Origin of the sequence: Rhodoferax sp. U11-2br (genome assembly GCF_018619435.1) — a bacterium.
Taxonomy (GTDB): domain Bacteria; phylum Pseudomonadota; class Gammaproteobacteria; order Burkholderiales; family Burkholderiaceae_C; genus Rhodoferax.
This window is the reverse complement of record NZ_JAHFZF010000007.1, coordinates 1-163,224: the sequence shown is the minus strand read 5'-3', so window position 1 is coordinate 163,224 and position 163,224 is coordinate 1. Positions and strand designations below refer to the sequence as shown.

Below are 163,224 nucleotides of genomic sequence, written 5' to 3'. Positions count from 1 at the left end.
GGCCACGCTGCCGCAGAACCAATACAGGCGCAAGATCGAACTCTGTCTGAAGATGTTTCGTGAGGACGTGGGGGCGGCCTTTCCGGTGGTGGACCTGGAGCAGGAGCACGTCAAGCGGTTTCTGGTGATGGTGTGCAGGCTTCCACGGGATGCGGGCACGCGGTATCAGCAAAAGGGGGAGACCCTAGCCCAGCTACTTGAGGACGAAGAGGGGGAGGGCATCGCCGAGAGCACCTACCGGGACAACTACCGGGCGACGCTCGCGAAGTTCCTGCGTGAGTGTTACAAGGACCGGAAGAAGCGCGGCTTTCCCGACCTAAGTGCAGACTATCCATACACGGGTGATCGGCGTGGTGTGCAGGACAAACAGCGTCACCTCAGAGCGCATGAGCTTGTGCGGCTGTTCAATGGCACGGAGTTTCAGGCCATCGCACAAGACCCGGCGCAAGAAGCCCGCTACTGGCTCCCTGTGCTTGGCCTCTACACGGGCGCACGCCCCCGCGAGATATGCCAATTGAATCCCCAATGCGATTGGGGCAAAGAAGGTGAGGTCTGGTACTTGGATTTCAACGAAAACAAGCCAGCAGGCAAGGGCGTCACGAAGTCGATCAAGACCGGCGACACCCGCCTAGTGCCTTTGCATCCCGAGCTTGTCCGATTGGGGTTCCCCGAGTACCTTGAGCGGATGAAGGCGGCTGGCGCTGATCGCCTGTTCCCGAGCTTCCGCGTTAAAGGGGGAAATCCCTACATGGCGGCAGGCGCTGACTTTACCGAGTTGCTGCGGGCGACGGGGCTTTACGACGATGCGACCAAGGCGGAAAAGGTCACAGGCATGTACGTATTCCGCAAGACCTTTGCTACGAATGGCGATAGGCAGGGAGTCAAGGTGGAGCCATTCATTGGACACGGAGAGACAGGTAAAACGATTGCTCAGGAGTCCTACATATCGAGCCCCACGAAAGACCCTGAAGATATGCCGTATCTCTACGGCGCTTTCAAAGGGCTGGATTTCGGTGTGAGGGTGCCCAAGCGGACCACCTAGCCAAGCGGCTCAGCCTATGCAATTGCACCTTCTAGGGATGCACAGCCGGAGCTACTTCTCGACCACTTCGAAATCCTCAGCGTCCTCCTCACGGCGCTGGGCGAGGTCATCTGCAATGGCTCGTGCCAGCTGGGGGCTGTAGACCTCAATGGCTTGCCAGAAGATGTTCGGCTGGCGCTCGGCGGTTGCCCCCAATGCTTTCCTCAAGGCCAATGCCATCTGCTCAATCCGCTTTTCTTCTTCCTCGGGTGACCAGTCATCGGTATCCTCGCCTTTGGTGGTGCGACGGGCGTTCTCCCAAGTCATCTCAGCAAGTTCCGAGGGGGAGTAGCCTTGTCGTACGAGGGTGCCCTTCGCGGTGCGCATGGAGGCAACGAGGCGCTCCGATACCCCTGCGGCGACTGCCTGTGCGCTCTTGCTCATGTTGGGCACCAGCACCACAATGCGCCACGCGGCGGTGGACTTCTCCGACACCGACATCATCAGCTTGACCTTGGTGTTCGCCCTCGCGGCCCTTGCCAGAGCGTCCGCTGGAGTCCCATCGAATACCTCAACGGGGATTGCGCTCATTCCCTTGCCCGCCTTGAGATAGGCCATGGCACGGTGGTGACCATCAATGAGCGTCCAGGTCCTGCCATCCCACCAGACAGTAAGCGGGTCCAAATCTTGTGCCTTTGCGGCAACAGCGAGTTCCCGAATGTGGCCCTCGGAAGCACTTTTGGAAGGGCGACGGTGTTGGAACACTTCGGGTCGGCGCTTGATTGTGTGGGCTTGCAAATGCGTTGGCACGGACGCCGGTTGCGGCTTGCCGGACGAGTGACGCAGTACAAGGTCCTCGAAGGCGTCCAGTGGATTCTTCTTGCTCATGCGACTCATTGCAGGACCTCCAAAGCGGTGGTGAGCCGTCGGCGCTCATCGGATGCCTTGGCAATGTCTTGGCGCTCCTTCGCGGCCAGCATCAGCCCCGCAGTCCCGAAGGCTGCCTTGAGTGGGTGTGCCATCGCCTGGATGACGCGGGGAGGAATGTCACGGTAGACCCGCTTGCTCCTTTGCTCGTTGTGGTCCCAGTAGGCCCCAGCGTTGGAATCCGTAAGGCCACGCACACGGCGCACCAACTGGAAGTCAAAGGCCGCATCATTGGTGAATCGCGCCGGTTGCTGCTCCTGAAGAATGAACAGCCCGAGCGCGGTCTTGATGACAACCCAGGGCTCGACTGATTGACCCACCTTGACGAGATGATGGGCAGCGAGACGTTCCACCCGGTTACCTGCACGGCCCTCTGCAAAACGCTGGAGGGTGGCCCGAGCGTTGTCCTGAACGACATCCCAACGGGCTACGAGAATGGCCCACGCCTCGCTGGTTGGGTTCTTGGCCTTTCGTGTTTCGACCAGAGTGACGTAAGGGCGTAACTCGTGGACGGTGATACCGTCCTGAGTAGGTGCACCGTGGCGGCGCAGCTTCTGTTTATGGTTCTGGCAGTAAGTGGAGTAACCATAGGTTGCGGCTAGGCAGCCAGGGGCACGACATTGCATGGGCATAGGTATGAGGATTTGTACCCGTCCCCTCACCGGGACAGGCACGAAAAAGATGATGGGCCGGGGATGTCGATCAGTGGTCGGCGATGTCTAGCTCGAAAGCGTCGTTGAACGCTAGGAGCGATGCCTCAATGCGTCGAACCGCACCCAGTCGCACATGCTCGAAGACTCCGTTGTCCCGAAAGGTCAATTGAAGGAATCGATTGGGCTCAAGGTCTTCATCCATCCGCGACCCAAACATTGCATCGAGCGACGTAGCGACTTCCGCGTTCACCAGTCCCGATATCCGTTCGCCGGAGGTGAGGTCAACAGTCAATCCTTCCAACTCAATCCAGGCCTCGGTCGAGAACGCTGCGATGACCTTCTGTACGCGCTCAATTAGCCGCGTGGAGTACGGATAGTCCTCTTGCCGCATCTCCTCCTCGGTTGGCATATCTGGCCAAAGCTCCCGTGCGGCCTTGTACACCTCCTCATGCTCGAAGGATGTCATCGCCTCGACATCGTCATCTGCGAACGTCACTCGGTCGAGCACTTGGGTGTTTACCGCAACCCACTTGTTGTTCAATGTTTCGAACCGAATCCAGGGAGCCGTTCGAAGGAACCCCATACCGACATCCCCAAGTTGTTCCTGGATGTCGTTGAGCGTTCCCCAGGTGACGGGATAGCTGTGTACACATGGGCCATCGCGGTCGCTGAAATGAAGTTGGACATCGCCAAAGGGAAGCGTGGCATCGTCATCCTCGTCCCCGCTGTGCTGCTTCTGAACAGGCCCGACCGCAGACTTCCGACCTGGACTTTCCTCACCTCGCGGTAGGAAGTCCTCGGCACGCGCACCCAAGAGGACCGCAAGGTCTTTGATGTACTTAGCGGGAACCTGACCGGAGGTCTCCCACCGTGCAACTGTCTGCTGGGAAACCCCGAGCGACTCCGCAAGGTCCCCCTGGGAAAGTCGCATTGCGGATCGACGTTGGCGGAGAAAGCTGCTCATACTCATTTCCTGGGTTGTTACTCGTATAGTGAGTATACATCCGAAAAACGAGTAAAACTATGCTGACGCAGCCACGGCGGTGCCCTCCCGGCAGTACCGCTTGACCGTCGCCAAGGACAGGGCGAACTTCTCCGCCGTCTCGCTCAGGCTCGCTCCAGACGCTTTCCGCCACGCAGCTACTGTTTTGGCGTCGCTTTTTGTGGGTCGTCCCAGGCTGGTCTTGCCTTTGTGGGTGAGTCCGGTCAGTGCCAGCGATTCCTTTGCCGCCTGCCGTCCCGCTGCCGTGCGCTCGTTGATCCGGTGGCGCTCCATATCGGCCACCTGAGCGAGAACCGCAAGGATCAACTCCCCCGCACCCTTGGCAATGAGACCCAGGCCATGGACATGCACAGAGACACCCATATCAAGGAGCTGGCGCACCGTCGCCTGAACGTCGATGGCATCCCGGCCCAAACGGTCAACGGCATAAACACACACCGTCGCCCCCTTGGTGAGCCCGTGAAGCATGGCAGCAAAGCCCGGACGTTTGGCTGCTTGCACCGCTCCACTCACGCCTTCATCCTTGAATTCCATGGCAAAGCCACCGCCCATGGCAGAGCGTTGGGACTCAATCGACTGGTCGGTGGTCGATACACGGTAGTAAGCAATGCGGGGGCTGCTGGTCATGGCTCATCCTAGGGTCATATGTTGTGTTTGCATTATGAGCCTAGCTCAACAACAAAGTCAATAACTTATGAGCCTATATTTTCACAGCGAACGAGATAGGCTCAAAAGGTACAACTTGTGAGCCCATGCTGGCGCTGCGGTAGGATGGCTTGACGGTGCCCGCTGGGTGGCACTGAGGGGGTTCCGTGTGTTTGCTGATGACTTCAATCCTGCCCAAACCTTAGCCACTGAGGTGTGCCCCCGCTGCCATGCTGTGGGGCTGGCAGTGCCTGATGCTCAGACCGTTGCTAACGCCCTCGCGGCTGACATCCACCAGGAGAAGGTGATCGTGTGTCCCAGCATCACCGCATGGTGCCCCGCTTGTGGCCTGTTGGGGAGCTGGCCGGGAATGTGCGAGGAGCCAGAGGTGAAGCCCAAGAGAAAACGCAGGGGGCACTCGGAAATGGCCTGAGGATGGCTGGCGGGTGGTGAAGCGACCCGGGTAGAGGGGGGAACAGTCGCCGCGACTCTGGGTCGAGGGGGCTTGCGAATATTGGTGACAAAACTATCTCAATATAAACAATCCTTGTCACACCACTGCTCATCTATAGGGCTGATCAAAAAAACTGTGTCGTGGAGCATCTCCAAGGACATTCAAGACGGGCCGGAGATATTGGCGTCAACGGCTTGGAAGGTAATATTCCCAGCGACTAACGAGGTTTATCAGTCGCCACGAAATGCGCCTCAGTAGACTGCCGTGCCGCTTGTTTCTGAAAACCGAGGTCGAAACCGCTCCTTGAGCAACAGCCCAAGCATCAAAGCTCTCTATCGAAGAAATCACGCCTGGTAACTTGAGAGTCGGGTCATCAAAAACTAACCTTGAAACCAGTTCCTTTTCGTCATGGGGATTTATGTTCTTCGACTCTGCCTCTACATGAAACATTGACTTGTGCACGAATGCACCTCGCTTGCCGGAAAATGTGTCTATGCTCACTATCCAATTTGGATCGATGTCTTCTTGTGTTAACCCTAAGGGAATAAAGAGCGGAGCCAAGTATTTTTGACGGATGCCATGATTGCCTTCAATTAACTTCTCAAGTAAGGCTACTCCTTTGCAGAATCGCTCCTCAACCTTCCGTGCATGATCTTTTTTAGTGGAAACCAACAGGTCTCCAGCGGTGAGAGTTGGTAATCCAGAAAATGTAATCAACCCGAGTGTTGCGATACTTATCCGACCAGCCTTAAACTCCGACTTGGCTAACGTAGTAATGTCAATACATATCGATTCGAAATAGAACTCGATCTCCGCATGCATCAAAGCGACAAATGCTCTCGTTAGCTCTTGCTCCTTAGGACTAGGGATAACCGACGAACTACCCGTTGAAATATAAGTGGATGTAAGTGTGTTAAAAGCCGCAACCAAATTCTGGAAATGCTGCGATTGAGAGGGCATTACAGACTTCCTACCATCTCAATTTTCCCAACACGCGCTTCTACTGATCGTTTCCAGATTGCATATCTTTTTCGAACTGCATCCAAAGATTTGGTTGTTGATGCGATAGCCTCAACGAACTCGGCGTTATTCATGCATAGTTCATACGTCACATCGGCTATTTTCAAATTGTTGTCAACAAAGATTTTTCTATTCACCGGGGAAAGAACGCACGCCAATTGAACGTCCAAAAGTGCTCTATTGACTGCCGTTTCAAGTTCACCGCTTTTGACTCTCCGTCCGACCTTTACAGGCGAGCCTAGGTTGTCAGATAGAAAGCGCAGTGCATCTTCAATGGCATCCACCAGATGACTTATTGTTGACTCGTGAGTACTCCAATTAGAGTTTAAATTGTCATGCGTGTTATCAAGAAACTCTTTAAGATTGCCTCGATATTCTAGAAATCGATATGAGTAAGCAATCATTCTCAACAAAATATCAACATCGCGCATGCGAAAATCAGGACCATCAATATTTAGAATGCTTTGAATGATTGAACTCTGAGAAGACCTTACACTCAGGAATTGGGTGAACTCCCCAGGCTTCATCGCTTGGCGCAACTCTTGTGGCGACAGCTTTGCACTCCCAGTATTTAGTCGAATAAATACTTCGTAAAGATAATCTTCATTGGGCCAATTCCGTATCAATGCACTACGGATGGTATGGTTATCAAACTGCCTCTTAATTCTCAGAAATTCATCCGAATTGTTCATATCTGAGTACGATTTTCCGTTCAGCTGATCTAGGATTTTTAGTCCACTTAGCCGCAAAGGGGGAGCCTCTTTAGAAAGGGCAAGCACAGGATGGCTGGGTTCTAGGTCGGCTGCAAATTGCGCCAGCGTTAATAATCGCTGCTTCCCATCCAGAACAATGTACGAACCTCGCTGATCCTTCTTCTCGGCAAGAACGATTTGAGGAATCGGTATCTGAAGTGCCACGGACTCAATAAAGCGATTTTTATTCTTGGATGACCAAGCATCTCGCCGTTGAAAATCAGGCGATAAGTCAATGTTCCCATCTTGAATTTGCTGAAGGATCGTTTTGACAGTCCAATCTGTGCCGTACAAGACTGCCTGCGCAAAAAAGTCAGAGCGTTCTTGTTTATCCAACTCATCCGCGTCGTCGTCGGCAAAATTGAACAGGTCAATATGTTGTTCCATCGGTATCTCTCGGGAAATGTTCTTGGGCATTCTAGTTGCCAAAAAAAGCAAACCGCCATTCATCCTTTGCGGTTCGCTTCTGCATCACGTCCAGAGACATCTGTTACTAGGACAACTCCGCCTACTTCCGTCAATCTAGCGATCCGCAGATTTTGAGCGATGCAACCATTGATGTGGCCCTCCACTTGACTCTGAGCCGGCAAATGGGATATCGCATGCTTTCAATTTCACCGTGGTCGTTATCAAACGAGTAATTTGACAAAAGAAAAAGCCCCAAGAATCACTTCTTGAGGCTTTGATCTTTGCACCCACATCATGCACCCACACGGAGTGTAAGTACTTGATTTATAAGGGCTTTAAAAACTGGGGTGGCTGATGGGGTGATACCCCGAGGCCTGCCAATGGGGGCGTTTTCGCCGCGAACCCAGATTGAGGGGGCCTTCGGCTTTTTGAGGCAAAACATCGCCGCCTCGAATACTAAACTGTAAAGATAGCGGAGTAATCTGCTACGATTCCTGCCAATGTGACCGGACACACGCCCGGACGCAGAGGTGGCGGATGCCGCTGTAAGTATTTGATTTACATAGGTACAAGTTTGCGGGACGAAGACCCCCGCCAGCCGCACCAACTGATCATGTTAGTGTGACATCAAGAAGTCTCTAAAACCGCTCTGGCCAAAGCCAAAGCGGTTTTTTTGTCTCTTCTTGTCCCCGGGGTCACAAGCGATCCCATTGCATTTGCGCCGTTTTTTGAAGCTTCCTGCAACCACCGTTAAGAAAAAAGCCGGTGCCAGCGCCGCTGGACGTGGCGTTTGATCACCCGCCCCAGCCGCCATAGCCGCCATAGCCCGCTTGCGCGCACCCGCGCCAGCAGCGTGTTTTTCCAGATCGTCCAGCGCGTGAAGGCGCGGGCAAACCAGGGCAGTTGCATCAGCGCAGGCTGGGTCAGGGTGAACAGCCGCGCCACGATGGCGGTGCCCAGCACTTTGGCGCCCAGGATCACCAGGGTGCCCAGCAACAGTTGGCCCCGGCTGATCGTCCACAGCGCCAGCAGTTTCACCGGCAGCAGCATCAGGGTGGGCAGCAGAAACAGCGCCAGTGCCGCGTAGGGTGGCAGCGCGGCGATGCGCCGCTCCAACCAGCGCAAGCCCGGTAGCCGCCCGACCCAGGCCAGCGTCCGCTGCAGCGGCTCCCAACCCCACTCCTCAAACAGAATCAGCAGCGCCAGCAGGCTGCTGAGCAGTGCTTTGAGCAGACGCACGAGCACAGGGTCTGGTAACCGTTGAGGAGGGCGCTGGATGCTTGTCATTGGATCAACAGCTGGCTGAATCACCCATTGAAAGAATTGCTTCTAAGCCCTTATGTAATAAGGGTCTGCTGCTATCTCATTCTTGATCGCAGCCGCAATGTGATGGCTGTTGCTCCTGGCAAAGGATGGTGCGACCTGCCTGATTTGCAAGGGGCAACTCACACCCCGCGCGCCCGGTCTGCCTTGAACTGGGCGCGGAAGGTGCCAAAAGTGCCGGTGTCCAGCGCCGCCCGGATCTCAGCCATGAGGTTCAGGTAGTAGTGCAGGTTGTGGATGCTCGACAGCATTGGGCTGAGCATCTCGGCGCAGCGGTCCAGGTGGTGCAGGTAGGCGCGGCTGAAACCGCCGCTCACTGTGCCGTCGGGCCGGGTTTGCCCTTTGCAGGCGTAGCAGCTGCAGGTGGCGTCCAGCGGGCCGTGGTCGGTCTTGTGGCGGGCGTTGCGGATTTTCAGGTCACCAAAACGCGTGAACAGGGTGCCGTTGCGCGCGTTGCGGGTCGGCATGACGCAGTCAAACATGTCCACGCCTTGCGCCACACCTTCCACCAAGTCTTCAGGTGTGCCAACACCCATCAGGTAACGCGGCTTGTTGGCAGGCAGGCGGTGTGGGCTGTGCGCCATGATGCGCAACATCTCGTCTTTCGGCTCGCCGACGCTCACCCCACCCACGGCATAACCGGGGAAGTTCATGGCAACCAGGGCTTCCAGTGACTCCTGGCGCAGGTGCTCGAACATGCCGCCCTGCACAATGCCAAACAAGGCGTTCGGGTTCTCCAGCCGGGCGAATTCGTCCTGGCTGCGTTTGGCCCAGCGCAGGCTCATTTCCATGCTGGTGCGGGCTTCGCGCTCAGTGGTGATCTGGCCCTTGGTTTTGGGTTCGACCGACAGATAGGGCGTGCATTCGTCGAGCTGCATCACGATGTCGGAGTTCAGCGTGGTCTGGATCTGCATCGACACTTCGGGCGACATGAAGAGTTTGTCGCCGTTGACCGGGCTGGAAAAGTGCACACCTTGTTCGGTGATTTTGCGCATGGCGCCCAGGCTCCAGACCTGGAAACCGCCCGAGTCGGTCAGGATCGGTTTGTTCCAGCGCTCAAAACCGTGCAGCCCGCCAAAACTGCTCATCACGTCTTGGCCCGGGCGCATCCACAGGTGGAAGGTGTTGCCCAGGATGATTTGCGCGCCCATGTCTTCCAGGCTGGACGGCATCACCCCCTTGACGGTGCCGTAGGTACCGACGGGCATGAAGATCGGGGTTTGCACCACGCCGTGGTTCAGGGTCAGGGTGCCACGGCGCGCGTGGGAGCCCGCGTAGCCAGTTTCAGCATTGGCGGGGTCGGTATGGAGCAGGTCAAATGTCAACATGTGATGGGTATTCGGAGTCACAGAAAGGGTGAAAACGCAAGCATTGTCGGGTTGCGAGGGTGAATGGGTGGCGCATCAATGCTCAAAATGCTGGCGCACGCGTTCCTGGAGCAACTGGTGGGCATATGCTTCCGAGCTGTCGGTCAGACGATCAAAAATGCTGCGCGCCATGGGTTTGAAGACGGCCATTACGGCCGGGTCGAAATGGCTACCGGTGTCTTTGTCAAGAATTGCCATGGCCGCATCGAACCCCATGGGTTCCTTGTAGGGGCGTTTGGAGCACAACGCGTCAAACACGTCGGCCACCGCAAAGATGCGCGCTGAAAGAGGAATGGCATCACCACCGAGTTGCTGCGGGTAACCGCTGCCGTTCCACTTCTCGTGGTGTGAGGCCACCACCGCGTTGGCCCCGTCCAGCCAGCCCATGCCGGTGACGATCTCCTTGCCCAGGTTGACGTGGGTGCGCATGATGGCCATCTCGGCATCGTCGAGTTTGCCGGGTTTGAGCAAAATGGCATCCGGAATACCGATCTTGCCCACATCGTGCAAAAAGCTGCCCGCGATCAGGGACTGCATGGCATCCCCTTGGATTCCCATTTTTTCGGCGATGTTGGCGGCAATCCAGGCCACCCGGTAGTTGTGCGCGCCGGTGTCGGAGTCGCGTTTGGCAATCGCCCGACCCAGTGCCTCCATCATCGAGATCTGGGAGTCCTGCACCTCGCGCGCCTTGCGTTCGTTGTCCTTTGAGAGGTGCACCACCACCGGGTATACCACCGCGCCACACAGCAGCGATGCCAAGCAGACCATCAGCGCCACCGTCAACGAGCTGTCGAGGATCTGATCACGTTGCCACTGGGGAACAACCCGCACACCTTCAAAGTAACCGGTGATCGGCAGGCTCATGTCGGTGGCCGAGTTGCGCAGTGGCACAAACACCCGCAGCACCCAGACGTCACCCGCCAAGCGCAGGCTTTCATACGACGAGTCTCGGTAGGTTGGTGTGCCGTGTTTGGGTAACACGGTTTCAATGGCTTCGCCTTCTTTGGTCAGCGATTTGGCCAGTTTGGCCCCTTTCGCGTTGTAAATATCTGCGATGTCAAACATGCCACCAGAAATGGCTTTGGCCGCCACGGCGGCATGTTTTGTGGCGCTGGGGCCGCTCAGTTCGACCGCATGGTATTGGTGCAGCAGTCCAATGGACAGGGCCACCAAACTTTCCTCGGAGTTTTTGCGCTCGACGAACCAGGCCAAAGGGCTGGCCAAAGAGGCCAGCAAAATGCTGACGCTGGCGATCTGGATGGCAGTGCGTTTTTGAAAACTGTTCATTGTCACGTTCAGTGGGGTTCAAAAAGCCATAGGATTCCCTGTTGATTGGTCAGCGCTTCTGATGAGCAACATGGCATCACCATAGCTGAAGAACCGGTAACCGCTGGTAATGGCGTGGGCATACAGCGCCATGATGTGTTCATAACCCGCAAAGGCGCTCACCAACATCATCAGGCTGGACTTGGGCAGGTGAAAGTTGGTGATTAACGCGTCGACCAGCTTGAAATCAAAACCGGGGGTGATGAAGATGCGGGTGTCGCCGGTGCTGGTGCCCGATTGCGCCCAGGACTCCAGCGTGCGCACGGTGGTGGTGCCCACGGCCACGATGCGCCCGCCACGGGCCCGGCAATCGGCAATCGCCTGCTGGGTGGCCGCAGGCACCTCGTACCACTCGCAGTGCATCTGGTGTTCGGACAGGTTTTCGGTCTTGACCGGTTGAAACGTACCGGCGCCCACATGCAGCGTGACATGCGCACGTTGCACCCCCAGCGCGTCAATCTGCGCCAGCAAGGCCTCGTCAAAATGCAGGGCTGCGGTGGGTGCGGCCACCGCCCCCGGGTTTTTAGCGAACACGGTTTGGTAACGCCGGGCGTCCTCTTCCGAGTCGGTATGGGTGATGTAGGGCGGCAAGGGCACATGGCCATGGCGGCTCATCAGGGTGTAGGGGTCGTCACCCGCGTCGTTGGACAGCACAAAGCGAAACAGCGCACCTTGTTCATCGGGCCAGCGGCCCAGCAGGGTGGCGCTCAGGTGGTCCTGGCTGCCGGGTGCACTCACCAGGGCCACGGTGGTGCCAACCTCGGGCTTTTTGCTGACGCGCATGTGTGCTGCCACCTGGTTGCCACCCAAGACCCGCTCCACCAGCAGTTCGAGCTTACCGCCGGTGGGTTTTTCACCAAACAGTCGGGCGTTCATGACCTGGGTGTCATTGAAGACCATCAGGTCGCCGGGTTGCAGCAACGCGGGCAAATCTCTGAAGACTCGGTCTACCGGGCTGGCGCTGCGGCCGTCCAGCAGGCGCGAGCCGCTGCGCTCGGGCGCCGGGTGCTGGGCAATCAGCTCGGGCGGCAGCTGGAAGTCAAAGTCACTGAGGGTGAAGCTGCGCGGGGCGCTTGGGGGGGATGTATTCATGGTGCTTGAGGGGCGGACAGGCCCCGTGCCAAGTGGATCAACCCGCTATTCTCGCAGGCCTGCTGCCTCGAGGCTCGGCGCAGTCGATACATGGGGGACTGCGGGTGCTGTGTGCGCTGGCGCACGGCAAGTTGCCACCTGTGGGTGATATAAGTTTTGTTTTGGAACTCACAAGGACTCACCATGACCCCATTCACATCTTCTGCCCGTCTGGCCACCACCGGTCTGTGCGCCCTGGCTTTGCTGGCCAGCGGTTGCGCCAACATGTCTGATACACAGCGCGGCACGGCCATTGGCGCCGGTGTTGGCGTGTTGGCAGGCGCCGCCGTTGGTGACAGCAAAAAGTCTGCAGCCATTGGTGCCGGCCTGGGCGCTTTGGGTGGATACATCTGGTCGAACCAGATGGCGAAGAAAAAAGCCGCCATGGAGCAGGCCACCGCCGGTACCGGTGTAGCAGTGACTCAAACGGACGACAACCAGCTCAAACTCAACATCCCGAGTGATATCTCGTTTGACACTGGGCGCGCCAACATCAAGTCCAATCTGCAGCCTATCCTGGACCAGTTTGCACAGGGTCTGTCCAGTCAGCACAACACCGAAATCCGCATCATTGGTCACACCGACAGCACCGGCTCGGATGGCATCAACAACCCGCTGTCAGTCAACCGCGCTGTCAGCGCACGGGAGTACCTGGCCTCGCGTGGTGTGGATGCACGTCGCATCCAGATCGATGGCCGCGGTTCGCGTGAACCGATTGCGGACAACAACACCGAGGCGGGCCGTGCCAAAAACCGCCGTATCGAGATCTTCCTGGCCGAACGTGCGACCGCTGCACGTTAAGGACGGATCTGATGACAGCGCGGGCTGTGGCGGCCCGCGCCGCTGATTTATGCTGCCAGTGGCAAGGACAGAGGCATCGTGCTTTGGTATTGTTTCTTGGCTGCGGCATAACACTCGCAGGCCCCACGCTCCAGCCGCTGCCTATCCAGTACCGTGACGTGACCGCGGCGGTAACGGATCACGCCACTGAGCTGCAGTCTGTGGGCCGCAGCGGTGATGCTTTCACGCCGCACCCCCAGCAGGTTGGAGAACTGTTCATGGGTCATGGACAGCTCGCGTTGAGGTGAGCGGTCCAGCCCAATCAGCAGGCGTCGGCAGAACTTTTGCTCGACCGAATGGAAGTGGTTGCACACCGCCATTTGCGCCATTTGTGCCACCTGGGCATGGGCGTAACGCAGTAGCAAGGGCAAGGCTGGGCCGCCTTGTGACAGCTCGTGTCGCACCGCATGTGCGTTCAGACGGTAGCCGCTCCCGGCACTTTGTACCACCGCCTCGCTGGCGAGGGTGCTTGCGCCCATCAGCGCATCGATGCCAATGACACCGTCGTTGCCCACCGCACCAATTTCGGTGGATGCGCCGTCTCGTGTGATGTACAGCAAGGACACGATGGCGGTGGTCGGAAAGTACACATAAGCCGGGGTGGCGCCAGAGGTGTGCAAGGACTTGTCCAGAGGAAGGTCAATGAACTCGAGTTGGGTACGCCAGCGAGTCCACACCGACTCGGGCAACGCAGCCAAGAAGTGGTTTTGCCGTGGATCGCCAGTGGGGCGTGAGGGGATCTGCATCGTGCTCTCCTGGTGGTTTGTGTCGGTTTGGATGATGCCCACCGACATGTCTGCCGGCTATCAGCAAGCACCGCCAAGCGTTGTGGGCCTTGTCCTACAAAGTGACTGGCCTGGCCCCTTCTTGCAACGACCACATCCGCACAAGTTGCGGTCTTGTCCTACAGCTTTCAGGCAGGTTTTCCGATATCCTGCGTGCCACACACCAGCCCGTTGGCCGGTGGCTTTGTCAAACGAGAGGTCGTTTTTTGTGAGCTTGCGCATTTTTCTCGTTGAGGACAGCTTGACGATCCGTGTCAGTTTGATAGACATGCTGACGGAGCTTGCGGATGCGTGCTTGGTGGGCATGGCAGAGCAACAAACCGAGGCCATGGCGTGGTTACGCGAGCACCCAGACGGATGGGATGTGGCCATCGTGGATATTTTTCTCAAACGCGGATCAGGTTTGCCAGTGCTCAGTGCCTGCGCTGGCCGCTCACCCAAACAACGGGTGCTGGTGTTGTCCAACTACGCCACATCTGAGATGCGGTCGCAGGCTTTGCGTTTGGGGGCGGATCGTGTGTTTGACAAGTCGCAAGACGTCGATGCCTTGATCGACTACTGCCGCCAAGTGGGGCTGGATGTGAAGCTGCCCTGAGCAGCCCTCAATCTAGCAGCCCGTTTTTCAGGGCGTAGTAGGTCAAGTCACTGTTCGAGGACAGCCCCATTTTCTCCAGGATGCGGGTGCGGTAGGTGCTGACGGTTTTGGCGCTCAGGCACAAGGACTGGGCAATATCACCCACGGTTTCACCTTTGGCCAGGCGCAACAACACCTGCAGCTCGCGCGCGGACAGTTGCTCGTGCGCTGCAGCGTCGTTTGGCCGGTTCAGTTGGCCTGCCAACAGGTCTGCAATCTGGGGCGTGATGTAGCGGTTGCCACCCGCAATACGACGTACCGCCGCCAAGACGTCTTCGGGTTCGCATTGTTTGTTGAGATAACCGCTGATGCCACGGCGTAACAAGGACACGGCGTAGTGCTCCTCGGGGTAACCGCTCAAGATCAGGATGCCCAAGTCGGGCGCGTGGGCTTGGATCCTGGCCAACACGTCCATGCCCGATTGTTTGGGCATGGAAATGTCCAGGATCAGGACGTCCAGTTGGTGTTGACGCACCACCTCCAGCGCTTGGGCTCCATCACCGGCTTCAGCGACGACCTCGATGTCGGGCTGGTCCGTGAAGAAGCCTCGCAGACCGCTGCGCACCAAGGCATGGTCGTCGATGATGGCAATTTTGATGTTTGTCATGATGCGGTAGGTGGCCCATTATGATGGCGGCGCAGCTCAGACCCGTGGCGCCCTGCGGTCAAGCGCAATGTGCATCAGGGCTGGCAATGAGGCGAATGATGCGTACATACGGGAACTGGTTCAGTGTGATTGACAGGGTCCGCCAACATGCTTGGATCAGAAGGGTCCGCAAGTTGTTGTCCCGGCAAGCCGTGATTCTTGGCTTGGCGGTGATGGTCGCTGTGTTGTTGATCATCGCGAGTGAACTCAACTTCTATGCCGCCAGCGAAGCTTCTCACAACAACGCGCTTGTTGCTGAGCGACAGACCAGAATCTACGATGTACAGCGCCTGTTGCTGGATGCCGAAACCGGGCAACGGGGTTATATGCTCACTGGCGACCCAAGTTATCTGCAGCCCTATACCCAAGCCGTGACCGAGGTCGAGGCGTCGCTCAACAGCTTGCGGGCGCTGGTTGTGAGCAATGGCCGGATGACATCTGAGTTCAGTGTGTTGTCGCGCGCGATTTCGCGCAAACTGGCAGAACTGGAGCTCACGATCCAGCTGCGCCAGTCAGGTGCTGAACACGAACCCTGGCAGACTGTGATGGAAACCGGCCTTGGGCGGCAGTACATGAACGCCGTGCGTGCAGCTTCGGATGCGTTGCTGAAGTCGGCTTCTCAAGATTTGACGCGGCAAACCACCAAGCTCCAGCAGAGCTTGCAGGCCTCGCGTCTGAGTTTTTTGATCTCGGCGCTATTTTGTTTGCTGGCATTTGGCTTGTATTTGCGTGGCTCGACCAAATTGCATGAGGCCTCGCAAAAGCGCGCCCAAGATCTGCTGCACGAAAAAGCCAAACTGGAAGGTTTGGTGGCACTGCGCACCGCTGAGCTGGAGCGGCTTGCCAACCATTTGATCAATGTGCAGGAACGCGAGCGCGAGCGTTTGGCCCGGGAACTACATGACGAGTTGGGCTCCTTGCTCACGGCAGCCAAGTTTGATGTGGCGCGTGTCAAATCCAGGTTGCCAGCCGAACCACCCGACCTGCACGAGCGACTGAGTCACCTGACAAACACGCTCAATGCTGGCATCGCGATCAAGCGAAAAATTATCGAAGATTTGCGCCCCTCCTCCCTGTCCAACCTGGGCTTGCCCGCTGCGCTTGAGATTTTGGTGCAGGAGTTCAGAGCCAACACGCAGTTGACGGTGGAGACCAGTGTGGATGCGCTTGAGTTGGACGACGGGCAACAACTGGGGGTGTACCGTCTGGTGCAAGAGGCTTTCACCAACATTGCCAAACACGCTCATGCCACGCGGGTGCAGGTGCTGGTCAAAAACTACAGGAACCATATAGAGGTGGTGGTGAGCGACGATGGTGTCGGTTTTGACGCCGGACAAACCAAAAACGCGAGCCATGGTTTGTCGGGCATGCGCCAGCGCATGCATGCGCTGCAAGGGCGGCTGGAACTCAACTCTGCCCCTGGCCATGGGACCACCATCAAGGCCATTTTGCCGCTGGGCTTGTCCGCTGCCGCGGATGTGTCGCCCCCTCTGTCCACGTGAACAGCGTCGCAAGAGGCACCCAGCCGCTCAAGGCTAAGGGGGACGCCATGCGTGGCGGCATCCTGGTTCAGGCCAGGTTGGCCATCAAGTAAAATAGACCCTTTTGTGAAGGTGCTTGCCCAGCTCGGGCAGATCGCGGGTCAGAAGACGTGCTGCCAGTGTGTTGTTGTGGTGTGCGCGCTGTCGCCTTTGGTGGTTCCGGGCTCAGTGTGGTCCAGGTCGGCCACGCTGCACCGGCCTGAAGCACCCATCGCAAGCAGCCTCTCATTTATCCCATGTCTTCATCCCTGACCACCGTCTGCCCGGCGCAGCGGCAACGTCTGCCCTTGGTGGATGCGTTCAAAGCGGTTGCCTCACAGTTGATCGTCCTGCATCACCTGGCCTTTTATGGTCCGCTATCGGATGGTGCCTACCTGCTGGCCCCCGATCTGGTGGCCTGGTTCAGCCAGGACGCTCGTATGGCGGTGCAGGTGTTTCTCGTGATTGCCGGTTTTCTGGCGGCACGCAGCCTGGCGCCCGAGGCGGTGCTGGTCACCGCCAAGCCCTTGACCCAGCTGTGGCAGCGTTATGTGCGGGTGGCCTTGCCCTACATCGCAGCGCTGCTGGTGGCCATCGCCTGCACCCAACTGGCCGGCCAATGGATGCAGCACGACTCCTTGCCCGACCCGCCCACACTCTGGCAGTTTGTCAGCCATGTCCTGCTGCTGCAGAGTGTGCTGGACGTGGATGCACTCTCGGCCGGGGTCTGGTATGTGGCGATTGATTTCCAGCTGTTTGCCTTGCTGCTGCTGCTGCTCTGGGCCGCCCGGCGCTGGCCCGACACACCGTCCACACGCCGCCGCCGCCTGGCGCGGGCGCTGGTGTGGGGGCTGGGGTTGGCGTCCCTGTTTTATTTCAACCGCGATGCCGGCTGGGACAACTGGGCGCTGTACTTTTTTGGCGCCTATGGTCTGGGGGCTTTGGCGTACTGGTTCAGTCAACTGCCCTCGGGGCGGGCGCGGCGCTGGCGCATGTGGGCGCTGGTGCTGTTGACGCTGCTGGCGCTGGTGTTCGACTTTCGCGCCCGCATTGCTGTGGCGCTCACGGTGGCACTGGTGCTGGCCTGGTCCTTGCGCAAGGGCTGGCTCTACAGCTGGCCACGCAGCCCGGTGCTGGCCTACCTGGGCCAGATTTCCTACTCGGTGTTTTTGCTGAATTTCCCGGTGGCGCTGGTGGTCAACGCCTGGTTCACACGGTATGGCTCGGACGATGTCTGGGTGCAGACGGCGGGTGTGCTGGTGGCCTGGCTGGCCTGTAACCTGGCGGGTGCGGCTTTTTACCATCTGGTGGAGCAAAAACTCAGCCGCCTCGGGCGGCCCAAAACAGCTCGGGTCTTGTCTGCCTGAGCTGGGGCGCTATCTGGCGGCACCGAGCCTGAGCGCCGTGGCAAGGTGTTTGGCCCTCGTGACCCGAAGCACGGGCAAAATCGGCACATGCCCAAGCCGTCCGCCACCTCTGCCGCCGCGCCGCCCACCAAGCCGCTGAGCGGCCCGCAGAAAGCCCTGCGCAAGCTGGGCCTGGACCGGCCGATCGACCTGGCACTGCATCTGCCGCTGCGTTACGAGGATGAGACCCGCCTGGTCAAACTGCGGGATGTACGCGAGGGTGAGCTGGCCCAGGTCGAGGGCACGGTGCGCCACTGCGAGGTCCGGATCACCGGCAGCCGCCAGCTGCTGGTGACGTTGGACGACGGCACCGGCACCTGCCTGCTGCGCTTTTTCACCTTTTACCCCTCGCAGCAGAAGGCCCTGGCGGTGGGCAACCAGATCCGGGTGCGGGGTGAAATCCGCGGTGGTTTTGCCGGGTTGACGATGATGCATCCGACTTTTAAACCTGCCGGTGGGCCACTGGCCACCGCGTTGACCCCGGTGTACCCGACGGTGGCCGGTTTGCCCCAGGCCTACCTGCGCCGCGCCGTGGACGCCGGGCTGGCGCGTGCTGAGTTGGTCGACACCATTCCCTCGGTGCATTTAAGCCAAATTGGCCTGCAGCCCAAGTGGAATATGCGCCAATCGCTCTCTTTTTTGCATCACCCGACGCCGGACGTGACCTTGGCCACCTTGCAGGACCACAGCCACCCGGCTTGGCAGAGGCTCAAGGCCGAGGAGTTGCTGGCGCAGCAGCTCTCGCAATTGCAGGCCAAACGCGAGCGCGCGGTCTTGCGCGCACCCGCGCTGACAACGGACGATGCGCTTACTTTGTCACCGCTCCCACAGGGTGACGGCAGCGGCCACCCCGCGCGCCAGCCGCTGTATGAGCGCCTGCTGGCGACCTTGCCGTTTGCGCTGACCGGCGCCCAGCGCCGCGTCTGCGAAGAAATCACCCACGACCTGCACCAGACCGTGCCCATGCACCGCCTGTTGCAAGGTGACGTGGGTTCCGGCAAAACCGTGGTGGCGGCATTGGCGGCCGCGGTGTGTATCGACGCCGGTTGGCAGTGTGCGCTGATGGCGCCCACCGAAATTCTGGCGACACAACACTTTGCCAAACTGGTCGGCTGGCTGCATCCGCTGGGCATCATCGTGGCCTGGCTCACCGGCAGCCAGAAGGCCAAAGAGCGGCGCGAGATGCTGGCGCTGATTGCCAGTGGCCAAGCGCAGCTGGTGGTGGGCACCCACGCGATCATCCAGGACAAGGTGCAATTCCATCGGCTGGCGCTGGCCATCATCGACGAACAGCATCGCTTTGGTGTGGCGCAGCGACTGGCTCTGCGTGGCAAGCTGGTTGACGCGCTGGAACCGCATCTTTTGATGATGACGGCTACGCCGATTCCGCGCACGCTGGCCATGAGTTATTACGCTGATCTGGACGTGTCTACCATTGACGAGCTACCGCCCGGGCGCACACCAATCATCACCAAGGTGGTCAACGACGCCCGCCGTGACGAGGTGGTGGCACGCATCCGGGGTCAGATTGCCGAGGGGCGGCAGATTTATTGGGTCTGCCCGCTGATCGAAGAGAGTGAGGCGCTGGACCTGCGCAACGCTACCGAAACCCACGCCCAGCTCAGCGCCGCGCTGCCCGGGGTGATGGTGGGCCTGCTGCATTCGCGCATGCCGGTGGCCGAGAAGCGGGCGGTGATGAGCCTGTTCACCGGTGGCCAGATGGGTGTGCTGGTCAGCACCACGGTGATCGAGGTCGGGGTGGATGTGCCCAACGCCAGCCTGATGGTGATCGAACACGCCGAGCGTTTTGGCCTGAGCCAATTGCACCAACTGCGTGGCCGGGTTGGGCGTGGCGCGGCGGCCTCGGCCTGTGTGCTGCTGTATTCCACCGGCGATGCACCGCGCCTGAGTGAAACCGCGCGTGAGCGGCTGCGTGCCATGGCCGAGAGCAACGATGGCTTCGAGATCGCCCGGCGTGACCTCGAGATCCGCGGCCCCGGCGAATTCATGGGTGCGCGCCAGTCGGGTGCGGCGCTGCTGCGTTTTGCCGATGTGGTGGCCGACGCGGGCCTGCTGGCCTGGGCGCGCGAGCTGGCACCCCTGATGCTGGACCAGCACCCGGCACTGGCCCAGCAGCATGTGTTGCGCTGGCTCGGTGGCAAGGCCGAGTTTCTGAAGGCCTGAGTGCGGGCCGCCCTGCCTGTTGATCCAGCCCAAAACCAAGCGACCGTTCTGATAAGACAATAGCCCCATGACTCTGACCGAACTCAAGTACATCGTGGCGGTGGCGCGTGAACGCCATTTTGGCAAGGCCGCCGAAGCCTGTTATGTGTCGCAGCCGACCCTGTCGGTGGCGGTGAAGAAGCTCGAAGAAGAACTGGATGTGAAGCTGTTTGAGCGCAGCGCCAATGAGGTGTCGGTCACCGCACTCGGTGAGGCGATCGTGCGCCAGGCGCAAAGTGTGCTGGAGCAGGCCGCCGCGATCAAGGAGATCGCCAAACGTGGCAAAAACCCGCTGGCCGGTGCGCTGACCCTAGGTGTGATCTACACCATCAGCCCCTATTTGTTGCCTGCGCTGGTGCGCCAGGTGATCGAGCACACGCCCGAGATGCCGCTGATGCTGCAGGAGAACTTCACCGTCAAGCTGCTGGAGATGCTGCGCACCGGTGAAATTGACTGCGCCATCCTGGCCGAGCCCTTTCCCGACGCCGGGCTGGCTCTGGCGCCGCTGTACGACGAGCCTTTCATGGCGGCGGTGCCCACCCACCACCCGCTGGCCAGTCAGGACTCGGTGACCAGTGAGCAGCTCAAGAGCGAGACCATGCTGCTGCTGGGCGCGGGCCATTGTTTCCGTGACCATGTGCTCGAAGTCTGCCCCGAGTTCGCGCGTTTTTCGGCCAATGCCGAGGGCATCCGCAAAAGTTTTGAGGGTTCGTCGCTGGAAACCATCAAACACATGGTGGCCGCTGGCATGGGCGTCACCCTGGTGCCACGCTTGAGTGTTCCCAAGGAGGCGCTAGAGCCAAGCTCCAAACGCAAACGCGATGAGGAGCCGTTCATTAAATACCTGCCCTTTGCCGGTGACCCGCCCACCCGCCGGGTGGTGCTGGCCTGGCGGCGCAGCTTCACCCGCTACGAAGCGATTGCCGCGCTGCGCAACGCGATTTATGCCTGCGAATTGCCCGGTGTGCGCCGTCTTTCCTGAGCAAATAGCTATCAATATTGAATCAATCTGGAGTGGAGTTCATGGTCGAGTGTCAAACCGCAGTGCTGGCGGAGGTTCCCAAGCTGGGGCGGTATGTGTTTTTTTCGGTGGCGCCGGTGTCGGTCGATGTGGTACGCAGTGCCCTGACCCGGCTGGCCGCGCAGGTCGACGGTACGCAGGTGCTGGTCGGACTGGGGCCGGAGCTGGTGCAGTTGTTGGGGGCCGAGGTGCCGGGGTTGCGTGGGTTCACCGCTTTGTCCGGCCCGGGGGTGGTTGTGCCAGCCACACCCAGCGCCCTGTGTTGCTGGCTGCGTGGTGACGACCTAGGCGACCTGATGCACCTGACCCGCCGTCTGCAGCAGGCTCTGGCGCCGGCCTTGGTGTTGGATCAGGTGATCGAAGCCTTCCGTCACGGGCGGGGTCCGCAGGGCCATGGTTTGGATGTGACGGGTTACGAAGACGGCCTGGAAAACCCGGTGGACGACGCTGCAGAAGTGGCGGCGCTGGTGCAGGGCGCCGGACCCGGGCTCGATGGCAGTAGTTTCATGGTGGTGCAGCAATGGCGGCACAACCTGGATGTGTTTGAGGCGATGAGCCCCGAGCAGCAAGACCACACGGTGGGCCGCCGTCGTAGCGACAGTGAGGAGCTGGATGACGCCCCCGAATCTGCCCACGTCAAACGCACGGCGCAAGAGAGTTTCACACCCGAGGCTTTCGTGTTGCGTCGCTCCATGCCCTGGGTGCAGGGTGAGCAGGCCGGACTGGTGTTTGTGGCGTTTGGCCGCTCGTTTGATGCGTTTGAGGTTCAGATGCGGCGCATGGCCGGGCTGGACGATGGTCTGGTGGATGCCTTGTTTGCCATGTCGTGCCCGATCAGTGGTGCCCAGTTCTGGTGTCCGCCGGTATTGGGTGGCCGTCTGGATTTGCGGCAAGTGGGTTTGTGAGGTGCGCAGCGTGAGTGTCTGGCAGAAGAAATTGGGCTTGTATCTGGATCTGATCCGCTGGAGCCGACCGGCTGGCTGGCTGCTGCTGCTGTGGCCCACACTGGGGGCCTTGTGGGTGGCGGCGGGCGGTTTTCCGGGCTGGCACTTGCTGGCTGTGTTTGTGCTGGGCACGGTGCTGATGCGCAGCGCGGGTTGTTGTGTCAACGACGTGGCCGACCGCGAGTTTGACCGCCACGTCAAACGCACCGCGCAGCGCCCGGTGACCAGCGGGGTGCTCTCGGTCAAAGAGGCACTGGGCGTGGGGGCGGTGCTGGCGCTGCTGTCGTTTGCTCTGGTGTTGACCACCAATCCCATCACGGTGCTGCTGTCATTTGCGGCGCTGGCGGTGACGCTGATCTACCCCTTTGCCAAGCGTTGGGTGTCGATGCCACAGGCCGTGCTGGGGCTGGCGTTCAGCATGGGCATTCCGATGGCCTTTGCCGCAGTGCAGGGTGCGGTGCCGCCGCTGGCCTGGTGGTTGATGCTGGGAAACTCGTTCTGGGTGCTCGCCTATGACACCGAGTACGCCATGGTCGACCGCGACGATGACCTGAAGATTGGCATCAAAACCTCGGCCATCACCCTGGGCCGCCTGGATGTGCCAGCGGTGCTGCTGTTTTACCTGCTATTCATTGGAATTTGGCATCTAGCCCTTATGAATAAAGGGCTTGGTGCTATTTATTTGGTGGCAATGGGTGTGGCCCTGGTGCAAGTCGCCTGGCATTACAGCCTGATTCGCCACCGCAGCCGTGAGGGTTGTTTCAAGGCTTTTCAGCTCAACCATTGGCTGGGGTTTGCGGTGTTTGCTGGTATTGCGGCTGGCTACGCCGTGTCATGACGCCGCATGCTCCCCACCTCGCCGGGTCTCACCTGGCGGTTCAGGTCCAAGTTGTTGGCCTGATTCAAAACCACATCACAAGCTTCTGGAGTGTCTATGTCAGACAGTGAAAAGAGCCCGTTCAAGGGCAAAACGGGCTTGAGCCGGATCGTGAATGCCGCGACCTACTCTCTCCAAGGCCTCCAGGCTGCATGGGCCGATGAAGCCGCCTTTCGGCAGGTGTGCCTGTTGGCGCTGGTCGGCTTGGTGCTGATGGCCTGGCTGCCCCTGTCAGCCCATGACCGGGTCCTGATTGTGTTTGCCCATGTGTTCAGCATCGTGGTGGAACTCATCAATTCGGCCATCGAAGCCGCGGTGGATCACACCTCGCTCAAAGTTCACCCGATGGCCAAGCGCGCCAAGGACCTGGGCAGCGCCGCCCAGTTGGTCAGCCTGCTCAATATGGCGGCCATCTGGCTGATTGTGCTGCTGGGGTGAGCCTCAAACGGCTGGTGCGTCGGCAGCGCAGGGGGTGATGGCAACGCAAGCTGTTTCAGCCACAAACAGCTTGTGCTTGCCGGAGTCCTTCGGCGGCCGAGGCGCTGAGATTCCGGGCGCCTAGTCAGTACGGGCCTCGTTTTATGCGACGCCGAATTCGGCGCCCAGCTTTTTGGCGCGTTCGCGGGCGGCGTACATGGCATCGATGAACAAGGCGCGCACGTCGTTGTCTTCCATGCTGGAGATGGCGGCAAACGTGGTGCCACCTTTGGAGGTGACGCGTTGGCGCAGCACCTGAGGGCTGTCTGCCGAGGTTTGGGCCAGATCGCTGGCGCCAGCAAACGTGGCGACTGCCAGGTGCTCGGCCTGTTCCCGGCTCAGCCCCATTTCGGTGCCAGCCATGGTCATGGCTTCCATGAAATAGAACACATAGGCCGGACCGGAGCCGGACAGGGCGGTGACCACGTCGAGTTTGTCTTCGGTATCCAGCCAGAGAAACTCACCTGTGCTTGCCATCACCCGTTCCACCTGTGCGCGGTCTTCGGCGCTGGCGCCCGCGCGGGCAAACAAGCCGCTGATGCCTTTGCCGATCAGCGCGGGGGTATTGGGCATGGCGCGCACCACACGCTGGGTGCCGAGCCAGGCGGCCATGCTGTCCGTGGGGATGCCAGCGGCCACGCTCAGATGCAAGGCGCTGCCGGTGAACGGACCGGCAGCCACGGCGGCGTCCTTGAACGCCTGGGGTTTGATCGCCCACACCACGAGGGAGGCTGTGGCCAGGCTTGGGTTGGCTTGTGCCTGGGCAGTGATGCCAAAACTGCTGCTGAGTTGCTGACGTGCTCCCTCTGATGGCTCCACCACGTCGATGTGCTGTGGTGAAACGCCCTGTTTGATCAGTCCGCCGATGATGGCGCTGGCCATGTTGCCGCCGCCGATAAATGCAATGCGCTCGCTCATAAATATAGGCGGTGACAGGACCGCTGCTTGATTGTGGAAAACAACAAGTCTAATCAATTGGGCTTACACATTCCCTTCTGTGACGAGGCTGGCAAGAGGTAAAAAAATCGATATCTTTTGGGTCGGTCATCCAGTGAAAGGCCTGGCCTGTCCCACTTGCCCGGTTGGTAACACGTTGTCGCCAAAGCTGATCTGTGTAGAGTTACTGATCCAACAGGTGTGGCGAATGGTGTGGCCGTAGGGATGGCGCCCTCAGAGGTAGTTTGGAGGCCTGATGCTTGCCTGTCCAGCACCGCTGTCTCTGGAAGCGACTTGACTATGCCCACAGCCTTGGCGACTTGCAGAAACCAACAGCACACGTGAAGCGAATAGATGTTCTGGCAGCTTGTTCCAACACCGTTCGTTGCAAATCTCAAAAAAGTTTTGACCGGCTTCTCTTTTTAATGCATAATACGTGGCTTCGCTTGAAAAAGTATGAAGTGTCTGCCCAAAGCTGACGGTGTGAGTGGTTCACGCCGAGTGCAACGGGCCCAAGACTGACTGGAAAGCGGTTTGCGTTGTGCAAGCTCAGGTTTCTGGTGCAAGTTGGGAATAAACAAATGATCCAAACCGAATCTCGACTCGAAGTCGCCGACAACACCGGCGCGAAGTCCGTTCTGTGCATTAAGGTGCTGGGCGGATCCAAGCGTCGCTACGCCAGTGTTGGCGACATTATCAAAGTGAGCATCAAAGAGGCTGCTCCGCGTGGGCGCGTCAAGAAGGGCGATGTCTACAGTGCTGTGGTTGTTCGCACTGCCAAGGGTATCCGTCGTAGTGATGGCTCTTTGGTGAAATTTGATGGCAATGCGGCTGTGCTGCTGAATGCCAAGCTGGAGCCTATTGGCACCCGCATCTTTGGGCCGGTGACCCGTGAACTGCGTACTGAAAAGTTCATGAAGATCGTGTCCTTGGCTCCTGAAGTTTTGTAAGGACTCCTCATGAACAAAATTCGCAAAGGCGACGATGTCATCGTGTTGACGGGTCGTGACAAGGGTAAGCGCGGCAAAGTTTCGCTGCGTAGTGATGACTCTCATCTGGTGGTTGAGGGTGTCAATGTGGTTAAGAAGCATGCCAAGCCCAATCCCATGAAGGGTGAGGCGGGTGGTATTGTTGAAAAGACCATGCCGATTCACCAGTCCAATGTTGCAATTTTTAATGCGGCAACTGGCAAGGCTGATCGGGTTGGTATCAAGTTGCAGGCTGACGGCAAACATGTTCGTGTTTACAAGTCAAGCGGCGAAGAAATCAAGGTGGCATGAACATGGCTCGTTTGCAAGAACTCTATCGGGAAAAGCTGGCTCCTGAGTTGATGGCCAAATATGGCTACAAGTCGCCAATGGAAGTGCCTCGCCTCACCAAGATCACCTTGAATATGGGTGTCAGTGAAGCGGTTGCTGACAAGAAGGTGATGGATCATGCTGTGGGTGATTTGACCAAAATTGCTGGTCAGAAGCCTGTGGTGACGATGTCCAAGAAGGCTATTGCTGGTTTCAAGATTCGTGAAAACCAAGCAATTGGTTGCATGGTGACTCTGCGTGGCGCCCAAATGTACGAGTTCCTGGATCGTTTTGTGACTGTGGCTTTGCCGCGGGTTCGCGACTTCCGTGGTATCTCGGGTCGTTCTTTTGATGGCCGTGGTAACTACAACATTGGCGTGAAAGAGCAAATCATTTTTCCTGAAATTGAGTACGACAAGGTGGATGCCCTGCGCGGTCTCAATATCAGTATCACAACAACGGCCAAAACCGATGATGAGTGCAAGGCGCTGCTCGCAGGTTTCCGTTTCCCCTTCAAGAACTGAGGTGATCTGTGGCTAAGATGGCTTTAATCGAGCGTGAGCTCAAAAGAGACAAACTGGTTGCCAAGTACGCAAAAAAACATGCGGAATTGAAGGCGATATCCAACGATGCCAAGCGCACCGATGAAGAGCGCGCTGCTGCTCGCTTGGGTTTGCAAATGTTGCCCCGTAATGCCAATCCGACTCGTCAGCGTAACCGTTGTGCGATCACTGGTCGCCCACGTGGAACCTTTGCGCAGTTTGGTTTGGCTCGGGCCAAAATTCGTGAAATGGCTTTTGCTGGAGAAATCCCCGGCATGGTCAAGGCCAGCTGGTAAGCGGCAGGAGACATAGATATGAGTATGAGTGATCCTATTGCTGACCTGTTGACGCGCATTCGCAATGCGCAGATGGTTGCCAAGACTTCTGTTCGCGTGCCTTCTTCCAAGGTGAAAGTGGCGATTGCCCAAGTTCTGAAGGACGAAGGTTATATCGACGACTTCAAGATCAATGCCGTTGAAGGTAAACAAGAGCTTGAAATTGCTTTGAAGTATTACGCTGGTCGCCCGGTTATTGAGCGTATTGAGCGCGTCAGTCGCCCTGGGTTGCGTGTCTACCGTGGTAGCGATGCGATTCCACAAGTGCAAAACGGCCTGGGTGTCGCGATTGTCACAACGCCCAAGGGTGTGATGACCGATCGCAAGGCCCGCGCTACCGGTGTCGGTGGTGAAGTGCTTTGCTACGTCGCCTGATGCGTGACATTTAGGAGTAACAGAACATGTCTCGTATTGGAAAAATGCCGGTTGCCATTCCTGCTGGGGTGGAAGTGGTTTTGTCTGAGACGCAAGTGAGCGTCAAGGGTGCAGGTGGTTTGTTGTCTTTGACTCAAAACAGCCTGGTCAAAGTGGTTAGCGAAGGTGGTAAGGTCAGTTTCACAGCTGCCAACGACTCTCGTGAAGCGGATGCCATGTCCGGTACCTATCGCCAGTTGGTTAACAACATGGTGGTTGGTGTCAGCAAGGGTTTTGAGAAGAAGTTGACTTTGTTGGGTGTGGGTTACAAGGCGCAAGCTCAAGGTAACAAACTCAATCTGGTGGTGGGTTATTCGCACCCTGTCAACAAAGACATGCCTCAAGGCATTTCTGTGGCCACACCGACACCGACTGAAATCGTGATCAAGGGTGCTGATCGTCAGCGCGTTGGTCAGGTTGCTGCTGAAATTCGTGCCATTCGGCCGCCTGAGCCATACAAGGGCAAGGGCATCCGTTATGCGGATGAAAAAGTCGCAATCAAAGAAACGAAGAAGAAATAAGGAGCTGCACTATGTTGACCAAAAAAGAACAGCGTCTTCGCAGAGCTCGTCAGACCCGAATCAGGATTGCCAACCAGGGTGTGGCTCGCTTGACAGTCAATCGCACCAATTTGCACATTTATGCCAGCGTGATTTCTGGCGATGGCTCCAAAGTTTTGGCAACTGCATCTACGGCCGAAGCCGAAGTGCGTCAGTCTTTGGGTGCATCGGGCAAGGGTGGCAACGTGGCTGCGGCTCAAATCATCGGCAAGCGTGTGGCAGAAAAAGCCAAGGCTGCCGGTATTGAGAAGGTGGCATTTGATCGGGCGGGATTTGCGTACCATGGCCGCGTCAAAGCGCTGGCAGATGCAGCACGTGAAGCTGGCTTGCAGTTCTAAGCAGATCGGAAATTAAGATGGCTAAAGTACAAGCGAAGATGCAGGGTAAGGCAGAGGGTCCTGAGGACGGTTTGCGCGAAAAAATGATCGCGATCAACCGTGTGACCAAAGTTGTCAAGGGTGGTCGTATTCTTGGCTTTGCAGCACTGACTGTTGTTGGCGACGGTGATGGCACTGTTGGTATGGGCAAGGGCAAATCGAAAGAAGTGCCTGCAGCTGTCCAGAAGGCAATGGAAGAGGCCCGTCGCAACATGACGAAAGTCTCGTTGAAGAACGGTTCGATTCATCACAAAGTGATGGGTCAACACGGTGCTGCATCTGTGATGATGGCACCTGCCCCTAAGGGTACTGGCATTATTGCTGGTGGTCCTATGCGTGCGGTGTTTGAAGTGGTTGGTATCACTGACATCGTTGCAAAGAGCCACGGTTCTAGCAATCCTTACAACATGGTCCGTGCAACGCTCGATGCCCTGTCGCACGCAACAACACCATCGGTGGTGGCTGCGAAACGCGGCAAGACCATCGAAGAGCTGTTCGCTTGATTGGAGAATCCAGATGACGACCGAAAAAAAAGTAACAGTTCAACTGGTGCGTAGCCCGATCGGCTGTGCAGCATCCCACCGAGCTACCGTTCGCGGTTTGGGTCTGCGCAAAATGCGTAGCACCAGCGAACTGGTTGATACGCCTGAAGTGCGTGGCATGATTAACAAGATCAGTTATCTGGTCAAGGTGCTCTAAGAGGTTCATGATGGAATTGAATGGCATTAAGCCCGCTGATGGCGCTAAACATTACAAGCGGCGCGTTGGCCGTGGTATCGGGTCCGGTCTGGGTAAAACCGCTGGTCGCGGGCACAAAGGTCAAAAGTCTCGTGCTGGTGGCTACCATAAAGTGGGTTTTGAAGGCGGTCAAATGCCTATGCAACGCCGTTTGCCAAAGCGTGGCTTCAAGTCTGCTTTGCTCAAATTCAACGCCGAAGTTACCCTGTCCGCACTCAACTTGCTTGATGCTACTGAAGTGAATTTGGTTGTGCTCAAGCAAGCTGGTTTGGTTGGCGAACTTGCCAAAGTGGTAAAAGTTATCAAAACTGGCGAGTTGACGAAAGCAGTCAAATTGACAGGCATTGGTGCTACTGCTGCAGCAAAAATTGCTATCGAAGCCGCTGGCGGCTCCTTGGTTTAATTCGTATTCGAGATAACTGCACGTGGCAACGAGTTCGGCATCCTCAGCTAAAACAGATAAGTACGGCGACTTACGTCGTCGTCTTATATTTTTGTTGCTGGCATTGGTGGTTTACCGTGTCGGCGCACATATTCCGGTGCCTGGCATTGATGCTGCGCAGCTGCAACAGTTCTTCAAGGGCCAGCAGGGCGGTATTCTGGGCATGTTCAACATGTTCTCAGGTGGAGCATTGTCCAGGTTCACTATATTTGCACTTGGTATCATGCCCTATATCTCTGCATCGATCATCATGCAGTTGATGGGATATGTCTTGCCGGCATTTGAACAACTGAAAAAAGAAGGTGAAGCTGGTCGACGTAAGATCACGCAATATACCCGCTATGGAACCCTCGGTTTGGCCTTGTTCCAGTCTTTGGGAATTGCTGTTGCCTTGGAAAGTTCCGCTGGCCTAGTGATCTCTCCCGGTTTTGGTTTTCGTGTAACCGCAGTCGTGACTTTGACTGCCGGTACTTTGTTTTTGATGTGGTTAGGCGAGCAAATCACTGAGCGTGGTTTGGGAAATGGCATATCAATTTTGATCTTTGGCGGGATTGCAGCAGGTTTGCCAAACGCCATCGGTGGATTGTTGGAGCTGGTTAGAACTGGCGCGATGAGCATCATTGTTTCGTTGTTCATCATCGTTCTCGTTGCTCTCGTGACTTACTTTGTGGTTTTTGTCGAGCGAGGCCAAAGAAAGATTCTTGTGAACTATGCCCGGCGACAGGTCGGTAACAAGGTGTATGGTGGTCAATCTTCCCATTTGCCTTTGAAGCTGAATATGGCTGGTGTTATCCCTCCAATTTTTGCATCTTCGATTATTCTGTTGCCAGCGACTATTGCGGGTTGGTTCAGTTCAGGTGAGTCAATGCGCTGGTTGAAGGATATTGCCGGCTCTTTGTCACCAGGCCAGCCTGTGTACGTGATGTTTTATGCGGCAGCGATTATATTTTTCTGCTTTTTCTACACGGCTTTGGTCTTCAATAGTAAAGAAACGGCTGACAACTTGAAGAAGAGCGGGGCTTTTGTTCCTGGTATTCGTCCTGGTGAGAATACAGCCAAGTACATCGACAAAATTCTGCTCCGTTTGACATTTGTTGGTGCGATTTACATAACGCTGGTTTGTTTGCTTCCTGAATTTTTGATTTTGAAGTACAACGTTCCATTCTATTTTGGTGGTACTTCGCTGTTGATCATTGTTGTTGTGACTATGGATTTCATGGCGCAAGTTCAAAACTACTTGATGTCCCAGCAATACGAATCTTTATTAAAGAAGGCTAATTTCAAGGCTTCTTGAAATGTTGATTTATGGCAAAAGACGATGTTATTCAAATGCAAGGGGAGATCGTAGAGAATCTTCCTAATGCGACCTTCAGAGTGAAATTGGAAAATGGCCACGTTGTGCTCGGTCATATCTCCGGGAAAATGAGGATGCACTACATCAGGATTCTGCCAGGGGATAAAGTCACGGTTGAATTGACACCATACGACTTGACCAGGGCGAGGATAGTCTTTAGAGCCAAGTAACAAGTTATTGTTTGGAATTGTTTAGGAGAATGAAATGAAGGTTTCGGCTTCGGTTAAGAAAATTTGCCGTAACTGCAAGATTATTCGGCGCAAAGGTGTTGTTCGTGTGATCTGTACAGATCCTCGTCACAAACAGCGTCAGGGTTAATTGCAAGAGTTATAGAGGATCAAAATGGCACGTATCGCTGGTATTAATATTCCGCCGCAAAAGCACTCTGAAATTGGTTTGACCGCCATCTTTGGAGTCGGTCGTAGTCGCGCACGCAAGATCTGTGAGGCTTGTGGTATTGATTACTCCAAGAAGATCAAAGATCTGACGGATGCAGAACTCGAAAAATTGCGCGATGAGGTCGGTAAGTTCACGATCGAGGGCGATTTGCGCCGTGAAACAACCATGAACATCAAGCGTTTGATGGATATTGGCTGTTACAGGGGCTTTCGCCATCGCCGCGGGCTGCCATTGCGCGGTCAGCGTACCCGCACGAATGCGCGGACGCGCAAAGGGCCGCGTAAAGCCGCTGCGTCCCTCAAAAAATGACATTGACTGAAAGATAACTATGGCAAAAGCACCCGCCAATAACGCAGCACAACGTGTCCGTAAGAAAATCCGCAAGAATGTTGCTGATGGTATTGCCCACGTCCACGCGTCATTCAACAACACCATCATCACGATCACCGACAGACAAGGCAACTCATTGTCTTGGGCGTCATCAGGTGGTCAGGGTTTTAAAGGCTCACGCAAGTCGACACCATTTGCGGCTCAAGTTGCTTCTGAAGTTGCTGGCAGGGCTGCGATTGAACAGGGCATTAAGAATCTTGATGTTGAAATCAAAGGCCCTGGCCCAGGACGCGAGTCTTCTGTTCGTGCGCTCGCTGCGCTGGGTATTCGTATCAATATGATTGCTGACGTTACACCGGTACCGCACAACGGTTGCCGCCCACAAAAACGTCGTCGTATCTAATTTTTTTCAACCAAGCCCACCGCCACGGTACTACCGTGGCTCCCGCTTTTTGCGGTAGCTGATTTAAAGGATTTCAAGTGGCACGTTACTTAGGCCCCAAAGCCAAACTCTCACGCCGTGAAGGCACCGATCTGTTCTTGAAGAGTGCACGTCGCTCTATCGGGGATAAAGCAAAATTTGACTCCAAGCCTGGCCAGCATGGCCGCACTTCCGGCGCTCGTACTTCCGATTTCGGTCTGCAATTGCGTGAAAAGCAAAAAGTCAAGCGCATGTACGGTGTGCTGGAGAAGCAGTTCCGCCGCTATTTTGAGGAAGCGGACCGTCGCAAAGGCAATACGGGTTCAAATCTGCTGTTCCTGTTGGAAACCCGGTTGGACAACGTCGTCTACCGCATGGGTTTTGGTTCCACACGTGCCGAAGCGCGTCAATTGGTGTCGCACAAAGCTGTTCTCGTCAATGGAAAGCCTGTCAACATCCCGTCTTACATGGTGAAGGTTGGTGATGTGTTGTCTATTCGTGAAAAGTCAGCCAAGCAAAACCGCATTGTTGAGGCTTTGCAATTGGCCCAACAGGTTGGCATGCCCGCGTGGGTTGATGTCAATGCAGACAAGGCGCAAGGCATTTTCAAGGCCATTCCAGACCGTGACCAGTTCGCGGCCGATGTGAATGAATCTTTGATCGTCGAACTGTATTCACGTTAAGCCGAGTCATTTACGGGTTGAGATACAGGCCTGTATAGGCCTTTGATCGTCTAGTCAGCCTTACCGATGTAACGAGTCGGGGGTATTGAGAGGAAAATTCATGCAAAGTAGTTTGTTAAAGCCAAAAGCAGTTCAAGTTGAGCAACTGTCGGCGCACCGGGCAAAAGTGGTGCTTGAGCCTTTTGAGCGCGGCTACGGCCATACTTTGGGTAATGCGTTGCGTCGGGTGCTGTTGTCCTCCATGCCAGGCTATGCGCCAACCGAAGTGACGATCGCCGGTGTATTGCACGAATACTCTTCTATCGACGGCGTTCATGAGGATGTAGTCAACATTCTTTTGAACCTGAAGGGTGTCGTCTTCAAGTTGCACAACCGCGATGAGGTGACACTCAGTTTGCGCAAAGACAGTGAGGGGGTCGTTTCTGCTGGAGACATCCAGACGCCTCATGACGTTGAAATTGTGAATCCTGAACATGTGATTGCCAATTTGGCTGCCGGTGGCAAGCTGGACATGCAGATCAAGGTTGAAAAAGGCCGTGGGTATGTGCCTGGCACGTTGCGCCGCCATGGCGATGAGTCGTCTAAATCCATTGGGCGGATTGTTTTGGACGCATCGTTCTCCCCGGTTCGCCGCGTGAGTTATACCGTGGAGAGTGCGCGTGTTGAGCAGCGGACCGATCTTGACAAGTTGATTCTTGATATTGAAACCAACGGTGCAATTTCCGCTGAAGATGCCGTGCGTGCATCAGCAAAAATTCTTGTTGAGCAATTGGCGGTGTTCGCGCAGTTGGAAGGTGGCGACATTGACGCCATCGTTTCTCCATCTTCTCGGGGCAATGCCCAGTTTGACCCGGTGTTGTTGCGCCCGGTTGATGAGTTGGAGTTGACGGTTCGGTCAGCCAACTGTCTCAAAGCAGAAAATATTTATTACATTGGTGATTTGATCCAACGCACTGAAAATGAGTTGTTGAAGACACCTAACCTGGGACGTAAGTCTCTGAATGAAATCAAGGAAGTTTTGGCCTCTCGTGGCTTGACCCTGGGAATGAAACTTGAAAGCTGGCCACCGGCCGCACTTGAAAAGCGTTGATTTAAAACGCCTCGGGCAGTACCTGATACGGCTGCTTGTTAAATAAACTAAGGAAATTACCATGCGTCACGGACTCGGACTTCGTAAACTTAACCGCACCTCTTCTCATCGTTTGGCCATGCTGCGCAACATGATGAATTCGCTCATTGAGCATGAAGTCATCAAGACCACTGTGCCTAAAGCCAAAGAACTTCGTCGCGTTGTTGAGCCGATGATCACCTTGGCTAAAGAAGCCACTGTTGCCAACCGTCGTTTGGCTTTTGATCGTTTGCGTGATCGTGACAGCGTTGTGAAGCTCTTCAACGAACTTGGCCCCCGCTTCAAGGCACGTCCAGGCGGTTACACCCGTATCTTGAAGATGGGCTATCGCGTCGGTGACAACGCGCCTATGGCTTTGGTTGAATTGGTTGACCGCCCAGCAGCAGTTGAGCCGATTGAAGCCGCAGAATAGGTTATAATTTAAAGCTACCGCGCGATGGAGCAGTCTGGTAGCTCGTTGGGCTCATAACCCAAAGGTCGGAGGTTCAAATCCTTCTCGCGCAACCAATCAAATCAAGCACTTAGCTTGTATCAAAAGCCCGCTTTAAGCGGGCTTTTTGTTTTGTTTTGTGTTGGCACAGCTTCGTTGATTGCACATTCGACGCTGGTTTTGTGTTGCTCATCGCAGGCGTATGCCATTGTTAGCCTGTGGAGCCTGGTCTGAACGTCGCTGTGATTCATCTACGACGTCCGTTATTTCGACGCGTGCGCAGTCTTTACCGTGTCACGAATTCTTCATGTTGTCTCTGCATACTGCCATCGGCACCCTGCCAGATTCAGCCAACCCGTGGAGAAACTACCATGAACCAAAACACCGACACCGCATTGGGCACTGATGACGCATTTTTGCCGGAGGATGCTGATTTTGAATCGGTGGGCGACCACCACCGTGCGGCTGCTCACCATTTTGCCGCTGCGGCGCGGCACCATTTGGCAGCGGCGGCGGCAGATGACGAAGGTGACACCGAGACCGCCGACCGCCATTCGTTCTTGGCCTACCGCCAACGTCTCAATGGTGTGCAATACGCTGAAATTGCTGTCATGGACAGTGAAAGCGCCGAAGACGTGATTGAGAGCAGGCTCTGAAACCAGCGCTTCGCCCGGCCTTGTTGGCGTTGTTGTTGGCGCTAGCCGCCTGTTCACCGCGCCAGCTGATTCTTCAAGAAGCCGCCACCGCGCTGGCCACCCAGGGTCAGGCGCCAGAGGATGATCTGGTGCTGGCGCGCGAAGCCAGCGCGTTCTACCTCAAGTTGTCTGAGTCGGTACTGCGTGAAACTCCTGGCCATGTGCCGCTGACGGTGGCTGTGACCTCGGGGTACACGCAATATGCCTATGCCTTTGTGCAGCTTGGCGCCGATCGCCTGGATGCCAAAGACGCCCAGGCGGCACAAAAGCTGCGCGAACGTGCGGCTAGGTTGTACCAGCGCGCCCAAGGTCACGCCATGACCACGCTTGAGCTTCATAGCCCCGGTTTAACCAAGGCGCTGGCCAATCCAACACCCGCAATGTGGCCCCGTTTGGCGCCTGATCAGGTGGATTTGGCGTATTGGGCTGCCGCGTCTTGGGGGGCGCACATTGCCTTGTCCAAAGACCAGCCCCATGTGGTCGCCGATTTGCCATTGGCCATGCACCTGGCTCAATTGGCTTATGCCAGCGCCCCCCAGCACAGGCGGGGTTCGCTGGCGAGCCTGATGGGCACGTTTGAGGCGGCTCGGCCTGGTGGCTCTGCACAGCGCGCAGTGGACTATTTTGATGAGGCGATTGGACTGGATGGTCGCGTCAGCGCGGCGGCGTATGTTGCCAAGGCCGAGGCGATTGCCTTGCCTGCGGGCGATCGGCCAGCGTTTGAGTCTTTGCTGAAGCAGGCCTTGGTCACCAGCGCCACCAACCCCGACTTGTCAAACAGTGTGATGCGTGAACGAGCGCTTTGGCTACTGGACAACACAGACGATCTTTTTTAAGTGTTTGCATGATGTATTTTTCAAAAATGAGGCGCCAGCTTCTTGGGACCAGCTTGGCCGTTTTGGCCGCTTTAAACAGTGGGCCCACACAAGCCGCCACCAAGCAGTTGCGCATTGGCACTTTGGCACCCAAAAATTCGCTCTACCACCGCCAGTTGCAAGCCATCGGTGAGGCCTGGCGCACAGCCCAAGGGAGTGATGCCAAATACCTGATCTACACGGACGGCAGCCAAGGTGGTGAAGCTGAACTGGCGCGACGCATGCGTATTGGCCAACTGCAGGGGGCCTTGATGTCGGTGGTGGGGCTGCGCGAGATTGAACCCTCCATTGCGGCGTTACAAAACCTGCCCCTGCTGTTTAAAAACTGGGAAGAAGTGGACTACGTGCGCGAAAAGATGCGCACCGCCATGGAAAAGAAGTTTCTGGACAAAGGTTTTGTGGTGCTGGCCTGGGGCGACTCGGGCTGGGTACGCTTCTTCTCCAAAGAGCCCGCGTTCAGCCCTGCCGACTACCTCAAGATGAAGTTTTTTGCCTGGGGTGCCGAGTCAGAACAGCAAGAGATCATGAAAAGCCTGGGCTACACCCCGGTGCCGCTGGAAACCAGCGACATTCTCCCGGCGATCCAGACCGGCATGATCTCGGTGGTGCCCTCCACCCCGTACTTTGCTCTGGCCAGTCAGATCTATAACACCGCGCCCAACATGTTGGAGATCAACTGGGCGCCGATTGTGGGTGCTTTGGTGCTCACCCAAAAAGCCTGGGACGACATGAGCCCAGAGGCCCAACAAACGCTGCGCAGTGCAGGTGACAAGGCCGGGCAGATCATGCGCACCCAGGCTCGCCAGGAAGTGGAAGACGCCGTGACCGCGATGAAACAACGGGGTCTGGTGGTCAACAAACCGAAGCCTGAGCAGATGAAAGAGTGGTCCGCCCTGGCTGACAAACTTTACCCGCGCATTCGTGGGCGCATGGTCCCGGCCGACACCTTTGATGAGGTGTTCTTTCACCTCAAAGCCTATCGGGCCAGCCAAGGGCGCTAGTTGTGACCGCGCCGAACTGGGCTCGCTGGCCGCGCCTGCAACGATGTGACGAGCTGTTGGCTTCATTGGCCCTGATGCTGATGGTGCTGATTCCGCTACTGGAAATAGCTCTGCGCCCGATGATGGGGCGCGGTGTGGACAACGCACCGGTGCTGGTGCAACACCTGGGCCTAGTGCTGGCCATGTTGGGTGCCGTGGCTGCAGAGCGCTACGGTCACCTGAGCAGCCTGGGCAATGGTTTGGCAGGCCTGGGCGGCGAGCGCCTGCAGATGGGTATCCAGGTCTTTGCGCAAGGCAGTGCCGCGCTGGTGTGTGGGGTGCTGGCACTGGCCAGCTGGCGCTTGGTGGCCACTGAGATGGATGTCGCCCATGGTCTGGCCTATGGTTTGCCCACCTGGTGGGTGCAGATGCTGATGCCTGTTGGTTTTGCCTTGCTGGGTGCCAAACTGGGCGCGCGTTGTGCCCAGGGGCGCTGGCTCAAGGGGGTGTGTGCGGTGTTGCTGCCGGGCCTGGGTTTTTGGCTGGGCAGCATCTATGAGGGTTTTGAAGTACCGCTCTGGCCTGTCGTGGCGTGGCTGCTGGCGGCGCTTCTGGGAGGTGCCCCAATTTTTGCCGGGCTGGGTGGGCTGGCGCTGGCCCTGTTTTGGCATGAGGGCCAACCGCTGGCCTCGGTGGCGTTGTCGCACTACCAGATCACGGTGAACGCCTCGTTGCCAGCTTTGCCCTTGTTCACGCTGGCGGGACTGGTGTTTGCACGCACCGGTGCCGCAGCGCGCCTGGGGGCGGTGTTTTTGGCGCTGTTGGGTGGTGGCGTCACCGGCACCGTGGTGGCCGCAGCCGTGTTGTGCTCATTTTTTACCGCTTTCACCGGCGGCAGCGGGGTCACGATTCTGGCGCTGGGTGGTTTGTTGTTGCCACTGTTGCGCAACGCCGGGCTGCCCGAGCAGCGTGGTATCAGCCTGGTCACCAGTGCCAGCGCGCTCGGCGTGTTGCTGGCGCCATCGGTGCCTTTGATTTTGTACGCCGTGATCGCACGGGTGCCGATCAACACCATGTTTCTGGCTGGCCTGTTGCCGGCCTTGGTCATGGTGGCTTGTCTGGTGTTGCTGGGGGGCTACCTACGTCGCGGCGGCTTGTTGCCCGCCCCAGCCAGGGGGGCAGACACTAAGCCAAGCACCACACACAGCCCCCATGCCCCGCGCATCCTGCCCGCGTTGTGGACTGCCAAATGGGAAATTCTGGCGCCCGGTATCGCCATTGGGTCACTGGTGAGTGGTTTGGCCACGCCGATGGAAAGCGCCGCGCTGACGGCCGCCTACGCGGTGACCACCCAGGCTTTTGCCCATCGGGAGCTGAGCTGGAGCCTGCTGGGACAGGCTTTGAGCGACTGCGCCCAGATCATCGGCGGTGTGATGCTGATCCTGGGTATGGCGCTCGGGCTGACCAACTACTTGGTGGACAGTGGCCTGCCCAACGAGGTGATTGACTGGGTGCAGGCCTTGTTGCCCAACAAGTACCTGTTCTTGCTGGCGCTCAACGTGTTTTTGCTGGCCGCTGGGTCCCTGATGGAGATCTATGCTGCCATCGTGTTTCTGGTGCCGTTACTGCTACCGGTGGCGCTGAGTTATGGTATTGACCCGGTGCACTTTGGCATCATCTTTTTGGCGAACATGGAGATGGGTTTCCTGGCACCACCAGCAGGCATGAACCTGTACTTTGCCTCGGCGATGTTTGGCAAACCCCTGCGCTACGTGGCGCGTTCGGTCTTGCCTGCGGTATTGGCGATTTTTCTGGGGATGCTGGTCATCTCCAGGTTGCCGCTGCTGTCCACGGCTTTGCCGAATTGGCTGAGCCGCCCTTAGGCAGGTTCACCTTGTGTGGTTACTTCACTAAACATAGCTGTTGACCCTTGTTCTATATGGGCTAACGCCTGTTTTTGTACTAAGGATTGCCGTGGTGCATTGCTCAACGTCCATGTTGCGGCGTCCGGGAGAACGTCGCACCCGCCCAGTAGTTTTACAGCATTTTTTCCAGAAATGCCTGGGTACGGGGGTGTTCCGGTGCGGCAAACAGTTCTCGCGCTGGACGCGCTTCGACCACCACACCACCGTCCATAAAAACCACGCGCCCGGCCACCTCGCGGGCAAAAGCCATTTCGTGGGTGACCACAATCATGGTCATGTGTTCCTCGGCCAGCTCGCGCATGGTGCTGAGCACCTCGCCGGTCAGCTCGGGGTCGAGCGCCGAGGTGGGTTCGTCAAACAGCATGATGTCGGGCTCCATCGCCAGCGCGCGAGCAATCGCCACACGCTGTTTTTGCCCACCCGACAAGCGCGAGGGGTAGCTGTCGCGTTTGTCGAACAGACCCACCTTGCGCAGCAGGGCTTCGGCTTTGGGAACAATCTCGTCCTTGAGGACACCCTTGACCGTGAGCGGCGCCTCAATCAGGTTCTGCAGCACCGTCAGGTGCGGGAACAGGTTGAAGTGCTGGAACACCATGCCCATCTTGCGGCAGACCCGGTTGATGTCAGCCGGTGGCACATACTGGCAATGGCCCTGGGCGTTGGTCGTCACCAGCGGCTCGCCCTCGATCTCGATCTGGCCGCGGTGGATGGTTTCCAGGTGGATCAGGCAACGCAGGAAGGTGCTTTTGCCCGAGCCAGAGGGGCCGATGACAGCGATCACCTCGCCCTTGTCGACGTCCAGCGAGACACCCTTGAGCACCTCGACCGCGCCGAAACGCTTGTGCACGTCGCTGGCACGGATCATCGGACTATTCATCATAAACAGCGTATTTCTTTTCCAAGCGCTGGAAACCATAGGTCAGCACCAGGGTCATGATCAGGTAGAAGGCCGCCGCCACCACAAACGGCGAGGTGGTGAAATCGCGCTGCACGATGCCGCGCGCAGCGCGTAACAGGTCGTTCATGGCCAGCACATAAATCAGCGAGGTGTCTTTGACCAGAGTGATGGTCTCGTTGCTCATCGGCGGCAGGATGCGTTTGAGCACCTGCGGCAGCACAATGCGCCGCATGGTCTGCGGGTAGCTCATGCCCAGCACCTTGGCGCCTTCATACTGGCCACGGTCGATTGACTGGATGCCGGCGCGGAAAATCTCGGCAAAGTAGGCGGCGTAGTTCAGCACAAAGGCCAGGATCGCCGCCGGAAAGTCTGGCAGGCGCATGCCAATCACCGGGATGAAAGGCAAGGCAAAGTAGATGAACAACATCTGCAGCATCAGCGGCGTGCCGCGCATCAGCCAGATGTAGCCGTTGACCAGGCCACTGAGGATGCCAAAACGGGAAATCCGCAGCAGCGCCAGGCCCAGGCCCAGCGGCACCGCCAGCACCAGGGTGATCAGGAACACCTGGAGTGTGACGGCGCTGCCCTGCAACAGGGGCGGCAAGATGGTGGCGATGTAGTCCATGGATGGGTATCAGAGCACGCAAAAAATCCGGTCGGCGCAAGTGGCTGCTTGGTAACGCAGCGCACCTGCATGGCGGCCGGATCGGGGCCAGGCCTTGGTAGACTTATTTTTTGACGATGTCCTTGCCGAACCACTGGGTCGAGATCTTGGCGGCGGTGCCGTCAGCCTTCATGTCGTCCAGGGCCTTGTCGAGCTTGGCGGCCAGCTCGGTGTCGTCCTTGCGGGTGCCCACACCGTAGTCTTCGGTGCCAAAGTTGTCTTCGAGCACACGGTAGTCGCGTGGTTTCTTGGCGGTGTAATAACGGCCCACAATCTCATCGACCACCAGCGCGTCCAGGCGGCCCGCCGACAGGTCCATCAGGGCGGTCACGTTGTCACCAAACTTCTTGAGTTCTTTGAGCGACTTGGCGGTGGCCTCGTCCTTCTGCACGGCGTCCACTGCGCTGCTGCCGTCTTGCACACCCACCACCTTGCCCTTGAGCTGGGCTTTGCTGGTGATGCCGGATGATTCGGCCACCACCACAATCTGGCGGTTTTCCAGATAAGGTTTGGTGAAGAGGATGTTGGCCTTGCGTTCTTCGGTGATCGTCAGACCGTTCCACAACACGTCGATGCGCTTGCCATTGAGCTCGGACTCCTTGGCGCTCCAGTCGATGGGTTTGAACGTCACCTCCACCCCGAGGCGTTTGCCGGCTTCCTTGGCCAGGTCGATGTCAAAACCGACCAGCTCGTTGCGGTCATCACGGAAACCCATGGGGGGGAAATTGTCATCCAGGCCAATCACGATGGCCTTGGCAACCACCGGCGCCGGTGCAGCGGCCACGGGCTCTTCCTTCTTGCCACAGCCAACCATCACCATCGCTGCCATCAGACCTGCCACCAGGCTACAAACGCGTTTTGTCATGTTACGTCCAGAGTTGTGAAAAACAGTCAATTATCGGTGCGTTGACAGCTGGAAAAAGAGGTGTAGATTGCTGTTCTTGGTCAGCGGGTCCTGGCTGGCCTGCCACATCGTTCAAGTACACGGATTGTCAAAACGTGAAAGGAAGCGAGGTTGCGCACCATGTCCAATCAAACCAAGCCGGGTCATGTCGAGCCCACGTCCAGCCCTCTGACCCCTCTGAACGCCGCCATCCAGACCTTCAGCCAGTCAATCGACCCTTACAGCATCTGGACATCCCAGATCCAGGCCCAGATCGCCTGGTGGCAGCATCCCCAGGCATGCTGGCGGGCCGCTGACGAGTTCGCCGCCGACATGGTGGCGTTGTCCGGGCATACGCTGCGTCGCTCGCTGGGCCTGCCGGCTGATGAGGTGTATGTGCCGAACCCGGCAGACGCCCGTTTTGCCGACCCGATCTGGACCGAATCTGCCGCCTGGGACATTCTGAAAGAGTGGTATCTGACGCTGAGCAGCCGAATGCAAAAGCTCTCGCTGGAAGCACCCGGTCTGTCCGAGCATGAACGCCACCGTGCGGCTTTCTGGCAGCGCAACACCCTCAACATGCTCTCGCCTACCAACTTCTTCTGGCTGAACCCGCAGGCCATGGCGCAATATGTCAAAACGGACGGTGAGAGCGTCCGCCAGGGGCTGAAAAACTTCGCTCGCGATGTGGCGGCCAAAAACATCCAGATGGTCGAGCCCGATGCGTTTGCCGTGGGAAAAGATCTGGCCACCACCCCCGGCAAGGTGATTTTTCGCAACCGGTTGGTGGAACTGATCCACTACGCACCCACTACCGACCAGGTGCGCAGCATGCCCATCCTGATCGTCACACCGTGGATCAACAAGTTCTACATCCTTGACTTGACCGAGAAGAAGAGCTTGGTCAAGTACCTGACCGACCAGGGCTTCTCTGTCTTCATTTCCAGCTGGAAAAACCCGACACCCGAGATGCACGATGTGCGTTTTGACGACTATCTGCAAGACGGCGTCAGTGAGCTGGTGCGCGTGACCACCCAGTTCTGCCAAGTGCCCCAGCTGCATCTGGTGGGCTACTGTATTGGTGGCACGCTGGTGGCCACCTACATGGCCTGGGCCAACAAACGTTTTGGTGCGGACAAGATGCCGGTGGCGCACTGGACGCTGTTCACCAGCCTGACAGACTTTTCACAGCCCGGTGAGATTGGTGTGTTCATCGACGAGGCCTGCCTGGATGGGCTCGACGAGCTGATGGCCAAAAAGGGCTACCTGGATGGCAACGAGATGGCGGCGTCCTTCAGACTGTTGCGCTCCAACAGCCTGATCTGGAACTACTGGGTGCAGAGTTACCTGCTGGGTGAGAAGCTGCCCCCGTTTGACGTGTTGTTCTGGAACGTGGACGCCACGCGCATGCCGCAGGCCATGCATTCCTACTACCTGCGCCAGATGTACCTGCACAACAAATTGGTTCAGCCTGATGCACTGACCATTGGCGGCGAGTCCATTAACCTGGGGCGCATCCAACAGTCGCTGTATGCGGTGACGGCCGAGGAAGACCATATCGCACCCTGGAGCTCCTGCTACCAGGTCCGCCAAGTGATCCACCCGGATGTACCGGTGCGGTTTGTGCGCTCAACCTCTGGTCACATCCTGGGCATCGTCAACCCGCCGGTGCAACCGCCCAAACGCGCTTACTGGGTGGCCGAGCCCAAGCACACCGAAAGCGCCGAGCACTGGCTGGCGCATGCCGACAAACGGCCCGGCAGCTGGTGGGAGGACTGGATCACCTGGCTGAACCAGCGCACCGGCGAGAAAGTACCAGCGTATGCCACCACCAGCCGCAAGTTCCCAGCGCTGGCCGATGCACCGGGCAGCTACGTCATGGAGAAATAGGCCCGGGTTGGCCTGATTCGATCAACGCGGTCAGCTCGCTCACAAAGCGCTCTGGTTGCGCTAGATGCGGGCCGTGGTCCGCACCGTCGTAAAAACTTAGTTGGGCACGAGGTGTCTGTGTGGCCACAAAACGCGCGGTTTCCGCCGAGTAGAAGTTGCTGCAGGTGCCATAAGCCAGCAGCGTGGGCACATTGATCGTTGGCAACACATCGCGGTAGTCGGCAGCCACTAGGCTTTTCCAGATCGCGATGGCGCTGGCCGGGTGGATGGTTTGCAAGGACTCACGCATCAAGCGCCAACCCGAGGAGTTGCGCAAGTAGCTGGCGCGCGCTTTGTCATTGAGCCCAAAAGCCACCAGGCGCAACACCGCTTCAACAAAGTCGCGTTCCAGGTCGTTGATGAGCTGCTGCGACCGGTTGGCGTCAAAGTCGCCGTAGATGCCACCGTCCCAGCTTGCGTCGGTCACCAGTTTGGGAGACTGGTCGATGAAGGCCAGGTGGGAAAAACGCGTCGTGCCAAAGTCGCGTAAACACTGCCACAGTGTTAGCGCCCCCATCGAGTGGCCCACCGCTACCACGCGGTCGATCTTCAAATGGTCCAGCAGGTTGATGATGTCTCGTGCCAGCCGCTGCACATCCGGCGCCGGGTTGACCGTCAGCTTGTGAGCGCCGTGGCCGCGCGCATCCGGGCGCAACACCTGGTATGTTTTTGATAGCTGCTCAGCCAGTGTCGAAAAGGCCATGTGGCTGGAAGTCCATCCATGCAGCAACAAAACCGGTGGCCCTTCACCACTGCGGTGCAGGTGAAGCGTTTCGCCGTCGTCTGCGCTGATGTTGAGGTGCTGCATGGGGCCATTTTGAGCCAAAAAACCCTCGGGCCACAGCTATCATCATGCACCTGGAGTGACCCACTGATGCAGATGCCTGACCCTTCCACAGCGCCCCCAACCGTCTGGCGCCCGGTGCTTGGCCCCGCACCGCACCGCGATCTGTGCACCGACTGCGGCATCTCACGCTCCAGCGAGCCCAAACGGTGCGGCCAGGCCTGCCAGTTCATCCAACCCGACTACCCACGCCTGGAGGCCAAGGTCCACGGCCGGGTGCGTGATCCGAACAAAGGCGACGAGATGTTTTTTGGGGTGCACCAGCGCATGTGGCGCGCCGCTTTGCAGCCAGCAAGCCCTGGTGCACAGTGGACCGGCATCACCACGCGACTGGCGCAACGCCTGCTGGAAACCGGCGCGGTGGACGCGGTCTTGACCATGGCACCGGACCCCAATGACCGCTGGCGCCCGGTGCCGGTGCTGGTGACTCAGGCCGAAGGTTTGGCCCAGTGCCGTGGCATGCGCATGGGGTATGCGCCCTTGCTAGCGATGCTGGAGCCTGCTTTGCAACAGGGCTACAAACGCCTGGCGGTGATTGGTATCCCGTGCCAGGTCTACGCCCTGCGCGCGCTGGAGGCGCAGCTCGGGCTGGAGCGCCTGTACGTGATTGGCACCCCGTGTTCGGACAACACGACGACTGAGCGGTTTCATGAGTTTCTGGCGCTGGTGGCAGCCCAGACGAACGACAAGCCTGAAGACATCGTTTACCTGGAGTTTCTGGCCGACTACCACGTGGAGCTGCGTTTTGCCGATGGCCGCCAGCGCAAGGTGCCGTTTTTGATGCTGCCGCTATCCGATTTGCCGCGCGACTTCTTCCCGCTGACCTGCCGCACCTGCGTGGACTACACCAACGCACTGGCTGACATCACCGTCGGCTACATGGGGGGTGAGGGGCAGCAGTGGCTGCTGGTGCGCAACGAGCGTGGGGAAGAACTGCTCAAGTTGCTGGGTGACGAGGTCAAGCTGACTGCGCCAGGTAGCGCTGGCAAACGCGAAGGTCCGGTCAAAGGCTTTTTGGCCAATACCGAGCGTGCTGCGGGTGGCTTGCCACTGCGCCGTATGCCGCAGTGGCTGCGCCCGGTGGTGGGCTGGTTGATGCCCAAAGTGGGCCCACGCGGTTTGGAGTTTGCACGGGCCCGTCTGGAGATGAAGGCGGTCGAGACAGTGATCCACCTGCGCCGCGAAGAACCCCGCCGCCTCAAGTCGATGGTGCCCGCCCATGTATGGGCACTGGTCAAACCTTATGGTTTGTCGCCAACACCTGAAGAAGTCCACGCGGGCGCAGGCGCGACCGGCGCCTCCGTGTAGCGTCGGCTCAGGCCGTCAGCCAGGAATGGCCTGCCAGAACGCATCCTGGAATGCCACATAGGCCTGCGGCACCTCAAAATAGGGCATCGCCCCGGTTTGCAGCACCTGCACCTGCCAGTTGGGTTGGCTGCTGACGATGTTGAGGTTTTTGTAGTTGGTGAAGTCCCCGCGTGTGCCGTGCACCACCAGGACCGGCAATGTCAGCTGCCCATACACACTGTGGATGTCGGTGCTGAACAGGATGCCACTCAGAAAAGCCAGCGGTGCACATTCCGCCTTGGGCTGGCGGGCGCTGATGCAGTTGTAGGCCCACAGTGTCTCGTCGATCTGCTTGGCGCCCCAGGTGCGCTCCAGGAAATAACGGATGACAGCCGGGCGGGTCAATTGTTTGAACAAAAAGCCGCCCCAGCCCGGGCCACGCAGAAACTTGTCCAGCCCTGGCTTGTAACGGGTTTGCCCCGGAGACTCGCGCAATTCTTCCCCGCCGCGAAAACCGGTCGGGCTTACGAGGGTCAGGCTTCTGAACAAGGACGGGTGTTCAACCGCCGCACGCGCCAGGAATTCGGAGGAGAGTGACACCGCCACCGCATCCAGGGCGACGCCACCATGGCGTGCCTGGACCCATTGGGCGGCCGCGACGATGGCATCGGTCATCACACGCACGGTGTACGCCTGGTCTTTGCGCTCAGACAAGCCATAACCCGGCAAATCCAGCGCATAAACACTACGGCTGCCACGGTAGTGCTCAAACAAGGGCCGCACCTCGGCAGCCGAGGCCACCGCGTTGATGCTGTGGATCAGCAGCAGCGGCGCACCCGAGCCTGCGGTGTACAGCACCACTTTGCTGGTGGTGTGGGGTAGCGTATGGACGGCACCATCCAGGGCTGCGGGTAGTTTTGGGGTCATGTTGAGAGGGCAAAGCGTGAAAGTGCGGTGATCTTACCCCTGGGTTTCTACGGAGGCACGTGCGCCAGACCACACGACTTACGGGCTTTTGGCCGAAAAAACCACGAATAAGTTCAAATACGCGAGAAATAGACCTAAATTACCCCTTATTTCTGCCGTTAATAAGTCAACGAGCGGAGTGAGTTCATCTAACCCCTTTGCAGGCTGACACATCATGAGCCAACCATCCATTGACCGAATCCAGAGCGTGCGGCCTGTTGCCGCTGAAGCCGCTGCATTGGCAACCGGGCGGGTGGTGCCCGTGGTGCCGGTGAACCCGCCGCAGAAGGTGGAAGCCCCTACCGAGGTGCAGCCCAGTGTGATCAACAAAATCAACACCGGTGACAAGCCCAATGCGGGCGAGGGCGTCTACAGCAGCGTGTCCGACCCGGCGCGACAAAAACTGGATGACGCGGTGCCCAAGGACTGGACCATCAAGCGCCCGGCGCCAGAAAAAACGCAGGAGCCGCCGCCCGAACCGCTGTCCAAGGTGCTGCTGGACCAGATCAAGTCGCTGTGGCAGGCCAGCGCCAGCGCGGTGCAGGTGCAAGAGCAGGTCAAGAACCAGATTGACCCGGCCAAAGCCGCTGCCACCGTGGCCCCGGGTGTGATCTCGACCGAGGTCTACAGCTTTTCACCGACCAAGATCAACAAGGCCAACAAAACCCAGACCTGAGCGATTGGGCCGGGTGCAAACTGGCCCGTCCCCAAGCCGCTGTCAAGCTGGAGCCGCCTCAGCGCGCAGGCGGTGGCTGGCCACATCACCCGGCGGCAGTGCTTCCAGTACCCAACGGCTTGTATGGAAACTGCCCACAGTGGGTTTGTGAGCTATTGAAATAATAGCTCCTTGCCCTTGTTGTATTTGGGATAGAAGCGTTTTGTAGATCAAACTCTCGCTGGCCTCGTCGAGTGCGCCGGTGGCCTCGTCGGCAAACAGCCAGCGAGGTTTTTTGAGCAGCACCCGCGCCACGGCCAGGCGTTGTTGTTCTCCACCCGAGAGGGTTTGGCTCCAGGCGCCGACCTCGTCGAGCCGGGTACTCAGTTCAGGCAACAGTGCGCGGTGCAAGGCGCTGGTCAGCTCGTCATCACTGAACCGGCTGGCTTCTTGTGGGTAGGCCAGTGCCTCGCGCAGCGGGCCGTTCGGGAAATAAGGCCGTTGTGGCAGGAACATGCTGTCTGGCGGGCGGCTCAAGTGGCCGCTGGCAAACGGCCAGATACCCGCCAAGGCCCGAAACAGTGTGGACTTGCCTGCGCCCGATGGCCCGCTGAGCAGGATGCTGTCGCCTGGCTGCGCCTGCAGCTGGGCCTGGTCCAGCAACACGCTGCCGTTGGGCAGTGCCAGATGTAGGTTGCGGCTGCTCAATACTTCTGAATCTGTAGCTACCAGCCCTTTACTAGAAAGGGCTAGCGTCTGAAAAGAGGCTTCAAAGCTGGTCAGGCGGTTGGTGGTGGCGCGCCAGGCAGCCAAGCTGCTGTAGTTGTCCACAAACCAGCTCAACGCGTTTTGCACCTGCCCAAAGGCGCTGGAGATCTGCACCAGCTCGCCCAATTGGATGGCCCCGCTGAAAAAACGCGGCGCCGCCACCACAAACGGAAACACCACCGCCGCCTGGCCAAAAAAGCTGGTGAACCAGACCAGCCGCTTTTGCGCCCGGATCAGGGTCAGGTAGTTGCCCAGCACCAGGCCAAAACGGCGCTCGAGTTGGCTGCGTTCCACCCCTTCGCCACGGTCCAGCGCAATCGCCTCGCTGTACTCACGCACCCGCACCATGTGGTGGCGGAAGTCGGCCTCGCGGCGTTGCTGCTCAAAGTTCAGCTGGATCTGCGGGCGGCCCAGGTAGTGCGTGATGACACTGCCGACCAGGCAGTACAGCAGCGCCATCCAGACCATGAAACCGGGGATGTCAAAGGTCTGGCCACCCAGGGTGAAGGCGAAGTTGCCCGACAGCCCCCACAAGATGCCCACAAAACTAGCCAGGGTGACCACCGCGTTGAGCAGCCCCATGCTCAGAGCGATGCTGTCATTGGTGAACTGGTTGATGTCGTCCTGGATACGCTGGTCCGGGTTGTCCGGGTTGTGGCCCGTTGTGTTGGGCGCAGCGGCAAAGCGCAGCAGCTCCATTTTGTAGAAGGCTTGGTTGGACAACCAGCGTGTCAGGTAGTGGTTGGTCATCCAGGCGCGCCAGCGCAGCACCAGCAACTGCGTCAGGTAAAACTTGTAGACCGCCAGGACGATGAAGGCAAAGGCCAACCAGGCAAAACGTGTCATCTGCGCCCAGAACACGCTGGCGTTTTTCTCTTGCAAGGCGTCGTAAAACACCTTGTACCAGTCGTTGAACAACACCGCCATGTAGACCAGGGACAGGTTCAGCAGCACGATGGCCGCCAGCAGCGCGCGCGCTTTCCACTTCTGGTCGGAGGCAAAGTACGGCCGGGTCAGTGCCCAGGCTTGGGTCGTGAAGGTTTTGAAAGCAGCGAGTTTGTCAGCGAGTGTCATGGGGCAGTTCCGGCGGGGCAGGCCGCGATGCTACCCGTAGGCTCCTTGCCCGGCGCGCTGTTGGTCAATTGGCCACACCACTGGCCACATGGCCGGATGGCACATGTTGCGCGGCGGATTCGATGTGGCCGGTCTGGTCGTCAAAGAAAAAGTCGGGCTCAAACTCGCGCAGGAACTCGCCCTTGGCCAGCCCTCCCAGAAACATGGCCTCGTCCACCTCGATGTTCCAGTTCATCAGGGTGCGGATGGCGCGCTCATGCGCCGGGGCGCTGCGCGCGGTCACCAGCGCGGTGCGGATGCGCATCTGCGGGGTGCCAACCCGCTGCAAGTTTTGTAGTGCAACAAGCAGAGGTTTAAAGGGTCCATCGGGTAAAGGTTGTCCAACCTTTTCAATTTCATGGCGCTGGAAGGCCTGCAGCCCTTGCGCCTGGTAAATCCGCTCGGCCTCGTCGCTGAATAACACCGCATCGCCGTCAAAGGCAATCCGCACTTCCGACGGATGGGCGTCACTGGCGTGGACCGAGTTGGGGTAGACCTGGGCTGCCGGTACACCTGCGGCCAGTGCCGCACGCACGTCGCTCAGGTGGGTGCTCAGAAACAGGTTGGCGTGCAAGGGTTTCAGGTAACGCCAAGGTGCCTGGCCACGGGTGAAACTGCCGCGCTCAATCGTCAAGCCATAGTGCTGGGCAGAACGAAACACCCGCATGCCCGAGACCGGGTCGTTGCGCGAGAGGATCACCACCTCGACCGGCCGGTTGGGTGGGGTGATGGGTGCTTCAGTCGGCTCGCCCAGGAGGGGATCGGTCAGGGGCGCGGATGCTGCCACGTGGTTGAACGCCAGCAACTTCTTGACCAGCGAAAACGCCACACCCGGCTTGGCGGGTAGGTCAAGCCGCTGCAACTGCAAGTCCATGTAGGCCCGGTCATCACTCTGCTCAAAGACCAGGTTTTCTTCCTCAAAGTCAAACAACGCGCGGCTGCTGATGGCCACCACCAACTTGCCGTCCAGTGTCATTGGCATGAGAACCCCCTTAGTCTGCGTTGTGCCCGCCCTGCCACCCTTCGGCAAGGGTGAGGGCTGGTATGGGCTTATTGTTGCAGGAACATCTGGTACGCCGGGTTGCCGGTTTCTTCCACACAGGGGTAGCCCAGTGTGCTCAGGAAGGCTGCGAACTCGGCATCATCTGCTGCGGGCACCTGCAGGCCGACCAGAATACGGCCATAGTCCGCGCCTTGGTTGCGGTAATGGAACAGGCTGATGTTCCACCCTGGGCGCATCTGGCTCAAAAACTTCAGCAGCGCGCCGGGCCGCTCGGGGATCACAAAACGCAGCAGCCGTTCGTTTTGCGCCAGCGCCGAGTGCCCGCCCACCATGTAGCGGATGTGCTCCTTGGCCAATTCGTCATGGGTCAGGTCCAGCGCGGTGAAATGGTGTTTGCCCAGATGGGCGGTGATCTTGGCCGATTCACCTTTGCTGGTGGTAGTCAGGCCGACAAACACATGGGCCTTGTTGGCATCGCTGATGCGGTAGTTGAACTCGGTCACATTGCGCGTGGTTTTGGTGCCGCCAAAAGCGGGCAGGTCACCAATGAGTTCACAAAAACGCCTGAAACTGCCGCGCTCTTCGGGGATGGTCACCGCAAACAGGGCTTCGCGCTCTTCACCCACTTCGGCGCGTTCGGCGACAAACCGCAGGCGGTCAAAGTTCATGTTGGCGCCACACAGGATGGCCGCGTAGGTTTCCCCTTTTGTCTTGTGTTGGGCCACGTACTGCTTGATGGCCGCCACCGCCAGCGCGCCGGCCGGCTCGACGATGCTGCGGGTGTCGACAAAAATGTCCTTGATGGCGGCACACACCGCGTCGGTGTCTACGGTAACGAAGTCGTCGACCAGGTTGCTGGTGATGCGGAAGGTTTCTTCCCCCACCAGCTTGACCGCGGTGCCGTCCGAGAACAAACCCACATCGGGCAGCGTCACCCGCTGTTTGGCGGCCACCGACTGGATCATGGCGTCCGAGTCGTTCATTTGCACCCCAATGACCTTGATGCGCGGGTCCACCGCCTTGATGTAGTTGGCCACACCCGCCACCAGCCCGCCGCCGCCAATGGCAACAAACACCGCGTCCAGCCGGGGCCCCGCGATGTGGCTGGACTTTTGGCCCGATTTGGCGGCCTTGTCGGCCACCAGGGTCTGAACCTGGCGCAGCATCTCCATGGCCACCGTGCCTTGGCCAGCAATCACATCGGGGTCGTCAAACGGGTGCACAAAGGTGAGCCCTTCCTTGGTCTGCAGCTCCAGCGAATGTTTGTAGGCGTCTGAATAACTCTCGCCAAATAACACCACCTCACCACCAAAACCACGCACCGCATCCACCTTGACCTGCGGTGTGGTGGTGGGCATGACGATGACCGCACGGGCGCCGAGTTTGCTGGCGCTCAAGGCCACACCTTGGGCGTGGTTGCCTGCGGAGGCGCAGATCACCCCCTTGTTGAGTTGCTCTGCTGTCAGGTGCGCCATCTTGTTGTAGGCGCCGCGCAGTTTGAAGCTGCGCACGGGCTGCTGGTCTTCGCGTTTGAGCAACACCGTGTTGTGCAGCCGTCTGCTCAGGTTGCGGGCGGGCTCCAGCGCAGTCTCGATGGCCACGTCGTACACGCGGGCGGTAAGTATTTTTTTCAGATAGTCTTGTGGGCTCAGGGACTGTGCGGCAGAAGAGGTGGGCATCGGGCTACACTTTCAAAGTGAATGAGCGCAAAGATTTACTCCGCGCGGGGTATTTTCGGCTATTGTAGTGGCGTGAATTTTTACCCCGCGCGGAGCACATAGATAGGATCAAACATGGAATGTACAGTCAGCTGGACCGGCGCGTTAAACACCCGCTCCAACATGGGTTTTGTGGCCGAAACCGGCAGCGGCCACACGCTGGTGATGGATGGCGCGCCCGATGCCGCCAAACCTGAGAATGGCGGCCAGAACCTGGCCGCGCGCCCGATGGAGCTGCTGCTGGCGGGTACCGGTGGTTGTACCGCTTATGACGTGGTGCTGATCTTGAAACGTGGCCGCCACGAGGTGAGCGGTTGCAGCGTCAAGTTATCTGCCGAGCGCGCCGAGACCGAGCCCAAGGTGTTCACTCGCATCAACATGCATTTCATCGTGTCTGGCAAGCGGCTGACCGCCGCTGCGGTGGAGCGGGCCATCGCCCTGAGTCACGAGAAATACTGCTCAGCCAGCGTGATGCTGGGTAAAACGGCGCAGATCAGCACCAGTTTTGAGGTGCTGGAAGTCTGATTCAGCCCTTGGGGCGGACTAAACCCGGTGCGCCACCGTGGTCATCACCTTGGCCGCGGCTTTCATCAGCCCCTTGACCGGCGCGGGCAGCGTCATGGCGCCCAGTTCCATCGCGTTGTAGGCGTGGCGCGCTTCGTCGTCGATCATCTGCGCGACGATGGCGCGTGAGGCGTGGTCGCCAGCCGACAGACGGCTCATGTGGCCTTCCAGGTGGGCTTCGACCTGGTTTTCGGTCTCCACCACAAAGCCCAGGCTCACCGCGTCACCGAGCTTGCCCGCAATCAGCCCGATGCCAAAGGCCCCGGCGTACCAGAGCGGGTTCAACAGCGAAGTGTGCTCGCCCAGTTCTTTCAGGCGCTGTTCGGTCCACGCCAGATGGTTGGTTTCCTCGGCGCCAGCCTCTATGAAATGGGCGCGCAAAGCTGCATCTTTGGTAGCAAATGCCTGCGCCGTGTAGAGCGCCTGGGCGCAGACCTCGCCGACGTGGTTGACCCGCATCAGCGCACCGGACTCCTTCTTCTCCTGCTCAGACAGCTGGGTCACTTCACCCGGCAGGGTGGGGCAGGGTTGCGCCGCCGCATGGGACGCAAACACCGTGCGCAAAGCAGAGTCAGCGGCAATGAGAAAACGGTCGATCATGGTGGGCAGTCCAGAGTGGGTGTGGGGTGGGTTTGGTGGGTGGCAAATTGTAGGGTGATGGTCGCTGAATGTTGCCATACACCCTCAAGGTGCTTCTTCTCTGTGCAAACGGTTCACCACATAGCAAGAAAAAAGCCCCCGAAGGGGCTTCTTTTGAGTTGACGCTGCAACGCAGATCAGAAGGCGTGTGAATATTGCACGCCCAGAATCCATGCGCTGGCGGCGTAGCTGCCCTTCACTGTGCCTCGACCCAGTGCAGCCTGGTTGTTATTGATCTCTGAATCTTTCAAGTACAGATAGGTCACACCAAAATCAAACACGGAACCTTTGCTGGGGGTCCATTGGGCGCCTGTCGACAGCCACAGGCGGTTGTTGTCTGGCAAAGACACCAAGCGATAGGCGGCCGATTTGACCGGCGTTTCGTCATAAGCAATGCCGTACTTCAGCTTGACATCTGCGCTGTACTGGTAATTGGCCCCCACGGCCACGCGCCAAGTGTCGCGGAATTCGGTGTCAAGTGTCTGCGCCAGCGTGCCTGATGACCGGTAAATGTCAATTTTGGGAATGCTGCTCCAGCCTGTCCAGGAGACATCACCCAGTAGCTGCCACTTGTTGTTGAGCTGATGGGTGCCGCTCAGGATAAACATGTCGGGCAGCTTCAAGCTGGCATGGGCACCGCTGGACAAAGTTGCGTTGGTGATGGCGCTTGGCCCTGTGACGTTGATGTTGCCGGTCAGGTCATAACTGGTCGCGGAGCGGTAGGACACACCAATCTTTGTCTCAGGAGAAACGGTGAACAACGCCCCTACATTCCATCCCCAGGCATCACCCTGCAGGTCAAGAGCCAAAGGAGAGTTCACATTGGTCGTAGTGTTTACTGCAACTTGTCGGGTGTAATCGGCCGTCAAACGCTGCCAGCTCACTCCCGCACCCAGTGATACTTGGTCATTTACCCGATAGGCGACAGACGGGTTGATGTTGTAGGTCTTGACATCAAACATGGTGGCCTGGGCAGCGCCCACCCAGGGATTGGCGTATTCGGTTTTCATGCCAAACGGGGCTCCCATGCCCACTCCCACATACAGATCCTTGTTTAGGGCCCAGGACATGTAGGCATTGGGCACAAAGCCCCAGCCACCACCATCACCACCATCACCCGCACTATTCAACAGCCCGGTGCTCGAGCCATTGTTTGTGAATTTGAAACTGGTACCCACTGCCGCCAGCCCCGTCGAAAACTCACGGTCTTTGAGCTGCGTCATACCGGCTGGGTTGTAAAAAATGGTGCTGGCGTTGTCGGCAATGGCAGCTGAACCCGCATAGGCATTGCCTAGGCCGCTCGCATTTTGTTCAATCAATTGAAAGCCTGAGGCCGACGCATAGTTGGCAAACAGGCCCAGGATCAGTGCCGGGATCAGTTTCATTTTGGATGGAGTGGCCATGTTGTTTCCTCTGAATAATGGTTTGTAAAAAGCGTCTACTAAAACAGCCCAAACACTTCTGCATCCTGATAGGGCGCTGTTGTCCATTCAACCCAAGTGTCAACGCCAGAGGACCTGTGCGATGGTTTGAATAAAAAAAGAACGGTCGTGCTGTTTGGCCGAATGTTGCACGCATTTGGCGATCGCCATGGCAGGGGTTTTCCCTGTCACGCCTGCAAGCTCAGCCAGCCGGTTGGGGGGACATCACTGATACATAGCGGACAAACGCTCGGTCGGGCAGCATTGTCTGGCAGGGAAACCCCCGGGGTGGAGTTTGTTGCTATCGCGCGACAAACTCGCCCTCTTTACCTGTGAAACAAAAATGAAACATGGCTGTGCTGGCGTTATTTGCAGAGACAGTGGTCAAATCAAACGCGGGATGTTTCATCCACCCGTTTGAACAAGCTCAATGACAGCTTTCAAATGTTTTGTTAATTTTTTGGAGTTTTACTCATGAAAAAAAGTCTGATTGCTTTGGCAGTGCTCGCTGCTTCCGGCGCCGCAATGGCTCAATCTACCGTGACCGTTTACGGTATTGCTGACGTGTGGGTTGGTTCTGAAAAGACCGGCGATGTCCGCGACAGCAAAGTTGGTTCTGGTGGCGTGAGCGGTAGTCGTTGGGGCATCAAGGGTACTGAAGATCTGGGCGGCGGTTTGAAAGCCAATTTCCTGTTGGAACAAGGTTTTTCCATTGATTCTGGTGCCGCTGGTACAAATGATTCGCAACCTGGTGTTGCGCAAGCATTCTCTCGCCAATCCTATGTTGGTTTGTCTGGTGGCTTTGGTGAAGTCAAACTGGGTAAAGTGTGGACTGCCTATGACGATGTGCAAGGTTCATCTGACGCCGTGTTTGACTCGGCCTTGTCGCCAATGAACAAAGTGTTCATTAGCACATCAAACTACAACTCCAATCCTGCAAACACCATCTACTACGCAACACCATCTTTCGGTGGTTTTGCTGGTGCCGTGAGCTACAGTTTGGGTGAAAACAAAGGTACCCCCGCAGGTACTGATGCAACATCTATTACCGCTTTCAACGTGACCTACGGTGCTGGCCCTCTGGCTTTGCAACTGGGTTACCAAGTTGAAGATGGCAAAACTGCCAACGATCAAAAGTTCACCCGTTTGGGCGGTACCTATGACTTGGGCGTAGCCAAGCTCTATGCCAACTACGGCAAGGTCAGCAACGTTGGTAACGCCGTCGACCGGGACGCTTCTGAGTACCAAATTGGTGCCGACTTCCCTGTGAGCTCTGCTTTGACTCTGTCTGCCAGCTACGCCAAGTCGGATGACAGCAACCCCGCTGGTGTCTACGAAGCCACTCGCAAAGGTTACGGTGTTGGTGCTGCTTACTCCTTGTCCAAACGCACCACCGTGTACGGTGGTTATGAGTCCGACAAGAAAACAAACCAAAGCGCTGCTGACACAAAACACAGCCTGTTTGCTGTTGGCCTCAAGCACACGTTCTAATCTGATGCTGACCTAAGTCAGTAAAAGACTAAAACAATCACCCCACTTGGGTAACCGAGTGGGGTTTTTTTATGGGTGCTCCAGTGCGACGGGAAATGGTTGGAGAAGTCAATTTGGTCTGTGTGGCACCTTGCAAGTGCGCTGGGCTAGATATTGGACGGTCTGGCGGAGCATGTCGTAGGCATACACACCACCTGCTTTTTCGATGTGTTGCAAAGACACCACGGATGCACCAAATTTGCGCGTATTTGCGGTGCCATTCGCTGCAACTGTCACTTTCCTCTGTTTCAATAGGCTTTAACTTCCTGAACAAGGAGGTTGGCCCGGGGTTCTGAGACTTTGCGTCTGGATCCCTCCGTTTAACCTTGGAGAAATTTGAAATGAAAAAATCGTTGATCGCGCTGGCCGTTCTGGCAGCTTCCGGCGCCGCTATGGCCCAATCCTCTGTGACTATCTACGGTATTGCTGACGTCTGGTTTGGTACTGTCAAGACCAACAATGGCACCTCTAGCTTGACACAAACCAAGTTGGACAGTGGTGGTGTCAATGGTTCTCGTTGGGGCCTGAAGGGTTCTGAAGATCTGGGTGGTGGTCTGAAGGCCAACTTCCAGTTGGAACAAGGTTTTGATATGGACAGCGGCAAGGGTGGCACAACAAGCATTGCTGGCGTTGACACTGCTGCTGCTTTCTCTCGTCAATCTTGGGTTGGTTTGTCTGGTGATTTTGGTGCTGTCAAATTGGGTCGTACACCAACTCCGTTTGATGACATCAATGGTGCCTCGAATGCCGTTTTTGACTCCGCATTGTCTGCCACAAAGGATGTGTTCCTCAGCACGGGCTACACTGTTCGCCCCAACAACACCCTGTTCTACCAAGCTCCCACTTTTGGTGGTTTCAGCGGCGCTATCAGCTACAGCCTGGGTGAAGACAAGACTGCCTCCACCAGCGCAACCTCTACCACCAGCATGAACCTGACTTATGCTGCTGGTCCTTTGGCTGTGCAATTTGGTTACCAAGTTCAAGACATTGTTAATGCTACCGCTACCTCTGCTGATCTGAAGTACACCCGCCTGGGCGCTTCTTACAACTTTGGTGTGGCCACGCTCAAGGCTTCTTACGGTGCTGTCGACAATGTTGGCAACGTCAATGGTGCAGACACTTCTGAATACCAAATTGGTGTGGACTTCCCCGTCTCTTCTGCTCTGACATTGTCTGGCAGCATCGCCAAGTCGGACGACAACGCAAAAGCGGGTGATGCAGAGCGCACTGGTTATGCCTTGGGTGCCAAGTACGACCTGTCCAAACGCACCTTCGTGTACGGTGGCTACCGTCATGCCAAGACCGACAACGTGACTGCGGCTGACACCAAGACAGACGTGTTTGCTGTTGGCGTGCAACACCGCTTCTAATCCCACGCTGGTGTAAACCAGCTGAGGTTTAGAAACCAAAAAACCCGCCAGGGAAACCCGGCGGGTTTTTTTATGGGCGCATGACCCACTGACAGATCAGCAAGCGCGCCCGTCAGCTCAAAAATAGTCGTTGTAGATGTGGTGGGTCAGGAACACGTCCACGGCGGCCATACCGGCGCTGGTGGCGGCTTGCAGGCCCAGTTGGGCGTCTTCAAACACCACACACTGGCCGGGGGCCACACCCAGCAGTTCGGCGCAGCGTAAGAAGGTGTCGGGGGCTGGTTTGGGGTGTTGGACCTGATCTGCACCCACCACTGCGTTCAGGTAGGTGTCCATGCCACACTGCTGCAACACCAGCAGCGCCTCGGCGGTGTTGGCGCCGGTGCCAATGGCCATGGGTTTTTTGCCGTGGTAGTGTTTCACCAGGTCGAACAGCGCCGTTGGTTTGACAAAGCGCTGCACGTTGTCACGCACACACTGTTCCTTGAACTCGTTCATCTCGTCCAGGCTGGCCGAGACCGTGCAGTCAAACTTCTCGATCAGGAATGCCAACGTCTCCTTGGTCGGAACACCGGCCAAGGAGCGCATCAGCGGACCGTCAATGGGAATGTGGTAGGTGTTGAGTGTGGCTCTCCAGCTGAACTCGTGCAACTGGCCGCTGTCGACCAGTGTGCCATCCATATCAAAAATGAGAGCTACATAATCATCATACATAAGGGCTATAGGCAGAAACCTTTGTTGTCAGAGTCCCTGGTTCAGGTGGTAATAAGCCCCATTGTGACGCAGCTCGGTCTTGATGCCGCGCACCGTGGTGTCGGCACCGATCACTACCGCTTCAATGCCGGCCATCTCGGCCAGATCCACCGCCTCGTCGGCGGTGATGCCCTGGGTGTAGGCGCTGTGGTGGGCGCCGCCGGCATGGATCCAGGCCGCTGCTGCCACTGCCAAGTTCGGGCGGGGTTGCCACAGGGCTTTGGCCACCGGCAAGTTGGGCAACTCTTGTGCCGGGGTCACGGTGTCGACCTCGTTGATGATCATGCGAAAACGCGTGCCCATGTCGATCACCGAGATGTTGATTGCCGGGCCCGCTTTGCCGGTAAACAGCAGGCGTGCGATGTCCTTGCGGCAGCCGATGGTGTGCAAATGCACTTCCAGCTTGGGCTTGGCGGCGGCAATCGACGGGCAAACTTCAAGCATATGGGCGCCCAGCACTTGGCCGACAGCACCGAAGTTGTAGGTGTAGTCCTCCATGAACGAGGTGCCACCAGGGCGGCCCTTGGACATGACCTTGGCGATGCGCACCATGGCGGCTGTTTTCCAGTCACCTTCACCACCGTAGCCAAAACCCTGGCTCATCAGGCGCTGGGTCGCCAGGCCGGGCAGGTTGGTGGTGCCGGTCAGGTTTTCAAAACAATTGGTGAAAGCACCGAAGCCGCCCTCGGTCAGGAACTTGTGCAGGCCCAGTTCCAGGCGGGCTTCGTTCTGCAACATCTCAAACTGGTGGGCATCGGCCAGCAGGGTGGGCGACACCTCGTAGTCCGCCTTGTAGATCTCGATTTGCTGGGCCACTTGTGCATCGGTGATGGTGGCCACGGCGTCCTGCAGGTCACCCAGGCCAAACGCATGTACCTCATACCCAAACTGGATCTGCGCCGAGACCTTGTCGCCTTCGGTCACCGCGACCTGACGCATGTTGTCGCCAAAACGCGCGACCTTCAGGTTCTGGCTCTCAAACCAGCCCATGGCCACGCGGCACCAGCTGTCGATGTCGGCCTGCACACGTGGGTCGGCCCAATGCCCCACCACCACCTTGCGGTCTTGGCGCAGGCGGGTGCTGATGTGGCCGAACTCGCGGTCACCGTGGGCACTCTGGTTCAGGTTCATGAAATGCATGTTGATGTCGGCAAACGGCAGTTCGGCGTTGAACTGGGTGTGCAGATGCATATAGGGTTTGCGCAGCGCCTTCAGGCCCGCAATCCACATCTTGGCTGGCGAGAAGGTGTGCATCCACAGGATCACACCGACGCAGTTGGGCGCGCTGTTGGCGGCCTGGCAGACCGCCAGGATGTCGGAGGGGGACACCACCGTGTCTTTGGCCACGACCTTGATCGAGATGGCCTCGGAGGCACTCAGGCTGCTGGCAATGGTCTGGCTGTTCTCTGCCACCTGGGCCAACACACCTGGGCCGTACAAATGTTGTGAGCCGGTGATCAGCCAGACTTCTTTGGTATCGAAAACTTTCATGGAATGCTCCTCAAAAAATAGCTAATAGTCCAGGTATTTACTGGGCTTGACCGTAATAAGCGTTCTTGCCGTGTTTGCGCAAGAAGTGTTTGTCGATGATGGTTTGCTTCAAGGACCTGATGTCCGGGCGCAGGGTCTGGGTCAGGTAGGCCATGTGCGCCACTTCTTCCAGAATCACCGCGTTGTAAACCGCTTTGGCGGCGTCTTTGCCCCAGGTGAAAGGGCCGTGACCGGCGACGATGACCATGGGTGCCTCGTCCGGGCTTCGGCCAGCGAAGCAGTCGGTGATCTGCACACCGGTTTCTTCTTCGTAGTCGCGCGCAATCTGGGCGTCTGTGATCAATGCGGTGCAGGGGATGTCGCCGTAAACAAAGTCGGCATGGGTGGTGCCAAAGCAGGGGATAGGCCGCTGGGTCTGCGCCCAGGCCGTGGCAAAGGTGGAGTGGGTGTGAGTCACTCCGCCAATGCTGGCAAAGTGCCGGTACAAATAAGTATGGGTGCGGGTGTCGGACGAGGGTTTGAGTTTGCCCTCCACCACGGTGTTGTCGAGGTCCACAATCACCATGTCATCTGGTGTCAGGTCGGCATACGGCACACCGCTGGGTTTGATGGCAATGACCCCTTTGGCACGGTCGATTTCCGACACATTGCCAAAGTTGTAGACCACCAGCTTGCGCCGATCCAGCTCCATATTGGCCTCATAGGCCGCGCGTTTGAGTTCGGTGTAACTCATGGCTTTCCTTCGTTGACATAAGCGCCCAGTTGTTGGTACTGGGCGTAGAGCGGTTCATAGGCCAAAGCGGCTTCGGCATTGGGTACGTAGGTTTTGCAGACCGGTGATGCCATCACCGCCTGGGCGCTGGCCACATTGGCGTGTACCCCCCCCACAGTGGCGGCAAAGATGGCTGCACCCAAGGCGCAGCTCTGTTCACTCTCCAACACGTCGATCGGGCAGTTCCAGACATCGGCGCAGACCTGCATGACAAAGTCCGACTTCTTGGAAATGCCGCCAATCACCACCACGGCGTTGATCGCAATACCTTCTTCCTTGAAGCGCTCGATGATGGCGCGGGCCCCAAAGGCGGTGGCTTCCACCAGCGCACGAAACACCTGCGGCGCCTGGCTGCCCATCTTCAGGCCGGTGAGGGCCATGGCCACGGTCTGGTCGGCATCGGGCGTGCGTCGGCCATTGACCCAATCCAGCGCGGTGATACCGGTTTCTCCGACCGCGAGTTTGGCGGCCTCCACCCCCAGTGCCGCCAAGGTGTGGTCTTCAATCTCCTGGATCAGCTGGTGTTTGGTGGCCTCGTCGATCAAGCTGCTGCGCTGCAGCAAGTTGGTTGTGGGCCAGTTGACCAGGTTGCGGAACCATGCATACAGGTCGCCAAAGGCGGACTGACCCGCCTCCAGCCCCACCAGGCCGGGCATCACCGAGCCGTCCACTTGGCCACAGATGCCGCGCACCGATTTGTCGCCGATGTCGGCGTAGCTGGCCACGGTGATGTCACAGGTGGAGGTGCCCATGATTTTGGTCAACACACCCGGTTTGACATTGGCTGCAACGGCCCCCATGTGGCAATCAAAAGCGCCAAACCCGACCGCTGTGCCCACGGGCAGGCCCAGTTTCTCAGCCCATTCTGCGGTGAGTCGGCCGCACAATTGGTCAGCGGTGAAGGTCTCGACCGGTAGCCGGTCACGCAGACCGCTCAGCAGCGGGTCGATACCGGCAAAGAAGGCATCGGGTGGGTAACCCCCCCAGCTGGCATGCCACATCAGTTTGTGCCCGGTAGCGCAGCGCCCCATGCGCAAGGTGTCGGGGTGGGTGGTGCCGGTCAGGACAGCCGATATCCAGTCGCAGTGTTCGACCCACATATAAGCGGCCTTGGCCACCGCCGGGTCGGCGCGCATCACGTGCAAGGCTTTGGCCCAGTACCACTCCGAGGAGTAAATGCCACCCTCAAACTTCAGGTAGTTTTCCGGTGCATGGTTAGCGGCTGCAGTGATCTGTTGGGCCTCTTTGACGGCGGTGTGGTCCTTCCACAGGACAAACATCGCGTTGGGATTTGTGGCAAATTCAGGCAGCAAGGACAGCGCCACACCGTCGCGGTTCAAGGCGATTGGGGTCGAGCCGGTGGTGTCAAAACTCAGGCCCACCACTTGCTGGGCAGCACCCGCCGGGGCTTTTTGCCACAGGGCCTGCACGGCTTCCACCAAACTGTCGGTGTAGTCCAGCGGGTGCTGGCGAAACTGGTCTTTGGCGGGCGCGCAAAACAGGCCTTGGCTCCAGCGTGGGTAGTACACCACGGCACTCGCCACTTCTTCGCCGGTTTGCGCATTCACCAACAGCGCCCTGACCGAATCACTGCCGTAATCCAGACCCAATGCATAAGAGCTCATAAAACATCCAGGAATTGAAACATGCATGAACCGTGAAGGGACACAGACCCGGCCACACAGTGTGCGGGCCAGGGTGTCCGGTCACAGAAAAACAGCTCTTTGGCCTGGGATCAGCGGCATGCGCAACCGGTCAAAGGCCAAAGAGTGAGCGCATGATAGCCATGGGGGGCATATTGATCCAATAGAGATTAGGAGACTATTGATACCAATAAATACATGCCGCAGACCCGCAGGGAGCGGGCCGTTGTAGGGGCTCAGCTCAGGGAACCCGCACCTTGTGAGGCCTGGCAGACGTAGACGGTACCCGCTTCGCCAGTGGGTGATCGGTATTGCTCAGCCACGGCTTGGCGGACCGCTTCGACCTGGCTTGATGGCATCAATGCCACCGCGCAGCCGCCAAATCCGCCGCCAGTCATGCGGGCGCCACCGACCGGGCCAATGGCGGTTTGCAGGATGTCCACCAACTGGTCGACCGCGGGCGCAGTGATTTCAAAGTCGTCACGCATCGAGACATGGGAGGCCGCCATGAGTTGCCCCATCTGGCGTAAATCACCGGCAGCCAAAGCCACTGCGGCGTCGAGCGTGCGCTGGTTTTCGGTGACGATGTGCCGGGCACGGCGCAGCACGATCGCATCCAAATCCCCCGCCTCAGCCTCCAGCCGGGCCAGGTCCAGATCACGCAAGGCCTTGACGCCGTAGTGTTTGGCCGCCGCTTCACACTGCAGGCGCCGGGTGTTGTACTCACTGCCAACCAGCCCGCGGCGCACCCGGGAATGCACAATCATCACCGCCACATCAGCAGGCATCGGCACCGCCTGTGTGGCAAGTGAGCGGCAGTCGATCAGCAGGGCGCTACCGGCTTCCCCGCGTGCTGATACCAGTTGGTCCATGATGCCGCAGTTGCAGCCAACAAACCGGTTTTCGGCCCGTTGGGCAATCAAGGCCATGTCGGTGGGACTGAGCTCGCTGAACCCCTGCAGGGTTTTGAAAGCCTGAGCCACCGAAACCTCCAGCGATGCCGAGGACGACAAGCCAGCACCCTGCGGCACATTGCCAGCGAGTGCCAAATCGGCACCTTGCAGCGGCAAGCCTGTTTCCAGGAGGTACTTGACGACACCTCGTACGTAATTGGGCCAAGCGCCCTCAGCCAAAGGCAGGATGGGCTGGTCAAGGCGGAAGCTGTCGACTTCGCCGCCGTAGTCAGCAGCTACCACCCGCACGATGGCGTCGGTGCGTGCTCTGGCGGCGATTAGCGTGCCAAAGTTGATGGCGCAGGGCAGGACAAAACCGTCGTTGTAGTCGGTGTGTTCACCAATCAGGTTGACCCGGCCGGGGGCCTGCACCCAGTGTTGAGGTGGGCTGCCAAAGCTCGCTTCAAAGGCTTGTGTCGCGACGTGTTTCAAGGCTTGGGACATGTGGATGCCTCGCGGTAATGCAGGTCAGAGACCGCGCGCAGGCGCTCGGCAGCCTGTTCTGGCGTGAGGTCACGCTGCGCTTCGGCCAGCATCTCAAACCCCACCATGAACTTGCGCACACTGGCTGAGCGCAGCAAGGGGGGGTAAAAATGGGCATGCAACTGCCAGCCTTCGGTGCCGCGACTGTCATATGGGGCGCCGTGCCAGCCCATCGAGTAAGGGAAGGAACACTCGAACAGGTTGTCGTAACGGCTGGTCAGCTTTTTCAGCGCCAGCGCCAGATCGGCCTGCTGCGTCGCGTCAAGCTGGGTGATGCGCTGCACGGTAAAGCGTGGCAGCAGCAAAATCTCAAAAGGCCAGGTGGCCCAGAACGGCACCACCGCCAGCCAGTGCGTCGTCTGGACGACCACACGTTCACCACTGGCCGCCTCGCGTTCGGCATAGTCGAGCAGCAGGGGGCGCTGATGTTGGTTGAAGTAGGCACGCTGGTGCAGGTCTTCCTGATGCACTTCGCTGGGGATGTAACTGGTGGCCCAGATCTGGCCATGTGGGTGCGGGTTGGAGCAGCCCATCATGGCGCCCTTGTTCTCGAAGATCTGGATGCCTGGGTAGGTTTGAGCCAGCTCTTTGGTCTCGGAGATCCAGGTTTGGATGACCTGGCCAATGGCCGGCAAGGACAACTCCGGCAAGGACAGGCTGTGGTCTGGCGAGAAGCAGATCACCCGGCTGGTACCGCGGGCGCTCTGGATCTGGAACAGATCGTCCGTCGGCGGTGCCGCTTCGGGTGTGTCCGCCATCATTGCTGCAAAATCGTTGGTGAAAACGAAGGTGTGCTGGTAGTCAGGGTTGCGCTCGCCAGTCACCCGCAGGTTGCCGGCACACAAATAACACTGCGGGTCATGGCTGGGTCGCTCACTGCGATCCGGTGACTCCTGCTGGCCTTGCCAGGGGCGCTTGGCCCGGTGTGGCGAGACGAGCACCCATTGGCCGGTCAGAGGGTTGTAACGACGATGGGAATGGTCACTGGGGTCAAACATGGTCAGTTGTACCTTCAACAGTTGTCCAGGTACCTTGTTGCTGGCTGGACGCCAGCGCGGCGGTGACAAAGCGCAGACCTTGCAGTCCGTCACTGGCGTTGGGGAAGTGTGTGGACAGCGGGTCCACCGCCTGATGACAGCGGCGCGCGGCGATCGTATCGGCCGCGTCGGTGTACAGGTTGGCAAAGGCTTCGTGAAAGCCCTCGGGATGCCCGGCCACGATGCGTGAGGCTCGCGCCGCCAGCGGCAGGGTGCCGGGACCGTTGGGTGTACGTACCTGTGCTGGCGCATCCAGTGGCTTGAAGTGCAGCACTTGCGGCTGCTCTTGTTGCCACTCCAGACTACCTAAGGCGCCGCTGATGCGGATACGCAAGCCGTTTTCTACGCCTGCTGCGGCCTGGGTCACCCAAAAACTGCCGCGTGCGCCGTTGTTCAGACGCAGCATCGCGCCCGCGTAGTCGTGGGTCAGGCGATCCGGCACGATGCTGCCAACCTCGGCCGCTACCTGAGCTACCTCCAGCAGGGTCATGAAACGCAGCAGGTTGTGGGCGTGGGTGCCGATGTCGGCGAGCACCAGTGAGGGCCCACCCCGCGCCGGGTCGTCTTTCCAGGCGCGTCGGCCTGGTCCCGCCTTGGCGCGACCCCCTTGGACATACTCGACCTGCACCAGCCGGATCTCGCCCAGCTGGCCGTCCTGCACCATGGCCCGGGCCTGGCGCACCATCGGATACCCGGTGTAGTTGTGGGTCAGACAAAACACCAGACCGGTGTCTTGGACCTTCTGGTGAAGCGCCTGTGCCTCGGCCAGCGTGTTGGTCATGGGTTTGTCGCAGATCACATCCATGCCGTGGTCCAGCGCCAATATGGCCAGTGCGAAGTGGCTGTCGTTGGGGGTCATGATGGCCACCACCTCGGCACCATCAGCGCGCTGTGCCTCGGTCTCGATCAAGGCTTGTCCATTGGGGTAACTGCGCTCTGGCGCCATCCCGAGACTCAGCCCCGCGCTGCGGGCGCGCTCAGGGTCAGAGGACAGGGCGCAGGCGACCAGCTCAAAGCGGTCATCCAGCCGCGCTGCCTGGCGGTGCATGGCTCCGATAAAAGAGCCCGGCCCGCCACCAATCACGGCCAGCCGCAGCCGACGCCCCAACAGTTGCATTACCGTGTTGTCCGCCATCAGGTTATTTTTTCTTGTTGTAAACGTCGACACACACCGCCGCCAGCAAGACCAAGCCTTTGATGACCTGTTGCCAGTCGATGCCAATCCCCATGATGGACATGCCGTTGTTCATGACACCCATGATGAACGCACCAATCACCGCACCCAATACCTTGCCAACACCACCCGACGCAGAGGCGCCACCGATGAAGCACGCGGCAATCACATCCAGCTCAAAGCCGAGGCCTGCTTTGGGGGTGGCGGTATTGAGCCGAGCGGCAAAAATCAAACCGGCCAAGGCCGCCAGCACGCCCATGTTGATGAAGGTGTAGAAGGTCAGGCGTTCGGTGTTGATGCCGGACAGACGAGCGGCTTTTTCGTTGCCACCGAGAGCATAAACGCGACGGCCCACGGTGGTCTTGGAGGTGACAAAGTCGTAGACCAGCATCAACACCAGCATCACGATCAGCACATTGGGCAAACCACGGTAAGACGACAGCAGGTAGCTGAAGGCGGCAATCATGGCGGCAAACGCCAGATTCTTGAACAGAAAAAAGACGTAGGGTTCGTTGTCCATGCCGTGTTTGGCCCGGGCGGCACGGTCTTTCACTTTGGACAACAACAAGATCAAGGCCATGGCCAAGCCAAGTACCAGCGACAGGACTTTCAGGCTTTCACCCCCAAACGGGTCTGGAATAAAACCGGTGCTGAGCAACTGGAACTCGGGTGGAAAAGGGCCGACTGACGAGCCACCCAGGACCACCAAGGTGAGACCCCGAAACACCAGCATGCCCGCCAGCGTCACGATGAAGGCGGGTATTTTGTAAAAAGCCACCCAGTAACCTTGCGCGGCACCAATCACGCCACCAAGCACCAGGCAGATCAGGGCGGTCAGCGCAAAGTTGAGGTTGTATTCCACCATCAAAACGGCGGCGACAGCACCGACAAAACCGCAGACTGAGCCCACCGACAGGTCGATGTGGCCAGCCACAATGACCAGCAACATGCCCAGGGCCATCACGATGATGTAGCTGTTTTGCAGAATCAGGTTGGTCAGATTCAGGGGCTGGAAGAGGGTGCCATTGGTCATCACCTGGAAGAACCCCATGATGGCCACCAACGACATCAGCAGACCATACTCGCGCAGGTTGTTTTTCAAGAAACCCAAGCCTGGGGAGGCCGCTGCGGGTGGGGTGGCTTTTGAAGAGACGGTCGCCATGTCAATTTGCTCCTGAGGTCACAATAGAACGCATAATTTTTTCCTGAGACGCTTCGGCGGCGGTGAATTCCGCCACAAAAGCGCCCTCGTTTAGCACACAGATTCGGTCACACATGCCCAACAACTCGGGCATTTCCGATGAGATCATCAGAACGCATTTTCCTTGCTCGGCTAACTGCGCAATGATGGTGTAAATCTCATATTTGGCACCCACATCGATGCCACGCGTGGGCTCATCCAGAATCAGCACTTGCGGGTCTGAAAACAACCATTTGCTCAGCACCACCTTTTGCTGGTTGCCACCCGACAGGTTGACGGTGTTGGCAAACACATTGGGGCTGCGGATGTTGAGTTTTTTCCGGTAGTCCTCGGCCACGCTGTATTCCTCGCCCTCGTCGATGACCGAGTGTTTGGATACCGCTTCGAGGTTGGCCAGTGTGGTGTTCCAGGCGATGGTTTCTTCCAGCACCAGTCCGTAGCCCTTGCGGTCTTCGGTGACGTAGGCCAGCCCCGAGTTGATGGCCTTTTGTACGGTGCTGGTGTCAATTGGCTTGCCGTGCATCAACACCTCGCCAGTGATGTTGCGACCGTAGGTGCGGCCAAACACACTCATCGCCAGTTCGGTGCGCCCGGCACCCATCAGGCCAGCAATGCCGACAATTTCGCCTTTGCGCACATGCAGATTGACACCCTTGATGACTTCGCGGTCGGCATGTTCTTCATGGTGAACATGCCAGTTTTTGATCTCAAACACGGTGTCGCCAATATGCGGCACGCGTTTGGGGTAACGGTCCGCCATCTCGCGACCTACCATGTGTTTGATCACCAGGTCTTCGCTGATCTTGGTGCCCTGGGCGTCCAGTGAGGCTACCGTGGTGCCATCCCGCAAGATGGTGATGGCGTCGGCCACCTTGGATACTTCATTGAGTTTGTGCGAGATCAGGATGCAGGAAATACCCTGGCGTTTGAGTTCCAAAAGCAGCTCCAGCAGGGCGTCACTGTCGGTCTCGTTCAAGCTCGCTGTGGGTTCGTCCAGGATCAGCAACTTGACTTCTTTGGACAGTGCCTTGGCAATTTCAACCAGCTGTTGTTTGCCCACGCCGATGTTGGTGATCAAGGTATTGGGCGACTCTTTGAGCCCGACCTTGGCCAACAAGGCCTGTGTTTTGACATAGGCCTGGTTCCAGTCAATGATGCCGTGGCGCGCTGGCTCATTGCCCAGAAAGATGTTTTCAGCAATTGACAGCAGCGGCACGAGTGCGAGCTCCTGGTGAATGATGATGATGCCGCGGTGTTCGCTGTCGGCAATGCCGCGGAACTGGCAGTCCTGGTTCTGGAACCGGATGTTGCCTTCGTATTCGCCGTGTGGGTACACCCCACTGAGAACTTTCATGAGTGTTGATTTACCGGCACCGTTTTCACCCACGATGGCGTGGATCTGGCCAGCTTGGACCGTTAAATTCACATCACTTAACGCACGTACGCCGCGGAACGCCTTGTGGATCCCGCGCATTTCAAGAATCGGATCAGCCATATTGCCTCTGAAAATGAAAAAGGCCCTGCGCTTGTCTGCACAGGGCCTTCTACCCTAGCCTGGTCAACTACTTGAGTTGTTCTTCTTTGATGTAACCGCTACCGACCAGAATTTCCTTGTAATTGGACTTGTCCACACTCACAGGTTTCAACAGGTAAGAAGGGACCACCTTGACCTTGTTGTTGTAGGTCTTGGTATCGTTGATCTCGACTTTCTTGCCGCTCAGCATGGAGTCGACCATACCTGCCGCAACCTTGGCCAACTCACGGGTGTCCTTGAACACGGTGGAGTACTGTTCACCACGGATGATGGACTTGACGGACGGCACTTCAGCATCCTGGCCGCTGACAAAGGGCATGGTCTGACCACCACTGCCATAACCAACACCTTTAAGGGCCGACAAGATCCCGATGCTGATGCCGTCATACGGAGACAAAACAGCATTCAACTTGACCTTGCCGTAATAGGCGCTCAGCAGGTTTTCCATGCGTGCCTGGGCGGTGGCACCGTCCCAGCGCAGGGTCGACACCTTGTTCATGCCCGCTTGTTTGCTTTGCACGACCAGCTTGCCTTTGTCGATGTATGGTTGCAGCACGGACATGGCGCCGTCATAGAAGAAGTAGGCGTTGTTGTCGTCAGCTGAACCACCGAACAGCTCGATGTTGAACGGACCCTTGCCTTCTTTCAAACCCAGAGCTTTTTCCAATGACTGGGCTTGCAGGACACCCACCTGGAAGTTGTCGAAGGTGGCGTAGTAATCCACGTTCTTGCTGCCCACAATCAGACGGTCATAAGACAAAACTTTGACGCCTTTGTCGGCCGCTTTTTGCAAGGCGTTGGACAAGGTTGTGCCGTCAATCGCAGCAATCACCAGCACCTTCACCCCTTTGGTGATCATGTTTTCAATCTGTGCCAACTGGTTGGGAATGTCGTCGTCACCATATTGCAGGTCAGTCTTGTAACCCTTGGCTTGCAAGGCGGCCACCATGCTATTGCCGTCATTGATCCAGCGCGTTGAGCTCTTGGTGGGCATAGCGATACCCACGGTACCCTTGTCCTGGGCTTGTGCAAACGGTGCTGCAACGCCCAGACCCAGTGTCAAAGCGATGGCCAGTGCTTTTAAAGTTGTTCTGCGAGCTTTCAAAATAAGACTCCTGTAGGTGATCGACTATTTGTTGTCATGTCCTTGCCAGACGGCTCGGATGGCTCGGATCATAGGGACAATGCTGGATATATTCCAATATATTTTGTGCTTATTCCGATATCTAAAAGCGGATTGGTAGAAACCCTGATATGACAAATTACACCCATTGGCTCATCCGCGCACGCCTGAAAACCCGACAGCTGCTGCTGATCGTGGCGCTGGCCGAAGAAGGCAATATCCACCGTGCCTCACAGGTGCTCAGCATGACCCAGCCGGCCGCCTCCAAACTGCTGAAAGATCTGGAAGATGTGCTGGGGGTGCAGTTGTTTGAGCGGTTGCCACGCGGCATGCGCCCGACCTGGTATGGCGAGACCATGATCCGCCATGCCCGGGCTGCCCTGAACAGCCTGAACCAGGCCAACGACGAGTTGCAGGCCGCCAAACATGGTCAGTTTGGACAAGTCAACCTCGGGGCCATCACCGCGCCGGGGGTGGTGTTGCTGCCTCCGACGATTGCCGCCGTGAAGCAAGCCCATCCGCATCTGCGCATCACCATCCAGATTGAATCGAGCAATGTGCTGCTGGAACAGCTGTACCGTGGCACGCTGGATGTGATGATTGGCCGCTTGTCCGAAGAGCATGACACCGACGACTTGCGTTACGAATCGATTGCCGATGAGCCGGTCTGCGCGGTGGCCCGGCCCGCTCATCCACTGTTCGGCTTATCGCCGTTGTCGTTTACCGACTTGCTGGCCTATGGCTGGATCGTGCCACCGGTTGGCAGCGTCATGCGCCACAAATTTGACCTGATGTTTCAGGAGCTGGACCTGCAGCAGCTGAGCAACCGGATCGAAACCAGCTCTTTGCTGTTTCTGACCAAAATGATGCAGGACAGCGACATGGTCAGCATCATGGCGACCGATGTGGCGCGCTACTACGCCGACCACGGTTTGCTGCGCATCTTGCCGGTGGATTTGCCGTGTGAGCTCGAGCCTTTTGGCTTCATTACTCGGCGCGACAAACCCTTGTCACCGGCCGCACAGGTGCTGTTGTCCGCCTTGAAAACCTCAGCCCAGGCGCTGTATGGCAAACAGTTCGCGCCGGTGGCTGATAAGTACTAGTTCCAGCCCGCGTCCACCTTGAATTCCTGTGCGGTGCACATCGCCGCGTCGTCCGAGGCCAGGAACAGCGCCATACGCGCCACATCCGAGGCCTGGATCATGTCAGGCAGGCATTGGCTTTGCCGGATGGTGTGGATGTCTTCCTCATTGAGCCATTTGGACAGCTGGCGTTCGGTCATGACCCAGCCCGGAGACAGTGTGTTGATGCGGATGCGATCTGCGCCCAAGGTCTCAGCCAAACCCCGGGTCAGCCCATTCATCGACGACTTGGCAACGGCGTAACAGGGGTAGACACCACTTTTTTCCTGCCAGCCAGTGGAGCCAAGGTTGATGATCGAGCCACCGCCCAGGCGGCGCATGCCGGGTACCAGCGCCTGGATGGCAAAAAACGCCGGACGCTGGTTCACCGCCATGCGTTCGTCCCAGTAATCGGGGGTGACCGACTCCAGCGTGTGGCGGTCATCACTGGCGACGTTGTTGACCAGGGTGGAAAAGTCACCCAGATCGGACTGGGCCTGGGCTAATGCCGCTTGCAAGGCGGTGACATCGCAGACATCACAGCTGCGCCACCAGACCTGCCCCCAGCCCTGTGCCTCGACGCTGGCTGCGAGTTCGGCGCTCTTGGCGTCGGCAATGTCCACAAACGCCACCTGTGCGCCCTGTTGGGCAAAGGCGCAAACCATGGCAGCCCCGACCGATGTCGCCCCGCCCGTCACAAACACACGTTGCCCTTGAAGACTGGGGTAAACGGCCAAAGCTTTCTTCTGAGTCGACATGTCGTTTCCTGTATCAACAGGCAAGTATTGCAATTTCTGTATGTTAGACACTAAATAATTGATCCCAGGTGTAATGGATCAATTGTTAGCATCTTGGATGAAAAGAAAATTAACAGGCCCTGTGCCTGACGTGGCCCTGATGGGCCGGGTCGGGCTGGCCTTTTTGAGATCGTGATCCACCATGCACACCACCGAACACCCCATCCACTGGTTACACCATGCCAAGCAACACCTGGGCTTGCTGCCCACACTGGGGGGCGGTGTCGCAGCCTGGCAGCTGGATCGCGCGCAAGGCCCGCTGGACATCTGGCGCCCATGGGCTGGCAGCACTGACCGTTACACCTTGGCCTCATTTCCGCTGGTGCCCTGGTCCAATCGCATCAGCGCAGGTGGTTTCGAGTTTGACGGTGTCCATCACCCTATGGCACCCAACCGGGCTGGCGAGCCCTACCCGATCCATGGCGACGGTTGGCTGCAACCCTGGGCGTTGCACCAACCGCAAGACAACATGCTGGAGATGACATTGGAGTCACAAGCATTTGACGGCAACCCCTACAACTATCGGGCTTTGCAGCGTTTTGTGCTGATCGACGGTGGCATGGACCAGACGCTGACGGTCACCCACACCGGCCCGTCCCCCTTGCCATATGGTCTGGGCCAACACCCGTTTTTCCCGCGCTCGGCCAACACCCGACTGACGACCCAGGTGGAAGGGGTCTGGCTCAGCCGACCGGACTGCCTGCCGACCCAGCACACCAGCGAGTTCCCGCCCGGCTGGGATCCACGCTCAGGCATGGATGCCAATGGTTCACTGATCGACAACGCCTACACCGGTTGGTCGGGTGAGGCCCGCATCGATTGGCCAGAGCAGCAGTTGGCGCTGACCATGCGAGAGCCGAGCATACTGAGCCGGGGGCAAAACGACGGCATGTGCCTGTTGTACCGCTCGTCCATCATCTCCGCGTTCTGTTTTGAGCCGGTGACCCATCCGATTGACGCCTTTCACATGCCTGGGTTGCCGGGATTGAAGGTGTTGCATCAGGGCGAGAGCCTGAAGCTGCACCTTGAATGGCGTTTTGCCGAGACCGCGTCAACGGTTTGACGGTGTAGGCGAGGGGGATGTGCCTCGCTTTCAGTCGCGAAACTGTCGCTGGCACAGACGCTTGTTTGCGCCTAAGAGTGATCGCCGGTGACGCTGGGGCGGAGCTGAGTGCTGCGCCGGCCTGAGTCTGGTGGACGTGTTTTGAAAATCATGCCCGAGAGTTGCTATTTACCTGATAGCTGTCATCCCTTTTTAGATAAGGGTCTGAAGCTATTTTTGTGCCCAAACCTCTGGATCGATCAGGGCATACCCCAAGGCACATCGCAAGCCTCAAGGCAACGCGGCTTCCAACTGAGCCTTGTTCATTTTGGAGCGTCCGGCAAGGCCACGTTGGCGCGCCTCGTTACGAAGCTGCAGCAGCGTGCGGCCACCCGGCCCTTTGTGTGAGCGCAGCCCACCGCGCCGGCTGGCCGACATGTCCTTGATCGACGAGGCGCTGGCCTCGGTGGACTCACCATGTTGGGCCCGCTCTTTGTTGACAGTACGCGCGGCAATTTCCTCTGCCAATGGCTCGCTGCGGCCATGTGCCAGCAGGCTGTCCTTGATGTGAGTGTATTGGCGTTGGCGCTTGGCGCTCCATGGGTTCTTGGGCATGGGTTCTCCTCCGGTCGTGGGCGGGGTGTGTCGTGGCTAGGCGTCTTGTTGTCGTTCCAACTCGGCAGACTGCGCCGGGTCCTCCTGGCCTTCGGGAAAGTCTGAGGTGTCAGGCACAGGTGTCGTGGTCGTCAACACATCAGGCGCAGGCTCACAGAGCGGTTCCGGAGGCCTAAACATGTTCGCTACCGCAAGACTCAGCGGCCGCTTTGTCGCAGCGTTCTTGGCTCTTGGCCGTTTGGGTTGGGTGGGTGACATGCCCCGATTGGCGTTGATCAGCTCGGCCAAGTCCGTTCGTCAGCGCACCAAGGACGTCACCCAAACACAAGGGCAGGCAACCACCCGCGCGCAGTCCAGGCGCACAGGGTGGTTCCGCCAGTTGTGGACAAATACAGCAAGTTCCAACAGAATCAGGCAACGATAACAAGTTCACGCGGGTGACATCTCTCAAGCTTGGCAGCGAGCACGGCTGCTAAACCCGCTATTGGTCATTGTGTCGCTGGAGAACCGCATGTCGGTTCTGATCAATCCAAATCAATAAGCCCATGTCCAGTGCCGACTTGGGTCTGGTTTCCTGTCTGCTGCATTGCGCGTTCGTCCAACAGTTTGTAAAGGGGATAACCATGGGCTTTTTCAATAACATCAAAATCGCACCCCGCCTTGGCTTGGGTTTTGGCTTAGTTTTGTTGTTGCTGGCAGCCATCTCCGGCCTGGGGCTGAGTCGTATGAGCGACATCAACCAAGCCATGGAAGTGGTCACCCGAGTTCACAACCCCGCAACCAAACTGGCCAATTCCATGCGCCTTCTGGTTAACCGCACTGGTGCCACGATCCGTGACATCGTGTTGCTCAATGACGAGGCCAGCATCAAGGCGGCCAGTGAGACCTTGAAGACTCGGCGCGCTTTGTACGATGCGGAGGAGGCCAAGCTGCAGAAATTGTTCGACAGCAATGCCAAGACGACGCCTAAGGAGAAGGAGCTCTTCACCAAGATCAAAGAGTTAAAAGCCAAAGCGACACCTCTGATGAACACAGTGGCTGAACTGGGCGAGCAAAACAAAAACGATGAGGCGACAAATGCTTTGATGAAAGAGGCTTTGCCCGCACAACGTGCCTGGCTGGACGCTGCGGGTGAGTTGGCAGACTACGAGGGCACGCTCAGTGATGAAGCGGCCGTCTCCGCCGAGCAGGCCTACACCACGGCGCTCACCCTTGTGCTGGCCTTGAGTGCCCTGGCTTTGGTTCTTGGTGTTGTTGCCGCCCTGTTGATCACCCGCTCTATCGTGGTGCCAATCACTGGCGCCATGACAGTGGCCCAGACCGTGGCCTCGGGCGATCTGTCCTCACATATTGTTGTCACAGGCCGTGATGAAACCGGCCAACTGCTGGCGGCCATGAAAGACATGCAGGACAACCTGGTCAAGGTGGTCTTCTCCGTACGCACCGGCTCCGACTCTGTGGCCACCGCCAGCTCCGAGATTGCTCAGGGCAACAATGACCTGAGTCAACGCACCGAAGAACAAGCCAGCGCTTTGGAGGAAACTGCTGCCTCCATGGAAGAACTCTCCTCCACCGTCAAACAAAACGCCGACAACGCCCGCCAAGCCAACCAGCTGGCTTTAAGTGCCTCCACCGTTGCGGTGCAAGGTGGTGAAGTGGTGGCCCAGGTGGTGGACACCATGAAAGGCATCAATGAATCGAGTCGCAAGATCAGCGACATCATCAGTGTGATCGACGGCATCGCCTTCCAGACCAATATCCTGGCCCTGAACGCCGCCGTGGAAGCCGCCCGTGCCGGGGAACAGGGTCGTGGTTTTGCGGTGGTGGCCAGCGAGGTGCGCTCATTGGCGGGACGCAGTGCCGAAGCCGCCAAGGAAATCAAGATACTGATCAATAACAGTGTGGAGCGGGTCGAACAAGGCACGACCCTGGTGGATCAGGCAGGCACTACCATGACCGAGGTGGTGAGCTCGATCAAACGCGTGACTGACATCATGGGCGAGATCAGCGCCGCCAGCAATGAACAAAGCCAAGGTGTGGGCCAGATTGGTGAAGCCATCCAGCAGATCGACCAGGTTACCCAGCAAAACGCCGCCTTGGTCGAAGAAATGGCCGCCGCGGCCAGCAGCCTCAAGAGCCAGGCCCAAGATCTGGTGAGCACGGTGGCTGTGTTCAAGCTGGGGCAGGGGCAAGAGGGTGGATTCGCAGCACCGGCAGCACGCACCTCCGCCATCAAAGCACCCAAGGCCTTGGCACCCAGCAAGAAGGTCGTGGCCAAGCCTGCGTCTAAACCCGTCAACCTGGGGCACCACAACACGGCTGCCAGGGCCGGCAATGAGGAGTGGGAGAGTTTTTGATTGCCGGGCCTGTTGCGGGCAGCCGGCATAAACAAGTTAGTCAACAGACAGACAGCGGCACAAGAAACAACACTCAGCCTGCGTGCTCTCGACGCCCATTGACTTTTAGCAGAACCCCCGTGGCTGACCTATGTCTTTCTGACCTCAAACAGCCGCTGCAACACACAGAACACCAGCAGCAAGGCGCCAATCACGATGCGGGTCCACCAGGAACTCAGGGAGCCGTCAAACATGATCAGAGTCTGGATCAGACCCAGCGCAAGCACCCCAAACAGGGTGCCCACCACATAACCCACACCCCCGCTGAGCAGCGTGCCACCAATCACCACCGCCGCAATCGCGTCCAGCTCCAGGCCAATCGCATGCAGGCCGTAACCCGACAGCATGTAGAAGGTGAACACCACCCCACCGAGTGCCGAGCAAAAACCGCTCAGGCTGTAGACCAGCACCGTGGTGCGCGCTACCGGCAAGCCCATCAGCATGGCCGACTGCTCACTGCCACCAATGGCGTAGACGGTGCGGCCAAACTCGGTTGCATGCGCCATAAAGATGGCGGCCAGCAGCACCAACACCGCCAGAATCGCGCTCAGCGACACCGCCGCGTCCGTCCACAGGGGCACCCGTGTTTGCGCCAACGCGGTGTAGGTCTCGTCGGTGATGCTGATCGAGTCGATGCTGATCACGTAACACAGGCCACGCGCCAGAAACATGCCCGCCAGGGTCACGATGAACGGCTGCAGCCGGAAACGCTGGATCAGCCAGCCCATGAACGCCCCCAGACTGGTGCCCATCAGCAAGACCAGCGGAATGGCCAGCCCCAGATTCCAATGCTGGTGCTCCACCAGCTCGGCCAGCACCATGGTGCTCAGCGCCACCACCGAACCGACTGACAGGTCAATGCCGCCGGTCAGGATGACAAAAGTCATGCCCACCGCCACGATCACCAGAAACGCGTTGTCGATCAGCAGGTTCAGAAACACCTGGGCCGAGAAAAACCCGTTGTAAGACACCGAGCCAAAGGTGGCCATCGCCACAAACAGGGACACCGTGGCCACCAAGGGCAGGTATTTGGCGTTGAGCTTCATACGGCACCCCCAGTCGCTGCGGGTCGCACCACCCAGCCATGCACCGTCCGCCGGAAATCTGCCGACTGCAACAGCATCACCACAAACACCACCACCGCTTTGACCACCAGATTGATCTCGGGTGGCACACCAATCGAATAAATGGTCGAGGTCAGCGTCTGGATGATGAGCGCACCAACCATGGTGCCCGCCAGGTTGAAGCGGCCGCCGCTGAGCAGGGTGCCGCCCAGCGTCACCGCCAGAATGGCGTCGAGCTCCATCAGGTTGCCCGCGTTGTTGCCGTCGGCACTCTTGACGTTGGAGCTGATGATCAGCCCGGCAATGCCGGCGGTCAGCCCGCAGAAGGCGTAAACACACACGGTGATCAGCCGCTCACGCACCCCCGCCAGCCGCGCTGCAGCCGGGTTGATGCCAATGGCCTGGATGAACAGCCCCAGGGCGGTGCGGGTCATCAGCAGATGCACTGCCAGAAAGGTGCCCCCGGCAATGAACAAGGCAAAAGGCAGCCCCCACAGGAAACCGTTGCCAATGTAGAAATAAGGCGCGTAATACACGGTGACGATCTGCCCGCCAGTGGCCAGCTGTGCAATGCCGCGCCCGGCCACCATCAGGATCAGTGTGGCAATGATCGGTTGCAGGCCAATCTTGGCTACCAGCACACCGTTCCACAGTCCACAAAACAGCGCCACCAGCAAGGCGCACACAATGGCCAGCGGCATCGGGAAACGGCTGACATGGGTGGGCACGCCGTTGTTGATGACCAGGGTGCCGCCAATCATCAGGGCGGCGACCGAGGCACTGATGGCCACCACCGCGCCGACCGAGATGTCGATGCCACGCGTGGCAATCACCAGGGTCATGCCCAGCGCCACCAGCATCAGCGGGGCAGAGCGGTTCAGGATGTCGATCAAACTGCCGTAGAGGTGGCCGTCACGCCATTGCAGCACCCAAAAACCCTGGTTCAGACTGGCGTTGACCACCAGAATCAGGGCCAGCGTGACCAGCGGCCAGAACAGGGAATGCGACAGCAGGCGCTTGAAGAGGGGTTCAGAAGAAGAGGTGCTCATGCGTGCTCCGCAATCAGTGCGTAGACCGCATGGTCGCTGCTGCCAGCAGGCAACTCTCCGACCTTGGCGTGGTCACGCATGACCACAATACGGTCTGCCACCCGCACCACCTCGGACATCTCCGAGGAAATAAACAACACCGCCATACCCTGTTTGGCCAAGGTCAATATCTCGTTCATGATTTCTTGTTTGGCGGCAATGTCAATGCCGCGTGTGGGTTCGTCCAGAATCAGCAGCTTGGGCTGCGTGGCCAGCCAGCGCGCCAACACCGCTTTTTGCTGGTTGCCGCCAGAGAGCTGGCCAATCGGGGTGTCAACGTCCGAGGTCTTGATGCCCAGCGCTTTGACATAGTGCTGCGCCATCTCGGTCTGGCGGGCGCGGCTGATGAACGGCCACAAACCTTGGCGTGCCTGCAGCGCCAGCGCAATGTTTTCACGCACCGAGAGTTCGGCGATGATGCCCTCGGCCTTGCGGTCTTCCGGGCACAAGCCCAAACCGAGCTTGATGGCGGTGGACGGGGAGTCCATGTGCACCGTCTGACCGCTGAGCGTGATCTCTCCGGCATCGCTGCGATCCAGTCCGAACAGCAGGCGCGCCAGCTCGGTACGGCCGGAGCCCAGCAAGCCGCCGATGCCCACCACCTCTCCCGGGCGCACACTCAAATCCATGGGCTTGACACTGCCAGCGCGGGCCAGACCCCGTGTGCTGAGCCAGTCAGCCGCAGGCGCTGTGCCCGCTTGGTCTGCCGGTGTGGCGCCCAGACTGGCGTCCAGCTCGTGCCCGATCATGGCGGCAATCAGCGCGCCCTGTCCCAGTTCTTCGGCAGCGTATTCCCCCACCAGTTCACCGTTGCGCAACACCGTGATGTGGTCACACAGTGCGTACATCTGGCCCAGAAAATGGGTGACGAACACAATCGCCATGCCCTGGTCACGCAGCTGGCGCAGCACCACAAACAGGCGTTCCACCTCGTCGTCGTCCAGGCTGGAGGTGGGCTCATCGAGGACCAGCACCTGGGCCGAAATGCTCAGGCCCCGGGCAATCGCCACCATCTGCTGCACCGCCACCGAAAAACTCGACAGCGGCTGAGTTACGTCAATGTCCAGATTGAGCCGCTGCAGCAGCGCTGTGGCTTCTTGCTGCATACGTGCCCAGTCGATGGACCAACCCCCTAACGCGCCGCGACGCGGGTAACGTCCGGCAAAAATGTTTTCTGCCACCGACAGGTTGGTGCAGAGGTTGACTTCCTGGTAAACCGTGCTGATGCCCAAGTGCTGCGCGTGCAGCGTGGACGTGGGGCGAATGGGCTGGCCGCGTAAACGGATCTCACCGCTGTCTGCCGGGTAAACCCCGGTCAGCACCTTGATCAGGGTGGATTTGCCAGCGCCGTTTTGCCCCATCAGCGCATGGATCTCACCCGCAAAAAGTCTCAGTTTGACATTCTGTAATGCCTGAACCGCGCCAAACTGTTTGTTGATGCCACTGAGTTCCAGCACCGGGGTGTTTTGGTCCCGACCCGATGCTGGCTTTGTGATGTCTGTTTTGCTCATCCCGTTCCCTCATGCCAGACAAGCCGCCAGGGCGGCTTTGTCTACAAACGGATGCGCAGCACCTGCCGCGCACCGCTGTAATCACAACGACCGGTCAGTATTTCCGATTCGGGAACTCTTTGGCCGCCACTTCCATCGGGAAGATGCCTTCCACCGTCACGATGCGACGTGGCAGGGTCTTGCCAGCCATCAGGTCCTTGACCGCCGACATCAGCTGTGGCCCGAGCAAGGGGCTGCATTCCACCGTCACGTCGAGTTTGCCAGCCATCATGGCCTCAAAAGCGCCCTTGACCGCATCCACCGAGATGATGGTGATGTCTTTGGACGGTTTCAGACCGGCTTCTTCAATCGCCTGGATGGCGCCAATGGCCATGTCATCGTTGTGTGCGTAGAGCACATTGATCTTCTTGCCTTCGGCTTTCAGGAAAGCTTCCATGACTTCCTTGCCCTTGGCGCGGGTGAAGTCACCGGTTTGTGAGCGGATGATCTTGATGCGAGGTTCGGCCTTGATGATTTCTTCAAAACCTTTCTTGCGGTCGATGGCAGGGCCCGAACCCACGGTGCCCTGGAGTTCAACCACGTTGATGTCCCCCTTCATGGTTTTGGCTTTTTCCACCAGCCAGCGGCCAGCTTTGCGACCTTCTTCGGTGAAGTCCGAGCCCATGAAGGTCACATACAGGGAGGTGTCTTTGGAGTCGACCGAGCGGTCGGTCAAGATGACGGGAATCTTGGCTGCCTTGATTTCTTTGAGCACCGTGTCCCAGCCCGATTCAACCACGGGCGCAAAGGCGATCACATCCACTTTCTGGGCGATGAAGGAGCGCAGGGCCTTGATCTGGTTTTCCTGCTTTTGCTGGGCGTCAGAGAATTTAAGGTCAATGCCCTCTTTGGCCGCTGTTTCCTTGATGGAGTTGGTGTTGGCGGTACGCCATTCACTTTCTGCACCAATCTGGCTGAAGCCCAGCACAATCTTCTTTTCAGCAAATGCGCTCATGGGGGCCATCACCACAAAGCTGGCTGCTACCAGGGTGGCAAGCAGGGAACGCCGATTATTTTTCATGGTTTCTCCATAACAATTGGATTGAACGGGAAATAGAACTTGAGGCACCGCCCGTACTCGGTGACCCATGCTGTCCCTCATTTTGGGGTTCTCATGGTACGTCCGCGCAGCCTGTCTGGGGGGGATATCAAGTGATAGAGATTTGGCCAATATCAATATGTAAATTCGCATTGGGGTAAACCCGCTAGCGGCTGAAGCGTGCAGATGGACGATTTTTGACCCGTGTTGGTGTGAACAGCGTGCAGCGGCAGATCACCCCCTCGCCCAGGGGTGTGCCCGACTCAGGCCCCCGCAGCGGGCGCCATAAGGTCTACCAGCGTTGGTGCACGAGCGCCTTGGCATAGCGGCTGTAGATGTCGGCCAGAGCCTGCATGGTGGCCTCCGTCAAGGGCGGCAGGTCGGCCGCTGCCATGTTGTCCGCCACCTGGCTGGCGCGTTTGCCACCGGGAATCGAGCAGGTCACTGCCGGGGTCATCTGGATCCAGCGCAAAGCCATCTGGGCCATGCTCCAACCCTCGGGCACCAGGGGCCGCATCGCCTCGACCGCCTGCAGGCCCACGTTGAAATCCAGCCCGGAAAAGGTCTCACCTCGGTCAAACGCGGCACCTTCGCGGTTGAACAGGCGGTGGTCATCGGACGCAAAGCTGGTTTGTGCACTCATCTTGCCGCTGAGCAGGCCCGACGACAGGGGCAGGCGCGCCAGGATGCCCACGCCGCGTTTCTGCGTCTGTTCAAACAGCAGTTCGGCTGGGCGCTGGCGAAACAGGTTGTAGATGATCTGCACACTTTGCACGCCAGGGAACTCGATGGCTTTGAGCGCTTCTTCCACCTTCTCGACACTCACGCCGTAGTGGCGCAGTTTGCCCGCCTTGACCAGGTCATCCAGCACGCCGAAGACCTCGGGCATGTAAAACACCTCGGTGGGCGGGCAGTGCAGTTGCAGCAGGTCAATCGCTTCGGTGTTGAGGTTGACCAGGCTGCGCTCGACAAACGCGGTCAGATTGGCCCGGTTGTAGCCGGAGGCCACATGCGGGTCCAGGCGTCGCCCGGCTTTGGTCGCCACATAAAAGGGCTCGCTGCGTTCGCGTCGTAATTGCGCCAGCAGGCGCTCGCTGCGGCCATCACCGTACACGTCGGCACTGTCAAAAAAGTTCACCCCCAGGTCCAGCGCAGAGTGCAGCGCATCCATGGACTCGTCGTCATCCACATCACCCCAGGTGCCACCAATGGCCCAGGCGCCGAAGCTCACAGTCGAGATGTTCCAGCCGGTGCGGCCAAGGGGACGGTATTGCATACAAACTCTCTTTGAATGGTCTAGAAAATGGCCGCCACCCCGTGGCTGTCAGCTGGCGGGAGGGCTGGGACAGCGGGCTTGTATGTTAGCGCTGACCGGGGTGCGGGTTGCGCTCGACGCCGTCACGTGTCCTGCTGCCCTGGTGAACAGGCGCGGGCCAGGTGCCATTGGATTTGGCCGGATCGCTTTGAAATGAATAGCTGTGAGCCCTTTTTTTGTATAAGGGCTAGAGGCCAATTTGGCTTAAACACTGCGGCAGCGGTTGTTCTGCCAACAGGGGCTTACTCGTCGTCGTCTGCGTTGCCACGCAGCGCCGCCGGGTCGGCGGTGATCGGGCGGTAGATTTCCACGCGCTGGCCGGGCTCCAGCCGCGCCTCGAGCGACACGGTTTTGCTGAAGATGCCCACTTTCTGGGTGCTGAGGTCCAGCGATGGAAAGCTGCGGGTGATGCCGCTGAGCTCAATGGCCTCGCGCACGGTGGCGTGTTCGGGCACCTCGATCTCCAGCCAGGTTTGCCGATCCGGCAAGGCGTAGGCGACACTGACCTTCATGATGCGGCGGCCAGGCTGGGTGGTGTTTCTGCTGGCGCGGTTTTTGGCTGTGGTGCCTTTTGGCGTGCGTCCAGTGTGCGTTTGGCGGCAATCATCAACCCCAGCACAATGAAGCCGCCCGCGGGCAGGATCATCACCAGCGCCCCGTCGCCCGGGTACAGGCGCGTCTCCAGCACACCCAGGGCGGGGCCGAGCAAGTTGGCCGCACCGGAGAACACCGTGCCACTGCCACCGATCTCACGCAGGGCGCCCATCAGCGTCAGCGCCAGCGTGAAACCCGCGCCCATCGCCAGCCCGTCCAACGCCGACAAAGCCACGCTGTTTTTGCAGGCAAAAGATTCGGCCCGCCCGAGGATCAGGCAGTTCACCACAATCAGCGGAATGAACAAGCCCAGCACCTTGTGCAACTCGTGCAACCAGGCGTTCATGGCCAGGTCCACAATCGTCACCAGGGTGGCGATGATCAGCACAAAGGCGGGGATACGCACCTCTTCAGTGATGAGGCCGCGTAACAGAGCCACCAGCGCGTTGGAGGCAATCAGCACCGCCATGGTGGCCACCCCCATGCCCAGCCCCTGGGTGGCGGCCGAGGTCACGGCCAGTGTGGGACACAGCGACAACATCTGGCTGAACACCACATTGTTGCGCCACACGCCATCGACGAGGATGTCACGAACTTGACTCATGGTTGGGCCTCCTGAAGCAACTCGTAACGGTGGGCAGCAAACAGCCGCAGCCCGTCGCGCACGCCCTTGACCACCGCGCGTGGGGTGATGGTGGCCCCGGCAAACTGGTCAAACGGGCCGCCGTCTTTTTTCACGGCCCATTTCTCTTCGGGCGGGTCGACCAAAGACTTTCCGGTGAAACGGGTGATCCAGTCGGTGCGGCTCACTTCAATCTTGTCACCCAGACCGGGCGTTTCTGTGTGGTGCAGCACCCGCACACCCAGCAGCTTGCCGTTTTTGTCAATGCCCAGCAGCAGCCGGATGTCGCCGCTGTACCCGGTGGTGCTGGTCTCGAAGGCGACCCCGGTGATCTGCTTGGCTTGGCGCGCCCGGTACACCAGGACCGGCGCACCATCCACCAGCAACTCCAGGGTGTCGCCCGCCGGGTTGTTGTCGTGGATGCTGGCCGGAATCACCTGCTCCAGCGAGTGGCGCAAGTCTTCCAGCGCACTTTGTTCGATCGGCGTCTTGGTCAGGCTGTAGGCCACTGTCAGCAACAAGGTGGCGGCCAGCGAAAAGCCGCCCAGAACCACGGCATGTTTGCCACCGACTTGTTCCATGAGCCGACCCAAACGCTCGGACAGAGAGACCGGGAGAGCCGACGATGTGATGTGGTCGGTGCCGTTCATATGTGGATCTTGGGTTGTTTCTTGGCTTCCAGCGACTTGCCACGCCGACTGCGGCCAAACACGCGGGGGCGAAAACCCCGGTCAATCAGCGGCACCATCGCATTCATCAGCACCACCGCAAAAGCAACCCCTTCCGGATACGCCCCCAGTGAGCGGATCACCCAGGTCAGGGCACCAATGCCCGCGCCAAACAACAGCTGCCCACTGCGTGATACCGGCGAGGTCACGTAGTCGGTGGCGATGAAAAACGCACCCAGCAGGGTGGCCCCGGACAGCAGGTGGATCGGCATTGAGGCAAAGCGGCTGGGGTCCACCCCATTGAAGACCGCCGCCAGGGCTGCCAAGGTGCCCAGCATCGCCACCGGGATGTGCCAGGAGATGATGCGCAAGGCCAGCAGCAACAGCCCGCCAGCCAGCAGCAGGCCGGCCGAGGTTTCGCCCATCGACCCCGGTTCGCGGCCTATGGCCAGCTGTTCAGGGGGGGGCAGCTGCTCGGTGGTTTTGGCCACGGAGATGCCGCGTGAGTGTTCGGTTTTGAGCACACCCAGCGAGGTGGCCGCACTCATGTGCTCCGGCAGTGTGCTGTGGCCCGCCACATAGGTCAGGGCCTGGCTGAAGGAGGGGGCGTTGGCGCTGCCCAAGGGGGCCGGTGCCACCCACACCGTGAGCTGCACTGGGAATGAAATCAATAGCACGATGCGCGCCACCATCGCGGGGTTGAACATGTTTTGGCCCAAACCGCCAAACAGGTGTTTGCCCAGCACAATCGCCACCAGCGACCCCAGGAATCCGATCCACCATGGCGTCCAGGGTGGCAGGCTCAAGGCCAGCAACCAACCGGTCAGCAGCGCCGAGCCGTCCGCCAGCCGGGCCTGCACGGGTTGGCCCAGCAGCTTCAACATCAGCGCCTCTGCCGCCAAGGCCGTGGCCAGGGTGATGGCAAACAGAAAGATGGCAGGCCAGCCAAACAGCCACAAACCGTAGGCGGTGGCCGGCAGCAGTGCCGCCATCACCCACAGCATGGTGCGGCTGATGCTGTTGACGGTGTGGGTGAATGGCCCGGCCCGTGTGGCCATGGTGATCATGTGGATTCCTCCAGCTGGCTGACAGGTGTATCTGCTGCGTTGGCCTGGCTCGCTGCGGCAGCGGCCTTGGCCGCCTTGCGCGCGGCGGCGGCGGCTTTTTTGGCTTCCGCCTCACGGGCGGTGCGTTCGTTGCGGGCCTGAACCAGTGAACGGATGCGGTCTTGCCGACGTGCGTCACGGTCCAAGGCGTTCAACTTGCCATTGGCAAAGCTGAAGTAGTGCGCCAGGGGAATGTGTGACGGGCAGATGAACGAACACGACCCACAGGCAATGCAATCCTGGCTGCCGATGGCTTTGGCCCCCTGCAAGTCGCCCCGTTTGATCAGCTGTGCCATCTCCACCGGCACCAGTCCGGCGGGGCAGGCCGAGACACACTTGCCACAACGGATGCACGGAGATTCTGGCCCTTCGTTGATCTCGGCGGCTGTCAGCGCCAGCACACCGCAGGTCCCTTTGACCACCGGCGCGTGCACCGATGGCAAGGGGGTGCCCATCATCGGGCCGCCGCCGATCAGCAGGGTGGGCACCGGGCGCAGACCACCACAATAGCTCAGCAGGTCTTCCACCGAGGTCCCCAGCGGCACCTCCACATTGGCGGGCTCACGAACCCCATGTCCGGAGACCGTGACCACACGGCTGATCAATGGCTCACCACGCCGGATGGCGCGACTGACCGCCCGCGCCGTGGCCACGTTGTGAACCACCGCACCGACCTCGGCGGTACGTTTGTCGGCCGGGGTTTCACGCCCTGTGACCGCCAGCAACAAGTGCTGCGCCGACCCCATTGGAAATCGGGTGGGAACCGTTGCCACGCGGATGCTGTTGTCGGCCTTGGCGGCCTCGCGCATGGCCTTGAGCGCTTTGGGCTTGTTGCCCTCAATGGCAATGATGACTTGTTCCACAGCCAGGGCGTAGGCCATGATGCGCACCCCGTCCACAACCTCATTGGCCGCTTCTCGCATCAGCCGGTCGTCGCAGGTGATGTAGGGCTCACACTCCGCGCCGTTGATCACCAGGGTGTCAATGCTGTGTTTGTAACGCATGTCGAGCTTGACAGCTGACGGAAATGCGGCGCCACCCAGGCCCACAATCCCGGCCGCCGCCACGCGATCACTGAGTTCCTTGGGGGTTGCCGGCAGGGGAAAGTCGGCCGTGATGGGCTGGGCCAGCTCGGCCCAGCGGTCCTCACCGTCGCTCTCGATCACCACGCTTAGCTGCGTCAACCCGGAGGGGTGCGGCGCCGTGCGGTCTTCCACGGCGATCACCTTGCCCGAGGTCGAGGCGTGCACGTTGGCAGAAATGCCGCGCCCGGCGCGGCCAATCAGCTGCCCCTTGCCGACCCATTGCCCCACTTGCACCGTGGGCTCCGCTGGGGACCCGACGTGTTGCTGCAAGGGGATGCACACCTGTTTGGGGGTGGGCATCAGCACGATCGGGTTTTCACTGCTCAGTTCCTTGCGGTAGCTGAGCTTGACCCCGCCTCGAACCTGAAAGAGTTTCATCGCTGTGTCCTCTCAGCCTGCCGCCACGGCGTCTTTGGCCGTTGGTTTGGGCCAATGCCAGGTGGCAAGTGTGGGCAGCACCGGCTTCATCACGATGGCGTTGGTCGGGCACTCGGCCACACACAGGCCGCAGGCGTAACAGGCCTCGGGCAGCACGGTGTGCATCTGTTTGGCCGCACCCACAATCGCGTCCGAGCCACACTTGCGGATGCAGCGGGTGCAACCAATACAACGCGCTTCTTCCACCCACGCCACCGTGGGCAGGGCCTCGTCTGAACCGTCCATCACCAGCCGCATTCCCAGCAAATCAGCCACACGTTGTGCGGTGGAGGCACCGCCGGGTGGACAGGCACTGGGTGCGGCGCGACCGTCCACCATGGCGGCAGCGGCCTGTTTGCAGCCTGCAAAACCACATTGGGCACAGTTGGAGCCTGGCAGCAGCGCGGCCACCGCCTCGGCGCGGTCATCCACCGGTGTCGACAAATAACGTGACGCCACGCCCAGAATCACGCCCAGAACTGTGCCCAGCAAACCAATGGCGCCCACCGCCTGCGCGGCATGGCTGAGTGCGGTCGAGTCCATCAGTGACCTCCCAGTCCGGCAAAACCCATAAACGCCAGCGACAAAACCCCGGCGGTGATGAAACCAATCGGTGCCCCCTCAAAAGCCTTGGGCACCTCGGCCAGGGCCAGGCGTTCACGCAGGCCGGCAAAAATCACCAGCACCAGACCAAAACCCGAGGCCGCACCAAAGCCGCGCAGCAGGCTGGCGACAAAGCCGTGACCGGCCTGGATCGTCAGCAGCGCAATGCCCAGCACTGCGCAGTTGGTGGTGATCAGCGGCAGGTAGACGCCCAGCGCCTCGTACAGCGGCGGTGAGATGCGCCGGATCACCATCTCTGTGAACTGCACCACCGCCGCAATCACCAGGATGAAGGTCATGGTGCGCAGAAAGGACAGGTCCAGCGGCGCCAGCAGCAGCGCCTCGGCCACCCAGACAAAACCGGTGGAAAGGGTCAGCACAAAGGTGGTGGCCAGCCCCATGCCAATGGCGGTATCGATGCGCGAGGACGTGCCCATGAACGGGCACAGGCCTAAAAATTTGGCTAACACCACGTTGTTGACAATGGCGGTGCTCAGCAGCACAAGCAAAAAATCATGCATCACAGACCTCGCTGCTCAACCACGGGAATGGCCACCCGGCGCAGGGACTGCGCGCCGGACGATGCACACGCCGAGTTCGCCGCACTGCTGGCGCGCCCCAGCACCACCGGCACCAGCGCCTCACGCCAACGCCGCGCCAGCACCCGTGCCGCAGCCACACCCAGCAACAAACCTGCCAGCGCCGCGACCACCGCCACCGTGTCACCTGCCGCTTGCAGGGCACTGGCGGCGACCAGCATCGTCAGCAGCGGCAAGGCATAAGCGGTCAGAGAGGCGCGTGTCAGCGCACGGCGGTCCACCCCCACCAACACCTGGTCACCCAAGGCCAGCAGGGGCTGGCCTGGCCCCAGGTCGCGTGGTACACACCAACTGGCGCCGCGTTTGGCCTTGCCACTGCCACAGGCACTTTGGGTGGCGCAGCTGCCGCAGGCCGCTGGCGCCTCGGTGGCCAGCCAGACCCGGTCACCGTCGACACCAACCACGCGGGCCAGGCTCTCGATCAAGGCTTCATCGGGTGGGTAGGGCGTGTTCATGACAGCGCACTGACCTGGCCGGCGTGGTTGATGCAAATGGCACGGCAACCCGGTTGGGTGTGCAACAAGGCCAGCCGCGCTGACACATCGGTGCTGGGAATCAGCGCCAGCGCGGTGGACAAGGCGTCCCCTTGCGTGGCTGTGGGCGCCACCACCGTGACGCTTTCATAAGCGGGGGCGGTGCGACCGGTGCGCGCATTGATCAGGTGGGTGTAGAGGCCAGCGTCGTCCAGCCGGGTGCCATAACCACCGGAGGTGGCCACCGCTTGGTCCAGCACCGACAGGGTGTGGATGGCCCGGTTTGGTTCACGCGGGTCGGCCAAACCAATTTGCCAGGCCGAACCGTCGGGTTTGGCCGCCACCGCGCGGGGTTCACCCATGTCGACCAGCATGTGGCTGAAGCCGTGGCTGCGTAATACCGCGCTGCAGCGGTCGGTGATGAAGCCTTGCGCCACGCCGTTGAGTGACAGCGCCATGCCGGGGCGGGCCAGTCGAACCTGGGAACCCGTCAGCTGAACACCCTGCCAGCCCACCAGGGAACGGGCCTGTGCCACCCGGTCTGCGGCCGGTGGCGCGGTGTTGGCGCCGGTCACAAAATGCTCAAAGTACAGGCGCCACAGCGGCTGGATGCTGGGGTCAAACACGCCCTTGGAGGCCGCCGCCATTTCCAGCGCGGTGCCCAGCAGCGACACAAATTCGGGTGGCGCATCCTTGAGTTGGCCGCTGCGGTTGAGCTCGGAGATCAGCGAGTCAGCGCGAAACAGGCTGAACATGGCCTCCAGTCGGTTCACCTCGGCCAGCGTGGCCGACAGCGCGGCCTGTGCGTGCGCTGTGTCACCCCCATGGTGAAGGGTGACCGAGGCGGGCGCACCCATGGCCAACCCCTGCCACTGCAGCGGGGTGGCATGGGCGCCTTGCTGAACGCGCCAGGCCAGCAGCGGCACAGCCGCTGCCATCAGCATCAGGCGGCGCCGGGTCAGCAGACCCTGCCGGGGCGCAACAACAGCCTGACTGACAGCCGTGACAGGGTTAGAAGGGCGGTGGGACACGGTGGCTCCTTGGGGCTTGTCGGGGGGCGTCAGGCCAGGGCGTGGCGCGGCAGCGATGACTTGAGGCTGTCCAGCGACACATGCTGGCGGCCGTTGACGTCCTGGAACACCTTGAACACCTTTTCCTGTGCCGGGGTGGACTTGACAAAGTCGTTGTAGGCCTTGACCAGCTGTTCGCGGTACGCGGTGTACAAGCCCACTTCGTTGCTCTCGGCCAGCAGGTTCTCTTGGCGGATGTACTGGAAGAAACGTTTGAGGATGTGCAGGCGGCTGACGTTGACCACACTTTGCTCAAACGGCACCCCAAAGTAATGCAGGAAGTCCTCGGCCGAGGAGAGGGCTTTGAGCTGTTGAAGAAAGGTTTCCATGGGGCGTCCTCCGGTGTGACTGTGGGTGGGCAGTGGTGCGTTCGGTGGTTTAGGCTGCTCTGGCAAAAGCCAGAGGTGTTGGCCGTGCCAAAGACTCCAGCAAAAAGCCGCGCAACTCGTCCGGCGTGGCTTCCTGCTTGACCCGCATGGCATGGTCGCGGATGCGCCCGAGCAGGCGGGCGGTCAGGGCGTCGTCGTCCAGCACCACCCCCAACTGGCTGTAGGCTTGGCGCACAGCCTGGGAGCCCGAATGTTTGCCCAGCACGGTGCGGCGCTGGCGACCCAGCTCCGACGGGTCAAAACTCTCGTAGGTGGAGGCGTTTTTCATCAGACCGTCGATGTGGATGCCGGACTCGTGGGTGAATACGGCCTCACCCACAATGCTTTTGTTGAACGCCACCTGGCGACCCGAGGCGCGTGCCACCAAGTGCGAGATGGTCACCAGCGCTTGTGTGTCAACACCGGTGCAAGCGTGGTGCAGGTGGCGCACCCCCATCACCACTTCTTCAAGGGCAGCGTTGCCAGCGCGTTCACCGAGACCGTTGACGGTGGTGTTGGCATGGGTGGCACCAGCGCGCAGCGCGGCGAGAGTGTTGGCAGTGGCCAGGCCCAGGTCGTTGTGGGCGTGGATTTCGATCTCGATGTCGACCGCGTCGCGCAGGCGGGCGATGGCGTCATAGGTGGTGAACGGGTCGAGCACCCCCAGTGTGTCGGCAAACCGGATGCGGCTGGCACCACAGGCCTGCGCCCGGCGTGCCACCAGGGCCAGAAAGGCCGGGTCAGCGCGCGAAGCATCTTCGGCGCCGAGCGACACCGTGCGGCCGCTGGCCACCGCCTGGCTGATCACCCGCGTGACTTGTTCAATCGCCCAGTCGCGCGTCTGGCTCAGCTTGTGCTGCAGGTGGATGTCCGACACCGGAATCGACAGGTGAATGATCTCCGCATCACAACGCAGTGCACTCGCCAGGTCAGTCTCGGTCAGGCGGCCCCAGACCATCAACCGTGCGGGTAACTGGAGGGCCGCGATGGCATTGATGCAGGCGATCTCTTCCTCACCCATGGCGGGTATGCCAACCTCCATCTCGGGCACACCCGCTGCTGAGAGCGCGGTGGCAATCGCACACTTCTCGGCCACCGTGAACGCGACACCGGCGGTTTGTTCGCCGTCGCGCAGGGTTGTGTCGTTGATGATGGGGTTCAGAGGCATGGTGTCGCTTCCTTTGCCTACCTCTTTGCAAGGCTTATGCCATCTGCTTTTGCGCCCTTTTCAGCCATTTAGCCCGGTTGGCGGGCCCATTTGTCGGTTCTTGGTGGCACTTTCAGGCCAGCTGGCCGACGGTGCTTGTCGGAATTGTGGTGTTTCGCACAGAGCGTGGCTGCGCAGCAACACGCAGTGGTTCGGCGGCGGATGGGCCCTGGATTGCTGCGACTTCCATAGTGCCTAGCCCTTGATTTATAAGGGCTAGAAGGTGATTTAATTCGCAAACTGGGCCACCGCCCGACAGATGCGATCAGGTCTGCCCCTTCTCCACCCACTTCTGGACCGTGGGCGCCTGGTAGCTGGCAAAACGGTCCAGCAGCACGTCGGGTGTTGGCTCAACCATCAGGGTGCTGCGGTGCGCTGGCCGGACAAACTGCTCGGCCACCGTGTGGTCCAGAAACGCGGTCAGACCGTCGTAATAACCCGCCACATTGAGCAGGCCACAAGGTTTGGCATGAAAGCCCAGTTGCGCCCAGGTCCAGACCTCGAAGATTTCTTCCAGCGTGCCGATGCCGCCCGGCAGCGCAATGAAGCCATCTGACAGATCGGCCATCAGGGTTTTGCGCTCGTGCATGGAGCGGGTGACATGCAGCTCGGTCAGCCCGGTGTGCTCGATCTCCTTGCGTTTGAGGGCTTCGGGAATCACACCCACGGCGCGCCCACCCAACTGCAACACCGAGTTGGCGATCAGCCCCATGATGCCCACGCTGGCGCCGCCGTAGACCAGGCCCAGGTCGCGGTCGACCAAAGCCTTGGCCAGCGAGCGCGCACCGTCTGCATAGGCCTCCAATCGGCCGGGGTTGGAGCCGCAATAAACGCAAATATTTTTCATGTTGAGATGGTTAAAAAGATGGATGGTTGTGAGCCATCGGTGATGTGTCGGTGAATTTTCGCAGCGTCAGACTTGGCGCGACTGTGCCAGGGCAATGGCCGCCTGTATGGCCGCCCGCGCCTGCGGGCTGTTTTTCCAGCAGGTGGAGCCAACGATGTCGGCGGCTGTTGAAACGATATCCAGCGCGTTGGCTTTGGCCAGATGCCCCAATGATTCAAAGCCCATTTGCTCCAGCCGGGCGACCACCGTGGGGCCAACCCCTTTCACGGCCAACAAGGCGCTGCGTTCTTCGAGTGGGAAAGGCATGAGGACGGCGCTTCAGTGTTGTGACAAGGCCTGCTGCACGCTGGGCCAGATGATGGCTTGCGCCACGATCACCTTCTCGCCATTGAATGTGGCTGCAGGTGAACCATAAAGCTGGTAACCGAGCGCCAGCGCCTCACTGACGCGGCGGCAAAACGTCGCGTCGTCGGGTCCGGTGAGCAGGCGATAGGTGGGTAAACCGTCAGGTGGTTGCGTGGGTGTTTGAGGTGTCGGCTTCATGGGGGGATCTTGGGGGCTGAAGCGGCAGTTTGCCAGAAAAGCTGTTGCCCAAAGCCCCCGTGATGGGTGCTACCTAGTTCATAGCCTTTTACCCAGACAACACAAGGTCTGGAGGCTGAAAACGTTCACAAATCCCGGCCATAACCCGCCACCCGCGTTTGACCGGCTTCAGGCCACCCGGTTGTTGCCCCAAGCCAATCTGCGCATCGCTGTCAGCGCTGATCTCCAGCCAGCCGGAGCAGGGCACATAAAACACGCCGCCGCGCAGAAGGGGTGTTTGGGTGGTCAGCGAGGTGTGGTCCAGCCACACCCGACTGATGACCCGTACCGACCCTGAGGCCACGGTGATGACGGCGCCCCGCTTGAAGTGGGCGGCATGAGACTGCCCGCGTGAAAGCCCCATCGGTGTATTGGTTGTCTGCATGGTCTAGCCCCTGTGGTGCTGTGGTTGGCGGTCGTCGACAGCCCGACGTCCTGGTCTGAAAATCGTAGTGGGCAGGGGCAAAAGACAACAGCCACAGACGGGCTGTATCTGGACCATGACAGCGCGCCAATTGGGCATCTGTTACGGTACGTTTTCAGCTTATCTGCATCTGTTTTCTGCAGACCGTATCAAGGATCATGGCGCATGGACACACCACATCTGTCAACCCAAGCTCCCTTGCCTCCGCTTTACCAACGGCTGGCTTCACATTACCGCGGCGCCATCCATGCCGGTTCGCTGATGCCGGGCGACCGCATGCCCTCGTTGCGGGGGCTGATGCGCCAGCACGACATCAGCCTGTCGACCGCCATGCAGCTCAGCCGCCATCTGGAGAGTGAGGGTTGGCTGGAAGCGCGACCGCGCTCGGGTTACTTTGTGCGTCGGCCACTGCGCAGCACGCTGGCGGCGGTGACGGAGCCGCGGATGGACCGCGCCCCTGATCCGGCGCAGTACGTCGGCATCCACGCCCGGGTGTCAGACTTTGTCGCACGCGGTCGGCTGCACATGGTCAAAACCAATCTGGCGGTGGCCCGCTGCGCGCCCGCGCTGTACCCTGGTGAGGCCCTCAAACAGGCCGCCATGCGGGTGTTGCGCAACAAGCCAGACATCCTGGTGTCCGCCACATCGCCCAGGGGCAACGCCGAGTTCCGTGCGGTGCTGGCCAAACGCGCCATGGCGCTGGGTATGACGCTGTCGCCCGATGATGTGCAAATTACAGCCGGTTGCATGGAAGCGCTGAACCTCGCCTTGCGAGCGGTGGCAAAAGCGGGCGACACCATTGCTGTGGAGTCCCCCTCTTTTTACGGCCTGCTGCAGGTGCTGGAGGCCTTGGGCCTGCGTGCGCTGGAGATCCCCACCAGCCCGCAAACCGGCATGTCGATTGACGCGCTGGAGCTGGCCATCCAGACGGATAACAGCATCAAAGCCGTGGTGGTGGTGCCGCACCTGCAAAACCCGCTGGGCAGCATCATGCCCGACGCGCACAAGCAGCGGCTGGTGCAGTTGTGCCAGATCAGCGCCATCACGCTGATTGAAGACGACACCTACAGCGAGCTGGTCAATGAAGGCAAACGCGGTGATGCGCCGCCGCGCGCCATGAAGTCATGGGACACCACGGGCAACGTGATTTACTGCGCCTCGCTGCACAAAATCCTCGCGCCCGGCATGCGGCTGGGCTGGATGGCCGCCGGGCGCTGGCAAGCCAGGGTCGAAATGCTCAAGTTCACCCAAACCCGCAGCAATGAAGAGTTATCACAACTGGCGGCGGCAGACTTCATCGCCTCCCCCGCCTACGACCGCCATCTGCACCGCTTGCGCGCCACCTTGCAGGTCCAGCGGCAACACACGGCGGAAACCATTGCCAGCCATTTCCCAGCCGGTACCCGACTGACCGTGCCCGAGGGTGGCTTGTCGCTGTGGGTGGAGCTGCCGCAGCAACTGTCGAGCAAACGGGTGTTTGATGCGGCCTTGAAGGAGCAGATTCTGGTCAGCCCCGGCCTGATGTTCTCCAACTCATTACGCTTTGACGCCTTTCTGCGCATCAGCTGCGGCTGGCCGGTGGACAGGGAGGTGGAGCAGGCACTGAGGCGGCTCGGGCAGATCGTGACCCGTCTGTTGTGAAGCACCTACCCGGCCATGGTGGGGCACTGTGTTTACTAATCGTGGGCTTTAGGCGGCGGATGATTCTTGAGGGCCAGACGCGGATCTTGGTGAATGTCAGCTTTCCGGCACTTAGATGGATCAGCCGCACCGTTGCGCCCATCAAAATGCATCCCGGGTCGGGCGCCGCCCCCCCCCCCCCCGGGAATTGAGTAGCGGTTGACTCTGGAGTCCAATCCCATGAAACATGGAGTATGGACTTCGAGCTCGCGGTCACTCGTGGCCTCAATTTGCCCTTTTGCGCATATCGAGCAGTTGCGTTTGCAGGAGCTGAATCTCAGTCTCGATCCTGGCACGTTCGGCCTCCAGATCAATGACGTTGGATTTTTCTTCCAGACTCCACCATTGCAGAGCATCTTCTGGAAGATGGGTCTGCACAGTGAGACCTTTAGACTTCGCTCTTTCGGTTAGCGCTACAGCCAGTGATTGACGCTGCCGGTCTTCGCCATGCTGCACAAAGACTTCATGTCCTACCAAGTTGAATTTGCCGCCACGTTCCCATACCAGCCAGGTCAGCAGATCATTTTGGTCGGCGTGGGCAGAGTAGCCATTGATCTTGCAAATCTTGGCACGGATATCTGCGATCTCGATTGATGTTTGGTTGGCAAGGGTCATGAAGCCGGTGTCTCTCAGTCGTTCACTCAACGGGACATGAGCAATCGCAAACAGCTGACCTCCAACAGTTTTCGCGGCACAGTAGCCCGTCATGGCAACTGTTGTCGTTGCAGTCTTCAGTAGGCCTGATAGCCATTGGACGACTGGACCTCCTTCGCATGTGCCTGAACTGGTGACAATGACAGTCGGCCCGTTGAGTGTTCCCTTGCGCAGTCGTTTGGCCTCTGAGGCGCTTGAGAATATCGGGCGCCAGTTCCGGGCTATGTGGTTGCCCCTGGATACTGATGCCAAGCGATCCGTCGCATTCAGCGTCATGCTAATGATATTCTGTCCCTCCGTTATGTCTTGCGGATCTTTGTCATCCAGACCGAGGCTGCGGTAGAACTGTTTGCCTAGCCAACGTGGTCGCACCTTCCCCTTGTGGCTGCGGTCGGTCCGCGCGAAGGCCTCTGCAAAGACGGGATTCACTTTTGAAGCCAGCGGTGAGTCGAACAGGAAGGTCAACCTGTCATATTGACCATTCGCCTCGGCCACCAGCCAGTGGAGGTCAAACATCAGGTCCTGTGTTCTGGCGATGGAGAAGGCGGGAAGAATCAGAGTGCCGTTACTTTCCAGTGTTTCATCCAGCAATTGACGCAAGGACCAGCGACGTTGGTCTTCGCTGTGCTGAAGCGGATTGCGTACCACGGCGCCGTATGTGGATTCGACGACTGCGTAGTTGCTGGGAATGCTGGTCTGCATTGGGAACCGGGTCAGTGGCAATGTTTCGTGGTTCTCCTGGCCGGGTCCGATATCCCCAGAGAAGTGGATACTGCGTTGCCCCTGGCCAGGGGCACCCCATGACACCACCACCGACACGGCGCCAACGATGTGTCCGGTGCGAAGAAATTGCAGGAACAGATCGGTATCCACCGGAAGGTGTAAACCAAATGCCTTGTCTGCTCCCGGCTCTTTCCAGCGGATCAGATCTATGTGCTCGGCGCTGTAGGGCAGTGTCGAATGGCGAATGGCATCCTTCAGGAGTTCTGTGGCCAATAGCTGGGTTTCTTTGGTGCAGTAGATAGGGCCTGTGAATCCCTTGCGGTACAGGGCCGGAATCAGGCCGCTGTGATCCATGTGCGCATGAGTGAGCACGACGAACCGGATATCCTTTGGGTCAAAAGGCCAGTCTGCCTCGTTCCACGCGTCCTGTGTGGGCTCTCCCTGCTGTATCCCGCAGTCGACAAGAAAACTCCAGTTACGGTTGAGGTCGCGCATCCAGGTGCATGAACCGGTGACAACGCCAAGGGGGCCTAGGAATCGGACTTCCATGATGATTTCCTTTCTCTTTCTGATGGTTGATGAAAATCTTTGAACCATTCAGCTTAGGATTCGGTTGTGCTTGCTCTCATGGGTAGTGTTCCATCCAATGTCAATGAGTTTCACGACAGTGACGTTGATGTCCTTTTTCGCGCTGTATTTCATATCCCTGTTCCCTTTCAATCAAGCGTTCATATATTTCGATCGCGTGCATGGCCGAGCTAAACTTTCACCAGCACCGCACTACGATCTGTCTTCGCGAGTTGCAACTGTTTGAAGGTCTGCAATCTCGCTTGAGATGAACTATCGCAAAGATCGAATTTCCAGAATACGTTTTTCAGGGAAGGGAAAAAACATGTCTGTTCTTGACGCCGCCTATGCCACTGTCCACTAGGATGGGGCAGAGGACACCTCTGTGATTGCAGAGCGGATGGGACTTGGAAAACAAGTCCTGCTCAATAAAGTCAATGTCAACAACACGACACATCATTTGACGCTGTTAGAGGCTGTCAAACTGATGCAGGTCACCAACGACTTCCGCATCCTGAGTGCGCTTGCCGCTGAGTTTGGCGGCATATACGTTCCAAGACCCCAAGCATTGAATGTAAGCGCCGATCAACTGATTGGTGACATCAGCAATATGTCATTGAAGTTCGGGACGCTTATTCAGGAGGTGGCAAAAGACATTGTCGACAGCAGAATCACTCCCAACGAAATGAAAAGTATTGAGAAGCAAGCCAACGACTTGCGCGTCGCACTGGAAGTGCTATTGGCTCATATTCGTGGTGTTCACAAGCAAAAAACGCCGACAAAAAAACACTCGCAAGCCACAAGCGAGCCCATGCATCTTCAGTATGACTGTACGCACGATTGATTTTTGCCAATGCCCGGCGTGTAGTTAACCGCATTCTTGAGTTGGTCGACGATGAGAGGGCGCACCTCATGCCTGATTCGTTCACCACGGTCATTCAGGCTCTGCGCGCCGCAGCTAACGGCCGCTTGAATCCGCCCCGCATAGGCGACCTCGGCAGGCGCGCCTCATTTGGGTAACAAATCGGAAGTTCGCTATTAGGCACGCATTCCACGAGTATGGAGGGCCGCCTTGGGTCGATACCTATCTCTAACGCTGGGAAACCGATTCGCTGCCTGGAATTCAAACCTTCCCCACACCCCCCCCGCCTGGAGTACCGCATACCAAAGCTGTCAACATACTTCTCAATTAATAGCTACCTACCCTTTATTCACCTGGGCTAGAGGCCAATTTCATCCGAAAGTGCCTGGGATGCCATATCCATTCGCCGCGCCGTCTTTGTGCGTGAGCAGGTAGTTGCCATCTGGGTTCAAGCTAGCGTTCAGGTCGCCGTCGGGGTAGTTCGCCGCAACAGAGCATTGGGGGCGCTCATTGCGCCTGCTCTTACCGGTTGTTCGCCGCCAACTTGAGTCCAAACCCAATCAGTGCCAAACCGGCCAGCCGGGTCGCTATCTTGCGAGCCGAAGGCAGGGCTTTCAGGCGGGCAGCCACCACATTGCCGACCAGAACCAGCCCGGCCTGGTAGAGCAGACTGAGCACGGTGACATGGGCCATCATGACCGCCAGTGTTAACGCTGATGCCTGTGGCTGGATGAACAGCGGAAAGAACGCGACAAAAAACAGGATCACTTTCGGGTTGGTCAGGCTCACGGTGAAGGCTTGCCGAAAGTAGACCCGTGGCGAGCTTTGTACTGTCTGGGAGACGGGTGCGGTGTTGACCTGCGTGCGCAGCAGTTGCCAGCCCATCCAGCACAGGTAGCCCGCGCCAAACCACTGGAGTGCCGAGAACAACATCGGGTTGGCCTGCATGGTGGCAGCCAGTCCGGCCACGGCGGCGAACATCATGATGAAGTCACCCAGCAGCGTTCCCAGCACGGCGGCCAAACCCACTGCGATGCCGTGGCGAGCGGTGGCATTCAGGATGGCGATGGCGCCCGCACCGGGAACCAACTGGAAGACAAGCACGGCAAGCACAAAGCTGGTGTAGTTCTGGATGTCAAACATGGCGATCAGGTGGGTGTAGAGGTTAGGGAAGGGTCGCCTCATCTTAAACCGTCTGCCCCGGCAGCGACAAGCATTCACTATGTTTGTGATAGCTATTGGTGCCGTATGGGAGAGGGCTACAGGGCGATTTGGTGGTGGTTTGTGCGTGCCGCCAGCGCTTTCCTGGTGGGCCAAAGGCCGTGCCCCGCAGGCAGTGGGTTTGCCTGGGGGATGTGACTTGCAAAACAGGCCCTTGTGAGGCCCAACTGCGCAACACTGGCTCGTGACCAGCTTGCTGGGTGCTGTGGATGACAGATGCCTTCAGTGTAGGCCGCAGGCCGGGGCAGAAGATTGCGTTTTTGCCTTGAGTTACTTTGAATTTGGCATAACATGCTTCAATTAAATCCAACATTGGCAGAAACATGAAGATTGATCGTTATGACCAGCAAATCCTCGAAATTCTGCAGGCCGACAGCCGCATCAACAACCAGGAGTTGGCGGACCGCATTGGCCTGTCGCCCTCTCCGTGCCTGCGCCGGGTGCGTGCGCTCGAAGAGTCGGGGCTGATTGTTGGTTACCACGCTGAGCTGGATGCCAAGAAACTGGGTTTGTCGCTGACGGCGCTGATCCACATCTCGATGGACCGGCACACGCCCGAGCGTTTTGTCAATTTCGAGACCACGGTGAGTTTGTTGCCTGAGGTGCAGGAGTGTTTGCTGATCACCGGCCAGTCGGCCGACTACCAGCTCAAGGTGGTGGTGCGTGACATGGACCACTACCAGGCGCTGCTGCTCAACAAAATCACCCGCATCGAGGGTGTGACCGGTGTGCATTCCAGCTTTGTGCTGCGCCGGGTGGTGAGCAAGATGGCGCTGTCGGTGGCCAGTGGTGCGGAGGTTTAGGCCGACGTCCCTCGCGGTACGGGCCTGTCGCCTGGGCTAGGTGTTGCCGCGCTCACCTCATGGGCTGGACCGTTTGGCCTTGGCGCGGCTTTCCTCTGCCGGTTGCTCTAAAGTTTGAAGCAGCAAAGACAGGCGGTGCTCCAGTGCAGCCAGGTCGGCGGGCTTGAGCGGCGCCAGCAGGCGGTGCTCGTTGTCCACATGGGCTTTGACCGCCTGGTTGATGAGGTCCAGCCCCGCGTCGGTGAGTTGAACCAGCGAGCTGCGCGCATCGTCCGGGTTGGACACGCGCATGATCAATCCGCGAAGTTCGAGCCGCTGCATGCGGTGTGTCATCGTGCCTGAGGTGACCATGAGTGTGGAAAACAGCGTGGTGGGTGCCAGGCGGTAAGGTGCCCCCGAGCGGCGCAAGGCCGCCAGCATGTCGAACTCCCAGACACTCAAATCGAACTGGGAGAACACCTCTTCTACCTTGCGCGTCAGCAAGGCGGTGCAGCGGTTGAGCCGACCAATGATGCCCATGGGGCTGACGTCCAGATCAGGCCGTTCACGCTGCCACTGGACAAGGATGTCATCCACCGCATCCAGCGAGCGGGTGGGTCGGATTGAGGCCATGGGGAAACCTTGTATTTGTCTTGACATCAAGATTTTATGCTAAGATTTTTATCTTCAATTCAAGATAAATGGCGCATTGACCTCGCACCGGAAAGTACCTACACATGCATCTCAGACCCACTCGCCCGCAACCCTTTGTTCCCACCATGCCAACGGCATCACCGGTGGTCAGCGTGCCAGCCCGGCGCCAGTCTGGCGGTTGGCTGGATGTGTTGTTGACCGCGCTGGCGCCCTTGATCTGGGGCTCCACCTACATCGTCACCACCGAGCTGTTGCCACCGGAGCGGCCGTTCACCGCCGCCGTGTTGCGGGCTTTGCCAGCGGGCCTGCTGCTGGTGTTGTGGTGCCGACGCTGGCCTGCTGCCCACAGTTGGTTGCGGCTGCTGGTGTTGGCTGCGCTGAACATTGGCTTTTTCCAGGCCATGTTGTTTGTGGCTGCCTACCGCCTGCCGGGCGGTGTGGCTGCGGTGGTGGGGGCGGTGTCGCCGTTGCTGGTCATGGGCTTTGTCTGGGGGGTGGACAAGCTGCGCCCCTCGCGCACGGTGATGGCGGCGGGCAGCGTGGCGGTGGCGGGCATGGCCATGTTGCTGGTGGCCCCCGGCACGGTGTGGGACCCGCTGGGTGTGGCCGCCGCCTTGGCGGGCACGCTGAGCATGGCTGCGGGCACCTTTTGGTCACGCAAATGGCAGACCCAGTTGCCGGTGTTGGCTTTCACGGGGTGGCAACTGTTGCTGGGCGGGCTCATGCTGCTGCCCGTGGCTTTGTGGGCCGATCCGCCGCTACCCAGCCTGACAGCTCACCATGTGCTGGGCTACGCCTACCTGTGCATCGCTGGGGCCCTGGTGTCTTATGCCTTGTGGTTCAGAGGCGTTGTACGCTTGCCTTCGGTGGCGGTGGCCTCGTTGGGTTTGCTCAGCCCTGTGGCGGCTGTGGTGTTGGGGTGGGCCTTGCTGGGCCAGGCCCTGGCTGGCTGGTCGCTGGTGGGGATGGTCACCGTGCTGCTGTGTATTGGTGTGGTGCAGTGGTCCGTATCGCGGCCCAAAAAGTAGGTGCTGGTGCACCTGCCACTTGATTGCTGTGTTTTGTATAGCAACTCATCCTGATTTGATCAGGGGTAAGTGCCATTTTGATCTGGAAACCGGGAGCCAACCCGGGCGCACCTGCACGGCAGGTGTGCCGTGCTCAAAGCATGGTGTTGATGTGGAAAATTGCTAATAATGTTAAATTTAAGCAATAAACTGTCTTAAAAATTTATCAACGTGGCAAAAACGCAATCATTCACCCCGGCTTCAAGCCTACGATAACCATCACTGTCCGTTATCGTTTTCAGAGGAACTTGCTCCATGTTGTCCAACCCCGCCACCAAATACCGCGCCTTTCCCACCATCGACTTGCCGAACCGCCAATGGCCCTCGCGCAGCATCACCCAGGCGCCGATCTGGATGAGTTCGGACCTGCGTGACGGCAACCAGTCGCTGTTTGAGCCGATGAATGCCGAGCGCAAGATGCGCATGTTCCGCACCCTGTGCCAGGTCGGGTTCAAGGAGATTGAGGTGGCTTTCCCGAGCGCCTCGCAAACCGACTTTGACTTTGTGCGTAACCTGATCGAGGGTGGCCACATTCCCGACGACGTGACCATCGAGGTGCTGACCCAATCGCGCGAACACCTGATCCGGCGCACCATCGAGTCCCTCAAGGGCGCACGCCGCGCCATCGTGCATGTCTACAACGCGACCTCACCGGCGTTTCGTGAGATTGTGTTTGGCATGAGCAAGGATGAAATCAAGGCGTTGGCGGTGTCCTCCGTGCGCCTGGTCAAGCAGTTGGTCGCCGAGCAGCCACAGACAGAATGGGTACTGGAGTACAGCCCGGAGACCTTCACCGCCACCGAACTGGACTTTGCACTGGAGGTGTGTGACGCGGTCACCGCCGAGTGGGGCGCCACACCAAGCAACAAGGTCATCCTGAACCTGCCCACGACGGTGGAGATGGCGACACCCAATGTGTATGCGGATCAGATCGAGTGGATGCACACCCACTTGGCGCGGCGCGACAGCGTGCTCATCAGCGTGCACCCGCACAATGACCGTGGCACCGGTGTGGCCGCTGCCGAACTGGGCCTGATGGCGGGCGCCGACCGGGTCGAAGGCTGCTTGTTTGGCAACGGCGAGCGCACCGGCAATGTGGACATCGTCACCCTGGCGTTGAACATGTACACCCAGGGCATTTCCCCGGGCTTGGATTTCTCTGACATCAACGCTGTGGCCCGCACCGTGGAGCATTGCAACCAGCTGCCGATCCACCCACGCCACCCGTATGTGGGTGACCTGGTGTTCACCGCCTTCAGCGGCTCGCACCAGGACGCCATCAAAAAAGGCTTTGCCGCCCAGCAGGCTGCCGGACCGGACGCCTTGTGGAATGTGCCCTACATGCCGATTGACCCGGCTGACGTGGGTCGCAGTTACGACTCGGTGATCCGCGTCAACAGCCAGAGTGGCAAGGGTGGTGTGGCGTATCTGATGGAGGCCGAATTTGGTGTGGTGATGCCGCGGCGCTTGCAGGTGGAGTTCTCGGGCGAGGTGCAAAGTTACACCGACAGCCACGGCGGCGAGATGACGGCACAGGACATCTGGAAACTGTTCGAGAGCACCTATCTGGACGCCCCCAGCGCGTCGATGCATTACGTGGAGCACCATTTGTTTGACCATGCCGCGCCCGGCAGCAAGACCCGTGTGCAGGGCATCCGCATCGGGGTGGAGGTGAACGGCCAGCCCATGTTGCTCACCGGTGAGGGCAATGGCCCCATTGACGCGGCGGTGCATGCGCTCCAGGGCGCCGGTATCCAGGTGCAGGTGCGCAGTTATGAAGAGCGCTCCACCCGCGCCAGCACCCACGCTGGGGACGCCCAGGCCTGCGCTTTTCTGGAGCTGGTGTCCGGCGCCGGTGGCCCTGAGCGTTTTGGTGTGGGCATGGACACCAACATCGTCACCGCCTCGGTCAAGGCGCTGCTCAGCGGGGTGAACCGGCTGGGCTTGGTTGCTGCGCTTGAGTTGGAGGGTGAAGCGGCCTGAGGGGTGGGCTGAGGTTGCCCTCAGATGGGCAGCTGCGGTGCAAAGACCTCAATGCTCCCGTGCATGGTTGCGGGTGTGTTTGGGCAGCTCGATGGTGATGTCGCTTTCGCCCAGCTTGATACAACAGGACAGGCGCGATTGCGCCTCCAGGCCCCAGGCGTTGTCGAGTTGGTCGTTTTCGTTGTCATCAGCCTCAGCCAGCGAATCGCCGCCCTTGCGCACATAGACATGGCAGGTAGAGCAGGCCGCCACCATCTCGCAGGCGTGTTCAATCGCCACACCGGCCTTGAGCAGGCCTTCGCACAGAGACTTGCCGGGTTTGATGTCGATGTCCAGCCCCTGCGGGCACAGTTCGGGGTGGGGCAGCAGGCGGACTCTGGGCATGTGGTGTTTTGTTTGTGGTGGTGGGTGACTCTGGCGGGCGGCTGGGGTTCAGGCCAGGCTGTCCATGCTTTGTCCGGCCAGCGCTTGGCTGATCGACGCGTTCATACGCCGGGCGGCAAATTCATCGGTGGCTGAACTCAGCGCACTGGTGGCACGGCGCAGGTCAGCCAGCGGCGCCTCGGTTTCCAGCATCTCGCCCACCCGGTACATGGCCAGGTGAATGGCCTGGATTTCCGGTGCAGACAGCAGTGCGGCGTCGGCGTGCAGTGCGGCTTCGGTGGCGTCGAGCAGGCGCCGGGCGTCCACCTGCGCCTCGCGCAGTGATCGCAACTGCATGTCTTCCTGGCTGGCGCTGATGGCGTCCTGCAGCATGGCCGAGATCTGGGTGTCGGCTAGGCCGTAGGTGGGTTTGACCTCGATGTGCGCCTCGATGCCGCTAATGCGTTCACGCGCGCTCACCGACAGCAGCCCGTCGGCATCAATCTGAAAGGTCACGCGGATGTGCACCGAGCCCGCCACCGCTGGCGGGATGCCACGCAACTCAAAGCGTGCCAGCGAGCGGCAGTGCGACACCGATTCACGCTCACCCTGCACCACGTGCAATGACATCGCCGTCTGGCCGTCTTTGAAGGTGGTGAACTCCTGCGCACGCGCCACCGGCAGGGTGGAGTTGCGCGGGATGATTTTTTCAACCAAGCCGCCCATGGTCTCCAGCCCCAAGGACAGCGGGCACACATCGAGCAGCAGCCAGTCGTCACCACTGCCGTTGCCCACCAACACATTGGCCTGCAGCGCGGCGCCAATCGCCACCACTTGGTCGGGGTCGATGTCGACCAGCGGCTCGCGTTGGAAGAAATCACTCACCGCCGCACGCGCCAGCAGCATGCGCGTGGAGCCGCCCACCAGCACCACACCGTTGATGTCATCGATGCCCAGTTTGGCGTCGCGCAGGGCGCGCCGGGTGGCAGCCAGGGTGCGGTTGACCAGCGGGGTGCCCAACTCGGCAAACTGGCTGCGGGACAGGATAGCCTGTTGCGTGCTGCCGTCGGCACCGGTCAGCGCCAAAACTGCTGACTCGTGTTGTGACAGTGCCTCTTTGGCCTGGCGCGACGCCGCCAGCAGGCCACGCTGCGCGCCGGGTGGCAAGGCGGCCAGGCCAGCGATGCCATGCTGGGTACAAAACCACTCGGCAATGGCGTGGTCAAAGTCGTCCCCCCCCAAGGCGGAGTCGCCACCGGTGGCCAGCACCTCAAACACGCCTTTGCTCAGGTGCAAGATAGAGATATCGAAGGTGCCGCCACCCAGGTCGTAAATCGCAAAGGTGCCTTCGGCCGCTTTGTCCAGCCCGTAGGCAATGGCGGCTGCAGTCGGTTCGTTGAGCAGGCGCAGCACATTCAACCCGGCCAGTTTGGCCGCGTCTTTGGTGCCCTGGCGTTGTGCGTCGTCAAAGTAAGCCGGAACGGTGATCACCACCCCGGCCAGCGGCCCACCCAGCGACACTTCGGCGCGTTCACGCAAAGCCGTCAAAATTTCTGCCGACACCTGCACCGGCGAGCGTTCGCCGCTGACGGTGTGGATGCCCACCATGCCTGGTCCGTCGGTAAAACGGTAGGGCAGGCCAGCGGCTTGGGTCACGTCCGCCAGGCTGCGGCCCATGAAACGCTTGACCGACACAATCGTGTTCTCGGGGTCGTCCGCTTGGGCGTCCTGTGCCTCGCGCCCCACCACAATGCCATTGCCCGGCAGGTAGCGCACCACCGATGGCAACAGCAGCGCACCGTCTTCATCAGGCAGCGCCCGCGCCTGGGCACTTTGCACCGTGGCAATCAACGAGTTGGTGGTGCCCAAATCAATGCCCGCCGCCAGCCGATGCTTGTGTGGCGCGGCGCTTTGACCGGGTTCGGCAATTTGCAACAAGGCCATGACTTCTCCGTTAGACCGAGCCGACGACCACTGCCAGTGGAGGCAGCAGCAGGCCCAAGCCAGAAACACCGCGGGACTGGCTTTGCCAGACCACTGGTGTTGCGCCATTGAGGGGGCTGAAGGCCGCGGCTCCAAACCTGCCTGCGCAGGTTTGGACGTGCCTGCAGTGACGCAGGCTGCGACTGCGTCCCCCAGCGCATACGCGCAGCGAGCAAGCAACGGGGGGGGACGTCATACCGTGAAACTCTCACCGCAACCGCAGTTGGCCTTGGCGTTGGGGTTGTTGAACTTGAAGCCTTCGTTGAGGCCTTCGCGCACAAAGTCGAGTTCGGTGCCGTCGAGCATGCTCAGGCTGCGCGGGTCCACAATGACTTTGACGCCATGGTGCTCAAAACAGGTGTCATCGGGGTTGGTGGCGTCGACAAATTCCAGCCCGTAGGCAAAGCCGTTGCAGCCGCTGGTTTTGACGGCCAGGCGCAGACCCAAACCACTGCCTCGCTTGGACAGCGACTTCTGCACATGCCTGGCCGCTGCGGGGGTGAGGGACACACTCATGGCAAACCTCTCAGACCGAAAACGAACTGCCACAGCCACAGGTGGTCTGGGCGTTCGGGTTGTGGATGATGAAACGTGAGCCTTCAAGGCCCTCCTCAAAGTCGACCCGCGCACCCATCACATACTGCAGGCTCATCGCGTCCACCACCAGCGTGACCCCTTCGGTGACGGTCAGGGTGTCGTCCGCGGCCACGGTGTCGTCAAAAGCAAACCCGTAGGAAAAGCCCGAACAGCCGCCACCGGTGACGTACAGGCGTAGCTTGAGTTCGGGGTTGCCCTCTTCCAGAACCAGCTCCGCCACCTTGGCCGCCGCTGCGGGTGTGAATTCGAGCAGGCTGGGCATGTCGCCCACAGACACGGGGCTTTCAGTGAGTAAGGCCGCTTGCATAGTGAGTCCTTTGCTACAAAAGTTAAAGTGGGCAAGGGTTCAGCGGGTGCTTGATGCACACGCAATCTGCTCTGACACCAGGGTGGCCGCACCCGCCGGGTGCCGGGCGCGAAAGTCCGCCACCGCCGCCTTGATCGCGTCTTCGGCGAGGATCGAGCAGTGGATCTTGACGGGGGGGAGCGCCAGCTCTTCGGAGATGTCCGAGTTCTTGATGGCCAGCGCTTCGTCCAGCGTGCGCCCGCGCACCCATTCGGTCACCAGGGAACTGGATGCAATGGCCGAGCCGCAACCATAGGTCTTGAACTTGGCGTCTTCGATCACGCCCTGGGCGTTGACCCGGATCTGCAGGCGCATCACATCACCACAGGCGGGAGCACCCACCATGCCGGTGCCCACGTTCTCGTCGTCCGCCTCGAACGAGCCGACGTTGCGCGGGTTTTCGTAGTGGTCCACCACCTTGTCGCTGTAGGCCATGTGTGTTCTCCTGTTGTCCGTTGAGGGGGGTGTTCATTAATGCGCTGACCATTGAATAGAGTTCAGATCAACACCCGCTTGCACCATGTCCCACAGCGGGCTCATGGCGCGCAGCCGGGTCACCACTTGGGTCACCTGCTCAATGGCGTAGTCGATGTCCTGCTCGGTTGTGAAACGGCCAATCGAAAACCGCACCGAGCTGTGGGCCAGCTCGTCACTGCGGCCCATGGCGCGCAACACATAACTGGGCTCCAGGCTGGCCGAGGTGCAGGCCGAGCCGGACGACACCGCCACCCCCTTGATGCCCATCAGCAGGGATTCACCCTCGACATAGTTGAAGCTCACATTGAGGTACTGCACCGCACGCTGGGTTTCGTCGCCGTTGAGGGCCACGGCCTCAAGCTTCTGGCAACCGGCCCACAGGCGGTCGCGCAGGGTTTTGATGCGGGCGTTGTCAGCAGCCATGGTCTCGCGCGCCAGCCAGAAAGCCTCACCCATGCCCACAATCTGGTGGGTGGGCAGCGTGCCCGAGCGCAGGCCGCGTTCGTGGCCACCACCATGCATCTGGGCGTCAATACGCACTCGGGGTTTGCGCCGCACATACAGCGCACCAATGCCCTTGGGGCCATAGATTTTGTGGGCTGAGAGCGACATCAGATCGATGGGCTGCTGCGCCAGATCAATCGGCACCTTGCCTGCGGCCTGCGCCGCATCCACATGGAATAACACACCTTTGGCGCGGCAGATTGCACCAAGAGCGGCCACATCCTGGATCACCCCGGTCTCGTTATTGACATACATCACGCTGGCCAGCACCGTATCGGGGCGCAGTGCCGCCTCAAACACCGCGTGGTCCAACAAGCCGCTGGGCAACACCGGCAGCACCGTCACCTCAAAACCTTCACGCTCCAGCTCGCGCATGCTGTCGAGCACCGCCTTGTGTTCGGTGGCCACGGTGACCAGGTGTTTGCCTTTGCTTTTGTGGAAATGGGCCGCGCCTTTGATCGCCAGGTTGTTCGACTCGGTGGCGCCCGAGGTCCAGGCGATTTCGCGCGGGTCGGCATTGATCAGCGCACACACCTGTTCGCGTGCCAGCTCCACCGCCTCGTCGGCTGCCCAGCCATAGGCGTGGGAACGGCTGGCCGGGTTGCCATAAATTTCGGTCAAGTACGGCACCATCTTGGCCGCCACACGCCGATCCACCGGGGTGGTGGCCGCGTAGTCCAGGTACACAGGCTGGGCCGAGCGGGTGGCGGGCTTGGCTTGGCGGGACTCTGACATGGGCTGCTCCAAAAAAGGGGTGACAGCCCCCGTCCGCAATTTCGGTGCCACGCCAAATGGGCGCCTGGCAGGCACTTTGGGCCTGTGGGTTTGTTGTTTTTGTCAGTTGGCGCCAGTCAATGTCGGCGGCCTTGTCATGTTTGTCGTGAACGCTCGCCATCACCGCGCAACCGGCTGGCAAAACCCTGTTGCTGGTGCGTTTATTGCTTGAACTGGTGCCAGGGCCTGTGCAGAGGTACCGCATTGCGTCACACGGAGTTTCATATGGTGAACACACAGACAAATGACTCTCAGCGCGAGCTGAATGCGATCTATGAAGTCAGCAAGACATTGGCGATGTCGCTGGACGTGGCCAAGACCTTTCGCGAGGCGCTCAATTACCTGATGCACGCTTACGACTGGCGGCGTGCCTTTGTGGTGCTGGGCGAAACCGAAGGTGGCTTGCACGGTTTGTGCGCCGTGGGCTTGACCCGTGAGGAGCAGCAGCGCCTGCACTTTCAGTCAGGCGAAGGCATTGTCGGGCGGGTGTATGCCAACGGCATCCAGGTGGTGGTACCCAATGTGCGTACCGAGCCGCTGTTCCTGAACCGCACCGGTGGCGCCGATCAGACCCCTGACATCCCGATTGCGATGCTGGTGACCCCCATCAGCGCCGACCGGCGCACCTTTGGTGTGCTGGCCATTGACTGCCTGAACCCGGGCGAGCAGCGCAGCTTCTCCAACGACCTGCGCCTGCTCAAGATGGTGGCCACCCTGATGGGCCAGGCGCTGCTGCTGCACCGCAGTGTCGCGGCGGCCCACGACTCCCTGCAGGACGAGGTGCGCCGCATGAGCAAGGAGCTCAAGCCGCTGCACCAGATCGACCAGGTGGTGGGCCTGTCCAAACCGATGCAGCAGGTGTTTGAGCAGGTGCACCAGGTGGCGCCATCACGCACCACGGTGCTGCTGCGCGGTGAAAGCGGCACCGGCAAGGAGGTGATTGCCCGCGCCCTGCACAACCTGTCGCCCCGCAAACGTGAAGCCTTTGTACGTGTGAACTGCGCCGCGCTGACCGAGTCGCTGCTCGAGAGTGAGCTGTTTGGCCACGAAAAAGGCTCGTTCACCGGTGCCCAGGGCCAGCGCAAGGGGCGTTTTGAGATGTCACACGGCGGCACGTTATTTCTGGACGAGATTGGTGACATCTCGCCGTCCTTCCAGGCCAAGCTGCTGCGGGTGCTGCAGGAGCGCGAGTTTGAGCGCGTGGGGGGCTCCACCAGTGTCAAGGTCGATGTGCGGCTGATCCTGGCCACCAACCGCAACCTCGAGCGCATGGTGCAGGCCGGTGAGTTCCGCGCTGACCTGTACTACCGCATCAATGTGGTCAGCATCCAGCTGCCGCCGCTGCGTGAGCGCCGCGAAGACATTCCCGCCATGGCCAAGCTGTTTCTGGACCGCTTCAACAAGGAAAACGGTCGCAACACCCAGTTCAGCCCGGCCGCCATGCGCGTGCTCACCAGCTGTTACTGGCCCGGCAATGTGCGCGAGCTGGAGAACTGTGTGGAGCGCACCGCCACCATGGCGCACGACGATGCCATCACCAACCTGGCCTTCCCATGCCAGGGCAACGGCTGCCTGACCCAGGTACTGCACCACATCGAGCGGCTGGACGCCGTCACCCCGCAGCGCATCAGTGAGATCCCGGTGGTGGAAGGTCCGGTGCCCGCCCGCGCCGTGCCACCCGCACCGGCCGCTACTGCTCCAGACAGCGCCCCTGCCGAAGATGTGGCCAGCGCCAGCAGCCCGGCACCTGCCGCAGCGCCCGACAACGACGGCAAACCCGAGGGTGAACGCGAGCGCCTGATCTGGGCCATGGAGCGCTGCGGCTGGGTCCAGGCCAAGGCAGCCCGGCTGCTGAAAATCTCACCCCGCCAGATGGGGTATGCCTTGCAGAAAAACGGCATCGAGGTGCGCAAGTTCTGAGGCTTGGGCTCAAGGCTGTTTTATAAGCAGAATTGGCCTCTAGCCCTTTTTGAATAAGGGCTGGCAGCTATTTTTTACGTAGTTTTTGAACGCTTGGCTTTGCGTGGCGCCAGGCGGACAGGGCCCCACCGCAGGCTGGACTCACCGTCCGGGTACGCGTGGTGGCTGGTGTGATCCGTGTTGCGCCTGACGGCCTGCTGCGACCCAGTTGGCACCATGCTGCGTGGGTCCGATATGCAAGATATGGTGCTCACCTTTGATCACGGCGGCCACGGCTGCCATGATGGCGGCGATGTCTTCCTCCGGCGTGTCTTGGCTCGTCACCGATGGGGCTGGCGCTTGGGGCGTGGTGACTTTGACCTTGTCAAGCTTGCGGCGTGTGTCCAGCCAGGCAGCGACGCGGTTGAGCAGCGGAAAGCCGGTGAGCAGCAGCCCGATGAATGAAATGATCACAAAACTCAGCAAAAAGTCGATCAAACTGAGGATCAGGGCGCCTTGCAGCGTGTCGGGGATCAGGGCGGTCGTCATGAGGGATGCTCCTTAAACCACGCCAATCAGCGCCAGCATGATGCCGCCCGAGATCGCGGTGCCAAACACCCCCGCCAGGTTCGGGCCCATGGCGTGGTAGATCAGGAAGTTCTTCGGGTTTTCCTCATGCGCCACGATGTGTGAGACCCGCGCCGCAATTGGCACCGAGGCGATGCCGGCCGAGCCGATCAGCGGGTTGATCTTGACCTTGAGGAACAGGTTCATGATCTTGGCCGTGACCACGCCCGAACCGGTGCCAAACATGAAGGCCACCAGGCCCAGACCCACGATCTGCAGCGTCTGCCAGGTCAGGAATTTGTCGGCGGCCATGGTCGAGCCAATGGCCACCGTCAGGATCAAGATGATGACGTTCATCAGGCCACCGGCCGCGGTTTTGGCCAGGCGCTCGGTCACACCCACTTCTTTGAGCAGGTTGCCAAACATCAGCATGGTGATCAGGGGCGCCACCGGCGGGAAGAACAGGTTGACCACAATGGCAATGACCACCGGGAAGGCGATCTTTTCGAGTTTGGTGACCTTGCGCAGATCGGCCATGCTGATTTGGCGCTCGGCCTTGGTGGTGAGCAGGCGCATCACGGGTGGCTGGATCATCGGCATCAGCGCCATGTAGGAATACGCCGCCACCGACACCGGCCCGAGCAGATGGGGCGCCAGTTTCATGGTGACAAAAATCGCCATCGGGCCATCGGCACCACCGATGATGCCAATGGCACCGGCCTCGGCCAGGCTGAAGCCCAACAGCTTTGCCAGAATCAGCGCCACAAAAATGCCCAGGTGGGCACCCGCACCCAGAATCACCAGCTTGGGGTTGGCGATCATCGGGCCGAAGTCGGTCATGGCACCCACGCCCAGAAAGATTAGCGGCGGAATGATCAGCTTGGCCACACCTTCGTAGGCGTAGTGGAACAGGCCGCCTTCTTTCACCACGTACAGCAGTGCTGAGATCGCCTGTCCGCCCGGCACATCGTCCGGCGGGCCGGGCACGTTGGCGACGATGCACGAGAAACCGATGCCGATCAGCAGCAAGGGTTCGTAGTGTTTGGTGATCGCCAGATAGATCATGGTCGCACCGACCAGGATCATGACCAGATTACCCAGGGAGAAATGGATCACCCCGGTCTGGTCGAGCAGGGCGTGAAGGAAAACCGGTAGTTGATCCATGGCAGCTTCCATCTGTCCGGACGAATCAGCAACGGCTTTGTGAGTCGAACTGCCGCATCCGGCGTTGTCAAAAGTGACGCGGTGAGAATAGGGTAAACCCTAGAGAGTATGGGGGGTTCACTCTGTCCGGTGTTTGCGTTAGGTCAAGTCGCGCCGGGGTCAGGCAGCGGGCAGCTTGTCATTTGTTTCAGGCGGTGCTTCGCTTGAATGTGATGGGCACCCTGCTGGGTGAACGCCCGTTGTTTGGACTCGAAAGTGTGAGAGGCTACTGCGCAGCTTAGACATTAAAAGTGGCCTGAAACCCTTTTGGATTAAGGGCTTGTAGCTATTGATTACGAAGTATCTTTGGCTTTTGCCTGCTGGGTTAGCGTGGCGCCAGGCGGGCGGCGGGGTTACCGTTCTCCGGCCCCCTCGCGGGCGACGGCATGGGTGGGCTGCTTGTTCGGGTGTCGCCACCCGTGTTGGTGTGCTGTCTGCGTCATCACGCGAATGGGTTCTGCGCCCGGCAACCCCACCACCCGCCTTCAACACATCTGGATGCTGCGAAGGTGGAGACAAGTCAGCTTGATGCTGTTAGCGGTCGGAGGCGACGCTCTATCCCGGTAACTAAATACGCAGGGTTGACGTTGGCACAGTCTGTCTTGCACGAAGCAAGCGCCGTGAAGAGGCAATCTGTTGCTGTGTGTCCGAGACAGGCAACCAGTTAACCCGAAGTGTCAAGGAACGCGCTCAGGACCGTATGAGCGCGCGGGGTCGTGAGTAGCCCGCTACAACTCCGTCGTGGCCACTGTTCCTCGCCGGATCTCATAGATCACCTCGCCCTGCTCTTGTCCTGGTACAGGGTCTGGAAAGTCAGGAAACACCGTATCCACGAGGTGAAAACCTGCTTTCTCCAAGACCCGGCGCGACCCTAAATTGACCGTCATCGTCTGAGCCCGTACACAATCGAAGCCCCATTGATCGAAGGCAGCAGCGATCAAGGCCTTGGTTCCTTCCGTCGCATAGCCCTGACCCCAAGCCCAGAGAGACAGGCGATAACCGAGCTCAGCAGTACGCAGACCTTTGTGGACACCTTCGTCAAAGAAACCAAACCAGCCAACAAACCGCCCTGTTGCACTTTCATGTGCGGCGAGAACCCCTGCTTCGGTTCCTCGGGGCGTCAGAAAATCGCTGTCCGCTAGGCCCTCTTCAGGCACCGGGCGCCCACCGTTGAGGTACTGCATTACTTCTGGACTCGCTTCTAACGACACCAGATCGTCGCGATCTGCCGGAGTCACCGGGCGAATCGCAAGGCGAGTCGTGTTCAAACGAAAGTCAGAGAGCATAGTTTGTGATCGAGAAAAGGACATTTAAGGTTGTATAGAACTGGAAACTATAGCCCGCTGGACCGCGTGCTTGAACGCCCGCAAGCGCTGCATCTCGGTCGTCTGCCTCTTCTTGCCTTTGGATTCCTTGTATCGAGTTCCAACCCCTACCCATCTCCTGCCACCCACAATGGTCAAACCATCTGAGCTTGTCCCGGTTTTCCAAGCCAGAGCGTCACGAAGCGCACACAAGGCGGGATCGATCCCATAAAACAAACCATCCAGGCCCGAAAACCTCCTGCTTCACCAGATTCCGGCAACACGTGATGGACTTCAAATGTCATAGCAGCCTTGCGGGACAATAGGCGCATGACAGCTGACATCCACACTTTGCTTTTGGTCATTGTTCTAACGGGTACCGTGCTGGCCTTGTCGGTGGCTGTGGTGGCGCATCAGGACCAGCGTGATGGCATGCGGTACTGGGCTGCCGGGCTGGGGGTGCACATTGCGTCTTATGTGTTTCTCAGCCAGGTTGGCAACCTGGGGCAGTTTGCTGGTTTGTTGGTGGTCATTGTGCTGCGGGCCAGTGCCTGGGCCTTGTTTGCCGAAGGCTTGTTTGAGTTTTACCGGCGGCGCGCACCCCGGCTGCTGATCTGGGGCCCGGTGGTGGCCGAGACGGTGGCTTTTGTGCTTCTTTTTGAGCACGCCACCTACCGGTCGCTGGTGGTCAGTTTGATCTCGGTGTTCCAGGGCGGCTTGGCTTTGGGGTTGATGTTGCAGAGCCGTCGCCACACCCCGGGGCGTGGCCAGTACTTTCTGATGACCGGGCTGGTGATGGCCATGGCGCTGCTGAGTTTTCGGGTGCTGGAGGTGATGCGCACCGGCTTGGTCGGGATGCTCGACACCACCGGTAGCAATCCGGTTCAGGTCATCAGTTTGCTGGGGGTGTTGCTGACCCTGGTCCTGCTGTCGATTGGTTTTGTGCTGATGTCCAAGGACCGATCCGACGACCAGAACCGCCAGCTGGCCACCCAGGATGAACTCACCGGTCTGGCCAATCGCCGCCATCTGAACCATGTGCTGGCCCAGGAGTGGGCCCGGTTCAAACGCTCGGGTCAGCCGTTTGCCTTGGTGATGATCGACATCGACCACTTCAAACTCTACAACGACCACTATGGCCACCCGGCCGGTGATGCCTGCCTGCGCCAGATTGCGGAGGTGATCCAGTCCGGCATGCGCCGCGCGGGAGATTTGGCGGCGCGTTATGGTGGCGAAGAGTTCCTGCTGATCCTGCCCAACACCCAGGCCCAGGACGGCCTGCGTCTGGCCGAGGCGGTGCGCCAATCGGTTGAGCGGCTGAACCTGCCCCACGCCAAGTCGCCTTTGGGGCGGCTGACCGTGAGCTTGGGGGTGGCGGCCATGGCGGACGCGCATTACGCGGACGCGTCCGGCCTGCTCAGTGCGGCCGACGCCGCGCTCTACATTGCCAAACAGGAAGGCCGCAACCGGGTGCGGTTGGCGCAGACGGGCAAACACACGGCGTCGGCACCCGGCAAGCTGGTGCAGCTGGTCTGGCATGCCAGTTATGAGAGTGGCTACGCGGTCATGGACACACACCACCGCAAACTGTTTGCCGAGGCGAACGACATCCTGGGGCTGATCCTGTCCGGGCAGAACGCAGCCAGTCTGGCCGACCGGATGGATGCTTTTGTGGCCGACATCGGGGAGCATTTTCTGGAAGAAGAAGTGCTGTTGTTCCAGTCTGCTTATCCCGCTGCGGCTGAGCACGCCAAACTGCACCGTGAGCTGCTGGCCCAAGGGCACACGCTGGTGGCGCAGTTCAAGAGTGGCCACTTGTTGATCGGCGACCTGTTTGTGTACCTGACCCAGGAAGTGGTGGCCCGCCACATCCTGTCCGCTGACCGCGAGTTCGTCAGCTTCCTCCATACCAAGGCCTGAACCCCTGTCCGGCGCTGTGTCAGCTTTGTCGCATCACTGACAAGCCGCCCGCAAAGTAGCTCTGGCCGCGCCGGGTCGGGTGTGTCACAACCGACAAAATCCAGCCAAAACCCGGTGTTTTGGCGTGGCATGGATATCGCTAATCAAGCCCAAAGCGGTCACGGTCGACCGCATGAAGGGTTTCCATGCCAACAAGCGCGCTCACCGGTAACCAACCCGGCACGACCTATGTCAGCATGGGTCAGCTCAAACCTCTGAAGATCAAGCTCGAACTGGCCTCAAACGGTGGTGGCTGCAGTACCACCGGGGGTGAGGGCAAGGCCAGTTGCGGTTCGTCCGACGGTCCGCAGGACATGCCGGCCGAGGTCTGGGACAAGGTCAAGAACCACCCCTGTTACTCCGAGGAAGCCCACCACCACTTTGCTCGCATGCATGTGGCGGTGGCGCCAGCCTGCAACATCCAGTGCAATTACTGCAACCGCAAGTACGACTGCAGCAACGAGTCGCGCCCGGGTGTGGTGTCGCAAAAGCTCACGCCCGAGCAGGCTGTGAAGAAGGTGGTGGCTGTGGCCAGCGCCATCCCGCAGATGACGGTGCTCGGTATTGCCGGCCCTGGCGACGCGCTGGCCAATCCGAAGAAGACCTTTGACACCATGCGCATGCTCACAGCGAGGGCACCCGACATCAAGCTGTGTCTCTCGACCAACGGGCTGGCGTTGCCCGACCTGGTGGACGAGATCTGCCAGCACAACATTGACCACGTGACGATCACCATCAACATGGTGGACCCCGAGATCGGCGCCAAGATCTACCCTTGGATTTTCTGGAACCACAAACGGCTGACCGGTATCGAGGCCGCTACCGTGTTGCACCAGCGCCAGATGCTGGGCCTGGAGATGCTCACCGCACGTGGTGTGCTCACCAAGGTCAACTCGGTGCTGATCCCCGGCATCAATGACCAGCACCTGATGGATGTGAACCGCGAGGTGAAAAAACGCGGTGCGTTCCTGCACAACATCATGCCGCTGATCTCCGAGCCCGAACACGGCACCGTGTTTGGCCTGACCGGCCAGCGCGGCCCCAGCGCCCAGGAACTCAAAGCGGTGCAGGATGCCTGCATGGGCGGCGCCAACCTGATGCGCCACTGCCGCCAGTGCCGCGCCGACGCGGTGGGCCTGCTCGGTGAAGACCGCAGCGACGAGTTCACCCTAGACAAGCTTGATGCGATGGAGGTGGTCTACGACCTCGAAAAACGCAAGGCCTACCAGGACAAGGTGGAGCAGGAGCGCAGCGCCCAGCAGGCCGCCAAACAGCAGGCCCTGGCGGCGTCTAGTGCGCTGCAGGCCGCGCAGGACCTTACCGTGCTGGTGGCTGTGGCCACCAAGGGCGGCGGGCGTGTCAACGAACATTTTGGTCATGTGACCGAGTTCCAGGTCTATGAGGTCTCAGCCGCCAAGGCCCATTTTGTGGGTCACCGGCGGGTGGACCAGTACTGCCAGGGCGGCGCCGGTGACGACGAGCAACTGCCTTCGGTGGTGCGCGCCATCAACGACTGCCACGCGGTGCTGGTGGCCAAGATCGGCGCCTGCCCGCGTGACGAGCTGATGTTGGCCGGGGTCGAGCCGGTGGACGCTTATGTCGGTGAATTCATCGAAAAAGCCGCGCTCGACTGGTTCAACGACTACCGCGCCCGCGTGGCCAGTGGCGCCGTGTTGCACCAGCACCGTGGTGACGCCGCCATCCGCCAGGGCGCCTACACCGCATTGGCCGCCTGACCCTTTTTTCATTAGCCAACCCGACAGGAGATTAGCCATGACCCACAAGATCAACACCGACATCTGCACCTCGTGTGACGCCTGCGAGCCGGTGTGCCCGAACGCCGCCATCCGCGTCAAGAGCGGCATCTACGCGATTGACCCCAAGAAGTGCAACGACTGCGAAAGCCACTTTGACGACCCGCAGTGTGTGGCCATCTGTCCGGTGGACGACTGCATCACCGAAGTCTGACGCCATTTTTCTGAAAGCACCCCGCCATGTTGCCCAACCTCACCGTCACCCCTGCTGCAGCCAAATTCATCAACCGTGTTGTGCGCTTTTCTGGCCTGGGCGCAGGCGCAGGCCTGCGGCTGGCGGTCATGCCGGGTGGCTGCTCCGGCTACTCCAGCGACTTCAGCGCCCAGCTGGCGCCCGCTGCCGACGAGCAGCTGTGTGAGGTGGGCGGTGTGCGCCTGTTTCTGGCGGCTGAGAGTCGTTTGTTGCTCAATGGCCTGACCATGGACTTTGTCGAGACCGCCACCGAGTCGGGATTGAGTTTCACCGACCCCAACAAGGAGGCCTGCGCCTGCAGCAGCGCGGGCGCCCCTCAGGCGGGTGTGACACACATCAACATCAGCGCGATTGGCCGGGGTCGCCCGGTGGTGGCGCCTGTGCTGCCGTCCTGACGGCGGCCCCCACACCATGCCTGCGGACCGCCTGCAGTTTGCCAATGACCTGGCGGTTTTTGCCGACGGGGTCATTGGTGGCGGCCTGAGCCCGCAGGTCGAGGCACTGATCACCGAGGCAGGGCGTTGCCGCGACAAGCCACAACAGGCCCTGGCCCTGCTGGAGCAGGCGCGTGTCGCCGCGCCCCGCCACCCGGCCCCGGTGATTGCTTTGTATCGCTACTATTTTTATAGTCATCAGATCAATCAGGCAAAGGGCATGGGCGAGAATGCCTTGGCCATTGCGCGCACCGCGCTGGGGCCAGACTTTGGCGATGTGCCACCCGGTGACGAGGCCACTCGGCACAACGCTGCCGTGCGTTTTTACCTGTTCACCCTCAAGGGACTGGCCTACCTCAACCTGCGCCTGGGTGAGCTGGACGAGGCCCGGCTGATGCTGGGTGAGTTGCGCCGCCTGGACCCGCAAGACCATGTGGGTGCGGCCTTGTTGTGGCATGTGTTGAGCCGCCATGAACACGGCACACCGGTGGATGCACCAGCCGACTACCCGCTGCGTGGCTGGGGGAGTGCCACCCCATGAGCTTGCTGCTGAGCCCCACCCCCCACACCGAGGCCGCAGACAGCGCACACCTGTCCGACACCGACATCTCGCCCCAGGATTGGCAGGGTGGGCCGATCCACTGTGCCGCGTGTGAGTTTGTGTCGCTGCGGCCTTTGCCACACCGGCAGGGTTGTGCACCGGGTCACGCCTGTATGCAGGATGTGTATGCACGGCGTATTGACCGTTTTTTCCGTTGGCATCCTGAGCTGGCCGATGGGCAGCTGGCGCACCCCTATTTCGAGGTGCGGGCGATTGCTGCGCGTTATGTCAGCGTCTTCCGGCTGGGTGGTCTGGTGGATGACCCCGATGAAACCGTGCGCATGCAGGTGGCGATGCGCCTGCCATTGACCCAGCTGGCGCGGCTGGCCGATGACCCGCACCGCGAGGTACGCATCCGGGTCGCGCATCGGCTGCCCGCGGCTGAACTGGCGCGTTTGCGCCATGACCCCGACTACGGTGTGCGTGAGCGGGTGGCACAGCGGCTGCCGCTGGCGATTTTGCCAACCATGGTTCATGACCCCGATCGCTCGGTGCGCCTGTGTGTGGCGCAGCGCCTGGCCATGCCAGCCCTGCTGCGTTTGGTTGACGATGCCGAGCCCGAGGTGCGCCGTGTGGTGGCTGAGCGTCTGCCGGTGCCGCTATTGTTTCAACTGGTGCACGACACCGACTGGCGCGTGCGCTGGGAGGTCGCCCAGCGCGCCGATCCCGCGCTATTACAGCAGCTGCAGGACGACCCGGATGAGGAGGTTCGCGCGGCCGTGAAGGCACGCCGTGAGGTGGTAGGGGTCATTGAAGGGGTTGAGCATGGCTGACATCAACCGTGATGACGACGAGCTGGAAACCGCCTACCCGCCGCGTTTCAGTTTTGGCGAGCGGGTGGTCGCGCGTTCGGTGGTGCGCAACGACGGCACCTACCGGGGTTACGACATCGGTGACGTGCTGGTGCACAAGGGCGACATCGGATATGTGAACAGCATCAACACCTTTTTGCAGCAGTACTACATCTACGCGGTGGACTTCATCGAGTCTGGTCACCGCGTGGGCATGCGTGCTAAGGAGCTTTGCACGCTCGACAAGTTACCACCCGAGGTGCTGGCGCAACTGGGCGACAAAGCCGCCGCATTGGCCACCCTGGGCTCGGCCCAACCCCTGGAGGACACACCATGACTGAATCCAATTTGCCGGGTCTGGAACCGCGTGCCCCCGCCTACGCCTGGGGCCAGCGGGTGATTGCGCTGGACGATCTGGTCAACGACGGCAGTTATCCCGAGCGTGAACCTGATGCCTTGCTGGCTGCGCGTGGCACGGTGGGTGAGGTGGTCAACATTGGCCATGCACCCGAGCTCAATGAGCCGGTGTATCTGGTGCAGTTTGCCGACTGTGTGGTGGGCTGCCTGGAGATCGAGCTGGTACCGGCCCCGCCGGGTCTGCTGCCAGAAACCGAGGAGCCGGTGTGACCACCGACAGCGCGGTCAAGGTGGCGCCCGGGGCCCAGGTGCTGGACCTGATCCAGCTGCGCCTGCAACGAGCCCTGCGTGAGCGCCAGCGCTACCGGTATGTCACCCCGCGTGTCACGACCCAAGGCGAGGGTTTTCTGATTCAAAGCCCTTGCTGCTCGCGCCATGTGGACCCGCAGGGTGGGGTGATCGACATTGCCTTGCTGATGCCCATGACTTGTGGCCACTGGAGCCTGAGTTCGCGCGACCATGCGATCAGTGCCTGGGTGCCGCAGCTGCAAGACCAGCCCTTGGAGGTCTTGCTGGAGGCGCTGTGTGTGGATACCGAGCGCGTCTTCTGGCTCTGAGGCCTCGGCTGTTTCTGCCATGATTTACCTCGACCACAACGCCACCACCCCCCTGGCCCCCGGCGTCATCGCTGCGATGCTGCCGGTGATGACGGGTGTCTGGGCCAACAGTTCGTCACAACACGGCCCCGGGCAAGAGTCCAAACGGGTGCTGGCCAGTGCCCGTGCCACCGTGGCCCGTGTGCTGGGCTGCAAGCCGGTGGAGGTGATCTTCACCAGCGGCGCCACCGAATCCAACCACCTGGCGGTGCGTGGTCTGCTGACGGGTGCTGCGCCCGGCCGCCAGCGGGTGTTGTTCAGCCGTGTTGAGCACAGCGCGCACCTGCGTTTGGCCAAGGCTTTGGCTACGGACGGGGTGCAGGTGGATTTCATCCCTGTGCTGCCCAGTGGCCAGCTTGATCTGGTGGCTGCCAAGGCGATGCTGGGCCCCGATGTGGCGCTGGTGTCCTTGATGGCGGCCAACAACGAAACCGGTGTGTTGATGCCGGTGGCCGAGATGGTAGATCTGGCACATGCGGCGGGTGCGCTGCTGCACCTGGATGCCACCCAGTTCATTGGCAAGCTGCCTTTTGACTTTGCCCGCAGTGGGGCTGATGCGGTGTCGCTGTCGGCCCACAAGTTCCGTGGCCCCAAGGGTGTGGGGGCGCTGCTGCTGCGCCAGGGGGTGCCGCTGGTGCCGCAAAGCCTGGGCAGCCAGGAGCGCGGTCGCCGGGGCGGCACTGAGAACCTGCCTGGGATTGTGGGCCTGGCCGCTGCACTGGAGTTACTGGGGGATCTGGCGGCCGAGGCGGCGCGGGTGGCCGAGCTGCGCGACAGACTGGAGGCTGGCCTGCAAGGTGCCTTGCCGAGCACCGTGGTGTGGTGCCAGGGCCAAGCGCGCCTGCCCGGCACCAGTTATCTGCGTTTTGGCCGCCTGTCGGTCGATGTGGTGCTGCAGCGCCTGGAGCGCCTGCATGTCGCCGCCTCCAGCGGTGCCGCCTGTTCCTCGGGTGGCAGTGAGCCCTCGCATGTGCTGCGCGCCATGGGGGTGCCGGGCGATGAGGCGCTGGCGGCCGTGCGGTTCTCGCTGGGTGCCACCACCACGCCGGAGGATGTGGCCTATGTGCTGCGCGAATTGCCACCCCTGCTGGCCCCGCTGCTGCAGGACGAACTGACGCTGACCTGAAGCCCCCAAACCCTTTTAAACCCACCAGGACCCACACCCATGAAACTCATGATCCGCAAAGACAGCAAAGGCACGTTGACCGGTTATGTCGCCAAAAAAGACCTGGAGGAACCGATTGTGGCCATGGCCAATCCCGGCATGTGGGGAGGGGTGGTGACCCTGGGCAACGGCTGGCAGTTTGATCTGCCCGAGATGCCCGCCGACACCCCGCTGCCGATCACGGTGGAGGCGCGCCGCCTTGCCTTGATAGAAGACGCGGGTGATTGACGATGGCCATCACCCAGGACGATTTACACAGCGCCGCGCAGCTGTTGGCCTCGGCCGCCAGCGTGCGCGAGGCGGCTGCCAGTTGGCGCGCCAGTCACCCGGAGCAACGTGTGGTGGTGGTGGACGCGATGGACATGCGGGGTGAAACCGCCGCGCTGCGCTGTGGTGCGCGCAGCATTTACCTGGCCACCTCCACCGGGCATTGCTGGGCCATCACCGAGCAGCCCGAAGAGGCCACGGCGCTGATCCTGACGCAGGATTGACCCACGCCATGGACATCGACGTCATCCCCCTGTTTGAGCCCGAATGTGGCACGCGCGAGCTCGATCTGGTGCGCGCGGTGTTGCAGTCTGGTCGCTGGGGTGACGGCCCGATGGTCCAGGCGTTTGAGTCTGCTTTTGCCAACTGGGCCGGGCGCAAACACGCGGTGGCGGTGGGCAGCGGCACCTTGGGCTGCTGGATCACCCTGCGTGCGCTGGGCATCGGCCCCGGTGACGAGGTGATCTGCACCGCCCACACCTGGCACCAGGTGGCGCAGGCCATCACCCTGGCCGGGGCCACGCCAGTGTTTGCTGACATCAACTACTGGACTGGCAGCCTGAGCCCCGAAAAAGCCGCCCTCAAGATCACGCCCCAGACCCGTGCGGTGCTGGCAGGTAACACCAACGGCCACCCAGCGGCCTGGGACGCATTGCGACAGCTGGCAGACGCGCATGGCATTGCCCTGATCGAAGACAGCACCGAGGCCCTGGGCTCGCGCTACCAGGGGCGGGCCGTGGGCAGCTTTGGTGATGTGTCGGTGTTTGATTTCTCAGCACCCTGTGCCTTGTGCACCGGTGAGGGCGGCATGCTGGTCACCGATGACGATACGCTGGTGCATGAGCTGCGTTACCTGCGCCAGCGTCGCTTGGTCGATCGTGCCTCGGTGTCGGTCGGCGCACGGGTGCCCCTGCAGGCGGGCATGAGTGAACTCACCGCCGCACTCGGTCTGGCGCAGCTGGCTGGGTTGGATGATCGGCTGGCTGCGCGCCAGCAGGTGGTGGCCTGGTACCACGAGCAGATGCAGAGTTTTGAAGGCATCAAGCCGCCCTACATCGGCCAGGGCGTACACGAGGTGCACTGGATGCTCTACGTGGTGCACCTGGGCAAACGTTTCTCGGGCAGCACACGCGCCCAGATGATGGATGACCTGCTGTCCTGCGGCATCGAGTCTGCCGCCTACAGCCACCCGTTACACCAGCAGTTTTATTACATGAACACGAGCGAGACCACTGGGCAGCCGCGTGGTCTGCTGATCGACACCGAACGTATCGGCGACCGCGCGCTGGCGCTGCCTCTGCACACTGGGCTGGACGAAGAACAGGTGCAGTACATCGTCAAGACGCTCAAGGACACGGCTTCCAATGTCGGCGCCGGTGCGGCGATCTATTGATGAACACCCCCGTTGCTTGCTCGCTGCGCGTATGCGCTGGGGGACGCAGTCACAGCCTGCGTCACTGCAGGCACGTCCAAACCTGCGCAGGCAGGTTTGGAGCCGCGGCCTTCAGCCCCCTCAGGGGGCCATGCCAGCGGCCTGGCAAAGCCAGTTCCTCGGCATGTCTGGCTAAGAAACCCCCTTCTGTCACTATTGAAAGTACTTTATGACTGATCTGATCAACGACATTGCCAGCCAGCTGGCCACCGGCTCGGTCATCCCTTACATGGGGCCAGAGATGTTGTCGCTGTGCAGCGATGTGGCGGTGCCGAAAACTCCGCTGGCGCTGGCCGAGAGCATGACGGCCAAGGTCAGTGTGCCGCACAAGATACGCAAGCGCCTGACGCAAACCGCCCAGTTCATCGAGAACTTCAAACACCGCAAGTCGGTGGTGCACCTGATGAACGAGGCTTTTGCCACCACACCCAGCCCCTCGGCCCTGCAATTGGCGCTGGCCAGCAGTGGCGCCAAGCTGTGGGTGGATACCTGGTACGACGACAGTTTTGCCAGCGCGCTGGTGCAGAGCAGCCAGTCCTGGGTGCAGGTGCAGGGGCTGTCGCAGTCCGAACACTTTGGCCAGTGGACCGGTGCCTACGCGGCAGACGGCACACCGCTGGCCGAGCTGTCAGATGCGCCTGGGCGTCTGCTCTACAAACCCTGGGGTGCACACAGCCCCGCAGGCAACTACCTGGTGTCGGACAGCGACTACGTGGAGGTGTTGACCGAGATCGACATCCAGACGCCGATCCCGCCCCAGGTGCAGACCTGGCGCAGCGGGCGCCACTTTCTGTTTCTGGGCTGCCGTTTTGACGACCAACTGACCCGCTCGTTTGCACGCCAGATCATGAAACGCTCCAGCGACCAGCATTGGGCGGTGTTGCCAAACGAGCCGACCCGCATGGAAGCGCGTTTTCTGGAAGAACAAAACATCATCCGTATCCCGATGCCGCTGGCCGAGTTTGCGCCGCTGTTGATCGGCGCGATGCAGCCCAGCCTGGCAGCGTGAGGCCCGGCGACGCTTTTCTATCCAGCCACACACCGGGCGCCTCCATCCGGATAATTTTGAAAAAATCGGCCTCTGGCCCAATACCTAAAAGGGCTGATAGCTCTGTTTTCTAGAGCATCCGGGCGGCCTTGGTGCCTGGCGCCGGCTGTCAAACCTGCATGTGGTCACGGCGGGCCAGGCTTGGGAACAGTTTGAGCCAAGATGCTGCGATCAACACGGTGCCAGCACCTCCCAGCACGACGGAGCCCACAGCGCCAAACAGGGCGGCGGTGGCGCCTGACTCGAACTCCCCCAGCTGGTTGGAGGCACCGATGAACATCGAGTTGACCGCCGACACCCGGCCCCGCATCTCGTTGGGTGTCTCCAACTGAACCAGGGTGGAGCGGATCACCACACTGACACTGTCGGCCGCACCGGTCACCACCAGGGCCATCAGTGACAGCCCAAAATGGCTGGACAAACCAAACACCAGGGTGGCAACACCAAACACCGCGACCGCCACCAGCAGGTGGCGCCCCACATGCCGGGCCAATGGCCAGCGCATGATGGCCAGCGACATACACAGGGCGCCTACCGCCGGTGCCGAGCGCAAGACCCCCAGACCAACCGGGCCGGTGTGCAGGATGTCGCGGGCATAAATCGGCAACAAGGCGGTGGCTCCCCCAAGCAGCACCGCAAAGAGGTCCAGAGAGGTTGCGCCCAGGATCACCTTGTGTTGCCAGACAAACGAAAAACCGGCCAGCACGGTTTGCCAGGTCGCGTTCAACGGGTTCACCTGATGTTGGTAACGCACCATCAGGGCCAGTGTTGCCGCTATCAGCAGCAGCACGGCACAGGTGACATACACCGTGGTGGCACCGTTGGTGTACAGCAGCCCTCCCAGCGCGGGCCCACCAATGATTGCCACCTGCATGCCGCTGGAGCTCATGGCCACCGCGCTTTGCAACAGGTGTTGCGGCACCAGTTGTGGCACCAAGGCTTGTTGGGCCGGCATCTGAAAAGCCCGCGCCACCCCGAGCAGGATCGAGATCCCCAAGATCAACTCGCGCGAGGCAAAGTGGAACTGGGTGGCAGCAATCAACACCAAGGCCACCATGCCCTGGAGCCCCAGGCATGCCGCAAAGATGCGGGCACGATGGAACCGGTCGGCCACATGCCCGGCGGGCAACATCAGCAGCAGGGCGGGCACAAACTGGAACAGACCCACCAGGCCCAGATCCCAGGCACTGGAGGTGATGTCGTACATGTGCCAGGCCACCGCCACCATCAGCATCTGATTGGCACTGACACCCGCCAGACGGGCGAACCAGAAACGCATGAACGGACGTTGGGAAAACAGCTTGCGGACGTGGGTTTGAGACATGGGTTGAGCTTACCGCAGGCGCCAGAGGGACCTCTCTGACGATCAGCTGAGGCATGACGCGCTGCCTTGTCCCCAAAAGGCGGGACCAAAGCTGTGGACAAGCTGCTGAACAACTGCCAGAACCCGCGCCAGTCCTGGCTTGGCGGAGGGTGCTTAAAAACCAGGCAAAGGTCATAACGGTGCCCCCAAACACCTTGATGTGCTGACAAAGCAGTCGACCGAGTTCAGGGCATGCGAGGTTTTATGGGTGCCTCACCGCCCCGGGACAGCCACTAAACTCAAGTGCCATGCAAGAACCTTATCGCTCCCAGCTGTCTTTGCCATTGAGCCCCGCCCTGGTGGCGGCCATGGCCAAAATGACAGATGCCATTGGCAGCGCCCACTGGTTTGACGCGGTACTCAATTTGCTGGGTACGGTTTGTGCCATTGATTCCGGTGGTGTGATGGTCTACCACCGTGCGCAGCGACCGCGCCGGATCGTGCATCGCTTCAACCCGCAGGAGCGGGCTCTGCCAGAAGATGCCTACCTGTCCGGGCCGTATGTGTTGTGCCCGAATTACCAGCTGTTTGCCCAGGGTTGCCCCAGTGGCATCTACTGGCTGCGTGATATTGCCCCCGACGACTTTTACGAGAGTGAGTTCTACCGGGTGTTTTATTCACAGATTGGCTTGTCGGACTCGATTGACCTGCTGTGGCGCATCAACGAGGACACGGCGTTGAACATTTTCATCGAGCGCAGCATCCGTCATGCCAAGTTCGAGCTGGAGGACATGGTTGCCATCAACATGTTGCTGCCGCTGATTTTTTCGTCCGCTGCCAAGCACCATGAGCTCACGGTGGCGACTTCACAACGTGACATCGACACCCTGACCCACCGCAAGGTGCAGAGCACCATCGAGAACTTTGCCAGTTCGCTGCTGACACAGCGCGAGCGCCAGGTGCTGTTCTACATGATCAGCGGTTATTCATCGGCGCTGACCGCGCAGCGGATCAGCACCACCGAAGGCACGATCAAGATCCACCGCAAGAACATCCATCGCAAGCTCGACATCAGCTCCCAGGCCGAACTGTTCTCCCTGTTCATCAACTGCATTCCGTATGCGGTGCCTGACGGGCAGGCCGACCCGCTGGAGGCCTACCAGAGTGTTCCGCCACCCAACCGCCGTGCGTTTTTGCTGGAGGCGACACCGCGCCAGTGACACCCATTGCCAGGTGCCATTCGGCCACCGAACTGATGCCCTATCGGTGATCGGTGATCGGTGATCGGTGGCTCTGGCGGGTGGCGGGCCGTCTATCCCCCAAGGGGTAGAGCAAGCCGGTGCCGGGTGTGACAGGTCGCCGGTGTTGTTCAACAGGGGATAGATGGCGGGAGGGTAGCCCGTGTGTGGCCGAAAAACCTTTATTCTTGTTCCCACCAAGACCCTGGGCGTCTGCCATGGTCAATGCCCCTTTTTGATGAGACGGACTCCCCATGCACCAACTCCGAAAACCCTATCTGTTGTTCCTGGGCGATGTGGCGCTGAAATCTGACGCCAAAACGGCGTTTGGCCTGCGTGACTGGTGCCGCTCGGATGTGCTGGGTGAGTGGAGCCTGCCCGAGGCCACGGTCAGCCTGGACTTGCCCAGGTTGTCACCCGCTGAGGCAGCGCGCCAAGGCGCCGGGTCGATTGTGATTGGTGTGGCGGCGGTGGGTGGTGTATTGCCACCGCAGTGGCTGTCGGAGCTGGAGGCCGCGCTGGAGGCAGGCCTGGACGTAGTGAGCGGTCAGCACTCCCGCTTGAGTTCGTTCCCCAGCCTGGTGCAGGCAGCCCAGCGCGGCGGCGGGCGGCTGATTGATGTGCGCCACTCGGACCAGAGTTTTCCTGCCGGTACCGGCAGAAAACGCAGCGGCAAACGGGTGCTGACGGTTGGCACCGACTGCGCCCTGGGCAAGAAATACACCGCCCTGGCCTTGACCCAGGCCTTGCATCAGCAAGGTGTGGCAGCCACCTTCCGGGCCACCGGTCAGACCGGTGTGATGATTGCCGGTGCCGGGGTCGCCATTGACGCAGTGATTGCCGACTTTGTCGCGGGTGCCGCAGAACAGCTCTCGCCGGACAACGCGCCCGGCCATTGGGACGTGATTGAAGGGCAGGGCGCGTTGTTCCACCCCGCCTATGCCGGTGTAACGCTGGGCCTGTTGCATGGTTCACAACCCGATGCCCTGGTGCTGTGCCACGACCCGTCGCGCGACACCATCGAAACCTACCCCGACTTTCCCATCCCCGATCTGCAGGTGGCGATTGATCGCTATGTCGAAGCGGCGCGTTTGACCAACCGGGAGGTGCGTTGTGTTGGCCTGAGCATCAACTCATCGAGCCTGTCGGATGCCGACTGGGCCAGCTACGCCAGCGCCTTGTCAGCGCGCTTGCAGTTGCCGGTGGTGGACCCCTTGCGTGGGGGTGTGGCAGTTCTGGCCCAGGCCTTGTTGGCGCCATGATGCACTGCGACACCGTGATTGAACGCTGGGAGATGATCGAGCCCTTCGAGATCTCGCGCGAAGTCATCACCCACCAGCCGGTCATGATCTTGCGTTTGCAGGACGCATCGGGCCACAGTGGTTGGTCTGAGGCCGCAGGTATCGACTACGAGGGTGAAACCCCGCAGAGTATGGTGGCGCAGATCGCAGCGCTGCAAGATCGCTTGCACGATGGGCTCAGCCATCACGAGGTGGCTGAGATTCTGCCTGCTGGTGGTGCCCGCAACGCCCTGGATTGCGCGCTGTGGGACTTGCGCGCCAAACAAACGGGTGTGCCGGTGTGGCAGGCAGCTGGGTTGCCACCCTGGCAGCCGGTCACCACCGCCTTCACCCTGGGCCTGGGCGACGAGGCCACCACCCGGCGCAAGGCCCGGGAAGCCTGCGCCTACCCTTTGTTGAAACTCAAGGTGGACGCCCAGCGCCACCTTGATGTGGTGCAGATGGTTCGCCAGGAGCACCCCAGCGCGCGCATTGTGGTGGATGCCAACCAATCCTGGACGGTGGACCTGTTGCGGCAACTGCTGCCCTCACTGGCAGCCGCCGGGGTCGAACTGGTGGAGCAACCCCTGCCCAAGGGGCAGGATGCCGAGCTGGCTGGCTTGTCCTCACCGCTGCCCCTGGCAGCGGACGAATCCTGCACCGATCGCGCTTCTTTGGCGCAACTGGTGGGGCGTTACCAGTACATCAACATCAAGCTCGATAAATGTGGCGGGCTGACCGAAGGCCTGGCTTTGGCCGATGAAGCGGCCCGGCTGGGCCTGGGCCTGATGGTGGGCAACATGTGTGGCAGCTCGCTGGCGATGGCGCCAGCCTTTGTGCTGGCGCAGCGTTGCGCCTATGTGGACCTCGACGGCCCCTTGTTACAAAAGAAAGACAGCGCTCACCCGATGCGCTACAGCCACGGCGTGATTCAGGCGCCCGAGCCGGCGCTGTGGGGCTAGTACCGGGGCGTGTGCAACGCCGCTCCGCTGTCATGGCTTGATTCACCCGCCTCAAACGGCGGGTCTTGCTGCCGGTTCGACATGAACAAAGTGTGCGCCGAGTGCCGCCGCTCGTGCGCTGGATCGACCATTCCATCGCCTATTCTGCCGCTCCGAATTTAGGCCAACAACGCCATTTGGGCATTCCTACACTGCGCCGCATCCGAGGTCAGCTTCAACGATCACGGCCATCAAAAGGAGTAGTAGTTATGTCCATCAGCAACACCCTAGACGGCGGCACGTTCCGCCCCGTCGCCGAGTCATCCTGGACGGCCCACGACAGAACATGGGTTCTGGGCCTGTTCGCAACCGCCATTGGTGCGGGCACCTTGTTCCTGCCGATCAACGCAGGTTTGGGCGGTATCTGGCCCCTGTTGGTCATGGCTCTTCTGGCTTTTCCGATGACGTATCTGGCGCATCGTGGTTTGATCCGTTTTATTCTTTCCTCATCCAAACCGGGCAGTGACATCACCGAGGTGGTGGGCGAGCATTTTGGCCCGATGGCTGGCAAGCTGATCACGCTGCTCTACTTCTTCACGATCTTGCCCATCTTGTTGCTCTACGGTGTTGGCCTGACCAACACGGTCGAATCCTTCATGGTGCACCAGATGGGCATGGCAGCCTTGCCACGTGTGCTTCTGTCGTTTGTCCTGACGGCAGGCTTGATCGGCATTGTCTGCGCCAGTGAGCAGATGGTGGTGCGTGTCATGGGCTGGCTGGTCTACCCGTTCATTTTTGTTCTGATCGGCCTGGGCTTGTTCCTGGTTCCCGAATGGAATGGCGCGGTGCTGCAAGGTGTGCCGTCGGCCAGCAAGTTCAGCGTGACGCTGTGGCTGAGCATTCCGGTGCTGGTGTTCTCTTTCAACCACTCGCCGGTGATCTCTCGTTTTGCGGTGGCGCAACAGCTGCAATACGGCAACAGCGCGGTCAAAAAAGCTGATCGCATTGAAAAATATGCCGCTTTGCTGATGGTGGTGGTGGTGATGTTTTTTGTCTTCAGCTGTGTGTTTGCACTGTCTCCGGCCGATCTGTCCGCAGCCAAAGACCAGAACATTTCTATCCTGTCCTACATCGGCAACAAGTTCCAGAACCCCTACGTGGCCCTGATCGCGCCGATGGTGGCCTTTATTGCGATGTCCAAGTCCTTCCTCGGCCATTACCTCGGTGCACGTGAAGGCCTGAACGGTTTTATTGCACAACAACTCGAAAGCCGCAACAAGTCTGCCAGCACCAAGACCATCAACCGCTACAGCATGTTGTTCATGTTCGTGACGATCTGGGCTGTGGCCACACTTAACCCGAGCATCCTGGGCATGATCGAATCCCTGTGCGGCCCGGTCATTGCAGCCCTGCTGTTTGTGATGCCGATGTATGCGATCCGCAAAGTGCCGTCGATGCGCAAATATGCCAACAACCCGACCAATGTCCTGGTGCTGTTCATTGGTGCCGTGGCGATGTCGGCGATCTTCTACTCCCTGCTCGGTCTCTGATCGTCAACCAACGCTTCCTTTTGCCTTTGCGCCCCAAGCCAACTGGGTTGGTGGCGCAGGCAAGAGCCCCCGTTTCAAACTGGAATTCACACCATGATCAGCATGTTTCACCTCTACAAGGTCGGGATCGGCCCCTCCAGCTCCCACACCCTGGGCCCGATGAATGCCGCCAGGCGTTTTGTGGATGATCTGCGCGGGCTGGGCAAACTGGCCCAAGCCACTTCGGTCGTGATCGATGTGTATGGCTCGCTGGCCCTGACCGGGCTGGGCCACAAGACCGATGTGGCGCTGCTGCTGGGCCTGATGGGTGAGCTGCCCGACACCATTGATGTGGGCGCCATCCCCGGCCTGATTCAGAAGGTGCGCAGCACCCAGCGCATCCAGCTGGGGCTGGATGGCCCCGAGGTGGATTTCGGGCGCACGGCCATGACCTTCCACCACTCCAACCTGCCCAGGCACGAAAACGGCCTCACCCTGAAAGCCTTTGCGGGAGAGCGCCTGTTGCTTGACAAAAACTACTACTCGATTGGGGGTGGTTTTGTCATCGAGGATGGCTGCGCCACGAACGCGGATGACGCAGAGACCGCTGCCCCGTATCCCTATACCAATGCCGCAGAGCTGCTGGCCCAATGCCGCCGAACCGGTCTGTCTCTGTCTGGTCTGGTGTTGGAGAACGAGCTGTGTCTGCACACCCAGCAAGAGATCAGCAGCTACTTTGGCAACATCTGGGCGCGGATGTCCCAGTGTATGGAGCGCGGCATGAAGACCGAAGGTGTGTTGCCCGGACCGTTTCGTGTGCCGCGCAGAGCGGTGGCGCTGCACCGGCGTCTGAGCTCGGCCGGGCCACTGTCCAAAGACCCGATGAACATCATCGACTGGGTCAATATGTTTGCACTGGCAGTGTCTGAAGAAAACGCCGCTGGTGGCCGGGTGGTCACGGCGCCGACCAATGGTGCCTGTGGCATCGTGCCGGCGGTGCTGGCCTACTATGACCAGTTCATCCACAAGCTCGACGAAGACAGTTGCAACCGCTTCTTTCTGGCCTCCGCCGCCATTGGGGGCTTGTTCAAACGCAATGCATCGATCTCCGGTGCCGAAGTGGGTTGCCAGGGGGAAGTCGGGGTGGCGTGTTCGATGGCTGCCGCCGGTCTGGCCGAATTGCTGGGGGGCTCGCCCGAGCAGGTCTGCATCGCAGCAGAAATTGCCATGGAACATAATTTGGGCCTCACCTGTGACCCGGTTGGCGGGCAGGTGCAAATCCCCTGTATCGAGCGCAATGCGATGGGTGCGGTCAAGGCCATCAATGCGGCGCGCATGGCGCTGTGTCGTACCAGCGAACCGATTGTTCCCCTCGACAAAGTGATTGAGGTGATGTTTGAAGTTGGCAAAGACATGAATCCCAAATACCGTGAAACCTCCTGTGGCGGCTTGGCCCTGAAAATGTTGGCACCGATACCGTCGGTGGCAGCTGACCCCGAGCCCGAGTGCATTTGCTGGGCGCCTTGACACAAGCCGCTGCCTCACCCGTACCGCAAAGGGTTCCGCGTTGAACTTGCAATCGATTGCCTCACTGTCGGTCTTGCTGCTGCAGCAGATGTGCGTCTATCTGGTGGTGGCGTATGCGCTGAGCCGGACACGCTTGTTCATCCCACTGACCCGGGCCAGCATCCGCTGGCCCCACCGGATCGCCTGTTATGTGATTTTCTCGGCCTTCTGCATCATGGGGACCTTGCTCGGGCTGCCCGTGGTCAGTGGCAATGCCATCGCCAACACTCCGGCGATTGGGGCCGTGCTGGGCGGTTTGCTCGGTGGGCCGGTGGTGGGCCTGGCGGTTGGCATTACGGGGGGGCTGCACCGCTACACCCTGGGCGGCTCCTTTGGTCTGGCCGCCTCCATTGACATCGTGATGCAAGGGCTGGCGGGTGGCCTGACCCACCGCTATTTGATCAAGCGTGGCAAGACGCGGCTGCTGTTCAGCCCCTTGCTGGCCGGTGGGTTGACCTTTGTCACCATCCTGATCGAGTTGGGCATTGATCTGGCGCTGTCGCGACCATTCGACGAAGCGCTGCAAATCGTCACCCTGATTGCACTGCCCGAACTCATTGCCAACTCGGCCGGTGCGGCGGTGTTTGTCAAGATCCTGCTGGATCGGCGCGACAGCATTGACCGCCAGTCGCGCGCGTTCTCGGCCAAGGCGCTGGAGATCGCCGCGCATGTGGACGGCGTGTTGCGCGATGGTTTCGACCAGGAAAACAGCATGCGTGTGGCGCGCATCATTTATGAACAAACCGGTGTCGGTGCGGTGGCCATCACCGACCGCGAGAAAATCTTGGCTTTCATCGGCATCGGTGCCGACCACCATCTGACCGGCACCCCGATTGCGTCGCAGCACACCCTCCACGCCATCACCTGCAACGAGGTGATTTTTGCCGACGGCAATGAAGTCCCGTTCCAGTGCTCGCTGAGCCCGCATTGCAAGCTCGGCTCCTCGCTGGTGATCCCGCTGGTGGGTGAAAACCGGCAGGTCATTGGCACGATCAAACTCTACGAGCCCAAAACCCGGATTTTCTCCACCATCAACCGCACGCTCGGTGAAGGCATTGCCAAGCTCCTCTCGAGCCAGATCCTGGACGGACGTTACGAGCGGCAGAAGAGCCTGTTGCTGGAGTCAGAGCTCAAGCTGCTGCATGCGCAGGTGAACCCGCACTTTCTGTTCAACACCTTGAACACCATCATTGCGATCACCCATGACGACCCCGCCAAGGCGCGCGCCTTGCTGAGTGACCTGGCGGTGTTTCTGCGCAAAAACCTCAAGCGCCCCACCGAGGACGTGGTGCTGTCCGAGGAAATCGAGCACACCAAGGCCTATCTGGGTATCCAGTTGGCCCGCTTTGAAGATCGGCTCTCGGTCGAGATCGACATCCCCGAGCTGCTGCTGGGAGTGCATGTGCCCGCGTTCACCCTGCAGCCGCTGGTCGAGAATGCGATCAAACATGGGACCGGGCAAATGATCAGCGTCGGACGGATCAGCATCCGGGCCCATCAGGACGGGCAGGCGATCTTCCTAGTGGTGGAGGACAACGCCGGCCTTTATGATCCCCAGCCCGGCGGTGGCGGCCTGGGCATGAACATCGTGGATCGACGCATCAAAAACCGCTACGGTGAGTCCTTTGGTGTGACCATGGCCTGTGAGCGCCAGGTGTCGACCCGTGCCACTGTCCGCATCCCCATGGAGGCTTTGACCTGAGATGATGACCGCCCTGATCGTTGACGATGAACCCTTTGCACGGCGCGAGTTGCGGCGCACCCTGGAGCCCGCCAAGGACATCCAGATTCTGGGCGAATGTGGCAATGCCATCGACGCCCTGACACGTATCCATGTCGACAAGCCGGATGTGGTGTTTCTGGATATCCAGATGCCGCAAATCACCGGCATCGAGATGCTGGGCATGCTGGACCCGCAGACCATGCCGCAGATTGTTTTTCTGACCGCTTATGACGAGTATGCGGTGCGGGCGTTTGAGAAAAACGCGTTTGACTACCTGCTCAAACCGGTCACCGCCGACCGCCTGGAGCTGACGCTGGAGCGTTTGCGCAACAGTTTTTTCAGGCAGGATTTCAGCGTGCTGCCCGAGGCTAACCATTTGCGCCAGATCCCTTGCTTCAGCCAGAACAGCGTGATTTTTGTGAAGGCGAGTGATGTCGAGTTTGTCGAGGCACGCAGCACCGGCATCTATGTGTCGGACCAGGACGGCCAGGAACGCCCCACCGCCTTGCGTCTGAACATCCTGCAGCAACGCACCAAGCTGCTGCGCTGCCACCGGCAGTACCTTGTGAACATCGACCTGGTGCACAAACTGCAATATTTGGAGAGTGGCCTGGCCGAATTTGTCACCCGACGTGGTCGTGTCATTCCCATCAGCCGACGCCTGCTGCCTGAGATCAAGGAACGCCTGGGCATCAGCTAGGCGGTGGGCCAGACCGCGCCTGGCCACGCTCTCACTGCAGCTTGGTCAGCAGATCCAGCGTGGGGTAACCGTCCTGCGGCAGGCCCACACTGCGCTGGTACGCGCGAATGGCACGGCGTGTGGCTGGCCCCATCACCCCGTCGGGTGGTCCGCTGTCAAAGCCATGCGCGCTGAGGGCGGCCTGCAAGGCCAACAACTGTGTGCGAGACAGGGCTTGTACATCGCGTGGCCAGGGTGTTTGTACGCCAGGGCCGCCCGCCAGTTGTTGAGCCAGCAAACCCACTGCCAGCGCGTAGCTGGTGGCGTTGTTGTAACGCAGGATGGCGCGAAAGTTGGCACCGACCAGAAATGCCGGGCCGCGTGCCCCAGCCGTCAGCAGGATCGCCGCATCGGGCAGCTCGGGCAAAGGGCGGCTGTCCAATGACAGCACTCCTTGTTGCTGCCAGGCCGCGCTTGACTGACGCAGCTCACCATCGGCGCGTGCCAAGTCAAAGCCTGCCGGTAAACGCACCTCAACCGCCCAGGGCTGATTGACCTGCCAGCCGGATTTGGCCAAGAAATGGGCGGTTGTGCCCATCACATCGGGCAGGCTGGCCCAGATGTCACGGCGGCCATCGCCGTCAGCGTCCACCGCATAGGCCAGGTAGTTGGAGGGCAGCAGCTGGGTCTGGCCCATGGCCCCGGCCCACGAGCCCAGCATCTGGCTGCGCTCGACCTCGTGGTTTTGCAGCATCTTCAGCGCCGCAAGCAATTGCCCGCGCGCCCAAGGCCCGCGCCGGCCTTCGAAGCCCAGTGTGGCCAGTGCGTCGATGCTGGGGATGTCCCCCATGAAACTGCCGTAGTTACTCTCCATGCCCCAGATCGCCACAAGGATCTCGGCCGGCACGCCGTAGCGGCTGGCTGCGGCGTTGATGTCCGCGCGCGATTGCTGGAGCTTGTCTTGACCCCGCGTCACACGCTGTTTGGACACCGCGTTGTCAAGGTAGTCCCACACCGTCCGGTTGAACTCGGGCTGGGCGCGGTCGAGTTCAATCACCCGTGGCACAAAGCGAACGGTGTCAAACGCACGGTGCAGCGTGGCCTCGTCGACGCTTGCGGTGCGGGCGCTTTGGCTGAACTCAGCGACCCAGTGCGCAAACTGCTGGGCATGTACGTCCAGGTCTGCCGGTTCAGCGTTTGCCGCAGTGGTCTGCAGGGCTGGTGCTGCGGTTTTGGGTTCGGTGGGTAGGGGTGGCGTGGTGCACGCGGCCAGGGCCAGGCAGGCCAGCAAGGGGGAAAGCCAGCGGGATGAAGGAGCGCAGGACGCCGTGGAGCGCAAGAGGGTGTTCATGCCCAACATTGTCCGCGCTCCATGTCACCACATCCGCGCCGGTGATGCAGCGCCCCGTCCAGGCCCGTGTTTTCGGCAGCTTGGAACTCAGGGCACACCCGCGCTGACGATCAGGTTGAACACCTCGCGCAGCAGCACCAGTTCACTCATGGCGCTGCTGCGCAGCAGGCTGATCGGTTTGAACTCGCCGCCCAGTGCCTCGATGGCTGCCTTGGGGGCGTCGCGGGTGGTGAAACGCAGCAGGTGGATACGCACCGGGCCGTCCTCGGTGGCTGCCCAGTGGTTGAACTCCTGGACACGCTCCAGCGTGGCGGGATCAAAACCGCAGCAGTCGATGACCGCCTGCCGCACTGCCTGACCCGAATACTCGGGCGTGATGACCGTCGGTGAGCGCATCGGCACGGCCTCGCCCGGCAGGGCAGAGGGCCACAGCAAGGTCTGGTCCCAGCGCGGGAACAGCAAGGCCGCGCTGTAACTGTCAAAGTGGGTCAGGATCACCCGGTTGTGGACAAACAGGTCGGTGGGCGCCATGGGGGTGTGGTCGACAGGGGTTGTATGAGAAACCATGCTGTAGCCCTTATGAATGTTGGGTAATGTGCTATGAATTGCAGTGCATGCTGCACTGAATGCCGTCCTGCCAAGGTGACTTGGTGTGGCCCCATGCCACAGGCCAAATGCGCAGACGGGGGGTGTCAAGCAAGAACTGTGGCAGCGCCGCTTTGTCGGTTTTGTCGCTTGTCACCCATTGACGGGTGCATCGCTGGCGTGGTTCAACGGGCAGGTCTCAGGCGACCCTATTGCTATGAAAAATGAAGCATATAGCCCTTGTTTATCAAGGAATGCAGCCTTTTTTGTTGATAATCCAGGCGCTAACCAATCAGCGCCACCGCCTTGATCTGCACCCACACCGGTTGGCCGGGGGCCAGACCCAGGCCAGCGGCCGAGCGGTGGGTCAGCCGGGCGATCAGCGGTGAGGTACCCAGCTGCAGGCGCAGCAGCATCAGCGCCGGGTGGTCATCTGGCGCTAGCTGGTCCACCGTGGCGGGCAGGCAGTTCAGGATGCTGGTATCAAACACCGGATGCAGGGCAACGCTGACATCACGCGCCAGAATGCGCACGCGCACCGCGCTGCCCAGGGCGTGGCCACCGTCACGCACCCACAGGCTGCCGCCCGGAAAGCTCACCCGCGCCAGGTGCCAGGTGGCATCACGCTCGGCCACGGTGGCCTGGAGCACCACACCGGCGTCTTCACCGAGGCGGATCGGCAAATCCAGCCGCGCCAGCGTGTCACCGAGCGGCCCGCACGCCAACGCCCGGCCACCTTCAAGAGCGACGATGTGGTCGGCCAGCCGCGCCACCTCGTCGGGCGCGTGGCTGACATACAGCACCGGAATGTCGAGTTCGCTGTGTAGGCGCTCCAGGTAGGGCAGGATCTCCTGCTTGCGTTGTATGTCCAGCGCCGCCAGGGGCTCGTCCATCAGCAGGATGCGCGGGCTCAAGGCCAGGGCGCGTGCGATGCTGACACGCTGGCGTTCACCACCTGACAGGTGCTCGGGCTGGCGCTTCAGTAGCGGGCCAATGCCCAGCAGCTCAATGGCCGTCTCCAGGTTCACCCGCTGGGTCCCGACCACCCGGCGCAGGCCGTAGCGCAGGTTGCCCAGCACCGTCAGGTGTGGGAACAGGCTGGCCTCCTGGAACACATAGCCCAGCGGGCGCTTGTGGGTGGGCAGCCAGTGGCTGTCGTCTTGCCAGACCTCGCCGTTGACCAGCAGTCGCCCCTGCGGTGCGCGTTCCAGCCCGGCGATGCAGCGCAGCAGCGTGGTTTTGCCAGATCCTGAGTGGCCAAACAGCGCGGTCACCCCGCGCGCGGGCAGGTCCAGGTCCACGTCCAGCGTGAAGCCCGGCCAGTCGATGTGAAAACGCGCCTGAATGCCCGCCATCTCAGCTTTCTCGGACAGGTTTTGGCCGCCGCGCGTAGAGCGCCAGCAGCACAACAAATGCAAACACCAGCATCACCGCCGACAGGCGATGGGCGTCCAGGTACTCCATGGCTTCGACATGGTCGTAGATCTGCACCGAGGCGACGCGGCTCACGCCCGGGATGTTGCCGCCAATCATGAGCACCACCCCAAACTCACCCACGGTGTGGGCAAAGGTCAGAATACACGCAGTCATAAAACCGGGCCGCGCCAGCGGCACCACCACGGTGAAAAACGCGTCCAACGGCGAGGCACGCAAGGTGGCGGCTACCTCCAGTGGGCGCTCGCCAATTGCCTCAAACGCGGTTTGCAAGGGCTGTACCATGAACGGCAGCGAATAAAACACCGAGGCCACCACCAGCCCCCAGAAGGTGAAGGGCAGCAACCCCAGCCCCAGCGCCTGGGTGAGTTGCCCCACCACACCATTCGGCCCCATGGCCAGCAGCAAATAAAAGCCCAGGACCGACGGGGGCAGCACCAGCGGCAGCGCCACCACCGCGCTCAGCGGCCCTTTCCACCAGGCTTTTGCGCGCGCCAGCCACCAGGCCAGCGGCGTGCCCAGCAGCAGCAGGATCAGTGTCACCGTGCCAGCCAGGCGCACGGTCAGCCACAGGGCTTGTAAGTCAGCAGGGGTCAACAACATGTCGTCAGCTTAGCGTGTTCGCAAGAGGGCTTATGCAGCGTGGTTCATTCCTCGGGCGCAAAACATTTAGCGTGGTCAGCGCATTCCCCACAGCTGGGTGCCGGGCACAGGTAAATGCCCTCGGTGCTGCAGTAGTGGCGGTAGATGAATTTTTTCCACTTCATGTCACCCACATTCAAAGCCGCCAGTGTCGGAAAGGCCAAGCGCATCAGGGTTGATAGTTCAGTGCGGTTGGCCAGCCCCAGGTCCTGCCACAGGTGGTCGCGCCCGCTGCAGGCGCAAGCCACAATGCGCGCCAGCCAGACTTCAGACACCTGGTTGCCTGCGCGGTGACCCAGTAGCAGCTGGTGGATGTCGTCAAGCTCTAGTGAATCTTTGCCGGGGCCGTCTTGCAGCCGTATCGGTTCACCTGGAAAGTACCTGTCCCAGAGTGCGGCGAAATCCGCCTGTGACAAACCCAGCGTGGCACTCAGCACCCCTTGGTTCAGGGCGCGCCCCACCAGCAGGCTGGCCAGCACCACACGCAGCGGGTCGGCGGAGGCTGATGCAGCGGCAGGCCGGGCCAGCAGCTCGGCCATCAGCACGGTGCGGTGATCCAAGGGGGTGTTCATGGGCGGGCTCCGAACACCACCTGCACATCCCTGGGTGGTGCCCAGTAAGGTGAAGATGTCACCAAAAAGTCGACCCCGGCAGCCACATAAGCGGCTGCGTTGCCCGCGTGGATGCCACCGGCAGCGGCGAGCAAGGGGCGGGTCGGCAGTTGAATCTCTGCCAAAGCCTGGCGGCAGGCGGCCACCGCCTCAGGCGTGAATTTTTCGAGCTGCAACACCTCGGCACCGGCCTGCGCCCACACCAGCGCCTCATTCACATTGGCCACCTCGACCGCGAGTTTTTTCTCAGGCTGGGTCCGGCGCATTCGCTTGATGGTTTGCACCGGGGACTCGTTCAGATACAGCCGATGCTCGGCAAACACCAGAATGGTTTCCGACAGGCCCAGCCGGTGCAGGATGCCACCACCGGCCCTGACCGCCTTGGCGGACAAGGCTTTGGTGCCCGGCACATTTTTGCGGGTGCAGGCCACGGCCAGCCCGTTGGCTGCGGCCACGATGCTGGCGGTGGCGCTGCTGATGCCGCTGGCCCACTCGACCAAGGTCTGGGCAGTTTTCCAGGCGCGGTGCAGGTCAGCGACCGGGCCGTGTGCCTGCAACAGCAGTTCACCCGCCTGGGCCACTGCGCCCGACGGCAGCACCCGCGTGCCCTGGGCACCTGCGAGTTCAAACAGGCGACAGGCTTCTTCGGTGCCACACACCGTCATGGCCTGGCGTGCGTGAAAACTGAGCTTGCCCATGTTGGTACCGATGCCCAGGCTGTGGGTGGTCAGGTCGCCAAAAGGCACATCGTCCTGCAGCAGGGTCTGTAGCTGGGTGTCGTTCAGCGCAGGCATGAAAGGGGTCTCTTAGTGGCGCGAGAACAGGTCACGCAGCTTGCACAGTGTGGTGGTGATGTCAAAGCGGGTGTCGGCCAGGGCTTCCCCGGCCAGGATTTTGCTCAACGCTGTGCGCGGATCGCTCTCTCCGGTCAGCAGCACTTGTGCGCCCCATTTCTCCATGTGGCGGATGTAGCCGTCGCCTGCGCTGGCGGCCACCACCACCTCGACCCCATGCAAGGGGTGTGGTCCGTCATCCTGGAAATGGTGCGGCAACTGAGCCTTGGTGAGCTGGATGTACTGCGGCTCGGGCAAGGGGGCACCGGGCTGGCAGTCGTACACCAGCCAATCGGTGGCTTGCCCGGCATGGCCGGACACCTGGGTACCGTTGGCCTTGGTGGCAATGGCAATCTTCATGGCCTGACATCCTTGTGAAGTACATCCTGCATCAGCCTAGCCAGTTTCATGCCGACCACGCGGGGCCTGTCAGGACAAGGCGTAACCAAAGGTTTTGATGACGGCTTTGGCCTTGTCGGATTTGAGGTACTTGATCAGCGCTTCTGCCGCTGGTTTGCCTTTGCCCTTGTCCAGGATCACCGCGTCTTGGCGGATGGGTGAATACAACTTGGCCGGCACCACCCAGTGTGAGCCTTCGATCTTGCCGTCCACCAGCACCTGTGACAGCGCGACAAAACCCAGCAAAGCATTGCCGGTGCTGATGAACTGGTGGGTCTGGCTGATGTTTTCACCCATCACAATTTTGGGACTCAGGCTCTCATACACACCAAGCGCCTGCATGGCCTGCACTGCCGCCAAGCCATACGGGGCGAGTTTGGGGTTGGCCAGCGCGAGGTGGTCAAAGCCGCCGTTTTTCAGAACCTGGCCTTGGCTGTCCACAATGGCCTGTTTGGCCGACCACAACACCAAGGTGCCAATCGCGTAGGTGAACTGGCTGCCCGCCACAGCGGCGTTTTCCTTTACCAGCTTGGTGGGGGTTTCGTCGTCGGCCGACAGCAACACCTCAAACGGTGCGCCATTCTTGATCTGGGCGTAAAACTTGCCGGTGGCGCCATACGAAGCCACCAGCTTGTGGCCGGTGTCCTTCTCAAAATCGGCAGCGATCTGTTTCATCGGCGCCGTGAAGTTGGCGGCCACTGCGACCGAGACCTCGTCGGCATGGGCGCCAACGGCGGCACAGATCAGGGAGGCCAGCAAGACTGGCAGCAGGTGGGAAGCTTTCATGGGTACTCCTGTAAAAAACTCAGTCGACAGCGGCCAAAAAGACGCTGGAAGCTTTGAACACCGCGGTCATGGGCTGGCCCACGGCGAGCTTGAGCCGCTTGACACTGTCGTCGGTGATCACCGCGGTGATCACATGCCGACCACCGGGCATGGCCAGCGTGACTTCGGCGTTGACCGGCCCTTGGTGGAGGTGGGTGATGGTGCCGGCAAAGCGGTTGCGCGCCGAGATCTGGCCGTCTTCACCGGCCATCAACAAGATGGAGGAGGCTTTGACAAAGGCCAGCACATCACGGCCCAGCATCAGCCCGAGGTTTTCGGCTGACTCGCGGGTCACGATGGCGGTGAGTTGCAGGTCGGGCGCCAGACGGATGCTGACCTCGGTGTCGACCACGCCTTCCTTGAGCGCGGTGACGGGGCCCGCAAACTGGTTGCGTGCGCTGGTTTTCATGGACATTCTCCTCAAGACTTGCCGAAAGTCGTCCACATCGCAGACGCCACTTTGTTGGAGGTTGCTGGTGAGCTTCTCGAGCGCCAGCTGGGACTCTTTTTCGAGCGCACGGTAAAACGCAATCAGGCGCCGCGCAAAGGTCGTGAGTTCGGTGCCACCGCCGTGGCGGCCACCGGCAGAGCGGTTGACCAGCGGCTCTGGCGCCACGTTGTTCATGTCGTCCACCGCGTCCCAGGCCGCCTTGTAGGACATGGGCACCGCCTTGGCGGCTTGGGAGATGGAGCCACATTTGTCGATGGCTTCGAGCAGGCGGATGCGTTTGTCACCCAGAAAGCTGCCCAAAGCGGTGTCGATGTGTAACTTGCCGGTGAGCTGGGTGGGTGTGCTTGACATTCAGGTCGTCTCAGTCAGTTCTTCGTTATGTACCCAAGCAAACAACGTACCAGACTGTCAACTTCCGCCAATCGTCTGTCATGGCTGCCAAAGACCACTGGCGGTGGCGTAGCCGGGTGGCATCGTCCCACCGGAAGTCTTTGGCAGTTTTCGTCATTGCGATGTGTACTAAGCGACATAACGATACCAAAAAATGTCGGGTATGCCACACAAATGTCAAATGAAAGCGCCGTTTTGCATGGCATTCAACTTGCGATGTGAACCCTATCGCTATAGCAATGTGGCTATGACGACACAGCTTGCCCTGGGTGAGACTGCCTGGGTGGGATACCGAGTGTGTTTGGAGAGCCTTGCCTTATGAAACCTTTGTCCTGTCTGTCTGCGGCGCCCATCGGGCGTGGTCGTAGTCTGTTCACCCCGCGTGCTCCGGCGGCGCCTGACCGCCTGAACCGGCGCCAGGTCTTGTTGGGTGCAGCCGCTGGCGCGTTGTGGCTGGGCTCGGGCCGCAGCGTGTCTGCGCAGCCGCAAGCTGCACTCTTGGTGTTGGCCGGTGCCGGGTACAAACGCCCGGTCGAGGCCTTGTGCGCCGCCTTCACCCAGGCCACCGGGCTGGTGGTGGAGCGCAGTTATGGCAACCTGCAGCAGATGTTTGCCCAGGCGCAGGCCAGTGGCCGGGTGGATGTGCTGGTGGGGGATGCCAGTTTCATCGACCAAGCGCAGGGCCTGCAGTTGCCCCGGCGTGTGGCCCTGGGCCAAGGTATCTTGACGCTGGCATGGCGGCGCCATCTGCCGGTGCCGGATGGGCTGAGCGGGCTGGCGGGGCTGCGGCAGATGCTGGCGCAGCCGTCCTGGTCGGTGGCTTTGCCCAACCCGCAGCAGGCCGTTTACGGCCACGCGGCCAGGCAGCTGCTGCAGGCACAAGGTCTGTGGCAGGGGTTGCAGGATCGGCTGAAGGTGGTGGCGACGGTGCCGCAGGTCAGTGCCTACCTGAGCTCCGGTGAGATTGACCTGGGTTTTGTGAACCTGACCGAGGCCCTGGCGACCAAAGACCAGTTGGGTGGCTTCATAACATTGCCCAGTGGCGATGGCAGTTATGCCGAGGTGGCCATTGTGGCAGCGATGGCTGAGGCATCCAAATCGACGCTAGACCTTACCAATACTCAGCAGTTTGCTCTGTTTTTGGAAACACCTGTGGCGCGCGACATTTTGCGCCGTGCGGGTTTGTGAACCTGTCGCAAGACGCCTGGGCGGCTTTGGTTTTGAGTGGTCGACTGGCCTTGTGGGTGACGCCTGCCTACGCACTGGCCGGTGCCCTGCTGGCCTGGGCGCTGGTGTTTGGCCTGAAACGCCCGGGCTGGCTCGACGCGCTGGTAACGATCCCGATCGCGTTCCCACCGGTGGTGATCGGTTTTGCCCTGTTGTGGCTGCTCGGGCGCCAGAGTCTGTTGGGCCAGACGCTGGTCGAACTGGGTGTGGGGTTTGTCTTCAGCTTCCAGGGCCTGTGGCTGGCGGCCTTCATCGCGGGTTTGCCGCTGGTGGTCAAAACACTGCAGGCGGCCCTGCAAACGCAGCCTCGTGACTGGCATGAAACGGCGTTGACACTCGGCTGTAGACCCTTTGCTGCCTTCTGGCTGGTGCATCTGCCGATTGCCCGCACCGCCTGGCTGACCGGCGTGTTGCTGGCGCTGGCGCGCGGTTTGGGTGAGGTGGGCATCAGCCTGATGCTGGGCGGCAACATTCTGGGCCGAACTGAGACGTTGTCGCTGGCGATTTTCAACGCGGTCACCACCGGGGACTACGCGCAGGGTGCGCTGCTGAGCGCGGTGCTGGGTGGCTGTTGCCTGGGCCTGCTGATGCTGGTGCGCTGGCTGCAACCCAGGCCAAGCCGCTGCATCTGACGGTGCACCCAGGCACTTTATTTTGAGTTTGTTTGTGTCAAATCAAGCTGGGTAGCAGCGTATCCGAGACGTTGTTCTTGCAAAGACCGAACGGGTTGGCACACCATGGGTTGCCACGCCAAATGCGGGCTTTTTTTATCAACCAAGAAAGTAGAAAAATGGCTATCAGCGCAAGAAACCTGTTCAAAGGCAAAGTCACCGCCCTCAAAGAAGGCCCGATCCACGCCGAAGTGGAAATCACCACCACCGGAGGCGACAAAATTGTGGCCACCCTGACCGAAGCCAGCGTGAGCTCTTTGGGCCTGGCCATTGGCAAAGAGGCGGTGGCGGTGGTCAAGGCGCCGTGGGTGACCTTGCTCACGGGCACACCGGAGTACCGTTTCAGCGCCCGCAACCAGCTTCAGGGCACGGTCAGCGCTTTGCTCAAGGGGGCTGTCAACTGCCAGGTGACGGTGGCTTTGCCGGGTGGCTCCACCGTCAGCGCGATGGTCACCAATGCCGCAGCGGCCGAACTCGGCTTGGCTGAGGGCACACCGGTCACGGTCCTGTTCAAGGCCAGCCACGTGTTTGTGGGTGTGCCGGTCTGACGACATCTGTCTCAGCGTCGGCACAAACCCAGCGCCGGGTGGCGCTGGCGTGTTGACAGCCAGGCCTGGCGCTTGGCGTCCGGATCTTCCGGACACGGTGTGGCCGCGCTGACTTCGTGCGTTGGCGCGGGCTCGGGGCCGTGGTCAGATGCCGGTGCGCGGGGTGTCGACGCTTTGGGCGAATCCGGGGTGGCCGGACGCTCTGGCGGGCTGTTGCTCGGTTTGTCGCACATGGTGGGCCACGGGCCTTCAGGGGCGAGCTTAGCGTGGCATGGTGGGTGACAGCACATAACGGGTGTGGACCCCGCCGGGCTTAAGCCGGTCCACCGTGGTGTGACACACCAGCCAGCGGCCATCCAGCAAACGCCAGGCCGTCTGCGATTCGGTGTACACCGGGGCTTCGTAGAACACATCGTCATCGTCCGAGCGCAGATCGGTCAGCACAAAATGCGACGCACAGTAGCAGGGCTGCTGGTGTTGGTCGCAGCCGGTGACCCGGCCCGCCCGCAACTCATAGTCCTCAAACACCTGAAAGCGCAGCGGCACCACCACCAGCGCCTGCAGCGCAGTCGGTAACTCGTCAGACCAGGCCACCTGGGGCTGGCTGGCAAACGGGCAAGGCGCATGAACATCGTGAGACGGTTTGACAGCAGGTGCCTGGAACATGCCAACCTCCAACAGGGTTCGGCGGATGGCACAGGCCAGCGCCGGTGGTGAAACAGGGTGGGGCAGATGGCGCAAAACCGACATGTGCCCTGATCGCTATATACAAAAGCAAATAACGCGCCCAAGCCCATGTTTTGTGAGATTCACAAGTCATTTTGGTGTCTAGCGCTTTTACATCAAGGGTTGAATGCTCTGAATCGAAGAGCATCTTCGTGTTCGGCGTGGACCCAAGGCCGTCGCCGTTGTGTGACAAAGCCGCCAAAACAGCGGCGCCCAGTTCAGCGCAGGGCGCTCAGAAACACTCGGTTTCGAGCTGATCGAGCCAGGCCAGACCGGTCTCGTCGTGTCTGGCTTCCAGCAGCTCGCGGATCTGGTTGACAAAACTCGACAGCAGCAACTGGTCGTCGTAACGCATGCCCTCGGTGGCGTTGCGGCGCTGGAAGAAATAGGCCCAGAACGGGTCGTCCAGCCCCTGGGTGTGGGCCTCGATGCGGGCAATCATGCGGGCGGCCTGGCCGTCGAAGTCAATGCCTTTGAAGCTGCGGTAGCGGTCAACGGTGTTCATGTCAGATCAGATGTTTTTCTTGCCTTGCAGCAGTTTGGCTTTGTCGGATGGGCTGTAGTTGTCAAACAGGCCCTGGGCGGCGGCGACACGGCGGTGCGCCATACGGATGGCTTCGATCTTGCCGGCAGGAGCAATCGGTGAGACACATTTGGTCAGCGCCACGCTGGCGCAGGCTGGACAGGCGGGGGTGCTGCCAGAGCGCACCAGCGCCTCAAAGTGGTGGCCGCAGGCCTGGCATTGGTAGTCATACAGGGGCATGGTGATCTCCAGTTCAAAGGGGTGAGCTGCAGTGGCCAGCGGCTGCGGCGCAGCCTTCGAGCGAGCCAGGCTGTGGCGCCTGTTCACCCAGGCCGACCCAGGCGTGCACCGCAGCGGTGTCAAAGCCGACCATCCGCTGCTCACCCACAGCCATCAATGGCCGACGGATCAGCAAAGGCTGTGCCAACAGCAGCGCCAGCGCGGCATCGGCACTGAGCGACTCGGGGACCACCTCGCCGGACTTGACCTGGGGTGCCGCACGGTTGAACCAGTCCGGCACCGCCAGAGGGCTCAAAAACAGGAGCAGCTCCTCCTCAGTCCATGGGGTCTCCAACAGGTTTTTGACATCAAGGGTGTGGTGGGCGGCGAGTAACAAAGCCTTTTGTCTGGCGTTGCCGCCACAGCCGGGTTTTTCATAAAAGCTGATGTGTGCCATGGCGAGGTTCTCAAGAGGAGGGGGTGTTTGGCGCGGGCTTCACACTGGTCGCCAGCGCCAGCAGACCATAGGTCTGGTCGGTGATGGCGCGTACCACGTCGGGGCGCAGGCGTTGCAACCAGCGCGAGGGCAGTCGGGTGGCACCACAGCGGGCACCGGCCAGCATGCCCAGCAGCGCGCCGGTGGTGTCGGCGTCGTCGCCCTGGTTCACCGTGGCCACCATCGCGGCCTCGAAGTCCTCGTGTTGGGTCAGGAAGTACAGCACGGTCTGCACCGTGTCGACCACATAGGCGGTGGCGCGGCCCCGGTAGGGGGTGAAGCCAAAACTCGGGTTGTTGGCCACCCACTGGGCCACCCAGGCCTGGCAGCTTGGGTGGCTGGCGCCGGTGAGCAGCAGGCGCAGCAACTGGCCCAGGCCCAGCGTGGCGGCATCGGACAAGGGGTGGTGGTGGGTGAGGCGCGCCTGAGTGATCGACAGGCGCTCAAACAAGCCGTCGTGGCCCAGGGTGGCCAGCACGGCGGGCAGGTTGCGCATCAGTGCGCCGTTGCCGCCGTCACCGGGGTTGAGCTCACCCGAGAGTGTGCCCTCATGCATGAAGCGCATGATGCCGCGCCGACAGGTGTTGCCGCAGTCCACCGGTTTGGCCTTGAACCACTGCACATAGGCCTGGCCGATGCGCCGGGTCAGGGTCTCGTCGCCATGTGCATGGGCGATCAGCGCGGGTGCACCCGCTTGCAGCAGCGCCTCACCGAGGGCCAGGCTCATGGTGGTGTCGTCGGTGACCTGACCACGCGCCAGTTTGAGCCAGCCGCCGCCGATGATGTCGCGGTGCACACCGTATTGGTGAGCGATCTCGCGCGGGCGCATGAACTCGACGGTGGCGCCCAGTGCGTCGCCAATGGCCAAACCGAGGTAGGCGCCCAGGGCGCGGTCGAGTTGCTCACGCATAACGTGCGGTGACCTCGTAGTTGCCACCCAGGGCCAGCACCTCCTGCTCACCCTGCAGCACTTGGCCCGGCAGCAGGCCGGGAAAGACCAGCACCTTGCACACCGGCACCTGCACCTCAAACACCCAGTCGCCAAACACCGACGCGTCCTGGGCACACAGGCTGAAGGACACCAGGTTGTTGAGCCGCACGATGCAGCGCCGGTTTTGCAGCCGCCCGGCAACCACCTGTTCTTCACACCGGTTGCTGCCGCGCCAGAGCTGCAGGTGTTTGCTCTGCGGTGTGACCCCCGGCAACAGGCCGCGGCGCAGCGCCCACTGGCAGAACTCGTAGAGCAGGTCGAGCTGCTGGTGGATGTTGTTATTGTTGTGGCGGCTGGCGGTTTTTTCCTGCAGGTAGGTCACCCAGGCCGGCGACGGGAAACGCACCAGGGGCGCCTTGTGAAAACTCGGCACCAGCCCAAAACGACTCTCGACCCAGCCCTTGAGCACCGCACCCGCCACCCCGTTGGCATCCATGCCCCAGCCCTGCAACAGCTTGCGCCAGCTGCTGTGCCAGCGCCGTTGCTCCGAGGCGCCCATGCTGCGCAGCTCATCCGCATCGGGCTTGCGCAGTCCGAAGGCAATCGCCATGTAGTGGGTGAACATGTCCTGCGCTTCGCTTAGGTCCTGGCTGCGTTCCAGCAGCGCAAACAGCCCCATGTGCGACTCACGTGTACCCGCAATGACCAAGGGCACCGGGTGGGCGTTGAACGCCGCGCTGCCGAGTAAGAGCGACGGCACCCCCACCAGGTTGGTGCCGTACCAGCGGTGAGGCTGATCAAGTTCATCGAAGTCAACATTCATGAACAGTTGCTCTCGTTTGAGCGAGGGGATGGCGTCGCGAGCAGCCCGATGTCAGAGCGAGAAGCACAGCCGTACTCCCATACGGCGAGCATCGCAGGCGCAAGATCGGGTTGCGCAGCAGCAAGCCAGCGCTCAAACAGGCCGGTTTTCGTTGGGGTTGCGCACTGGTCCCATCAGCGCCAATCCTTGCTCGTAGCTGATGCTCTCAAATTTGGCGCTGAACTTAAGGGCGGCATTGGCCACCGCGTCGAGCTTGCCAGCGGTGTCCTTTTTCTTGAGGTCGTTCTTTTCCAGGTACAACAGGTCAAGCAACTCGTTGTAGACGGTGGACTCCAGAATCGGCAACACGTAGAAGGTGGCGCCGTTGTAGGGCACCTGGTATTTTTTGGACAGGTCGATGTTGTCGCAAAACAAGAAGTACTTGCCGCTGGCGCTCAAGGTGTCGCCCAACACCTCGGCCACGTCCTTGAGACTCTCAAAACTCAGCAGGTAACCGGCAAAAAACGGCACAAAACTTTCGCCCACATTGGCAATCGCCATGACCTGGGGGCACATCAGCTCGGGTGGACGCGCCTCGTCAGCCAGCTTTGGGGCAAAGCGCAGCGCCAGCTCACCACGAAAGCCGACTCGGCCGGGCACGCCGGTGATCGCTTTGTGCAAGGGGTTGAGCAGCCGACCTTCGTTTTCAAGGCGGGCAAAAGCGGTGTCATCGATCTCTGGTCGGGCGAGGGTGGCGGTCATGGGAGGTCCTTTTGGTGGTTGAGCTGGCAGTGATAGCTTTGATACAAGCCCCTCTCTAACTGCAATGACCGTACCAACCTGAAACCCGCTGCAAACCCGACACAAACACACATCCCAAGCGCCCACGACCGGGATTTTTGCGACACGGTCAGGGGTTTTGTCGGGAAGTTAACAAAACCCGGAAAGCTAGGTTTTTGTCTTGAGAAAAGCAGCTTTTCCCAATGAAAACAGGGTGTGACACCGGCTCTGAAGCGTGGCCCAAACTGCATGGCACGGAAGCTGCAATGAACAGGCTGCGCGGGCTCACATCCAGCCAAACGTGACTACAAGAAGAAGACCATCGGACACGCCAGGCAGACACAAGTCGCGGCTACGCAAGCTTGGTTCTTTTAACCCTTCCTGATTGGAGTACTGCAATGGCTAAACTTCGGCAAATCGCCTTCTACGGCAAAGGTGGCATCGGCAAATCGACCACGTCCCAGAACACCCTGGCAGCCTTGTCTGACCTGGGCCAGAAAATCCTCATCGTCGGCTGCGACCCCAAAGCCGACTCCACCCGTCTGATCCTGCACGCCAAGGCGCAGGACACCATCCTGTCACTGGCCGCCGAAGCGGGCTCGGTGGAGGATCTGGAGCTCGAAGACGTGATGAAGATTGGTTACAAAAACATCCGTTGTGTCGAATCCGGTGGCCCAGAGCCAGGTGTCGGTTGCGCTGGCCGCGGTGTGATCACCTCGATCAACTTCCTCGAAGAAAACGGTGCCTACGACGGTGTGGACTATGTGTCCTACGACGTGTTGGGTGACGTGGTGTGTGGTGGTTTTGCCATGCCGATTCGCGAAAACAAGGCGCAGGAAATCTACATCGTCATGTCCGGCGAAATGATGGCCATGTACGCGGCCAACAACATCTCCAAGGGCATTCTGAAATACGCCAACTCCGGTGGTGTGCGTCTGGGTGGCTTGGTGTGTAACGAACGCAAGACCGACAAGGAATACGAACTGGCCGACGCCCTGGCGGGCATGCTGGGCAGCAAGCTGATCCACTTTGTGCCCCGTGACAACGTGGTGCAACACGCCGAACTGCGCCGTATGACGGTGATCGAGTACGCCCCCGACTCCAAACAGGCCGGTGAATACCGCACGCTGGCGCAGAAGGTGCACAACAACGCGGGCAACGGCACCATTCCTACCCCCATCACGATGGACCAGCTCGAAGACATGCTGATGGAGTTCGGGATCATGGACGTGATCGACGAGTCCCTGGTCGGCAAGGCCGCCGCAGAACTGGCCGCAGCCCAAGCCGCCGCAGCGCAGCTCGCCGCTGCCTAAGAGGTGTGAATTCCGGTCTGTGTTGCGCTACGTGACCAGACCGGGACTTTCACCACACCCCCAACATCACCTACTGGAGTTACCCCATGACCGCCACCGTTGAAGAGCGCAAGGCCACCAACAAGGCCCTGATTGAAGAAGTGCTGAAGGCCTACCCCGAAAAAATGGCCAAACGGCGCGCCAAACACCTCAGCACCTTTGAAGAAGGCCGACCCGATTGCGGGGTCAAGTCCAACATCAAGTCGCTGCCCGGCGTGATGACCATTCGTGGCTGCGCCTATGCGGGTTCCAAAGGGGTGGTCTGGGGCCCGATCAAGGACATGGTGCACATCAGCCATGGCCCGGTCGGCTGCGGCCAGTACTCCTGGGCCAACCGCCGCAATTACTACATCGGCACCACCGGCATCGACTCCTTTGTGACGATGCAGTTCACCTCCGACTTCCAGGAAAAAGACATTGTTTTTGGCGGCGACAAAAAGCTCGACAAAATCATCGACGAGATCCAGGTGCTGTTCCCGCTGAACAAAGGCATCTCGATCCAGTCCGAGTGCCCGATTGGCCTGATTGGTGACGACATCGAGGCCGTCTCCAAGAAAAAGAGCAAGGAGTACGAAGGCAAAACCATCGTGCCCGTGCGTTGTGAAGGTTTCCGGGGTGTCAGCCAGTCGCTGGGTCACCACCTGGCCAACGACGCCATCCGCGACTGGGTGTTCGACCGCACCGACACCGGTCACACCTCGCAGTTTGTGTCGACACCGTACGACGTGGCCATCATTGGCGACTACAACATCGGTGGTGATGCTTGGTCCAGCCGCATCCTGCTCGAAGAAATGGGTCTGCGTGTGATCTCGCAGTGGTCGGGTGACGGCACCATCGCTGAAATCGAGAACACCCCCAAGGCCAAGCTCAATGTGCTGCACTGCTACCGCTCGATGAACTACATCAGCCGACACATGGAAGAAAAGTACGGCATCCCATGGGTGGAATACAACTTCTTTGGTCCGAGCAAGATCGAAGCCAGCCTGCGCGAGATCGCCAGCCACTTTGACGACAGCATCAAGGCGAAGGCCGAAGAGGTGATTGCCAAGTACAAACCGCTGATGCAGGCTGTCATCGACAAATACAAACCCCGTCTGCAAGGCAAGAAAGTGATGTTGTATGTGGGCGGTCTGCGTCCGCGTCACGTGATTGGCGCCTACGAAGACCTGGGGATGGAAATTGTGGGCACCGGCTACGAGTTCGCCCACAACGACGACTACCAGCGCACCACCCACTACGTCAAGGACAGCACGCTGATTTATGACGATGTGACGGGTTATGAGTTCGAGCACTTTGTGGAAGGCATCAAGCCCGACCTGGTGGGCTCAGGCATCAAGGAAAAGTACGTGTTCCAGAAGATGGGTGTGCCCTTCCGTCAGATGCACAGCTGGGACTACTCCGGCCCCTACCACGGGTATGACGGCTTTGCCATCTTTGCCCGTGACATGGACATGGCCATCTCCAGCCCGGTCTGGGGGTTGACCAAGGCGCCCTGGAAGACGTAGACCACCCCGTTGCTTGCTCACTGCGTGTAGCCGCCTCCCCCTCAAGGGGCGCACCCAACGGCCCGGCTTGGCCGGTTCCGTGGGTGCCACGCAAAACATGCCAGCCGCCAACCTTTAACCACTTTTGGAGCCCACCATGCCTCAAGTCGCCGACAAAGTCATTGACCACGAAATGTTGTTTCGTGAACCCGAGTACCAAGACCTCTTCGAGAAGAAGAAAGCGTTTGAATTCAACCATTCCGAAGCCACCATCGGCCAGACCGTGGAGTGGACCAAGACCGAAGACTACAAGCTCAAGAACTTCGCCCGCGATTCCCTCGTGGTCAACCCTGCCAAGGCCTGCCAGCCGCTGGGCGCCGTGTTTGCGGCCAACGGTTTTGCCAAAACCCTGAGTTTTGTGCATGGCAGCCAGGGCTGCGTGGCGTATTACCGCGCCCATTTCTCACGCCATTTCAAAGAGCCCACCAGCTGTGTGTCCTCCTCCATGACCGAAGATGCCGCAGTGTTTGGTGGCCTGAACAACATGGTCGACGGCCTGGCCAACGCCTACAGCCTGTACAAGCCCGACATGATTGCGGTGTCCACCACCTGCATGGCCGAGGTGATTGGTGATGACGTCGACGCCTTCATCAAGACCAGCAAACAAAAGGGCAGCATTCCCGAAGAGTTTGACGTGCCGTTTGCCCACACGCCGGCATTTGTCGGCAGCCACATCACCGGCTACGACAATGCCCTGCTGGGTGTGCTGCGCCACTTCTGGGACGGCAAGGCCAAGACCACCGAGCCGCTGGTGCGTGTGCCCAACGACAGCATCAACTTCATCGGTGGTTTTGACGGCTTTGTTGTCGGCAACATGAAGGAAATCCGCCGCATCTTCAGCCTGTTTGGTGTTCAGGTGAACATCATCTGTGACCCGTCTGAGAGCTGGAACACCCCGACCGACGGCGAGTTCCGGATGTACGCCGGTGGCACCACCAAGGAGGAAGTGGTGGCCGCCCTGCACGCCAAGGCCACCATCGTGTTCCAGGAATTCTGCTGCGAAAAAACCAGCAAGTTCATCGCTGAACACGGCCAGGAAGTGGTCACCCTCAATGCCCCGGTCGGTGTAGCCGGTACCGACAAGTTCCTGATGGAAATCTCGCGCCTGACGGGCAAACCGATTCCGGCCGAGCTCGAAAAAGAACGTGGCCAACTGGTGGATGCGCTGGCCGACAGCCAGGCGCATTTGCATGGCAAGCGTTTTGCGCTCTACGGTGACCCGGACCAGTTGCTGGGTTACGCCGCCTTCCTGCTGGAGCTGGGCGCCGAGCCAACCCATGTGTTGTCCACCAACGGCACCAACGAATGGGCCGCCAAGGTGCAGGCGCTGTTTGACGCCACGCCTTACGGCAAGGGTTGCAAGGTGTATCCGAAGCGCGATCTCTGGCACCTGCGCTCCTTGCTGTTCACCGAACCGGTGGACTTCCTGATTGGCAACACTTATGGCAAGTTCCTTGAGCGTGACACCAAGGTGCCGCTGGTGCGCCTGGTGTTCCCGATCCACGACCGCCACCACCACCACCGTTACCCCACCTGGGGTTATGAGGGCGGCATGCGGGTGCTGGTGATGTTGCTCGACGAGTTCTTCGAAGCGCTGGATGCCAACACCATGGGTATCGGCAAGACCGACTACAGCTACGACATCGTCCGCTGAGGGGCGCACTTCCCTGCTGCGCCGGTTGATCTTGCGTCTGCGCTGCTCGCCGTACGGGAGTACGGCTGTGCTGCTCAACGCAAGCTCCATCGGCTCGCGACGTGAATTGCATCCCCTTAGGCAGCCCCTAAATCAATTGAGAACATCATGGCCAATGTAACTTTCAGTTCCCCTCGCATGAAAAAAGACCTGACGGTGTATGCCGTGGCGGGTGATACCAAGACCTTGCTCGCCGTGGCCAAGGCCAACGACGTGCCGCTGCAGTCCGAGTGTGAAAACGGCGAATGTGGCTCCTGCCAGGTGCAGGTGTCGGTGCTGTCGGGCAAAACGCCGATTGGTGTGGCGCTGACCGAAAAGGAAAAGCTGGTGCTCAAGCTCGCTGGCAAGATCACCGCCCAGCAAATCGCCGATGCCGAGACCAAAGACCTGCCACCACCCTGGCGGCTGGCCTGCCAGATGGTGGTGCGCGACGAGGATATTCTGGTCAAGTTTTAAACCCAAAACGCCAGGTGAAGGGTGCCCCGCTTGGCGCTCTCACCACGGTCTCAAAAACGCAAAGGGCAGGCCAGTTGGATCTGCCCTGTTTTATAGGGAAAAAGTGCCTCTATCCCTTAATATATAAGGCCTTGTAGCAATTGATTTCATAGCGTTGTGTGGCTACTGCGTTGGCCACGCACCGCGCTTGGCTGGTGCGTGGTGGCTTTCCCCGCATGGCACAGGAACGGCAGACGGTGGTATGGAGCCAACACCTGCCATACAAGAGCCAACTTGCTGCCTTGAGAAGGCCTGTTTTGCCAAGCCAGGTGCGATACTTGAGCCATGCGTTCGAAAACCAAATCCGTTCGCGCTTTCCAGCACGTTGAACCTGTCTCCATCGGTACCCAGCTGCATCGGCACCTGCGCGGCGCCATCATCCGTGGTGAGTTGCGCCCAGGTCAGGCCCTGTCTGAATCCGAAATCGCCAAACGCTATGAAACCAGCCGCCAGCCGGTGCGCGAGGCCTTCATCAAACTGGCCGAGGAGCGGCTGGTGGTCATCCTCCCCCAGCGGGGTACCTTTGTGATCAAGATCTCCGTGGCCGACGTGCTCGACGCCCGTTTTGTGCGTCAAGCCATTGAGATGGCTGTTGTTCAGGACGCAGCGATTTCGGCGCCCCCCAGCGCCGTCAAAGACCTGCGAGATTTGATTGAGCAGCAAAAAGCGGTGGTACACGGCCACAACGAAGACTTTCTGGCGCTTGACGAGGAATTCCACCGCACCATTGCGCTGTCGGTTAGCCGTGCCCATGCCTGGCGGGTGATTGAAGGCATCAAGGCGCAGATGGATCGCATCCGTTACCTCAGCTTGGACGATGCCACCCCGCTATCCGTGTTGATTGAGCAGCACAGCCGCATTGTGGACGGCATTGAGGCACATGACCCGGTGGCCGCTGCGACCGCACTGCGCGCGCATTTGCAAGAGATCATTGTCTCGCTGCCCAATATCGCAGCGCAGTTCCCGGATCTGTTCGAGTCAGCCTGAGCGGGTTGCGGCACGCTGCTGACCTGGTGCCAGCAGCGGCCGAATCACGCTTTTACCAATTCCACAAGGTGCCGTCTTCCAGGCGGGCCACCGGCAGATAGGCTGGCTCGTACGGGTATTTCTTGGCCAGTTCCTCGTCGATTTCCACACCCAGCCCTGGTTTGTCACCCGGGTGCATGAAGCCATCCTTGTAGCTCCAGCCGCATTTGAAGACGTCCATGGTCTGTTCGTGGTAACCCATGTACTCCTGCATGCCGAAGTTGGGCGCCCACAGGTCAAAGTGCAGGGCTGCGCCCATACACACGGGTGACAGGTCGGACGGACCGTGGCTGCCGGTGCGCACCTGGTACATCGCGGCAAAGTCCGCAATGCGGCGCATGTGGGTGATGCCGCCCGAGTGGGTGATCGTCATGCGGATGTAGTCGATCAGCTGCTCTTCGATCAGCTGTTTGCAGTCCCAGATGGTGTTGAACACCTCACCCACCGCAATCGGGGTGGTGGTGTGTTGGCGGATCAGGCGGAAGGCTTCCTGGTTTTCCGCCGGTGTCGGGTCTTCCAGCCAGAACAGGTGTGAGTCTTCCACCGATTTGCCCAGGCGAGCGGCTTCAATCGGTGTCAGGCGGTGGTGGGCGTCATGCAGCAGGTGGGTGTCGAAGCCAAACTTCTCGCGGATCGCTTCAAACAGCTTGGGCACAAAATTCAGGTACTTCTCAGTGTCCCAGACCTGTTCTTCAGGCCAGCCTTTGGTGGCGGGCTCGTAAGCGCCGCCTTTGGATACGCCGTAGACCGATTTCATGCCTGGCACACCACACTGGGCGCGAATCGCCTTGAAGCCTTTTTCCTGGTATTTGGCAAAGGCGTCCAGCGTTTCAGGGATATCGCGGCCGGTGGCGTGGCTGTAGACCATCACGTGTTCGCGGGAAGCGCCCCCCAGCAGCTGGTAGACCGGCATGTTGGCCAGCTTGCCCTTGATGTCCCACAAGGCCATGTCCACGGCGGCGATGGCCGACATGGTGACCGGGCCGCGACGCCAGTAGGCACCTCTGTAGAGGTACTGCCAGATGTCTTCGATCTTTTGCGGATCGCGCCCGATCAGCAAGGGGCAGACATGGTCTTTCAAATACGACGCAACCGACAACTCGCGCCCGTTCAGCGTGCCGTCACCGAGACCGGTCACACCCTCATCGGTCGTGATTTTCAAGGTCACAAAGTTGCGGCCGGGGCAGCAAACAATCACTTCGGCATCAATAATCTTCATCACATCACTCCTGTTCAAATCAATTCAGACAGAGGGAAAAGCTGGTTCAGCCGCTCACGCTGGCACGTGAATCCGGAGCCTCAAAACCACTGCGGCAACCACCTAACTTTCCCATCAAAAAAGTGCAAATATGTTGCAAGCTCTCGAAAAGTATACTACCATACAAGTGCCAGCGGGGTAACCGCAAGGCAGCAAGTTTCAAACACCCAACGATCGAGGAAGCAACTATGAAGAAGATCAAATTGTTGTCATTGACAGCAGCCTGCGTTTTGCTGGCTGCTGCGGCCCACGCGGCAGATTTCAACCTGAACGTCAGCTCGTCCCTGACGGTGGATGACCCGATGTTCAAGGGTCTGCAGCAGTTCAAGGAGGGTGTTGAAAAGAACTCGGGTGGCAAGATATCTGTCCGTTTGTTCCCCAGCTCCCAGCTGGGATCGGACGAAGACGTGCTTGAACAAGCCCGTTCCGGTGCCGGTGTGGCGGTGCTGGTGGACGGTGGCCGACTGGCCCCGTTTGTCAAGGAGTTTGGTGTGCTTGGCGCGCCCTACCTGACCCACGGCTACACCGAAATGCGCAAGGTGGTGACGTCGCCGTTGATGGACGACTGGAACCAGAAGCTGCGTGCTGCCAGTGGCCACCAGATCCTGTCGTTCAACTGGTACCAGGGGGACCGCCAGTTGCTGACCATGAAACCGGTCAAAACACCCGCCGATTTGGCTGGTGTGCGTATGCGCACACCCGGTGCGCCGGTCTGGCTGGAAACCGTCCGTGGCCTGGGTGCGACCCCCACCCCGATGCCCTGGGCAGAGGTCTATTCGGCCCTGCAGATGAAGGCCATCGACGCCGCCGAAGCACAAGCACCCGCGACCTACGGCCAGCGTCTGTTCGAGGTGGTGAAGTACATCACCAAAACCGGCCACATCAGCCTGATCACCGGCTTGGTTGGCTCCAAGATCTGGTTCGACAAGCTGCCAGCCAATCTGCAAAAAGTGGTGAACGATGAAGCCCTCAAGGCCGGTGATACTGCGTCCAAAGCCACCATCGATTCCATTGGCAACTATGAAAAGCTGATGCGTGAAAAAGGTGTACAGATTGTGGACATCGACACCAAACCTTTCGTTGCCTCCACCAGCGTGGTCTACGAGAAGCTGGGCTACACCGATCTGCGCAAGCAGGTGAATGCTGTACTGGCCAAGTAAGGACGTTTTGTGGCACATCTGCTATTTAAGCTGGAAGAACGCCTGGCGATGGCGTTCTTTGCAGCCACCTCTATCTTTGTACTGATCGGGGCTGCCACCCGGACGGCGGGTGTGCCCGTCATCTGGGCGGTGGACCTGGCCCAGCTCAGTTTTGCCTGGGCGTGTGTGCTGGGCGCTGATCTGGCGCTCAAGAAAAACACCCACATCGAAATCGACATCCTGACCCGCAAGCTTCCGCGTTCGGTCAGGAAGGTGCTGGCCATCATCTGGTTGATCGCCATCGCCTTTTTCCTGGGCTTCCTGGTCTGGTACGGCACCAAGCTTACGCTCCAAAACGTGGAACGTGTGCTGGGTGACGTGGGTATCAGCTACAGCTGGGTGACCGCGTGTATCCCGGTAGGTTCATTCCTGATGCTGGCCACCACTGTCACACGTTTGTGGCGCGGTTTGACCGGGCGCGAGGTTCTTTCACTTGAAGGTCATGACGGGACAGCGATATGAGCGGCATCCTTACTATTCTATTTTTGGTGCTGATGTTCCTCGGCATGCCGGTGGCTTTTTCAATTGGCATCTCGGCCGTGTTGTTCTACATCTTTGGCCCGGTGCCGCCTGAAATTGCGGTCCAGAAAATTGCCACCGCAACCCAGTCCTTTCCGCTGCTGGCCGTGCCATTGTTTGTGTTTGCCGGGCATTTGATGAACGCCTCGGGCATCACCAGCCGTTTGATCTCCTTGTCTACCGTGCTCACCGGCTGGATGCGTGGCGGTCTGGCGCAGGTGGCCATCATGCTCAGCGCCTTGATGGGCGGTGTGTCGGGCTCGGCCGTGGCCGACGCCGCGATGGAAGCCCGCATTCTGGGGCCGGACATGATCAAACGGGGCTACACCCGTGGTTACACCAGCGCGGTGATTGCGGTGGGCTCACTGATCACCGCCACGATTCCGCCCAGCATCGGGCTGATCCTCTATGGCTTCATGGGCAATGTGTCGATTGGTCGCCTGTTTGTCGGCGGTATCGTGCCAGGTGTGTTGATGACCATTGTGCTGATGAGTGTGGCCTACATCGTGGCACGGCGCCGTGGTTACACCGCTGAGCTCGCCAAGCCTCCGACATTCAAAGAGATCGGGCAACGCATGTGGGAATGCAAATGGGCGCTGATGTTCCCGATCCTGCTGATTGTGGGGATCCGTTACGGTATCTTCACCCCCTCGGAGGCCGGTGCGTTTGCGGTGGCCTATGCGATCTTTGTAGGTATCGTGGTTTACAAAGAGCTGTCGATTGACGCGCTGCTGGGTGCACTGCGCCATGCGGTGTCTGACATCGGCATGATCATGCTGATCATCATGTTCTCGTCGATGATTGGCTACATGATCACACTCGAAGGTGTGCCTCAGGATGCGGCGTCCTTCCTGGTGGGCATCACCGAGAACCCGATCGCGCTGATGCTGCTGTTGATCACCTTCATCATTGTGCTGGGCATGTTCTTGGAGTCCACCGTCATTGTGTTGCTGCTGACGCCGATCCTGATGCCGATCATCCAGCGTGTGGGGATTGACCCGGTGCATTTTGGTCTGGTGATGATGACCTGCGTCACGCTGGGCGGCATGACACCACCCGTGGGTGTGGCGATGTTCACCGTCTGCGGCATTCTCAAATGCCCGATGGACGAGTACATCAAGGAAGCCATGCCCTTGTTGGCCGCTGTGATCGGTTTGGTGATCCTGATGATTGTGTGGCCGACCAGTGTGTTGTACTTGCCCAACCTGGTGTTTGGTGCGGGTTAAGACCTGACTGTCCCCCGTCAACGGCCCCCTTGTTTGAGCACTGTCTCGGCAAGGGGGCTTTTTTTGTCGCAATTCCTTCAAACCTGCCAAATTTTCAGCCCAAGAAGAACAGTCCGAGCCAATAACACCGGTCTGATGGCCATTTGCCCCTGGCACCAAAAATGCGATGACTCTTGTATTCACCCCATCAGGAGTATTCCATGTCGACTTTGCTCAAGGCCAGGATTGCCGACGTGTTTGAAGAACCTGGTTGTGACAAGAACCAGGGCAAAAGTGAGAAAGAGCGCAAAAAGGGCTGCACGGCACAGCTTGCACCCGGTGCTGCGGCGGGTGGCTGCGCGTTTGATGGCGCCAAGATTGCGCTGCAACCAATCACCGATGTGGCTCACTTGGTACACGGGCCGATTGCCTGTGAAGGCAACTCCTGGGACAACCGGCACAGTGCATCCAGCGGCCCGCAGATTTACCGCACCGGTTTCACCACCGACATCAACGAACTTGATGTGATCTACGGCGGCGAGAAACGCCTGTTCAAATCGATCCGCGAAATTCTGGAGAAATACGACCCACCTGCGGTGTTTGTTTACCAGACCTGTGTCACCGCCTTGATTGGTGACGACATCGAAGCGGTGTGCCAGCGCGCCAGCGAGAAATTTGGTAAACCCATCATCCCGGTCAATGCACCGGGTTTTGCGGGCATCAAAAACCTGGGCAACAAACTCGGTGCCGAGGCGCTGCTGGACTATGTGATTGGCACGGTGGAGCCCGAGTTCACCACCCCCTATGACATCAACATCATTGGTGAATACAACCTGGTGGGTGAGTTGTGGCAGGTCAAGCCGCTGCTGGATGCGCTGGGTATCCGTATCCTGTGTTGTATGGCCGGCGATGGGCGGTACAAGGAAATTGCCAGCGCGCACCGGGCCAAGGTGAACATGATGGTGTGCTCCAAGTCGATGATCAACATCGCCACCAAGATGGAGAAGCGCTGGGGCATCCCTTACTTTGAAGGCTCGTTCTACGGTATCGGTGATATGAGTGACAGCTTGCGCCAGATTGCCAGACTGCTGGTGCAGCAAGGCGCACCTGACGAATTGTTGGGCCGCACCGAGCGTCTGATTGCCGTGGAAGAAGCGCGTGCCTACCAGCGCATCGAGCAATACAAACAACGCCTAACTGGCAAGCGGGTGTTGTTGATCACCGGCGGTGTCAAGTCCTGGTCGGTGGTGGCGGCGCTGCAGGAGGCCGGGCTCGAGATTGTGGGTACCAGCGTCAAGAAGTCGACCAAGGAAGACAAACAGAAGATCAAGGAGATCATGGGTGACGATGCCCACATGATCGACAACATGACCCCGCGCGAGATGTACAACATGTTGCGTGACGCCCGCGCCGACATCATGCTCTCAGGCGGTCGCAGCCAGTTTGTGGCGATCAAGGCGCGCATGCCCTGGCTCGACATCAATCAAGAGCGTTACCACCCCTATGCGGGTTACGAGGGCATGGTCGAGCTGGTCAGCCAGATTGACCGCGCCTTGTCGAACCCGGTCTGGCAGCAGGTGCGCCTGCCGGCCCCCTGGGGTGACGATGGGGAGACCCTGGCTGCGGTGGAGGCACCCGCGCCCCAGGCGACTGACCAGCAGGCCACCCGGTTTTTGTCAGAGGTGGCTGCCCACGCACTGGGGCTGGTGCCCGAAGAAGTACTTGCCTGACATACGCCCCACCCGAGACATCACCCCATGGCACACGTTGTTGACATCAAAAAAGCCTGTGCGGTCAATCCGCTCAAGATGAGCCAACCGCTCGGGGCGAGTCTGGCCTTTCTGGGCTTGGACGCGTGTATGCCGGTGATGCACGGTTCGCAGGGCTGCACCTCGTTTGGCCTGGTGCTGCTGGTGCGCCATTTCAAGGAAGCCATCCCCTTGCAAACCACCGCGATGAACGAGGTGACCTCGATCCTGGGTGGCTACGACAACATCGAGGCGGCCTTGCTCAACATCCGCAAACGTGCAGCGCCGCACATCATTGCCATCTGCTCCACCGGTCTGACTGAGACCAAGGGTGACGATGTGGAGGGCTACCTCGTCACCATCCGCAAACGCCATCCCGAATTGGCCGACACCGAGATCGTGTATGCCTCGACACCCGACTATGTGGGGGGTTTTGAGGATGGTTACCGTGTTGCGGTGACGGCTACCGTGCGCACGCTGGTCAAGCCTTTGCCGCGCCAAACCGACCAGGTGACCCTGTTGCCGGGCAGCCACCTGTCGCCCGGTGACATCACCGAGTTGCGCGAGATCATCGAAGCCTTTGGCCTGTCAGTAATTGTGTTGCCCGATGTGTCGGGTTCGCTGGACGGCCATATTCCGCCGGACTGGCGCGGCACCACCCTGGGCGGCACCTCGCTGCAGGACATCCGGGCAGCCGGTGCCTCGGCGTTGACCTTGGCAGTTGGCGAACAGACGCGTGAAGCGGCCTTGGCCTTGCAAGACATTGCCGGGACACCATTCGAGATGTTTGACCGGCTCATCGGGCTGGAAGTCAATGACCGCTTTCTGCAGTGTCTGGCCCGACTCTCTGGACGCCCCGTCCCCGCCAAATACCGCCGCCAACGCAGCCAGCTGCTTGATGCCATGCTCGATGGCCATTTCTACACCGGTGGTATCAAGGTGGCGATGGCTGCTGAACCTGACCTGCTGCTGGCGGTCGGCAGCCTGTTACACGAGATGGGCGCAGAACTGCGCTGCTGTGTCAGCACCACCAAATCGGCTTCGCATGCGTTGTTGCCCGCACCAACGGTAATCTTGGGTGACCTCGAAGACCTGGAGCGCGGCGCGGCAGACTGCGACCTCATCGTGACCCATTCCCATGGCCGCCAGGCCGCCGAGCGGCTGCACAAACCGCTGCTGCGTATTGGCTTTCCCGTGTTTGACCGTGTTGGCAACGCCCACCGCTGTTTGGTAGGTTACCGCGGCACCATGGCACTGATTTTTGAGGTGGCCAACCTCATGATCGATCAGATCAAACACCACCACGCCGATGACTGGCCGCTGAGCCCCGAAGCGCTGCGCGCCGCCGCCCCTGTTGCCACACCCACCCCAACCGATCTGGCTGTCGCCAGCGCCTGAACCACCCAGGAGGAACCATGAGCCCCCTTGATCACCGTGTGATGTATTTGCCTGCCCCGGATGGGGTGGGTCTCAGCCTTCAGGCGTTTTGGCGGGAGGTTCTATGAAAATTGCTTTCGCCACCCAGGACAAAGAACGTGTAGACGCCCATTTTGGCTGGGCCAAAAGCATCGTGGTGTATGAGGTCTCACCAGCAGGGCACCATTTTGTCGAGAGTTTTGAGTTTGGTGACAAGCTCGAAGAAGACGGCGACGAGGACAAACTCGCACCCAAACTCGAAGCCATCAAGGACTGCGCCATCGTCTATGTGGCCGCCATTGGTGGCTCGGGCGCCGCGCGTGTGGTGGCCATGAAGATCCACCCGATCAAAGTCCCGCAGCCCGAGTCCATCACCGGTATTCTGAACAAGCTCCAGGTGGTGCTGCAGGGCACCCCGCCGCCCTGGCTGCGCAAGGCGTTGGCCAAGGACGGCGTGCGCACCTTTGATTTTGAAGAAGACGAGGTGGCCCCATGAACGAACAGACCACCCTGGACATCCCCACCGAACCTACCAACGACGAGGTCTATCTGGGCACGCCCTTCGTGCAGCAACTGATCAAGCAGTTGCGTGCGCAGGACATGAACGGCACCTGGGACAACAAGACTGACCTGCAGTTGCTCAAACCCTTTATCCACACCGCTGAGGAACGCCGCGCGCTGCCGATCCTGGGGGATCCCGACCCTGAGACTTTGTGGCGCCTGGAGTTGTTCTACAACGCCATTGCGGTGGCCATCGAACGTGAAACCGGACAGATGGTCTCACCCATGATGAAGATGAGCCATGAAGGTTTTGGCCGGATGGTCTTGCTGGCGGGCCGTCTGGTGGTGGTCAACAAACAGTTGCGTGACGTGCACCGCTTCGGTTTTGCTTCGCTTGCCAAACTGTCCGAGGCGGGCACCAAGTTTCTGAACGAAGCGGTCACCATGATCCGGACCTACCCCGACGTGGCGCAATACGGAGCCTGACCATGGACATTGAAGAACGCAAGGCGCAGCTGAAAAAACTCAATGCCCGCGCCACCCAGGCCAAGATGGACCTGCATGACCTGTCTGAAGAATTGCCTACCAACTGGGAAAAAATCCCCGAGGTGGCGCAGCGCTGTTTTGAAGCCCACGTCTTGCTGATGGACGCACGCAAAGCCCTGGCAGCAGCCGAGGCCTGAGTACATTCCAAGAAAGAGAGCCCACCATGAGCACCCCCTTCAGCGTCACCCTGCCCAGTGGCGAAATCTGGATTCCGACTTTTGTCACGGCCATCGATGACGAGAAGTGCATTGGCTGCGGCCGCTGTTTCAAAGTGTGCCCGCGCGGCGTGATGGAACTGGTCGGCCTGACGGAAGACGGCGAGCGTATTGCGGTAGATATGGACGACGATGACGACGATGGGGAATACGAGAAGAAGGTGATGACCCTCGCGCACCAGGAGCTGTGTATCGGCTGCACCGCCTGCTCCAAGATCTGCCCCAAGAAGTGTTACAGCCAGGCGCAAGCCAGTCTCTGAGTCTGCACGAGGTCTTCGCACCCGCAGGGCACAGCGGGTGCTGAGGAATCAAAACGCCCAAAAACTATACACTGCCAGTCTTTTCAAATGGCTTGTTTGTAATGAGTGGGGTTTTGATGTCGTCTGTTTCCATCCCGGCCGGTACACCAGCGTACCGGCGACTGATGACGGTGCTGTTTATTGGTGTGTTTATGTCGGCCTTGGATACCGCCATCATTGCACCTGCCATCCCCGCGCTTCGGGAGGCTTTCCAGATCGACAACCGGCGGGTGGGCCTGGTGATGATTGCGTTCATCCTGGCCTCCTTGTGCAGTACCGCACCGCTGGCCAGCCTGGGTGACCGCTATGGCCGCCGCCCCATCTACCTGATCAGCATCTCGCTGTTTGCCCTGGGCTCCCTGGTGATTGCGCTGGCGCCCACCTTTTGGGCGGTGGTGCTGGGACGGGTCATCCAGGGCATGGGTGGCGGCGGCATCATCCCAACCGCCAGTGCGGTGATTGCCGATGCCTTGCCGCCCAAGGAGCGTGGCCGCGCGCTGGGGCTGATTGGTGCGACCTACGGCATGGCCTTTGTGCTGGGCCCGCCGCTGGCCGGTCTGGTGATGGTGACCCTGGACTGGCACTGGATTTTCCTGGCCAACCTGCCGATTGCGGCCTATGTGCTGTTTCTCGGGGCGCGTGCCTTGCCCAGCCAGCGCCCGGCGGGTGTGTTGCCTGCGCTGGACTGGCGCGGCATTGTGGTGCTGTTCCTGCTGTTGTCGGCCCTGGTGGCCAGTGTCACGCGGGTGCTGGACGACATGAGCGGGCAGCGTGTGTGGCCCTTCACGCTGGTCGCACTGATTGTTTTGTTGCCTTTGTTCGTGTGGGTGGAAAAGCGTGCCGAGCAGCCGCTGATTCCGATCTCGATGTTTGCCAACCGGCAGCTGTCACTGACCTATTTTCTGACCCTGGGGGCTGGTTTTGGCATGGGCAGCGTGGTCTTCTTGACCTCCATCGCCACCTTGGCTTATGCGGTGGCGCGGCAGAACGCCGGTTTTGTGCTGCTGCCGATGGTGCTGTGTTCGATCATCGGCTCCATGGGCGCCGGGCGCTTGCTCAATCGACTGGGCGCGCGTGTGCTGATCGTGGCTGGTTTTGCCCTGCCCAGTCTGGGGTACGGTGCTTGCGCCTACACCGGCTTTGGTTTGTGGGTTTTTCTGCTGGCCACCATGCGGGTGGGTTTGGGGGTGGGGGTGGTGGTGAG

General features: G+C 59.9%; 171 protein-coding genes, 1 tRNA gene and 1 pseudogene. 87 read left to right on the top strand and 86 right to left on the bottom strand.

From position 1 onward, the window contains the following. A pseudogene (locus KKO72_RS07105) lies at positions 1-1,042 on the top strand (hypothetical protein); the annotation flags it as partial. A 51-nt stretch (positions 1,043-1,093) separates the two neighbouring features. Here KKO72_RS07105 and KKO72_RS07100 read toward each other — a convergent pair. The 10 genes from KKO72_RS07100 to queA form a co-directional block, all read right to left on the bottom strand. Continuing rightward, complete coding sequence (locus tag KKO72_RS07100) at positions 1,094-1,909, bottom strand: hypothetical protein (RefSeq protein ID WP_214936820.1); 816 nt, start codon at positions 1,907-1,909, stop codon at positions 1,094-1,096. Between the two features lie 5 nt (positions 1,910-1,914). Next, positions 1,915-2,574, bottom strand: a complete 660-nt coding sequence (locus KKO72_RS07095; protein ID WP_214936818.1) for a hypothetical protein — start codon at positions 2,572-2,574, stop codon at positions 1,915-1,917. A gap of 76 nt (positions 2,575-2,650) precedes the next feature. Continuing rightward, positions 2,651-3,565: a helix-turn-helix transcriptional regulator gene (locus KKO72_RS07090; RefSeq protein WP_214936816.1), complete on the bottom strand. Its 915-nt coding sequence runs from the start codon at positions 3,563-3,565 to the stop codon at positions 2,651-2,653. A 57-nt stretch (positions 3,566-3,622) separates the two neighbouring features. Then, the gene (locus KKO72_RS07085; protein ID WP_214936814.1) at positions 3,623-4,231 is read right to left on the bottom strand and encodes a recombinase family protein; all 609 of its coding nucleotides are present in this window, start codon (positions 4,229-4,231) and stop codon (positions 3,623-3,625) included. Between the two features lie 658 nt (positions 4,232-4,889). Beyond that, positions 4,890-5,663, bottom strand: coding sequence for a hypothetical protein (locus KKO72_RS07080; protein WP_214936812.1), 774 nt, complete (start codon positions 5,661-5,663; stop codon positions 4,890-4,892). Then, positions 5,663-6,862 carry a DUF262 domain-containing protein gene (locus tag KKO72_RS07075; protein WP_214936810.1) on the bottom strand — a complete coding sequence of 400 codons (1,200 nt, stop codon included), beginning with the start codon at positions 6,860-6,862 and terminating at the stop codon, positions 5,663-5,665. Before KKO72_RS07075 ends, KKO72_RS07080 begins: the two co-directional genes overlap by 1 nt. Positions 6,863-7,633: 771 nt before the next feature. After that, the gene (locus tag KKO72_RS07070; RefSeq protein WP_371736836.1) at positions 7,634-8,122 is read right to left on the bottom strand and encodes a hypothetical protein; all 489 of its coding nucleotides are present in this window, start codon (positions 8,120-8,122) and stop codon (positions 7,634-7,636) included. Positions 8,123-8,328: 206 nt separating this feature from the next. After that, a complete protein-coding gene (tgt, locus tag KKO72_RS07065) occupies positions 8,329-9,534 on the bottom strand; it encodes a tRNA guanosine(34) transglycosylase Tgt (protein ID WP_214936806.1) in 1,206 nt (401 codons plus the stop codon). A gap of 75 nt (positions 9,535-9,609) precedes the next feature. Beyond that, on the bottom strand, positions 9,610-10,860 hold the full coding sequence (locus KKO72_RS07060) for an HD-GYP domain-containing protein (RefSeq protein ID WP_214936804.1): 1,251 nt from the start codon (positions 10,858-10,860) through the stop codon (positions 9,610-9,612). A gap of 18 nt (positions 10,861-10,878) precedes the next feature. After that, positions 10,879-11,991, bottom strand: a complete 1,113-nt coding sequence (gene queA, locus KKO72_RS07055) for a tRNA preQ1(34) S-adenosylmethionine ribosyltransferase-isomerase QueA (protein WP_214936802.1) — start codon at positions 11,989-11,991, stop codon at positions 10,879-10,881. 183 nt (positions 11,992-12,174) lie between these two features. On the opposite strand from queA, the gene KKO72_RS07050 reads away from it, so the two are divergent. Then, positions 12,175-12,831 carry an OmpA family protein gene (locus tag KKO72_RS07050; RefSeq protein ID WP_214936801.1) on the top strand — a complete coding sequence of 219 codons (657 nt, stop codon included), beginning with the start codon at positions 12,175-12,177 and terminating at the stop codon, positions 12,829-12,831. A gap of 47 nt (positions 12,832-12,878) precedes the next feature. Here the strand turns inward: KKO72_RS07050 and KKO72_RS07045 are convergent, their stop codons facing one another. Next, positions 12,879-13,616 (bottom strand): Crp/Fnr family transcriptional regulator, encoded by a 738-nt coding sequence (locus KKO72_RS07045; RefSeq protein ID WP_214936799.1) that lies wholly within the window; start codon positions 13,614-13,616, stop codon positions 12,879-12,881. A 217-nt stretch (positions 13,617-13,833) separates the two neighbouring features. Between KKO72_RS07045 and KKO72_RS07040 the strand changes: the two genes are divergently transcribed. Then, a complete protein-coding gene (locus tag KKO72_RS07040) occupies positions 13,834-14,250 on the top strand; it encodes a response regulator (RefSeq protein ID WP_371736835.1) in 417 nt (138 codons plus the stop codon). A gap of 7 nt (positions 14,251-14,257) precedes the next feature. Here the strand turns inward: KKO72_RS07040 and KKO72_RS07035 are convergent, their stop codons facing one another. Continuing rightward, positions 14,258-14,896: a response regulator transcription factor gene (locus tag KKO72_RS07035; RefSeq protein WP_214936795.1), complete on the bottom strand. Its 639-nt coding sequence runs from the start codon at positions 14,894-14,896 to the stop codon at positions 14,258-14,260. A gap of 176 nt (positions 14,897-15,072) precedes the next feature. Here KKO72_RS07035 and KKO72_RS07030 point away from each other — a divergent pair, with 176 nt between their 5' ends. From KKO72_RS07030 to KKO72_RS07000, 7 genes are all read left to right on the top strand, one after another. Next, entirely contained in the window at positions 15,073-16,437 is a 1,365-nt protein-coding gene (locus tag KKO72_RS07030; protein ID WP_214936793.1) for a CHASE3 domain-containing protein, read from the top strand. A gap of 275 nt (positions 16,438-16,712) precedes the next feature. After that, positions 16,713-17,822, top strand: a complete 1,110-nt coding sequence (locus KKO72_RS07025; RefSeq protein ID WP_214936791.1) for an acyltransferase — start codon at positions 16,713-16,715, stop codon at positions 17,820-17,822. An 87-nt stretch (positions 17,823-17,909) separates the two neighbouring features. Further along, complete coding sequence (gene recG, locus KKO72_RS07020) at positions 17,910-20,045, top strand: ATP-dependent DNA helicase RecG (RefSeq protein ID WP_214936789.1); 2,136 nt, start codon at positions 17,910-17,912, stop codon at positions 20,043-20,045. Positions 20,046-20,112: 67 nt separating this feature from the next. Then, positions 20,113-21,066, top strand: coding sequence for a LysR substrate-binding domain-containing protein (locus KKO72_RS07015; protein ID WP_214936787.1), 954 nt, complete (start codon positions 20,113-20,115; stop codon positions 21,064-21,066). Between the two features lie 41 nt (positions 21,067-21,107). Further along, entirely contained in the window at positions 21,108-22,010 is a 903-nt protein-coding gene (locus KKO72_RS07010; RefSeq protein WP_214936785.1) for a Dyp-type peroxidase, read from the top strand. 10 nt (positions 22,011-22,020) lie between these two features. Next, positions 22,021-22,887, top strand: a complete 867-nt coding sequence (ubiA, locus tag KKO72_RS07005; RefSeq protein ID WP_371736834.1) for a 4-hydroxybenzoate octaprenyltransferase — start codon at positions 22,021-22,023, stop codon at positions 22,885-22,887. A gap of 96 nt (positions 22,888-22,983) precedes the next feature. Continuing rightward, entirely contained in the window at positions 22,984-23,364 is a 381-nt protein-coding gene (locus tag KKO72_RS07000; RefSeq protein ID WP_180125124.1) for a diacylglycerol kinase, read from the top strand. Positions 23,365-23,505: 141 nt separating this feature from the next. On the opposite strand, the gene proC is transcribed toward KKO72_RS07000, so the two are convergent. Continuing rightward, positions 23,506-24,321 (bottom strand): pyrroline-5-carboxylate reductase, encoded by an 816-nt coding sequence (gene proC / locus KKO72_RS06995; RefSeq protein ID WP_214936781.1) that lies wholly within the window; start codon positions 24,319-24,321, stop codon positions 23,506-23,508. Between the two features lie 599 nt (positions 24,322-24,920). On the opposite strand from proC, the gene rplN reads away from it, so the two are divergent. From rplN to KKO72_RS06880, 23 genes are all read left to right on the top strand, one after another. Then, positions 24,921-25,289 (top strand): 50S ribosomal protein L14, encoded by a 369-nt coding sequence (rplN, locus tag KKO72_RS06990; RefSeq protein ID WP_075585457.1) that lies wholly within the window; start codon positions 24,921-24,923, stop codon positions 25,287-25,289. Between the two features lie 9 nt (positions 25,290-25,298). Beyond that, positions 25,299-25,619, top strand: coding sequence for a 50S ribosomal protein L24 (rplX, locus tag KKO72_RS06985; protein ID WP_214936779.1), 321 nt, complete (start codon positions 25,299-25,301; stop codon positions 25,617-25,619). 2 nt (positions 25,620-25,621) lie between these two features. Continuing rightward, positions 25,622-26,161 carry a 50S ribosomal protein L5 gene (rplE, locus tag KKO72_RS06980; protein WP_078366923.1) on the top strand — a complete coding sequence of 180 codons (540 nt, stop codon included), beginning with the start codon at positions 25,622-25,624 and terminating at the stop codon, positions 26,159-26,161. An 8-nt stretch (positions 26,162-26,169) separates the two neighbouring features. After that, entirely contained in the window at positions 26,170-26,475 is a 306-nt protein-coding gene (gene rpsN, locus KKO72_RS06975; protein ID WP_078365249.1) for a 30S ribosomal protein S14, read from the top strand. Positions 26,476-26,493: 18 nt separating this feature from the next. After that, complete coding sequence (gene rpsH / locus KKO72_RS06970; protein WP_214936776.1) at positions 26,494-26,889, top strand: 30S ribosomal protein S8; 396 nt, start codon at positions 26,494-26,496, stop codon at positions 26,887-26,889. A gap of 26 nt (positions 26,890-26,915) precedes the next feature. After that, entirely contained in the window at positions 26,916-27,449 is a 534-nt protein-coding gene (rplF, locus tag KKO72_RS06965; protein WP_078365251.1) for a 50S ribosomal protein L6, read from the top strand. 11 nt (positions 27,450-27,460) lie between these two features. After that, on the top strand, positions 27,461-27,826 hold the full coding sequence (rplR, locus tag KKO72_RS06960) for a 50S ribosomal protein L18 (RefSeq protein ID WP_078365252.1): 366 nt from the start codon (positions 27,461-27,463) through the stop codon (positions 27,824-27,826). Between the two features lie 17 nt (positions 27,827-27,843). Then, entirely contained in the window at positions 27,844-28,368 is a 525-nt protein-coding gene (rpsE, locus tag KKO72_RS06955; protein WP_078365253.1) for a 30S ribosomal protein S5, read from the top strand. A gap of 13 nt (positions 28,369-28,381) precedes the next feature. Continuing rightward, positions 28,382-28,564: a 50S ribosomal protein L30 gene (gene rpmD, locus KKO72_RS06950; RefSeq protein WP_078365254.1), complete on the top strand. Its 183-nt coding sequence runs from the start codon at positions 28,382-28,384 to the stop codon at positions 28,562-28,564. Positions 28,565-28,574: 10 nt separating this feature from the next. Then, on the top strand, positions 28,575-29,006 hold the full coding sequence (gene rplO / locus KKO72_RS06945) for a 50S ribosomal protein L15 (RefSeq protein WP_214936774.1): 432 nt from the start codon (positions 28,575-28,577) through the stop codon (positions 29,004-29,006). Positions 29,007-29,028: 22 nt separating this feature from the next. Then, the gene (secY, locus tag KKO72_RS06940) at positions 29,029-30,339 is read left to right on the top strand and encodes a preprotein translocase subunit SecY (protein WP_214936772.1); all 1,311 of its coding nucleotides are present in this window, start codon (positions 29,029-29,031) and stop codon (positions 30,337-30,339) included. Positions 30,340-30,350: 11 nt separating this feature from the next. Further along, positions 30,351-30,569 carry a translation initiation factor IF-1 gene (gene infA / locus KKO72_RS06935; RefSeq protein WP_078365256.1) on the top strand — a complete coding sequence of 73 codons (219 nt, stop codon included), beginning with the start codon at positions 30,351-30,353 and terminating at the stop codon, positions 30,567-30,569. 34 nt (positions 30,570-30,603) lie between these two features. Then, complete coding sequence (rpmJ, locus tag KKO72_RS06930; protein WP_012348927.1) at positions 30,604-30,717, top strand: 50S ribosomal protein L36; 114 nt, start codon at positions 30,604-30,606, stop codon at positions 30,715-30,717. Between the two features lie 24 nt (positions 30,718-30,741). Then, complete coding sequence (rpsM, locus tag KKO72_RS06925) at positions 30,742-31,107, top strand: 30S ribosomal protein S13 (protein ID WP_075585447.1); 366 nt, start codon at positions 30,742-30,744, stop codon at positions 31,105-31,107. Positions 31,108-31,126: 19 nt separating this feature from the next. Next, positions 31,127-31,531, top strand: coding sequence for a 30S ribosomal protein S11 (rpsK, locus tag KKO72_RS06920; RefSeq protein ID WP_078365257.1), 405 nt, complete (start codon positions 31,127-31,129; stop codon positions 31,529-31,531). A gap of 77 nt (positions 31,532-31,608) precedes the next feature. Continuing rightward, positions 31,609-32,232: a 30S ribosomal protein S4 gene (rpsD, locus tag KKO72_RS06915; protein WP_214936770.1), complete on the top strand. Its 624-nt coding sequence runs from the start codon at positions 31,609-31,611 to the stop codon at positions 32,230-32,232. A 100-nt stretch (positions 32,233-32,332) separates the two neighbouring features. Next, positions 32,333-33,322, top strand: a complete 990-nt coding sequence (gene rpoA / locus KKO72_RS06910; RefSeq protein WP_078365259.1) for a DNA-directed RNA polymerase subunit alpha — start codon at positions 32,333-32,335, stop codon at positions 33,320-33,322. Between the two features lie 61 nt (positions 33,323-33,383). Continuing rightward, a complete protein-coding gene (gene rplQ, locus KKO72_RS06905; RefSeq protein WP_180125112.1) occupies positions 33,384-33,773 on the top strand; it encodes a 50S ribosomal protein L17 in 390 nt (129 codons plus the stop codon). 18 nt (positions 33,774-33,791) lie between these two features. Continuing rightward, a tRNA-Met gene (locus KKO72_RS06900) sits at positions 33,792-33,868 on the top strand. 294 nt (positions 33,869-34,162) lie between these two features. Beyond that, positions 34,163-34,447 (top strand): hypothetical protein, encoded by a 285-nt coding sequence (locus tag KKO72_RS06895; protein WP_214936768.1) that lies wholly within the window; start codon positions 34,163-34,165, stop codon positions 34,445-34,447. Positions 34,448-34,467: 20 nt separating this feature from the next. Further along, positions 34,468-35,322, top strand: coding sequence for a TRAP transporter TatT component family protein (locus tag KKO72_RS06890; RefSeq protein WP_251140501.1), 855 nt, complete (start codon positions 34,468-34,470; stop codon positions 35,320-35,322). A 62-nt stretch (positions 35,323-35,384) separates the two neighbouring features. Further along, on the top strand, positions 35,385-36,362 hold the full coding sequence (gene dctP, locus KKO72_RS06885) for a TRAP transporter substrate-binding protein DctP (protein WP_251140500.1): 978 nt from the start codon (positions 35,385-35,387) through the stop codon (positions 36,360-36,362). 56 nt (positions 36,363-36,418) lie between these two features. Further along, complete coding sequence (locus tag KKO72_RS06880; RefSeq protein WP_251140499.1) at positions 36,419-38,224, top strand: TRAP transporter large permease subunit; 1,806 nt, start codon at positions 36,419-36,421, stop codon at positions 38,222-38,224. Between the two features lie 154 nt (positions 38,225-38,378). Here KKO72_RS06880 and KKO72_RS06875 read toward each other — a convergent pair whose 3' ends face one another. The 3 genes from KKO72_RS06875 to KKO72_RS06865 form a co-directional block, all read right to left on the bottom strand. Next, positions 38,379-39,146: an amino acid ABC transporter ATP-binding protein gene (locus KKO72_RS06875; RefSeq protein WP_305849450.1), complete on the bottom strand. Its 768-nt coding sequence runs from the start codon at positions 39,144-39,146 to the stop codon at positions 38,379-38,381. After that, positions 39,136-39,789, bottom strand: coding sequence for an amino acid ABC transporter permease (locus tag KKO72_RS06870; protein WP_214936764.1), 654 nt, complete (start codon positions 39,787-39,789; stop codon positions 39,136-39,138). The genes KKO72_RS06875 and KKO72_RS06870 overlap by 11 nt, the downstream gene beginning before the upstream one ends. Before the next feature lie 103 nt (positions 39,790-39,892). After that, entirely contained in the window at positions 39,893-40,657 is a 765-nt protein-coding gene (locus KKO72_RS06865) for an amino acid ABC transporter substrate-binding protein (RefSeq protein WP_214936836.1), read from the bottom strand. Between the two features lie 195 nt (positions 40,658-40,852). Between KKO72_RS06865 and KKO72_RS06860 the strand changes: the two genes are divergently transcribed. Further along, entirely contained in the window at positions 40,853-42,601 is a 1,749-nt protein-coding gene (locus KKO72_RS06860) for an alpha/beta hydrolase (RefSeq protein WP_214936762.1), read from the top strand. Here the strand turns inward: KKO72_RS06860 and KKO72_RS06855 are convergent. Beyond that, entirely contained in the window at positions 42,588-43,448 is an 861-nt protein-coding gene (locus KKO72_RS06855; RefSeq protein ID WP_214936760.1) for an alpha/beta fold hydrolase, read from the bottom strand. The two genes, KKO72_RS06860 and KKO72_RS06855, sit on opposite strands and share 14 nt — an antisense overlap. A gap of 66 nt (positions 43,449-43,514) precedes the next feature. Here KKO72_RS06855 and KKO72_RS06850 point away from each other — a divergent pair, with 66 nt between their 5' ends. After that, positions 43,515-44,792 (top strand): Coenzyme F420 hydrogenase/dehydrogenase, beta subunit C-terminal domain, encoded by a 1,278-nt coding sequence (locus KKO72_RS06850; RefSeq protein WP_214936758.1) that lies wholly within the window; start codon positions 43,515-43,517, stop codon positions 44,790-44,792. Between the two features lie 15 nt (positions 44,793-44,807). Here KKO72_RS06850 and KKO72_RS06845 read toward each other — a convergent pair whose 3' ends face one another. Beyond that, positions 44,808-45,698: an alpha/beta fold hydrolase gene (locus tag KKO72_RS06845; RefSeq protein ID WP_214936756.1), complete on the bottom strand. Its 891-nt coding sequence runs from the start codon at positions 45,696-45,698 to the stop codon at positions 44,808-44,810. A gap of 214 nt (positions 45,699-45,912) precedes the next feature. Between KKO72_RS06845 and KKO72_RS06840 the strand changes: the two genes are divergently transcribed. Continuing rightward, complete coding sequence (locus tag KKO72_RS06840) at positions 45,913-46,413, top strand: hypothetical protein (RefSeq protein ID WP_214936754.1); 501 nt, start codon at positions 45,913-45,915, stop codon at positions 46,411-46,413. A 42-nt stretch (positions 46,414-46,455) separates the two neighbouring features. On the opposite strand, the gene KKO72_RS06835 is transcribed toward KKO72_RS06840, so the two are convergent. From KKO72_RS06835 to ilvA, 3 genes are all read right to left on the bottom strand, one after another. After that, positions 46,456-48,234, bottom strand: coding sequence for an ABC transporter ATP-binding protein/permease (locus tag KKO72_RS06835; RefSeq protein WP_214936752.1), 1,779 nt, complete (start codon positions 48,232-48,234; stop codon positions 46,456-46,458). Positions 48,235-48,298: 64 nt separating this feature from the next. After that, positions 48,299-49,255 (bottom strand): 5'-nucleotidase, encoded by a 957-nt coding sequence (locus KKO72_RS06830; protein WP_214936750.1) that lies wholly within the window; start codon positions 49,253-49,255, stop codon positions 48,299-48,301. Positions 49,256-49,323: 68 nt separating this feature from the next. Beyond that, positions 49,324-50,955, bottom strand: coding sequence for a threonine ammonia-lyase, biosynthetic (ilvA, locus tag KKO72_RS06825; protein ID WP_214936748.1), 1,632 nt, complete (start codon positions 50,953-50,955; stop codon positions 49,324-49,326). A gap of 114 nt (positions 50,956-51,069) precedes the next feature. On the opposite strand from ilvA, the gene KKO72_RS06820 reads away from it, so the two are divergent. Next, positions 51,070-51,519, top strand: coding sequence for an OsmC family protein (locus KKO72_RS06820; protein ID WP_214936745.1), 450 nt, complete (start codon positions 51,070-51,072; stop codon positions 51,517-51,519). An 18-nt stretch (positions 51,520-51,537) separates the two neighbouring features. Here KKO72_RS06820 and coq7 read toward each other — a convergent pair whose 3' ends face one another. Beyond that, on the bottom strand, positions 51,538-52,167 hold the full coding sequence (gene coq7 / locus KKO72_RS06815) for a 2-polyprenyl-3-methyl-6-methoxy-1,4-benzoquinone monooxygenase (protein ID WP_214936834.1): 630 nt from the start codon (positions 52,165-52,167) through the stop codon (positions 51,538-51,540). A 167-nt stretch (positions 52,168-52,334) separates the two neighbouring features. After that, on the bottom strand, positions 52,335-53,600 hold the full coding sequence (locus KKO72_RS06810) for an OmpP1/FadL family transporter (RefSeq protein WP_251140497.1): 1,266 nt from the start codon (positions 53,598-53,600) through the stop codon (positions 52,335-52,337). A 492-nt stretch (positions 53,601-54,092) separates the two neighbouring features. Here KKO72_RS06810 and KKO72_RS06805 point away from each other — a divergent pair, with 492 nt between their 5' ends. Together KKO72_RS06805 and KKO72_RS06800 are read left to right on the top strand one after the other, a co-directional pair. Continuing rightward, a complete protein-coding gene (locus tag KKO72_RS06805) occupies positions 54,093-55,109 on the top strand; it encodes a porin (protein ID WP_214936743.1) in 1,017 nt (338 codons plus the stop codon). A 365-nt stretch (positions 55,110-55,474) separates the two neighbouring features. Further along, positions 55,475-56,518 (top strand): porin, encoded by a 1,044-nt coding sequence (locus KKO72_RS06800; protein ID WP_251140496.1) that lies wholly within the window; start codon positions 55,475-55,477, stop codon positions 56,516-56,518. Between the two features lie 117 nt (positions 56,519-56,635). On the opposite strand, the gene KKO72_RS06795 is transcribed toward KKO72_RS06800, so the two are convergent. From KKO72_RS06795 to chvE, 10 genes are all read right to left on the bottom strand, one after another. Next, the gene (locus tag KKO72_RS06795) at positions 56,636-57,232 is read right to left on the bottom strand and encodes a beta-phosphoglucomutase family hydrolase (RefSeq protein ID WP_256445071.1); all 597 of its coding nucleotides are present in this window, start codon (positions 57,230-57,232) and stop codon (positions 56,636-56,638) included. Positions 57,233-57,259: 27 nt separating this feature from the next. Next, positions 57,260-58,762, bottom strand: a complete 1,503-nt coding sequence (gene araA, locus KKO72_RS06790; protein WP_214936739.1) for an L-arabinose isomerase — start codon at positions 58,760-58,762, stop codon at positions 57,260-57,262. Positions 58,763-58,799: 37 nt separating this feature from the next. After that, a complete protein-coding gene (locus KKO72_RS06785) occupies positions 58,800-59,495 on the bottom strand; it encodes an L-ribulose-5-phosphate 4-epimerase (RefSeq protein ID WP_214936737.1) in 696 nt (231 codons plus the stop codon). Then, positions 59,492-61,159 (bottom strand): ribulokinase, encoded by a 1,668-nt coding sequence (locus KKO72_RS06780; RefSeq protein WP_214936735.1) that lies wholly within the window; start codon positions 61,157-61,159, stop codon positions 59,492-59,494. Before KKO72_RS06780 ends, KKO72_RS06785 begins: the two co-directional genes overlap by 4 nt. Before the next feature lie 254 nt (positions 61,160-61,413). Continuing rightward, positions 61,414-62,574, bottom strand: coding sequence for a galactokinase (gene galK / locus KKO72_RS06775; protein ID WP_214936733.1), 1,161 nt, complete (start codon positions 62,572-62,574; stop codon positions 61,414-61,416). Continuing rightward, the gene (locus tag KKO72_RS06770; RefSeq protein WP_214936731.1) at positions 62,559-63,611 is read right to left on the bottom strand and encodes a UDP-glucose--hexose-1-phosphate uridylyltransferase; all 1,053 of its coding nucleotides are present in this window, start codon (positions 63,609-63,611) and stop codon (positions 62,559-62,561) included. The genes galK and KKO72_RS06770 overlap by 16 nt, the downstream gene beginning before the upstream one ends. Then, complete coding sequence (locus tag KKO72_RS06765; protein WP_251140495.1) at positions 63,604-64,767, bottom strand: Gfo/Idh/MocA family protein; 1,164 nt, start codon at positions 64,765-64,767, stop codon at positions 63,604-63,606. Before KKO72_RS06765 ends, KKO72_RS06770 begins: the two co-directional genes overlap by 8 nt. A gap of 22 nt (positions 64,768-64,789) precedes the next feature. After that, entirely contained in the window at positions 64,790-65,986 is a 1,197-nt protein-coding gene (mmsB, locus tag KKO72_RS06760) for a multiple monosaccharide ABC transporter permease (RefSeq protein WP_214936727.1), read from the bottom strand. A gap of 1 nt (position 65,987) precedes the next feature. Beyond that, entirely contained in the window at positions 65,988-67,520 is a 1,533-nt protein-coding gene (gene mmsA / locus KKO72_RS06755; protein ID WP_214936725.1) for a multiple monosaccharide ABC transporter ATP-binding protein, read from the bottom strand. A 67-nt stretch (positions 67,521-67,587) separates the two neighbouring features. Continuing rightward, on the bottom strand, positions 67,588-68,664 hold the full coding sequence (gene chvE, locus KKO72_RS06750; protein ID WP_371736833.1) for a multiple monosaccharide ABC transporter substrate-binding protein: 1,077 nt from the start codon (positions 68,662-68,664) through the stop codon (positions 67,588-67,590). 149 nt (positions 68,665-68,813) lie between these two features. On the opposite strand from chvE, the gene KKO72_RS06745 reads away from it, so the two are divergent. Then, positions 68,814-69,785, top strand: a complete 972-nt coding sequence (locus tag KKO72_RS06745; RefSeq protein ID WP_214936723.1) for a LysR family transcriptional regulator — start codon at positions 68,814-68,816, stop codon at positions 69,783-69,785. Here the strand turns inward: KKO72_RS06745 and KKO72_RS06740 are convergent. Further along, positions 69,782-70,561 (bottom strand): SDR family NAD(P)-dependent oxidoreductase, encoded by a 780-nt coding sequence (locus KKO72_RS06740; RefSeq protein WP_214936721.1) that lies wholly within the window; start codon positions 70,559-70,561, stop codon positions 69,782-69,784. The two genes, KKO72_RS06745 and KKO72_RS06740, sit on opposite strands and share 4 nt — an antisense overlap. A 181-nt stretch (positions 70,562-70,742) precedes the next feature. Here KKO72_RS06740 and KKO72_RS06735 point away from each other — a divergent pair, with 181 nt between their 5' ends. Continuing rightward, on the top strand, positions 70,743-71,663 hold the full coding sequence (locus KKO72_RS06735) for an aldose 1-epimerase (RefSeq protein WP_214936719.1): 921 nt from the start codon (positions 70,743-70,745) through the stop codon (positions 71,661-71,663). 270 nt (positions 71,664-71,933) lie between these two features. On the opposite strand, the gene KKO72_RS06730 is transcribed toward KKO72_RS06735, so the two are convergent. Beyond that, positions 71,934-72,257, bottom strand: a complete 324-nt coding sequence (locus tag KKO72_RS06730) for a plasmid stabilization protein (RefSeq protein WP_214936717.1) — start codon at positions 72,255-72,257, stop codon at positions 71,934-71,936. Between the two features lie 623 nt (positions 72,258-72,880). Between KKO72_RS06730 and KKO72_RS06725 the strand changes: the two genes are divergently transcribed. Further along, complete coding sequence (locus tag KKO72_RS06725) at positions 72,881-74,614, top strand: methyl-accepting chemotaxis protein (RefSeq protein WP_214936715.1); 1,734 nt, start codon at positions 72,881-72,883, stop codon at positions 74,612-74,614. A gap of 128 nt (positions 74,615-74,742) precedes the next feature. Here KKO72_RS06725 and yjfF read toward each other — a convergent pair whose 3' ends face one another. From yjfF to KKO72_RS06625, 20 genes are all read right to left on the bottom strand, one after another. Continuing rightward, a complete protein-coding gene (gene yjfF / locus KKO72_RS06720; RefSeq protein WP_214936713.1) occupies positions 74,743-75,699 on the bottom strand; it encodes a galactofuranose ABC transporter, permease protein YjfF in 957 nt (318 codons plus the stop codon). Continuing rightward, positions 75,696-76,766 (bottom strand): ABC transporter permease, encoded by a 1,071-nt coding sequence (locus KKO72_RS06715; RefSeq protein WP_214936711.1) that lies wholly within the window; start codon positions 76,764-76,766, stop codon positions 75,696-75,698. Before KKO72_RS06715 ends, yjfF begins: the two co-directional genes overlap by 4 nt. Further along, positions 76,763-78,316 (bottom strand): sugar ABC transporter ATP-binding protein, encoded by a 1,554-nt coding sequence (locus KKO72_RS06710; RefSeq protein WP_214936710.1) that lies wholly within the window; start codon positions 78,314-78,316, stop codon positions 76,763-76,765. Before KKO72_RS06710 ends, KKO72_RS06715 begins: the two co-directional genes overlap by 4 nt. 94 nt (positions 78,317-78,410) lie before the next feature. Then, positions 78,411-79,376, bottom strand: a complete 966-nt coding sequence (locus KKO72_RS06705; protein ID WP_214936707.1) for an ABC transporter substrate-binding protein — start codon at positions 79,374-79,376, stop codon at positions 78,411-78,413. 310 nt (positions 79,377-79,686) lie between these two features. Further along, on the bottom strand, positions 79,687-80,670 hold the full coding sequence (locus tag KKO72_RS06700) for an aldo/keto reductase (RefSeq protein WP_214936706.1): 984 nt from the start codon (positions 80,668-80,670) through the stop codon (positions 79,687-79,689). Between the two features lie 281 nt (positions 80,671-80,951). After that, complete coding sequence (locus KKO72_RS06695) at positions 80,952-81,221, bottom strand: RnfH family protein (protein WP_214936704.1); 270 nt, start codon at positions 81,219-81,221, stop codon at positions 80,952-80,954. Further along, complete coding sequence (locus KKO72_RS06690) at positions 81,218-81,907, bottom strand: electron transport complex subunit E (protein WP_214936702.1); 690 nt, start codon at positions 81,905-81,907, stop codon at positions 81,218-81,220. The genes KKO72_RS06695 and KKO72_RS06690 overlap by 4 nt, the downstream gene beginning before the upstream one ends. Then, the gene (gene rsxG / locus KKO72_RS06685; RefSeq protein WP_214936700.1) at positions 81,904-82,575 is read right to left on the bottom strand and encodes an electron transport complex subunit RsxG; all 672 of its coding nucleotides are present in this window, start codon (positions 82,573-82,575) and stop codon (positions 81,904-81,906) included. The genes KKO72_RS06690 and rsxG overlap by 4 nt, the downstream gene beginning before the upstream one ends. Further along, complete coding sequence (locus tag KKO72_RS06680; protein WP_214936698.1) at positions 82,572-83,660, bottom strand: RnfABCDGE type electron transport complex subunit D; 1,089 nt, start codon at positions 83,658-83,660, stop codon at positions 82,572-82,574. Before KKO72_RS06680 ends, rsxG begins: the two co-directional genes overlap by 4 nt. After that, positions 83,657-85,162: an electron transport complex subunit RsxC gene (gene rsxC, locus KKO72_RS06675; RefSeq protein ID WP_214936696.1), complete on the bottom strand. Its 1,506-nt coding sequence runs from the start codon at positions 85,160-85,162 to the stop codon at positions 83,657-83,659. Before rsxC ends, KKO72_RS06680 begins: the two co-directional genes overlap by 4 nt. Before the next feature lie 12 nt (positions 85,163-85,174). Further along, positions 85,175-85,744: an RnfABCDGE type electron transport complex subunit B gene (locus KKO72_RS06670; protein ID WP_214936694.1), complete on the bottom strand. Its 570-nt coding sequence runs from the start codon at positions 85,742-85,744 to the stop codon at positions 85,175-85,177. Next, positions 85,744-86,325 carry an electron transport complex subunit RsxA gene (gene rsxA / locus KKO72_RS06665; protein ID WP_214936692.1) on the bottom strand — a complete coding sequence of 194 codons (582 nt, stop codon included), beginning with the start codon at positions 86,323-86,325 and terminating at the stop codon, positions 85,744-85,746. The genes KKO72_RS06670 and rsxA overlap by 1 nt, the downstream gene beginning before the upstream one ends. Continuing rightward, positions 86,325-86,858: a SoxR reducing system RseC family protein gene (locus KKO72_RS06660; protein WP_214936690.1), complete on the bottom strand. Its 534-nt coding sequence runs from the start codon at positions 86,856-86,858 to the stop codon at positions 86,325-86,327. The genes rsxA and KKO72_RS06660 overlap by 1 nt, the downstream gene beginning before the upstream one ends. Beyond that, a complete protein-coding gene (locus KKO72_RS06655; RefSeq protein WP_214936688.1) occupies positions 86,855-87,907 on the bottom strand; it encodes an FAD:protein FMN transferase in 1,053 nt (350 codons plus the stop codon). The genes KKO72_RS06660 and KKO72_RS06655 overlap by 4 nt, the downstream gene beginning before the upstream one ends. Positions 87,908-87,936: 29 nt before the next feature. Then, entirely contained in the window at positions 87,937-88,275 is a 339-nt protein-coding gene (gene nifW / locus KKO72_RS06650) for a nitrogenase stabilizing/protective protein NifW (RefSeq protein WP_214936686.1), read from the bottom strand. A 49-nt stretch (positions 88,276-88,324) separates the two neighbouring features. Next, positions 88,325-89,482 (bottom strand): homocitrate synthase, encoded by a 1,158-nt coding sequence (gene nifV / locus KKO72_RS06645; RefSeq protein ID WP_214936684.1) that lies wholly within the window; start codon positions 89,480-89,482, stop codon positions 88,325-88,327. 304 nt (positions 89,483-89,786) lie between these two features. Further along, positions 89,787-90,368 (bottom strand): TIGR00730 family Rossman fold protein, encoded by a 582-nt coding sequence (locus tag KKO72_RS06640; RefSeq protein ID WP_214936682.1) that lies wholly within the window; start codon positions 90,366-90,368, stop codon positions 89,787-89,789. Between the two features lie 66 nt (positions 90,369-90,434). After that, positions 90,435-90,674, bottom strand: a complete 240-nt coding sequence (locus KKO72_RS06635; protein ID WP_214936680.1) for a helix-hairpin-helix domain-containing protein — start codon at positions 90,672-90,674, stop codon at positions 90,435-90,437. Positions 90,675-90,686: 12 nt separating this feature from the next. Next, positions 90,687-90,911, bottom strand: a complete 225-nt coding sequence (locus KKO72_RS06630; RefSeq protein WP_214936678.1) for a DUF1737 domain-containing protein — start codon at positions 90,909-90,911, stop codon at positions 90,687-90,689. Between the two features lie 88 nt (positions 90,912-90,999). Further along, the gene (locus tag KKO72_RS06625) at positions 91,000-91,335 is read right to left on the bottom strand and encodes a hypothetical protein (RefSeq protein WP_214936676.1); all 336 of its coding nucleotides are present in this window, start codon (positions 91,333-91,335) and stop codon (positions 91,000-91,002) included. A 204-nt stretch (positions 91,336-91,539) separates the two neighbouring features. Between KKO72_RS06625 and KKO72_RS06620 the strand changes: the two genes are divergently transcribed. Further along, positions 91,540-93,015, top strand: a complete 1,476-nt coding sequence (locus KKO72_RS06620; protein WP_214936674.1) for a PLP-dependent aminotransferase family protein — start codon at positions 91,540-91,542, stop codon at positions 93,013-93,015. Between the two features lie 264 nt (positions 93,016-93,279). On the opposite strand, the gene KKO72_RS06615 is transcribed toward KKO72_RS06620, so the two are convergent. Continuing rightward, positions 93,280-94,980, bottom strand: coding sequence for an MBL fold metallo-hydrolase (locus KKO72_RS06615; protein ID WP_214936672.1), 1,701 nt, complete (start codon positions 94,978-94,980; stop codon positions 93,280-93,282). A 403-nt stretch (positions 94,981-95,383) separates the two neighbouring features. On the opposite strand from KKO72_RS06615, the gene KKO72_RS06610 reads away from it, so the two are divergent. Beyond that, positions 95,384-95,842, top strand: a complete 459-nt coding sequence (locus KKO72_RS06610; protein ID WP_214936669.1) for a phage regulatory CII family protein — start codon at positions 95,384-95,386, stop codon at positions 95,840-95,842. Between the two features lie 540 nt (positions 95,843-96,382). Here KKO72_RS06610 and KKO72_RS06605 read toward each other — a convergent pair. Next, positions 96,383-97,045: a LysE family translocator gene (locus tag KKO72_RS06605; protein ID WP_251140494.1), complete on the bottom strand. Its 663-nt coding sequence runs from the start codon at positions 97,043-97,045 to the stop codon at positions 96,383-96,385. A 359-nt stretch (positions 97,046-97,404) separates the two neighbouring features. On the opposite strand from KKO72_RS06605, the gene KKO72_RS06600 reads away from it, so the two are divergent. Next, a complete protein-coding gene (locus KKO72_RS06600) occupies positions 97,405-97,884 on the top strand; it encodes an Lrp/AsnC family transcriptional regulator (RefSeq protein WP_214936667.1) in 480 nt (159 codons plus the stop codon). Between the two features lie 57 nt (positions 97,885-97,941). On the opposite strand, the gene KKO72_RS06595 is transcribed toward KKO72_RS06600, so the two are convergent. Beyond that, a complete protein-coding gene (locus KKO72_RS06595; protein WP_214936665.1) occupies positions 97,942-98,496 on the bottom strand; it encodes a MarR family winged helix-turn-helix transcriptional regulator in 555 nt (184 codons plus the stop codon). Positions 98,497-98,642: 146 nt separating this feature from the next. Here KKO72_RS06595 and KKO72_RS06590 point away from each other — a divergent pair, with 146 nt between their 5' ends. Continuing rightward, the gene (locus tag KKO72_RS06590; protein ID WP_214936663.1) at positions 98,643-99,545 is read left to right on the top strand and encodes an EamA family transporter; all 903 of its coding nucleotides are present in this window, start codon (positions 98,643-98,645) and stop codon (positions 99,543-99,545) included. 294 nt (positions 99,546-99,839) lie between these two features. Next, positions 99,840-101,567, top strand: a complete 1,728-nt coding sequence (gene leuA, locus KKO72_RS06585) for a 2-isopropylmalate synthase (protein WP_214936661.1) — start codon at positions 99,840-99,842, stop codon at positions 101,565-101,567. Between the two features lie 48 nt (positions 101,568-101,615). Here the strand turns inward: leuA and fdx are convergent, their stop codons facing one another. The 6 genes from fdx to KKO72_RS06555 form a co-directional block, all read right to left on the bottom strand. After that, on the bottom strand, positions 101,616-101,951 hold the full coding sequence (gene fdx / locus KKO72_RS06580) for an ISC system 2Fe-2S type ferredoxin (RefSeq protein ID WP_214936659.1): 336 nt from the start codon (positions 101,949-101,951) through the stop codon (positions 101,616-101,618). Positions 101,952-101,999: 48 nt separating this feature from the next. Continuing rightward, positions 102,000-103,874: a Fe-S protein assembly chaperone HscA gene (gene hscA, locus KKO72_RS06575; protein WP_214936657.1), complete on the bottom strand. Its 1,875-nt coding sequence runs from the start codon at positions 103,872-103,874 to the stop codon at positions 102,000-102,002. Positions 103,875-104,105: 231 nt separating this feature from the next. Further along, on the bottom strand, positions 104,106-104,429 hold the full coding sequence (gene iscA, locus KKO72_RS06570; protein ID WP_214936655.1) for an iron-sulfur cluster assembly protein IscA: 324 nt from the start codon (positions 104,427-104,429) through the stop codon (positions 104,106-104,108). A 10-nt stretch (positions 104,430-104,439) separates the two neighbouring features. Next, positions 104,440-104,817 (bottom strand): iron-sulfur cluster insertion protein ErpA, encoded by a 378-nt coding sequence (gene erpA / locus KKO72_RS06565; RefSeq protein WP_180125059.1) that lies wholly within the window; start codon positions 104,815-104,817, stop codon positions 104,440-104,442. A gap of 39 nt (positions 104,818-104,856) precedes the next feature. Then, positions 104,857-105,291, bottom strand: coding sequence for a Fe-S cluster assembly scaffold IscU (gene iscU / locus KKO72_RS06560; RefSeq protein ID WP_214936653.1), 435 nt, complete (start codon positions 105,289-105,291; stop codon positions 104,857-104,859). A 36-nt stretch (positions 105,292-105,327) separates the two neighbouring features. Next, positions 105,328-106,572: an IscS subfamily cysteine desulfurase gene (locus KKO72_RS06555; RefSeq protein WP_214936651.1), complete on the bottom strand. Its 1,245-nt coding sequence runs from the start codon at positions 106,570-106,572 to the stop codon at positions 105,328-105,330. A gap of 264 nt (positions 106,573-106,836) precedes the next feature. Between KKO72_RS06555 and nifA the strand changes: the two genes are divergently transcribed. Next, a complete protein-coding gene (gene nifA, locus KKO72_RS06550) occupies positions 106,837-108,531 on the top strand; it encodes a nif-specific transcriptional activator NifA (protein WP_214936649.1) in 1,695 nt (564 codons plus the stop codon). 141 nt (positions 108,532-108,672) lie between these two features. Here the strand turns inward: nifA and KKO72_RS06545 are convergent, their stop codons facing one another. The 3 genes from KKO72_RS06545 to KKO72_RS06535 all read right to left on the bottom strand — a co-directional run bounded on the left by KKO72_RS06545 (position 108,673) and on the right by KKO72_RS06535 (position 111,566). Beyond that, the gene (locus KKO72_RS06545) at positions 108,673-109,059 is read right to left on the bottom strand and encodes an OadG family transporter subunit (RefSeq protein WP_214936647.1); all 387 of its coding nucleotides are present in this window, start codon (positions 109,057-109,059) and stop codon (positions 108,673-108,675) included. 12 nt (positions 109,060-109,071) lie between these two features. Further along, positions 109,072-110,241, bottom strand: a complete 1,170-nt coding sequence (locus tag KKO72_RS06540) for a sodium ion-translocating decarboxylase subunit beta (RefSeq protein ID WP_214936645.1) — start codon at positions 110,239-110,241, stop codon at positions 109,072-109,074. A gap of 767 nt (positions 110,242-111,008) precedes the next feature. Further along, a complete protein-coding gene (locus tag KKO72_RS06535) occupies positions 111,009-111,566 on the bottom strand; it encodes a GNAT family N-acetyltransferase (RefSeq protein ID WP_214936643.1) in 558 nt (185 codons plus the stop codon). 348 nt (positions 111,567-111,914) lie between these two features. Between KKO72_RS06535 and KKO72_RS06530 the strand changes: the two genes are divergently transcribed. From KKO72_RS06530 to KKO72_RS06465, 14 genes are all read left to right on the top strand, one after another. Beyond that, positions 111,915-113,504 carry a diguanylate cyclase gene (locus KKO72_RS06530; protein WP_214936641.1) on the top strand — a complete coding sequence of 530 codons (1,590 nt, stop codon included), beginning with the start codon at positions 111,915-111,917 and terminating at the stop codon, positions 113,502-113,504. 236 nt (positions 113,505-113,740) lie between these two features. Beyond that, positions 113,741-115,279, top strand: coding sequence for a nitrogenase cofactor biosynthesis protein NifB (gene nifB, locus KKO72_RS06525; RefSeq protein ID WP_371736837.1), 1,539 nt, complete (start codon positions 113,741-113,743; stop codon positions 115,277-115,279). 37 nt (positions 115,280-115,316) lie between these two features. Continuing rightward, positions 115,317-115,511: a 4Fe-4S dicluster domain-containing protein gene (locus KKO72_RS06520; protein ID WP_078365364.1), complete on the top strand. Its 195-nt coding sequence runs from the start codon at positions 115,317-115,319 to the stop codon at positions 115,509-115,511. 26 nt (positions 115,512-115,537) lie between these two features. Continuing rightward, on the top strand, positions 115,538-115,945 hold the full coding sequence (locus KKO72_RS06515; protein WP_214936637.1) for an iron-sulfur cluster assembly accessory protein: 408 nt from the start codon (positions 115,538-115,540) through the stop codon (positions 115,943-115,945). 16 nt (positions 115,946-115,961) lie between these two features. After that, positions 115,962-116,525 (top strand): hypothetical protein, encoded by a 564-nt coding sequence (locus tag KKO72_RS06510; RefSeq protein WP_214936635.1) that lies wholly within the window; start codon positions 115,962-115,964, stop codon positions 116,523-116,525. Beyond that, the gene (locus KKO72_RS06505) at positions 116,522-117,358 is read left to right on the top strand and encodes a 4Fe4S-binding leucine-rich repeat protein (protein WP_214936633.1); all 837 of its coding nucleotides are present in this window, start codon (positions 116,522-116,524) and stop codon (positions 117,356-117,358) included. The genes KKO72_RS06510 and KKO72_RS06505 overlap by 4 nt, the downstream gene beginning before the upstream one ends. Beyond that, a complete protein-coding gene (locus KKO72_RS06500) occupies positions 117,351-117,713 on the top strand; it encodes a nitrogen fixation protein NifZ (protein ID WP_078365368.1) in 363 nt (120 codons plus the stop codon). Before KKO72_RS06505 ends, KKO72_RS06500 begins: the two co-directional genes overlap by 8 nt. Next, positions 117,710-118,003, top strand: coding sequence for a nitrogen fixation protein NifZ (locus tag KKO72_RS06495; RefSeq protein ID WP_078365369.1), 294 nt, complete (start codon positions 117,710-117,712; stop codon positions 118,001-118,003). Before KKO72_RS06500 ends, KKO72_RS06495 begins: the two co-directional genes overlap by 4 nt. Continuing rightward, on the top strand, positions 118,000-118,350 hold the full coding sequence (locus tag KKO72_RS06490; protein WP_214936631.1) for a hypothetical protein: 351 nt from the start codon (positions 118,000-118,002) through the stop codon (positions 118,348-118,350). The genes KKO72_RS06495 and KKO72_RS06490 overlap by 4 nt, the downstream gene beginning before the upstream one ends. A 19-nt stretch (positions 118,351-118,369) precedes the next feature. Then, on the top strand, positions 118,370-119,515 hold the full coding sequence (locus tag KKO72_RS06485) for a cysteine desulfurase family protein (protein WP_214936629.1): 1,146 nt from the start codon (positions 118,370-118,372) through the stop codon (positions 119,513-119,515). A gap of 39 nt (positions 119,516-119,554) precedes the next feature. Continuing rightward, entirely contained in the window at positions 119,555-119,782 is a 228-nt protein-coding gene (gene nifT, locus KKO72_RS06480) for a putative nitrogen fixation protein NifT (RefSeq protein WP_214936626.1), read from the top strand. A gap of 2 nt (positions 119,783-119,784) precedes the next feature. Beyond that, entirely contained in the window at positions 119,785-120,045 is a 261-nt protein-coding gene (locus KKO72_RS06475; RefSeq protein ID WP_214936624.1) for a hypothetical protein, read from the top strand. 8 nt (positions 120,046-120,053) lie between these two features. Then, entirely contained in the window at positions 120,054-121,214 is a 1,161-nt protein-coding gene (locus KKO72_RS06470; RefSeq protein ID WP_214936622.1) for a DegT/DnrJ/EryC1/StrS aminotransferase family protein, read from the top strand. Positions 121,215-121,422: 208 nt separating this feature from the next. Continuing rightward, the gene (locus KKO72_RS06465) at positions 121,423-122,262 is read left to right on the top strand and encodes an SIR2 family protein (protein ID WP_214936620.1); all 840 of its coding nucleotides are present in this window, start codon (positions 121,423-121,425) and stop codon (positions 122,260-122,262) included. Between the two features lie 148 nt (positions 122,263-122,410). Here KKO72_RS06465 and KKO72_RS06460 read toward each other — a convergent pair whose 3' ends face one another. Continuing rightward, positions 122,411-123,625, bottom strand: coding sequence for an MFS transporter (locus KKO72_RS06460; RefSeq protein ID WP_214936618.1), 1,215 nt, complete (start codon positions 123,623-123,625; stop codon positions 122,411-122,413). Positions 123,626-123,912: 287 nt separating this feature from the next. Here KKO72_RS06460 and KKO72_RS06455 point away from each other — a divergent pair, with 287 nt between their 5' ends. The 7 genes from KKO72_RS06455 (at position 123,913) to btsR (ending at position 132,581) form a co-directional block, all read left to right on the top strand. Next, positions 123,913-124,824 carry a helix-turn-helix transcriptional regulator gene (locus KKO72_RS06455; protein WP_214936616.1) on the top strand — a complete coding sequence of 304 codons (912 nt, stop codon included), beginning with the start codon at positions 123,913-123,915 and terminating at the stop codon, positions 124,822-124,824. A 272-nt stretch (positions 124,825-125,096) separates the two neighbouring features. Further along, positions 125,097-126,104: a DUF1611 domain-containing protein gene (locus KKO72_RS06450; RefSeq protein WP_214936614.1), complete on the top strand. Its 1,008-nt coding sequence runs from the start codon at positions 125,097-125,099 to the stop codon at positions 126,102-126,104. Further along, the gene (gene dgcA / locus KKO72_RS06445) at positions 126,101-127,084 is read left to right on the top strand and encodes an N-acetyl-D-Glu racemase DgcA (protein WP_214936612.1); all 984 of its coding nucleotides are present in this window, start codon (positions 126,101-126,103) and stop codon (positions 127,082-127,084) included. Before KKO72_RS06450 ends, dgcA begins: the two co-directional genes overlap by 4 nt. A gap of 248 nt (positions 127,085-127,332) precedes the next feature. Further along, positions 127,333-128,613, top strand: a complete 1,281-nt coding sequence (locus KKO72_RS06440) for an HAAAP family serine/threonine permease (protein WP_214936610.1) — start codon at positions 127,333-127,335, stop codon at positions 128,611-128,613. A 93-nt stretch (positions 128,614-128,706) separates the two neighbouring features. Continuing rightward, on the top strand, positions 128,707-130,119 hold the full coding sequence (locus KKO72_RS06435; protein ID WP_214936608.1) for an L-serine ammonia-lyase: 1,413 nt from the start codon (positions 128,707-128,709) through the stop codon (positions 130,117-130,119). Positions 130,120-130,159: 40 nt separating this feature from the next. After that, the gene (locus tag KKO72_RS06430) at positions 130,160-131,860 is read left to right on the top strand and encodes a sensor histidine kinase (protein ID WP_251140493.1); all 1,701 of its coding nucleotides are present in this window, start codon (positions 130,160-130,162) and stop codon (positions 131,858-131,860) included. Between the two features lies 1 nt (position 131,861). After that, the gene (btsR, locus tag KKO72_RS06425) at positions 131,862-132,581 is read left to right on the top strand and encodes a two-component system response regulator BtsR (protein WP_214936606.1); all 720 of its coding nucleotides are present in this window, start codon (positions 131,862-131,864) and stop codon (positions 132,579-132,581) included. A gap of 31 nt (positions 132,582-132,612) precedes the next feature. On the opposite strand, the gene KKO72_RS06420 is transcribed toward btsR, so the two are convergent. From KKO72_RS06420 to KKO72_RS06380, 9 genes are all read right to left on the bottom strand, one after another. After that, a complete protein-coding gene (locus KKO72_RS06420; protein WP_214936604.1) occupies positions 132,613-133,911 on the bottom strand; it encodes a lytic murein transglycosylase in 1,299 nt (432 codons plus the stop codon). Positions 133,912-133,998: 87 nt separating this feature from the next. Next, entirely contained in the window at positions 133,999-134,442 is a 444-nt protein-coding gene (locus KKO72_RS06415; RefSeq protein WP_214936602.1) for a hypothetical protein, read from the bottom strand. 338 nt (positions 134,443-134,780) lie between these two features. After that, the gene (gene modC / locus KKO72_RS06410; protein WP_214936600.1) at positions 134,781-135,851 is read right to left on the bottom strand and encodes a molybdenum ABC transporter ATP-binding protein; all 1,071 of its coding nucleotides are present in this window, start codon (positions 135,849-135,851) and stop codon (positions 134,781-134,783) included. 1 nt (position 135,852) lies between these two features. Continuing rightward, positions 135,853-136,533, bottom strand: a complete 681-nt coding sequence (modB, locus tag KKO72_RS06405; RefSeq protein WP_214936598.1) for a molybdate ABC transporter permease subunit — start codon at positions 136,531-136,533, stop codon at positions 135,853-135,855. A 44-nt stretch (positions 136,534-136,577) separates the two neighbouring features. Then, complete coding sequence (locus KKO72_RS06400; protein WP_214936596.1) at positions 136,578-137,144, bottom strand: nitrogen fixation protein NifQ; 567 nt, start codon at positions 137,142-137,144, stop codon at positions 136,578-136,580. Next, a complete protein-coding gene (modD, locus tag KKO72_RS06395) occupies positions 137,141-137,977 on the bottom strand; it encodes a ModD protein (protein ID WP_214936594.1) in 837 nt (278 codons plus the stop codon). The genes KKO72_RS06400 and modD overlap by 4 nt, the downstream gene beginning before the upstream one ends. A gap of 12 nt (positions 137,978-137,989) precedes the next feature. Further along, positions 137,990-138,376, bottom strand: coding sequence for a hypothetical protein (locus KKO72_RS06390; RefSeq protein WP_214936592.1), 387 nt, complete (start codon positions 138,374-138,376; stop codon positions 137,990-137,992). Between the two features lie 69 nt (positions 138,377-138,445). Beyond that, a complete protein-coding gene (gene modA, locus KKO72_RS06385) occupies positions 138,446-139,201 on the bottom strand; it encodes a molybdate ABC transporter substrate-binding protein (protein WP_214936590.1) in 756 nt (251 codons plus the stop codon). 19 nt (positions 139,202-139,220) lie between these two features. Continuing rightward, on the bottom strand, positions 139,221-140,042 hold the full coding sequence (locus tag KKO72_RS06380) for a TOBE domain-containing protein (protein WP_214936588.1): 822 nt from the start codon (positions 140,040-140,042) through the stop codon (positions 139,221-139,223). 357 nt (positions 140,043-140,399) lie between these two features. Here KKO72_RS06380 and KKO72_RS06375 point away from each other — a divergent pair, with 357 nt between their 5' ends. From KKO72_RS06375 to KKO72_RS06365, 3 genes are all read left to right on the top strand, one after another. Beyond that, the gene (locus tag KKO72_RS06375) at positions 140,400-141,269 is read left to right on the top strand and encodes a substrate-binding domain-containing protein (protein WP_214936586.1); all 870 of its coding nucleotides are present in this window, start codon (positions 140,400-140,402) and stop codon (positions 141,267-141,269) included. Then, on the top strand, positions 141,266-141,940 hold the full coding sequence (locus tag KKO72_RS06370) for an ABC transporter permease subunit (RefSeq protein WP_214936584.1): 675 nt from the start codon (positions 141,266-141,268) through the stop codon (positions 141,938-141,940). The genes KKO72_RS06375 and KKO72_RS06370 overlap by 4 nt, the downstream gene beginning before the upstream one ends. A gap of 158 nt (positions 141,941-142,098) precedes the next feature. Further along, on the top strand, positions 142,099-142,527 hold the full coding sequence (locus tag KKO72_RS06365) for a molybdopterin-binding protein (RefSeq protein ID WP_214936582.1): 429 nt from the start codon (positions 142,099-142,101) through the stop codon (positions 142,525-142,527). A gap of 11 nt (positions 142,528-142,538) precedes the next feature. Here KKO72_RS06365 and KKO72_RS06360 read toward each other — a convergent pair whose 3' ends face one another. The 8 genes from KKO72_RS06360 to KKO72_RS06325 form a co-directional block, all read right to left on the bottom strand. Next, positions 142,539-142,760, bottom strand: coding sequence for a hypothetical protein (locus KKO72_RS06360; protein WP_214936580.1), 222 nt, complete (start codon positions 142,758-142,760; stop codon positions 142,539-142,541). Between the two features lie 28 nt (positions 142,761-142,788). Next, positions 142,789-143,277 (bottom strand): hypothetical protein, encoded by a 489-nt coding sequence (locus KKO72_RS06355; protein WP_214936578.1) that lies wholly within the window; start codon positions 143,275-143,277, stop codon positions 142,789-142,791. A 208-nt stretch (positions 143,278-143,485) separates the two neighbouring features. Next, on the bottom strand, positions 143,486-143,758 hold the full coding sequence (gene cowN / locus KKO72_RS06350) for a N(2)-fixation sustaining protein CowN (protein WP_180125013.1): 273 nt from the start codon (positions 143,756-143,758) through the stop codon (positions 143,486-143,488). 6 nt (positions 143,759-143,764) lie between these two features. Then, positions 143,765-144,016 (bottom strand): zinc ribbon domain-containing protein, encoded by a 252-nt coding sequence (locus tag KKO72_RS06345; RefSeq protein WP_078365402.1) that lies wholly within the window; start codon positions 144,014-144,016, stop codon positions 143,765-143,767. 13 nt (positions 144,017-144,029) lie between these two features. Then, positions 144,030-144,452, bottom strand: coding sequence for an ArsC/Spx/MgsR family protein (locus KKO72_RS06340; protein ID WP_214936576.1), 423 nt, complete (start codon positions 144,450-144,452; stop codon positions 144,030-144,032). 10 nt (positions 144,453-144,462) lie between these two features. Next, positions 144,463-145,401, bottom strand: coding sequence for an ADP-ribosyl-[dinitrogen reductase] hydrolase (draG, locus tag KKO72_RS06335; protein ID WP_214936574.1), 939 nt, complete (start codon positions 145,399-145,401; stop codon positions 144,463-144,465). After that, positions 145,394-146,245: an NAD(+)--dinitrogen-reductase ADP-D-ribosyltransferase gene (locus KKO72_RS06330; protein WP_214936572.1), complete on the bottom strand. Its 852-nt coding sequence runs from the start codon at positions 146,243-146,245 to the stop codon at positions 145,394-145,396. The genes draG and KKO72_RS06330 overlap by 8 nt, the downstream gene beginning before the upstream one ends. 132 nt (positions 146,246-146,377) lie before the next feature. After that, a complete protein-coding gene (locus KKO72_RS06325) occupies positions 146,378-146,986 on the bottom strand; it encodes a hypothetical protein (RefSeq protein WP_214936570.1) in 609 nt (202 codons plus the stop codon). A gap of 416 nt (positions 146,987-147,402) precedes the next feature. Here KKO72_RS06325 and nifH point away from each other — a divergent pair, with 416 nt between their 5' ends. The 5 genes from nifH to KKO72_RS06300 all read left to right on the top strand — a co-directional run bounded on the left by nifH (position 147,403) and on the right by KKO72_RS06300 (position 153,075). Continuing rightward, a complete protein-coding gene (nifH, locus tag KKO72_RS06320; RefSeq protein WP_078365407.1) occupies positions 147,403-148,317 on the top strand; it encodes a nitrogenase iron protein in 915 nt (304 codons plus the stop codon). A gap of 86 nt (positions 148,318-148,403) precedes the next feature. Continuing rightward, positions 148,404-149,861 carry a nitrogenase molybdenum-iron protein alpha chain gene (gene nifD / locus KKO72_RS06315; protein WP_214936569.1) on the top strand — a complete coding sequence of 486 codons (1,458 nt, stop codon included), beginning with the start codon at positions 148,404-148,406 and terminating at the stop codon, positions 149,859-149,861. Between the two features lie 136 nt (positions 149,862-149,997). Further along, the gene (gene nifK / locus KKO72_RS06310) at positions 149,998-151,554 is read left to right on the top strand and encodes a nitrogenase molybdenum-iron protein subunit beta (RefSeq protein ID WP_214936567.1); all 1,557 of its coding nucleotides are present in this window, start codon (positions 149,998-150,000) and stop codon (positions 151,552-151,554) included. Between the two features lie 147 nt (positions 151,555-151,701). Continuing rightward, on the top strand, positions 151,702-152,049 hold the full coding sequence (locus KKO72_RS06305) for a 2Fe-2S iron-sulfur cluster-binding protein (RefSeq protein WP_180125000.1): 348 nt from the start codon (positions 151,702-151,704) through the stop codon (positions 152,047-152,049). Positions 152,050-152,373: 324 nt separating this feature from the next. Next, entirely contained in the window at positions 152,374-153,075 is a 702-nt protein-coding gene (locus KKO72_RS06300; RefSeq protein WP_214936565.1) for a GntR family transcriptional regulator, read from the top strand. Between the two features lie 52 nt (positions 153,076-153,127). On the opposite strand, the gene manD is transcribed toward KKO72_RS06300, so the two are convergent. After that, positions 153,128-154,333, bottom strand: coding sequence for a D-mannonate dehydratase ManD (gene manD / locus KKO72_RS06295; RefSeq protein WP_214936563.1), 1,206 nt, complete (start codon positions 154,331-154,333; stop codon positions 153,128-153,130). Between the two features lie 227 nt (positions 154,334-154,560). Between manD and KKO72_RS06290 the strand changes: the two genes are divergently transcribed. The 10 genes from KKO72_RS06290 to KKO72_RS06245 all read left to right on the top strand — a co-directional run. Beyond that, positions 154,561-155,532 (top strand): C4-dicarboxylate TRAP transporter substrate-binding protein, encoded by a 972-nt coding sequence (locus tag KKO72_RS06290; protein WP_214936561.1) that lies wholly within the window; start codon positions 154,561-154,563, stop codon positions 155,530-155,532. A gap of 9 nt (positions 155,533-155,541) precedes the next feature. Continuing rightward, positions 155,542-156,033 carry a TRAP transporter small permease gene (locus tag KKO72_RS06285; protein ID WP_214936559.1) on the top strand — a complete coding sequence of 164 codons (492 nt, stop codon included), beginning with the start codon at positions 155,542-155,544 and terminating at the stop codon, positions 156,031-156,033. After that, a complete protein-coding gene (locus tag KKO72_RS06280; protein ID WP_214936557.1) occupies positions 156,030-157,316 on the top strand; it encodes a TRAP transporter large permease in 1,287 nt (428 codons plus the stop codon). The genes KKO72_RS06285 and KKO72_RS06280 overlap by 4 nt, the downstream gene beginning before the upstream one ends. A gap of 200 nt (positions 157,317-157,516) precedes the next feature. Next, complete coding sequence (gene nifE, locus KKO72_RS06275; RefSeq protein ID WP_214936556.1) at positions 157,517-159,025, top strand: nitrogenase iron-molybdenum cofactor biosynthesis protein NifE; 1,509 nt, start codon at positions 157,517-157,519, stop codon at positions 159,023-159,025. 27 nt (positions 159,026-159,052) lie between these two features. Then, positions 159,053-160,441: a nitrogenase iron-molybdenum cofactor biosynthesis protein NifN gene (gene nifN / locus KKO72_RS06270; protein ID WP_214936554.1), complete on the top strand. Its 1,389-nt coding sequence runs from the start codon at positions 159,053-159,055 to the stop codon at positions 160,439-160,441. Positions 160,442-160,544: 103 nt separating this feature from the next. Then, positions 160,545-160,955, top strand: coding sequence for a nitrogen fixation protein NifX (gene nifX, locus KKO72_RS06265; RefSeq protein WP_214936552.1), 411 nt, complete (start codon positions 160,545-160,547; stop codon positions 160,953-160,955). Beyond that, a complete protein-coding gene (locus KKO72_RS06260) occupies positions 160,952-161,446 on the top strand; it encodes a NifX-associated nitrogen fixation protein (RefSeq protein ID WP_214936549.1) in 495 nt (164 codons plus the stop codon). The genes nifX and KKO72_RS06260 overlap by 4 nt, the downstream gene beginning before the upstream one ends. Positions 161,447-161,448: 2 nt before the next feature. Continuing rightward, positions 161,449-161,643: a CCE_0567 family metalloprotein gene (locus KKO72_RS06255; RefSeq protein ID WP_371736832.1), complete on the top strand. Its 195-nt coding sequence runs from the start codon at positions 161,449-161,451 to the stop codon at positions 161,641-161,643. Positions 161,644-161,669: 26 nt separating this feature from the next. After that, positions 161,670-161,981: a ferredoxin III, nif-specific gene (gene fdxB / locus KKO72_RS06250; protein WP_214936547.1), complete on the top strand. Its 312-nt coding sequence runs from the start codon at positions 161,670-161,672 to the stop codon at positions 161,979-161,981. A gap of 116 nt (positions 161,982-162,097) precedes the next feature. After that, positions 162,098-163,224, top strand: a 1,127-nt coding sequence (locus tag KKO72_RS06245; protein ID WP_214936545.1) for an MFS transporter, incomplete at its 3' end; no start/stop codon positions are given.

Bases quoted from the DNA above. Each gene is read 5' to 3' on its own strand.
- KKO72_RS06555 (WP_214936651.1), bottom strand. From the start codon at position 106,572: ATGTCAGAGTCCCGCCAAGCCAAGCCCGCCACCCGCTCGGCCCAGCCT.
- iscA (WP_214936655.1), bottom strand. From the start codon at position 104,429: ATGAGTGTGTCCCTCACCCCCGCAGCGGCCAGGCATGTGCAGAAGTCG.
- KKO72_RS06660 (WP_214936690.1), bottom strand. From the start codon at position 86,858: ATGAACACGCCCTACCCACCCGATGAAGCCTTGATCGAGAGCCTGGCC.
- KKO72_RS06510 (WP_214936635.1), top strand. From the start codon at position 115,962: ATGCCTGCGGACCGCCTGCAGTTTGCCAATGACCTGGCGGTTTTTGCC.
- rplN (WP_075585457.1), top strand. From the start codon at position 24,921: ATGATCCAAACCGAATCTCGACTCGAAGTCGCCGACAACACCGGCGCG.
- KKO72_RS06690 (WP_214936702.1), bottom strand. From the start codon at position 81,907: ATGAGTCAAGTTCGTGACATCCTCGTCGATGGCGTGTGGCGCAACAAT.
- KKO72_RS07025 (WP_214936791.1), top strand. From the start codon at position 16,713: ATGTCTTCATCCCTGACCACCGTCTGCCCGGCGCAGCGGCAACGTCTG.
- KKO72_RS06780 (WP_214936735.1), bottom strand. From the start codon at position 61,159: ATGAGCTCTTATGCATTGGGTCTGGATTACGGCAGTGATTCGGTCAGG.
- KKO72_RS06470 (WP_214936622.1), top strand. From the start codon at position 120,054: ATGGACATCGACGTCATCCCCCTGTTTGAGCCCGAATGTGGCACGCGC.
- KKO72_RS07080 (WP_214936812.1), bottom strand. From the start codon at position 5,663: ATGCCCTCTCAATCGCAGCATTTCCAGAATTTGGTTGCGGCTTTTAAC.
- yjfF (WP_214936713.1), bottom strand. From the start codon at position 75,699: ATGAAGCTCAACGCCAAATACCTGCCCTTGGTGGCCACGGTGTCCCTG.
- KKO72_RS06670 (WP_214936694.1), bottom strand. From the start codon at position 85,744: ATGGACTCGACCGCACTCAGCCATGCCGCGCAGGCGGTGGGCGCCATT.
- KKO72_RS06865 (WP_214936836.1), bottom strand. From the start codon at position 40,657: ATGGCAGCGATGGTGATGGTTGGCTGTGGCAAGAAGGAAGAGCCCGTG.
- rpsH (WP_214936776.1), top strand. From the start codon at position 26,494: ATGAGTATGAGTGATCCTATTGCTGACCTGTTGACGCGCATTCGCAAT.
- KKO72_RS06590 (WP_214936663.1), top strand. From the start codon at position 98,643: ATGCCAACGGCATCACCGGTGGTCAGCGTGCCAGCCCGGCGCCAGTCT.
- KKO72_RS06390 (WP_214936592.1), bottom strand. From the start codon at position 138,376: ATGAAGATTGCCATTGCCACCAAGGCCAACGGTACCCAGGTGTCCGGC.
- ilvA (WP_214936748.1), bottom strand. From the start codon at position 50,955: ATGCCCACCTCTTCTGCCGCACAGTCCCTGAGCCCACAAGACTATCTG.
- nifK (WP_214936567.1), top strand. From the start codon at position 149,998: ATGCCTCAAGTCGCCGACAAAGTCATTGACCACGAAATGTTGTTTCGT.
- KKO72_RS06305 (WP_180125000.1), top strand. From the start codon at position 151,702: ATGGCCAATGTAACTTTCAGTTCCCCTCGCATGAAAAAAGACCTGACG.
- modA (WP_214936590.1), bottom strand. From the start codon at position 139,201: ATGAAAGCTTCCCACCTGCTGCCAGTCTTGCTGGCCTCCCTGATCTGT.
- KKO72_RS06435 (WP_214936608.1), top strand. From the start codon at position 128,707: ATGATCAGCATGTTTCACCTCTACAAGGTCGGGATCGGCCCCTCCAGC.
- galK (WP_214936733.1), bottom strand. From the start codon at position 62,574: ATGTCCCAAGCCTTGAAACACGTCGCGACACAAGCCTTTGAAGCGAGC.
- iscU (WP_214936653.1), bottom strand. From the start codon at position 105,291: ATGGCCTACAGCGACAAGGTGGTGGACCACTACGAAAACCCGCGCAAC.
- KKO72_RS06615 (WP_214936672.1), bottom strand. From the start codon at position 94,980: ATGGAAGTCCGATTCCTAGGCCCCCTTGGCGTTGTCACCGGTTCATGC.
- nifH (WP_078365407.1), top strand. From the start codon at position 147,403: ATGGCTAAACTTCGGCAAATCGCCTTCTACGGCAAAGGTGGCATCGGC.
- rplX (WP_214936779.1), top strand. From the start codon at position 25,299: ATGAACAAAATTCGCAAAGGCGACGATGTCATCGTGTTGACGGGTCGT.
- KKO72_RS06640 (WP_214936682.1), bottom strand. From the start codon at position 90,368: ATGAAAAATATTTGCGTTTATTGCGGCTCCAACCCCGGCCGATTGGAG.
- KKO72_RS06365 (WP_214936582.1), top strand. From the start codon at position 142,099: ATGGCTATCAGCGCAAGAAACCTGTTCAAAGGCAAAGTCACCGCCCTC.
- KKO72_RS06745 (WP_214936723.1), top strand. From the start codon at position 68,814: ATGACAAATTACACCCATTGGCTCATCCGCGCACGCCTGAAAACCCGA.
- KKO72_RS06380 (WP_214936588.1), bottom strand. From the start codon at position 140,042: ATGTCAAGCACACCCACCCAGCTCACCGGCAAGTTACACATCGACACC.
- KKO72_RS06505 (WP_214936633.1), top strand. From the start codon at position 116,522: ATGAGCTTGCTGCTGAGCCCCACCCCCCACACCGAGGCCGCAGACAGC.
- rpmD (WP_078365254.1), top strand. From the start codon at position 28,382: ATGACGACCGAAAAAAAAGTAACAGTTCAACTGGTGCGTAGCCCGATC.
- KKO72_RS06835 (WP_214936752.1), bottom strand. From the start codon at position 48,234: ATGACACTCGCTGACAAACTCGCTGCTTTCAAAACCTTCACGACCCAA.
- KKO72_RS06440 (WP_214936610.1), top strand. From the start codon at position 127,333: ATGTCCATCAGCAACACCCTAGACGGCGGCACGTTCCGCCCCGTCGCC.
- araA (WP_214936739.1), bottom strand. From the start codon at position 58,762: ATGAAAGTTTTCGATACCAAAGAAGTCTGGCTGATCACCGGCTCACAA.
- KKO72_RS06540 (WP_214936645.1), bottom strand. From the start codon at position 110,241: ATGGATCAACTACCGGTTTTCCTTCACGCCCTGCTCGACCAGACCGGG.
- manD (WP_214936563.1), bottom strand. From the start codon at position 154,333: ATGAAGATTATTGATGCCGAAGTGATTGTTTGCTGCCCCGGCCGCAAC.
- KKO72_RS06795 (WP_256445071.1), bottom strand. From the start codon at position 57,232: ATGTATGATGATTATGTAGCTCTCATTTTTGATATGGATGGCACACTG.
- rsxG (WP_214936700.1), bottom strand. From the start codon at position 82,575: ATGAACGGCACCGACCACATCACATCGTCGGCTCTCCCGGTCTCTCTG.
- cowN (WP_180125013.1), bottom strand. From the start codon at position 143,758: ATGAACACCGTTGACCGCTACCGCAGCTTCAAAGGCATTGACTTCGAC.
- nifV (WP_214936684.1), bottom strand. From the start codon at position 89,482: ATGCCTCTGAACCCCATCATCAACGACACAACCCTGCGCGACGGCGAA.
- KKO72_RS06400 (WP_214936596.1), bottom strand. From the start codon at position 137,144: ATGAACACCCCCTTGGATCACCGCACCGTGCTGATGGCCGAGCTGCTG.
- nifX (WP_214936552.1), top strand. From the start codon at position 160,545: ATGAAAATTGCTTTCGCCACCCAGGACAAAGAACGTGTAGACGCCCAT.
- KKO72_RS06545 (WP_214936647.1), bottom strand. From the start codon at position 109,059: ATGACGACCGCCCTGATCCCCGACACGCTGCAAGGCGCCCTGATCCTC.
- KKO72_RS07095 (WP_214936818.1), bottom strand. From the start codon at position 2,574: ATGCAATGTCGTGCCCCTGGCTGCCTAGCCGCAACCTATGGTTACTCC.
- KKO72_RS06765 (WP_251140495.1), bottom strand. From the start codon at position 64,767: ATGCAACTGTTGGGGCGTCGGCTGCGGCTGGCCGTGATTGGTGGCGGG.
- KKO72_RS06340 (WP_214936576.1), bottom strand. From the start codon at position 144,452: ATGGCACACATCAGCTTTTATGAAAAACCCGGCTGTGGCGGCAACGCC.
- draG (WP_214936574.1), bottom strand. From the start codon at position 145,401: ATGCGTGAGCAACTCGACCGCGCCCTGGGCGCCTACCTCGGTTTGGCC.
- KKO72_RS07090 (WP_214936816.1), bottom strand. From the start codon at position 3,565: ATGAGCAGCTTTCTCCGCCAACGTCGATCCGCAATGCGACTTTCCCAG.
- KKO72_RS07060 (WP_214936804.1), bottom strand. From the start codon at position 10,860: ATGAACAGTTTTCAAAAACGCACTGCCATCCAGATCGCCAGCGTCAGC.
- KKO72_RS06870 (WP_214936764.1), bottom strand. From the start codon at position 39,789: ATGGACTACATCGCCACCATCTTGCCGCCCCTGTTGCAGGGCAGCGCC.
- KKO72_RS06770 (WP_214936731.1), bottom strand. From the start codon at position 63,611: ATGTTTGACCCCAGTGACCATTCCCATCGTCGTTACAACCCTCTGACC.
- KKO72_RS06725 (WP_214936715.1), top strand. From the start codon at position 72,881: ATGGGCTTTTTCAATAACATCAAAATCGCACCCCGCCTTGGCTTGGGT.
- KKO72_RS06355 (WP_214936578.1), bottom strand. From the start codon at position 143,277: ATGTCGGTTTTGCGCCATCTGCCCCACCCTGTTTCACCACCGGCGCTG.
- KKO72_RS07050 (WP_214936801.1), top strand. From the start codon at position 12,175: ATGACCCCATTCACATCTTCTGCCCGTCTGGCCACCACCGGTCTGTGC.
- rpsE (WP_078365253.1), top strand. From the start codon at position 27,844: ATGGCTAAAGTACAAGCGAAGATGCAGGGTAAGGCAGAGGGTCCTGAG.
- KKO72_RS06850 (WP_214936758.1), top strand. From the start codon at position 43,515: ATGCAGATGCCTGACCCTTCCACAGCGCCCCCAACCGTCTGGCGCCCG.
- KKO72_RS06375 (WP_214936586.1), top strand. From the start codon at position 140,400: ATGAAACCTTTGTCCTGTCTGTCTGCGGCGCCCATCGGGCGTGGTCGT.
- rplF (WP_078365251.1), top strand. From the start codon at position 26,916: ATGTCTCGTATTGGAAAAATGCCGGTTGCCATTCCTGCTGGGGTGGAA.
- KKO72_RS06515 (WP_214936637.1), top strand. From the start codon at position 115,538: ATGTTGCCCAACCTCACCGTCACCCCTGCTGCAGCCAAATTCATCAAC.
- KKO72_RS06300 (WP_214936565.1), top strand. From the start codon at position 152,374: ATGCGTTCGAAAACCAAATCCGTTCGCGCTTTCCAGCACGTTGAACCT.
- nifD (WP_214936569.1), top strand. From the start codon at position 148,404: ATGACCGCCACCGTTGAAGAGCGCAAGGCCACCAACAAGGCCCTGATT.
- proC (WP_214936781.1), bottom strand. From the start codon at position 24,321: ATGAGCGAGCGCATTGCATTTATCGGCGGCGGCAACATGGCCAGCGCC.
- KKO72_RS06840 (WP_214936754.1), top strand. From the start codon at position 45,913: ATGAGCCAACCATCCATTGACCGAATCCAGAGCGTGCGGCCTGTTGCC.
- recG (WP_214936789.1), top strand. From the start codon at position 17,910: ATGCCCAAGCCGTCCGCCACCTCTGCCGCCGCGCCGCCCACCAAGCCG.
- nifW (WP_214936686.1), bottom strand. From the start codon at position 88,275: ATGGAAACCTTTCTTCAACAGCTCAAAGCCCTCTCCTCGGCCGAGGAC.
- modB (WP_214936598.1), bottom strand. From the start codon at position 136,533: ATGTTGTTGACCCCTGCTGACTTACAAGCCCTGTGGCTGACCGTGCGC.
- KKO72_RS06345 (WP_078365402.1), bottom strand. From the start codon at position 144,016: ATGCCCCTGTATGACTACCAATGCCAGGCCTGCGGCCACCACTTTGAG.
- rplR (WP_078365252.1), top strand. From the start codon at position 27,461: ATGTTGACCAAAAAAGAACAGCGTCTTCGCAGAGCTCGTCAGACCCGA.
- nifN (WP_214936554.1), top strand. From the start codon at position 159,053: ATGGCACACGTTGTTGACATCAAAAAAGCCTGTGCGGTCAATCCGCTC.
- KKO72_RS06680 (WP_214936698.1), bottom strand. From the start codon at position 83,660: ATGATCACCATGGCCACACGGGCCGGGCCATTCACCCACACCGTCAAC.
- fdxB (WP_214936547.1), top strand. From the start codon at position 161,670: ATGAGCACCCCCTTCAGCGTCACCCTGCCCAGTGGCGAAATCTGGATT.
- KKO72_RS06600 (WP_214936667.1), top strand. From the start codon at position 97,405: ATGAAGATTGATCGTTATGACCAGCAAATCCTCGAAATTCTGCAGGCC.
- btsR (WP_214936606.1), top strand. From the start codon at position 131,862: ATGATGACCGCCCTGATCGTTGACGATGAACCCTTTGCACGGCGCGAG.
- KKO72_RS06630 (WP_214936678.1), bottom strand. From the start codon at position 90,911: ATGAAGCCGACACCTCAAACACCCACGCAACCACCTGACGGTTTACCC.
- KKO72_RS06740 (WP_214936721.1), bottom strand. From the start codon at position 70,561: ATGTCGACTCAGAAGAAAGCTTTGGCCGTTTACCCCAGTCTTCAAGGG.
- KKO72_RS06535 (WP_214936643.1), bottom strand. From the start codon at position 111,566: ATGCTCTCTGACTTTCGTTTGAACACGACTCGCCTTGCGATTCGCCCG.
- KKO72_RS06855 (WP_214936760.1), bottom strand. From the start codon at position 43,448: ATGCAGCACCTCAACATCAGCGCAGACGACGGCGAAACGCTTCACCTG.
- KKO72_RS06785 (WP_214936737.1), bottom strand. From the start codon at position 59,495: ATGAGTTACACCGAACTCAAACGCGCGGCCTATGAGGCCAATATGGAG.
- KKO72_RS06520 (WP_078365364.1), top strand. From the start codon at position 115,317: ATGACCCACAAGATCAACACCGACATCTGCACCTCGTGTGACGCCTGC.
- dgcA (WP_214936612.1), top strand. From the start codon at position 126,101: ATGATGCACTGCGACACCGTGATTGAACGCTGGGAGATGATCGAGCCC.
- KKO72_RS06730 (WP_214936717.1), bottom strand. From the start codon at position 72,257: ATGCCCAAGAACCCATGGAGCGCCAAGCGCCAACGCCAATACACTCAC.
- KKO72_RS07035 (WP_214936795.1), bottom strand. From the start codon at position 14,896: ATGACAAACATCAAAATTGCCATCATCGACGACCATGCCTTGGTGCGC.
- KKO72_RS07100 (WP_214936820.1), bottom strand. From the start codon at position 1,909: ATGAGCAAGAAGAATCCACTGGACGCCTTCGAGGACCTTGTACTGCGT.
- KKO72_RS07075 (WP_214936810.1), bottom strand. From the start codon at position 6,862: ATGGAACAACATATTGACCTGTTCAATTTTGCCGACGACGACGCGGAT.
- KKO72_RS06735 (WP_214936719.1), top strand. From the start codon at position 70,743: ATGCACACCACCGAACACCCCATCCACTGGTTACACCATGCCAAGCAA.
- KKO72_RS06485 (WP_214936629.1), top strand. From the start codon at position 118,370: ATGATTTACCTCGACCACAACGCCACCACCCCCCTGGCCCCCGGCGTC.
- KKO72_RS06450 (WP_214936614.1), top strand. From the start codon at position 125,097: ATGCACCAACTCCGAAAACCCTATCTGTTGTTCCTGGGCGATGTGGCG.
- KKO72_RS06810 (WP_251140497.1), bottom strand. From the start codon at position 53,600: ATGGCCACTCCATCCAAAATGAAACTGATCCCGGCACTGATCCTGGGC.
- rpmJ (WP_012348927.1), top strand. From the start codon at position 30,604: ATGAAGGTTTCGGCTTCGGTTAAGAAAATTTGCCGTAACTGCAAGATT.
- KKO72_RS06805 (WP_214936743.1), top strand. From the start codon at position 54,093: ATGAAAAAAAGTCTGATTGCTTTGGCAGTGCTCGCTGCTTCCGGCGCC.
- rpsM (WP_075585447.1), top strand. From the start codon at position 30,742: ATGGCACGTATCGCTGGTATTAATATTCCGCCGCAAAAGCACTCTGAA.
- KKO72_RS06625 (WP_214936676.1), bottom strand. From the start codon at position 91,335: ATGCAGACAACCAATACACCGATGGGGCTTTCACGCGGGCAGTCTCAT.
- mmsA (WP_214936725.1), bottom strand. From the start codon at position 67,520: ATGGCTGATCCGATTCTTGAAATGCGCGGGATCCACAAGGCGTTCCGC.
- KKO72_RS06820 (WP_214936745.1), top strand. From the start codon at position 51,070: ATGGAATGTACAGTCAGCTGGACCGGCGCGTTAAACACCCGCTCCAAC.
- KKO72_RS07085 (WP_214936814.1), bottom strand. From the start codon at position 4,231: ATGACCAGCAGCCCCCGCATTGCTTACTACCGTGTATCGACCACCGAC.
- KKO72_RS06895 (WP_214936768.1), top strand. From the start codon at position 34,163: ATGAACCAAAACACCGACACCGCATTGGGCACTGATGACGCATTTTTG.
- KKO72_RS06360 (WP_214936580.1), bottom strand. From the start codon at position 142,760: ATGTGCGACAAACCGAGCAACAGCCCGCCAGAGCGTCCGGCCACCCCG.
- KKO72_RS06860 (WP_214936762.1), top strand. From the start codon at position 40,853: ATGTCCAATCAAACCAAGCCGGGTCATGTCGAGCCCACGTCCAGCCCT.
- KKO72_RS06255 (WP_371736832.1), top strand. From the start codon at position 161,449: ATGGACATTGAAGAACGCAAGGCGCAGCTGAAAAAACTCAATGCCCGC.
- rplO (WP_214936774.1), top strand. From the start codon at position 28,575: ATGGAATTGAATGGCATTAAGCCCGCTGATGGCGCTAAACATTACAAG.
- KKO72_RS06705 (WP_214936707.1), bottom strand. From the start codon at position 79,376: ATGAAAAATAATCGGCGTTCCCTGCTTGCCACCCTGGTAGCAGCCAGC.
- KKO72_RS06595 (WP_214936665.1), bottom strand. From the start codon at position 98,496: ATGGCCTCAATCCGACCCACCCGCTCGCTGGATGCGGTGGATGACATC.
- KKO72_RS06495 (WP_078365369.1), top strand. From the start codon at position 117,710: ATGACTGAATCCAATTTGCCGGGTCTGGAACCGCGTGCCCCCGCCTAC.
- KKO72_RS06280 (WP_214936557.1), top strand. From the start codon at position 156,030: ATGAGCGGCATCCTTACTATTCTATTTTTGGTGCTGATGTTCCTCGGC.
- infA (WP_078365256.1), top strand. From the start codon at position 30,351: ATGGCAAAAGACGATGTTATTCAAATGCAAGGGGAGATCGTAGAGAAT.
- rsxC (WP_214936696.1), bottom strand. From the start codon at position 85,162: ATGAAACTCTTTCAGGTTCGAGGCGGGGTCAAGCTCAGCTACCGCAAG.
- KKO72_RS06695 (WP_214936704.1), bottom strand. From the start codon at position 81,221: ATGAAGGTCAGTGTCGCCTACGCCTTGCCGGATCGGCAAACCTGGCTG.
- KKO72_RS07010 (WP_214936785.1), top strand. From the start codon at position 21,108: ATGGTCGAGTGTCAAACCGCAGTGCTGGCGGAGGTTCCCAAGCTGGGG.
- rpoA (WP_078365259.1), top strand. From the start codon at position 32,333: ATGCAAAGTAGTTTGTTAAAGCCAAAAGCAGTTCAAGTTGAGCAACTG.
- KKO72_RS06875 (WP_305849450.1), bottom strand. From the start codon at position 39,146: ATGATGAATAGTCCGATGATCCGTGCCAGCGACGTGCACAAGCGTTTC.
- KKO72_RS06830 (WP_214936750.1), bottom strand. From the start codon at position 49,255: ATGCCAATGACACTGGACGGCAAGTTGGTGGTGGCCATCAGCAGCCGC.
- rplE (WP_078366923.1), top strand. From the start codon at position 25,622: ATGGCTCGTTTGCAAGAACTCTATCGGGAAAAGCTGGCTCCTGAGTTG.
- KKO72_RS06465 (WP_214936620.1), top strand. From the start codon at position 121,423: ATGACTGATCTGATCAACGACATTGCCAGCCAGCTGGCCACCGGCTCG.
- rsxA (WP_214936692.1), bottom strand. From the start codon at position 86,325: ATGCATGATTTTTTGCTTGTGCTGCTGAGCACCGCCATTGTCAACAAC.
- KKO72_RS06460 (WP_214936618.1), bottom strand. From the start codon at position 123,625: ATGTCTCAAACCCACGTCCGCAAGCTGTTTTCCCAACGTCCGTTCATG.
- KKO72_RS06260 (WP_214936549.1), top strand. From the start codon at position 160,952: ATGAACGAACAGACCACCCTGGACATCCCCACCGAACCTACCAACGAC.
- KKO72_RS07015 (WP_214936787.1), top strand. From the start codon at position 20,113: ATGACTCTGACCGAACTCAAGTACATCGTGGCGGTGGCGCGTGAACGC.
- KKO72_RS06845 (WP_214936756.1), bottom strand. From the start codon at position 45,698: ATGACCCCAAAACTACCCGCAGCCCTGGATGGTGCCGTCCATACGCTA.
- KKO72_RS07045 (WP_214936799.1), bottom strand. From the start codon at position 13,616: ATGCAGATCCCCTCACGCCCCACTGGCGATCCACGGCAAAACCACTTC.
- KKO72_RS06530 (WP_214936641.1), top strand. From the start codon at position 111,915: ATGACAGCTGACATCCACACTTTGCTTTTGGTCATTGTTCTAACGGGT.
- nifT (WP_214936626.1), top strand. From the start codon at position 119,555: ATGAAACTCATGATCCGCAAAGACAGCAAAGGCACGTTGACCGGTTAT.
- KKO72_RS06605 (WP_251140494.1), bottom strand. From the start codon at position 97,045: ATGAGGCGACCCTTCCCTAACCTCTACACCCACCTGATCGCCATGTTT.
- modC (WP_214936600.1), bottom strand. From the start codon at position 135,851: ATGGCGGGCATTCAGGCGCGTTTTCACATCGACTGGCCGGGCTTCACG.
- hscA (WP_214936657.1), bottom strand. From the start codon at position 103,874: ATGGCCTTGTTGCAAATTGCCGAACCCGGTCAAAGCGCCGCGCCACAC.
- KKO72_RS06420 (WP_214936604.1), bottom strand. From the start codon at position 133,911: ATGAACACCCTCTTGCGCTCCACGGCGTCCTGCGCTCCTTCATCCCGC.
- mmsB (WP_214936727.1), bottom strand. From the start codon at position 65,986: ATGGCGACCGTCTCTTCAAAAGCCACCCCACCCGCAGCGGCCTCCCCA.
- KKO72_RS06710 (WP_214936710.1), bottom strand. From the start codon at position 78,316: ATGAGCAAAACAGACATCACAAAGCCAGCATCGGGTCGGGACCAAAAC.
- nifA (WP_214936649.1), top strand. From the start codon at position 106,837: ATGGTGAACACACAGACAAATGACTCTCAGCGCGAGCTGAATGCGATC.
- KKO72_RS06455 (WP_214936616.1), top strand. From the start codon at position 123,913: ATGCAAGAACCTTATCGCTCCCAGCTGTCTTTGCCATTGAGCCCCGCC.
- KKO72_RS06415 (WP_214936602.1), bottom strand. From the start codon at position 134,442: ATGGCGCCCACCGACCTGTTTGTCCACAACCGGGTGATCCTGACCCAC.
- KKO72_RS06330 (WP_214936572.1), bottom strand. From the start codon at position 146,245: ATGAATGTTGACTTCGATGAACTTGATCAGCCTCACCGCTGGTACGGC.
- KKO72_RS06620 (WP_214936674.1), top strand. From the start codon at position 91,540: ATGGACACACCACATCTGTCAACCCAAGCTCCCTTGCCTCCGCTTTAC.
- rpsK (WP_078365257.1), top strand. From the start codon at position 31,127: ATGGCAAAAGCACCCGCCAATAACGCAGCACAACGTGTCCGTAAGAAA.
- fdx (WP_214936659.1), bottom strand. From the start codon at position 101,951: ATGCCCAGAGTCCGCCTGCTGCCCCACCCCGAACTGTGCCCGCAGGGG.
- KKO72_RS07000 (WP_180125124.1), top strand. From the start codon at position 22,984: ATGTCAGACAGTGAAAAGAGCCCGTTCAAGGGCAAAACGGGCTTGAGC.
- KKO72_RS06290 (WP_214936561.1), top strand. From the start codon at position 154,561: ATGAAGAAGATCAAATTGTTGTCATTGACAGCAGCCTGCGTTTTGCTG.
- rplQ (WP_180125112.1), top strand. From the start codon at position 33,384: ATGCGTCACGGACTCGGACTTCGTAAACTTAACCGCACCTCTTCTCAT.
- erpA (WP_180125059.1), bottom strand. From the start codon at position 104,817: ATGCAAGCGGCCTTACTCACTGAAAGCCCCGTGTCTGTGGGCGACATG.
- modD (WP_214936594.1), bottom strand. From the start codon at position 137,977: ATGCCTGCGCTGAACGACACCCAGCTACAGACCCTGCTGCAGGACGAT.
- nifE (WP_214936556.1), top strand. From the start codon at position 157,517: ATGTCGACTTTGCTCAAGGCCAGGATTGCCGACGTGTTTGAAGAACCT.
- nifB (WP_371736837.1), top strand. From the start codon at position 113,741: ATGGGTCAGCTCAAACCTCTGAAGATCAAGCTCGAACTGGCCTCAAAC.
- queA (WP_214936802.1), bottom strand. From the start codon at position 11,991: ATGAATACATCCCCCCCAAGCGCCCCGCGCAGCTTCACCCTCAGTGAC.
- leuA (WP_214936661.1), top strand. From the start codon at position 99,840: ATGTTGTCCAACCCCGCCACCAAATACCGCGCCTTTCCCACCATCGAC.
- KKO72_RS06700 (WP_214936706.1), bottom strand. From the start codon at position 80,670: ATGCAATACCGTCCCCTTGGCCGCACCGGCTGGAACATCTCGACTGTG.
- KKO72_RS06325 (WP_214936570.1), bottom strand. From the start codon at position 146,986: ATGACCGCCACCCTCGCCCGACCAGAGATCGATGACACCGCTTTTGCC.
- KKO72_RS06635 (WP_214936680.1), bottom strand. From the start codon at position 90,674: ATGCCTTTCCCACTCGAAGAACGCAGCGCCTTGTTGGCCGTGAAAGGG.
- tgt (WP_214936806.1), bottom strand. From the start codon at position 9,534: ATGTTGACATTTGACCTGCTCCATACCGACCCCGCCAATGCTGAAACT.
- KKO72_RS06715 (WP_214936711.1), bottom strand. From the start codon at position 76,766: ATGAGCACCTCTTCTTCTGAACCCCTCTTCAAGCGCCTGCTGTCGCAT.
- KKO72_RS06475 (WP_214936624.1), top strand. From the start codon at position 119,785: ATGGCCATCACCCAGGACGATTTACACAGCGCCGCGCAGCTGTTGGCC.
- KKO72_RS06500 (WP_078365368.1), top strand. From the start codon at position 117,351: ATGGCTGACATCAACCGTGATGACGACGAGCTGGAAACCGCCTACCCG.